The organism is Pseudomonas sp. BGA-UO-ETr-WB11, from assembly GCF_059567785.1.
In genome coordinates, this window is record NZ_JCAQOS010000006.1 from 222,968 (window position 1) to 409,250 (window position 186,283).

A 186,283-nucleotide genomic window follows, 5' to 3' on the forward strand; every position below is an offset into this window, starting at 1 on the left:
GTCACGGCCGGTGACGCTGCCCACCGCGATCACTCCGCCGATGTGTTCGATGGCCGGTGCCAGGGCCACGGGCACGATAAACAGGATCGCTTGCCAGTTGAACTCTGGGGCGGTGAAGTTCGGCAGTGCCAGCCAGGGGGCGGCGGCAATCTTGGCTGTGTCGACCACGCCGAAATAGAACGACAGAGCAAAGCCCACCAGCACCCCGGAGATGATCGGCACCAGGCGGAAGATGCCTTTGCCGAACACCGCGACGATCAGGGTGGTGAGCAGCGCTGGCATGGAAATCAGCATGGCGGTGCGGTAGGGGATCAGTTCAGCGCCGTCGCCACTCTTGCCCATGGCCATATTGGCGGCGATCGGTGCCATGGCCAGACCGATGGAAATGATCACCGGGCCGATGACCACCGGCGGCAGCAGGCGGTCGATAAAACCGGTGCCTTTGATCTTCACTGCCAGGCCGAGGAAGGTGTAGACGAAGCCGGCGGCCATCACCCCGCCCATGGTCGCGGCCAGGCCGAACTGGCCCTTGGCGAGAATGATCGGGGTGATAAAGGCGAAGCTGGAGGCGAGGAATACCGGCACCTGGCGGCCGGTGACCACCTGGAACAGGAGGGTGCCAAGGCCGGCAGTAAACAGCGCGACGTTAGGGTCGAGGCCGGTAATCAGCGGCATCAGCACCAGGGCGCCGAAGGCCACGAAGAGCATCTGCGCGCCGGACAGCACCGTGCGCCAGAGTGGATCGTTGAATTCATCCTGCATTTAGGCGTCCTTTTGCTTGGTGCCGAAGATCTTGTCACCGGCATCGCCCAGGCCCGGAATGATATAGCCGTGTTCGTTCAGGCACTGGTCGATGGAGGCAGTGAAGATCACCACGTCTGGATGCGCCGCTTCGACCGCTTGGATACCTTCGGGAGCAGCCACCAGCACCATGGCGCGGATTTCCTTACAACCGGCTTTTTTCAGCAGGTCGATGGTGGCAACCATGGAACCGCCGGTGGCCAGCATCGGGTCGATGATCAGGGCCAGGCGCTCGTTGATTTCCGGCACCAGTTTTTCCAGATAGGTGTGCGCTTCCAGGGTTTGCTCATTGCGCGCCACGCCGACGGCGCTGACCTTGGCGCCGGGGATCAGACTGAGTACGCCGTCGAGCATGCCGATGCCGGCGCGCAGGATTGGTACCACGGTGATCTTCTTGCCGGAGATTTTTTCCACCTGCACCGGACCACACCAGCCGTCGATCTGGATATTTTCCAGGGGCAGGTCCTTGGTCGCTTCATAGGTCAGCAGGGCGCCAACTTCCTGGGCCAATTCGCGGAAGTTTTTCGTGCTGATATCGGCGCGGCGCAGCAGGCCGAGTTTATGGCGGATCAGCGGATGGCGGATCTCGAAGGTAGGCATGACGGGGCTCTCCGGCGGGGCGGGCGATTAACAAGGTTAGAGTAAAGCATTCGCCGGGCAGGCGGCGGCTGGGTGTTTTGCGGGCTTAGCGTTTATCCTGTGGCTTTGCATTGGTATGCGTTGGTCTGCCAGGGCTTGCCCGCAGACCAGCAGGTGAGTACCTTTGCCGGCTTTTATTTTGACACATTGATCAGGTTGTCTGCGCGCAGAGCCTGTCTACTTTGAGGAAATGCCATGTCTGTCGATCTCGCCCATATCCGCCAAGTCATGCAGGAAGCCGATTGCCTGTACCACGAAGCCGAGGTGGAAGCGGCCATCGAGAGAATGGCCGTGGTGATCAACGGCGAGCTGGCCGAACGCAACCCTGTGGTGTTCTGCGTGATGAATGGCGGCCTGATCTTTTCCGGCAAACTGCTGCCCAAGCTGAATTTCCCGCTGGAATTGTCCTACCTGCACGCCACTCGCTACCGCAGCGAAACCAGCGGCGGCGAGCTGTTCTGGAAGGCCAAGCCGGAAATCTCCTTTATGGACCGCGATGTGCTGATCATCGATGACATCCTCGACGAAGGGCACACCCTGGGCGCGATCATCGACTTTTGCCGCCATGCCGGTGCCAGCGCAGTACACACCGCCGTGCTGATCGACAAGGACCACGACCGCAAGGCGCGCCCGGATCTGAAAGCTGATTACGTTGGCTTGCCGTGCATTGATCGTTTCATCTTCGGTTACGGCATGGACTACAAGGGCTACTGGCGCAATGCACCGGGCATCTACGCGGTCAAAGGCCTGTAACGGTCATGCCTGAGCCGCGCTTTCTCGATCAGGCGCTGTTTGCCCAGCTGGGCGCTCAGGCAGCGGCCAGTCCGCGCCTGCGTCAGCACCATAATTTCCATCAGATGGACGAACCCTGCCATCGCTTGGCGGTGGGCCTGCAGCCGGGCACCTATATCCCGCCGCACCGGCACCTGGCCGCCGACAAGGCCGAGACGCTGCTGGTGCTCAAGGGCCGTCTGGGGCTGCTGATTTTCAGCGACAGCGGTGAGGTGGTGGCGCAGCGGCTGCTGGCGGCGGGCAGCGATTGTGTCGGTGTCGACCTGCCGCCTGGGGTGTTTCACGCCCTGGTGGTGCTGGAGGCCGACAGCGTGCTGTTCGAGTGCAAGGCCGGACCTTACCGGCCGATTGGCGACGGCGAGCTAGCGCCCTGGGCGCCGGGTGAAGGTGATGCTGAGGTCGAGGCCTATCAGGCCTGGATGGTCGCGCAGTTCTGAGTGGCTGCCCTGGAGGGCATCTGGGCTACCGCTCAACGACCTGCTCGCCGTTGACGCTGGCAGGTTCGAGCCAGCTGAGGGCCTTGGCCCTGGCCTGTTCGAGGTTTTGCACATAGGCCAGGTGGCCTTCTTCACGCAGGATACCGGCGCGGCGCAGTTTCAGGCGCACCCGCGACGAGGTGCCGACCAACACCAGGCCGACGCTTTGCTTGCGATAGTCACGCAGCACGTTGTCCAGCGCCGCCAGGGCAGTCATGTCCAGCAGCGGCACGGCGCTGATATCGACAATCACCACCTTGACGTCGTTATTGAAGCGGCGCAGCACACTCAGGGCTTTCTCGGCCGCGCCGAAGAACAGCGGCCCGCGAATGGCGTACACCAGTACGTGCTCGGGCAAATCCTTGAGGGCCTGATGGAAGTGCCGGGGCAGGGCGGCGGTGTCGGTGAGGTCGCTCATGCGTTTGATAAACAGGCCGGCAGCCAGCAGCAGGCCGACGCCGACGGCCAGCACCATGTCGAACAGCACGGTCAGGATCAGGCAGGTCAGCAGTACCAGCACGTCACTGCGCGGGGCGATGCGCAGGGTGTGCAGCACATGGCCGGCCTCACTCATGTTCCACGCCACCATCAGCAGCAAGGCCGCCAGGGCCGCCATCGGCAGGTAACTGAACAGCGGCGCCAGCAGCAGAATCGCCACCAGCACTACGCCGGCATGGATGATTGCCGCCAGCGGCGAGAAGGCACCAGCGCGCACGTTGGCGGCGCTGCGGGCGATGGCGGCAGTGGCGGTGATGCCACCAAACAGCGGTGCGATCAGGTTGCCCAGACCTTGGCCGACCAGCTCGGCATTGGGGTCGTGCTTGCTGCCGGTCATGCCGTCGGCCACTACCGCGCAGAGCAGCGATTCGATGGCGCCGAGCATGGCGATGGCAAACGCCGGCGCCAGCAGTTGGCGAATCAGCTCAAACGACAGGCCCAGGGGCTGGCCATTGGCCGCCGGCAATTGCCAGGGCCAGGCGAAGTCCGGCAGAAAGGGCGGAATCCCGGCATGCAGCACACCGTCGAGGCTGTAGCTGAAACGCTCGCCCAGGGTTGCCAGAGCGATGCCCAACGCTTCCAGGGCCAGGCCGGCAACCGTGCCCACGGCCAGGGCCGCCAGGTGGCCAGGCACTTTCGGTACCCAGCGCGGCCAGAGGATCAGCACCGCCAGGCTCAGCGCCGCCACCAGGGCATCGCCGAGATGGGCGCTGGGCAAGGCCAGCAGCAGGACCTGTACTTGCTCCAGGTAGTGCAGGGGCTGGCTGTTCAGGCTCAGGCCGAGCAGGTCCTTGAGTTGCAGGGTGGCAATCACGATGCCGATACCGGCAGTAAACCCCAGGGTTACCGGGTAGGGCACGAATTCGATCAGGCGGCCGGCGCGGCCCAGGCCCATGGCGATCATGATCAGGCCGGCAAGCATGGTGCACAGCAGCAGGCCGCCGAGGCCAAATTGTTGGGTGATCGGTAGCAGGATCACCACAAACGCGGCCGTCGGCCCGGAGACGTTGAAGCGCGAGCCGCCCGTGAGGGCGATCAGTGGTGCGGCCACCAGCACCGTGTACAGGCCATATTGCGGGGCGACGCCGACGGCAATCGCCAGGGCCATGGCCAAGGGAATGGCGATGATGCCTACCGTCAGGCCCGCCGCCAGGTCGCCGCGCAGGGCCTTGAATGAATACCCAGCCTTGAGGGTCTGGCGCCAGGCGGCGAACACGGGAAGCAAGGGCAGCGACATGGTGGATTCCTTCGGCAATACCCCGAGTATAAGGGCCGCAGGCGTGTCGGCGCAGGCCTCCGATAGTTGTATTTGTCAGTGAAAACGCCCTGTTTAAAGGCTTGGCTGCCCTCTTGTGGGTCTAGCTGCGGTTGGTGGCTCTGGGTTGCGCTGTCTCGCGGTAGGTGGTCGCCTGGGCGTCGGCCCCTGGGGTAAACTGCCGGCCCTGAAAAACCGGCCCGTTGGAGTGGATCATGCGTAAAGACAAGAAACAGGTGATTGGCGATGAAATCGGTGACGATCCGATCAAGCTGTTCCTCGCTTTCGAGCCGGTTGATGGCACCTCGCCGTCCCTGCACAAGCTGGTTAAGGCCTATCGCGGGCTGCGGGTGGATGATTTCGCCCGTTTTGTCGGCTTCTTCCAGGCTGCCGGTTACGACCTGGGTGCCACCGATGCCCAGGGCCATGACTTTGTCGCCCTGATTCAGGACCAGCGTCAGGCTGCGCCCTATATCGATGTCATCAATGCCGCCCGTGCTTGAATCGCCGTTGCTGTGCCGGGCGACGTTGCTGCTGAGCATTTATCTGCTCGGCGCGTGCAGCACCCGCCCGCCGGCACAGCCGGAAGACCTGTGCCAGATCTTTGCGGAAAAATCGACCTGGCACCAGGCCGCGCAGGGTATGACCCAGCGCTGGGGCACGCCGTCGTTCGTGACCATGGCGATGATGTATCAGGAGTCGAGCTTTCGCGAAGATGCGCGGCCGCCGATGCGCTATTTCCTTGGCGTCATCCCCTACGGTCGGCCCAGTACGGCCTATGGCTACGCCCAAGTCAAAGACGAAACCTGGGCGGATTATCAGCGCGAAACCGGCAACAGCTGGGCCAGCCGCGATGATTTTGCCGATGCCCTGGATTTCATGGGCTGGTACACCAGCAAAAGCCAGAAGGTGAATGGTATTTCCAAATGGGATGCCTACAACCAGTACCTCAATTACCACGAGGGTTGGGGCGGCTTCAGTCGCGGCAGCCATCTGCAGAAGGCCTGGTTACTGCCTGTGGCTGCCAAGGTCGATGCCCGCGCCAAGCGCTACGCCATGCAGTACCGCAGCTGCAAGGCGCAGCTGGACAGTGGCTGGTTCTAGCCGCGATCGAGGTCAAGCCTACCAACGTCTAGGCCCTGGTTCCTGACCCGAGGCGGCCTCTGTAGCCTGCGCAAACACTGGGTTTTGCCTGTTTTTCGGCCCCTGTTTGGCGAAAAAAAGATCAGTGGCTTCAGCCCATGCATTTTTTTGCGTTAAGCAATGCGTCATTAATGGTATTGTTCGCGCCGAAAAAATAACGCCCTTATAGGGGCCTGTTCTGTGCAGAGCTGGCGGCGTCGGGAGATATCCTGATGTGTGCCAATGAACTGTTGAGCTGAGATCCTCTCCTGTTTATCTCCGGTTGAGAGTGGTCAAGGTGCATACAGGGAGCCATTAGTAATCTGGAAGTTACCTCTTCCTGGCTCCAAGGCCATCTGGCGGACAGTAATAAGCAGCTGGTGTTTGCTCATGAGGCCGAGTAACAGCAGTTGGGTGCTGCAGATTTTGATTGTGGAGATGCGGTAATGGCGCGAAACGAAAACGAAGCAGTGGATGTGGTGTTGGTTGGGGCCGGCATCATGAGCGCAACGCTCGCCGTGCTGCTCAAAGAGCTGGATCCGGCGATTAAGCTGGAAGTCGTTGAGTTGATGGATGCAGGTGCTATCGAAAGTTCCAACCCTTGGAACAACGCAGGCACCGGCCATGCTGGGTTGTGTGAGTTGAACTACACCCCGCAAGCCGCCGATGGCTCGGTTGATATCAAGAAGGCCGTCAGCATCAATGCCATGTTCGAGGTGTCCAAGCAGTTCTGGGCCCACCTGATCGAAAAAGGCACTTTCGGTTCCGCGCAGAGCTTCATCAATCCCGTGCCGCACCTGAGCTTTGTGCGTGGCGAGAAAGACATCGGCTTCCTGCAAACCCGTTTTGCCCAGCTGAGCAAGCATCATTGCTTCGCCGGCATGCAGTACTCCGAAGACAAGGCCACCCTGGCTGAGTGGATGCCGCTGATGATGCCCGGCCGTGAGGCTGATGAGCGCATCGCCGCCACCCGTGCCGTCGGTGGCAGTGACGTCAACTTTGGCGCCCTGACCAACCAGTTGTTGCGTTTCCTTGCCGAGCAGGATCACACCGACGTCCAGTACAACCAGCGTGTGGTTGGCCTGGAGCGCAGCGGCGCCGGTTGGTGTGTGAGCATTAAAGATGTGCTCAGCGGCGAGACCCGCAAGGTCACCTCGCGTTTTGTCTTCCTCGGCGCTGGCGGCGCGGCCTTGCCGCTGCTGCAGATGTCCGGCATTCCGGAAGGCAAGGGTTTCGGCGGCTTCCCGGTCAGCGGTCAGTGGCTGCGCTGCGACAATCCTGAAGTGGTCAGCCAGCACCAGGCCAAGGTATACAGCCAGGCCGATGTTGGCGCGCCTCCGATGTCTGTGCCGCACCTCGACACCCGCGTCGTGGAGGGCAAGAAGTCCCTGTTGTTCGGGCCTTACGCCGGCTTCACCACCAAGTTCCTCAAGCACGGTTCGTTCCTTGACCTGCCGCTGTCGATTCGCCCGAGCAACATCTTGCCGATGCTGGCCGTGGCGCGGGACAACTTCGACCTGACCAAGTATTTGGTTGGCGAGGTTATGCAGTCTCAGGAGCAACGTCTGGAAGCCCTGCGCAAGTTCTACCCGGAAGCCAAGGCCGAAGACTGGCGCTTGGAAACAGCCGGCCAGCGTGTACAGATCATCAAGAAGGACGCCAAATCCGGTGGCATTCTGCAGTTCGGTACTGAGCTGGTGTCTGCTGCGGATGGTTCCCTGGCTGCCTTGCTGGGCGCTTCGCCAGGCGCCTCGGTAACGGTCTCGATCATGCTCGATCTGATCGAGCGCTGCTTCCCCGAGCAAGTGCGTTCGGAGCAGTGGCAGAGCCGCTTGCAGGCGATCTTCAAGGCCACCGGCAAGGTGCTGGAAACCGACGCCGAGCTGTATCGCAGCGTGCAGGCTCGTTCCAACGAGTTGTTGGGGCTGGATAGCGACGTTTGATCGCTTAGTGCATGAGCAAAAAACCGCCCTCCGGGGCGGTTTTTTTATTCCCACACTCTTTTGCGCTACTACCCGTGCACGGAACCCCAGCGGTTCGCACGGGTCACAGCACTGCGCGGCTGTAAGCCTGCAACCGCCATGGTTATACTGCCGACCATCGCGTGCCTACCCTTGGAGAGATGAACATGCTGCATCGCTTGCTACTCGGTTTGCTGGCTATGGCCAGTTTGACCCTTGCCGGTTGTGTCCACAGCCCGCAACAGCTCAGCCCTCAACCCGTTCTCAATACCCAACTGGCGGCCGTTGGCCGTGGTCAGCCGGTGGTGGTGCGGGTGGTGGATGGTCGTCCGTCGCCAGTGCTCGGCACCCGCGGTGGCATGTACCCGGAAACCAGCACCATCACTGTTGCTGGCCCGCAATTGTTGCCACAGCTGCAGACTCAGGCAGAAGCTGCCGTGCGCCTGCTGGGCTTTACCCCGACGGCGAATGCCTACAACGCGCCGCAATTGACCCTGACCCTCAGCGAGCTCAAGTACCAGTCGCCCAAAGAAGGTCTGTACGTCACTGAAGCCACCATCAGTGCTACCTTCCGGGTCGATGCGCAAAATGGCGGGCGCCGTTACAACGGTCGCTACGGGGCGTCCATGGATCAGCGTTTTGGCATGGCACCCAACCAGCAGACCAACACCAAGTTGGTGACCGAGGTGTTGAGTGATGCCCTGAGCCGGGTGTTCAAGGACCCGACCATCGGCCAAGTGCTCGGTCAGTAAAGCCTGCACACAAAAAAGCCCCGGCCAAGGTCGGGGCTTTTTTATGCGGAAAATTCAGGCCGCAGCCATATACAACTCGGGAGTGCTGATACCGGTCTGTGGGTCGATATCGGGTAAGTCGTAGTGTTCGTGGCCACCCATGGCGCAGTACACCAGCCAGTGATGGTCTTGAACGTTGATGGACAGTTCGTCGACCAGGGTTTCCACATCGTCGAGCGAGTCAATCAGGTAGTCGCGGTCTTGTGGTTGCGCATGCAGCATGTCGGGTTCCTCCATGGCGAGATGAGTGGCGGTCTCGATATACGACTCAAGCTATCGCGACGAGTTTTCAACTCTAGGTCATGAAGTTGACAGTATTCAGACGGATTGGTGATAGGGCGACAACTCGTCGGAAACAAGCATCATAAGTACAGGCCTTAGGTAGACTCCGCCGCCGTATTGGCTTGCCCAGATTTAGGTCAGGGCTCCAGGCTTTGTAATGTTGTTATGGCGCCCGCTGGGCGGCGGAGATCAAACATGTCGTTGCAGGCGCTGTACGCGGTATTGACCGCCCACCCGGGACGTTGTCTGAATGTGCTGGCGATGTTTTTTGCCTGTGCGGGCGCCTGGCTGTTGTTGGCCACTCGCCAGCGTGAGTTGCGCGCCGAGGCGCAGGTCGATGGGCTGAACGATGGCCACGGCGAAGCCGTGCTGGATGCCGAGCCGACCCTGCGCTTGAATCGATTCTTCTATCAATTTGGTTTTGCCTGCCTGGCCATTGCCCTGGTCTTGTCCTGGGACAGCACCCGGCTGTAAACACCCAGGCTGGAAACGACAACGGCGACCCTAGGGTCGCCGTTGTCGTGTCTGCTGGCCGCTCTTTACAGCGGCAAACCGGCTTTGATGCGGTACTGGTTGCGCACCGGGTTGGCGTATTGCATCACCAGGTAAGGCTGCTGCTCGGGCGGACAGGCGTTCAGGCGTTTCTGCCATTCGGCCTCGGCCTTGGCCAGCTCGGCCGGGGCAAACACCTCGGCGGCGGTCGGCACCTGCAGCTGTGGGTCGCGTTCCTGCCACATGGCGTAGGCCAGGTAATGCACGGGGAACAGGCGATAGCCGGCGAGGATCTGCCGGTCCATCTCCGCCGCCAATTGCTTGGTGTCGGCAAAGTCCTGGCTGATGTGTTCGGCAAAGTTGATATGCACGCGGCCTTTGTAGCCGGTGATGCCCTGGGCAATGCTGAGGTCGTCTTCGCCCTGGCTCTTCTCATAGCTGCCGCTGCTGGCGCGGATATACAGCTCGCGGGCTTTGGCCTGGTCGCAGGGGTCGTATTCGTAGCTGATCGACACCGGCGTCAGCTTGAGGCTGCGGATCACCTCGGCGAACGGCTCGTCCTTGCGGCTCATATGGAACATCTTGAGGATCGCCGAATCGGTACGGTCATTGCCGTCCTTGGCGCGGCCCTCGGCCTGGGCGATCCAGATCGATTGGCAATCATGGCGAATCGAGTGGTTGATATAGGCCGACAGCAACTGGAACGCCGCCAGCTTCTCCCGGCGCCCACTCAGGGAGCGGTGCACGATAAAGCTCTTGTTCAGGCGCATCAGGTCGCTGACAAAGGGTTTTTGCAGCAGGTTGTCGCCAATCGCGATGCGCGGTGTCGGGATGCCGGCATGGTAGACCGCGTAGTTGACGAACGCGGGATCCATGACGATATCGCGGTGGTTGGCCAGCAGCAGATAGGCACTGCCTTTCTGCAGGCGCTCCACGCCGCTGTAGGTCACACCATCGGTGGCGCGCTCGATAGTGCGGTCCACGTAGGGCTCGACGCGGTCCTGCAATTGCGCCACCGAGTGGATGCCGCGCAACTCACGGCGCAGGCGATAGGCTATAAGAGGTCTAAGCAGCCAGCCGAAGGAGTTGGCCAGGCGCGGAAAGCGAAAGTGGGTGAGGATCGATAGAAATGCGGAGTCGCCAAGCAGGCGTTCCAGCACCGCCGGGACTTCGGCGTCGGCGTAAGGTCGGATGGCATCGAATTCGCCCATCATGTTCTCTTGTTGTGGTGTCGGCAGGGGGAGAGTGTGTTCGTGAACGCTTAGGTTGGCGATGATCTCGAACAAGTCTTCAGCAGTTTGATCTGCTGTTAAGGCTGCACATAGACCACGAAGTATACCCGCAAGTCACACGGAGGCTGCGATGCTGGAATCTCAGGACTATCAGTGCCCTTATTGCGGCGAGCCAGTAGAGGCGCTGCTGGATCTCTCGGGCGGCGATCAGCAGTACATCGAGGATTGCCCAGTCTGTTGCCGGCCGATTCAGTTCGAGTTGCAAACCGATGGCGACAGCTGGGACCTGCAGGTACGTCGGGAGGACGACTGATGCAGCGGGTCTACGAACCGGCCGACTTGCTCGAAGCCGAGCTGTTGCTGGCCATGCTCGCCAGCGAAGGGGTCACGGCCCATCTCAGTGGCCGCCACCTGCTGGGTGCCATGGGTGAGTTGCCGGTCAGTGGCTTGCTCGGCCTGCAAGTGGCCGACGAGCAGGCCGAGCGCGCGCGGCTGCTGATCACTGCGTACAATGCCGCGCAACCGCTGGACAGTGATGAATCGGTCGAGGTTACCGGTGTCCTGCTCTGCTGAATCTTCTTGCTTGTTGAGTGTTGTCACCCCTTATGTGTGGACGCTATGCCCTGTTTCGCTGGCCGCCAGCGCTGACCGCCTTGCCCGGCTTTCCGGCCGACCAGCAGCCGCACTGGAATATCGCTCCCGGCGCTCATGTGCTGATGGTTCGCCATGAGGCCGGCCAGCGTCATGCCGCTTCGGCTCGCTGGGGGCTGACGCCGCCCTGGCTGACTGATTGGTCGCGCACCCCTGCCCAGGCGCGGGCGGAAACCCTGGCCGAACAACCGATGTTTCGTGAAGCCTTCCACCAGCGCCGTTGCCTGCTGCCTGCCAACGGTTTTTATGAGTGGCGCGGTGCGGTGCGCAAGCGCCCGTATTGGCTGACCCATGAGACGTCGCCGCTGTATTTCGCCGCGATCTGGGAGGCCTATCCAGTGGAAGGGCATGCCTACCTGAGTGTGGCCGTGGTGACCCAGGCGGCCGCCGATCAGCGTCGTCCGCTGCTGCTGGATGAGGCCGGGCAGGAGGCATGGTTGGCCGCCGACACTTCACCTGCCGAGCTGCAGGCGTTGTTGGCCAAGCCGCCACTGGCAATGCGTGAACGGGTGCTGGCCAACCTGGTCAACGACCCCAAGCTGGATGCGCCGGAGTGCCTGACGCCGGCGTGATTGGCTGCTCGGTGGGTATGCCTACGTAGTGTGTTTAAGCTGCGATTGCGCGTGTGTACGAGCGGATATGTTCGCCACATTCGCGGCTGAAGCCGCTCCTACGGCGTGACGCCATACGGCATCAGTTAGAAGTCACACAGCCTTTTCTAAGGCCAAAAAAAAGGAGCCCTGTTGGGCTCCTTTTTTATTCAGCTATCTGCTCAGTCAGACGCGGAACTGGTTGATCAGGCGCCGTTGTTGTTCGGCCAGCTTGGTCAATTCGGCACTGGCCTGGCTGGCTTCGTCGGCGCCGCTGGCCACTTCATTGGCCACTTGGCCGATATTGGTGACGTTGCGGTTGATGTCTTCAGCCACTGCGCTTTGCTCCTCGGCGGCGCTGGCGATCTGGGTGTTCATATCGTTGATCACCGACACTGCCTGGGTGATGGATTCCAGGGCCTGAGCCGCTTCGGCCGCATGTTTGACGCTGTCGTCGGTTTTCGCCTGACTGTCTTCCATCACCTTCACCACTTCACGGGTGCCGTGTTGCAGCTGCTGGATCATGGCCTGGATTTCTTCGGTGGCTTGCTGGGTTTTCTGCGCCAGGTTGCGCACCTCGTCGGCCACCACGGCAAAGCCGCGACCCTGTTCGCCTGCACGGGCGGCCTCGATGGCTGCGTTGAGGGCCAGCAGGTTGGTTTGCTCGGCAATCCCGCGGATGGCCACCAGAATGGCGTTGATGTTCTCGCTGTCCTTGGCCAGGGTTTGCACCACGGTCACCGCACGGCCGATTTCACTGGCCAGGGCGGCAATCGCCTGCGAGGTGCTGTGCACAATGCTCTTGCCGTTGTTGGCGGCCTGGTCGGCATGGTTGGCGGCTTCGGCGGCATGGGTCGCGTTGCGCGCTACATCCTGCGCGGTGGCGGTCATTTCATGCACGGCAGTGGCGACCAGCTCGATCTCCTGCATCTGCTTCTGCATGCCCTGGTCGGTACGAATGGCGATGTCGGCGGTGTGCTCTGAGGAGTCGCTGACCTTCTGTACCGAGGTCACCACCTGGCTGATCATCACCTGTAGCTTGCTCAGGAAGGTGTTGAAGCCATTGGCGATGGCCCCCAATTCGTCGACGCGATCCGTGCTCAGGCGGCGGGTCAGGTCACCTTCGCCCTGGGCGATGTCATCGAGCATGGCCACCATTTGCTTCAGCGGCCGGGCAATGCCGTAGCCCACGAACCACACCACAACCAGGCCGAGGCCGGCGATCAGCAGGCCAACCAAGGCCATGCCGAAGGTGTCTTCACGGCTTTGTTCCTGCAGTTCGGCCTGCAGTTTCTGCAGGTCACCCATCACCGCTTGCAGCGGCAGTTGCAGCATCAGGGTCCAGCGGGCCTCGGTGTTGCTGATGTTGAAGGGCATGAATACCGTGATCAGGCCTTCCTCGGTATTGGTTTTGTACAGGGGTTGATCGCCGCTGAGTTGCTTGAGGTCGTTGAGGTCGCCGGCACTGAGGACCTTGCTGCCCGGCTGGCCGAGACTTTTAGCGTCTTTGGTGTTGGCTACCACGCTGCCGTTGGCGGAAAACAGCGCCAGCTCGCCAGCACCGTCATACAGTTGCTTGTCGGCCTGTTTGAGCAGGTCCTGGATAAAGTCCAGGGCCAGGTCGTTACCGGCTACCCCAAGAAACTTGCCATTGACCACAATGGGCGCGTTGAACGAGGCAGTCAGCACCATCTTGCCGTTGAACTCATACGGCGCAGGGTCGATCACGCATTCCTTCTTGCTGCGTTTGGGGCACAGGTAATATTCCCCCTCCGCCACGCCGGTAGGCGTCAGTTTGGTGCTTTCCATTTGCGCCGCTGTCAGTGCCGCTACGACCGGCGTGCCATCGGGTTTGCGGTACCACCAGGGCATAAAACGCCCGGTTTCGTCATAGCCGGCGTCGGCCTGGCCCTTGTACAGGTCATCGTTACCATCGAACGCGTTGGGTTCCCAGCCGATGTAGAAGTCCAGCAGCTTGGGGTTGCGCTGCAGTGCCTGCTTGACCAGGTTGGAGAGCTCTTCACGGCTGACATTCAGCTGAGGTGAGCCGGTGGCATCGGTCTGGGCCATCAGCATGTTGGTGCTGGCCAGCTCGCGGGCCGTGGTCAGGGCGTATTCGAGTTCTCGCTGGATCTTGCTGGCCTGGGTGTTGGCCAAGGCAATCAGGCGTTCGTTGATGACTTTTTCCAGCAGCGCCTGGGTGCGTTGTTGCACCAACGCTTCGGTTCTGGAACCGGCAAACAGTGCATACAGCACGAGGGCCACCACCACGACCAGTACACTGGCACCGGCCAGAGCTGCCACAGAAAACTGGATGGATTTGAATTTCATGGGAACTCCAAGGTCTACGGGTTACGCCTGTCCTTGGCATATCGGCAGTGATGTAGCAAAGCATTAGCTTTCTAATAGCAAAGAGTGTTGTAGGCGATCATGCAAGTGCATGGTTGCTGTGATTGAGTCGGCAGCCTAGTAGCATAGGCACCTTATTGCGCAGGAGAGTTACAGTGGGCAGGTTGGTACGTTTGACGGGGTTGAGTGTGGCGGTGTGGCTGGCCGGTTGTCAGGCAGTCAACACCACCAGCGGCGGGGCTGTGGGGGTGGAGCGCAAGCAGTACATGTTCAGCATGCTGTCGACCCAACAGGTCAACCAGATGTATGAGCAGTCGTACCAGCAGACCCTCAGCGAGGCGTCGGGCAAGGGCGTGCTGGACAAGAACAGCAGCAATGCCAAGCGCGTGAATGCCATTGCCCAGCGATTGATTGCCGAGGCGCCGGTGTTTCGCCCGGATTCGGCGCAGTGGGATTGGCAGGTCAACCTGATTGACAGTGAAGAGTTGAATGCCAACTGCGGTCCTGGCGGCAAGATCATCGTCTACAGCGGCCTGATCGAGCAGCTCAAGCTGAGTGACGACGAACTGGCCGCGGTGATGGGCCATGAGATTGCTCACGCCCTGCGCGAACACGGCCGTGAGGCCATGTCCAAGGCCTATGCCACGCAGATGGCCCAGCAGGGCGTCGGTGCCTTGCTCGGCCTGGGGCAGGAAGGCATGGCCCTGGCGGATAGCGTGGTGCAGTACAGCATGACGTTACCCAACAGTCGGGATAACGAGAACGAGGCCGATCTGATCGGTCTGGAGCTGTCGGCACGGGCGGGTTACGACCCGCAGGCAGCCATCAGCCTGTGGCAGAAGATGAGCAGCAACAGCGCCGGTGCGCCGCCGGAGTTTATGAGCACTCACCCGTCATCCAGCAGCCGGATTGCGGCCCTGCAGGGCGCCATCCCGAAAGTCATGCCGCTGTATCAGCAGGCCAAGGCGGCGCGCTAAAGCGGCGCTGTGCAGATTTTTGTAGCCCGGATGAAATCCGGGTTCTTGTTGCTCTGCACAGTTTCCCGGATTTCATCCGGGCTACGCCTGTGGCGGCTTAAGTGAACCCAAAAAAACGGCCCGTGGAGCGTCTGCTGCACGGGCCGTTTTGCTTTTGTGGGTGACTCAGTTGGCGCCAAACACCTTCTTGGCCAGGCTGGTGGCCGCTGCAGCGGGGTTGTCGCGAATCGAGGCTTCCTGCTCGGCAATGATGGTGAATAGACCATCGAGGGCTTCTTCGGTGACGTAGTTTTCGATGTTGGCGCTTTTCGCGTCGATGGCACCGAAGCTCGCGGCTTGGCCGGCAAAGCTGTTGTATTGCTTGGCCAGGCCGACTTGGCTGGTGGCCTGCTTGACGATCGGCAGGAACTTGGCGCGCAGCTGCTCGCGGCTGCTCTTATTCAGGTAGGTGGTGGCGGCGTCGTTGGGGCCGCTGAGGATGCTTTTCGCATCGCTCACGGTCATCTTTTTCACCGCTTCCAGCAACAGCACTTGAGCTTGCGGCACGGCGGCTTCGGCAGCCTTGTTCATGCTCGCTTCCAGTTGCTCGACCTGGGCGCCCATACCCATCATCTTCATGGCCGACGCGGCCTTGCCGAGGTTGCCGGGCAGGCCGATGCGCACATCCGGGTTGGCGCTGAAACCGCCGGGCTTGCCCAGTTGCTGCACGGCCACCTTGGCGCCTTGGGCGAGGGCGTCCTTGAGGCCGCCGCTGGCGTCTTGCTGGGTCAGGTCGCTGAGGGACAGGGCGTAGCTGTTGAGTGACAGGGCCAGGCCGGCCAGCAGGGTGGTAAATCGCAGCATGATGATCTTCCTTGTACTGACAGATTGAATGCAGGCCTGCGGCGCCCTGGCGCCGCAGGCTTTGGAGGGTTTAGATCAGCGACTCGGCAGCCGGGCTTTCGTGGTCGTGGGCTACCTGCCGGATCGACAGGCGGATCTCCGCCGGCAACACGCGCTTGGCCGCGCCTTCCACCAGTTCGCTGAGCTGCGGATGGTGGCTGAGCTTGCCGGCTTCATCCTGGCGCAGCACGCCCTCGTCCAGCAGGGTCTGAATAAAGTGGCGGAACAGGCTCTTGTCGAAGAACTCCGGGGCATTCAGGCCATGCAGGATCGATAGGCGCTGGGCCATGACCGTGCACAGGTCTTCCAGTTCCTCGGCGCTCAAGGCGTTCTGCCCGGCATTCAGCACCAGGGCGATGGCCATGTAGAAACGTTGCAGGGTCTGGGCGATGGCCCGCGACAGCAGGGTCAGCAGTACGAATTGGCGCGAACTCGGTGCCGGACGCAGGAACATGCCGTCTTCCTCGCGCAGCAGGCCCTGTTCGACGAACGCCGCCAGCCACTGGTCGATCACGCCGTCCAGCTCGTCCAGGCTCCAGCGGATAAACAGCTCCGACTGCAGGTACGGATAGAGCGCACGGGTGTAGCGCAGGATCTGCTCGCGGCTGATCCGCGCGCTGCTCTGGAAGAAGCTCGCCAGCAAGGCCGGTAGGGCGAAGATGTGCAGCACGTTGTTGCGGTAGTAGGTCATCAGGACGGCGTTGTTTTCGTCCAGATAGTGGATCTTGCCCAGGGCATCCTTCTGTTCGGCCAGCAGGTCCATGCCCTTGGCATAGTCGATCAGCGCCTGGCCATCGCCTTCCGGCAGGGTGGTGTGCGGCGAGTAGGGCACGCTGCGCAGCAGCGCCAGGTACAGGTCCAGCACCCGCGCCAGGGCCTTGTCGTCCAGGGCCAGCTTGCTGGTGGAGAGCAGCGCCAGGGCTACCAGGTTGATCGGGTTGATCGCCGCCGCTTCGTTGAGGTGACGGGCGATGCGTTCGGCCAGCTGGTTGGTGGCGTCATTCAGCCAGGTTGGGCGATATTGCGGCGCCAGGGTTTGGCTGCGCCAGTCTGGTTGCTGCTGGTCGAGGAACTCGGCCAGCTTGATCGGCTCGCCGAAGTTGACCCAGACGCTGCCGAAGCGCTGCTTGAGGGCACCGATAACCTTGAAGATGTCGAAGATCGACTCCTTCTTCTTGCTCGCGCCGCGCAACTCACCCAGGTAGGTGCGGCCTTCCAGCACTCGCTCGTAGCCGATATACACGGGTACGAACACTACCGGCAGGCGGTTGCTGCGCAGGAAACTGCGCAGGGTGATGGCCAGCATGCCGGTCTTGGGTTGCAGCATGCGCCCTGTGCGCGAGCGCCCACCCTCGACGAAGTACTCCACCGGGAAGCCCTTGCTGAACAAGGTGTGCAGGTATTCGTTGAACACTGCGGTGTACAGCGGGTTGCCCTTGAAGGTGCGGCGCATGAAGAAGGCACCGCCGCGGCGCAGCAGGCTGCCAACCACTGGCATGTTGAGGTTGATACCGGCAGCGATGTGCGGCGGTGTCAGGCCGTTGGTGAACAGCAGATAGGACAGCAGCAGGTAGTCGATATGGCTGCGGTGGCAGGGCACATAGATCACCTCGTGGCCCTGGGCGACTTCCTGCACACCCTCGATATGGTTGACCTTGATGCCGTCGTAGATCTTGTTCCAGAACCAGCTGAGCACCACTTCGAGGAAGCGGATGGCGGTGTAGGCGTAGTCCGACGCGATCTCGTTGCCGTAGCGCAGGGCCTGGGCTTCGACCTTTTCCAGCGGCAGTTGGCTGCGTTCGGCTTCGTCGAGGATCGCCTGGTGCACCTGCGGGCCGTGGATCAGGCCCTTGACCAGGTTGCGTCGGTGGGAAATGTCCGGGCCGATAACCGCGGCTTTCTGGTTGCGGAAATGCACCCGCAACAGGCGCTGGACCATCCGCCGGGTGCGCTCCTGGCCTTTGTCCTGGGCGACCAGCTCGCGTAGCTGAATCGGTGTGGAAAACTGCACGCGGGTCTTGCGCCCGAGAATCAGGATGCTCAGCAGCTTGCGCAGGCGCCCAGTGACCGCCCAGCTGTCGGCAAACAGCAGCTTCCATGGGCTGGATTCGCTGGCCGGGGTTTGTCCCCAGAACACGCTGACCGGCACGATCTGCGCGTCCAGGCTGGCGTCGGCCGCCAGGGCGTCAAGCACGCGCACCAGGGTCGGCGAGGCACCGCGCTTGTCCTGGCCACCAAACCAACCGGGTTCCGGGGTCAGGTAAAAGAACGCGCTGGGCTCATCCAGCTGGCCGACGCTGACTGGCAGGATTGGTCGCGGCAGGCCGGCTTTGCGGCACTCGCTGTCGACCACCGCCAGATCACTGACCGAGGGCAGTTGCAGCACATAGAACACCGGCCGGCTGCGATCGAGCTTGAGGGTGAAGGCGGACTGATTAATGGTCTCCGAGCGCACCCATAGGTACAGCAAACGATGCAGGGCACCAAAGACAAGACGGCGAAGTGGGGAGCGGGTCATACGAATTCTGCTGCTTGTTTGAAGAAACGAGCATTTGCTCGGGGCCGTTAGTGTGAACCATCAGCTGCTTGTGGGCAAAAGCATCTGCCGGCGGTGGGCGCCTTGATGGCTGTCATGGCGCCCGTCGAGTCACCCGATTGCCTGGGGCGCGGCGCAACTTCCTGACTTTATTACGGTCTTGCATAGGCGCCGGCGGACTCCTTATAGTCCGCCGGCATTTTGCCGGCCTGTCTCGCCGGCCGCGCCAGGGCTGGCGCGGCGTGGGAGGGGCGTTGATCGCGTGGATAGAGACCATGATTGAAATACACAACCTGAGTAAACGTTTTGCTCAGCACACGGCTGTCGATAACCTGTCGTTTCAGGTGCAGGCGGGCGAGGTGCTGGGTTTTCTCGGCCCCAATGGCGCCGGTAAATCCACCACCATGAAGATGCTCAGCGGTTTTCTCGCCCCGACTAGCGGGCGGGTGAGCATTTTCGGTTGCGATATTCAGCGACAAACCCTGCAGGCCCAGCGGCAGATCGGCTACCTGCCGGAAGGTGCGCCCTGTTATGGCGACATGACGGTGCGCGGCTTCCTCGGCTTTATTGCCGAAGTGCGTGGCTATCGCGGTGCCGAGAAGCACCAGCGGGTGGCCAAGGCCGTGGCCCAGCTGGAGCTGGATAAGGTGCTGGAGCAGTCCATCGACACCCTGTCGAAAGGCTTCAAGCGCCGCGTTGGCCTGGCCCAAGCGATTCTGCATGATCCGCGGGTGCTGATTCTTGACGAGCCCACCGACGGCCTCGACCCGAACCAGAAGCACCAGGTGCGCGGCCTGATCCAGAGCCTGGCGGCGGACAAGATTGTGATCATCTCCACCCATATTCTTGAAGAAGTGACAGCGGTGTGCACCCGCGCCCTGGTGATTGCCCACGGCAAGCGCGTGGCGGATGAAACCCCGCTGCAACTGCAGAGCCGTTCGCGTTACCACCAGGCCGTTACCCTGGTCAGCGACGGCGCCCTCGACCAGGCCGCGTTGGCAGCCCTGCCGGGCGTTGCCGGCGTGGAAGAAAATGCCAACGAGCACAGCCTGACGGTGCTGGCGCAACCGGGGCAGGTGATCTTTGCCCAGGTTAATCAGCTGATCCATGCCCGTGGCTGGCAGGTTAAGGAGCTGGACGTGGAGCGTGGCCGCCTGGATGAAGTGTTCCGCAGCCTGACCCGGGGGGAAGTGGCATGAGTCAATTAACAGTGGTCTGCAAACGCGAGCTGGGCAGCTACTTCGCCACGCCGCTGGCCTATGTGTTTATCCTGATCTTCCTGGTCCTGTCCGGGGTGTTCACCTTCTACATGGGCGGTTTCTACGAGAGCGGTCAGGCCGACCTGGCGCCGTTCTTCAATTTCCACCCGTGGCTGTACCTGTTCCTGATTCCGGCCCTGGCCATGCGCCTGTGGGCGGAGGAGCGCAAGTCCGGAACCATCGAGCTGCTGATGACGTTGCCGATCACCCGCTTTCAGGCGGTCACCGGCAAGTTCCTCGCGGCCTGGGTGTTTGCCGGCTTGGCGCTGCTGCTGACCTTCCCGATGGTGCTGACGGTCAACTACCTCGGCCAGCCGGACAATGGCGCCATCGTCACCGGTTACCTCGGCAGCTGGCTGCTGGCCGGTTGCTTCCTGGCAATTGGCTCGTGCATGTCGGCGCTGGCGAAGAACCAGGTGATCGCCTTTATCCTCTGCGTCAGCGTCTGCCTGTTGTTCATCCTCAGCGGTTTCCCGTTGGTGCTGGATGCCTTCAGTCAGTGGGCGCCGCAGTGGCTGGTGGACGGGGTCGCATCGCTGAGCTTCCTGACCCGCTTTGAGGCCATCAGCAAGGGCGTTATCGACCTGCGCGACCTGCTGTATTTCGTCACCCTGATTGCTGCCTGGCTGGCGGCGACTGCGGTGGTGCTCGACCTGAAGAAGGCTGACTGACATGAAAAAGCTGATGTATTCCAGCGCCGGGCTGCTGGTTATTGCCCTGGCCTTCCTGGCCTTCAATATGCTCGCTCGGGTCGGCCTCAGTGATTGGCGCCTGGACCTCACCGAGCAGAAGCTCTACACCATCTCCGCGGGCACCGAAAAAGTCCTGGCCGAGATCGAGCAGCCCGTGGAGTTGTATTTCTTCTACTCCGATCAGGCCAGCAAGGACCTGCCGACCCTGCGCAACTACGCCAAGCGCGTGGAGGAAATGCTCAAGGCTTACGAGCGCGCCGCTGAGGGCAAGCTCAAGCTGCATATCGTCGATCCGCAGCCGTTCTCGGCGGAAGAGGACCAGGCCGCCGAGTTTGGTTTGCAGGCCATTCCCCTGAATGCCGGTGGCGACAAGCTGTACTTCGGCCTGGCCGGCCGTGTCGGTGACGGCGTACCGCAGGCGATCCCGGTGTTTGCCCTGGATCAGGAAGAGTTCCTCGAGTACGACCTCAGCCGTCTGGTGCAGAGCCTGGCCAAGCCTGAGCGTCCGGTGATCGGCGTGCTCAGTGGCCTGCCGCTGAATGGCGGGTTCGACATGCAAACCCGTCAGCCGTCGCAGCCCTGGATGGTGATGGAGGAGATCCGTCAGCAGTTCCAGATCGAGAGCCTGAAAGCTGGCATCGACCAGATTCCGGAAAAGGTCTCGGTACTGCTGCTGGTGCACCCTAAAGACCTGCCCGAGCAGAGCCTGTACGCCATCGATCAGTTCGTCCTGCGCGGCGGCAAATTGCTGGCGTTTGTCGACCCCTACAGCGAAATCGACAGTGGTATGCCGATGCCGGGTGAAGAGGCCGCGAGCAAAACCTCTGACCTGCCAGCGCTGTTCAAAGCCTGGGGCGTGCAACTGCTGCCCGATCAGGTGGTGACCGATGGCGCCTACGCCATGGCCCTGAGCATGGGCGAAGGCCAGCGTGCAGTGCGTCATGCGGCGTTCCTCAGCTTGCCGCGTGCGGCGCTGGACCAGAGCGATGTCAGCACCGCCGGGCTGGAAACCCTGACCCTGGCCAGTGCCGGCATTCTTGAGCCGCTGGCGGGCGCCAAGAGCCGCTTCACGCCGCTGCTGCAAAGCTCGGTGTACGCCATGCCGGTGGACAGCAAGCGCCTGGCGCTGCTGCAAAACCCCGAGGAGCTGATCCGCGAGCTGCAACCGACCGGCCAGCGCTACGCCATGGCGGCGCGCATCAGCGGTCCGGCCGAGACGGCCTTTGCCAATGGCATTGAAGGGCGCAAGGACGGCCTGAAGTCCGCCGACAACATCAACGTTATCGTAGTGGCTGACACCGACTTGCTCAGCGACCGTATGTGGGTGCAGGTGCAGGACTTTTTCGGCCAGCGTATGCCGCAGCCGTGGGCCGACAACGCCAGCTTCACCATCAACGCGCTGGATAATCTCAGCGGCTCCGATGCGCTGATCAGCGTGCGCTCGCGCGGTCGTTTCAGCCGGCCGTTCGAGGTGGTGGATGCGCTGCAGCGTACCGCTGAGGTCAAGTTCCGCGAGCAGGAGGCCGAGCTGCAACAGCGCTTGGCGGCTACCGAGCAGCAACTGGCCAGCCTGCAGCAGAGCGATGATCCCGCTCAGTCGCCACAATTGACGCCTGAACAGCAGGCGACCCTGCAGCAGTTCATGGCCGAGAAGGTGCGCATTCGCAAGGAGCTGCGCGAAGTGCGCTTCCAGCTGAATGCCGACATCGACGCCCTGGGCCGCAGCCTGAAGTTAGTCAACATCGCCCTGGTGCCGTTACTGCTGACGGTGGGTGTGTTGTTGCTGTGGTTCTGGCGTCGGCGTAAGCGCTAGAGGTTGTAGGTACAAAAAAGGCCGGTCATTGACCGGCCTTTTTTATTGTCGAGAGTTGTAGGTTGGGTTGAGTCGCAACGCGACGAAGCCCAACGAGTTCGGTCGCGGCTTGTTGGGCTTCGCTGCGCTCAACGCCAACCTACGGGTGTACGTGCCCGACTTGCCGCTAGCAGATGCTCAATTGCGCGACGCTGTATTGGCGAGCGGCAATCAGCTGGTGTGCCAGGTGATTTCCTCGACGCCGTCACTGCTGATGCGCATCCAGCGGTCGGCTTGTTCGATGCTTTCTTCTTCTTCCCAACTGCCGGGGGCGCAGCGCACTTCGACATTCAGCGCGGCGAAGGCGGCATTGGCACACGTCAGGTCGTCGGCCCAAGGGGTGGCGTCGCTGTCCAGCACCAGGCTGTGCCATTTGCCCACGGCTTTAGGCAGCCAGGTGACCGGGATGCTCCCTGCGGTGCATTTATAGGTCTGGCCTTTTTGCTGCCAGGGGCTGCAGGGACCGAGGGCTTCGCTCAACCAGCCGGTGATGGCGTGGTGATCGGCGTCCTTCAGGTAAATCTCGATATCGGGCTGGCGCATAGGGGTTCTCGTAAGTTCTAGAAACTGGCGCGTTGGAACCAATCGTAGCGGATCGATACGGTGACTTGTAACTCGGCGTCGATTACCGCTGCGCGGCGTTCGGCGCTGGCGCGCCAACCGTGCGGAGTCATGGCCAGCAAGTCGGCGCGGGCCTGGGCCGTGTCGAGCGTGAGGGTGAAGGTCAGGGTTTCGCTGTGGGCCAGCTGCATGCCGTCGGGCACCAGGCTGAGGTGTTTTTCGTCGTCGTAGTCGCGCACTTCGTCGTAGAGCTTCTGGCGCAGCTCCATCAGGTGCTGGCCGGTCGGCCCCATGCGCAACAAGCCGCCACCGGGGGCGAGTAGGCGCTTGGCTTCCTGCCAGTCCAGTGGGCTGAACACGCTGGCGAGTAGTTGGCAGCTGGCGTCGGCCAGTGGCACGCGGGCCATGCTCGCCACCAGCCAGGTCAGCTGCTTGCTGCGCCGGCAGGCCTGTTTGACTGCCTCGCGGGAAATATCCAGGGCATAGCCATCGGCGGCGGGCAGGGCCTCGGCGATCTGCGCGGTGTAGTAGCCCTCACCACAGCCGATATCCAGCCAGCGCTCAGGCGCATAACCGGCAGCCAGTTCAGCCAGGCGCTTGGCCAGCGGTGCGTAATGGCCGCCATCGAGAAAGCGCCGGCGGGCTTCAACCATGGCCAGGTTGTCGCCTGGCTCGCGGCTGTTTTTGTGTTGCACCGGTAGTAGGTTCAGGTAGCCCTGGCGGGCGCGGTCAAAACGGTGATTGGCCGGGCAGGCCACGCCGTTATCGACGGCGCTCAGCGGCGCCGAGCAGAGCGGACAAATCAGGCTCATGCGAGGAGCTTCACCAGGGTCTGGTAGTAGATTTCGGTCAGTAGGTCGAGGTCGCTGGCCAGTACCCGCTCGTTGACCTGGTGAATGGTGGCGTTGACCGGGCCCAGTTCGACCACTTGGGTGCCCATGGTGGCGATAAAGCGTCCATCCGAGGTGCCGCCGCTGGTGGAGGCCACGGTGTCGCGACCGGTGACCTGTTTGATGCTGGCTGCCACGGCATCCAGCAGGGCGCCGGGCTCGGTGAGGAACGGCAGGCCGGACAGCGCCCAGTCGATGTGCCAGTCCAGGCCATGTTTGTCGAGGATGGCGGCAACGCGCTGTTGCAGGCCTTCAACGGTCGATTCGGTGGAGAAGCGGAAGTTGAACACCGCTTTCAGCTCGCCCGGAATGACGTTGGTCGCGCCGGTGCCGGCATTCAGGTTGGAAATCTGGAAGCTGGTTGGCGGGAAGAAGGCATTGCCGTCGTCCCAGTGCTCGGCGGCCAGTTCGGCCAGGGCCGGGGCGGCTAGGTGGATCGGGTTCTTCGCCAGTTGCGGGTAGGCCACGTGACCTTGCAGGCCGCGCACCGTGAGGGTAGCGCCAAGGGAGCCGCGGCGGCCGTTCTTGACCATGTCACCGACCAGCGTGGTGCTCGACGGCTCGCCGACAATGCACCAGTCCAGGCGCTGGTTGCGCGCTTTCAGACGCTCGACTACGGCCTTGGTGCCGTGATGGGCCGGGCCTTCTTCGTCGCTGGTGATCAGGAAGGCGATGCTGCCCTTGTGCGCCGGGTACTCACTGACAAAGCGCTCAACGGCGATGATCATCGACGCCAGGCTACCTTTCATGTCAGCGGCGCCGCGGCCGCAGAGCATGCCCTGCTCGTCGATGCGTACGTCGAAGGGTTGATACTGCCAAGCCTCCAGCGGGCCGGTGGGCACTACGTCGGTGTGGCCGGCAAAGCACAGCACCGGGCCGTCAGTGCCATGCAGGGCCCAGAAATTGTCCACGTCCTCGATGCGCATCGGTTCGATGGCAAAGCCCAGGGCCTGCAGGCGGCTCATCATCAGCGCCTGGCAGTCGGCATCCAGTGGGGTGACCGAAGGGCGACTGATCAGGTCGCAGGCCAGTTCCAGGGTGGGGGAGAGGGTGGACATGACGACTCCGCAGTGAGCAATGGCGAAAAGGCGGCCATGGTAAAGCAAAACGGCGGCCAATTGGCCGCCGTTTGTACTGTTGCTCAGGCTTAGGCCGGGCTGGCCTCCGTGTCGTTTTTAGCCGGTGGCATGGACGACAGCAGCGCCATGATCAGGGCCGCCAGGTACGGCAGGGACTGCACCAGCAGCATGCCGACCCAGAACTTCACGTCGGCGCTGGGGAAACCCTGCACCAGGCCGATGCCTAAGGCCGCGCCCCACAGCAGAAGCATGATAAACACCTCTTCGCGGGCTTCTGCCAGTGCCACCATGATGCCGTGGTTGGAGGCCATCTTCGGCGTGCGGAAGAACGGAATGGTCTCGGTGAAGGCGCCGTACAGCACCGCCTTGGCGATGGTGTGGGACAGCGCCAAGCCGGCCACTGCGGCCTGGATCGAGCGCCACAGACCCACGCCCAGGGCGCGGCGGTAGAGGAACAGGATCTTGCCGAACTTAAAGAAGAACAGCGCCAACGGCGGGATGGCGAAGATCATCAGCGGCGGGTCGACCCGCTGCGGCACGATAATCATCGCTGCCGACCAGAGCAGCGCACCGGCGGTGAAGAAGATGTTCAGACCATCGGCGATCCACGGCAGCCAACCGGCGACGAAGTGGTAGCGCTGGCCACGGGTCAGTTGCGAGTCTTTACCGAGAAATAGGCTGCGGGCGTGGCCTTTCATGATCTGAATGGCGCCGTAAGCCCAACGGAAGCGCTGCTTCTTGTAGTCGATAAAGGTGTCCGGCATCAGCCCGCGGCCGAAGCTCTGGTGGGCGTAGGCGGCGGAGTAGCCTTTCTCGAACACGCGCAGGCCCAGCTCGGCATCTTCGCAGATGGTCCAGTCGGCCCACTTCAGCTCGTCCATCACGGTACGGCGAATCATGGTCATGGTGCCGTGCTGGATGATCGCGTCACGGTCGTTACGGGTGACCATGCCGATATGGAAGAAGCCTTTGTATTCCGCGTAGCAGAGCTTTTTGAAGCTGTTTTCTTCGCCGTCGCGGTAGTCCTGGGGCGATTGCACCACGGCGATCTTCGGATCGGCGAAGTGCGGCACCATGTGCTTGAGCCAGTTGCGGTCGACGCAGTAGTCGGAGTCGATCACCGCCACCACTTCGGCATCCGGCGCGGTGTGCGGCAGGATGTAATTCAGCGCACCGCCCTTGAAGCCGGCAATCGGCGCCACGTGGAAGAAGCGGAAGCGGGGCCCCAGTTCTTCGCAATAGGCTTTAACCGGTTCCCAGACCGCCGGGTCCTTGGTGTTGTTGTCGATGATGATGACTTCAAAATCGGGGTAGTCGAGGTTGGCCAGGGCATCGAGGGTCTGTTTGACCATCTCTGGCGGCTCGTTGTAGCAGGGCACGTGTACCGAGACTTTCGGCCGGAAGGTGCTATCGCTGAGCACCGGCTGGAATGGGCGGCGGCGGGCATGCAGCCAGACGGTTTCGGCCAGTTCATGGGCTTCGGTGAGCAGCACGATAAACACGCCGAGGGCGCCGAGGCCAAGCAAGCCACCGACGGTCAGGCTGAACCAGGTGCTGTATTGCTGGCTGTAGTCGTAGCCGATCCAGACCATCGCCGAGCCGCCGGCAAAGGCCACCACGGTGAGGAAGGTGCGGCCGCGCTGGCGCATCGAGCTGCCGTCGATCAGCAGCAGGGCCAGGGCCAACAAGGCCATGACCACCGAGCCGATGGCCAGGACGCGCCATTGCGGGATGGCCACAATCGGCCCTTCAAAGGCGAACTTGGGCTGGCGGGCGGCGTTGTAGACGCCCCAGTACGCGCCCACGGAACCTTCTTCGCTGGCCTTCCACGGTTGGTCGAAGGCTTCGATGACGAAGTAGTTGTAGCCCTTGGCGTTCAGGGTGCTGACCAGGGTACGCAGGTAGATGGCCTGGTCAGCCTGGGTGGCGTCGGCACCGCCGCGCATGCGGCCGTTGCTCGGCCAGCCCACTTCCGAGAGCAGCAGGGGCTTTTTCGGGAAGAGCTTTTTCAGGTCCTTGGCGCGTTCGAGGACGAAGTCGGTGGAGTCCTCCATCGGCACGAATTCCCAGTACGGCAGGATGTGCGCGGCGATCAGGTCGACGTGCTTGGCCAGTTCCGGGTGTTCCTGCCAGACGTGCCACTGCTCAGACGTAGTCACCGGCACCTTGACGGCAGCGCGGACGCGGTCGAGGTAGACGATCAGGTCTTCCGGGGTGATTTCCTGGCGGAACAGGGCTTCGTTACCCACCACGACCCGGACGACGCTGCGGGTGGTGTTGGCCAGTTCGATGGCCTTGGCGATTTCCCGTTCGTTACGTTCCAGGTCGTTGCCGATCCAGATGCCCAGGGTCACGCGCAGCCCGAACTCTTCGGCCAGGCGCGGAATGTTGGCCAGGCTGTTTTCCACCGAGTAGGTACGGATGTTGTCCGTTTGCTTACTCAGCAACTCCAGATCCGCGCGGATCTGTTCGTCGTTGGGGTAGGTATTCTTCTGCGGGTTCTGGTCGAGCCGGAACGGCGAGAAGGAGAAACCGGAGATCTGCTCTGGCCATTCCGGTGCGCTGACCGGCCGGTTGTAGAGCGCCCAGATGCCGGTAAATAGCGCCGCGATTGCGACGAAAATCACCAGGTTGAGACCAAGTTTACGCGATGACATAAGGATTCTGGGTTCCAAAGGGTGGAACGAGGGACATGCCGGCCTGCGCCAGTCGGCGCGCATCCTACCCCGGCCTCCGGTGACTGTATAGCTCCCGCAGATGCTCGGATGGCCGTGGTGCAGAGCACGCCTGCGTCAGACTGGTAAAGCGGGTTTAAGTTCGCCTGTGCGCACCCGTCTGTGCGCGATCTGACCGCTGTAGTTCTTGGACTAAAGAGCGCGTAGCAGAATTCGCGCGCTGACCTCCAGGTCAATATCGCGGTGTTCGCCCAGGCTGGTGAGTTTGTGCTGCTTGAGTTGGGCCAGTACCTGGGGAATGACGCCGCCGTCCAGTTGGTAGGCGCTCAAGCGGGTGGCCACGCCCATGCGCTCGAAGAATTCGCGAGTGGCCGCCAGGGCGTTGTCGATACGCAGCTCTTCGCTGCCTTCATGTTGCTGCCAGACCCGCTCGGCGTATTGCAGCAGCTTGGCGCGTTTGCTGTCGCGACGTTCGGCCAGCAGGGCGGGGAGGATTACCGCCAGGGTCTGGGCATGGTCGAGGTGAAACAGCGCGGTGAGTTCGTGACCGATCATGTGGGTGGTCCAGTCCTGGGGCACGCCGCAGCCGAGCAGGCCATTGAGGGCCTGAGTGGCGCACCACATCAGGTTGGCGCGCACGTTGTAGTCTTCCGGGTTTTCCAGGGCCTTGGGGCCTTCCTCGATCAAGGTCAGCAGCAGGCCTTCGGCGTAGCGGTCCTGTAGCGGCGCGTCTGCCGGGTAAGTGAGGTATTGCTCGATGGTGTGCACGAAGGCATCCACCACGCCGTTGCCGATCTGCCGTGGCGGCAAGCTGAAGGTGCAGCGCGGGTCGAGAATGGCAAAGCGCGGGAACAGCAGTGGGCTGAAAAACGGCAGCTTTTCCTGGCGCTCGGCGTGGGTGATCACGCCGTGGGGGTTGCTCTCCGAGCCCGTGGCCGCCAGGGTCAGCACGCAGCCCAGAGGCAGTGCGGCGCTGGCTTTGGTGCCAGTGAGCAGATCGAGGGGGTCACCGTCGTAGCAGAGCACGGCGGCAATGAACTTGCTGCCGTCGATGACCGAGCCGCCACCGATGGCCAGGATGAAGTCGCACTGCTCGGCTTTGGCTTGCTCGGCGGCGCGCAGCAGGGTGTCGAACTGCGGGTTGGCTTCGATGCCGCCAAAGCGGCTGATGCTGAAGCCTTGCAGCGCCTGTTCGACCTGAGCCCAGACGCCGTTGTTGAAGATGCTGCCGCCGCCGTGAGTGACCAGCACGCGGCTGCCCGGTGGGATCTCCTTGCCGAGCTTGGCGATCTGGCCTTCACCGAAGTGGATTTTGGTTGGGTTGTAGAAGCTGAAGTTGCGCATGCTGGGCTCCGTGATCGGTGATCGACCCACTATAGACCGCGGCACTGTCGTGCAGACTTATGTCGCGTCATTCAGGCCGCTCGGCTTTATAATCGCCGGCTGATTTTCGAGGTGGCGGCATGAGTATTGATGAACTGCGGTTTGCTGGCGTAGCCCGGCTGTACGGCCGCGAAGGCGCCGAGCGCCTGGCTGCGGCCCATGTGGCGGTGGTGGGGATTGGCGGCGTGGGCTCTTGGGTGGCCGAAGCCCTGGCGCGCTCGGGGGTGGGCGAGATCTCCCTGTTTGACCTTGATGACGTGTGCATCAGCAACAGCAATCGACAGATCCAGGCCCTGACGGACACGGTCGGTCGGGCCAAGGTCGAAGTCATGGCCGAGCGCATTCGCGCCATCAACCCGGCCTGCGTGGTGCATGCAGTGGCGGATTTCGTCACCCGCGAGACCATGGCCGAGTACATCACTCCCGAGCTGGATTGCGTAGTCGACTGCATCGACAGCGTGGCAGCTAAGGCGGCGCTGATCTCCTGGTGCAAGCTGCGCAAGATTCGCATCATCGCCACCGGCGGTGCTGGCGGTCAGCTGGACCCGACGCAGATCCAGGTGGCGGACCTGAACAAGGTGTTCAATGACCCGCTGGCCTCGTCGGTGCGCTCGTTGCTGCGCCGCGATTACGGTTTTTCGCGCACGCCGGGGCGTAATTACAGCGTCGTCTGCGTATTTTCCAGCGAGCAGCTGCGCTACCCGAAGGAAGACGGCAGCATCTGCCTGCAAAAGCGCTTTGACGGCCAGAGCGTGCGCCTGGACTGCGGCGGCGGCATCGGTGCGGTGATGATGGTGACCGCCACGTTCGGTATGGTCGCTGCCGCCAAAGCCGTGGACCGCCTGGTGGCGGGCACGCGGCGACCGTCGGAGCGGGCCAAGGCCAAGCTGGGCGATTAGTTGGTGGGCAGGCCGTTGAAAAGCGTTTGCGAGGCAGTCAACGCAAGGCAAAAACAGGCTAAAAAGCGGAGCTTACAGCTGTAAATGAGCATTTTTAGACGCCGCGCCCCGGCCTGTTTTTAACGCAGCGATGGCAACGCAGGTAGTTTTTCAGCGGTCTGTGAGTTCGCGCATGCGTTGTAGTACTGCATTCAAGCCATTGCTGCGCGAGGGGGAGAGCTGACGGCCCAGGCCTAGTTGGGTGAGCCAGTCGAGCGGGTCGACGGCGGCCAACTCTTCGCTCGTCAGGCCATTGACCCGCGCCAGCAGCAGGGCCAGCAAACCCCGTAGCAGGCGGGCGTCGCTGGCGGCCTGAAAGTACCAGCGGCCCTCGTGTTGCTGGCCGAGTAGCCATACCTGGCTGGCACAGCCCTGAACCAGATGCTCGTTGCTGCACTGTTCGGCACTCAACGGCTCAAGGCGCTCACCCCACTGCATCTGCAGGCGCGCGCGCTGGTCCCAGCCGGGGCAGGCGGCGAACGCTTGCAGGGCTTCGCTGGCGGTCGCCGGGAGGCTCATTGCAACAGCTCCAGAGCTTGATCCAGGGCGTTGAAGAAGCGTTCGAGGTCGCTGCTGTCGTTATACAAACCGAGGGAGACGCGAATCGCCCCGCCAAGGCCAAGGCTGGCCAGCAGCGGCATGGCGCAGTGCTGGCCGGCACGCACGGCGATGCCTTGCTCGCAGAGCAGTTGGGCCGGGTCGCTGTGGTGCACGCCTGCCACGCTAAAACAGGCCAGGGCTACCTGTGGGGTGCCCAGCAACTGGATGCTAGTGCGAGCGTTGAGGCCGGCCAGCAGTTGGTGGTGCAGCGCCGTTTCGTGGTTGGCCACGGCATCGGCATCCAGGCTGCACAGATAGCGCAGGCTGGCGCCTAGGCCAATCACCCCGGCAATCGGCGGCGTGCCGGCCTCAAAACCCAAGGGCGCGGGGCGAAAGCTGGCGTGCTGGTAGTCGCAGTGTTGCACCATCTCGCCGCCAAACTGCCAATGGTTCAGGTGCGCCAAGGCCTCGGGTCGGCCATAGAGCACGCCGACGCCGTCTGGGCCGTAGAGTTTGTGGGCGGAAAATACATAGAAGTCGCAGTCCAGTGCCTGCAGGTCCGGGCGGCCATGGACGGCGCCCTGGGCGCCATCAACCACGGTCAGCGCACCCTGGGCCTTGGCCAGGGCCAGCAATGGTGCCAGCGGCAGCCAGCGGCCGAGCACGTTGGACAGTTGGCTGACGGCCAACAGTCGGCAACGCGGGCCGATCAGCTGGGCTGCGGCGCCGAGGTCGAGGTCGCCGTGCTGATCGAGTGGCAGCACCACCAGCTTGAGCTGCCGGCGCTGGGCCAGTTGCTGCCAGGGCAGCAGGTTGGCGTGGTGCTCAAGGGCGCTGATGACGATCTCGTCGCCAGGTTGGAATTGATGCTCCAAACCGTAAGCCAGCAGGTTGAGGGCTTCGGTGCTGCCGCGGGTAAAGATGATCTGCTCGCTACTGGCGGCGTTCAGCCAGTGGGCGATTTGCTCGCGCACAGCCTCGAAGGCGCTTGTGGCGCGTTCGCCGGGCAGGTGCTGGGCACGGTGCACATTGGCGGCACCGTGTTGGTAATAGTCGGTCAGCGCCGCAATCATTGCCTGCGGCTTTTGCGCAGTGGCGGCGCTGTCCAGATAGGTCTGACCTTCGCTGGCGAACGCGGCAAGGGCCGGAAAGTCGGAACGCCAGGGAGAATTAAGCAGCATGTTGGAACCGTAGGATGGGTTGAGCGAAGCGATACCCATAAGAGCACCGTGGTGATGGGTATCAGCGCTACGCGCTTCAACCCATCCTACAAGAGCGGCTTAGTTGTGGGCGTGCAGGGCTTCGTTCAGCTCAATGGCCGACTTGTGGGTTTTGCATTCCACGGCGCCGGTTTGTGAGTTGCGACGGAACAGCAGGTCGGTCTGGCCGGCCAGTTCGCGTGCTTTGACCACTTTGACCAACTGGTTGTCAGCATCCAGCAGCGCCACCTTGGTGCCGGCAGTGATGTACAGGCCGGACTCCACGGTGTTGCGGTCGCCCAGGGGGATGCCGATGCCGGCGTTGGCGCCGATCAGGCAGCCTTCGCCCACGCTGATGACGATGCTGCCGCCACCGGACAGGGTGCCCATGGTCGAGCAACCGCCGCCCAGGTCAGAACCTTTGCCGACGAATACGCCGGCCGACACGCGGCCTTCGATCATGCCGGGGCCGGCAGTACCAGCGTTGAAGTTGATAAAGCCTTCGTGCATGACCGTGGTGCCTTCGCCGACATAGGCGCCCAGGCGCAGGCGGGAGGCGTCAGCGATACGCACGCCGTTCGGCACCACGTAGTCGGTCATTTTCGGGAACTTGTCGACCGAGAAGACTTCCAGCAGCTCGCCACGTAGACGTGCTTCCAGTTGGCGTTCGGCCAGCTCGCCGAGGTCGATGGCGCCCTGGCTGGTCCAGGCCACGTTCGGCAGCAGCGGGAAAATACCGGTGAGGTTCAGGCCGTGGGGCTTGACCAAGCGGTGCGACAGCAAGTGCAGCTTGAGGTAAGCCTCAGGCGTTGAGGTCAGGGCGTTATCGTCGGCCAGCAGGGTGGCGACCAGCGGTTTTTCGCTCTCTGCCAGGCGGGTCAGCAGGGCGGCCTGCAGGGCGTCGATTGGCTTGACGGCTTCGGCCAGTTTCTCGGCCTGGCTGGTGCTGAAGCTGATGGCCTGATTGCCGCCGCTGTAACCGAGAATCGGCGCGATGGCGGCCAGCAGTTCGGCCGACGGCTTCAGCAGCGGTTGGGCGTAGAACACTTCCAGCCAATTGTTTTGACGGTTTTGTGTGCCGACCCCAAAGGCCAGGCTGAACAGTTGTTGCGACATGGTTAGTTTCCTTATTGCGTCAATTCTGGGTGTGGCTGGCTCGATTCAGGCCAGCGCCTGGGCATACAGTTCCGGCTTGAAGCCGAGCAGGGTGCGGTCACCGAGGTCCAGCACCGGGCGTTTGATCATCGACGGCTGGGCCAGCATCAGACTGATGGCCTTGTCCTGGTCAAGATCAGCTTTGGCAGCGTCATCCAGCTTGCGAAAGGTAGTGCCGGCACGGTTGAGGACTTTCTCCCAGCCATGTTCGTCACACCACTTGTGCAGGCTGGCGCTGTCGATGGCGCTGACTTTGTAGTCGTGAAAAACGTAGCTCGCGCCTTGCTCGTCGAGCCAGGTGCGGGCTTTCTTCATGGTGTCGCAGGCCTTGATGCCGTAGAGGGTAATGCTCATGCCGGCTGGCTCTGAATAAAGTGACGAATACGCTGGGCGGCTTCGATGCACTCGGCCAGCGGCGCGACCAGGGCCATGCGGATGCGCCCGGCGCCTGGATTAAAACCATCCACGTCGCGCGACAGGTAGGAGCCGGGCACTACGGTGACGTGCTCCTGGGCGAACAGCGCGCGGGTGAACTCGGCGTCGTCCCCCGTGACCTTGGCCCACAGGTAAAAACCGCCGTCCGGACGCTGTACGTCCATGACGGGGCTGAGGATATCCAGCACGGCGTCGTACTTGGCACGGTACAGGTCGCGGTTGGCGCGCACGTGGTCTTCATCGTTCCAGGCGGCGACGCTGGCCAACTGGGTCGGCACCGACATGGCGCAGCCGTGGTAGGTGCGGTAGAGCAGGAAACCCTTGAGGATGTCGGCGTCACCGGCCACGAATCCGGAACGCAGGCCTGGCAGGTTGGAGCGCTTGGACAGGCTGTGAAACACCACGCAGCGCTTGAAATCGCTCCGGCCGAGGCTGACGCAGGCGCTGAGCAGGCCGGCCGGCGGTTGCTGTTCGTCGAAGTACAGCTCGCTGTAGCACTCGTCGGCGGCGATCACAAAGTCGTACTGGTCGGCCAGGGCAATCAGCTTTTCCAGGGTCGCCAGCGGAATCAGCGCACCAGTCGGGTTGCCGGGCGAGCACAGAAACAGAATCTGGCAGCGCTGCCAGGTGTCGGCACTGACGGCGTCGAAGTCTGGGTTGAAGCCATTCTCAGCCAGGCACGGCAGGTAGTGCGGCTGGGCGCCGGCGAGCAGGGCCGCGCCTTCGTAGATTTGATAGAACGGATTGGGGCTGACCACCAGGGCGTCGTCCTGGCGATCGACCACGGCCTGGGTAAAGGCGAACAGCGCTTCACGGGTGCCGTTGACCGGCAGCACATGGCGCGCGGCGTCCAGCCAGCCGGCGGGCACGCCGAAACGGCGCTGGCACCAGTCGCGGATTGCTTCGCGCAGCGCCGGCAGGCCGAGGGTGGTGGGGTACACCGCCAGTTGTTCGAGGTTGCTGGCCAACGCTTCAGCGACAAACGCCGGTGAACGGTGTTTGGGTTCGCCAATCGACAGGGCGATGGGGCTCTTGTCGGCAGCTGGCTGCACGCCGCTCAGCAGCGCGCGCAGTTTCTCGAACGGGTAAGGTTGCAGGTGGTTCAGAGCGCTGTTCATCGGTGGTGCAGCTTCCTAAAAGCGAATGGTGGTTGCGCCGCCGGTCGGGCCGTTGGCGTCTGACAATTGGGCGGTGAGGGCGGCCTGCAGGCGCGCGCAGAGTTCGGCGTCGGCCAGCGGCTGGTGCTTGGCATCGGTGACGAAGAACACGTCTTCGACCCGCTCGCCCAGGGTGGCGATCTTGGCATTTTGCAGTGACAGATCGAAGTCGAGAAAGATCTTGCCGATGCGTGCCAGTAAGCCTGGGCGGTCCGGTGCGGTGATTTCCAGCACGGTGACCGGGCGCTGGGCGTCGTTGTGGATGCTCACCTGGGGGGCGAAGGCAAAGTGCTTGAGCTGGCGCGGCACACGACGCTGGATGATCGCCGGGTAGTCGTCCGGGTTTTTCAAGGCGTCCACCAGGCCCTGGCGAATTTCCAGAATGCGCGCCGGGTTGTCGCCAATCGAGCCGCCGTCGGCATCCAGGACGATGTAGGTGTCGAGGGTGAACTGGCTGGACGAGGTGATGATGCGGGCGTCATGGATGCTCAGGTTGAGCTGGTCCATGGCGGCCACGGTCACGGCGAAGAAGTCGTGCTGGTCGGGGGCGTAGATGAAGATCTGCGTGGCACCCTCGAACTCGCGCTGGGTGGTTTCCTTGATCAGCACCAGCGGCACGGCGTCGGCCGGGTGCTGGAGGATGGCCTCGGTGTGCCAGGCAACATCGTTTGAGGTGTGACGCAGGAAGTAGTCGTCGCCCAGTTGCGACCAGAGTTGCTCGGCCTCGTCCTGGTCGTTGCCGTTGCGCACCAGAATGTCGATGGCGGCATTCTGCGTCTGACGGATCTGCTCTTCACGGTCCAGCGGGTTTTCCAGGCCGCGGCGCAGGGCGCGCTTGGTCTCGGTGTACAGCTGGCGCAACAGGCTGGCGCGCCAGGAGTTCCACAGCGTTGGGTTGGTGGCGTTGATGTCAGCCACGGTCAGCACGTAGAGGTAGTCAAGGCGCGTCTGGTCGCCCACCAAGCGGGCGAAATCGTTGATTTCCTGCGGGTCGGAGAGGTCCTTGCGCTGCGCTGTGGTGGACATCACCAGGTGATTTTTCACCAGCCAGACGATCAGGCGCGAGTCCCATAGCGGCAGTTGGTGGCGCTGGCAGAACACCTCGGCATCCACTGCGCCAAGTTCCGAGTGATCGCCGCCACGGCCCTTGCCGATGTCGTGGTAGAGGCCGGCGAGGTAGATCAGCTCAGGTTTGGGCAGCGCGCCCATGAGCTTGCTGGCCAGCGGGAACTTCTCGCTGACGCCCGGCTTGCCCAGTTTGCGAAGGTGTTTGATCAGGTTCAGGGTGTGGGCATCGACCGTGTAGATGTGGAAGAGGTCGTGCTGCATTTGCCCGACGATCTGGCCGAACTCTGGCAGGTAGCGGCCGAGGATGCCGTAGCGGTTCATGCGGCGCAGGTTGCGGTGAATGCCTTCCTGGGACTTGAACAGCTCGATAAACAGGCTGGTATTGCGAATGTCGCGGCGGAAGTCGTCGTCGATCAGTGTGCGGCTCTCGCGCAGCCGGCGGATGGTGTCGGCTTGCACGCCGCGCACTTCCGGGTGCTGGGCCATCAAGACGAAAATTTCCAGAATCGCGAAGGGCGTACGCTTGAACACATTCGGGTGGGTGACTTCGAGAAAGCCGTTGCGCACCTGAAAACGACTGTTGAGCGGTTGCGCCGGCTGGTTGTCGCTGTGGCGCAGGATCACTTCTTCGAAGTGCTGCATGATCAGGTCATTCAACTCGGCCACCGCCATCACCGCGCGGTAGTACTTCTGCATCAGTTGCTCGACAGCGAGCTTGCCGTTGTCGTCACTGAAACCCAGCAGGCCGGCGATTTTCTGTTGGTGGTCAAAGAGCAGGCGGTCTTCGCTGCGGCCGGCCAGCATGTGCAGGGCATAGCGCACCTTCCAGAGAAAGTCCTGGGAGGCGGCCAGCAGGCTGAACTCGCTTTCTATCAGAAAGCCCTGGGATGCCAGTGCATGCAGGTTGAGCGTGCCGAACTGGCGGCGGGCGATCCAGAGGATGGTCTGGATGTCGCGCAGGCCGCCGGGCGAGCCTTTGACGTTGGGTTCGAGGTTGTATTCGGTGTCGTTGTACTTGGCGTGGCGAGCGTGCTGCTCATCGCGTTTGGCCAGGAAGAAGTGCTTGCTCGGCCACATCTGCTGCGGGCTGGTGACTTCCAGCATGCGCTGGCGCAGGTGCTCTGGGCCGGCAATGGTGCGGCTTTCCATCATGTTGGTGATGACGGTCAAGTCGGCGCGCGCTTCGTCGGCACACTCGGCCACTGAACGCACGCTCTGGCCGACTTCCAGGCCAATGTCCCACAGCAGCATGAGGAAGCGTTCGATCGAGTCGCGAAACAACTCCTGATCCTCGTTTTCCAGCAGGATCAGCAGGTCGATATCCGAGTGCGGGTGCAGTTCGCCGCGGCCATAGCCGCCGACGGCCACCAGGCTGATGGCGGCCTCACTGCTCCACTTGAAGCGATCCCAGGCCTCGCGCAGGATCTGATCGATGCACCAGGCGCGGTCTTCGATCAGGCGGCGAATGTCGCGATGGCCCATGAAACGTGCGTTAAGCGCGTCATTGATTTGCCGCAGGGCTTTCTTGAAGGCGGCAATCGGGCTGGGCTTGCGCGCCAGCTCCGCCTGGAACTGGCCGCGGTCAAACAGCTCGGGATCAACCTGCGGCATATAACGGTCTTCCTTATAAAGAAGCGATCAGGCCGGCTGGGTGGCCGGAGCGCTGCGCGGCAGGGTGTCATCACTGCGCAGGGTGAAGATCTCGTAACCGTCGGCGGTCACCAGAATGGTGTGTTCCCACTGGGCGGAGAGCTTGCGGTCCTTGGTGATGGCGGTCCAGCCGTCGCCCAGGGTGCGGGTTTCGGCGCGGCCCTGGTTGATCATCGGCTCGATGGTGAAGGTCATGCCTTCTTTGAGTTCCATGCCGGTGCCGGCGCGGCCGTAGTGCAGCACTTGCGGCTCTTCATGGAACACGGCGCCGATACCGTGGCCGCAGTATTCGCGCACCACCGAATAGCCGTTCTTTTCTGCGTGCTTCTGGATCACTTCGCCGATATCACCCAGGCGCGCGCCCGGACGGACCAGAGCGATGCCCTTGTACATGCATTCCTGGGTGATGCGGGCGAGCTTCTCGGCCCATTCGCTGACCTTGCCGACCATGAACATCTTGCTGGTGTCACCGTGGTAGCCGTCTTTGATCACGGTGATGTCGATGTTCAGCACGTCGCCATCTTTCAGCGGCTTTTCATTGGGAATGCCGTGGCAGACCACATGATTGATCGAGGTGCAGATCGACTTGGGGAAGCCTTTGTAGTTGAGCGGGGCGGGGATGGCCTGCTGCACGTTGACGATATAGTCGTGGCAGATACGGTCCAACTCTTCGGTGGTTACGCCCGGCTTGACGTACTCGCCGATCATTTCCAGCACTTCGGCGGCCAGGCGGCCGGCGACGCGCATTTTCTCGATTTCAGCGGGCGTCTTGATCGTGACGGTCATAGCGGGGTCTCTGCTGCAGGCGGAAAAGGTTCGCATATTAGCAGCTTCAGGGCGCCAGCCATAAGCACGACGCGTAACTCGGTATGACGCTGCAGACTAGTTTGTGTCGCGCTTGTGTGCTATAAAGTGCGCCGCTTTACGGGGTAGCCCGGCAAAGCATTAACCCCACACACGTATCGACACGGTGACCTGGGTGCCTTCAAGACTGGTTCTGGAGGGTTGGTCATTGGGATGCGTGGAGGCCTAACCCGACTTATTAAGGAACTATCATGTCCCAAGTCAATATGCGCGATATGCTGAAGGCCGGTGTGCACTTCGGCCACCAGACCCGTTACTGGAACCCGAAAATGGGCAAGTACATTTTCGGCGCGCGCAACAAGATCCACATCATCAACCTTGAAAAAACCCTGCCGATGTTCAACGAAGCACTGTCTTTCGTTGAAAAACTGGCTTCGGGCAAAAACAAGATTCTGTTCGTTGGCACCAAGCGTTCCGCTGGCAAGATCGTCCGCGAAGAAGCAGCTCGCTGCAACTCGCCGTTCGTCGATCATCGCTGGTTGGGCGGCATGCTGACCAACTACAAAACCATCCGTGCCTCGATCAAGCGTCTGCGTGATCTGGAAGTTCAGTCGCAAGACGGTACTTTCGCCAAGCTGACCAAGAAAGAAGCCCTGATGCGCACCCGTGATCTGGAAAAACTGGATCGCAGCCTGGGTGGTATCAAGGACATGGGCGGTCTGCCGGACGCTCTGTTCGTAATCGACGTTGACCACGAGCGCATTGCTATCACCGAAGCCAACAAGCTGGGCATCCCAGTTATCGGCATCGTCGATACCAACAGCAGCCCGGAAGGCGTTGACTACATCATCCCAGGTAACGATGACGCCATTCGCGCTATCCAGCTGTACATGGGTGCCATGGCTGACTCCGTAATCCGTGGTCGCAGCAATGCTGCCGGCGGTACCGATGAGTTTGTTGAGCAAGCTCCTGCTGCTGAAGCGGCTGAAGGCTGAGTAATTAACGCCTAGCGTTTACTCAGTACGCAAAAAGGGGGCTTAGCCCCCTTTTTGCCACCTCGAAAACCATTTATTAGCGTCGTTGTGTTGAGTGACTGGCTGCTAGTGGATGTGTGAAGAATTTAACGCCCGTGTACTCGGGTGGAATGGTTTAAAACCTATCCAAGAGGAATTTTGAAATGGCAGAGATTACTGCAGCGTTGGTTAAAGAACTGCGTGAGCGTACCGGCGAAGGCATGATGGATTGCAAGAAAGCCTTGACCAAGGCTGGCGGCGACATCGAAAAAGCCATCGACGACATGCGTGCTTCGGGCGCCATCAAGGCCGCTAAGAAAGCCGGCAACGTAGCTGCTGAAGGCGCGATCAGCGTTAAAGTCGCTGAAGACGGCAAGTCGGCTGTTATCCTTGAAGTCAACTCGCAAACTGACTTCCTGGCTCTGCAGGACGATTTCAAGAACTTCGTTGCCAGCAGCATCGAAAAAGCCTTCGCTGACAAACTGACCGACGCAGCTCCGCTGATCGCCGCTCAGGAATCGGCTCGTGAAGCCCTGGTGGCCAAAGTTGGCGAAAACGTCAACATTCGTCGTCTGGCGCGTGTTGAAGGTGACGTGGTTAACGCCTACCTGCACGGCAACAAGATCGGTGTTGTGGTTGTCCTGAAAGGCGGTGACGCTGATCTGGCCAAAGACATCGCTATGCACGTGGCTGCCAGCAACCCTGAGTTCCTGCTGCCTTCGGAAGTTTCGGCTGATGCCATCGAACGCGAGAAAGCCGTGTTCATGAGCCTCAACGAAGACAAAATCAAAGGCAAGCCGGCTGAAATCGTCGAGAAGATGGTTGGCGGCCGTATCCAGAAGTTTCTGGCTGAAGCCAGTCTGGTTGAGCAAGCCTTCGTTAAAGATCCGGAAATCAAGGTTGGCGCTCTGGCCAAGAAAGCCGGTGCTGAAATCGTTTCCTTCACGCGCTTCCAGGTAGGCGAAGGCATCGAGAAGCCGGTCGACAACTTCGCCGAAGAAGTTGCTGCCCAGTTGGCTGCCAGCAAGCAGTAAGACGGTTCATACTGTCGCACCCAAGAGGCTGCCCGCTCACGCGAGCGGCCTCTTTTACAAACAGGGGAGCCGAATCGGACTGAAACTCCCCCGGTGTTTGTGTGTCAGATGGCACCAGATGCTGTAGGCGCTTTCGCAGCGCGTCCAAGATTTTATTCGTGTGCAGGCCTCAAGGGCCTGCGCAGTATTCAAACGCCGCAGGAGAGATACGCAATGGCTCAGCAGGTGAGTGGTCGTCAACCTCGCTATAAACGCATTTTGCTCAAACTTAGCGGCGAGGCCTTGATAGGCTCGGAAGAGTTCGGCATCGATCCGAAGGTGCTGGATCGCATGGCCCTGGAAGTCGGCCAACTGGTCGGCATCGGCGTGCAAGTCGGTCTGGTCATCGGCGGTGGGAACCTGTTCCGTGGTGCTGCGCTGAGCGCGGCTGGCATGGATCGGGTTACGGGCGACCACATGGGTATGCTCGCCACCGTGATGAACGCCCTGGCCATGCGTGATGCGCTGGAGCGTTCGAATATTCCAGCATTGGTCATGTCGGCCATTTCCATGGTTGGTGTCACCGATCACTATGACCGCCGCAAGGCCATGCGCCACTTGAACGTGGGCGAAGTGGTGATCTTTGCTGCCGGTACGGGCAACCCGTTCTTTACCACGGACTCGGCCGCCTGCCTGCGCGCCATTGAAATCGATGCCGACGTGGTGCTCAAGGCAACCAAGGTTGATGGTGTGTACACCGCCGACCCGTTCAAGGATCCCCATGCCGAGAAGTTCGAGCACTTGAGCTATGACGAAGTGCTGGATCGCAAGCTGGGCGTAATGGACCTGACTGCCATTTGCCTGTGCCGTGACCACAACATGCCGCTGCGGGTGTTCAATATGAACAAGCCGGGCGCTTTGCTGAATATCGTGCTCGGCGGTGCCGAGGGAACGCTGATCGAGGAGAACAAGCAATGATCAACGAGATCAAGAAAGACGCACAAGTACGCATGCAGAAGAGCTTGGAATCGCTGCTGCATGCCTTCAGCCGCATCCGCACCGGTCAGGCCCATCCGAGCATTCTCGGTGGCGTGATGGTGCCGTACTACGGCGCGGATACCCCGTTGAATCAGGTGGCCAACGTCACCGTCAAGGATTCCCGCACCCTGCAGGTGGTGGCTTTCGAACGCAACATGCTGGCGGCCGTCGACAAGGCGATCCAGAGCTCTGGTCTGGGCTTCAACCCCACCAACCTGGGTGAGTTGTTGCTGATCTCCATGCCGGCGCTGACCGAAGAAACCCGTCGGGGTTTCACCAAGCAGGCCCGTGACGCGGCGGAAGATGGTCGTGTGGCCGTGCGCAATATTCGCCGCGATGCCCTGAGCCAGTTGAAAGACCTGGTCAAGGAAAAGGAAATCAGCGAGGACGACGAGCGTCGGGCTGCCGATGATATCCAGAAGCTGACCGACAAGTTCGTTGCTGAGATTGAAGTGGCTGTTAAACAGAAAGAAGCGGATTTGATGGCCGTTTAACGGTCGCTAAGGTCATGGATAAGACAGTGTCCGAGTCTTTAGCGGTGGTGCCGCGGCATGTTGCCATTATCATGGATGGCAACAATCGCTGGGCGAAAAAACGTTTGCTGCCGGGCGTCGCCGGGCACAAAGCCGGCGTCGATGCGGTGCGCGCGGTCATCAAGGTGTGCGCTGAGGCTGGGGTTGAGGTGTTGACCCTGTTCGCGTTCTCCAGTGAGAACTGGCAGCGTCCCGCTGAAGAGGTTGGGGCGTTGATGGAGCTGTTTCTCAGCGCGCTGCGGCGTGAGGCGAAAAAGCTCAAGGAAAACGAAATCAGCCTGCGCATCATTGGTGATCGCTCGCGCTTTCACCCGGAGTTGCAGGCCGCTATGGCGGCAGCCGAGGCGGAAACCGCCGGGCCGAGCAAGTTCGTCCTGCAGGTGGCGGCCAACTACGGTGGGCAGTGGGATATCGTGCAGGCAGCCCAGGCGCTAGCGCGTGAGGTTCAAGCCGGCAGTCTGGTGCCAGATGCCATAAGTGCTGAACTGTTGCAGGGGCGTCTAGTGACAGCCGATTTACCCTTGCCAGATTTGTGCATCCGCACCGGTGGCGAACATCGCATCAGCAATTTCCTGCTGTGGCAGCTGGCCTATGCCGAGCTGTATTTCTCCGACCTGTACTGGCCGGATTTCAAACACCAGGCCATGCGCAATGCGCTGGCTGACTACGCTACCCGCCAACGTCGCTTCGGCAAGACCAGCGAACAGGTGGAAGCGCAAGCCGCATCTAAGGCGCGCCCATAATGCTGAAACAACGGATCATCACCGCGTTGCTGTTGCTGCCTATCGCTCTGGGTGGGTTCTTTCTGCTGGATGGGGCGAGTTTCGCCCTGTTCATTGGCGCGGTGGTTACCTTGGGTGGCTGGGAGTGGGCGCGCCTGGCAGGCCTGGCTGCGCAGCCGCTGCGGATCGCCTATGGCGCTTTGGTGGCGGTGCTGTTGTACGGCCTGTATGTGTTTCCGCAACTGGCGGCCAAGGTATTGTTGGCGGCGGTTGTCTGGTGGTTGCTCGCCACCTTGCTGGTGCTCAATTTTCCGCGTAGCAAAGTGGTGTTTCAGTCGCTGCCGAGCAAGGTGCTGATTGGTCTGTTGATCCTCTTGCCGGCCTGGCAGGGCTTGGTGCTGCTCAAGCAGTGGCCTCTGGGCAATTACCTGATCGTGGCCGTGATGGTGCTGGTGTGGGGAGCGGATATCGGTGCTTATTTTGCTGGTCGGGCCTTTGGCAAGCGCAAGCTGGCGCCGCAGGTGAGTCCAGGCAAAAGCTGGGAGGGTGTGATCGGCGGTCTGCTCACGTGCCTGCTGATTGCTCTGGCGGTGGGTCTCTATCGCCACTGGGGGCCAGTCGAACTGGCGCTGGCCCTGGCCAGCACCTTGTTGCTGGTGATGGTCTCGGTGGTTGGCGATCTGACCGAAAGCATGTTCAAACGTGAGGCAGGGATTAAAGACAGCAGTAATCTGTTGCCCGGCCATGGCGGAATTCTTGATCGTATTGACAGTCTGACAGCCGCCATCCCGCTGTTTGCCGTGCTGCTCTGGGCCGTTGGCTGGGGCGTGCTGTGACTGCGCCGCAACAGGTAACGGTGCTGGGCGCCACTGGCTCCATAGGCCTCAGCACGCTGGATGTGATTGCGCGCCATCCGCAGCGCTATCAAGTGTTCGCCTTGACCGGCTTCAGTCGTCTGGCTGAGCTGGAAGCGTTATGCCTGCGCTTTAAACCCCGCTACGCCGTTGTGCCTCAGTCGTCTGCTGCCCAGGCTTTGCAATCAACCTTGCAACTTGCGGGCTCGGCTACTCGGGTGCTGGTGGGGGAGGCCGGGCTCTGCGAAGTGGCGGCCCATCCTGAGGTGGATGCCGTGATGGCGGCCATCGTCGGGGCGGCCGGTTTGCCGCCGACCCTGGCGGCGGTGCAAGCAGGCAAAAAAGTCCTGCTGGCCAACAAGGAAGCCCTGGTGATGTCCGGCGCCTTGTTTATGCAGGCGGTGCGCCGCAGCGGCGCCGTGCTATTGCCGATCGACAGCGAACACAACGCCATTTTTCAGTGCTTGCCGGGGGACTATGCCCGCGGCCTGGCGCCGGTCGGTGTGCGTCGCATTTTGCTGACCGCCTCCGGTGGACCGTTTCGCCAGACGCCGCTGGAAGAGTTGCAACACGTCACGCCTGAGCAGGCCTGTGCCCACCCTAACTGGTCCATGGGGCGGAAGATTTCCGTCGACTCGGCCAGCATGATGAACAAGGGGCTTGAGTTGATCGAAGCCTGTTGGCTGTTCGCTGCCAAGCCGTCCCAGGTCGAGGTGGTAATCCATCCGCAAAGCGTGATCCATTCCCTGGTCGACTATGTCGATGGTTCGGTCCTGGCGCAGTTGGGCAATCCGGATATGCGCACCCCCATCAGTCATGCCCTGGCTTGGCCGGAGCGGATTGATTCAGGGGTGGCTCCGCTGGACCTGTTTGCCGTCGCCCGCTTGGATTTCCAGGCGCCGGATGAGCAGCGTTTTCCCTGCCTGCGCCTGGCAAGGCAAGTGGCTGAGATCGGCGGCACTGCCCCGGCCTTGCTGAATGCGGCCAATGAAATCGCTGTGCAGGCGTTCCTCGAGCGGCGCATCCGCTTTCCGCAGATCGCCACCATCATTGAAGACGTATTGAATCTTGAGCCTGCCGTCGAGGTCGAAAGCCTGGATAGCGTGTTGCTGGCCGATGCCAGCGCGCGTGCACATGCCGAGCAATGGTTGCAGCGTAACGGGCGCTAAACCCGGAGGATGTCGATGAGCGCGCTCTATATGATTTTTGGCACCCTGGTGGCCTTGGGGGTGTTGGTCACTATTCACGAGTTTGGCCATTTCTGGGTCGCACGGCGCTGTGGCGTCAAGGTCCTGCGCTTTTCCGTCGGCTTTGGTACGCCTTTGCTGCGTTGGCAGGATCGTCAGGGCACCGAGTTCGTGATCGCAGCTATCCCGTTGGGTGGCTACGTCAAAATGCTCGATGAACGTGAAGGAGAGGTGCCCGCCGAGTTGCTGTCCCAGGCGTTTACCCGTAGGCCGGTAGGGCAGCGCATCGCTATTGTGGCGGCGGGGCCGTTGGCGAACTTTATCCTGGCATTTGCCTTTTTCTGGGTGCTGGCGATGTTGGGCAGCCAGCAGATCAAGCCAGTTATTGGTGCTGTGGCGTCGGGCAGTCTGGCCGCGAGTGCGGGGCTGGAGGCAGGTCAGGAAGTTGTGGCCGTCGATGGCGAGCGCACCAGTGGTTGGGGTGCGGTCAATCTGCAGCTGGTGCGGCGCTTGGGCGAGACCGGCACAGTCGAATTGCTGGTGCGTGAGGCGGGCTCCAGTGTCGAAAGTCCCCGTCAGTTGCAGCTGTCGCAATGGCTGCAGGGCGAGGCTGAGCCCGATCCGATCAAAGCGCTGGGGATTAGTCCCTGGCGTCCGCAGATTGAGCCGGTGCTGGCTGAGCTGGATCCTGAAGGGCCAGCCAGTGCGGCGGGCTTGAAAGTGGGGGATCGCCTGCTGGCCCTGGACGATGTTGCGCTTGATGACTGGCAGCAGCTGGTCGATCGCGTACGTGGCCGGCCGGCGGAACAGGTTAAGTTGCGGGTGCAGCGCGGTGATCAGGTTTTTGAGTTGTCCTTGACCCTGGCCTTGCGCGGCGAGGGTGCTGCACGTAGTGGTTACCTGGGAGCTGGTGTGCAAGGCGGAGCTTGGCCGCCGGAGATGCTGCGGCAAGTCAGCTTCGGTCCACTTGAGGCTGTTGCAGAAGGGGCGCGGCGTACCTGGACCATGAGTGTGCTAACCCTCGACTCGCTAAAGAAAATGTTGTTTGGCGAGCTCTCGGTAAAAAACTTGAGCGGGCCGATAACCATTGCTAAAGTGGCCGGCGCTTCTGCTGAGTCCGGGGTGGGGGATTTTCTTAATTTCCTTGCTTACCTGAGCATCAGCCTAGGCGTGTTGAATTTATTGCCAATACCCGTGCTGGATGGGGGGCATCTGCTGTTTTACCTGGTTGAGTGGGCCCGTGGGCGTCCCTTGCCGGAGCGGGTGCAAGCGTGGGGCATGCAGATTGGTATCAGTTTGATCGTCGGGGTGATGTTGCTGGCCCTGATAAACGATCTGGGCCGACTGTAAACGCACCGAGTTTCGAATCTGCCGCGTACTGCGGCAGATTTTTTATTGTCAGTTGAAATAAGAAAGGACTTCATGAAACGTCTGCTGCTAACTGCGGTGCTGTCCGCACTGATGATCGCCGAAGTTCACGCCGAGTCCTTCACTGTCTCCGATATTCGCGTCAACGGCCTGCAGCGGGTTTCCGCGGGTAGCGTGTTTGGCGCTTTGCCGTTGAACGTGGGCGAAAAAATCGATGACCGCACGTTGGTTGATGCCACGCGGGCACTCTTTAAAACTGGCTTCTTTCAGGACATCCAGCTTGGCCGTGACGGTGACGTGCTGGTTATCAGCGTTGTTGAGCGTCCATCCATCTCCGGTATCGAAATCGAAGGCAACAAAGCGATCAAGACCGAAGATCTGCTTAAAGGCCTGAATCAGTCCGGTCTGGCCGAAGGCGAGATTTTCCAGCGCGCAACCTTGGAAGGCGTGCGGAACGAGTTGCAGCGTCAGTACGTTTCCCAAGGCCGCTATTCGGCCACCATCGATGCCGAAGTGGTGCCGCAACCGCGTAACCGCGTGGCATTGAAAATTAATGTCAACGAAGGCTCGGTTGCTGCGATTCAGCACATCAACATCGTTGGCAACAGCGTATTCCCTGAAGAAGACCTCAGCGGCCTGTTTGAGTTGAAGACCACCAACTGGCTGTCTTTCTTCAAGAATGACGACAAGTATTCCCGGGAAAAACTCTCCGGTGACCTTGAACGTCTGCGCTCCTACTACCTCGATCGCGGCTATATCCACATGGATATCACCTCGACCCAGGTTTCGATTACCCCGGACAAGCAACACGTGTATGTCACCGTCAACGTTGACGAAGGTGACAAGTACACCGTTAGCGGCGTGAAACTCAGCGGCGACCTCAAGGTGCCGGAGAGTGAACTCAAGGCCCTGTTGCTGGTGCGTGAAGGCCAGGTGTTCTCGCGCAAGCTGATGACCACCACGTCCGAGTTGCTGACTCGTCGACTGGGCAACGAGGGCTACACCTTCGCCAACGTCAACGGCGTGCCGGAAGCCAATGATGACAACAACACAGTTGCCATCACCTTCGTGGTCGATCCGAGCAAGCGGGCTTACGTCAATCGCATCAACTTCCGTGGCAACACCAAGACTGAAGATGAAGTGCTGCGCCGCGAAATGCGCCAGATGGAAAATGGCTGGGCATCGACCTACCTGATCGATCAGTCCAAGACCCGTCTGGAGCGTCTGGGCTACTTCAAGGAAGTGAACGTCGAAACGCCGAAAGTGCCGGGCAGCGATGACTTGGTTGACGTGAACTACAGCGTTGAAGAGCAGGCGTCGGGCTCCATCACTGCCAGCGTCGGTTTTGCTCAGAACGCCGGTTTGATTCTGGGTGGCTCGATCAGCCAGAACAACTTCCTCGGTACGGGTAATAAAGTCAGCCTGGGCTTGACGCGCAGTGAATATCAAAGCGCCTACAACTTCGGTTTCGTTGACCCCTACTGGACGGTTGACGGCGTGAGCCTGGGTTACAACGCCTTCTTCCGCGAGACCGATTACGATGAGCTGGATACCGATGTATCGAGCTACTCCATCGACAGTCTCGGTGTTGGCGCCACCATCGGTTACCCGATCAGTGAAACCTCGCGTCTGACCTATGGCCTGACCGCGCAGCAGGATGAACTGGATCCCGGTTTCTACACCGTGCAGCAGATTCAGGACTTCCTGGAAAACGAAGGTACCGACTTCACCAACTTCAAGGCCTCAGTCGGCTGGTCTGAGTCCACCTTGAACAAGGGTGTGCTGGCCACTCGTGGTGCTTCCCAGAGCCTGGTGCTGCAGGCAACCGTGCCGGGCAGTGACCTATCGTTCTACAAACTCGACTACCGTGCGCAGATGTTCAAGCCGCTGACCCAGAGCACGACTTTGCGCTTCCATACCGAGCTGGGTTATGGCGATGGCTACGGCTCTACCGAAGGCTTGCCGTTCTACGAGAACTACTACGCTGGTGGTTTTGGTTCGATTCGCGGCTTCCGTGACAACTCGCTCGGCCCGCGCAGTACGCCAAGTCGTGCGTACCCGAATCTGCCCGTCAATGATCCGTTGAACGTCAATGCTTGTAACCCTAATACCGGCATATGTACTGATCCGGATCAGGACCCGCTGCCCTTCGGCGGTAACGTACTGGTTCAAGGTGGTGCCGAGTTGCTGTTCCCGCTGCCGTTCGTCAAGGATCAAAGCTCCCTGCGCACCTCGCTGTTCTGGGATGTGGGTAATGTGTTCCAGACCAACTGCGATGGTTATGAGGCAGGTGAGTGTGCAGATATCGGTATCAGCGACATGGCCAGTTCCGTGGGCGTTGGTTTGACTTGGATCACCGGCTTCGGTCCGTTGAGCTTCAGCCTGGCCGCACCGATCAAGAAACCGGATAACGCCGATACCCAGATCTTCCAGTTCTCGCTCGGTCAAACGTTCTAATCAGTGTTTGATTTTTACTAAAGACAACAGTTTTGTTGCAGGAGTAACAAAGTGCGTAAGTTGACTCAAGTGGTTCTGTGCATGGCAGCCCTGATGGCCACTCCAGCCTTTGCGGAGATGAAAATCGCCGTGATGAATTATCAAATGGCGCTGTTGGAGTCCGATGCGGCGAAGAAGTACGCCGTGGATGCCGAGAAGAAGTTCGGCCCGCAACTGACCAAGCTGAAGTCGCTGGAAAGCGGCGCTAAAGGCATTCAGGATCGTCTGGTCAAGGGTGGCAGCAAGATGGCCCAGGGCGAGCGTGAGCGCCTTGAGTTGGAATTCAAGCAAAAGGCCCGTGATTTCCAGTTTCAGTCCAAAGAGCTGAACGAAGCCAAGGCTGTTGCGGATCGTGACATGCTCAAACAGTTGAAGCCGAAGCTGGACAAGGCGGTTGAGGAAGTGATCAAAAAAGGCAACTTCGACCTGGTGCTTGAGCGTGGTGCGGTCGTCGATGTCAAACCTCAGTACGACATCACCCGCCAAGTCATTGAGCGCATGAATCAGCAGCGCTAATTATGTCGGTCGTGGTTTTCACTCTAGGCCAGTTGGCTGAGCGTCTCGGTGCCACCTTGCGGGGCAGTGCCGAGCGGCAGATTACTGGCCTCGCTACGCTGCAGGATGCTCAGCCTGAACAGTTGAGCTTTCTGGCCAATCCCCAGTATCGCAAGTTTCTCAGCCAAACCCAGGCGGGCGCCTTGCTGCTCACCGTTGCGGATGCCGAGGGCTATGCGGGTGATGCGCTGCTGGTGGCCAACCCCTATCTGGCCTACGCAGAGCTGTCCCATCTGTTTGATCGCAAGCCACAGGCTGTTGGCGGCGTACACCCGACTGCTGTGGTTGCCAGTGATGCTCAGGTGCATGCCTCTGCCAGCATTGGCCCTTATGCCGTTATCGAAAGCGAGGCGCACATTGGCGCGGGTGTCACCGTCGGTGCCCACTGCGTGATTGGTGCTCGCTCGGTAATCGGTGAGGGCGGCTGGTTGGCGCCGCGAGTGACCCTTTATCACGATGTGCATATCGGTAAGCGGGTTGTCATCCAATCTGGTGCGGTGCTTGGTGGCGAAGGTTTTGGTTTCGCCAACGAAAAAGGCATTTGGCAGAAAATTGCCCAAATTGGGGGTGTAAGCATTGGTGATGACGTCGAGATCGGTGCCAATACCACCATCGACCGAGGCGCATTGGCGGATACCCTGATCGGCAATGGTGTGAAGCTGGATAACCAGATCATGATTGCCCACAACGTACAGGTGGGTGATCACACTGCCATGGCCGGTTGCGCAGGAATTTCCGGTAGCACCAAAATCGGCAAGCACTGCATGATCGCGGGCGGTGTCGGCATGGTTGGTCACATCGACGTGTGTGACAACGTGTTCGTGACTGGCATGACTATGGTTACCCGTTCCATCACTGAGCCTGGCTCATATTCTTCCGGCACGGCCATGCAACCGGCCGGCGAGTGGCGTAAAAGCGCGGCGCGGATTCGTCAATTGGACGAAATGGCGCGTCGGCTGCAGCAATTGGAAAAACGCCTGGCAGCCGTGACCTCTGATCCTCAGACCTCATCAGAGGCCTGATCCGCGAGCGTTGCGCGGCCCCACCTTTACTACAGGCTTCCCCGAACATGATGGACATTAACGAGATTCGCGAATACTTGCCGCACCGCTACCCCTTTTTGTTGGTAGACCGGGTGACGGACTTGGATCTTGAGGCCAAACAGATTCGTGCCTACAAGAACGTGACCATCAATGAGCCTTTTTTCAACGGCCACTTTCCCCAGCACCCGATCATGCCGGGTGTCTTGATCATTGAAGCCATGGCCCAGGCGGCCGGCATCATGGGCTTCAAGATGATGGACCTGAAGCCGATCGATGGTGTGCTCTATTACTTCGTTGGTTCGGACAAGCTACGCTTTCGGCAACCGGTTGTGCCGGGCGATCAGCTGATTCTGGAAGCGCGGTTTATCAGCGCCAAGCGCAGCATCTGGAAGTTTGCCTGCCGGGCTACGGTTGACGGTAAGGAAGTCTGCTCGGCTGAAATCATTTGTGCGGAACGCAAGCTATGAGTTTGATTGACCCTCGCGCCATCATCGATCCGTCGGCCAAGCTGGCGGATGACGTTCAGGTCGGCCCCTGGTCGATCATCGGGCCTGATGTGGAAATTGGCGAGGGTACCGTGGTGGGTCCCCATGTGATCATCAAGGGGCCGAGCAAGATCGGTCGCCACAACCGCATCTACCAGTTTTCTTCGGTGGGTGAAGATACCCCGGACTTGAAGTACAAGGGCGAGGCAACACGGCTGGTAATTGGCGATCACAACGTGATTCGCGAAGGCGTGACCATTCACCGTGGCACCATTCAGGATCGCGCGGAAACCACCATCGGTGATCACAACCTGCTGATGGCCTACGTGCATATCGGTCACGACAGCGTAATTGCCAACCACTGCATCCTGGTCAATAACACCGCGTTGGCCGGTCATGTGTTGGTCGACGACTGGGCCATTTTGTCCGGTTTTACCCTGGTGCATCAGTTCTGCCGGATCGGCGCTCACAGTTTTTCCGGCATGGGCACAGCGATTGGCAAAGACGTGCCAGCTTTCGTCACTGTGTTCGGCAACCCGGCCGAAGCGCGCAGCATGAACTTCGAAGGCATGCGCCGTCGTGGTTTCAGCCCTGAAGCCATTCAGGCTCTGCGTCGTGCCTACAAAGTGGTCTACCGCCAAGGGTTAACGGTGGAGCAGGCCATGGCGGAAATGGCCGAGTCGGCTGCGCAGTTCCCTGAAGTGGCCTTGTTTCGTGACTCCGTACAGGCGTCCAGCCGCGGCATCACCCGCTGATCATGGGCTCGACCCTGCGCGTCGCCCTGGTGGCTGGCGAAGCTTCTGGCGATATTCTCGGCGCTGGCCTGATGCAGGCCTTGCGTGCTCAGCATCCTGCCATTGAGTTTATTGGCGTCGGAGGCCCGCGCATGCAGGCCCAGGGGCTGAACTCCTATTTCCCGATGGAACGTCTGTCGGTCATGGGGCTGGTAGAAGTGCTCGGGCGCCTGCCGGAGTTGCTGTCGCGGCGCAAACGCCTGATCCGCACGCTCATTGAGCAAAAGCCGGACGTGTTTATCGGCATCGATGCGCCGGATTTCACCCTTGGCGTCGAGCTCAAGTTGCGTCGTGCCGGAATCAAGACGGTCCACTATGTCAGCCCCTCCGTGTGGGCCTGGCGGCAAAAGCGCGTATTCAAAATCCGCGAAGCCTGCGACCTGATGCTCACCCTGTTTCCCTTCGAAGCGCAGTTTTACCAGGCCCATCAGGTGCCGGTGCGTTTCGTCGGGCATCCCCTGGCTAACACCATCCCGCTTGAGCTGGATCGTGCGGCTGCACGCTTAACCCTAGGCTTGCCGCAGCAGGGGCGTGTGGTTGCGTTGCTGCCGGGCAGTCGCGGTGGTGAGGTGGGTAATCTTGGCGACTTGTTCCTCGATGCCGCCCAATTGTTGCTTCGCACTCAGCCACAGCTGCGCTTTGTCCTGCCCTGCGCCAGCCCCGAGCGGCGCGTGCAATTGGAGGCCATGCTGGTCGGTCGCCAGTTGCCGCTGACCTTGCTTGATGGCCAGTCCCACGAGGCCCTCGCGGCGTGCGATGCGGTGTTGATTGCCTCAGGTACCGCGACCCTGGAGGCGCTGCTGTGTCAGCGGCCGATGGTGGTGGCCTACCGCGTGGCGCCGCTGACGTACCGCATCCTCAAGCGGCTGGTCAGCAGTGCCTATATCTCTCTGCCTAATTTGCTCGCCGGTCGCTTGTTGGTGCCTGAGCTGATTCAGGATGCCGCGACCCCTGAAGCGCTGGCCTCTACACTGTTGCCGTTGCTGGAAAACGGTACCACCCAGATCGCCGAATTTGCCGCTATTCATCGCAGCCTGCGCCTGGACGCCTCGACGCAGGCGGCCGAAGCCGTGTTGGCATTGATCGCAGGCCAGTCATGCAACTAGGCCTAGATTTCACCCTGGTTGAAGAGCTGGTCGCAGGGGTTGATGAAGTAGGCCGTGGGCCCCTGTGTGGCGCGGTGGTCACGGCGGCGGTGATTCTCGATCCGGCGCGGCCAATCCTCGGTCTAAATGACTCGAAGAAACTCACCGAAGCGCGCCGCGAGCTGCTGTTCGATGAGATTCGCGAGAAGGCCTTGTCCTGGTGCATCGCCCGCGCCGAGGTCGAGGAAATCGATCAGCTGAACATCCTTCACGCCACCATGCTGGCCATGCAGCGCGCCGTTGCTGGCCTGCATATCACCCCACGGCTGGCCCTGATCGACGGTAATCGCTGCCCTCAACTGGCGGTGCCCAGTGCTGCTGTAGTCAAGGGCGATAGCAAGGTGCCGGCGATTGCCGCGGCGTCGATCCTCGCCAAGGTCAGTCGTGACCGGGAAATGCAGGCGCTCGACCGTCAGTATCCGGGCTACGGTATCGCCGGGCACAAGGGCTACCCGACGGCGGTGCACCTAGAGGCATTGCAGCGTTTGGGGCCGACGCCCGTGCACCGGCGTTCATTCGGGCCAGTCCGGCGCTTGCTCGAACAGTCCTGAGTCAGTTCACCCAACGCAGCTGTTGTTTCCAGTAAGGCCCGGTACAATCCGGGCCTTGTCGTTTTTGTGCTTTTTATAGGATTCGCATGTCCGCCACCTTCGTTCACCTGCGTTTGCACACCGAGTTTTCCCTGGTTGATGGCCTGGTGCGGGTCAAGCCGCTGATCAAGGCTGCCGCTGCCGCGGGCATGCCAGCAGTGGCCGTGACCGACCAGAGCAACCTGTGCTCGCTAGTGAAGTTCTACAAGGCTGCCATGGGTGGCGGGATCAAACCGATTTGTGGCGCTGACCTGTGGCTGGCGAACAAGGATGAAGACGGTCCGCTTAGTCGTCTGACCCTGCTGGCCATGAACGCCAAGGGCTACCGCAACCTCACCGAGCTGATTTCCCGTGGTTTTATCGAGGGGCAGCGCAACGGTCTGGTGATCATCGAGCGCGAGTGGGTAAAAGAAGCCGCCGAAGGGCTGATTGCTTTGTCTGGGGCTAAAGAGGGCGAAATCGGCCTGAGCCTGCTGGCGGGAAATCCTGACGAAGCCGAAGCCATGCTGCGTGAGTGGCAGGCGGTATTTCCGGATCGCTATTACCTGGAACTGCAGCGCACCAGTCGGGTCAATGACGAAGAGTACCTGCACCTGGCCGTTGAGTTGGCCGGACGCTGCGATGGCCTGCTGGTGGCCACCAACGACGTACGTTTTATCAAGCAGGACGACTTCTACGCCCATGAAACCCGCGTGTGTATCGGTGAAGGTCGGGCCCTGGACGATCCACGGCGAGTGCGCAGCTACAGCGATCAGCAGTACCTGAAAAGCTCGGAGGAGATGTGGGAGTTGTTCAGCGACCTGCCCGAGGCGCTGGAAAACACCGTCGAAATTGCCAAGCGTTGCAATATCGAGGTGCAGTTGGGCAAGAGCTTCCTGCCCAACTTTCCGGTGCCGGACGGCATGACCATGGACGAGTTCTTCCGCAAGATCAGCTTCGATGGTCTGGAAGAGCGTCTGGCCGTGCTATGGCCTAAAGACACCACGGCGAACTACGAGGCCAAGCGCCAGGTTTACGTTGATCGCCTGAACTTCGAGCTGGATATCATCATCCAGATGGGGTTCCCCGGTTACTTCCTGATCGTGATGGACTTTATCCAGTGGGCCAAACGCAACGGTATTCCGGTCGGTCCGGGACGGGGTTCAGGCGCCGGTTCCCTGGTGGCCTACGTGCAGAAGATCACTGACCTTGATCCCCTGCAGTACGACCTGCTGTTCGAGCGCTTCCTGAACCCGGAACGGGTATCGATGCCCGACTTCGATATCGACTTCTGCATGGACGGTCGCGACCGTGTGATCGAGTACGTGGCCCAGACCTACGGCCGCAACGCCGTGAGTCAGATCATCACCTTCGGTACCATGGCCGCCAAGGCCGTGGTGCGCGACGTGGCGCGGGTGCAGGGCAAGTCCTACGGCCTGGCGGATCGCTTGTCGAAGATGATCCCCTTTGAAGTCGGTATGACCCTGGAGAAAGCCTTCGAGCAGGAAGAAATTCTCCGGGACTTTCTCAAGATCGACGAGGAAGCCGCCGAGATCTGGGAGATGGCCCGTAAGCTCGAAGGCGTTACCCGTAACGTCGGCAAACACGCCGGTGGCGTGGTAATCGCGCCGACCAAGCTCACTGACTTCTCGGCCATCTATTGCGATGACGAAGGTGGCGGCCTGGTAACCCAGTTCGACAAGGACGACGTGGAGGCCGCCGGTCTGGTGAAGTTCGACTTCCTCGGCCTGCGCACCCTGACCATCATCGATTGGGCGCTGAAGACCATCAACCGCGACCGCGCCAAGGTCGATGAGCCGCCGCTGAATATCGATTTCATCCCGCTGGATGACAAGCCGACTTACCAGTTGCTGCAAAAAGCCGAGACCACCGCGGTATTCCAGCTGGAATCACGGGGCATGAAGGAGCTGATCAAGAAGCTCAAGCCCGACTGCCTGGAAGACCTGATCGCTCTGGTGGCGCTGTTCCGTCCGGGCCCGCTGCAATCGGGCATGGTGGACGACTTTATCAACCGTAAGCACGGCCGTGCCGAGCTGGCGTACCCGCACCCGGACTACCAGTACGACGGCCTCAAGCCGGTGCTGCTGCCGACTTACGGCATCATCCTGTATCAGGAACAGGTGATGCAGATTGCCCAGGTGATGGCCGGTTACACCCTCGGTGAGGCGGACATGCTGCGCCGCGCCATGGGTAAGAAAAAGCCCGAGGAGATGGCTAAGCAGCGCGGTGGTTTTATCGACGGTTGCGCCAGCAACAACATCGATGCGGACCTGGCGGGCAACATCTTCGACCTGGTGGAAAAGTTCGCCGGTTATGGCTTCAACAAATCCCACTCCGCCGCCTATGGCCTGGTGTCGTATCAGACGGCTTGGCTGAAAGCTCACTATCCGTCGCCATTTATGGCTGCGGTGCTGTCGGCGGATATGCACAACACCGACAAGGTCGTAACCCTGATCGAAGAGTGCCGCAGCATGAAGCTGCGCCTCGATGCGCCGGATGTGAATAACTCCGAGTTCAAGTTCACCGTGAATGACGACGGTCGGATTGTTTACGGCCTGGGTGCGATCAAGGGTGTGGGCGAGGGGCCGGTGGAGGCCATTGTCGAGTCGCGTCAGGACGGGCCGTTCAAGGACTTGTTCGATTTCTGCGCACGGGTCGACCTCAAGCGCATCAACAAGCGCACCACCGATGCCCTGATTCGCAGCGGTGCCCTGGATCGCCTGGGGCCGTATTTCCATGACGAGATCAAGGCCTACCAGGCCAATATCGACCGCAACCGTGCCGTGCTGCTGGCGGCCATGGATGAGGCGATTCAGGCTGCCGAACAAACCAGTCGCAGCCATGCCAGCGGCCATATGGATCTGTTTGGCGGGGTGTTTGCCGATGCCGACGCCGATGTCTACGCCAACCACTTGAAGGCCAAGGAGCTGTCGCTGAAGGAGCGCCTGCGCGGCGAGAAGGAAACCCTGGGGCTGTACCTGACCGGTCACCCGATCGACGAGTACGAGGGCGAGATTCGCCGTTTCGCCCGTCAGCGCATCATCGACCTGAAGCCGGCGCGGGGGGATCAGACGGTTGCCGGCCTGATAGTCAACCTGCGGGTGATGAAGAACAAGAAAGGCGACAAGATGGGCTTTATCACCCTCGATGACCGCTCCGGGCGGATAGAGGCCTCGTTGTTTGCCGAGGCCTTTAATGCCGCCCAGGCCCTGTTGCAGACCGACGCCATGGTGGTGGTGGAAGGCGAGGTGAGTAACGACGACTTCTCTGGCGGCCTGCGCCTGCGCGCCAAGCGGGTGATGAGCCTGCAGGAAGCGCGCACTGGCCTGGCCGAGAGCCTGCGCATCAAGGTCGCCAGTGAGATGCTCAAGGGCGATCGGTTGTCCTGGTTGGCCGAGTTATGTAAGCGTCACCGCGGCGAGTGCCCGGTGACTCTGGATTACACCGGCAGCGAGGCCAAGGCCGTGCTGCAGTTTGGTGATGCCTGGCGTATCGATCCGGCGGATGGCTTGATTCAGGCATTGCGTGACCAGTTCGGGCGCGACAACGTCTTTCTCAACTACCGCTGATGCCGAGGCGCCACTGGGTTGCCGGGCGACAGATCTATCGGTTTGCGCTGTGCGCTTTATTATCGACCTGCTGGCTTCCGATCCTTTAAGGTAAGGGGCTGGCAGATACAGCTCCCCGGCCGCCTGGCCGTCGACGCAAGATGGACATTTATGAACCCGAATTTTCTCGATTTCGAACAGCCAATCGCCGACCTGCAAGCCAAGATCGAAGAGCTGCGCCTGGTCGGTAACGACAATGCGCTGAACATCGGCGACGAAATTGCCCGTCTGCAGGACAAAAGCACGACGCTGACCGAAAGCATTTTCAGCAACCTCAGCAGCTGGCAGATCGCCCGCCTGGCGCGCCATCCGCAGCGGCCTTACACCCTGGATTACATCCAGCACATCTTCACCGAGTTCGACGAACTGCACGGCGATCGGCATTTCTCCGATGATCCGGCAATTGTCGGTGGCATTGCCCGTCTGAACGATGAGCCGGTGATGGTCATCGGTCATCAGAAAGGCCGTGAAGTGCGCGAGAAGGTTCGTCGCAACTTCGGCATGCCGCGTCCTGAGGGCTACCGCAAAGCCTGTCGCTTGATGGAAATGGCGGAGCGCTTCAAGTTGCCGATCCTGACCTTTATCGACACACCGGGCGCCTACCCGGGTATCGACGCTGAAGAGCGTGGGCAGAGCGAGGCGATTGCCTGGAACCTGCGGGTGATGGCGCGTCTGAAGACGCCAATCATCGCCACGGTGATCGGCGAGGGCGGTTCCGGCGGCGCGCTGGCGATTGGTGTGTGCGATCAGCTGAACATGCTGCAGTACTCCACCTATGCGGTGATCTCGCCGGAAGGTTGCGCCTCGATTCTGTGGAAAACCGCCGAGAAAGCCCCGGACGCAGCAGAAGCCATGGGCATTACCGCCGAGCGCCTGAAAGGCCTGGGGATTGTCGATAAGGTCATCGGCGAACCCTTGGGCGGTGCTCACCGTGCGCCGGAAGTAGCAGCCGAATCGATTCGCAAGGAATTGGCCGCGCAGTTGCTGAACTTGCAGAAGCTCGACACCGATGCGTTGCTGGCGCGTCGCTATGAGCGCCTGATGAGCTACGGCATCGCCTGAGTCCGCGACGGACAATCACTGAGCGCCAGTTTCCTTTAAGCTGGCGCCTTGTCCGGCGCTTGCAGCACCTCTCTTATGTCTCTGGAATCCCGCTTACTGACTGCTCTGTCACCCTGGTGCGCCGCGCCGGGGTGGTGCGTGGCGTTTTCCGGTGGCCTGGACTCCACCGTTCTCCTGCATTTATTGGTCTCGCTGTCTCGGCGTATGGCGTTGCCGCCGGTGCGGGCTGTGCATGTCGAGCATGGTTTGCAGGCCGTCGCTGCTGCTTGGCCGGCCCACTGCCAGCAAGTATGTACGGCGCTCGGCGTGCCTTTGCGCGTGCGGGCTGTGCAGGTGGCGCCTGGCGCGAGTCTGGAGCGCGCGGCGCGGGAGGCGCGCTACGCCGTATTGGCCGATGAGCTGGAGGTGGGCGAGTTGCTGCTGACGGCCCAGCATCGCGATGATCAGGCGGAAACCCTGCTATTCCGTTTGCTTCGCGGTTCTGGCGTGCGGGGCTTGGCCGGTATGCCGGCGAGGCGAGCACTGGGGCGTGGGCACTTGCTGCGGCCCTTGCTAACGGCAAACCGTGCCGAGCTGGAAGCCTATGCCGCCGTCCATCAATTGCATTGGGTGGAAGATCCCTCCAATGGCGATGTGCAGTATTCGCGCAATTACCTGCGCCAACAGGTGCTGCCTGTGCTGAAGCAGCGTTGGCCTCAGGCCGCAACGAGCATGGCGCGTACCGCCGAGCATCTGCGCGAGGCACAAGGCTTGTTGGATGACCTGGCGCGCCTCGATCTGGTAAGCCTGAGTGAGCCTTCGCGTTTCGCCTGGTTGACGTTGCCGTCGCTGCCGTTGGCGCCTCTGCTGGCGTTGTCGGTGGCACGGCAGCGTAATCTGTTGCGTTATTGGCTGGCGCCAATGACCGCCTTGCCCGACAGCGATCACTGGGCGGGCTTCGAGTCTTTGCTGGCAGCGGCGAGTGATGCCTTGCCGGTTTGGCGGCTGGCGGACGGTGAGCTGCATCGAGCCGACGGACGGTTGTGGTGGCTGAGCGGAGCCTGGCTGCAGGCGCCCGTGTCAGTGGCGTTGCCACTTACAGGCGGTGAGTTGCAGTTGCCCGGCAATGGCCACCTGCGCCTGCTGGGCACGGCGCCTGCTGAGCCGTTACGCGTGACTTACCGCCAAGGTGGCGAGTGCATGAACATTGCCGGCCGCGGCAGTCGTGACCTCAAACGCTTGCTCAATGAGTCCGGATTGCCCGCCTTTGTTCGTGGCCGCGTGCCGCTGTTGCTGTGTGGCGAGCGGGTGCTGGCGGTGGCCAACTTGCCGGGGCTCGATGGGGCGGCCCAGGGCGACTGGCAGTTGCACTGGCAGCCACCGACGAGTGACCAGGATTTGAGCTGAAAGGCCCTTTCCGGTAGACTACTCTCCCGTCTTATTACCGCTTTTGCAGACTCCCTTGGAATCGGCAAAGGCTTGCTTGTTTCCGGCAGGTTTTTTTAAGCCTGCTTCGCTTTCCCAGGCGGCACTGACCGCTTAAACGCAGACTTCTAGGGTTTTTCATGACGCGCTATATATTCGTCACGGGCGGTGTTGTTTCTTCATTGGGGAAGGGCATCGCCTCGGCTTCATTGGCGGCTATCCTGGAAGCGCGGGGCCTCAAGGTCACCATGCTCAAGCTGGACCCGTACATCAACGTCGATCCGGGCACCATGAGCCCGTTCCAGCACGGTGAGGTGTTCGTCACCCACGACGGCGCTGAGACCGACCTCGATCTGGGCCACTATGAGCGGTTTATCCGCACGACCATGACCCAGAACAACAACTTCACCACCGGCCGTGTTTACGAGCACGTGCTGCGCAAAGAGCGCCGTGGTGATTACCTGGGTGCGACCATTCAGGTCATTCCGCACATCACCGACGAGATCAAGCGCCGCATCATCAAGGGTGCTGGCGACGCTGACGTGGCCATGGTTGAAATCGGCGGCACGGTCGGCGACATCGAGTCGCAACCGTTCCTCGAAGCCATTCGCCAGCTGCGTGTCGAAGTAGGCGCCAAGCGCGCCATGCTGATGCACCTGACGCTGGTGCCGTACATCGCCACCGCCGGCGAAACCAAGACCAAGCCGACCCAGCACTCGGTTAAAGAGCTGCGCTCCATCGGCCTGCAGCCGGACGTACTGATCTGCCGCTCCGATCACCCGATCGACATGTCCTCGCGGCACAAGATTGCGCTGTTCACCAACGTTGAAGAGCGTGCGGTAATCGGTCTGGAAGACGTCGACACCATCTACAAGATTCCAGGCGTGTTGCATGCACAGGGCTTGGACGATTTCGTCGTCGAGCGCTTTGGCCTGCAGTGTGGCCCGGCTGATTTGTCCGAGTGGGACCGCGTCGTCGACGCCAAGCTCAACCCGGAAAAAGAAGTCACTATCGCCATGGTCGGCAAGTACATGGAGCTGCTGGACGCCTACAAGTCGCTGATCGAAGCGATGAGTCATGCCGGCATCCAGAATCGCACCAAGGTCAACTTGCGTTATATCGACTCCGAAGACATCGAGAACCAGGGCACCGGTCTGCTGGAAGGCGTCGACGCCATTCTGGTGCCGGGCGGCTTTGGCCTGCGCGGCGTCGAAGGCAAGATCACCGCGGTTCAATACGCCCGTGAGAACAAGATTCCGTACCTGGGCATCTGCTTGGGTATGCAAGTGGCGGTTATCGAGTTTGCCCGCAATGTGCTGGGCTGGACCGATGCCAACTCCACCGAGTTCGACCAAGACAGCAAGCACCCGGTCGTTGGCTTGATCACCGAGTGGGAAGATGCCGACGGTGGCGTGGAAACCCGCAGCGAGGCCTCCGATCTGGGCGGCACCATGCGTCTGGGTGCCCAGGATTGCCAGCTGGAAAGCGGTTCGCGGGTTCACGATTGCTATGCCAAGGACGTGATCGTTGAGCGCCATCGTCATCGCTACGAAGTGAACAACAAGCTGCTGCCGCAATTGCAGGCTGCCGGCTTGAAAGTGACTGGCCGCTCCGGTGACGGCGCGTTGGTCGAAGTGGTCGAGGCGCCGGATCATCCGTGGTTCGTCGCGTGCCAGTTCCACCCCGAGTTCACCTCCGGTCCACGTGACGGTCACCCGCTGTTCAGTGGTTTCGTCAACGCAGCATTGGCCCAGAAGGCGCGCAAAGCATGAGCCAGAAAACTATTCGTGTAGGCGCTATCGAGATCGCTAACGACAAACCGTTCGTGCTGTTTGGTGGCATTAACGTCATGGAATCGCGCGACCTGGCCATGCGTGCCTGTGAAGAATATGTGCGGGTGACCGACAAGCTCGGCATTCCTTATGTGTTCAAGGCCAGCTTCGACAAGGCCAATCGCTCCTCCGTCAGCTCCTTCCGCGGCCCCGGCCTGGAAGAGGGCATGAAGATTTTCGAAGAAGTGAAGAAGACCTTCGGCGTACCAGTGATCACTGACGTGCATGAGCCTGAGCAGGCGGCGCCAGTGGCGGCCGTGTGCGACATCATCCAGCTGCCGGCGTTCTTGTCGCGTCAGACTGACCTGGTGGTGGCTATGGCCAAGACCGGCGCGGTGATCAACATCAAGAAAGCCCAGTTCCTCGCGCCCCAGGAAATGAAACACATCCTGGCCAAGTGCGAAGAGGCCGGTAACGATCAGTTGATCCTCTGCGAGCGCGGTTCGTCTTTCGGGTACAACAACCTGGTGGTGGACATGCTCGGCTTCGGCATCATGAAGCAGTTCAACTACCCGGTATTTTTTGACGTAACCCACGCCCTGCAAATGCCGGGCGGTCGCGCCGATTCCGCCGGCGGGCGTCGTGGTCAGGTGACTGATCTGGCCAAGGCCGGCATGAGTCAGGGCTTGGCTGGACTGTTTCTTGAGGCGCATCCGGACCCGGACAACGCCAAGTGCGACGGTCCGTGTGCCTTGCGGTTGGACAAGCTTGAGCCGTTTCTCACCCAGCTCAAGCAGTTGGATGACCTGGTGAAGAGTTTTGCGCCGATTGAAACTGCCTGATCGGGCGTTTCTCCGGTAAAGTGCGGCCCCGTTAAAAGTCTCGTTTCGAGTTCAGCTTCGCTGCGCATGCCCCAGAGTCAGCGCAGCGATTTGATCAATTTTTGGAGTGCTTAGAGCAATGGCAAAAATCGTCGACATCAAAGGCCGTGAGGTTCTCGACTCCCGTGGCAATCCTACGGTAGAAGCGGATGTAATCCTCGATAACGGCATCATCGGCAGCGCCTGTGCGCCGTCCGGTGCTTCCACCGGTTCGCGCGAAGCGCTGGAACTGCGTGATGGCGACAAGAGCCGTTACTTGGGCAAGGGCGTATTGAAGGCCGTTGGCAACATCAACGGCCCGATCCGTGACCTGCTGCTGGGCAAAGACCCGGTCGACCAGCAAGGCCTGGACCGCGCGATGATCGCCCTCGACGGTACCGAGAACAAAGCGTCGCTGGGTGCTAACGCCATCCTCGCTGTATCCCTGGCCGCGGCCAAGGCCGCTGCCCAGGCCAAAGGCGTGCCGCTGTACGCGCACATCGCTGACCTGAACGGCACGCCGGGCGTGTACTCGATGCCGGTACCGATGATGAACATCATCAACGGTGGCGAACATGCCGACAACAACGTCGATATCCAGGAATTCATGGTTCAGCCGGTTGGCGCCAAGACTTTCTCCGACGCCATGCGCATGGGCACCGAAATTTTCCATCACCTGAAAGCGGTGTTGAAGGCCCGTGGCCTGAGCACTTCCGTAGGTGACGAAGGTGGTTTTGCACCGAACCTGGCCTCTAACGAAGACGCCCTGGCGGCCATCGCTGAAGCCGTGGCCAATGCTGGCTACAAACTGGGCACTGACGTGACCCTGGCTCTTGACTGCGCCTCCAGCGAGTTCTTCGAAGATGGCAAGTACGACCTGGCCGGTGAAGGCAAGGTGTTCAGCGCCGAAGGTTTTGCCGATTACCTGGCAGGCCTGACCGAGCGTTACCCGATCATCTCCATCGAAGACGGCATGGACGAATCGGACTGGGCCGGTTGGAAAGTACTGACCGACAAGATCGGCGAGAAGATCCAACTGGTCGGTGACGATCTGTTCGTGACCAACACCAAGATCCTCAAACGCGGCATCGACGAGTCGATCGGCAACTCGATCCTGATCAAGTTCAACCAGATCGGTTCCCTGACCGAAACCCTGGAAGCCATCCAAATGGCCAAGGCGGCCGGTTACACCGCAGTGATCTCCCATCGCAGTGGCGAAACCGAAGACAGCACCATCGCTGACCTGGCCGTGGGTACTGCGGCTGGCCAGATCAAGACCGGTTCTCTGTGCCGCTCCGATCGCGTGTCCAAGTACAACCAACTGCTGCGTATCGAAGAGCAATTGGGCGACAAAGCGGTATACCGTGGTCGCGCCGAGTTTCGCGGCTAAGGCCTGAAGTGGTAAAAAAGGCAGCGCAAGCTGCCTTTTTATCATGGATGATTCTCCGATCATGCGCAGTCCTTACTGGTTGTTCGTCGTTCTGATCCTGCTGCTGGCTGGCCTGCAGTATCGCTTGTGGGTGGGCGATGGAAGCCTGGCGCAAGTGACCGATCTGCAACGGCAAATCGCCGAACAGCAGGGCGAAAACGAGCGCCTGCTCGAACGTAACCGTATCCTCGAAGCTGAAGTGCTGGAGCTCAAGCAGGGTATGGAAACAGTCGAGGAGCGTGCCCGCCACGAGCTGGGCATGGTCAAAGAGGGCGAAACCCTCTATCAGCTGGCCGAATGAGCACGCCCGATTTCTGGGTGGTGATCCCGGCGGCCGGGGTTGGCGCGCGCATGCAGGCCGACCGTCCCAAGCAATACCTGGCCCTGGCTGGGCGTTGCCTTCTTGAACATACCCTCGACTGCTTTCTCGATCATCCTGGCCTCAAGGGCTTGGTGGTCAGCTTGGCGGCCGAAGACCCCTACTGGCCGACCCTGGCCTGTTCGCGCGATCCCCGTATCAGCCGCGCCGAAGGTGGCGCCGAGCGTGCCGACTCGGTGTTGCAGGGCTTGTTGCGTCTGATTGAGCTGGGTGCGACGGAACACGATTGGGTGCTGGTGCACGATGCTGCGCGGCCCAATCTGTCTCGCTTCGATCTGGATCGCTTGCTGACTGAATTGGCGGCTGATCCGGTCGGCGGCCTGCTGGCCGTGCCGGTGCGCGACACCCTCAAACGTGCCAGTGCCGATGGCCGGGTGGCGCAAACCGTCGATCGCAGCCAGATCTGGCAAGCCTACACACCGCAGATGTTCCGCTTCGGCGCGTTGCAGCGGGCGCTAGCCGAGGCGCTGGTGGCCGAGGTGGCGATTACCGATGAGGCGTCGGCCATCGAATGGGCGGGGCAAGCGCCACGCCTGATCGAGGGGCGGGCGGACAACCTCAAGGTCACTCGCCCGGAAGATTTGGAGTGGTTGCGCCTGCGCTGGAGCCATAAACACTAAAGGCCCGGTTGTTGCCGCGTAGGATGGGTGGAGCTTGCGATACCCATCGCATGCCGATGGTGAAAACGTCCTGATGGGTATCGCTGCGCTCAATCCATCCTACGAGATCTCTTTAGCCCGCCGGGCCGCTAATTGGCGCGTCCTGCTCCAGCCAGCCGCCACCCAAGGCCTTGTACAGGTTCACTTCGCTACCCAGTTGCGCCAGACGGTCGATGATCAGTGACTGTTGGGCGTTGAACAGGGCGCGCTGGGCGACCAGGAACGTCAGGCTGCTGTCGACGCCGATCAGGTAGCGGCGCTCGGCAAGGCGGTAGTACTCCTGGTTGGCGCTGACCAGATCACGCTGGGCCTGCAGTTGCTGCTGATAGGTCTGGCGGGCAGCCAAGCCGTCGCTGACCTCCTGAAAGGCGCTCTGAATGCTCTGTTGATACTGCGCCACGCGGATGTCTTTCTGGATCTTGCTGTAATCCAGGCTGGCTTGCAGGCTGCCGGCGTTGAAGATCGGCAGGCTGATCTGCGGCTGAAACAGCCAACTACCCGAACCGGCATTAAACAGCCCAGCCAAATCCGGGCTCAGGCTGCCGGCATTCGCAGTCAGGCTGATGCTTGGGAAGAACGCCGCGCGGGCGGCGCCGATATTGGCATTGGCGGCTTTCAGGGCGTGCTCTGCGGCAAGAATGTCTGGGCGCCGTTGCAGTAACTCGGACGGCAAACCGGCGGCCAGTGGGCTGAGCAGTGGGCTATCGAGTGGTTGGCCCGCTGGCAGGTCAGCCGGCAGGCTGCTGCCCAGTAGCAGGGTCAAACCATTGCGGTCTTGGGCTACCTGGCGCTGGTATTGCGCCAGTTTCACCCGTGCGCTTTCCACCGAGGTGCGCGACTGGCTGAGTTCCAGGGCTGAAGCCACCCCCACCTGATTGCTACGCAAGGTCAGCTGATAGCTCTTGTCGAAGGCCTTGAATGTATCTTCGGTCAGGCGCAGCAAGGCCAGGTCGGCCTGCCAGGTCAGGTAGGCGTTGGCCACATCGGCCACCAGGCTGATCTGCGTAGCGCGGCGCGCTTCTTCGCTGCTCAGGTAGGTTTCCAGGGCTTGCTCGCTGAGGCTGCGAACCCGGCCGAACAGGTCCAGTTCGTAAGCGCTGACGCCCAGGGTGGCGGAGTATTGGCTGCTGATCTGTGGGCTGCCGGTGGACGACAGCTCGCCCGGCAAGCGTTGACGACTGCCACTGCCATCGGCGCTCACGGCAGGCAACAATTCGGCGCGCTGGATGCGGTATTGGGCGCGGTAGGCGTCGATGTTCAGCGCCGCCACACGCAGGTCGAGGTTGTTCTGCAGTGCAGTCTGGATCAGCTGTTGCAAGGCCGGGTCGCGGAAAAACTGGCGCCAGCCTTGTTCGCTGGCGGCCTGCTCGGCCGCAGCGTTGGGCCCGTAGGCCGGACCTTGCGGCCACTGTGCGGCAACGCTGGTAGGCGGTTGCTGGTAATCCGGGATCAGTGAGCAGCCACCGAGGGTGAAGGCGGCGAGCGCCAGGGATAGCAGGGACTTATTCATTGGCTGGCCTCCTCATGGCTGTTGCTGGGTTGTTTCTTGCTGAACCATGCAGACACTACGACGAAGAACAGCGGCACCCAGAAGATCGCCAATACGGTAGCGGTGAGCATGCCGCCGATCACCCCGGTGCCGATGGCATGCTGGCTGCCTGAGCCAGCGCCGGTGGCAATCGCCAGGGGCACCACGCCGAGGATAAACGCCAGGGAGGTCATGATGATCGGTCGCAGACGCATGCGGCAGGCCTCGATGGCGGCCTCCTGCAGGCTGCGTCCTTGGCTGTGCAGCTCCTTGGCGAACTCGACGATGAGGATGGCGTTCTTCGCCGCCAGGCCAATGGTGGTGAGCAAGCCGACCTGGAAGTACACGTCGTTGGACAGGCCGCGCAGGCTGGTGGCCAGCAGTGCGCCGACAATCCCCAGGGGCACCACCAGCATCACCGCAATCGGAATCGACCAGCTTTCGTACAGCGCCGCCAGGCAGAGGAACACCATCAGCAGCGACAGCGCATACAGGGCCGGCGCTTGGGAGCCGGACAGACGCTCCTCGTAGGACAGTCCGGTCCAGGCGAAGCCGATGCCTTTGGGCAACTGCCGGGCCAGGCGTTCGACTTCGGCCATGGCCTCGCCCGAGCTGTAGCCCGGCGCTGGGGTGCCGAGGATTTCCATACTTTCCACGCCGTTAAAGCGTGACAGCTTGGGCGCGCCGAAGATCCAGCTGCCGCTGGCAAAGGCCGAGAACGGCACCATCTCGCCGGCACTGTTGCGCACGTACCACTTGTTCAGGTCTTCCGGGCTCATGCGTGAGTTCGGTTGGCCCTGGATATACACCTTCTTGACTCGGCCACGGTCGATAAAGTCGTTGGCATAACTGCCGCCCAGGGCTATCGACAGGGTGTTGTTGATGTCGGCCATGGTCACGCCGAGGGCGCTGGCGCGTTCGTCATCGATGCTCAGCTGATATTGCGGCTCGTCGTTCAGACCGTTGGGGCGCGCGCCCGCGAGGATCTTGCTTTGCGCGGCCATGCCGAGGAACTGGTTGCGTGCCGCCAGCAGTTGCTCATGGCCGACGCCGGCGCGGTCCTGGAGGAACACGTCGAAGCCGCTGGCGTTGCCCAGTTCCAGTACGGCCGGCGGGGCGAAGGCAAACACCATGGCATCGCGAAAGCTGAAGAAGTGCATCTGCGCGCGCTGGGCCAGGTTGAACACGTTGTTCTCCGCCGAGCGCTGGCCCCAGGGCTTGAGCATGATAAAGGCCATGCCCGAACTCTGGCCGCGGCCGGCGAAGTTGAAGCCGGTCACGGTGAACACCGAGCTGACGGTGTCACCTTCGTCTTCCAGCAGGTAGCTGCGCATCTGGTCGACCACCGCTTGGGTGCGTCCGGCGCTGGAGCCTGCTGGGGTCTGCACCTGGGCGAACAATACGCCCTGGTCTTCTTCCGGCAGGAAGGCGGTGGGAATGCGGGTAAACAGCACCACCATGCCGACCACGATCAGCAGGTACGCCAGCAGGTACGGTGCCTTGTGCCGCAGCATGCTCGCCACGCCGCGCTCATAGCGTTGCACGCTGCGGTCGAAGCTGCGGTTGAACCAGCCGAAGAAGCCGCGCTTGGGCGCATGGCCTTCGCCCTTGTGGATCGGCTTGAGCAGGGTCGCGCACAGCGCCGGGGTGAAAATCAGCGCCACCAGCACCGACAGCACCATGGCCGAGACGATGGTGATCGAGAACTGCTTGTAGATCACCCCAGTGGAGCCGCCGAAGAACGCCATCGGCAGCAGCACCGCCGACAGCACCAGGGCGATACCGACCAGGGCGCCCTGGATCTGGCCCATGGATTTTTTCGTGGCTTCCTTGGGTGACAGACCTTCTTCGCTCATCACCCGTTCGACGTTTTCCACCACCACGATGGCGTCGTCCACCAGCAGGCCGATGGCCAGCACCATGCCGAACATGGTCAGGGTGTTGATGCTGAACCCAAACGCCGCCAACACGCCGAAGGTGCCGAGCAATACCACCGGCACGGTCATGGTGGTGATCAGGGTGGCGCGCAGGTTCTGCAGGAACAGGTACATCACCAGGAACACCAGCGCCACGGCTTCGATCAGGGTGTGGATCACCCCGGTGATCGAGGCGCTGACCACGGGCGTGGTGTCGTAGGGGAAGACCACCTGCACGCCGGGCGGGAAGAACGGCTCAAGGTCGCTGATGGTCTGGCGCAGGGCCTTGGCGGTGTCCAGGGCGTTGGCGCCGGTGGCCAGTTTGACCGCCAGGCCGGAGGCCGGCTTACCGTTGAACTGGGCGCTGATGCTGTAGTTTTCGCCGCCCAGGGCCACCTCGGCGACATCCGTCAGGCGCACTTGTGAGCCGTCGGTGTTGACCTTGAGAAGGATCTTCTGGAATTGCTCGGCGTTTTGCAGGCGCGTCTTGCCGATGATGGTGGCGTTCAATTGCTGGCCGGCCACGGCGGGCAGCCCGCCGAGTTGGCCGGACGACACCTGCACGTTCTGCGCGGCGATGGCGCTCTGCACATCCATCGGGGTCAGCTGGAATTTGTTCAGCTTGGCCGGGTCGAGCCAGATGCGCATGGCGTACTGGGCGCCGAACACCTGGAAGTCGCCAACCCCTGGGGTGCGCGAAATCGGGTCCTGCATGTTGGAGACGATGTAGTTGGCCAGGTCATCGCGGCTCATGCTGCCGTCGGCCGACACCAGGCCGATCACCATCAGGAAGTTCTTCACCGCCTTGGTTACACGAATGCCTTGCTGTTGCACCTCTTGCGGCAGCAGCGGGGTGGCCAGGTTGAGCTTGTTCTGCACCTGCACCTGAGCGGTGTCGGGGCTGGTGCCCTGGTTGAAGGTGGCGGTGATGGTCATGCTGCCGTCGGAGTTACTTTCCGAGGTGACATAGCGCAGGTTGTCGATGCCGTTGAGCTGCTGCTCGATCACCTGCACCACGGTGTCCTGCACCGTTTGCGCGGAGGCGCCGGGGTAGCTGACGGCGATGGCGATCGCCGGCGGGGCGATGCTCGGGTATTGGTTGATCGGTAGTTTGAGGATCGATAAGCCGCCCACGAGCATGATCACCAGGGCAATCACCCAGGCAAAAATGGGCCGGTCGATAAAGAATTTCGACATCGGTTATTCCCCTTTACCGGCGGCGGGCGCGAGATTGGCGGCCTCGCTGACCGTCACCGTGACACCCGGCTTGACGTATTGCAGGCCCTCGACAATCAACCGGTCACCGGCCTGCAGGCCGTGATTGATCAGCCAGGTATTGCCTGCGGTGCGTTCGGCTTGCAGCTCGCGCAGTTCCACCTGATCGTTCTGATTGACCACCAGGGCGGTGGGCTGGCCTTTCAGGTTGCGGGTCACGCCTTGTTGCGGGGCCAGAATTGCCTGGGCACTGACGCCGGCCTGCAGTTGTGCATGGACGAACATGCCGGGCAGCAGGTCATGCTTGGGGTTGGGGAATACCGCTCGCAGGGTCACGGAACCGGTGCCGGGGTCGACCGACACTTCGGAGAACTCCAGTTGGCCGGCCTGCGGGTACTCGCTGCCGTCTTCCAGCAGCAGTTTGACCGTGGCGGCGTTATTGCCGGCCTTCTGTAGGCGGCCGCTGGCCAGGTCGTTGCGCAGCTTGAGGATTTCCAGGGACGACTGGGTGACGTCGACGTAGATCGGGTCGAGCTGCTGGATCACCGCCATGGCAGTGCTTTGGCCATTGCTGACCAGGGCGCCTTCGCTGACTGCCGAACGGCCGATGCGCCCGGCAATCGGTGCCAGCACCTTGGTGTAGCGCAGGTTGATGGTGGCCGTTTGCAGCGCGGCCTCGGCTTCCATCTGCTTGGCCCGTGCTTCGTCGAACTCCTGGCGGCTGACCGCCTGTTCATCCACCAGCAATTTGTAGCGCTCGGCCAGCGACTGGCTGGACTGCAGGGTGGCCTGGGTGCTTTTCAGGGTCGCTGCATAGAGTGCTGGGTCGATCTGGTACAGCTGTTGACCGGCTTTTACTTCCCGGCCCTCGGTGAACAGGCGCTTGAGAATGATGCCGTTAACCTGTGGCCGTACTTCGGCGATGCGATAGGCGCTGGTGCGGCCCGGCAGCTCGGAGGTGAGGGCAAATGCCTGGGGCTGCAGGGTGATTACGCCGACCTTGGGCGGCGGCGCTGCGGCGGTGGCCGGCTCCTCTTTGCAGGCGCTAAGCAGGGTGGTCAGGCTGATGGCCAGGAGCAGGGCGGGAACGGCGGGCTTGGATGACATGCAGACCTCGAATCGGCAAAGCGGGGATGCGTTCGTGCAGAAAAAAGCTGAACGAATGACTATGTAGGTAGGATGCTAAGGAATATACTTACATTCATGCTTGTTTGTAAATGCTCTTTGCCGGCACAATCTGTTGCAATGAATGTACTTAAGTGCCGAGATGCTGATCATCTGGGCCAACTGCTGCAACAGAGTGACTGTTGCCGACCGAGGTTGAGTAAATGGTCCGTCGCACCAAAGAAGACGCGCAGAAAACCCGCAGTCAGATACTCGAAGCGGCCGAGCAGGCGTTTCATCAGCGCGGCATGGCGCACACCACCTTGGCCGAGATCGCGGCGATTGCTGGCGTCACCCGCGGCGCCATCTATTGGCATTTCAGCAACAAGGCTGACCTCGTCCAAGCGCTGCTGGATACCCTGCACGAGCCCTTGGACGAGTTGGCCAAGGCCAGTGAAAGCGAAGATGAAGTCGATCCACTGGGCTGTCTGCGCCTGTTGCTGATCAAGTTGTTCGAGCAGTTGGCGCTGGATGCCAAGATCCGCCGGATCAATGAAATCCTCATCCATAAATGCGAGTTCACCGATGCCATGTGCGATCTGCGCCAGCAGCGGCAGAGCGCTTACCTGACCTGCAACGGCCGCATCGAACTGTCCCTGGGCAACGCCGTGCACCGCGGCCAGTTACCGGCCAATTTGAATATCCCGCGGGCGGTGATCAGCCTGCACGGCTATATCGATGGCATCGTCGCTCAGTGGTTGCTGGTGCCGGACAGCTTTGCCCTCGCAGAAGAGGCTGAAGCGCTGGTGGATGCGGCGTTGGACATGCTGCGCCTGAGCCCCGCCCTGCAGCGCTGAGGTGGTTGCTGAGGGTTCAGGCCATGCACGCGGCCAGTCGTTCGCGCAGGCCGCTTTTCAGGTGCTCCACCAGTTGCCGCACCTTCGGCGACAAATGCCGCTGCTGTGGATACAGCGCCCAGACGGCGGTGTTGGGTGGCTGTTGCGCCTCCAGCAGTGCCACCAGGGCGCCGCTGCGCAGGTGCGCTTGCACGTAGTAATCCGGTAACTGACACAGGCCGAAGCCGCGCAGCGCTGCATCCAGCACCGCTTCGCCGCTGTTGCAGCGCCAGTTACCCTGCACCCGCAGCGCCTGTTCACGCCCTTCCTGCTGAAACAGCCACTGATCGCTGCTGCCAATCAGGCAGTTGTGCTGCGGTAATTCCGACAGGCTGTGGGGCCGTCCATAACGTTGCAGGTAGGCCGGCGCGGCGCACAGGTACATGATCCGTGGCGCCAGGCGCGCGGCCACCAGGCGTGAGTCCTGCAGGCGACCGAGGCGAATGGCCAGGTCCAGGCCCTCTTGCAGCAGATCGAGGGGGCGGTTGGTCAACTCGATCTCCAGGCGCAGTTGCGGGTGCTGGGCCATAAAATCGTTGACCAGTGGCACGATAAACCGCTCGCCGTAGGCCACCGCACAGGTCATGCGCAGCAGGCCCTTGGGCTCGCCGGCCAGGTCGCCGATGGCGCGCAAGGCTTCTTCGCGACCGTCCTGCAGGCGCTGGCAATGCTGCAAAAACGTTTGCCCGGCCTCGGTCAGGCTGACCTTGCGGGTGCTGCGATAGAACAGGCGGGTTTGCAGGCGTTCCTCCAGGCGTGCGACCTGGCGGCTGATCTGCGATGACGACAGCCCCAGGCGCTCGGCGGCGGCCGTGAACTGGCCGCATTCGGCGACGGCGACAAACTCGTCCAGGCCTTCCCAGTTGCTCATTGATTATCCCTGCATGGCAATAATGTTTTGCTAATCGGCTGATTATTCCCTAATGCGCGCTGATCTACACTCTGCGCCATCGTTCACTCCGCTGGAGAGCCCCATGATCAAGTCCCGTGCCGCCGTTGCTTTTGCTGCCAACCAACCGCTGCAAATCGTCGAGGTCGACGTGGCGCCGCCCAAGGCGGGTGAAGTGCTGGTGCGTATCGTCGCCACCGGCGTGTGCCATACCGACGCCTACACCTTGTCCGGTGAAGACTCGGAAGGCATCTTCCCGTGCATTCTCGGCCATGAAGGCGGCGGTATCGTTGAGGCGGTGGGCGAGGGCGTGACGTCCCTGGCGGTGGGCGATCACGTGATCCCGCTGTACACGGCCGAATGCCGCGAGTGCAAGTTCTGCAAATCCGGCAAGACCAACCTTTGCCAGGCGATTCGCGGCACCCAGGGCCGCGGCGTGATGCCAGATGGCACCAGTCGTTTTTCCTATCAGGGTCAGCCGATTTATCACTACATGGGCTGCTCGACGTTCTCCGAGTACACCGTCTTGCCGGAAATTTCCCTGGCGAAAATCCCTAAGGAGGCGCCGCTGGAGAAGGTCTGCCTGCTCGGCTGCGGCGTCACCACTGGCATCGGCGCGGTGTTGAACACCGCCAAGGTGGAAGAGGGCGCCACCGTGGCGATCTTTGGTCTGGGTGGCATCGGCCTGGCGGCCATCATCGGCGCGAGCATGGCCAAGGCCAGCCGCATCATCGCCATCGACATCAATCCAGCCAAGTTCGAAATTGCCAAGCAGTTGGGCGCCACCGATTGCATCAACCCCAAGGACTACGCCAAGCCGATCCAGGAGGTCATCGTCGAGTTGACCGATGGCGGTGTGGACTACAGCTTTGAATGTGTCGGCAATGTGCAGCTGATGCGCGCCGCGCTGGAGTGCGCCCACAAGGGCTGGGGCGAGTCGGTGATTATTGGCGTTGCCGGTGCCGGCAAGGAAATCAGCACCCGGCCGTTTCAGTTGGTCACCGGGCGCGTCTGGCGCGGTTCGGCCTTCGGTGGTGTGCGTGGGCGTACCGAGTTGCCAAGCTATGTGGCCAAGGCGCAGAGCGGCGAGATTCCCCTGGATACCTTTATTACCCACAACCTGCCGCTGGACGAGATCAACACCGCCTTCGACCTGATGCATGAAGGTAAGAGCATCCGCACCGTGATCCACTTCTAAGGTGACCCTCATGGTCCTGGAAAACCTCTCCTGCCAGAAAAGCTTCGGCGGTTGGCACAAACGCTACCGGCACGCTTCCAGTGTGCTGGGTTGCGACATGCAGTTCAGCGTCTACCTGCCACCTCAGGCCGAACAGGGCGCGAGCCTACCGGTGCTGTACTGGTTGTCGGGGCTGACCTGCACCGATGAGAACTTTATGCAGAAGGCCGGCGCCCAGCGCATGGCGGCCGAGCTGGGGTTGGTCATTGTCGCGCCGGACACCAGTCCGCGCGGTCCCGAGGTGCCGGATGATGCCGAGGGTGCCTGGGACTTCGGTCTGGGTGCCGGCTTTTACCTGAATGCCACCCAGCAACCCTGGGCGCGCCATTACCAGATGCACGACTATGTGGTGCACGAGTTGCCGGCGTTGGTCGAGGCGCACTTCCCGGTGTCGCAACGGCGCGGCATCAGCGGGCATTCCATGGGCGGCCACGGCGCGCTGGTCTGTGCCTTGCGCAATCCGGGGCGCTATCAGTCGGTGTCGGCTTTTGCGCCGATCAGCAACCCGAGCAACTGCCCGTGGGGCGAGAAGGCCTTCAGTCGTTATCTGGGTGACGACCGTGCGCGCTGGCGCGAATGGGATGCCTGCGCGCTGCTGGCTGAGGCTACGGAGAAACTGCCGATCTTGATTGATCAGGGCGATCGCGACGATTTCCTCGATAGCCAGCTCAAGCCGCAGCTTCTGCAGGCCCAGGCAAAAGCCCAGGAGCATCCACTGTGGTTGCGCCTGCAGCCGGGCTACGACCATAGCTATTACTTTATCGCCAGCTTCATCGACGATCATTTGCGTCATCACGCTTCCACCCTAAACGGCTAACGGCCGCCAAAGCAGGTAGAATCCCATCCGGATTTTTTCAGGATGGGTTTTATGCGTATTGGCCATGGCTACGATGTGCACCGCTTCTGCGACGGCGAGTTTGTCACCCTCGGTGGCGTGCAGATTGCGCACAAATTCGGCTTGCTGGCCCACTCCGATGGCGACGTGTTGCTGCATGCCCTGAGTGACGCGCTGCTGGGCGCAGCGGCGCTGGGCGATATCGGCAAGCACTTCCCAGACACTGACCCGCAGTTCAAGGGCGCCGACAGCCGCGTGTTGCTGCGCCACGTGCTGGGGCTGGTCAAGGCCAAGGGCTGGCAGGTGGGCAATGTCGACGCCACCATCGTCGCCCAGGCGCCAAAGATGGCGCCGCACATTGACGCCATGCGCAACCTGATTGCTGCCGACCTGGAGGTCGCGCTGGATCAGGTCAACGTCAAGGCCACCACCACGGAAAAACTCGGCTTCACTGGCCGTGAAGAGGGCATCGCCGTGCACGCTGTGGCCTTGCTGGTGAGTGCATGAACGAACTCGAATTGCTTGGTCCTTGTGCCTACGGTCCGCCCCTCGGTCGTGCGGTGTTGAAGGCGATTGCCGAAGACTTTCAAGTAGACGAAGTGCTGGATATCCCCCTGGAGGGCGCCGGTGAGCACCTGTGGTTGTGGGTCGAAAAGCGTGAGCTGAACACCGAGGAAGCCGCCAAACGCCTGGCCCGCGCCGCCGGTGTGCCGGTGCGCACGGTCAGTTATGCCGGCCTGAAGGATCGTCAGGCCCTGACTCGCCAGTGGTTCAGCATTCAGTTGCCAGGCAAGGCCGATCCGGACTTGTCGGCGGCCGAAGGCCCGACCCTGAGCATCCTCAAAAGCGTGCGGCACAAGCGCAAATTGCAGCGCGGCGCCCACGCGGCCAATGGTTTTACCTTGCGCCTGACCCAGTTGGACGCCGATCACGCCGCCCTGGATGCGCGTTTGCAGCAGATCGCCGCCCAAGGCGTGCCGAACTATTTCGGTACTCAGCGCTTCGGCCATGAGGGTGGCAATGTTGGCCAGGCACGTAACTTTGCCATCGCCAAGGTGTTGCCGGAGCAGCGCAATATTCGTTCTCGGGTGCTCTCGGCAGCGCGCAGTTATGTGTTCAACCGGGTGCTGGCGGCGCGCGTTGCCGATGGCAGCTGGCAGCGAGCCCAGGTCGGCGACCTGCTGGCGTTTACCGACAGCCGCAGTTTTTTCCCCGCAGGCGAGGCTGAATGCAGCGACCCACGGCTGGCGATTCTTGACCTGCATCCGACCGGCCCGCTGTGGGGCGCCGGCCCATCGCCGGCCAGCGGTGCCGCTCAGTTGCTTGAGCAACGCGTCGGCAGTGAAGAGGCCGTATTGTGTGACTGGCTGGTCGATGCGGGCATGACGCACGAACGGCGCATTCTGCGTCTGCCCATCGGCGGTTTGACGTGGCATTATCCGGAGCCTGACATTCTGCAATTAGAATTCGTCCTGCCGGCCGGATGTTTCGCCACCGTTGTGGTGCGCGAACTGGTCGATCTGTTGCCTGCAGGGCAGACGGACACTTCATGCGTATTCTGATCTCCAATGATGACGGGGTGGCGGCACCCGGCCTGGCAGCGCTGCATGCAGCGCTGGCGGATTATGCCGAGTGCGTAGTGATCGCCCCCGATCAGGATAAAAGCGGCGCCAGCAGCTCGCTGACCCTGGACCGGCCGCTGCATCCGCAGTGGTTGAGCAACGGCTTTATCAGCCTCAATGGCACGCCCACCGACTGCGTGCACCTGGGCCTCAATGGCTTGCTCGAACCGGTGCCGGAAATGGTTGTATCGGGGATCAACCTGGGCGCCAACCTTGGGGATGACGTGCTCTATTCGGGCACTGTCGCCGCTGCCCTGGAAGGCCGCTTTCTGCAGCGCCCGGCGTTTGCCTTTTCGCTGTTGTCGCGTCAGCCGGATAACCTGCCGACTGCCGCCTATTTCGCCCGCAAGTTGCTTGAAGCCCACGCCAAGCTCGATCTGCCACCGCGTACCGTGCTTAACGTCAATGTGCCCAATTTGCCGTTGGATCACATCCGCGGCGTGCAGCTGACTCGCCTTGGTCATCGCGCCCGTGCTGCGGCGCCGGTCAAGGTGGTCAACCCGCGTGGCAAGGAAGGCTACTGGATCTCCGTCGCCGGCGATGCCGAAGACGGCGGTCCGGGGACCGATTTTCATGCGGTAATGCAGGGCTATGTGTCGATCACTCCGCTGCAGCTGGATCGCACCTTTCCTGAGGCCTTCGCCGGGCTGGAAGGTTGGCTGGAGGGGCTGCTCTGATGCGCACTCAAGAACAATTGCAGCGTCATGGCATTGGCATGACCTCGCAGCGCACCCGCGAGCGGCTGATCGAGCGTCTGTACGAGGAAGGCCTGTCCAATCCGCGCGTGCTGGAAGTGATTCGCCGTACGCCGCGTCATCTATTTGTCGATGAAGCCCTGGCCCACCGCGCCTACGAAGATACCGCCCTGCCGATTGGCCACAACCAGACCATCTCCCAGCCCTATATGGTCGGGCGCATGACCGAGCTGCTGTTGGCCGCCGGGCCATTGGACAAGGTGCTGGAAATTGGCACCGGCTCCGGTTACCAGACCTCGGTGCTGGCCCAGTTGGTGGAGCGGGTGTTCTCGGTTGAGCGCATCCAGGCCTTGCAGGAGCGCGCCAAGGAGCGTCTGCAAGAGCTCAATCTGCGTAACGTGGTATTTCGCTGGGGCGATGGTTGGGAAGGCTGGAATGCCCTGGGGCCGTACAACGGTATTATCGTCACAGCCGCCGCTGCCGAAGTGCCGCAGGCCCTACTGGATCAACTGGCGCCGGGTGGCCGACTGGTGATCCCGGTGGGCGCGGGCGCCGAGCAGCAGCTGTTGCTGATCGTGCGCGACGAGCAGGGTTTTACCCGTCACGTACTGGATGACGTACGTTTTGTGCCTTTGCTTAATGGCCCCTTGGCCTGATTGTTTGATTGCCCGGAAGACCCAATGAAAAAGTATTTTCTGCTCTATGCCAAAGGCATTGCCATGGGCGCTGCAGATGTTGTGCCGGGCGTTTCCGGAGGCACCGTCGCCTTTATTACCGGTATTTATGACGAGCTCTTGGCCTCGCTGGCCAGTTTTCCTCGGGCTCTTGGTTTGCTGGTGCGTGGCCGCATTGCCGCGGCCTGGCAGGCGGCTAATGCGACCTTTTTGTTGGTGCTGCTGGCGGGCATTCTCACCAGCGTCCTGAGCCTGGCGCGGCTGATTACCTATCTGCTGGCTGAGCAGCCCATACCAATCTGGTCGTTTTTCTTCGGCCTGATTTTGATTTCATCTCACCTGGTTGCCCGCGAGATACAACGCTGGAACTGGAGCCGTGGCCTGAGCTTCGTGCTCGGTGCTGGGTTTGCCTACTGGATTACCGTGGCGTCGCCCGTGCAGCTGGACAGCGACCCGTTTACCCTGTTTTGTGCAGGTGCCATCGCCATCTGCGCGATGATTCTGCCGGGTATATCCGGCAGCTTTATCCTCGTGCTGCTCGGCCTGTATGGCGTGGTTCTGGGGGCGGTTAAGGACCTCGATCTGGCCTTGCTGGCGGTGTTCGCCAGCGGCTGTTTGGTCGGGCTGATCAGTTTTGCCAGCGTGCTGCGCTGGATGCTGACCCGCTGGCGCGACCTGAGCCTGGCGTTCCTCACGGGGTTGATGCTGGGGTCGCTGAATAAAGTCTGGCCCTGGAAAGAAACCCTCAGTTGGCGCCTGGACAGCCACGGTGAATCCTTGCCGTTACTGGAGGGCAATCTTCTGCCTGGGCAATTTGCCGAAATTAGCGGGCAGGACCCGCAACTGTTGATGGCGATCATTCTGGCCCTCTGCGGTGTGTTGCTGGTTGTCGGACTGGAGTGGTTGGCCGGGCTGTACCAACCGCGCAGCGCAGACGCTAACTAATTGCGCCAGACTATGCGCCAGCTGTCAGGCGCCGCGAGCGGCCAAGGGAGAGACCGGTGAAGTTGACAGGCATACATGTGCGAAAGCGTTTCGGCAGTGCTCAGCACCTGCTCAGCAGCTTATTGCTTGGGGCGCTGCTCAGTGGCTGTGCGAGCAAGCCGCCTGGCGGTGTGCAGGTCGTTGACCGCAATGGTCGTACGACGTCCCAGGTTGCCCAGCGTCAGCCGGCCAGCAGTGGTCAATATGTGGTGCAGCGCGGAGACACGCTGTATTCGATCGCCTTTCGCTTTGGCTGGGACTGGAAAACCCTGGCAGCGCGTAACGGCATCCCTGCGCCTTACCTGATTCGCACTGGGCAGATCATCCGCTTTGGCGGCTCGCCTGGCGTTGCCCAGGCCCGTGGCCCTGTGCCCGTTGCGCGCCCTGCGCCTGTGGTTAACGCCAGCGCGCCCAAGCCTGTGAGGCCGGCGCAGAGTCAGGCGCCGGTAAAACCCGCTCCAGCCGTTACGCCAATCACCTCAACGCCGCGCTCTGCTGCAGGCTGGGGATGGCCCTCAAAAGGCGCAGTAATTGGGCGTTTTTCCTCAAACGGCAGTTTGAATAAAGGAATTGATATCGCCGGAGAATTGGGCGAGCCTGTTTTGGCTGCGTCTGATGGTTCTGTTGTCTACGCCGGAAGTGGTTTAAGGGGCTACGGCGAGCTGGTCATCATCAAGCACAGCGATACCTACGTAAGTGCCTACGGTCATAACCGCAGGCTCCTGGTGCGGGAGGGGCAGCAGGTCAAAGTCGGACAGTCGATTGCCGAGATGGGTTCCACAGGAACCGATAGGGTGAAGCTCCATTTTGAGATTCGCCGCCAGGGTAAACCTGTTGATCCTCTGCAATACCTGCCCCGGCGTTGAGTTGTCGCCATCCTGTTCTTGCGCGTAGGCGGATGAGCTTCGGTATTACCAAGGACGTTCTTCTCCGGTCGCCCGATTGGGTGCTTAGCAGAAGGTAGGTGGTGCCAGAGCTTGTTGTCGAACTCAGTGAAGGACAATAAGAATGGCACTCAAAAAAGAAGCGCCGGAGTTTGACGTAGACGATGATGTGCTCCTGCTGGAGACCGGCATCGTTTTGGATGATGAGTCTAACGAGGAGTCTGATGCTCCTGTCAGTAAGACCAAATCCAAAAGCGCCACCTCGCCGAAACAACACAAATACATCGATTACACCCGAGCATTAGACGCTACTCAGCTCTATCTCAATGAAATCGGTTTCTCCCCGCTGTTAACCCCGCAAGAAGAAGTGCACTTCGCCCGTCTGGCGCAGAAGGGCGATCCTGCTGGGCGCAAACGGATGATCGAGAGCAACCTGCGGCTGGTGGTGAAAATTGCCCGTCGCTACATCAATCGCGGTCTTTCCCTGCTTGACCTGATTGAAGAGGGCAACCTCGGCCTGATCCGGGCGGTGGAGAAGTTCGATCCCGAACGCGGCTTCCGTTTCTCGACCTATGCCACCTGGTGGATTCGGCAGACCATCGAGCGGGCCATTATGAATCAGACGCGCACCATCCGGTTGCCGATTCATGTGGTCAAAGAGCTGAACGTCTATCTGCGTGCGGCCCGTGAGCTGACGCAAAAACTCGATCACGAACCCTCTGCCGAAGAAATCGCCAACCTGCTGGAAAAACCGGTGGGCGAGGTCAAACGCATGCTCGGTTTGAACGAGCGGATGTCGTCGGTGGATGTGTCGCTCGGCCCAGATTCGGACAAGACTCTGCTCGACACCCTGTCTGATGACCGCCCCACCGATCCCTGCGAGCTGCTGCAAGACGATGACTTGTCGCAAAGCATCGACCAGTGGTTGACCGAACTGACCGAGAAACAGCGCGAAGTGGTTATCCGCCGTTTCGGCTTGCGCGGCCATGAAAGCAGCACCCTGGAAGAAGTCGGCCGGGAAATTGGCTTGACCCGTGAGCGGGTTCGGCAGATCCAGGTTGAAGCGCTCAAGCGCCTGCGCGAGATCATGGAGAAGAACGGCCTGTCTGGCGAGTCGCTGTTCCAGTAAGCGCTGCGTCGTGACTGTCTGGCTTTTGAGTGAAGCCAACAGTTCGATAACAAAAATGCCCGTATCTCTGGATGCGGGCATTTTTTTTGGTGCGGGGCGGGTTGCTGAAAATCAGGCAATACCGACGAATTGGTGAGCAGGCTTGTAAGTCATGGCTTACAAAGCGCGTAGGTGATCGCCGTGTCGGCGGCTTGGCGTATGCCGTTTTATGATCTTAAATTATTGAAATATATAGATTAAATAATTAAACCTGGGTCCTGTGGTAGCTCCTGCATGGGCTTGTTGTCATTCTGTAAGTGGCTAATATCTCACCTGTGCCGACGGACAGGCACAGGCTGACAAGGATGACGGCCAGGACATCGCGGGATGCGACTCATCAGGATGATGAAGTGGGAAACAAAGGGACTAGGGACAAAAAAGTGGGCGGGTAATCCCCGCCCCTTTTTTTGCCTGCAAGAAAGCAAAAGGCCCGCATATGGCGGGCCTTTTGGCAGTTACACAGGGGCGATTAACGCTCCAGGTGCTGCAGCTTGTCTTTTACGCCATCCCATTCTTCTGCATCCGGCAGGGATTCTTTCTTCTCGGTGATGTTCGGCCAGACTTCGGCCAGATCACGGTTCAGCTCAATAAACTCTTGCTGGTCTTCCGGCACCTCGTCTTCAGAGAAGATCGCTTGCGCCGGGCATTCTGGTTCGCACAGGGCGCAATCGATGCACTCGTCCGGGTGAATGACCAGGAAGTTCGGACCTTCGTAGAAGCAGTCCACCGGACAGACTTCCACACAGTCGGTGTATTTACACTTGATGCAGTTGTCGACGACGACGAAGGTCATTTCTAGGTTTCTCCTCAGGCGACGGCCGTTGAGCCCAACAGGGTTGGAACTCTCTGGCTCGGCAAGTTGATGGCCCGCGGCTCCAGGCTAATAGGCCGGGGCATCTTAAAAGTGCGCGCGATTCTAACAGCTTGCTGGCGCTAGCGTTAGACCCGTGTCTTCCAGCTATATAGCAGCTCCAACGCGCGACGCGGGGTCATATCATCCGGATTGATCTTGGCCAATTCCTCCAGGATAGGGTGTGGCAGCGTGGCGAACAGGTCATTTTGCAGCGGCGCGGCGGGTTTTCCGGGCTCGCTGCGGGGGATTTCATGGGGCAGGCTGGTGGTTTCTAGGCGCGCCAGATGCTCGCGCGCACGGGCAATCACCGGCGTTGGTACGCCTGCCAGTTGCGCCACGGCCAGACCGTAGCTCTGGCTGGCAGGCCCAGGCAGCACGTGGTGAAGGAACACGATGCGCTCGTTATGCTCGGTGGCATTGAGGTGCACGTTGGCCACCAGCGGCTCGCTTTCCGGCAGCACCGTCAGTTCAAAGTAATGGGTGGCGAACAGCGTGTAGGCGCGCAGGCCGGCCAGGCATTCGGCCGCCGACCAAGCCAGCGACAGGCCGTCAAAGGTGCTGGTGCCGCGGCCCACTTCGTCCATCAGCACCAGGCTGCGGTCGCTGGCGTTGTGCAGGATGTTGGCGGTTTCGCTCATCTCCACCATAAAGGTCGAACGCCCGCCGGCCAGGTCGTCGCTGGAGCCGATGCGGGTGAAGATGCGGTCCACCAGCGACAGCTCACAGCTGGCGGCGGGGACGAAACTGCCGATATGGGCCAGCAGCACAATCAGTGCGGTCTGGCGCATGTAGGTGGATTTACCGCCCATGTTCGGGCCGGTAATGATCAGCATACGTGTGGCGTCATCAAGGTTCAGGTCGTTGGCCACGAACGGCGTGCTCAGCACCTGCTCGACCACCGGATGGCGACCTTGGCTGATGCGCATGCACGGCTCATCGGTAAAGCGCGGGCGGTTGAGGTCGAGGGTCAGGGCGCGTTCGCCGAGGTTGCTCAGCACGTCCAGCTCGGCCAGGGCCGCGGCGCTGTCCTGCAGGTCGGCCAGATGGCCGATCAGGTGCTCCAGCAGCTCGTCGTAGAGCAATTTTTCCCGCGCCAGCGCGCGGCTCTTGGCTGACAGCGCCTTGTCTTCGAACTCTTTCAGCTCCGGGGTGATAAACCGCTCGGCGCCCTTCAGGGTTTGCCGGCGAATGTAGTCCGCCGGCGCCGATTCGGCCTGCTTGCTTGGCAGTTCGATGAAGTAGCCGTGCACGCGGTTGTAGCCGACCTTGAGGTTGGCCAGGCCGGTGCGGGCCTTCTCGCGGATCTCCAGGTCCATCAAATATTGCCCGGCGTTCTCGCTGAGCGATTGCAGCTCGTCCAGCTCGGCGTCGTAACCGGTCTTCAGTACGCCGCCGTCGCGGATCACCGCCGGCGGGTTGTCGATAATGGCGCGGGCCAGCAGCTCGGCCAGCTCTGGGTAGGTGCGAATGCTCTGGGCCAGGGCGCCGAGGTGCGGCGCTTCGAGGAAGGTCATCGCCTGCTGCAGTTCCGGCAGGGCGGCGAGGGCATCACGCAGGCGCGCCAGGTCACGCGGGCGCGCATTGCGCAGGCCGATACGGGCGAGGATGCGCTCCAGGTCGCCGATTTCCTTCAGCTGTGGCTGCAGGTTCTCGAAGCGGTAGCGCTCCAGCAAGCAGGCGATGGATTCCTGGCGGGCTTCCAGTACTGAGCGATCACGCAGCGGGCGATTCAGCCAGCGCGACAGCAGGCGCGAGCCCATGGCGGTCTGGCAGCGGTCCACCACCGATTGCAGGGTGTTCTCGCGGCCGCCGGCCAGGTTGACGTCCAGCTCCAGGTTACGGCGGCTGGCGCCATCGAGGATCACCGTGTCATCCAGGCGCTCGTGACGCAGGCTGCGCAGGTGCGGCAGGGCGGTGCGCTGGGTGTCCTTGGCGTAGGCCAGCAGGCAGCCAGCGGCGCCGATGGCCAGGGTCAGGTTCTCGCAGCCAAAGCCTTTCAGGTCTTGGGTGGCGAACTGCTGACACAGGCTCTTGAAGGCCGAATCGCGCTCGAAATCCCACGGTGCACGGCGGCGCACGCCACGGCGTTTCTCCGCCGGCAAGCCCTGCGGCCAGTCATCGGGGATCAGCAGCTCAACCGGGTTGAGGCGTTCGAGTTCGGCCAGCAGGTTCTCCCAGCCGGGGATTTCCAGCACGCTGAAGCTGCCGCTGGTGATGTCCAGCACCGCCAGGCCAAACAGGCGCTCGTCGCCCAGCACCGCCGCCAGCAGGTTGTCGCGGCGCTCATCCAGCAGCGCCTCATCGCTGACCGTCCCAGGCGTGATGATGCGCACCACCTGGCGCTCCACCGGGCCCTTGCTGGTGGCCGGGTCGCCGACCTGTTCGCAGATCACCACCGATTCGCCGAGCTTGACCAGCTTGGCCAGATAACCCTCGGCGGCGTGGTAGGGAATCCCGCACATAGGAATCGCCTGGCCCGCCGACTGGCCGCGGGCGGTCAGGGTGATGTCCAGCAACTTGGCGGCTTTCTTCGCGTCTTCGTAGAAGATTTCGTAGAAATCGCCCATGCGATAGAACATCAACTGGTCGAGGTGCTGATTTTTCAGCCGCCAGTACTGCTGCATCATCGGAGTGTGGGCGGACAGGTCGGCAATGTTTTTAGTCATCAGAGGCTTATGGCTAGGCGTTGAATTTTTGGGGCGAAGTTGGGGCACAGCCTGCGCTGTTGTGCGGCGACGGCCCATCTGCTTGGCAATGCCGGCAAGGTTACCACGGGGCGTTGGCTGCTCGCAGGCGTGGGGCTGTGGTGGGTGGCTGAAAGGCGGTTGGCCGCGCGCTATTGCTGCGCTTGGCGCTGAGTGGTGCCTGTTATCGCTCGGCCTATGCTCGCTGGCGAACAGACAGCAGACGCAGGTGGAGGAGAATGAAATTTCCTTGCGGGCGCGCTCAACTGCCGCGCCGGGGATTTTTGTAAGGCTTGCGCACTGGAGTGCCCGCTATGACCCGTACCAAACTGTTTTTCACCGGCATCCTGTTCGCCACTGTTGGCCTGACCGGTTGCGCCAACTGGTCCCATCAGGAAAAAGGCACGGCCGCAGGCGCTGTAGTCGGCGGCGTAGCGGGGCATCTGTTGTGCGGCGGCGTGTTGTGCACCGGTGCTGGTGCGGCGGTGGGCGGCGTGCTCGGGCATGAGGTCAGCAAGCCGAAGAAGTGAGCTAAACGCCCGTCCTGCTGTGGCGCTGGCTTCTTGGGCTGTGTAGGCGCGGCTGAAGCCGCGAAGCGGCTGCTCGCGGCGCCTGCGTCCGTCGCCTCGTGGTGATGATTGTCTTACTGCGGCCAGGGTTCGGCTATGATGCGCGACCGCAAAATTCGCGGCTCAATCAGCAGGCCGCTATGTCCGTTAATGCCCTCTACACCGACCTGTCTGATTACTACGATCTGATGTGCGCCGATATCGACTACCAGGCGCAAAGCCACTGTATCCACAGGCTGCAGCAGCTGTTTGGCAACGGCGGCACCCGTCACCTGGATTTGGCCTGCGGCACGGGGCCCCATGTGCGCCATTTCAGCGATGCTGGCTACAGCAGTGCCGGGCTGGATATCAATCAGCCGATGTTGGACAAGGCCGCCATGCGTTGCCCACAGGCGCACTTTGCGCTGCAGGACATGTGCAGTTTCACCCTCAGTGAGCCGGTGGACCTGTTGACCTGCTTTCTCTATTCCATCCATTACAGCGGCGGCATTGAGCGGCTGAAGGCATGCATCGCCAGCGCCCATGCAGCGCTCGCCAGCGATGGGCTGTTCTGCTTCAACGTGGTCGACAAGGGCAAGATCGATAACAGCTTGTTTGCCGCCCATAGCGTCGAAAATGATGAAGGCCAATTCACCTTCAGCTCCGGTTGGAGTTACCCCGGCGAGGGCGAGCAGCAGGCGCTGCGGCTGCGGATTGAAAAAACCACAGCCGGGCAAACTGAGGTGTGGAACGACGAGCACCCGATGGTGGCCGTGAGCTTTGCGCAGTTACAGGCGCTGTTGCAGCCGTATTTTGCGGTGCAGGTGTTTGAGCATGATTACGAGAAGCTTATTCCGTGGGACGGCGTTTCCGGCAATGCGCTGTTTGCTTGCGTGAAGATTGGTTGAGCGAAAGCGTCGGCAGGGCTTGTAGGGTGGAAAACCGCGAAGCGTTTCCACCGCCAGGTCTAGGGCTCGCCAACCATCATTTCGTCATTACCTCCGCACCAGTCTGGCGGATACAGCCCATGGCGTACCGCGCGGTGAAAGCTGGAATATGGCCAATCCAGCACCCGTTGCACATGGCCGTGTTTGAGCGGATTGGCGTGGATGTAATCGAAGTGTCGTTGGTAATCGAGGTCGTCACGGATCAGGTGTTCCCAATAGCGGCGTTGCCAGACCCCGCGCTCACCTCGTGTGCGCTGGGTGGCGTTTAGCGTCTCGGTTTTTGCCAGGCGTTTAGCAAAGGCGAATTTGATCACCTTCCAGCGCAGGGCGAAATTCGCGTTACCCTCCGGCAGTGTCCACAGGCAGTGCATGTGTTCGGGTAACACCACCCAGGCATCAATATGAAAGGGGTGGCGCTGCCGAGTGGCTCGCACCGTGGCGCGCAGCAGATCGATCTCACGGACCAGCAGGTCGCTGTTGCGATTACGCAGGTTCACGGTGAAGAAGTAAGTTGCCCCAGGCACGCGGGCGCGGCGGTAGTTGGACATGGCGGCTCATCCTTGAGCGGTTTAGCGGTTGAATAAACCATGGTGGACAAGCTGCGCGTTGTCCACCCTACAACTACGCACCACCACGTAGGGTGGAAAACCGCGAAGCGTTTTCCACCATGGATATTCAGGTTACTTGCTGCTTTTGTGTTGTGTTCGGGTAATGGTTCCGCACTTACGGCGGGGCACTTTTGGCAGTTGCCCCAAAAGTAACCAAAAAGTCTTGCCCCTTACATGCGGGTTTCGCTACGCGAAACTTCCCTCGTTCCATCATTGCTCCAGGGGCCCGACCGGATGCGGCCCACCGACGAAGGGCCATCCCTGGCCCATCGCGGCTCTCGCGGCATCCATGCCGCTCAACCCCTTCCACAACGATTCCGCTTGGCCTCCTGAAGGGGGCGTTTGGCGTCGTCTGTGAGGTCGCGGATTGCAAAGCAAAAGCCAATAGTGGTGTTGTTTGCTGTTGATGGTTTGCTCATCACGGTGGACAAGCTGCGCGTTGTCCACCCTACAAATACGCACTACCGCGTAGGGTGGAAAACCGCGAAGCGTTTTCCACCATGGATGCCCAGGCTACTTGCTGAAAGGGGCGTTTGGCGTCGTCTGTGAAATTGCGGATTGAAAAGCCAAAGCGTGGCGGTTTTGACCATCAAGGTCGCGGGGCTTTGTGATGGGTATCGCTGCGCTCCACCCATCCTACGAATATTCACCGAACCTGTAGGAGCGGCTTTAGCCGCGAAGCTTTTGCTCTTCGCTCTGCCGTTCACAACTCGCCCAAACACCTCGGTCCCCCGGTCCCGTCAGGAGGCCGAGCGGAGGTGCTGAGGAGAGGGACGTTTGGCATGGATGCCAAACGAGGAACGATGGGCCAGGGATGGCCCTTCGTGACGACCCTCGGAGCAGCGCCGGAGCGAGGGAAGTCTGGCGTAGCCAGACCCGGATGCCGGGTGTGCTTTCTCTTTGGTTACTTTCTCCTTCGCGCAAGCAAAGAGAAAGTAACTCGCCGTAAGGGCGAAATAATAGGGGTAGGCGGCGGAGAAAATAACTTAATTTAATTTTTAGCGAGTTACACTTGCCTGATAAGGCTAAGTATTTCATCGGCCGATCTTATTGTCGTATCTATTTCTTCGAAGATGCCATCTAGTGCTTTTAATGCTTTCCTCTTTGATTTATTTAGATGAATTGTTAATTTCGGGAAGCTTTCTATGGTTGATCTGAAATTGATCAGTCCTTGCTGAGATTCAATTGCAGAGTTTCTCATGCTGGATATTGCATCTTTTAATTCGGCCGATTCGCTTTCTGTGTTGCTTGCAATATTTACTTGAAGTGCGACGGCTTTGCTCAGCGCCTCGAATGCGTCTTCTCTGGAGTTTGATACTATAGTTACTTGTAGTTCGACTGTCTCTGAGAAACGATCTAGGTCGTCAGCTGAAAGCTTTAAGATTCTTCTTGCTCGGGATGGGTCTATTTTTTCGCCTGATGCGGTTAGCGAATTTATTTCGTGCGTTCTTGTTGTGAATTGAGAGCCGACTTTGTCAGTCGCCTCCGCAATTGAGCATAGGCCAGATGTCATGACTGACATTTTATCTTCGAATATTTCGAAGTGGTCCAGTATGCCGTAGTCGTCATCTTCGTCAAAGAGCTCCAGTGGTTGCTGCTTTTCTGACGATTCGTTCCTGTCTTTGGGTGGGTTTTCCGAGCCTACTTTCTTTGCCCATTTTTGAGCAACTTTACTTAAGTGAACGCGTAGTAATGTTTCAAATTCTTTTGAGTCTTCGAAGGTCCAGTATAATCCGCCTTTTTCCCCAAGACTTGTTTTAAGGTATTGAAGCTTCCCTAATTGCTCGATGTTTAATTTTGAAGGAGATATTGGTTGGTCTTTGAAGTAAATCATTATTTCTACGGCGGAGTTGTCTTTCAGGTGTTTCTGGTAGGCTCTGTCAAACTCTTAAATTGTGCCTGAGTCAGCTTTCTCGGTCGGTGTGCCTGTTTTGCTCCAGAATATTGCGATGAATATGTCGTAATTATCATCTATTTGGTTGTTTATTGCGTTTTGCGGGTAGTCTGCAAAGGACGGGTATGTGTCTGTTTCCCATTTTATTAGGTCGAATCGGAGATTTAAATTTTGGCTCCATGTTTTATTTAACTCTTGAATTATGGATTCAAGAGTTCTCCGCTCTTCTGTTACGTCAGAGGGGGATGCTATGAATACGTTCAATATTGTTTCGTTTCTTGGCATTGTTAAGTCCCCTGTTTGATCTGGTGAAACTAAAAAGCCCCGCATATAGCGGGGCTTTTTAGTCTGTCTAGCCACCCCAACATCCATGTAAGGCCTAGCTTTAAGTAATGGAGTTAACCGGAATCAATCCCAGCTCAACGCCCCACCAGTCTGATACTCGATCACACGGGTCTCAAAGAAGTTCTTCTCCTTCTTCAAGTCCATGATTTCGCTCATCCACGGGAACGGGTTAGTCGTACCTGGGTACTCTTCCTTCAAACCAATCTGCGACAGGCGACGGTTGGCGATGAACTTGAGGTAGTCCTCCATCATTGCCGCGTTCATGCCCAGCACGCCGCGCGGCATGGTGTCGCGCGCGTATTCGATTTCCAGTTGGGTGCCCTGCAGAATCATCTGCGAAGCTTCTTCCTTCAGCTCGGCATCCCACAGGTGCGGGTTTTCGATTTTGATCTGGTTGATCACATCGATCCCGAAGTTCAGGTGCATCGACTCGTCACGCAGGATGTACTGGAACTGCTCGGCCACGCCGGTCATCTTGTTGCGGCGACCCATGGACAGGATCTGGGTGAAGCCGCAGTAGAAGAAGATGCCTTCCAGCACGCAGTAGTAAGCGATCAGGTTGCGCAGCAGTTCTTTGTCGGTCTCGACGGTGCCGGTGTTGAAGGTCGGATCGGAGATCGAACGGGTGTATTTCAGGCCCCAGGAGGCCTTCTTCGCCACGGACGGGATCTCGTGGTACATGTTGAAGATCTCGCCTTCATCCATGCCCAGCGATTCGATGCAGTACTGGTAGGCGTGGGTGTGGATCGCCTCTTCGAAGGTCTGGCGCAGGATGTACTGGCGGCACTCCGGGTTGGTGATCAGGCGGTACACGGCCAGGGCCAGGTTGTTGGCAACCAGGCTGTCAGCGGTGGAGAAGAAACCGAGGTTGCGCATGACGATGCGGCGCTCGTCTTCGCTGAGGCCGTCTTTGCTCTTCCACAGGGCAATGTCGGCGTTCATGTTTACTTCTTGCGGCATCCAGTGGTTGGCGCAGCCGTCGAGGTACTTCTGCCAAGCCCAGTCGTACTTGAAGGGTACGAGCTGGTTGAGGTCGGCGCGGCAGTTGATCATGCGCTTCTCGTCCACGGCCACGCGGGCGGAGGCGCCGTCCAGTTCGGCCAGGCCTTCGGCGATGTCGAGCTGATCCAGTGCGGCCTTGGCGCGGGCGATGGCCGGCGAGTCGCTGGCGGAGACGGCACGCGCCTCAACGGCGGCGTTCTGGCCATCCTTGTCGAGTTTGTCGAGGCTCATCTCGACCACTGTCGGCGCCGGCTTGACGGCGTTCAGGTCGACTTCGTCTTCTTTGTCAAATTCATCCCAGCTCAGCATGACTCGGCTCCTGCTTCAGGCGGTGAAATAACCGGCCTGTGTGGATATACAGTTAATTCGATTGTGTTCCGTTGCGTAAAGCGCGCAAGGGCAAAACGGGTACCGCTGGTCGGGGTGGGTCGCTCTAACGCGGCGTCCCTCAGCCCGTGCCTCACGGCCTTGCGGCAGGGAGGCGGGTGTTTGTGGGGGAGGGGATGGCGGTGGCCAATTTCCCCTCTCCCTAACCCTCTCCCGTAAACGGGAGAGGGGACTGATTCTGTGTGTTGCTTTAGCGTGTGTTGTTGCTTTGCACTCGTATCGAGCGCGTAGCTGAGCGAGTGAGCGCTAGGCGCCGTGGCGGCTGGCCCCGGGAGTGTACTGTTGTACATGACCGGGGTCGGCCGACGCGGCAACAACGCGGGCGCCGCTCAGATCCGCGCGTTGTCGAACACCTTATTGGCAGGCTTCGCAGTCTGGCTCGTCGATCGCACAGGCTTTAGGCACGGGTGCCGGGCCGGCCGGGGCTACGGGTGCGGCGCTGAAGCCTTCGTCGATGCCGCCATTGGACACGGCGTTGAGCTTGCCGGTGTTGATGGTCGACTTCTCGGTGCTGGTCGCGGCCAGGGCACGGAGGTAGTAGGTGGTTTTCAGGCCACGGTACCAAGCCATGCGGTAGGTCACGTCGAGCTTCTTGCCCGATGCGCCGGCGATGTAGAGGTTCAGTGACTGGGCCTGGTCGATCCACTTCTGACGGCGGCTGGCGGCGTCAACGATCCACTTGGTGTCCACTTCAAACGCGGTGGCGTAGAGGTCTTTCAACTCCTGCGGAATGCGCTCGATCTGCTGCACGGAACCGTCGTAGTACTTCAGGTCGTTGATCATCACCGAGTCCCACAGGCCGCGGGCTTTGAGGTCGCGAACCAGGTACGGGTTGATCACGGTGAATTCGCCCGACAGGTTCGATTTCACATAGAGGTTTTGGTAGGTCGGTTCGATCGACTGCGATACGCCGGTGATGTTGGCGATGGTGGCAGTCGGGGCGATGGCCATGATGTTCGAGTTACGAATGCCTTTCTGTACACGGGCACGGACCGGCGCCCAGTCCAGGGACTCGTTCAGGTCGACGTCGATGTACTTCTGGCCGCGCTGCTCGATCAGGATCTGCTGCGAATCCAGCGGCAGGATGCCTTTGCTCCACAGCGAACCGTTGAAGGTTTCGTAGCTGCCGCGCTCGTCGGCCAGGTCACAGGAGGCCTGGATGGCGTAGTAGCTGACCGCTTCCATGGACTTGTCGGCAAATTCCACCGCGGCGTCGGAGCCGTAAGGAATGTGCTGCAGGTACAGGGCGTCCTGGAAACCCATGATGCCGAGGCCAACTGGGCGGTGTTTGAAGTTGGAATTGCGCGCTTGCGGCACCGAGTAGTAGTTGATGTCGATAACGTTATCGAGCATGCGCACGGCGACCTTGATGGTCTTTTCCAGCTTGGCGGTGTCGAGCTTGCCGTTGACGATGTGGTTCGGCAGGTTGACCGAGCCCAGGTTGCACACGGCGATTTCGTCGGCGTTGGTGTTCAGGGTGATCTCGGTGCACAGGTTCGAGCTGTGGACCACGCCCACGTGCTGCTGCGGGCTGCGCAGGTTGCACGGGTCTTTGAAGGTCAACCATGGGTGGCCGGTTTCGAACAGCATGGAGAGCATCTTGCGCCACAGGTCTTTGGCTTGGATGGTCTTGAACAGCTTGATCTTGCCGTACTGGGTCAGGGCTTCGTAGTACTCGTAGCGCTCTTCGAAGGCTTTACCGGTCAGGTCGTGCAGGTCTGGCACTTCGCTTGGGCTGAACAGGGTCCATTGGCCGTCGTCGAACACGCGCTTCATGAACAGGTCCGGGATCCAGTTGGCGGTGTTCATGTCGTGGGTGCGGCGACGGTCGTCACCGGTGTTCTTACGCAGCTCGATGAACTCTTCGATGTCCATGTGCCAGGTTTCCAGGTAGGCACACACAGCGCCTTTGCGCTTGCCGCCCTGGTTTACTGCAACAGCGGTGTCGTTGACCACTTTGAGGAATGGCACCACGCCTTGCGACTTGCCGTTGGTGCCTTTGATGTAGGCACCGAGGGCGCGCACTGGGGTCCAGTCGTTGCCCAGACCGCCGGCAAACTTGGACAGCAGGGCGTTGTCGCGGATGGCGTCGTAGATGCCGCCCAGGTCGTCCGGCACGGTGGTCAGGTAGCACGACGACAGCTGCGGACGCAGGGTGCCGGCGTTGAACAGAGTCGGGGTCGAGGCCATGTAGTCGAAGGACGACAACAGGTTGTAGAACTCGATGGCGCGCTCTTCCTTGTTCTTCTCTTCGATCGCCAGGCCCATGGCCACGCGCATGAAGAACACCTGGGGCAGTTCGAAACGCACGCCATCCTTGTGGATGAAGTAACGGTCGTAGAGGGTCTGCAGGCCCAGGTAGGTGAACTGCTGGTCACGCTCGTGGTTGATCGCCTTACCGAGCTTCTCCAGGTCATAGGAGGCCAGCACCGGGTTGAGCAATTCGAACTCGATACCCTTGGCGATGTAAGCCGGCAGGGCCTTGGCGTAGAACTCGCTCATCTCGTGGTGAGTGGCGCTGGCGGCAACACCGAGGAAGCCCAGGCCTTCGGCGCGGATGTTGTCCATCAGCAGGCGTGCGGTCACGTAGCTGTAGTTTGGCTCACGCTCAACCAGGGTGCGGGCGGTCATCACCAGTGCGGTGCTGACGTCGCTTTGCGCCACGCCGTCGTAGAGGTTCTTCAGGGTTTCGCTCTGGATCAGCTCGCCATCGACTTCAGCCAGGCCTTCGCAGGCTTCGCTGATGATGGTGTGCATGCGGCCCAGGTCCAGCGGCGCAACGCTGCCGTCCAGGTGGGTGACGCGAATGCTTGGGTGGGCTTGAGCCGGCACCTGGGTACCGCGGGTGGCACGCTCCTTGGAACGCTCGTTGCGGTAGATCACGTAGTCGCGGGCAACTTTCTGCTCGCCGGCACGCATCAGGGCCAGTTCAACCTGGTCCTGGATTTCTTCGATGTGGATGGTGCCGCCGGACGGCATGCGACGCTTGAAGGTGGCGCTGACCTGTTCGGTCAGGCGCTCAACGGTTTCATGGATACGCGACGAGGCAGCAGCGGTGCCGCCTTCAACTGCGAGAAACGCTTTGGTGATGGCCACGGTGATCTTGTCATCGGTATACGGCACCACGGTGCCGTTACGCTTGATCACGCGCAGCTGGCCTGGCGCGGTGGCAGCCAGGTCAAGGCTGTCGCCGGCTTGCGGCGCGTTGGCCTTGAGCGTCTCGCGAGTGCTGTCGGTATGCATTCAATGTCTCCGTGTTCTGTATTTATTAGGTTGGACACTTGGCGTGCTGGCCGTTCGTTCATCATTTCAACAACGCCACGCGCCAGGCTCAACGCCAGGCGCACGGGAAGTTGTAATTGAGGTCGGAAAGGGCACGACTCAAGCACCTTCCTGGCTCAAAAGTCACTGGTGCTGGCCTCAGGCCAGAACCACAATACCTAGTGGTGTGTGCGGTTTCGCATTACACCGAATCAAAGCCGCCGTCACGCATTTTTTGGGGCTTTGTTAGCATCCTGCGCATGGGCGCTGGATGGTTGCTGCAAAGAGCGGTTCGAGCTACCGGTGCTGGCCTGCGAAGCGGCCTGAGCGGTTCATTCTATTTGTGTCCGGTAAGTCACCAAAACCCAACATATAGGTGTTTGGCGCGATGGGGATACAAGATAGAGCGCTAGACAGATCATTGCAAGACGACAGTTTGCTCCAGCCTGTGGATAACCCTGTGGGTTAAACTTGGGTAACTTTGGCTAACCCGCATGGGCCTTGGGGTTGCCCTGGGCTGACCACTCGTCGCCAGTTAAATGGCTTTGACAATGGCCTTTGAAGATGCTGAAGGCGTCACAGCTCAACACTATATGTTGTGTTTTGCTCATGGGGTGGCATGCGCTGTGCAGAACGCCGGGCGTTGTTACAATGCCGCGCGTTTCGATCGGGGCGCGGCGGTGGCAGGAGTGAGTGTGGTGGAGCAGCAAGGCTGGCAAATTCTTATCGTGGAAGACGATCAGCGTCTGGCCGAGCTGACCCGCGAGTACCTCGAAGCCAATGGCTTGCGCGTGGCCATCGAGTCCGACGGCGCGCAGGCGGTGGCGCGGATTCTGCGTGAGCAGCCGGCCCTGGTGATTCTCGACCTGATGCTGCCCGGCGAAGACGGCCTGTCGATTTGCCGCACGCTGCGCAGCCAGCATTATCCGGGGGCGATCCTGATGCTGACGGCGCGCACCGACGACCTCGATCAGGTCCTGGGCCTGGAGTTGGGCGCCGATGACTATATGTGCAAGCCGGTGCGCCCACGCCTGTTGCTGGCCCACATCCGTGCCTTGCTGCGCCGCCATGAGGGCAGCAGCGAGACGCCGGCAACCGATGCCCAGCGCCTGGAGTTCGGGCCCCTGCATATCGATAACCGCATGCGTGAGGTGTGGCTGCATGGCCGTGGCATCGAGCTGACCAGTGCCGAGTTCGATCTGCTCTGGCTGCTGGCCTTCAACAGTGGGCGCATCCTTTCGCGCGAGGAAATCTTCACCGCCCTGCGCGGCATCGGTTACGACGGCCAGGACCGCTCCATTGATGTACGCATCTCGCGCATCCGCCCGAAAATCGGCGACGACCCCGAGCACCCGCGCCTGATCAAGACCGTGCGCAGCAAGGGCTACCTGTTTGTGCGTGAGGCGGCGCAGGCCCTGTGAATTCAATCTTCCTGCGCATCTATGGCGGTATGCTGGCGGCCTTGGTGCTGGTGGCGCTGCTCGGTTTTATGACCCTGCATCTGGTCAATCAGGTGCGCGGCGACGAGTACCGCGAGGGCCTGGCCCGCGGCACCTTCCGCCTGATGGCCGATAACCTCCAGCCAATGAACCGGGTCGAGCGCCACCGCGCCTTGCTGCAGTGGGAGCGCCTGTTGGGCATCCCCCTGGATTTGCAGGCACTGGACGAGCAGCCGCTGGACAGCCATGCCCGCGAGCGCCTGCGCCGTGGCCAGGTGCTGGTGATCAAGGACGGGCACAAACCGTCGCTGGTTTACAGCCTGTTGAGCGGACCCGAAGCGCTGGTGCTGGTGGGCGAGGTGCAGCAGATCAGCGAGCAGCTGGCGCGCGCCACTGTTTACCTGCTCAGCGATGAGCTGGTGCGCTACCCGGTGGCCGAGCAACCGGCACGCTTGGCGCAGATCAAGGAGGGCAAGCAGTTCGGCTTCGAGCTGAAATTGATCACCCTGCAGGAGGCGCAGCTGGATGACGACCAGCGCCGCCGCGTCGATGAAGGTGACACGGTGATGGCCCTAGGCAAGGGCGGCGAGTCGATCCATATCTTCGCCGGCCTGCTGGACACACCCTGGGTGCTGGAGCTGGGGCCGTTGCACCTGATGAACCCGGCGCCGCCGCAACTGCTGGTGTTGATCGCCGCCATGGCCCTGAGCCTGATCGGCCTGGCCGTTTACCTGCTGGTGCACCAACTGGAACGCCGTTTGCGCGGTCTGGAAGGGGCGGCCACGCGGATTGCCGCCGGCAGCCTGGAAACCCGCGTGCCGACCCGCGGTGCCGACTCAGTGGGGCGTTTGGCGGCGGCGTTCAACCACATGGCCGGGCAGTTGCAGCACTTGCTGACCATCCAGCGTGAGATGGTGCGGGCGGTGTCCCATGAGTTGCGCACACCGGTGGCGCGCCTGCGTTTTGGCCTGGAGATGATCGCCGATGCGCAAACCGCCAGTGCCCGGCGCAAGTACATGGACGGTATGGACAGCGATATTCAGGAACTCGACCGCCTGGTGGATGAGATGCTCACCTATTCGCGCCTGGAGCAGGGCGAGCCGGCGCTGAAGTTTCAGCGCGTCGACCTCGACGCCTTGCTCGACCAGGTGCTCAGCGAGCAGGCGCCGCTGCGTCCGGCCATTCGGCTGCTGTGCGGCACCACACCTGCGGCCGAGCCAGCGCTGGTGGATGGCGAGCTGCGTTACCTGCACCGCGCCCTGCAAAACCTGGTGAGCAACGCCATGCGCCATGCGGAAACCCGCGTGCGGGTCAGTTATTACCTGCAGGGTGAGCAGTGCCGGATGGATGTCGAGGACGACGGCCCCGGCGTGCCCGAGGCGGACTGGGAGCGGTTGTTTACCCCGTTTCTGCGCCTGGACGACAGCCGTACCCGCGCCTCCGGCGGCCACGGTTTGGGCCTGTCGATTGTGCGGCGGATCATCTACTGGCATGCCGGTCGGGCGCTGGTTGGCCGCAGTGCCGACCTGGGGGGCGCCTGCTTCAGCCTGGTGTGGCCGCGACAGCAAATGCAGCGCGAGGCGACGGTTTAAGCGCCAATACTGACCAGGCTCAGCACCTGCTTGCCAAGGTCGACGAATTGCCCCTGGCAGCGGCTGCCTGCCGGCCAGTGGGGGCCGAGGTCGCGGAGCAGCTGCAATTCGGCTTGGCCATCGGCGGCGCGCATAACTTCTGCGTCATGGAAGTAGAAGCGTTGTTGTACCAGCGGATAGAGCGCCTTGAACAAGCTTTCCTTGAGGGAAAAGCTCAGGCTGATCTGGCTCGCGCGCTGACTCTCGGGCAACTGCGCCAGGCGCAACAGCTCTGCCGGAGTGAGCAGTTGCGCCGCCAGCCGCTCGGCGCGTTCATGGCTTAACCAGGTTTCCACATCCAGGCCCAGACCCTGATAGTCACCTGCATGGGCCACTACGGCGGCGGCCCAGCCGTCGCCGTGGGTGATCGAACCCACCACGCCGGCCGGCCAGCAGGGCGCCCGATCAGCGCCGACTGCGGGCACCGAGGCTACGCCGGTCAATTGCAGCAGCGCTTGGCGCGCACACAGGCGGCCGGCGAGGTACTCCGCCTGGCGTTTGTTGGCACCTTTTACGGCGGCAATACCACTCAGGGCTGCGTCGTCGTGCTGCAGTTGGGCGGGGTCAAAGTGACAGCTGACCAACTGCGCGCCGGCCAGCGCCTGGGGCAAGGGCCAATGGGTGTGCAGGGGCTGGCAAAAGCGCGGCGGGTGGGGGATTGGGTTCATGCCGGCATTCTGCCGGGTTGCTGGCGGGGCGGCCAGCGAGACAGGCTGTTTACATTTTGTTGCAGAGCAGTAACAAAGCGCTACGCCGCCTGGCGCCTACATTTGCCAGACTAGTTAGGCGTTTCTTGTGGAGCGCAGGTGAGGTTGTATACCGCTGGTGGGCTTTAGCTTAAGCCCCGGCGGTTGTTTTTAACGGGAGCCCACGGGCTCCCGTTTTTTTTTGCGCTGCGCTTACCCGTTATAGATTGCGCACTTGGCAACTACCGGTTTCGGTTTTACGCCGAGTCACGTTCTCTTCGCCCGCTGCACGACGGTTATTCGTAGGAGCGGCTTTAGCCGCGAAGCTTCGCTCAGCACAAATGCTAGCGTCTGCTGCGTACTGTCATAGGCGTCGGGCCGAATGCCTCGCCGTGCGTAACTGTTACCGCGCCTTTGGTTTGGCGCTGTCCACGTGGCGATTGAGTTCTTGCCCGGCGAGGACTTACTGGCGGGGTTCGCGGCTGAAGCCGCTCCTACAGAAACGGGCACGCAGGTGCTGTTTTCCTGGTGTTAAGTGGCTAACCGAATGCGACTGCACAGTTACCCAGCGAATCCACGCGCAACTGTTCTGGGGCGCGTCCACGTGCCTCCCTATACTGGTGGCCCCTGCGCATTGTGCGGCGGGGTCGGGAGGTTGTGGTGCGCGGGTTGAGCGAGCGGGTTCAGGTCATCGGTTGCTTGGTGTTGGCGATGGCTTTGTGGGGTTCGTCGTTTATCGCCCTCAAGCTGGCCTTCAGTGAGCTGCCACCGCTGTGGGTGATCTTCGGACGCATGGCCCTCGGCAGCTTGGTGTTTCTCCTTGCCTGGCGCTGGCGTGGGCAGATGCGCTATCAGGCCGGTGACTGGAAATACCTGCTGGTGTTGGCCGTGTGTGAGCCCTGTCTGTATTTCATCTTCGAGGCCCTGGCCCTGCAGAACACCAGCGCCGCGCAAGCGGGGATGATCACCGCGCTGATGCCGTTGCTGGTGGCCATGGGCGCCTTTGTGTTTCTGCGTGAACGGATCAGCCGCACCACGTTGCTGGGGTTTTTACTGGCCGTGGCGGGGGCGGTGTGGTTGAGCCTGGCCGGTGAGGCGGACGCCCATGCGCCGGCGCCGCTGTTGGGCAACTTCTACGAGTTTCTCGCGATGCTCTGCGCGATGGTGTACACGCTGCTGTTGAAGGTGCTCAGCGAGCGCTATTCGGCGTTTTTGCTCACCGCCATGCAGGCCTTTGTCGGCAGCCTGTTTTTCCTGCCGGTGGCGCTGTGGAGTGCGCCACTGCCGCAAACGGTCAGTGCTCAGGGCTTGTGGGCGGTGGTTTATCTGGGGCTGGTGGTCACGGTGGGGGCCTATGGCCTGTACAACTACGCGGTCAGCCGGGTGCCGGCCAGCCAGGCCTCGGGCTTTATCAATCTGATCCCGGTGTTCACCCTGCTGTTTGCCGTGCTGCTGCTTGACGAGCGCCTGGTGGGCCAGCAGCTGCTGGGCGCTGCCCTGGTGTTCGTCGGCCTGGCCCTGAGTCAGTGGCGTCGGCCGACGCCACTGGTGGCTGGGGTGCTCGACTGAGAGGCTCTACAAGCCGACGGCGCGCAGGTCGAGCTGGCCGTCTTTGAGCGGCGGGCACCAGAAGTAGCTGCCGGTGAGCGGTCGGGTGAACTGGAACAGGCCGTCGCGGATGCCGTCTTCGGCACCGACCATGCGCTTGAGCTGGGCCTCGAAGGCATCAAACGAACAAGCGAAAGCGCTGAACATAAAGCCGGCCTGACTGCCGCTGGCCCAAGGCATTGAGCGGCGCAGGACGAAGGCTTCCGGGGCGAAGCTCTCTTGCGCGGTGCGCTTCACGTGGGCTGACTCCGGCGCATCCTCAAGTTCTTCGTTGTCGCTTTTGCGTCGGCCGATGGCGTGGTCCTGTTGCTGGCTGGACATGGCCTCGAAACGCGGCATGTCATGCAGCCATTGCTGCAGTGCGAGGAAGCTGCCGCCATCCAGACCGGGGCCCTGATCGCTGACCACCGCCGTGGCCACGGCGGCGTCGGCCACTGGGTTTTCTGTGCCGTCTTCGTAGCCGGTGAGGTCCAGGCCGTTGCGGTACTTGAACGCCTCGACCTGTTGTTCCAGGCGGAAGGTGCCGGCCAGGGTCTGCTCGATTTGCCGGGTTTGCTCGATCAGGTCGCCGCGCTCAGCGCTGCGCAACCAGCAGCAAAGAGCGCTGGGCGTGGAGGGGATGTCGCAACCGGGCAGGGCGTAACTGGGGAAGGCATGCAGGCCGGCAATCGAGTGGCCAAGGCTGAGCACCAGGGATTCCCCCAGGCCAACCACCAGGCGCTGGCCATCGGTCAGTGCGGCCAGACGTTGCAGGGCCGGCGCCAGCTCGGCGCCGGGCAGGGCGTGAAAGAACAGGTAGCTGGCGAACTGAGGGATGCCGGCGAGGATGCCAGGTTGGACGTGGTGCATCGGAGCTCCTTGCTTGATCGGTTAACAGGCCGTTGAAAAACTACCTGCGTTGGCAATACTGCGTTAAAAACGGCCTCAAAATGCTCATTTACAACTCGTAAACTCCGCTTTTTCGGCCGTTTTTGCCTTGTCTTGCCTGCCTCGCCTACATTGTTCAACAGCCTGTTAGGTGCGCCGCGCCGGAGCGCGGCGGACACGCTTCAGGCCTGGGACTGGGCGAGCATGTCGAGGATCACCGCTTCGGCGATGCGGATGCCGTCGACTCCGGCGGAGAGAATCCCGCCGGCATACCCGGCACCTTCGCCAGCCGGGTACAGGCCCTTGGTATTCAGGCTTTGCAGGTCGGTGCCACGGGTGATGCGCAGCGGCGAGGAAGTGCGCGTTTCGATGCCGGTGAGCACCGCGTCGTGCATGGCAAAGCCACGGATCTGCTTGTCGAAGGCCGGCAGCGCTTCGCGGATCGCCTCAATGGCGAAGTCCGGCAGGGCGCTGGCCAGGTCGACCAGGTGCACGCCAGGCTTGTACGACGGTTCGACGCTGCCCAGGGCGGTGGAGGCCTTGCCGGCGATAAAGTCACCCACCAACTGGCCGGGCGCTTCATAGGTGCTGCCGCCGAGCACATAGGCGTGGGATTCCAGGCGTTCCTGCAACTCGATGCCGGCCAGCGGCCCGCCGGGGAAATCCTGCTCCGGGGTGATGCCGACCACGATGCCGGCGTTGGCATTGCGCTCGTTGCGCGAATATTGGCTCATGCCGTTGGTCACCACCCGGTTGGGTTCGGAGGTGGCGGCCACCACGGTGCCGCCTGGGCACATGCAGAAGCTGTACACCGAGCGACCGTTCTTGGCGTGGTGCACCAGTTTGTAGTCGGCGGCGCCGAGCTTGGGGTGGCCGGCAAATTTGCCCAGGCGCGCGCGGTCGATCAACGATTGCGGGTGCTCGATCCGGAAGCCCACCGAGAACGGCTTAGCTTCCATGTACACGCCACTGCTGTGGAGCATGCGGAAGGTGTCGCGGGCGCTGTGGCCGAGGGCCAGGATCACATGGCGGCTGGCCAGTTGTTCGCCACTGTCGAGGACCACGCCGCGCAGTTGCCCGTCTTCGATCAGCACATCGCTGACCTTCTGCTCGAAGCGCACTTCACCGCCCAGGGCTTCGATCTGCTGACGCATGTCGGCGACCACGCCGGTCAGGCGGAAGGTGCCGATGTGCGGCTTGCTGACATACATGATCTCTTCCGGCGCACCGGCTTTGACGAACTCCTGGAGCACCTTGCGACCGAGGTGCTTGGGGTCCTTGATCTGGCTGTACAGCTTGCCGTCGGAGAAGGTGCCGGCGCCGCCTTCACCGAATTGCACGTTGGACTCGGGGTTGAGCACGTTTTTACGCCACAGGCCCCAGGTGTCTTTGGTGCGTTCACGCACCGACTTGCCGCGTTCGAGGATGATCGGCTTAAAGCCCTGTTGCGCCAGCAGCAGCCCGGCAAAAATTCCGCAGGGGCCAAAACCGACCACGATCGGCCGTTCGCTCAGCTCGGCCGGAGCCTGGCCAACGGGCTTATAAGCCGTGTCCGGGGCGATGCTCAGGTGGCGGTCATCAGGGAAGCGGGCCAGCAGGGCGGCCTCGTCCGTCACCTGGAAGTCGATGGTGTAGATAAAGCACAGCTCGGCATTTTTCTTGCGCGCGTCGTAGCTGCGCTTGAACAGGGTGAAGTCGAGCAATTCGTCCGAGGTCAGGCCCAGGTGGGCGAGCAGGGCAGGGCGCAGTTGCTCATCGCTGTGGTCGATGGGCAGCTTGAATTCGGTGATACGCAGCATGGTGGTAATCCAGATAGGGCCGGAGGCAACCCGGCAGAGTTGTGCAAGCTGGCGATTATAAACGGCGGGGCGGCCTGTGGGCAGGTTAAAGCGTCAGCCGCTATGACGTAGCCCGGATGCAATCCGGGATTGGCGCGTTTGCCCAGTCAATGGCCCCGGATGGTATCCGGGCTACGATGCGCTCTCCTGCGGTGGTCGGGGGGTGTGGGAGCGGTCTTGACCGCGAAGCTTCAAACCGCCAACGCCACTGTTTGTTGTTCAGGCCGTAGGATGGGTTGAGCGTGCGATACCCATCGAATACTCGACCGCGAGTCAGCCCTGATGGGTATCGCTGCGCTCCACGCCATCCTACGGCGTCAGGGCCGCAGCCAGGCGACCATCACATCCAGCATGCGGTTGGCGAAGGCCCATTCGTTGTCGTACCAGGCCAGGACCTTGACCAGTTCGCCCTGCACACGGGTGTGGTTGAGGTCGACCACGCAGGACACCGGGTAGCCGTTGAAGTCGCAGGACACCAGCGGCAGTTCATTACATTCCAGCACGCCCAGGGGCAGGGTTTTGGCACTTTCCTGCAGGCCGGCGTTGATCGCCTCGACAGAGGTGGGGCGCTCGCTGGTGAAGGTCAGGTCGAGCAGCGAGACGTTGGCGGTGGGTACGCGAATCGCCAGGCCATCCAGGCGTCCGGCCAGGCGCGGCAGCACCAGGCCGATGGTTTTTGCTGCGCCGGTGCTGGTGGGGATCATCGACAGCGCGGCGGCGCGGGCGCGGTAAGGGTCGCTGTGACTTTTGTCGAGCAGGCTCTGGTCGTTGGTGTAGGCGTGCACGGTGGTAATCAAGCCCTGGCGGATGCCCACGGCTTGGTCCAGGACCATGGCCAGCGGCGCCAGGCAGTTGGTGGTGCAGGAGGCATTGGAGACGATCTGCTGGCTGCCCAGTTGCTCGTGATTGACGCCATACACCACGGTCAGGTCAGCGCTTTCCAGGGGGTGGGAAAGCAGCACCCGTGGGGCGCCGGCGGTCAGGTGTTGCTCGACCTGCAGTCGGCTTTTCAGTTTGCCGGTGCATTCCAGCACCAGGTCGACACCCAGGCGGTCCCAGGGCAAGTTGACCACTTCCCGCTCGCGCAGCAGGCGGATGGATTGGCCGTGGATCTGCAGGATGTCGTCGTGCAGCAGCACCTGGCCGCTGAAGCGGCCAAAGGTGGAGTCGAAGCGGGTCAGGTGGGCGAGGGTGCTGAAGTCGCTGAGGTCGTTGATTGCCTCGATATGGGTTTTTTGTTCCAGGCCCCGTTCAAACAGGGCACGCACCAGCGCGCGACCGATGCGTCCGTAACCGTTGATGGCAATGCGCAGCATGGTCAATCTCCCAAGAGGCTTTACCTAGAGCTTAGGCCTCTGTGGGTGACGCTGCCGTGGGCTTACTCTTTATATCCACGTTGCGTGTTGAGGGCGCGATTGAGCTTCTGTAGGAGCGGATTTATCCGCGATGCCGTTTGCCTTGGGTGCATCGCGGCTGAAGCCGCTCCTACTGCGCGAGGCCAGCGCTGCAACAGCTAACGGGTATATAGCCTTACTCTTCGGGCAGAACGATGGCTTCCTGGCGGGCGCCACCGTAAGCGCCACAGCCTTTGAGGATTTGGCCATTGAGGCGCAACTCGGCGCGCAGGTGCTGGACGCTGCCGCTCATGCTGTCGACGCAGCGCTGCGGGGCAACCCACAGTTCCAGTTGCTGACCATTGGCGGCGCTGCTGAGGCTGAAGCGGCCTTCGGGCAGTTGTTCTTCCAGGTACGGCACGACCAGATCGGCCTGGCCGGGGCGTTGCAGAATCAGGCCCTGGCTGTTGGCGTCGAGGCGCCACTCTGGTTCATGGCCGCTGGCGCGCAGGGTCTGGCGCTTGAAGTTGAGGTCGTCGCAGCCGTGACCTTCGCGCTGGATGCGATAGAGCTTGGTCAGCTCGATTTGCCCGTCGGTGCCGGCCACTTGGCTGGCCGCCATGCGCCCAGCGAGGTCGGCAAACAGCACGTCCTTGCCGCCATTGAGCAGGGTCACGGCCTCTTGCAGCAGACCGGTATTGCCGCTGTCTTCAAGAATGAACTGGCGTTTTTCCTGGCAGGGACGGAACTGCAGGCGGTTGTTCACCACGTGCAACTCACCCTGCAGGCGCACCACGGGCGCGGGTGCCGGTTCGTCCGTCGGGAACAGTGACTGGCAGCCGGCAAACACAGGCAGCAGGGCAAGCAGCAGAAAACGGACGCTGGACATGGTGGCTCTCCGGAAAGGGAGCGCCACGTTACCGGGGCGCTGGGTGCAGCTCAAGGGTGGTGTCAGGCAGGTAGCAGAGTGTCGGCTTTAAGCAGAGTCTCCAGGCAGTGCTCGCGAATGCCGTAGAAGTCCTTGATCGCCTGGATTTTGCCCATCAGCTCGCTCGGGTTGCCGGCCTCTGCGCGTTTCACCGCGAGGATCATCTTGTTCTTGTTGGTGTGCTCCAGGGACACGAACTCGAACACCTTGGTGTCGTAGCCACAGGCTTCCAGCAGCAGGGCGCGCAGGCTGTCGGTGACCATCTCGGCCTCTTGGCCCAAGTGTACGCCGTACTGCAGCATCGGCTTGAGGGTGGCCGGGGTGTGCATCTGCGGGCGGATCTGTTTGTGGCAACACGGCGAGCACATGATGATCGCGGCGCCCGAGCGGATGCCCAGGTGCAGGGCATAGTCGGTGGCCACGTCGCAGGCGTGCAGGGCGATCATGATGTCGATCTGCTCGGGGGCGTAAGTGCGCACGTCGCCGTGTTGGAACAGCAGGCCCGGTTGCTCCAGCTTGGCGGCCGCGGCATTGCACAGGTTGACCATGTCCTCGCGCAGCTCGACGCCGCGCACCCGTGCGTCCAGGCCCAGGCTGTGGCTCAGGTAGTCGTGCAGGGCAAAGGTCAGGTAGCCCTTGCCGGAACCGAAGTCGACGGCGTGCAGCGGTTGGTTCTGGTCGAGGGTGGAGCTGCTCAGGGCGTGGGCAAACACTTCAACGAACTTGTTGATCTGCTTCCACTTGCGCGCCATGGCGGGCACCAGATCGTGCTGGTCGTTGGTCACGCCCAGATCGCGGAGAAACGGTCGGGTCAGCTCCAGAAAACGCTTCTTCTCGCGATTGTGTTCGGCGCTCGGCGCTTCCCGTTGCACGGCTTTGCCGACGAACAGCTGGGCCTTGTCTTTTTTGCTGAAAGTCAGCTGCAGCTCGGCGGTGAGCGACAGCAGGTGAGCGTTCTTGAACGCCGCTGGCAGCCATTCGGCAATCAGCGCCAGGGCCTCACTCAGCGGCAGGTTCTTGGTGATATCGCGGGTCTTGTAGCTGTAGACGAACGACAGGCAAGGCTGCTCTTTAACGCTGACCAGGCGCGCCACCACCCGTTGCAAATCAACTTCCGCGCCGCGGTATTTGGACAGTACCAGCTTGACCAGAGTGTTCTGCTGCAGGCTGGTTTCCAGCTGCGCCAGGAATTGCTCGCGGTCGGTGGCGGCGGATGGGGATGCAACGGACATGACGAAGGCCTCGAGCGGCTGCTCTGTGGTCGAGTAAAAATGGATGGCGAGCATTTTAGGGGTTAACGGCCAGCTTGGCGCGGGCTTATTTGCCTGGGGTGGGGCGTGGCGCGGATTGAACGGTGTGGGTGCTTTTTCGTGGCTATCCTTTAGTCATGCGCCTGAGTGTCGATATAAGAGTTAGCTGCTTATAACTGTGCCAGTGTATTGGCGGCATATTTGCCGAAACTAGCCCCGAGGAATACCTGTATGTCACTGCGTAATATCAGTGTTTCCACCCGCGCCAGCCTGAGTTTTGCAGTGATGGCGCTGATCGTGCTGCTGGTTGGCGGGCTTTCTATGCTGAAAATGCAGCGTATGAATGAAAATACCACGCAGGTTGAGCAGAACTGGCTGCCCAGTATTCTTGCTTTGAATGATATGAGTCGCGAGTTTTTGCGCGTTCGCGCCTTGACCCTGCGCCTGTTCGTCAATCGCGATGAGCAGGCGATGCGTACCACCGAGCAGGGGCTGGAGCAGATTAAAAGCCAGTTGCTTGAGGCTCAGGAACGTTATCGCAAGCTTGTTTCTAGCGAGGCGGAACAGGCGATATTTGACCGTTATCTGTTGGAACAAAATGCATACCTGCGCGAACAGAGCAAATTTGTCGAGTTGTCGCGGCAGGGCAAGCTCGAAGATGCTCGGGCGGTGGTCAATGGCGAGCTGAATAGCCATGCCAGCGACGCGGCGCAGGCTTTGGTGGACTTGACCGAACTGAACAAGAAAGGTGCGGAGGCGTCCATCTCTGAAGGGCGTGCGGAGTTTTCTGCAGCGATCAACGGGGTCGTGATCTTTATCGTCCTGGCCGTGGTGCTTACTATCGTGCTGGCGCTGGTGTTGACCCGCAGCATCGTCAAGCCGCTGAATGAGGCAGTGGCCGTGGCCCGCACGGTGGCGTCGGGCGACTTGTCCACCAACATCCAGGTTGAAGGCTCCGACGAACCCGCGCAGCTGCTGGAAGCCCTCAAGAGCATGCAGCAAAGCCTGCGCAGCACCATTCAGCATATTGCCGACTCCTCCAATCAGCTGGCATCGGCGTCGGAAGAACTGCACGCGGTAACGGAAGACACCAACCGCGGCCTGCATCAGCAAAATAACGAGATCGAGCAGGCGGCCACGGCGGTCAATGAAATGACCAGTGCGGTGGATGAAGTGGCGCGCAATGCGGTGAGTACTTCCGAGGCGTCGCGGGAGTCCGAGCGTACTGCCCAGCGCGGTCGCGATCAGGTGCTGCGTACAGTCAACTCAATCAGCAGTCTGGCGGAGAACGTCACTTCTACCGCCAGTGAAGTGGGCGAGCTGGCGGACAAAATTCGCGATATCAGCAAGGTGCTGGAGGTGATTCGCTCGATTGCCGAGCAAACCAACCTGCTGGCTTTGAACGCGGCCATTGAGGCGGCGCGTGCTGGTGAACAGGGGCGCGGTTTTGCCGTGGTGGCGGATGAGGTGCGCTTGCTGGCGCAGCGCACCCAGCAGTCGACCCAGGAAATTGAACAGATGATTGGTGGTATCCGCCAGGGTACCGATCATGCCGTGAGCGCCATGCAGGGCAGCAACACCCTGGCCCATGCCACCCTGGAACTGGCCCAGTCGGCAGGCCAGGCCCTGGACGAGATCACCAGTTCGATCACTCAAATCAACGAGCGTAACCTGCTGATTGCCAGTGCCTCGGAAGAGCAGGCGTCCGTCACCCGTGAAGTGGACCGCAACCTGGTCAATATCCGTGACCTGTCGCTGCAATCCTCAGCCGGTGCCAACCAGACCAGTGCCTCCAGCCAGGAGCTGTCACGCCTGGCCATCGACCTCAACAGCCTGGTCAGCAAGTTCCGCCTGTAAGGGCACAGGTTATCTGGGCGGTTTAGCCGCCCAGGTAGGCGTCGCGGACCTTCGGGTCCACCAGCAGCTCGGCGCCGCTGCCCTGCATCACGATACGGCCGTTCTCCAGTACATAGGCACGGTCGGCCAGCTTCAGTGCCTGGTTGGCGTTCTGCTCGACCAGGAACACCGTAACCCCGTCTTTGCGCAGCTGTTCGATGATGTCGAAAATCTGCTGGATGATGATCGGCGCCAGGCCCAAAGACGGCTCGTCGAGCAGCAGCAGTTGCGGCTTGCTCATCAGCGCACGACCGATGGCGAGCATCTGCTGCTCGCCGCCGGACATGGTGCCAGCGCGCTGATCGAAGCGTTCCTTGAGGCGCGGGAACAGTTGCAGGACTTTGTCCATCTGCTCCACATAGTCGGCTTTCTCGGTGAAGAAACCGCCCATGGCCAGGTTTTCTTCCACGGTCAGGCGGGCAAACACCCGCCGACCTTCCGGCACCACGGCAATGCTCTTGCGCATGATCTCGGGGGTGTCGAGGCCAACCAACTCATCACCCTGATAGCGGATGCTGCCACTGCTGGCCCGCGGCGTGCCGCACAGGGTCATCAGCAGGGTTGATTTGCCGGCGCCGTTGGCGCCGATCAGGGTAACGATTTCGCCTTTCTGCACTTCGATGTTGATGTCGTGCAGGGCCTGGATCTTGCCGTAGAAGGTCGAGACATTGTTGAAATACAGCATGCTTATGCCTCTCCCAGATAGGCTTTGATCACATCCGGGTTGTTGCGGATCTGCTCCGGCGTGCCGTTGGCCAGGGGCGTGCCCTGGTTGATCACGTAGATGTGGTCGGAAATGCTCATCACCAGCTTCATGTCGTGCTCGATCAGCAGCACGGTGACGTCATGGTCGTTGCGCAGCATGCCGATCAGCGCCTTGAGGTCTTCGGTCTCGCGCGGATTGAGACCGGCGGCCGGCTCGTCGAGCATCAGGATGCGCGGGCGGGTCATCATGCAGCGGGCAATTTCCAGACGGCGTTGCTGGCCGTAGGCGAGGGTTCCGGCTGGGCGGTTGGCCACCTCGGTGAGGTTGACCTGCTCCAACCAGTGCGCCGCGTATTCCATGGCCGTGCGTTCGCTGCGGCGAAAGCCCGGCGTCTTGAACAGGCCCGCAAGGAAGTTGGTGTTGAGGTGCCGATGCTGGGCCACCAGCAGGTTCTCGATGGCGGTCATTTCCTTGAACAGGCGAACGTTCTGGAAGGTCCGCACCACGCCGCGGCGGGCGATCTTGTGCCCCGGCAGGTGTTGGATCGGCGCGTCATCCAGCAGGATCACGCCGCCGCTCGGCTGGTAGAAGCCGGTCAGGCAGTTGAACACGGTGGTCTTGCCGGCGCCGTTGGGGCCGATCATCGACACCACTTGTTTGGGCTGCACGCTGAGGGCGACATTATTGACCGCCAGCAGACCGCCGAAACGCATGCACAGGCCGCTCACTTCAAGAATCGGGCGGCTCATGGCTTCAGCTCCAGGTGCGGACGCTGCATGGGCAACAGGCCCTGCGGACGCCAGATCATCATCAGCACCATCAGGGCGCCAAACATCAACATGCGGTATTCGCTGAACTCACGCATCAGCTCCGGCAAGAGGATCATCACCACCGCGGCGAGGATGATGCCCAGCTGCGAGCCCATGCCGCCCAGCACGACGATGGCGAGAATGATCGCCGACTCGATAAAGGTGAACGACTCCGGCGTGACCAGGCCCTGGCGCGCGGCGAAAAAGCTGCCGGCGAAACCGGCGAAGGTGGCGCCGAGGGTGAAGGCCGAGAGCTTGATGATGGTCGGGTTCATGCCCAGGGCGCGGCAGGCGATCTCATCTTCGCGCAGCGCTTCCCAGGCGCGGCCGATCGGCATGCGCAGCAGGCGGTTGATCACGAACAGGGTCAGCAGCACCAGCAGCAGGGCCACCAGGTAAAGGAAGATGACCTTGTTGATCGAGTTGTAGGCCAGGCCGAAATACTCGTGGAAGGTCTGCATGCCTTCGGCGGCGCGGCGTTCGAACGATAGGCCGAACAGGGTCGGTTTGTCGATGTTGCTGATGCCGTTGGGGCCGCCGGTCAGTTCAGTCATGTTGCGCAGCAGGATGCGGATGATCTCGCCGAAACCGAGGGTGACGATGGCCAGGTAGTCGCCACGCAGGCGCAACACCGGGAAGCCGAGGACGAAGCCGAAGAATGCCGCCATCAGGCCGGCAATCGGCAGGCAGGTCCAGAAACCGAGACCGTAGTAGTGCGACAGCAGCGCGTAGCTGTAGGCGCCGACGGCATAGAAGCCGACGTAGCCGAGGTCGAGCAGGCCGGCCAGGCCAACCACGATGTTCAGGCCGAGGCCCAACATCACGTAGATGAGGATCAGGGTGGCGATATCCACCGCGCCGCGCGAGCCGAAGAACGGCCAGGCCAGGGCGACCATGATCAGGCCGAGGATAATCCAGCGCTGGGTCGAGGGCAGGGTCAGGAAGTTGCTGGCCTTGCCGGGCACGCTGGGCAGCGAAGGCAGTTGCGCCCACACGCCGTCCAGACGGTTGCGAAACAGCTGCCAGGCAAACATGGCAATGGCGGCGCCGGCGATGGTCCACAGCGCTGCTGGGCTGGCGCCATGGACTTCCAGGGTGATGCCGACGGTGGTGAGTTTCAGGCCCAGCACCGGGTAGGCCACGGCCAGTACCAGCAGGGCGCTGAAGAAGGCGGTTTTGAGGTTCGTGATCATACTTTTTCTACCTCCGGGCGACCGAGAATACCGGTCGGACGGAACAGCAACACCAGTACCAGCAGGCCGAAAGCGACCACGTCTTTGTACTGATCACCAAATACATCGGCGCCAAAGGCTTCAGCCACGCCGAGCAGCAAACCGCCGAGCATGGCGCCGGGGATGCTGCCGATGCCGCCCAGAACCGCAGCGGTAAAGGCCTTGATGCCAACCAGGAAGCCGGCGTTGGGGTTGATCACCCCGTACTGCATGCTCAGCAACACCGCGGCCACTGCCGCCAGAGCAGCACCGATGACGAAGGTCAGGGCGATGATGTTGTTGGTGTTGATGCCCAGCAGGTTGGCCATCTTGATGTCTTCGGCGCAGGCGCGGCAGGCGCGACCCAGGCGTGAACGGGAGATGAACAGGGTCAGGGCCAGCATCACCAGGAAGGTGACGACGAAGATCAGCACCTGCATATAGGAGATCACCACTTCGCTTGCGCCGCCGCTACCAAACACGAAGTTGCCGGGGATCAGGTTGGGGATCGATTTGTCCTTCGAGTCCTGAGCCAGCAGCACGGTGTTCTGCAGGAAGATCGACATGCCGATCGCCGAGATCAGCGGGATCAGCCGGTTGCTGCCGCGCAGTGGGCGATAGGCGATACGCTCGATGCTGTAGCCATAGGCGCTGGTGACGATGATGCTGCCGAGAAAGGCGGCAGTCATCAGCAGCGGCAGGCTGTCCAGCCCCATCATGGTGAGGCCTGCGATGGCGATAAAGGCCACGTACGAGCCAATCATGTAAACCTCGCCGTGGGCGAAGTTAATCATGCCGATGATCCCGTAGACCATGGTGTAGCCAATGGCGATCAAGGCATAGGTGCTGCCAACGGTCAGACCGTTAACCAGCTGTTGTAGGTAGTGGTAAATCTCGGGCATTACCTGACTCCTGGGAACCTGCGGCAAATACGGCCGGTTGGGCGCGGCCTCGGCAAGGTTCGCTGACATCACGGGGAACTACGCGGGTAACGCAGTGAAAGCACATATAAACAAAGCCCACTGCCGGGGCAGTGGGCTTTGGGTTCAGGTGTGTCGCCTGCTCTTTACTTGAGAGCGGCTTCGGTCTTGGTGGCATCTTGGTGCCAGTCGTAGACCACGAAGCTGAAGTCCTTCAGGTCGCCCTTGGCGTCGAACGCTAGGCTGCCGGTCGGAGTATCGAAGCTGTTGGCGCGCAGGGCTTCGGCCACCTTGGCGGTGTCGGTGCTGCCTGCTTTTTTCATGCCTTCAGCCATTACTTGTACCGCGGCGTAAGCTGGGAACACGAACGGGCCGGTTGGGTCTTCCTTCTTGGCTTTGAAGGCTTCAACCAGTGCCTGGTTTTTTGGATCCTGATCGAAGGACTTCGGCAGGGTCACCAGCAGGCCTTCGGAGGCCGGGCCGGCGATGGCCGACAGTTCTTTGTTACCCACGCCTTCCGGGCCCATGAACTTGGCTTTCAGGCCTTTTTCAGCCGACTGGCGCAGCAGCAGGCCGAGTTCCGGGTGGTAGCCGCCGTAGTAAACGAAGTCGACACCGGCTTGCTTGAGTTTGGCGATCATGGCCGAGAAGTCTTTGTCGCCGGCGTTGATGCCTTCGAACAGAGCAACCTTGTGGCCTTTGCCTTCCAGGGTTTGCTTAACGGCGGTGGCGATGCCTTCACCGTACTGCTGCTTGTCGTGGATGACGGCAATGGTTTTCGGCTTGACGTGGTCAGCAATGAAGTTGCCGGCGGTCGGGCCTTGCAGGCTGTCCAGACCAATGGTGCGGAACACCAATTGGTAGCCGCGAGCGGTGATTTCCGGGCTGGTGGACGCCGCGGTGATCATCATGATGCCTTCGTCTTCGTAGATGTCCGAAGCCGGCTGAGTGGAGCTGGAGCACAGGTGGCCAACGACATATTTGATTTCGTCGTTAACGATCTTGTTGGCCACGGCCACGGCTTGCTTGGGGTCGCAGGCGTCGTCGTAGACCACACCTTCGAGCATTGCACCGTTGACGCCGCCAGCCTTGTTGATTTGCTCGATGGCCATTTTGGCGCCAATGAACTGCATCTCGCCGTACTGGGCAACTGCGCCCGTCACGGGGCCGGCCAGGGCGATTTTGATCGTGTCTGCTGCCACGGAGTAGCTGGCAACGCCGGCCATGGCCATGGCGGCAAACAGCTTGGAAATCTGCTTAGTAGCCTTGTTCATAGTGCTCCACTCATTGTGTTTGCGTTTTTATTGGTTACGGTCGGCGCGAGGCTGATGTGGGCAATGTTCTGCCTCGTGTTGGCCCCGGCAACTGTACCGGCACAGTGTAGAGCGCCGGTTTGTGGCTTGGAAAGCGGCCAACCGACGGATCGGTCAGGTTATGTCGCTAAATCGTAATAAATGTATAAAAAAACGTCGTATAAGCGTTTTTATGTCTGACGCCGGCGGGCTTGCCTATGGCTGCTCTATGGCTATCATGCGACGACATTTCAGATGGTGTAACTCATGACAGAACAGTTCAGCCCCGAACATGCCGGTGACGATCACGCTAGCACTCTATATGCCAAGTTGCTTGGCGAGACGGCGCCCATTGCCTGGCAAGAACTGCAGCCGTTTTTTGCCCGTGGCGTAGTGCTCTGGGTTGCGGCAGCGCTCGACCTGGTTGCCGTGGCCCTGGCAGTGGCCGAGGATGACAAGGCCAGCATCAGCGCGTGGCTGGCGGCGGGACAGGTCAATGCGCTTAGTGCAGATCAGGCTGAAGATTTGCTGGCCCGCGATCCGCCGCTGTGGGCCGTGGTGGTGGCGCCCTGGGTGCTGGTGCAAGAGCGTACCGCACGCGCTGAATTGCACTGATATAAGGCAGTGATCAGGGCTATTGCCCAGTCTAGAATTGGCAGAGTTTGTATTCGGCGCTTTGCGGCGCATCACTTGAAGGGGAATCACACGATGTTTGAACCAGGACATTTGCACCGCAGCAGCGTCGGCGCCTTGCCGGGTACCCCGGAGTTTGCCGTGGATATCTACTACGACGTGCGCCAGGACGCGGCAGAAGGGGCCATGCTGCATTTCCGCATGGTAGGGGAGATTGAGGGCAAGCCGTTTGAGGATGAGTTTGAACTGCACCGTGACACGGCGTTTAACTTTGCCAGCGCCATCACCCGTATTGCCGGCAAGCACGGCCTGCACCCGAACTTCGGTCCGGTGCTGCGCAACCACAAAGAATACGACCTGATGTTTGATGACATCCGCAACAAGCTCAAGGCGGTACCGGGCGAGCCGGTCAACCTCGATCACCTGCTCAAGGACGGCTTCTAAGCCGCACCTCTGACGCACAGCAGGCCAACGGCCTGCTAGTGCGCCTGCACCCAGCGCTGGCGCGCCCAGTTGCTCAGCACATCGACACCCAGTACCAGAATCAGCATGGCCAGGATCACCGTGGCCGCTTGCGCCTGTTGAAACAGGCTGAGGCTGACATAGAGCATCTGTCCCAGCCCGCCGGCACCGACAAAGCCCAGTACGCTGGCCATGCGGATATTGTTTTCCCAGCGGTACAAACCATACGCCAGCAGCTGTGGCCAGACGCCCGGCAAGGTGCCGTAGCAGAACGCCGTCAGTCGCGAGCTGCCGCTCAGGCGTAGGGCTTCAGCGGGTTCGCCGGGGGTGTTTTCCAGCGCTTCGGCAAACAACCGGCCGAGCACCCCGGTGGTGTGCAGGGCCAGGGCCAGGGTGCCGGCATTCGGGCCGAGGCCCGCGGCCAGCACCATCAGCGCCGCCCACACCAGCTCGGGAATGGCCCGTAGGGCATTGAGGATAAAGCGCGTCAGGTTCTGGGCCAGGGCGCCGAAGCGACCCGCAGCCGGCAAGGCCAGCAGTAACCCCAAGAGCGCCGCCAGCAAGGTGCCGATGGCAGACATCGCCAGGGTTTCCAAAGCGCCACGGGCGATTTGCTGGAGCAGCTGCGCGGACAGGTCTGGCGGCATAAAACCCTGGGCGAAGCGGGCCATCTGCGTCGGGCTATCGCCCTGCAACAGCGCCGCCAGGTCGAGGTTCAGATAGCTAAAGCTGGCGCTCACGGCCGTGAGCAAGCCCAGCAGAATCAGCCAGTTGCCGATGTTTACGCGGGGTCGTTTCATGTCAGGCGTCCGCGCAGCCAACGGCTGAGGCTGTCGGCCAGCAGCACCAGAAGCAGAAAGGTCAGCAGCATGCTGGCCACTTCGGCGCCGGCAAACATGCGCAGCGACAGGTCGATCTGCTGCCCCAGGCCGCCAGCGCCGACAAAGCCCATGACCACCGACGCGCGGATCGCGCATTCCCAGCGGTACACGCTGTACGACAACATCTCGCCGGCGGCATTGGGCAGCAGGCCGTAGGCAAAGGCGGCCAGGCGCGGGCTGCCGGCCAGCAGCAGGGCGCGGGTAGGGCGCAGGTCAACCGACTCGAAGATTTCTGCATAGACCTTGCCGAGCATGCCGGCGTAGGTGATGGCAATCGCCAGCACCCCGGCCGTCGGTCCCAGGCCCACGGCGCGCACAAACAATAAGGCCCAGACGATTTCCGGCACGCTGCGCAGCACAATCAGCAGGCCGCGCACCGGCCAGCGCAGGGCTTGCGCCCACCAGGCAGGCTTACCGCCGCGTGCCAGGGCGCTGATCGACAGGGCGCGGCTGGCCAGCAGGGCCAAGGGCATGGCCAGCAGCCAGGCCAGGGCCATGCCGGCCGTGGCGATGGCCAGGGTCTGCAGGGTGGCCTGGGCTAGCAGCTCAAGGAAGTCGCGATCATGGGCCGGCGGCCAGAAACCACTGACAAACTGGCCCATGTTGCGCAGGTTGTCCGGGGCTACCAGCACGGCCAGGTTCAGCTCGCTTAACTGCAAACCAGGCCACAGTAAGGCCAGGGCCAGCACCGTCAGGATAAGGCGTGGCACGGCTGCCGGGTCGCGGCGTTGGGCAGGTTTCAGCATCGCGGAATATGCACTGCTGCAGGCGTCGCCGGTACGCTGCCGGGGATTGAGCTGGACAACTGCTCGTTGGCGTACAAAGCATCCAGGCGCGCTTGATCGACCGCGCTGGCCGGCAGATCGAACATGATCTGCCCGTCACGCACACCGATGATTCGCGAGAAGTGCGCCAGGGCCAGGTCCACCGCATGCAGGCTGGCCAGCAGGGTGATGCCGCGGCTTTCGGCCTCCTGGTTGAGCACGCTCAGGGTGTGGCCGGCGAGTACCGGGTCCATGGCCGAGACCGGCTCGTCGGCGAGAATCAGGCGCGCCTGCTGATACAGCACGCGGGCGATGCCGACCCGTTGCAGTTGGCCGCCGGACAGCTCGTCGCAGCGCTGGAACAGCTTGTCGCTGAGGTCCAGGCGCACCAAGGCATCAGCCGCACCGTCGGTGTCCAGTGGGTAAAGCAGGCTGCACAGGCTTTTTGCCAGTGACCATTGGCCGAGGCGACCAGCCAGTACGGCGGTGACCACCCGCTGCCGTGGCGGCAGGGGCGGGGTTTGCTGAATCAGGCCAAGCTGGCTGCGCAGGGTTTTGCGCTGGCGTGCAGACAGCGCCCAGGGCCTCTGTCCGAGCAGTTCAAGCTCACCACTGCTGGGTTGTACCTGGGTGGCCAACAGGCGCAGCAGACTGGTTTTACCTGCACCTGAAGGGCCGATAATGGCCAGTCGCTCGCCATTGTTGACCCACAGATTGATGCCCTGCAGGGCGATCTGCTTGCCGTAGTGCAGGCCCGCGTCGTGCAGACGCAGGCCGTAGTCGCCTGGGGTCACTTCAGCAGGCCGGCCGCGCGTGCCGCTTCCTCGATGCCGGTGTAGTTCTCGGCTTTGGTGGGGATGAAGCGGGTGGCTGCTTGCAGGTCGAGAATCGCCTTGTCCGCTGGTTTGGCCGGGTCGAGGGCGAGGAAGGCCGCTTTGATCTTGTCGGTCAGCACCGGGTCAAGGTTGCCGCGTACGGTCCAGTTGTAGTCGTAGTAGGGCGGGGTGGTGCCAAGCACGACCACTTTGCTGGTGTCGACCTTGCCGGCGGCGACCAGTTTGTCCCAGACCGAGGCGTTCAGTACGCCGCCGTCCACTTTGCCCGCCTGAACCCAGGCGACAGTGGCGTCATGGGCGCCGGAGTAAGCCACACGGCTGAAGAACTCTTCCGGTTTGATGCCGTCTTTGAGCATAAAGAAGCGCGGCATCAGGCTGCCGGAGGTGGACGACACCGAGCCGAAGGCGAAGGTCTTGCCTTTCAGGTCCTGCAGCGACTTCACGGCCGGGTTGGCGGTGATGTACTTGCTGGTGAACTTCTCGTCCTGTTCGCGCTGTACCAGCGGAATCGCATTACCGGTTTTCAGGCGCGTCTGCACGAAGGTGAAACCGCCCAGCCAGGCCATGTCCAGACGGTCCGAAGCCAGGGCTTCGACCACGGCGGCGTAGTCGCTGACTGGCACGAACTCGACCTTCATACCCAGTTGCTGTTCCAGGTAGGCGCCCAGGGGCTTGAATTTGCGTTGCAGTTCGGTGGGCGCTTCATCGGGGATGGCCGATACGCGCAGCACGTCGGCGGCCTGGCTGAGGGCGCAGGAAAGGGACAGGGCAAGGCCGGCAGCGAGGGCCGAAAAACGAGTACGCATGGGTATCTCCGGTTCAAAAGCGGAAAAAGGAGGCGAAGTATAAGGGCCCGCGACTGGCTGTGGGGCTTTATGGCGCTTTAACATGCACGCACTGTGTTTTTTCGGAGTTTTGCAATGAGCACGACCATGCCTGCACTGGCTTTTGCCGGAATCGGTTTGATGGGGCTGCCGATGTGTCGCCGGCTGCTGGCCGCCGGTTATCCGCTGACGCTATGGAACCGCAATGCCGACAAATGCCTGCCGTTGCTGCAGGACGGCTGTCAGCGGGTGCAGACCCCGGCCGAGCTGTGCCGCGATGCCGAGCTGGTGCTGCTGTGCCTGGCCGACACCGCAGCGGTGCGCGAGGTGGTGTTTGGCGAGGGCGGCATTGTTGAGGGCGCCCGGCCCGGTCAGTTGCTGATCGACTTCTCCAGCCTGGAACCGGCCGCCACCCGCGAAATGGCGGCTGAGTTGCTGGCGCGTACCGGCATGCACTGGATGGACGCACCGGTGTCCGGCGGCACGCCGGGCGCCGAACACGGCACCCTGGCGATCATGGCCGGCGGTCGGCACGCGGATATCGAGCGCGCGCGGCCGGTATTGCAGCACCTCGGTCAGCGCCTGACCCACATGGGCGATGTGGGAGCCGGGCAGGTGACCAAGGTGTGCAACCAGATGATCGTTGCCTGCAATGCCCTGGTGATCGCCGAAGTGGTGGCCCTGGCCGAGCGTAGCGGGGTCGATGCGAGCTTGCTGGCGCCGGCCCTGGCCGGAGGCTTTGCCGACTCAAAACCGTTGCAGATACTCGCGCCGCAAATGGCCGCCAGCCAGTTCGAGCCGGTCAAATGGCATGTGCGTACCCTGCTCAAGGACCTCGATGGTGCGGTCAAATTGGCCCAACAACAGGGCAGCAGCGCACCCATGACCGGCCTGGCGGCGCAGCTGATGCGCTTGCACGGGGTGCAGGACAACTTGGCGCGCGATCCCTCGACCTTGGTGGACATGCTGCGCGAGCAACGCCAATGAAGATCGCCGCCAACCTGTCCCTGTTATTCACTGAGCTGCCCCTGCTGGGGCGGATTCAAGCGGCTGCGGCGGCTGGCTTTGACGGCGTGGAAATCCAGTTTCCCTACGAGCTGCCCGCCTTACAGCTGAAAGAGGCGCTGGCCCGTGCCGGTTTACCACTGCGGCTGATAAATCTACCGGCCGGCGATCTGATGAGCGGCGGCCCCGGTTTGGCCGCTGTGCCAGCACGCCAGGCCGAGTTTGACGCCGCCTTGCAGCAAGCCCTGAGCTACGCCGCCATGGTCCGTCCAGCCTGCGTCAATGTGTTGCCGGGGCGGTTGGCCGAGGGCGTCAGCCGTGAACAGGCGCTGGCGTGCCTGATCGCCAATCTGCGACAAACCGCCGAAGCCTTTGCCGTGCTGGGCATCCAGGTTCTGTGCGAGGCGATTAACCCGCTGGATATGCCGGGTATTCTGATCAATACCCCTGAGCACCTGGATGAACTGTTGCGTGCAGTAGACCACCCCAACCTGCAGGCGCAGTTTGATCTCTACCACATGTCCCGCCAGGGTCTGGATATCCCCGCCGGCATTCACCTGCTGGCGGGACGTATTGGCCACGTGCAGTTTGCCGACTGTCCGGGCCGTGGCGAGCCAGGCAGCGGGCAGCTGGATTTTGCTCCGCTGCTACAGGCGTTGCAGGCCAGTGGTTACGTGGGGTGGTTGGGGGCGGAGTACAAACCGAGTGTGACCGCCGAGCAGAGCTTGGGATGGCTGGCGGCTTGGCAGGCGCTTTAGCTGGACGCTGAAAGTCTCTCAGCGTTACCGGCGCGTGAATCGCCAATGGCATCGGATTTGATCGGTAAGTTTTATAACTTTCAGAGGCTGAGAACGGCCAAAAGCAGTCATTTAGGATCTATAAAACCAGAGGCGATTCAGAGATCTACTTTATCCAACCGGAGGAGGGCCGATGTGAACTCGACGTTTGCTGGCTGTGCGGTTGAAGCTGTACCATCAAAGTCGGCTGCCTTACTATTGTCTGTATAGCTTGTAGTTTGAAAGTGTTTACAGATACCTTTTGTGAATTGAGTAATCCGGGAATGCCTGAAAAAAAATCTACAGAAGAGATCAATTCATTTGGTGAGTCGGTAGGCATCGAGCTAGAGCGGGATCCGCACCGAAAAGACATAGTTATCGGAGAGCCTTTCAATCCCGATGACATTGATATTAGCACTCGCTCAATGACAATTGATTTGCTGCTTTCTCGGATTGAAGATGGTGCGTTAGATCTAGCGCCGGATTTTCAACGTCGCGCTGGAATATGGAATGAAAAGCAGCAAAGTCGCCTAATTGAGTCGTTGCTGCTGAGGATACCACTTCCAACGCTATATGCGGCTGAAGATGATAATGATTATTGGGTCATTGTTGATGGGATACAGCGGCTCACAACAATTACCAGATTTATATCTCCCTCATATATCAGATCTGCCCCACTCAGGCTTCAGCAGCTCGAATATTTGGGCGATGACTTTAATCAGTGCACGTATGAAGATTTGCCGGCTAGGCTAAAGCGCAGGCTCAGAGAGACCGAGCTTGTTGTGCATTTGATTAAGAGTGGCACGCCTGAAGAAGTTAAATTTAACATTTTTGCTCGTATCAATACAGGTGGTTTACCTCTTTCCGCCCAGGAGTTGAGGCATGCTCTAATACCTGGTTCGGTACGGGAGGTTCTGAAAAAGCTTGCAGAGTGCAAAGAGTTCAAAGAGGCTACTTGCAATAGTATAAAAGATGAGCGTATGGCTGCGAGAGAAATGGTTTTGCGATATATTGCATTCAAATTAATGCCGCCGAATAATTATAAGGAGCGAAATTTCGACCGATTTCTGAGCAAGTCAATGCACAGCGTAAATGCGCTTAGTCGTCAGTCGCTGCTCAAGCTGACTAGGGATTTCAAAGCCTCATTAGTTGCAGCGAAGAGCATCTTTGGAGTGGATGCATATAGAAAGAGGTACTCTCCAGATGATGGAAGATATCCGATAAATAAAGCGCTATTCGAAAGTATCACTGTGGCACTTTCTAATCTTACTGCTATTCAGCGAGATGTGTGCGTGAGCAATGCAAGGAAGATTAAGAAATCTTTTATTGTGTTGATGAATGATGCTGCTTTTGACTCGTCGATTTCTCAAGGTACAGGAGATGCGTCAAAAGTTAGAAGACGATTTTCTGCAATCAAAAATCTTCTAGAGAGCCATTCCCGGTGAGCAGAACTCTGAATATTCACAATTTCAAAGCTTTCAAAGACCAAAGTGTTGAGATACGGCCATTAACGCTGCTATCAGGCTTGAATGGAACTGGAAAAAGCACCACTCTCCAAGCAATTGCGCTATTGCGGCAGTCGATGGACGCGAATGGATTTTCTACTGTGCACGGACTATTGCTCAATGGAGAGTTGATAGAGCTGGGTGTTGGCGCGGACGTATTGCACAATGAACATACAGATAACAATATTTCATTCATTGTGAATTCGGCCGATTCGGATAACTACTACATATATGAAGCTTCCTATTCCGGCGCTTCAGATGTGCTGCCGGTAAAGAGTTGTTTCCGTAAAGGTGATCCTATCCCTGGGCTTTACGGAGAAGGCTTCCAATACCTTAGGGCAGATCGAATTAGTCCAGCCGTTCACTATCCCAAATCTCATCACACTATCACTGTACGAAAGTTTCTTGGGGTTCGCGGCGAATATACAGCGCATTATCTCAATCATTACAGGGATGAGCGTGTAAGCGACCAGATCAGACGCCATCCTCTTGCGTCCACGAAAGGCGGGCTTTTGGCGCAAGTCAATGCTTGGCTTCAGGAAATATCTCCTGGCGCTAGCGTGAATGTTGAAGCAGTTCCTAGGACAGACCTCATGCGGGTTGAATACACCTATGGGAGCACAGCAGGTATTCGCGGAGGGGATCCATTTCGAGCTACGAACGTTGGCTTTGGGCTCACCTACTCTCTTCCAATCATTGTAGCTTGCCTTGCTTCGGCAAAAGGAAGCCTCGTCCTACTCGAAAACCCGGAGGCGCACCTTCATCCTAAAGGGCAGGTTGCAATCGGTGAGTTGATTGCGCGGACGGCTGCTGCTGGCGTGCAGATTTTAGTAGAAACTCACAGTGACCACGTGCTCAACGGCATACGAATTGCTGTGAAAGAGGGCCTGATACCAAATACTAGTGTTGGATTGAACTTTTTCAGTCGTGCAGATTCCTCTTCGCAGCCAACAAGCGCTCAACTAGAAATATCACCAACTGGTCGAATCAGTGAGTGGCCAGAAGGATTTTTTGATCAGTGGGATAAGTCTCTAGACAGGATTTTGGACTAATGCGACTGGTCAGTTTTCTTAACGAATTGTCACATCCAAGCGACCGACTGTCAGATGAGGAAGCTAAAGCAAATGTGAGCAGGCTTATCAAGCTTCTCCGGGAGATCAAGAAAATTCGCTCTGGCTTAGAACTTCACTCCATCCAGCCTCTTGTTTCCATAAATATGGGAAATCAGAGGACGCTCTCATCTCTCCGAACTGATGGCAATACACGTGAAGAGTGGCAGTTCCTGAGAGGACTTGAAAACCGGGCATTTGACCTGGCGGGTGAGCTTCATGATTTGACAATAGATTATGAGCATAAAGGTGTTCCATGCGTTGGGCTTGGATTAGCTCATGCTATAGACGCTTTGGCGGTAAGCTTTGAGGGGGCTGATTGGAGCGAGTCATCACTAGAGCTAGTATGTAGAGAGCTGGCCAATGATGGAGAATTGAGCGAGTTACTTGTTTACGTACGGCATGCCGCGACTGAAGAAAATTTGGCAGATTTGCAAGAATGGTTACGACTTATCCCACTTAAAAATTACGCAAGCGGTGAGGAAATGTGGGCGGGGCGCGAGGAGGCGTTTCCTTCTTTGCTATTTCTACCTCGAACGGAACAACAATTAGCATGCTTAAAAAATGGATCGGAAGCTCTTGGTTCTGTCAATCTTCGATTGTGGCAGTTAGAGTGCGCTGCGCAGAATTGGGAACAAGATCGAGGGTTGCCAAATTTTTTGTCAAAAGTAACTCCGGAATATGAACAACGTAAAAGTCTTTGTCTGTTCGAAAGCGTTGCATCGGGCATACAATATTTTGACTTGCACGCCAGGTATACGCCTGGAGCCGGCAGGATTCACATATGGTGTAACCCAGAAAATCATACAATCGAAATTGCGCACATTGGACATAAACTCTAGTAATTTTATCTAGTAGATATGTAATCTCATCACCGAGATTTAGAGTATATAAACTTAGATAGCTACTCGATTGGTGTTTGCAGTAGCAGACCTTACTTAGGTAATTGAGCACTGATGAATAATGGCCATATCAACCCACTGACCGCTTCTGGCCGTTTGCAGCCTTTCATTGTCTGGCTGAATAGTCCCGGAGTATCCCCGATTGATACCGCTCGACCGCAAACGGCAGGCATGCACGAATGCAAGCGGCAAGAAGAGGTAGGTCTGGATATCTCTGGTGGGAAATACTTCTACGTTTCCCATCCTGTGCGGCCTTGAAAGCGACCTAGGGTGAATAACGTTTACTTGTCCACCAGCACCAATAGTTGACGCAACCTGTGCCTGCTTGCGATATCCGTCGCAGATCGCATCCGAGCCACGCCCTTAATGCCTCAAGTGAACCGCATTGCGCGGCAGCGCGGCTCACGATGAAGCGGCAACAGGCCCTAGCGCACCCAGTCTTGCAGTTTGAACTGCAGCTCGTGTTGCTGGCCCTTGAGGTGCAATTGCTGCTCGCTCAGGGTTGCTTCGCTCCAGTCGCTCAGGGTGCTGGTCATGGCGCGTTCCCAGTCTTGCTGCGGCGCGGGGCAGAGCATCATGGTCGAGGCCATCTGCTTGATGCGCAACTGCGAGCCTTGCAGTTCCACCTGGCCGAAATAGCGATTGCAGCCGGCGCTGCCGTTGGCGCGCAGGTGCTCGCCAATTTCCAGGTCCGGGGCTTTGCCTTTTTCTGCCAGCAGCGGCAGACCGTCGATCTTCTCCAGCACCCAGTGATGATGCTGCAGGCTTTGTGCGCTCAATGGCGTACTCGGCGGTGGGCTGGCGCAGGCGCCGAGGAGGGTGGTCAGGGCGATGACGCTGAGGATGCGAGTGCTCATTGGCTCACCTGAGGCAGTGGACGAATGTTAGGTGCTTAGCGCTTGCCCATGGAGCGGCGAGTGCCATTGGGGGCGCGGCCGGGGGTTTTGTCGTGGTTGGACTTATGCCCCTTGGGATGATGGGGCTGGCCGTCGTTCTTGTTCGGCGCAAAGGCTGCGGGCGAGAACGGGAAGCTAAAGGCCGGCACTTTGGCGCTGGCGGTCTGCTCGTCGGCGTTGTCGAGGGTGTCACTGGATGGAGTAGGGGTCGTGGGCATGGGAAATCCGCCTGAGGCCTGATCGAGTAAGTGATGGCGCTGCTGGGCAGCGCATAGCCGCGCAGTATACCTGTCTCTGCGACCTGAGCCTGAGGCACGTGAGCTCGACTGGATTGTCTGGCGCGGTTTAGCGCCGTGGATGACGCTGGCGCAGCGGGGTCAGCAGTTCGGATAGACCGTTGTGGTCGATCTCCTGCATCAACTGCAACAGGCGCCCGGTTTCATTGTTGGGGAAGCCTTCGCGGGCAAACCAGTTGAGGTACGGGCCGGGCAGGTCGGCGAACAGCCGGCCCTTGTACTTGCCGTAGGGCATGGGCCGGGTCACGAGCAGAAGCAGGTCTTCGGGTTGCATGGGCTGCGCTTAGCCGCCATTGGCGGCGAGAATGCGAGCCACCTGGCGGGGCTGGCAGTTGAGATAGGGTGAGGCTTTGACCAGGCTGCGATCAGGGTACCAGGAGTACATGAACTGGCCGCCCTTCAGCTTGTCGATCACCCGGCGGGCAATCTCCGGACGTACCGCCGGGCAGCCCTGGCTGCGGCCGATGCGGCCCTGACGTTTGCTCCACAGTGGGTTCACGTAGTCGGCGGCGTGGATGACGATGGCCCGCTCGCGGGCGCGGTCATTGACCCCCGGCTCCAGGCCGTCCATGCGCAGCGAGTAGCCGTGTTTGCCCTGATAGCTTTCCTGGGTGCGAAACAGGCCAAGGCTGGACTGATAACTGCCGACGCGGTTGGAGAAACGGGTGGCGAAGTTCTCGCCGGATTTCTGCCCGTGGGCCACCAGGTCTTGCAGCACCAGCGCCTGTTTGTGCAGATCAAATATCCACAAGCGGCGAGCGGTGGATGGCTGTGAATAGTCGATCACGGCCAGGCGTTGGGCGCGTTCGGCGCCGCTGTTGAGGGCGCATTGCATGGCTGCCAGGGCGCTCTGCAGGGCCACGGGGTTGAGTCCGGGGGCGGCGCGGGACAGATTTTTGAATAGCGGTTGTGGTGCGGACGTGGCCGCCATCAGCGGTGTGGAAAAGACCCAAAGTCCGGCTGCAGCCAGGCATAGCTGGCGAAATCGAGTGAACATAGGTGGAGAGTCCCCATTATCGTTGTTGGCTCCTGACGTCCTGTCGTTGCCGCGGCTGGCCTGTTTATACTTGGCTATGAGCGAACGGCGCTGCCGCGGCAGGCCGTGAATGTGACGGCCATGGATTGGAGTGCTGCAGTTGTTCAAAAAATACGCATGGTACCTGAGCCTTGGCGTGCTGATGGCGCCATTGGTCGCGGCTGTGGAAGTGCCCCTGGCTCCCACGCCACCCTTGCAGCTCAGCATCGAACAGTTGCCTGTGGCGTGCCCCGGTGCGCCAGCGAGCCTGGATGAAGCGGCGCGCGAGCAACTGAAAGTATTCTACGGTCAGCACCAGTACGCCCCTGTGTGGGCGGTCACAGGTCAGCTTGAGGCCTTGCTCGGGCAGCTGGAAGGTCTGGCGGACGATGGCCTTAACCCGGCCAGCTATCAGCTCGACAGCTTGCGAGCCTGGAGTCAGCAGCCGGCCAGTGACTGCCACGAGATCGTCACCAGTCATGTCTACCTGCAGGCATTGCAGCACCTGTTGCAGGGCCGGCTGCCGCAGCAGCAGATCGAGCCACGCTGGCAGCCCGCCGATAGCCCGGCACTGGCCGCGGACCAGGTGGTGGCATTGGCGATTTTGGGCCTCGGTGATTTGCCCGCGGCTTTTCAGCAGGCGCGTCCGAGCCTCAGCCAGTACCAGCAATTGCGCACTGTTTATGCCCAGCGCCGGCAACAGCCCTTGGCCGATTGGCAGGCTCTGGCCAGCGGCCCACTGCTGCGCCCGGACATGCGTGATCTGCGCGTGCCGGCACTGGCTCAACGACTGATCAGTGAAGGCTATCTGCCTGCCCAGGCGGCCCTGGAGGATGATCTTTATGGGGCGGACCTGGTGGCCGCGGTGAAGGTTTTCCAGCAGCAGCACGCCTTGCAGGCCGACGGTGTGGTGGGGGCGGCTACGCTGGAGGCCTTGAATATCACCCCGGCCCAGCGTCTGGCCCAGTTGCGCCTTAACCTTGAACGCTGGCGCTGGCTGGCGCGTGACCTGCAGGCCAGCGGTGTGCTGGTCAATGTGGCGGCCGCGCAGCTGGCCTACTACCAGGATTTTGCTGCCGTCTGGCAAACCCGTACTCAGGTGGGACGCGCGGCGCGGCCGACGCCCTTGCTGAAGTCCCAGATTACGCGCCTGACCCTCAACCCCACCTGGACGGTGCCGCCGACCATCCTGCGCGAAGACAAACTGCCGGAGATCCGCCGCGACCTAGCCTTTCTCGATAAGCACAACCTGCGTGTGCTGGACCGCGAAGGGCGTGTGCTGGACGCCAATGCCATCGACTGGAACAACCCTGGCAGCATCCAGCTGCGCCAGGATGCCGGTGCGCACAACCCTTTGGGGCAGGTGGCGATTCGCTTCCCCAATCCGTTTTCCGTGTACCTGCACGACACCCCCAGCCAGCAATTGTTTAGCAAGGGACCGCGGGCGTTCAGCTCGGGCTGCGTGCGGGTCGAGGCCGTGATGCAGTTGGTTGATCGACTACTCACACCCGCCGAGCGCGAGCGCGTGACTACCCTGCTGGCCAGCGGTCGTACCCACGAGTTTCGCCTGAGCACGCCGTTGCCGATCATCCTCGCGTACTGGACGGCGGAAGTGGATGGCACCGGCCAGCTGCACTATGCCCCGGACATCTATGCCCGCGACCAAGCGCTGCTGGCGGCGCTGGATCGTGCTCAGCTGTAAGCGCGCTTATTGCAGGAAGCGCTGGGCGACGATTTCCGCCTGCTCCTGATGGCGCATATAGGCCAGCAACGGCTCGCTGATCTGCAGGCGGTCGTTAACGTGCTGGTCGAGCAGAATCTGAATGCGCTCGCGCTTGAGGATCATCAGGTCACCCTCTAGCGGGCACCAGACGAATTCGCTGGCCGGGGTGATGCTGGCATCCGGCACATCCATGCCGAACGAGTCTTCGCTGAAACGCACGATGTAGTGCCCGGCCTTGGCGTTGAAGCCAACAAAGCCGTTGAGTTGGTCGGCAGCGGCGCAGATATCGGCAGACGTGATGCTCATAACTAACCTCGCAGATGGCCGTGCACCCAGTCGCAGGGGCTGCAGGTGCACAAGGGCGCTCATCCTAAGGTGCCGCAGGTTGCGCGTGCCTTGCTGCGGATCAACTGCGCAGCAATCGGTTGCGCTTACTTGTCTGTTGGGTCGGCAAACACGCTGACTTTGCCGAACGGCGAGCTGTGCATGCCGACATCCACGGCCATCAACGGCGAGTTATTCAGCCAGGCATCTTCGATCACGATCGTGCGGCCAACGTCATCGTTATCTGCGGCCACCAGCAGGTAATAGGTGCCATCGTCCGGCGCTACACCGACCCACTTAAGGGTGATTTGGCCGAGCACGGCGGCGGCTTGCGAAGGTTTTTTCGCGATCACTGCACCGTTGCTATCCAGCAGCATGGCGCGGGGTTTGAGGGCGAATTTGTTGAAGCCCAGGCACGGCTCGTTGCACACCGATTTGACGCTCAGGGAGTAGGGCGCGCCTTTTTTCAACTGCAGGGAAAAGACCCGGTAGTTGGAAATCGAACGACCGAAATTCATCCGTGGCTCATTGGCGCTGATCGGCCAGTCGCTGGTCAGCAGGCCGGTATTGACCGGCAAGGGAATGGCCTCGGTGTTATGAATGGCTTCCAGGGTGGTTGTGGCAATTGGGCTTTTACCCGCCTGGACATTTTGCTCATACAACGCCTGTTGATTGCTGGCGCAGGCGGCGAGCAGCAGGCAGGCAACGAGGGTGATGAACTGGTGCAAGGCGAAACTCCTGAGTGACGACATCCTGTCCGCACGCCTGGAGCGCCGCGCGGGGCCGGCGAGTCTACCCGTTTTTGCCAGGCCATCGAAGGTTTGCCGTGCCTGGGTGTGTGCTCGCCATCACGGCTGATGGATCAAACCAGCGTAGCGCAGTGTTGCGGCTGTGAACGCGCAAAGCCCGGCGCATGGGCCTCGGCTGACTCAGGTCAGTGAAGAGTGTTGCCGATTGCAACAAAAGGCCAAATTCATTTCCCAGCGGCTCAGCGGATGGCGTAGGCTGAAATTGTCGCAGTACACGCGACGCTATTGGCGAACAGTTGAAGAAGGAAAGCGTATGCAAATCCAAGTTCACAGCGATAACCATATCGAAGGTAGCGCCCGCCTGGTTGAATGGGTGAGTGCCAGCGTCAGCAGCAAGCTGGATCGTTTTGACGAAGAACTGACTCGGGTGATTGTTCACCTGCACGACGACAATGGCGGCAAAGCCGGCGCCGATGACAAGCGCTGCCAGATCGAAGCACGGCCAAAAGGCCAGCAGCCTGTGTCCGTGACCCATAAAGCCGAATCTCTGGATTTCGCCGTGGATGGCGCAATCGAAAAACTCAATCACGCCCTCAGTCACCAGTTTGGCAAGTTGCGCAACAAGCGCGCACAAGCGCCGCTGCTGGAAGGCGAGGTAGACGCCATCGAAGATCAGGACACCCTGTTGGAAGAAGACTTCCTTGCTGAGCAACAAGTGCGCAGCGCTTAAATCAGGAGCGAAAAAAGCCGCAGGCGGGGTGACCCGGCTGCGGCTTTTTTGTGCCTGGCATTTGTGCCAGATGCCTGCAGATTGGCGGGCCCACGGCTGACGTGGGTCGTGGCCAATCAGTCCTGGCGGCTGGTCACTTCCAGCAGGTGATAACCGAACTGGGTTTTCACCGGGCCTTGCACCACGTTGATGGGTGCGCTGAACACTACGTTGTCGAATTCTTTAACCATCTGGCCGGGGCCGAACGAGCCTAGGTCGCCGCCGCTGCGGCTGGACGGGCAGGTGGAGTTGTCTTTGGCGACCTGGGCAAAGTCGGCACCGCCTTCGATAGCGGCTTTCAGTTCGTTGCACTTAGCTTCGCTGGCAACCAGGATGTGACGGGCAGTGGCGCGGGCCATGGGAGTTACTCCTTTGAATGAGGCTGCAAAGCCTACCGGAATTGCCCGCCTATTCAAACGCCGAGCGGCCCGCTGCCTGTGCCGTCAGTCGCGGGGTTCAGCGTGTGCCTCGATCAGGAAGCGTCCGGCTTCGCCATGGGGCGCAGGAGTGGCGAAGTGGCCGGTTGTCCCTGCGCTACCCGGGTTGCGGAAAATCTTGATGCCGGTCGGTCGCTTGACCAGTTGGCCCAAGCCGCCGGCGCCACCCGCGCCCGGCATGCCAGCCTGGGCGCTGTGGCCACCACTGGTCAGCACCTGCAGGCCTGGGCCGTAATTGCTTACGGCCAGCAGCCCATCCTTGCCCGCGCGCCAGTAGCGCACGTGTACATCACCGCCACGCCCGCCGGCCCCGCCAGCACCGGCAGCCCCGCCTGTACCGCCGAGGCCCCCCGCACAGGTTTGCGAGGCGCCGCCGGCACCCCCGATGCCGCCATTACCGCCCGCGCCACCCTGGCCGCCGCGTACATCAATCAATAGGGAGTCGAAGCTTTGCAGGCCCAAGCGCAGGTCGAGGTTGACACCTGCCTGGCCGGCTACGCCGCTGCCACCGGCCTGGCCATCGGCACCGGGCAGGCAGCCCTGGCCATCCAAGCCCGGCTGGCCGTTGGCGCCCGCGTGACCGTCCTGACCGGCGCCGAGCAATTGCACGCCGCGACCAATCCAGGCCTGTTCGGCGTGCAACTCGACGCGCGTTAAACCGGCAGCCACGCGCAGTACTGCTCCATCTTTGAGCACCAGACGTTGCAGGTGCACGCTGGGCTGGCTCAGCAGGCGTTCCTCGCCAGCTTCCACGATCCACTCTTCAGCCCCCACCGGGAGCGCCGCGATACACAGCAGGGATAACAACAAATTGCGCATGAAAGACACCTTAATAAGCAGAAAGACCTGCCACACCCAAGCAAGTCACAGGCCAGGCCATCGGCGTGCGCATTGAGCGTGCACAGCCAAGGGCGTGGTGCACCATGGCGTTACGCTACTGCTGGGCTTAAATTTCGGAAAGTGATTATAACTATATGTTTTTAAAGGGTTATTCAGGGTTGGCAAGGGATGTGCTTATAACCCGTCAGCTTAACCACTACAGCGATTCGCACTTAAAACAGAGGGTCCACCCTCGTGAAATATCCCACTCTATGGAGCACCACCATGCTGAAGAAATTGACCCTGGCTATTTCCGCTGCATCCGCCTTCGCGTTCAGCGGCATCGCCGCATCCGAAACCTTCAATGGCCCGGCTGGCGAGTTTGACGTCAGCATGACCGCCACCCTGGCCAGCGATTACATCTGGCGTGGCCAGTCGCAAACCGCGGGTAACGGTGCGGTGCAAGGCAGTCTGGATGTGGCCCACGAAACCGGTCTGTATGCCGGTGTTTGGGCTTCCAACGTCGACGATTTTGCCTTCCCTGGCAACAACGGCGGCGCCAACATGGAAGTGGACTACTACTTCGGCTACGGCGGCAGCATCACCGACGACATCACCTATGACCTGTCGTGGGCTACCTACACCTACCCGGAAGCCAGTGTCTGGAACTCCGATGAAGTGCTGACCAGCATCAGCGCCTACGGCTTCACTGTGGGCGCCAAATACGCCTATGAAGCCGAGAGCAAGCTCTATACCTACATCGCTTACGACTATGAGTTGCCGATGGAAGTGGGCCTGTCGCTGGGCTACGGCCAGAGCGATTACAAGGACCCGATCGACGCCACCGGCAGCAACACCAAATATGACGACTGGAGCGTGGGCCTGAGCAAGACCCTGGTGGGCCTGGACTTCTCCCTCACCTACACCGACACCGATATCGAGACCGAGACCTGTGAAGCGTGGTACGGCAAGGGTGACTACTGCGATACCAACGTTACCCTGGCAGTGTCGAAGTCGTTCTGATCCTGCGGCGGGCACCTGATGCCCGCCCACTCCTGAACCTTTGGTCTTAGGCCGCCGCAAGGCGGTTTTTTTGCTATGCCCCAAGCGTGTGTTGCAAAGGCGATGAATCGTAGGTTGGGTTGAGGAGCTGCGCGACGAAGCCCAACGACTCTGCCCCAGTTGTTGGGCTTCGCTGCGCTCAACGCCAACCTACCCACCTCATGCACGCCGCGAAATACCGGGCTATCCAAGCTCGCATCCCGTGCCACACGCTTTTGCTACATAGCTTTTTCGTCCGCCGTTGGCTTGGTTGGCAGGGCGCTGGGCTGGTTATACTGGCGCGCTGATTTCTTTTGCTTGCCGAGCCTGCCGATGTCCCTCCAGTTGATTGCCACCACTGCCGAGCAGTTGCCGCTGATCCGCAACCTCTATCAGTTCTACGCCTACGAGTCGTCGGACTGGGAGCAGGAGGACGTCGAGGTCGACGGCCGCTTCTATGTGCACGATCCCTATCTGGCCCTGTACTGGCAGCGCCCGGACTGGAGCGCCCAGCTGATCCTGCTGGACGGCTTTATCGCCGGCTTTCTGTTGATCGAGCGCAGTGAAATCGCCGGGGTGGAGGCGCTGGAATTTGCCGATTTGTTCCTGCTCAAGAAGTACCGTCGTCAAGGCATTGGTCGGGCACTGGTGGAGCAGGTGATCCTCGCCAGTCAGCAGCCGTGGGTGGTCAGCTTTTATCCGCAGGACCCGCTGGCCGTGCCGTTCTGGCAGGCCCTGTTGCGTGAGTTGCCGTTCCGCTCGGTGCGGCAGTTGGCCGATGCCGATGAGCCGGAGTTGCTCACCTATCTGCTTAATCAGCGCCCACACTGAGGCGTGTCACTATGCGCCATTGCTCGCCCCGTTTAGCATGGCGGCCATCGCGGCGTACCTGCGAGGCTGTTAGCCCGTACGGACGCACGCTCAACACCGGTAACGGCAGAGATTGATTCGGCTCGTTACAGCCGCACAGGAACGCCCATGACAAATTCCCCGTATCGTTTTCGGCTAGGCGCAGACGCCGAGGCCATGGCCGTTGTGCGCACAGGGCTGGAGCGCTTCAACGTCGAGCAGGTGGGCGAGTATGGCTACGAGGATTTTCAGCTGTACGCCCGCGATGGTGCCGACCAGGTGGTGGGCGGCATGTTCGGCCACTCCGGCATGGGCTGGCTGTATGTTGACTACCTGTGGCTGGACGACGGCCAGCGCGGCCATGGCCTGGGCGCACAGTTGTTGCAGGCGGCCGAGGATGAGGCGCGGCGGCGCGGCTGTCATGGCGTGTTTCTCTACACCTACAGCTTTCAGGCGCCCGGCTTCTACCACAAGCAGGGCTATCAGCTGATGGGCGTGCTGGAGGATTGCCCGCCCGGCTACCAGCGCCACTACCTGAAAAAATCACTGCAAGCGCAAGGCGCACAGCCAGGCTAAGCCCGCCATTCACCGGCGGTTATGGCCGCTGTTATTTTCAAGCCTTGAGGTGATCGAAGTGGATCAATCGCTGAGTTTCAATCGCGCGCTGGTCGAGAAATATGACCGTCCGGGACCACGCTACACCTCCTATCCCACGGCGCCGCAGTTCCATCAGGCGTTTGCCATGGATGACTATCACGCGGCCGCCCAAGCCAGTAATCAAGCTGCCGTGCCCAAGGCGCTGTCGCTGTATATCCATATCCCGTTCTGCAAGAGCCTTTGTTACTACTGCGCCTGCAACAAGATCATCACCCAGAAGACCCATCGCGCGGTCGAGTACCTCAACTACCTCAAGCGCGAGATTGCCATGCAGGCGGCGCTGTTCGACCGCACGCGCACACTCCGCCAGTTGCACCTCGGTGGCGGCACACCGACCTACCTGACCCGCGAGCAGCTGGCCGAGTTGATGGACTGCCTGCACCAGGCGTTCAACCTGGATGACAGCGACGAGCACGAGTTCTCCATCGAGGTCGATCCGCGCACCATCAGCACCGAACAGATCGAACACCTGCGCCAGCTCGGTTTCAATCGCCTGAGTTTCGGCGTGCAGGACTTCGATCCGGATGTGCAGGCAGCGGTCAATCGTCAGCAGAGTGAAGAGCAGATCTACGCCCTGGTCGCCGCCGCCCGTGAGGCCAAATTCAAGTCGGTGAGTGTCGACCTGATCTACGGCTTGCCGCTGCAAACCGTGGCCAGTTTCGACGTGACCCTGAGCAAGATCATTGCCCTGCGCCCGGATCGTATCGCCGCCTACAGCTATGCGCACCTACCGGAATTGGTGCGGGCTCAGCGCCTGATTCGTCGCGAAGATATGCCGCCGCCCGAGCGCAAGATGGAGTTGCTGGAGCTGACCATCAGCCGCCTGACCGCCGCCGGCTACGTGTATATCGGTATGGATCACTTCGCCTTGCCGGATGACGAGCTGGCCCTGGCCCGCGCCGATGGCACCCTGCAGCGCAACTTCCAGGGCTACTCGACCTTCGCCGAGTGCGACCTGATCGGTCTCGGCGTATCGGCCATCGGCAAGGTCGGTGACACCTACAGCCAGAGCGTCAAAGAGCTGTCCCAGTACTACGCACGGCTTGATCAGGGCCTGCTGCCGGTGCACCGCGGTTATCGCCTGAATGCCGACGACCAGCTGCGTCGCGACGTGATCAGCGACCTGATGTGCCACGGCCGCATCGACTTCGCCAGCATTGAAGCGCGCCACAACATCCGTTTCAAAGAGTACTTTGCCGAGGCCCTGGGCAAGCTCGACGAGCACGTCGCCGATCGCTTGTTGGAGATTCGCGACGACGCCTTGGTGCTGTTGCCCCAGGGGCATTTGATGATGCGCAGCGTGGCCATGGCCTTCGATGCCTATATCGGAGGCGCGCAGAAGGGCAGCTTCTCGCGCACGGTGTGAGGAGGCCGGGGTGAGCAGTTACGGCTTGTTGCACGTGCTGCATTTGCTTGGCGCCATCGGTTTTATCGGCACGCTGTTCTACGAGGTGGCGATTCTTGCCAGGGTCAAACCGCAGCTCGATCCTGAGCAGCTGGGCACTTTGGAGCGCGCCCTCGGTGCCCGCACGCGCACGGTGCTGCATGGTGTCGTGGTGCTGGTGTATGGCGCGGGCCTGGGCCTGGCCTGGCAGCATCGGCAGGCCTTGAGTGCGCCCTTTGCCAGCAGTTTTGCCACCTTGCTGACCCTGAAGATCGCCCTGGCCGTCGGCGTGTTTGTCAGCTTCGGCGCGGTGGCCATGCTGCTGCGCAGCGGGCGCATGACGCCGTCGCTGTATCGCCAGCTGCACTGGGCGGTGCTGGCGCAGATGCTGCTCATCGTGTTGTTGGCCAAGGCGATGTTCTACCTGTACTGGTAGCCGTTGTCGTTGACAGCTTTGGCGGCTTTGACGATGACTTCGGTCAAGTTTTAGCGTGTTTGCCGGCGCCGTGATAGGCGCTGATTCAGGCCCTCGAATATCCTCGGTTTGCGCTGTGCGCTTGGTTATGGTGAGGCTTCAGCCATCGCCCAGACCGCCCCGAGGTTCGCCATGCACTTTGCCTACAGCCCCCGCACCGAAGCACTGCGTCAGCAGGTACGCAACTTCCTCGATAGCCATATCGTGCAGCGCATTGGCGCCTGGCATGCGGAGGTGGCGGCCGGGCAATTTCCGGTGTCCTTTATGGCCGATTTGAAGGCTCTGGCCCGCGCGGAAGGGCTGTGGAATCTGTTCTTGCCGGCGCTGCAGGCGGACGAGCCGGGCACCGCCCTGAGCAATCTGGAGTACGCGCCCCTGGCCGAGATTATGGGCCGCGTGTCTTGGGCCTCCGAGGTGTTCAACTGCAATGCGCCAGACACCGGCAACATGGAGTTGCTGCACCTGTTCGCCACGCCCGAGCAACGCCAGCGCTGGTTGTTGCCGCTGCTGGATGGTGCGATACGTTCGGCCTTTGCCATGACCGAACCGGACGTGCCGTCCTCGGATGCCAGCAATATCCAGACCCTGATCCGCCGTGACGGCGACGAGTATGTGATCAACGGCCGCAAGTGGTTTATCACCAACGCCTCGCACCCTGATTGCAAGCTGCTGATCGTGATGGGCAAGACCGACCCGGACGCCGAGGCTCACCGGCAACAGAGCATGATCCTGGTGCCGTTCGACACGCCGGGGGTGGAGCTGCTGCGCAACATCCCGGTGCTCAACCACCTGGCACCCGAGGGCCACAGCGAGTTGCTGCTGCGCAATGTGCGGGTGCCGGTGGCCAACTTGCTCGGCGCCGAGGGCGAGGGCTTTATGATGGCGCAGGCGCGCCTTGGACCTGGGCGGATTCACCACTGCATGCGCTCGATCGGCATGGCCGAACTGGCCCTGGAGCTGATGGTCGAGCGCTGCCAAGAGCGCAAGGCGTTCGGCAAATACCTGCACCAGTACGCCAATATCGGCGACTGGATCGCCGAGTCGCGCATCGAGATTGAACAGGCGCGCCTGTTAGTGCTGAAGACCGCCTGGATGATCGACGAGGTCGGCGCCAAGGCCGCGCGCAAGGAAATTGCGATGATCAAGGCGCTGGTGCCGGCCATGCACACCCGCGTAGTCGACCGCGCCATTCAGGTCTACGGCGCCATGGGCCTGACCCCGGACACGCCGCTGGCCGATATGTGGACCACCGGCCGCGCCCTGCGTTTTGCCGATGGCCCGGACCAGGTGCACCTGCGCAGTATCGCCAGCCTGGAACTCAAGGCCAGCCAGGTCAGTCGCGGCGCCACAGCGGCCTACCTGACGCCGCCGACGCAGGGTTGAATGGAGCGCATCTCGTAGGATGGGTTGAGCTTGCGATACCCATCAAGGCCGCGACGGCGCACAACCTTCTGATGGGTATCGCTGCGCTCCACGCCATCCTACGGCTCAAGGCCGGCCAAGTCCCTTGCGACCACGCTGATTGCGTCGTCACTTGATCGCAATCAAGCGGCGCCCGCAGACGGCTTGAGGGGTGTGCCTGCCGGCGGGTAGCGTGCAGGTATGAACAATCCCTGTGAGGTGGCGATCGTGAATGCGCCGGAAAAAATCGTCGAAATCAATGCCGGGCGGGCTGCGCCTTTCTATCAGGCGCTGGGCAACGAAGAAGTGCTGTTCCAGCAGGCCTGGCAACACGGCATGCCGGTGTTGATCAAGGGCCCGACCGGCTGCGGCAAGACCCGTTTCGTTCAGCACATGGCCCATCGCCTGAATCTGCCGTTGTTTACCGTGGCCTGCCATGACGACCTGAGCGCCGCCGACTTGGTCGGCCGTCACTTGATCGGCGCCCAGGGCACCTGGTGGCAGGACGGCCCGCTGACCCGCGCGGTGCGCGAAGGCGGCATCTGCTACCTGGATGAAGTGGTCGAGGCACGTCAGGACACCGCCGTGGTGCTGCACCCGCTGGCCGATGACCGCCGTGAGTTGTATCTGGAGCGCACCGGTGAAGTGCTGCGTGCGCCGCCCGGTTTTATGCTGGTGGTGTCGTATAACCCCGGTTACCAGAACCTGCTCAAGGGTATGAAACCGAGCACCCGCCAGCGTTTCGTGGCCCTGCGTTTCGACTATCCGGCCGCGGCCGAGGAGGAGCGCATCGTCGCCAACGAGGCCCAAGTGGATGCAGCGTTGGCGGCCCAGGTGGTCAAGCTCGGCCAGGCTCTGCGCCGGCTGGAGCAGCACGATCTGGAAGAAGTAGCCTCGACCCGCCTGCTGATTTTCGCCGCGCGGATGATCCGCTCCGGCATGAGCCCGCGCGAGGCCTGCCTGGCCTGTCTGGCCGAACCGCTGTCGGATGATCCGCAGACGGTGGCGGCGTTGATGGGCGTGGTTGATGTCCACTTCGGTTGATGCCTGCGCCAGTTTCACCCCGGCCAAGCGTCTGCCGGGCGACTTGGCCATGTGGTTTTTCATCCTCGCCGAGCTGACCGTATTTGCCTTGCTGATTGTCACCTTCGCGGTGGCGCAGGCCTGGCAGCCGGCTTTGTTTCACGCCAGCCGTGGGGCGCTGGACAGCTCCATCGGCCTGGCGCTGACCTTAAGTTTACTCACCGCCGGTTTGTTCGCCGCCCTGGCCCAGGAGCAGGTGCGTCGTGGTCGCTCGCGGTGGGCTTGCGGGCTGCTGCTGGCGGCGTTGTTGGCGGCCAGCGTGTATGTGGGCTTGAAGCTCAGTGAGTACCAGCATCTGCTTGGCTTGGGACTGGGCATGGAGCACAACAGCTTCTTCACCCTGTACTGGATTTTGACCGGTTTTCACTTTCTGCATGTGTTGCTGGGCATGCTGATTCTGGCCTGGCTGGCCGTGCGCTGCTGGCGCCGCAGCCAGGCGGGCGACGACGCGGTGCTTGAGTCGGGGGTGCTGTATTGGCACATGGTCGATCTGATCTGGGTGCTGCTGTTTCCCTTGGTCTACGTGCTCAATTGATGAGGTTGGCGTGGCTACTTCATCGGTACTGATCGTTTGCTGGCTGGGCCTGGTGCTGTTGTCGGTTGCTAGCGTGCAACTGGGCAATGCCAACGGCGGTTTGCTGTTGGCGGCGGCGGTCTTGCTGGCGGCCTTGGGCAAGGCCTGGTTGATTGCCGATGGCTTTATGCACCTGCGCCATGCGCCGCCGTTGTGGCGCGGATTGCTGTTGGGCTGGCCGTTGGTGGTGGGGGCGCTGGTGCTGCTGACGTTGTGGTTGCAGCGCGCGATCTAGTAATGATGCTTGACCGCCGCTGCGGTGTTATTTGGGCTATTGGTTGATCCGCTCTACTCGCCTTTCGCGTCGACTGGCTATGACGCCGAACCCATCCATTCGCACCGGGACAAGCGCCCCTTTCAGGAGGCCGAGTGGAATCGTTGTGTAAGGGGTTGAGCGGCATGGATGCCGCGAAAGCCGCGATGGGCCAGGGATGGCCCTTCGCGGCGGGCCCCTGGAGCAATGATGGAGCGAGGGAACCCGACGCAGTCGGGCCGTATGCCAGGGGCAAGACTTTTTGCTTACTTTTGGGGCGACTGCCAAAAGTGAGCCGCCGTAAGGGCGGAACCAATAGTTCAAACAACGCTGCTGCGGCGTTCGAACCTCAATCTTAAGCCTGACCCGTTCCGCCATTGCCTGGCGGACTGTTTGCTGCACTCCTGCGTCCGTCCTACGTTCCTGGCGCGATCGCCCGCCGCGCAACGCTTGGCCTTGCCTCAATACCCGAGCCAAACCATCGGATGTTCTTGATTGCCATCAAGCGGGTTTCGTTAGGGGGCTTTCTACAATGGGCTCGCCAAGTAATGAGGAAACGGCCATGTCAGAGACCTTCACGAAGAGCATGGCCAGGAATATTTACTTTGGGGGGAGCGTGTTCTTCTTCCTGGTATTCCTGGCTTTGACTTACCACACCGAGCAGACCTTTCCCGAGCGCACCAATGCCGCACAGATGACCGAGGCAGTGGTGCGCGGCAAGTTGGTCTGGGAGCAAAACAACTGCATCGGCTGCCACACCCTGCTGGGCGAGGGTGCGTACTTTGCCCCCGAGCTGGGCAATGTGTTTGTCCGTCGCGGTGAGGATGCCGGCTTCAAGCCGTTCCTGCAGGCCTGGATGAAAATCCAGCCGCTGGGCGTACCGGGTCGCCGCTCGATGCCGCAGTTTCATTTGAGCGACCAGGAAGTGGACGACATCGCCGAGTTCCTCAAATGGACCTCGAAGATCAATACCAACCAATGGCCGCCAAACAAGGAGGGCTGATAGATGACTATTGCAAATCCACATCTGAAATTCGCCTCGCAAGCCGTGGCTAAACCCTACTTCGTGTTTGCCCTGATCCTGTTTCTCGGCCAGGTGCTGTTCGGTTTGATCATGGGCCTGCAGTACGTGGTGGGCGACTTTCTGTTCCCGCTGATCCCCTTCAACGTGGCGCGGATGGTGCACACCAACCTGCTGATCGTCTGGCTGCTGTTCGGCTTTATGGGCGCGGCCTATTACCTGATCCCCGAGGAGGCCGACCGCGAGCTGCACAGCCCGCTGCTGGCGAAGATCCTGTTCTGGGTATTTGCCGCCGCCGGCGTGCTGACCATTCTTGGCTATCTGTTTGTGCCCTATGCGGGCCTGGCCAAGATGACCGGCAACGACTTGCTGCCGACCATGGGGCGGGAGTTTCTTGAGCAGCCGACCATCACCAAGATGGGCATTGTGGTGGTGGCCCTGGGCTTTCTCTACAACATCGGCATGACCCTGCTTAAAGGGCGCAAGACCACCATCAGTCTGGTGATGATGACCGGCCTGATTGGCTTGGCGGTGTTCTTCCTGTTCTCCTTCTACAACCCGGAAAACCTGGCGCGCGACAAGTACTACTGGTGGTTTGTGGTGCACCTGTGGGTAGAAGGCGTGTGGGAATTGATCATGGGCGCGATGCTGGCGTTCGTGCTGGTCAAGATCACCGGCGTGGACCGCGAAGTGGTTGAGAAGTGGCTGTATGTGATCATCGCCATGGCGCTGATTACCGGCATCATCGGCACCGGTCACCACTTCTTCTGGATCGGTGCGCCCGAGGTGTGGCTGTGGGTCGGTTCGATCTTCTCCGCCCTGGAGCCGGTGCCGTTCTTTGCCATGGTGTTGTTCGCCTTCAGCATGGTCAGCCAGCGCCGTCGGCAACACTCCAACCGGGCCGCCACCTTGTGGGCCAAGGGCACGACGGTAACCGCGTTCTTTGGGGCTGGCGTGTGGGGCTTCCTGCACACCCTGGCGCCGGTGAACTTCTACACCCACGGCTCGCAACTCACCGCCGCCCACGGCCACCTGGCCTTCTACGGTGCCTACGCGATGATCGTCATGACCCTGATCAGCTACGCCATGCCGCGTTTGCGCGGGATCGGCGAGGCCAACGATGCGCGCTCGCAAACCATGGAGGTTTGGGGCTTCTGGCTGATGACGCTGTCGATGGTGCTGATCACTCTGTTCCTCACCGCCGCTGGGGTGATGCAGGTGATGCTGCAGCGCTTGCCAACCGACGGCACGGCCCTGTCGTTTATGACCACGGTTGACCAGCTGCAAGTGTTCTTCTGGCTGCGATTGGCTGCCGGGGTGGGCTTCTTTATCGGCTTGGGTTGTTACCTGTTCAGCTTCAAACGCCGTGGTCAGGATGTTCTGAAAGGCGTAGCTGTCGCCAGCGCTTAAGGCGCCGGCGTAGCAGGCTGTTGAGAAACGTAGCGAGCGAAGGCTAGACAAGGCGAAATAAGCCGAGAAAGCGCAGTTTACTGGTCGTAAATGAGCATTTCGAGGCTGATTTCAACGCGGTATAGCCGAGCGCAGTAGTTTTTCAACGGCCTGCTAACCAGAACTCGGCCCGGCTGGTACAGCGGGCCGTTGTTGTTTGTGCATCACCACGAGGGCAATCCCATGGCCTTTACCGTCGAACTGGAAGAGTGGGTCGGTAGTGTTTGGCACCGCTTTATCACCCGCCGTGCCAGCCCGGATTTCCCTGAGGCCCGGGTCGAGCTGGCCGTTATGCAGCGCCCGCTGGCGCTGTTGTTTCGCGCCATGGGCGGCGCCAGCGGGATCGGCGTGGAAGCCGCCAGTCCGCGCCAATTGCTGTTGCGCCGCAATCTGCTGCAGCAAGTGGCCGGCACCTGCAAACAGCTGCCGGTGGCTTGGTGCGATGCCAGCAACCTGCGCTTGCCGCCGAGCTTGGCGGTGTACCCGGATGCCGGCCTGAACCAGGAGCTGTATCGCTGGTTGGCCTTGCTGGCCGCGCAAGCGGGTGACATGCGGCACTGGGCGCGGGACAACCAGCGCTGGACGCAGACCCTGCTGCAGGGTTACCCGGCCCTGCGGCCGCGTTATCAACGCCTGGTCGAGGCCCATCTGCAGTTACGCCCCGACCCGCGCCAGCTCGGTCCGGCCGAGGCGGCCCTAGAACGAGCGCTGTGTCAGGCGCTGCGCGAACCCGGCAGCGTCAGCGATTTCCCCCGCAGCGAGCGGGCGCCCTGGCCCTTGCCGCTGTGGCTGTACCCCGCGCAAAACCTCGGCGAACCCCAGGCCTGTGAGTTGGGCGAGGACAGCGACGGCTATCTGCTGACTGCCCCCGAGCAACAGCAACTGGTGCGTAAGCAGGCCAAGCGGGTCGAGGAAAGCACCAGCAAGGGCGGCCTGTTGATCTTCCGCCTGGAGAACCTGTTCAGCTGGTCCGAGCATATTGAGCTGGACCGTTGCACCGATGACAGCGAGGACCTGGATGCGGCGCGGGTGGCCGAAGACCTCGACGAACTGGCGCTGTCCAAACAACGGCTGCGCAAGGGTGGTGGCCTGAAGCTGGACCTCGACCTGCCGCCGGCGGATGTCGACGACATTCCGTTGGGCGAGGGCATCAAGTTGCCCGAGTGGGATTACCGCAAGCAGTGCCTGCACCAGGACTTCGTCAACCTGCAGATGTACCTGCCGCGCGGCAGTGAGGCGCAACCTTTGCCGCTGCGTTTGGCGCCGCTGGCCTCGCGCCTGCGTCGGCAGTTCGAGCACCTGCGCAATGACCGCCAGTGGTTGCGCCAGCAACCCCAGGGCAGCGAGCTGGACCTGCAGGCCTGGCTGGATTTTCATGTGGAGCGCCAGCACGGCCAGTGCGCCGAACGCGGCCTGTTTATGCAGCAACGCACCACCCGCCGCGACCTGGCCTGCCTGCTGCTGGCCGACCTGTCGATGTCTACCGATGCGCACCTGGACGATGAGCGCCGGGTGATCGAGGTAATCATCGACAGCCTGTTGCTGTTCGGCGAAACCCTCTCGACCCTGGGTGATCAGTTCGCCCTGTACGGCTTCTCGTCCCTGCGCCGGCAACAGGTGCGTATGCAGGAGCTGAAATCCTTCAGTCAGCGTTATGACGATCACACCCGTGGGCGCATTCAGGCGCTCAAACCCGGCTATTACACGCGCATGGGCGCGGCCATCCGCCAGGCCACCCAGTTGATGGGGCAGTGCAAGCAAAAGCGCAAATTGTTGTTGCTGGTCACCGACGGCAAGCCCAACGACCTGGACCTGTACGAGGGCCGTTACGGCGTCGAAGACACCCGCGAGGCGGTGCTGGAAGCCCGCCGCGCCGGCTTGCTGCCGTTCTGCATCACCATCGACCAGCAGGGCGGCGATTATCTGCCCTATATGTTCGGCGCCAACGGCTACACCCTGATTCGCCAACCGCAACAATTGCCCCTGCGCCTGCCGCAGTTGTACCGGCAGCTGACCCAGTCGTAAGGAGGCCGTGGCCCGGATGCAATCCTGGGCAATCGCGCACGACAAGTTGTTCCCGGATTTTATCCGGGCTACGACTGTACCGGCAGCTGACCCAGTCGTGAGAAGAGTCGTAGCCCGGATGCAATCCGGGGCAATGGCGGGTTCAGTCCACGTTAAGGGTTGTTGGGGGAAGTTGGTTTTTGTAGGCGCTGCTTCAGCCGCGATGCCGTTTGCCTTGCAAGCTTCGCGGCTGAAGCCGTTCCTACAGGAGAGATCTGCGCCGTACCGGATCGCCCGCCTGTCACGTAGCCCGGATGCCATCCGGGACAGGCGCGCACCAACAACGGCATCCGGAGGTTATCCGGGCTACGGTTGGGTAGTTGCGAGGGGTGCTGCAGGCGCTAGGTCAGGCTACGCGGCAGCCAGACGCTCATCACTGCGCAGAACAGCGCCAGGCCAATGCAGAACCACATAAAGCGCTGCTGGCTGCGCGCGTTAAGGGTGTCGGCCGTCGTTGGCAGCGGCATGCCACAGTGGCTGCATTCGGCTGCTGTGCTCGGGTTGTCGCGCTGGCAGTACAGGCATTGGCGCATGCGGTGTGCTCCTGGTTAACGGCTGCCACGCCGTTGCCTGGCGGGCGAGGATGAACGGCTTATCACTCGAAGTGTTGCAAGCGCATGCAGTCGAGCACGCTGATCTGCCGGCCATCCTGGCTGATGATCTGTTCGTCGATCAGGCGGCGGATGATGCGCGAGAAGGTCTCTGGCTGAATCGACAAATGGCCGGCAATCAGTTGCTTGGCCATCGGCAGTTCGAAGCTGCTGACCGCATTCTGCAGCGGCGCCATCTGCGTCAGCAGGTAGCGCACCACGCGGTGGGTGGCGTTCTTCAGCGACAGGGTTTCGATCTCGTTGAGGCGCTGGTGCAGGCGCACCGACAGCCGGCCGAGCAGGGCAAAGGCCAGGCGGTTGTTGTTCTGCAGCAACTGCATATAGGTGTGGCTGGAGAGCTTGTACAACTGGGTTGGGCCGATGGCTTCGGCGCTGGCCACGTAGTTGGGGGTGTCCATCAGCATCATGGCTTCGGCAAACGCCTGGCGCTCGCCGATCACGTCGAAGACCTTTTCCTGGCCATCGGGAGTCAGGCGGAAGATTTTCACCGAGCCGGAAATGATGAAGTAAAACGCGCTGGCCGGTTCGCCTTGGCGAAACAGCGGCGCGCCCTTGTCGACACTGAGCAATTGGCTGCTGCTCATCAGTTCGTCCATTTGCTCCTCGTTCAGAGGCTCGAACAAGTGATGGCTGCGCAGAATTTGGTGGTGTACACGGTGCAGCACCATAAAAGGCATCCCTGTGGTTGATGGCATGGCGAGCCTGACGCTGTCAGGCCTAGCGGGCGGTGTGGCAATGCAGTTGCGGCGTGAGGCTGGCGGCGCTGAGGGCCAAGCCGCTGGCCAAGGCCAGGGTCGAGGTCAGCAGGCAAAACCACAGCAGCGGCTGCAGGGCGCGTTTGATCATGGTGGTGACTCCTTGCGCGCCCGTTGCCGGGCGCGGCTTGGCTTACACCGGGCTCAGGGCCGGGGCATGCAGGGCGTTGGCGAACAGCACGTTGTTTTCCAGATGGATGTGCTGCATCAGGTCGTTGCGCAGCTCATCCAGACCGCGATAGAGCGCGCGCCAGGTGTTGCAGGCGTTGCTTGGCGGGGTGATGTTGGCGGTCAGGTCGAGGATCCGCTGCAGGGCTTCGCCGTGCTGGTCGTGCTCCATGCGCATCACCGAGATGGGCGCGGCAGCGCGTGCGCCGAGGCCGTCGAGCAGCACTGGAAAGAGAATTTGCTCCTCTTTGAGCATGTGGCTTTCCAGCTCCTGCTGCATCTCGCGCAGGTGATCGGCCAGGCCGTTGGGGCAGTTGTCGCGCTCGCCATGCACCTGCTCGACGCGGCTGGCCAGGCGAATCAGCTCCGGCAGTTGTTCGCGGTGGCGGGCGTGGAAGCGGCTGAGAATATGGGCAATCAATTGCTCCGTGGGGGCCTGGCGCCAGTCTTCGCTGTTGCCGGGTTGACCGCGCAGGGCCTGCAGTTGCGCCGCCACTTGTTCCGCCTCGATGCCACGGCGTTTGGCGGCTTCGCTCAGGCTCAGTTGGCCACCGCAGCAGAAGTCCAGATTGAAGGCGTGGAATACTCGGGTGGCGCCGGGAATCTCGCAGGCCAGGGCGCCGAGGGACTGGTCCAGTAGCTGTTGAGTCATGGCAGGGTCCTTGTAAATCGATCAGTAGTGAAGGGTTACTGGTCAATAGCAGTACTCGTGCCAACAGCAAGCCATTGAAATTAAACGATTATTTATAAATAGTGGTTAATTTTACCTTGATCGAATAAGGTTCTTTTAACCATATAGGGTGAAAAGAACCATGCTGGAAGCCAGTCTGCTTGCCGACCTGATCGTCGAACTGCCCAACGCCGTGCGCTTGCAGCGTCTGGTGCATACCCTGCGCGAGCACTTTCGCTGCGGCGCGGTGGGCCTGTTGCGCCTAGATGGCGACAGCCTGCGCCCGCTGGCGGCGGTCGGGCTGGTGCATGAGGCCCTGGGCCGGCGTTTTGTGGTGGCCCAGCATCCGCGTCTAGCGGCGATTATGGCGACGCGCGAGCCGACCTGGTTTGAGCCCGACAGCCGCCTGCCGGACCCGTATGACGGTCTGCTTGATCAGCATGTCGGCGAGCCCTTGCCGGTGCATGACTGCATGGGCATGAGCCTGTTTGTCGACGGCCAGCCGTGGGGTGCCCTGACCCTGGATGCCCTGCACCCCGGCACCTTCGACAGCAACGCCCGACGCGATTTGCAGCACTACAGCCTGCTGATCGAGGCGGCGGTGCGGATTACCCGGCTGGAACAGGAGAACCGCAGCCTGCGCCTCTCGCGCAGCGACGTGCAGCATCCCCAGGTGCTCGCTGAAGAGGGCGAAATCCTCGGCCAGAGCCAGGCTCTGCGGCAGATTCTCAGTGAGCTTGAAGTGGTCGCCGACTCCGAGTTGCCCGTGTTGCTGCTGGGTGAAACCGGGGTCGGCAAGGAGCTGTTTGCGCGCCGTTTGCACGGCCTGTCGCGGCGGCGCAACAAGCCGCTGATTCAGGTCAACTGCGCCGCGCTGCCGGAGTCGCTGGCCGAGAGTGAGTTGTTTGGCCACGTCAAAGGCGCGTTTTCCGGGGCCACCAGCGACCGCCCCGGCCGCTTCGACGCAGCCAATGGCGGCACCTTGCTGCTCGATGAGGTCGGCGAGTTGCCCCTGACGGTGCAGGCCAAGCTGTTGCGCGTGCTGCAGAACGGCGAGATCCAGCGCCTGGGCGCCGACAAGCCGCTGCATGTGGACGTGCGCATCATCGCCGCCACCAACCGGCACTTGCCCGACAGCATCCGCGACGGGCATTTCCGCGCCGACCTCTACCATCGCCTGTCGGTGTACCCGGTGCCGATCCCGCCGCTGCGCGAGCGCGATCAGGATGTGTTGCTGCTGGCAGGGCATTTTCTCGAACTCAACCGCGCGCGCCTGGGGCTGCGCAGCATGCGCCTGTCGCCGGCGGCGGAGCGGGCCATGCTGGCGTACCCCTGGCCGGGCAATGTGCGCGAGCTGGAGCATGTGATCAGCCGGGCGGCGGTCAAGCTGCTCAGCCGCGGCGCCAGTCGCACGCAAATCCTCACCCTAGAGCCGGAGTTGCTCGATCTGGAGGGTTCGAGCGGTTTGGTCAGTGCCGTCGAGCCAGCGCCGGTCAGTGTGCAAGACCCGGCGCAGGGTAGTTCGCTGCGCGAAGCGGTGGAAGCTTGCCAGCGGCAGAACATCCTCAAGGCCCTGGAGCTGTGCGCGGACAACTGGGCCAATGCAGCCCGCCTGCTCGACCTCGACCCGAGCAACCTGCACAAGCTGGCGCGGCGTCTGGGCTTGAAGTAAACCAGCGGCAGGCGTTTGAGTTGATTGTGATCAATAGGTTTTTCTCGCCGTGCCCTGACACTGCAACGTGTAGCCCAGCCAGGATCGCGACATGTGTGCAGCCATTGAATGGAACAGCCAGCTGATCAAGCGCTACGGACACGCCGCGCTGGCGGGTGGCAGCTACCCTGAGAACACCCAGTTTCAACGCGGCATCTCCGCCCTGGACCTGTTGCGGGCGCTGCGCAGCAGTCGTCTGGCGCAGCGTCCGTTGTCTATCGCTGTGCAACTGCCGAGGGCCGGCGACCTTGGCGTATACCTGGAGCACCTGACGCGTGAGATCGACATGCTCGGTTGCCACCTCGGTGCGACCCCGCGGGTCGAGCAGTTGCATCTCGCTGGCGGCCTGCCCACTGCCGTCGAGCTCAATCGCCTGATGGAGCATTTGCAACGGCGCTGCAACTTCCAGCCCTACGCGGGTGGCGACAACAGCATCGACATTGATCTGCCCAACAGCTCCTGGGCGACCATGGGCCTGCTGCGTCAGCTGGGCTTCAATCACGTCAATATCGGTGTGCCGGACATCAACCCGGCCAATGGCGAGACCCTGGTGGATTTCCAGAGCCCGCGACACACGCGCTCGCTGATCGATGCGGCGCGGGCGCTGGATTTTCGTTCGGTGAACATCGACCTCGGCTATGGCCGGGCCTGGCAGACCACCAGCAGCTTCGCCCGCAAGGTGGCGGCCATCATCGAGTTGCAACCCAGCCGCGTGCGGATCTTCGACTATGCCCATCCACCGCGCCGCTACCGCGCCTTGCAGCGCCTGGTGGCCAGCGGTTTTGCCGCCCAGGCGGACAAGTGGGCCATGCGCCGCCATGGGGTAGAGCAACTGCTGGCGGCCGGCTACGGCTATATCGGTCTGGGCCAGTTCGCCCTGGCCGACGATGACCTGGCCGTCGCCCAGGAAAACGGCCAGCTGCACTACAACTGCCAGGGCTTCAGCCGTCACGCCTGTGATCATCTCGGCCTGGGCCTGGCTGCCAACAGCCAGATCGGCGAGCTGCATGTGCAGAACATCGGTGACGTGCAGCACTACCAGCAACAGCTGGCCATCGGCCAGTTGGCGTTGTTCCGCGGTTTGCGTTGCAACGCCGACGAGCAGCTGTTGCGTGCAGTCAGCGAACGCTTGCTGTGTGATTTTCAGCTGGACTTTGCTGCCCAGCAGGCGCGCTTCGGCGTCGATCTGCGCGAGCATTTCGCCGGCGCCTGGCCACGCCTGGAGCAGATGGATCGCGACGGTCTGATCGTGCTCACCCCTCACGCCCTGCAAGTGCCGGCGGCCGGACGCTTGCTGGTCGGCGCCGTGTGCAAGGCGCTGGAACACGGCCACGCGGCGCACCGCGAGCACGGTCTGCAACGCTCCCTGCGTTAGTGCCAATGGCCTAGGCCTGAATGCCTTGAGGCTTTTTTAGCGCGCCCGTTATGTATTACGCGCTTGCCACTACCGGTTTCGGCTTTACGCCGAGTCACTTTCTCTTGACTCGCTGCGCTCGCCCTGCGGGTCAGCCTGCGGCTGTTACTGCGCTGCGCTCCGTATGCTTGCGCGAAAGAGAAAGTAACCAAAGAGAAAGCGCACCCGGCATCCGGGTTTCGCTGCGCGAAACTTCCCTCGTTTCGGCGCTGTTCTGAGGGTCGTCACGGTGGGCCATCCCTGGCCCATCGTGACTCATTTGGCATCCCTGCCAAATGCCCCTCTGAACAGCACCTGCACTCGGCCTCCTGACGGGACCGGGGGACCGAGGCGCCTGAGAGTTCGTGGGAGCGGTCTTGACCGCGAAGCTTTCAACCGCGCCAGTTCACGGTTGTGTCAAACCCAATCATTGGGTGCTGGGACGGATACCTTGCAACACGTACCGGGTGCATAGCCTTTTTTTCCCGCGAATGATTTTGGTCAAGCGCGGATGCTCTGCCGCGGGCGTTTAATCGGCTCAGACGTAAAAAATCATGAGTGTTTCAACCCGTAATGGATGAGGGCTGGGCGATGAAAGAGCGCAATTACACACGGGCAAAACAGGTACTGGTGGCGGCTTCTTGCGCCTGGGCGTTTACCTCAGCAAACGCGGTTTTCGCCGCTGAGGCGGCATTGCCGGTAATCGTGCAGGAGTTGGTGGCACCGCCGGCGGTGCCGGCGCCGATCACCCGTAAAAATGCGGCGCGGGTGGTGGTCAACCTGACGGTGGAGGAGGTCGAGAAAGAGATCGCCCCTGGCACCCGCTATATGTTCTGGACCTTTGGCGGCACGGTGCCGGGCAAGATGATCCGCGTGCGCGAAGGCGATACCGTGGAGCTGCACCTGCAGAACCTGGCCAGTAACAAGCTGCCCCATAACATCGATTTGCACGCCGTGACCGGGCCGGGCGGCGGCGCCGGGCAGACCCTGATCGCGCCGGGCAACGAGGCAACCTTCACCTTCAAGGCGCTGGCCTCGGGGCTGTATGTGTACCACTGCGCCACTGCGCCGGTGGGCATGCACGTGGCCAATGGCATGTACGGGATGATCCTGGTCGAGCCCAAGGAAGGTCTGGCCAAGGTCGACCGTGAGTACTACGTGATGCAGGGCGATTTCTATACCAACGGGGCCTACCGCGCCGAGGGCCTGCAGAATTTCGACATGCAGAAGGCGGTCGATGAGAAGCCTACTTATGTGCTGTTTAACGGCGCCGACGGTGCCCTCACCGGCAAAAGCTCACTGACGGCCAAGAGTGGCGAAAAAGTGCGCATGTTCTTCGGTGTCGGTGGGCCCAATCTGGTGTCCAGCTTCCATGTGATCGGCGCGATCTTCGACCGCGTTTACGGCGATGGCGGCAGCCGTTATCAGGAAAATGTGCAGACCACCCTGGTGCCACCAGGCGGCTCGACCATTGTCGAGTTCGTGCCCAAGGTGCCGGGCAACCTGACCCTGGTCGATCACTCCTTGACCCGTGCCTTCAACAAGGGCGCCGTCGGCCTGCTGGCTGTCAGCGGTGAGGCGCGGCCGGAGATTTACAGCAAGGGCATCAAGACACCATTGCCGGCAGTGGCCGGGGCGCCGGTCAAGGCCGTAGCCCCGCCTGTAGCCGTGGCCAGTGCGCCGCTGGCCCGGGGTAAAGGGGTGTACGAGCGGGTGTGTGCGGCTTGTCACTTGCCTGATGGTTCCGGTGTGGCCGGGGTGTTTCCGCCACTGGCCAACTCCGACTTCTTCCAGGAACGGCCCTATGAAATGGCCCATATCGTGCTGCACGGCCGCAGTGGCGAACTGGTGGTCAACGGTCAGCACTACAACGGCGTGATGCCGGCCCAGGACCTGAACGACGAGGATGTGGCGGCGGTGATCAACTACATCAACGTTGAGATGAACAAGGGCAAGCCGGTGCTCAACGCCGAGCAGGTCAAAGCCATGCGGCAGATCAAGCAGCCGTGAAGATGACCTGGCGGCAGACCGGTGCAGCGCTTTGTTGCTGCGCCGGGTTGGTCGGCAATGGCCAGGCGGCGGAGTACAAACTGTTGCCGGGCGGCGAGTTTCGCAGTGTGTTGCCCGCCGATGGTGAAAGCGCGGCGGCGCGCATCCGGCCGTTCTGGCTGCGCACCCAGCCGGTGAGCAATGCCGAGTACCTGGCGTTTGTGCAGGCGCAGCGGCAATGGCAGCGCGGCGAACCCGCGCAGGTGTTGGCCGGGGCGGATTATCTGACGCTGTGGGCCGGGCCGCTAAGCTTTGCGCCGTTGCAGGCCAACGCGCCGGTTACCCAGGTCAGCTGGCATGCCGCCCAAGCCTATTGCCACAGCGAGCAGGCCCGCCTGCCGCGCTGGTACGAGTGGGAGTTTGCTGCCGCCGCCGATGAGCAGCGGGCCGACGCCCGCCAGGACCCGCTGTGGCTGGCGCGGATTCTTGGCTGGTATTCGCGCCCGGCCAACCAACCGCCCCAGGCCATTGGCCTGCAAGCGGCCAACTATTACGGCATCCAGGACCTGCATGGCCTGACGTGGGAATGGGTCGAGGACTTCAATGGCCTGTTCGTCAGCGCCGACAGCCGTACCCAGGACGAGCAAAAACAGTTGGAGTTTTGCGGTGGCTCGGCCCTGTCGTTGGGCGACAAAAGCAATTACGCGGTGTTGATCCGCCTGGCTTTGCTGGCGGCTATGGAGGCCAATCAAGGCGGCAATTATCTGGGCTTTCGCTGTGTCCGCGAACAGCCCGCGAACGTTTCTGGAGCAAGTCGATGAACCGTCTTAATCGTTTTAGCCTGGCGTTGCGTCAGGCGCTGTTATCAAGTGCCTTGGTGCTGACGCCGGGCGCTGTTGCCTGGGCTGCGCAGGCGCCGGTCGGTGCGGCCCTGGCGAGCATCCCAGCGGACTCTTTGTACGGCTTGCCGGTGACCCTGACCGATGCCCAAGGGGTGAAGTTTGACTGGCGTGAGATGGCCGGCCAGCCCGTGCTGGTGACCATGTTCTATGGCGACTGTGCATCGGCATGCCCGGTGTTGATCGAGAGCCTGCAACGCACCATCGCCGAGCTGCAACCCAAGCCTGGCAGCCTCAAGGTGCTGATGGTCAGCCTCAACCCGCAGCACGACACCCCGGCATCGCTGGGGCACCTGATGCACATGCACAAGATTGACGCCGGCGTCTTCCGTCTGGCGGTGGCCGCCGATGAGGGGCAAACCCGAGCCATGGCCGCGGCGCTGCAGATCAAGTACCGGCAGCTGGATAACGGCGAGATCAGCCACAACACCCGCGTCAGCCTGCTGAACGCCAGCGGCCAGGAGATTGCCAGCAGCAGCCTGCTCAAATCCACTGCCGATCAGGCCTTGTTGGTCGAGTTGCGCAAGGCGTTACCTTAACCCTTGCCACTGAACGGCGAAGGGGGCGGCGGGCTCGGCTCAGTAAATCGCCAGCACGGCAAAGTGCTGCTGGCGGTTGCCGACCTGCAGGTTCACTTCGCTGTCCTGCACCTGGCCGAGCAGGCTTTGGCCCATGGGCGAGTGGGGGGTGATCAGCATGATCGACTGGTTATCCAGCTCGACCTTGAGGCCGGCGGCATCGGGGGCGAGGAAAAGCCAGCGTTGCTCATCATCGGCGTCAGCCAGCAGCACCAGATCACCAAGCTGGATGCCGCGCTGGGCATCGTAGTGGCGCACTTGCAGTTGCTGCAGGGCCTGCAAGGCCTGGCTGATTTCGTTCATCCGGCGGGCCTGGCCGGTGGCCAGATAGGATGCTTCCAGGCCGAGGGTGTCGTATTTGTTTTCGGCGATGTTCTCGACGTCGGTGGCGGCCTCATAGGCCGTTTGCGCGGCGCGCTGGGCGATCAGCAGGTCGTTACTTAGGCGTTCGACAATGATGTGCTGCAGCTTGGTTTTGTTCATGGTCGGTACGGGCCAGGATGGGCGCGCAGGATAACGCAACGGGCAAGGTGAGCGAGGTCTTGTCACGCCAACGGCGCCTTCGGGGTGACATCGGTTGATGCCAGTTTTTGGCGCAACAGGCGGTGTCTCGCCCTGGCGCTGCCCTCCGCCAACTGGCGGTTGTTGGCTGTTTTTCCCCCTCTGCAAACTGGCTGCTTCGGTGGCTGCTGGCGCGCCGGCTGGGGCTTTGGCGACTGCGCGCTTTCGCCGCGCTAAAAACCCCTGCGAAGCGCTAAAAAGGGGCGTTAGCGGGGTTGACTTGAAAGACTTGTGCACAATTGCGAGGCGTCGTTTGTGGCTGCGACGGATTTTGCGCACAGGCGCACATTCCTTCTTGTTGACTTTTTAAGTGCATGAAAAATAACAAGTTTTTTTGATGGTTAAAAAGTGATCAGTTTAACTTGGGGCCCCATTTGACTGGGGGTTGCGGAACTTTTCCGCAACTTGTCCACTGAGTTATCCACAGCTTCTGTGGATTGTCCCAAGCGCTTGCTCTAGTCCGCGCCTGAGGGCTTTTTGCAAGGTTTTTCTGCGCTGATTTTTCATTTCTTTGGGCGTTTTTTTCGGCTTGTCCAGCGCTTTTTTACCGTCGTACGGTGGCCCTGACGGCTGGGTATACTGGCCAGCAGATTTGCCCGGAGGCGACCATGCCCATCGATATTCCCAACCTGTTGCTGGGCCTGTGCCTGGCGGCGATTCCTCTCTTGGTTGTGCTCTGGCAATGGCAGCGACGCCTGCACCTGTTGCAGCAGGAGCGCTTGTTGCTGGATGAGCGCCTGAGCACAACCCAACTGGCCCTGGACGGTTTCAGCGTGCAGCTGGAGGACAGTCGCGCAGAAGCCTCGCGCCTATTGCACAGCCATGCCCAAAGCCAGGCGCAGTTGGCAGCCTTGACCCGCGAGGCGGAATTGTTGCGCCTGGAATGCAGCACCAGCCGCGAGGCTGCTCAGCAGTGGGCGCAGAGTCGCGAGCAGAAGGAAGCCGAGTTGCGCCGCCTGGATGCCGAGCGTGCAGGGCTGGCCGCCGAGTTGCGCGAACAGCAGGACAGTCACCAGCAACGTCTGGCCGATTTGCAAGGCTCGCGCGATGAGCTGCGGGCGCAGTTCGCCGAACTGGCCGGCAAGATCTTCGACGAACGCGAGCAGCGCTTTGCCGACAGCAGTCAGCAGCGCCTGGGGCAATTGCTCGACCCGCTGAAGGAGCGCATCCAGTCATTCGAGAAACGCGTTGAGGAGAGTTACCAGCAGGAGTCCCGCGAGCGCTTCTCCCTGGGCAAGGAGCTGGAGCGCTTGCAGCAGCTTAATCAGCGCCTGGGTGATGAGGCCACCAACCTGACCCGCGCCCTCAAGGGCCAGAAAACCCAGGGTAACTGGGGCGAGCTGGTGCTGGAGCAGGTGCTGGAACATGCCGGTCTGAGCAAGGGCCGCGAGTACCTGACCCAGGTCAGCCTGAGCAGTGCCGATGGCCAGCGTTTTCAGCCGGACGTGATCATCCAGCTGCCGGGCGACAAGCAGGTGGTGATCGATGCCAAGGTCAGCCTTACGGCTTATCAGGCGCTGGTGGCCAGCGAGGACGAGGTGGCCGCCAGCCTGGCCCTGAAGCAGCATGTGTTGTCCTTGCGCAGTCACCTCAAGGGCCTGTCGGTGAAGGACTACCAGCGCCTTGAAGGCCTGCACAGCCTGGACTTTGTCCTGCTGTTTGTGCCCATCGAGGCGGCCTTTGCCGCCGCGTTGCAGGGCGATCCGGGCCTGTTTCAGGAGGCTTATGCCCAGCACATTGTGATCGTCAGCCCAACCACCTTGTTGGCCACTTTGCGGGTTATCGACAGCTTGTGGCGGCAGGAGCGACAGAGCCTGAATGCGCGTGAGATCGCCGAACGCGCCGGGGCGCTGTACGACAAGTTTGTCGCTTTTGTCGGCGATCTGGATGAGGTCGGCAGCCGTCTGCAGCAGTTGGACAAGGCCTATGCAGCAGCGCGCAACAAGCTCACCGAGGGGCGCGGCAACTTGGTCAGTCGTGCCGAGAACCTCAAGCAGTTGGGTGCTCGAGCGAGCAAGAGCCTACCGGCCGAGTTGCTGGAGCGCGCCGGTGGCGAGCCGGCCGAAGAACCTGCGGCCGTTTCACCTTGAGGCGCGGGCTGGCTGGCACAACCTCGGGTTAGATAAAGAGCAAGCAGGCGAGGCCGGCCAGCAGGCCTGTGGCCATGATCGGCAAGGTGCACAGCGCCAGTTGGCGGCCGCCGATCAGGGCAATCAGGCCGCCTTTGACCAGGCTGTTGCTCAGTGCTGCGAGGTAAATGCCTTGCACGGCCACCTGGTTGCTGAGGTCGCCCATGGCGTTGCGCGACAGTGACAGGGTGATGGCATCGACGTCAGTGGTGCCTGACAGCAGCGCCACCAGGTACACGCCGACATCCCCGAGGGAGCGGCGGCCAGCCTCGACCATAAACACGATCAGCGCCAGCAGGGCTGCAAAGCGCAGGGCTGGGCCCAGCTCGAAGGGGTTTTTTAGCAGCGGTTCAGGGTTGCTCTCCACGTCGTTGCTAGCTTGGCGATAGAACCACAGTGCGCCGGCGGCGTAGCTAAGGGCGCAAATACCCAGGGGCCAGAACAGAGTGCCCAGCAGTGCCGGGTTGACCAGGCCGACTTCCAGCAGCACCCGCGGAAACATTAGCGCCGAGGTGGCCAGCAGCCCGCAGGCGAGCATGGCGCGCATGCGCGGCCCGCCATCCAGGCGTGCCAGGGTCAGGGTCATGGCGGTGGACGAGACCATACCGCCGAGCAGCGCGGTCACCAGCAGGCCTTTGCGCGGGCCGATCACGCGGATCGCCACATAGGCGGCAAAGCCGATGGCGGCAATCAGCACCACCATCCACCAGGTGGCGTAGGGGTTGAACACCTGCCACGGGCCATAGCCTTCGTTGGGCAGCACCGGCAGCAGCACCAGGGAGATAAACAGCAGCTTCAACGCCCCGGAGATTTCATCGGCATTGAGCCGACGCAGGGCGCTGTGCAGCGGTTGCTTGAGACTTAGCAACATGGCGATGACTACCGCGCAGGCGGCGGCCAGCACGCGTTGGTCGCTGAGGGCCAGGCTGCCGAGCAGAAACGTCAGCAGCAGGGCGATGGCATTGGTCACGCCGAGATCGCCGGTATGCCGCTGCTCGCCGATGTAAGCGGCAATCACCAGCAGGCCGAAAATCAGGCTGATGCTGATCCAGGCATTCAGGCCGAACTGCTGGCCGAGCAGGGCCGCCAAGCCGCCGAGCAAACCCACCAGGCCGAAGGTGCGAATACCGCCGATCAGGCGCGTGTCGTCGGTCTCCCGGGCGCTCCAGCCGCGCTCGGTACCAATCAACAAACCGACGGCCAAGGCGGTGGCAAAACTCAGCAGCAGTTCCAGGGTGGCGGGCATACAGCGTCCTTGGCGGAGATTGTTTCGCCCAGTTTAGCGCCATCCAGTGCCTGCGCGGCTCAGGGCATCTCGACCAGAACGATTTCGCTGTCTTCCAGGGCGCTGATCTGCAGGTGCTGCTCGCCGCTTATGGCCAGGCCATCGCGGGCGTTGGTCAGCAGGCCGTTGACCTCGATCCGGCCGGTGGCCGGCACCAGGTAGGCCTTGTGTTGCAGGCTCAGTGGAAAGTCCAGGCGCTGTCCGGCCAGCAGTGTGGCAGCCAGTACCCGAGCCTTGGCATGAATGGGCAGGGCGTCGGGGTCGCCGGCCACGCCGCTGGCCAGCACCACGAACTGTCCGGCGCGCTCGCCTTTGGGGAAGCTGCGGGTGCCCCAGGACGGCGCGTGGCCATGGCGGTCGGGCATGATCCAGATCTGGAAAATACTGCTGGTGACGTCTTCGCGGTTGTATTCGGCGTGTTGAATGCCGGTGCCGGCGCTCATCACCTGTACGTCGCCGGCCGCTGTACGGCCCTGGTTGCCGAGATTGTCGCGGTGACTGATGGCGCCCGTGCGCACGTAGGTGATGATTTCCATGTCGCGGTGCGGGTGGGGCGGGAAGCCGCTGCCGGCGGCAATCTCGTCATCGTTCCAGACGCGTAGGGCGCCCCAGTGCAGGCGCTTGGGGTCGTGGTACTCGGCGAACGAGAAGTGATGGCGAGCATTCAGCCAGCCGTGCTGGGCGTGGCCGAGGCTATTGAACGGGCGTAGTTCGATCATGCTGGTACTCCGCTGGCAGTGCGGCGAAAAGGCGGCGCTGCGTGATGGAGTCGATGATCTATCTGCTTGGTGTCGATTAAAAGCGCAATTATCCGGCTCTTAATATCAATTTATTGGATGCTTTTGGCGCGGCCTTGAGTCAAGCCAGACCTGTTGCCAGCCACCGCTGAGTGGCTGGAAACAGGCACTGATCAGCCGAGCAGGGCTTGCGCTGCTGCGCGCTGCGCCGCCGGCGATTGCTGCAGATAGGCTTCGGCCACGGCGATATTGCCCTCTGTGCGCGGGTGGAAGCTCGGCACGAAGTAGCGCAGCACGGCGCGGCCAATGCTGCCCAGAGACGGCAGCACATCACGCTGGCCCAGTGCCGACCAGAGGCTGATAAAGCCGCGGCTGTAACGGGTTCGCGGGTCCTGGCGCATCATCATGCGTGAGCCGCTGCTGAACAGAAAGATCAGCATGGGCGAGGCGATCAGCATATACAGCCAGCGCGCCAGCAGGCTACCGCCCATATGCACATGCAGGTCGTGGGCGACGCAGCGGTGTTCGATTTCCTCGGCGCCATGCCAGCGCAGCAGGTCTAGCATCACCGGATCGGCGTCATCCAGGCTGCGGGTGGTGATGATCCAGTCGCCCAGCACGCAGGTGAAGTGCTCAATCGCGGCAATCATGCCGACCCGCTGGCGCAGCCAGCCGTTTTGCAGCCGACGGCTCAGGGCGTTTTCACCCAGTGGGTAGTCGCCCAGGACTTTTTCGAACAACCAGTCGAGGCGCTCGGTATAGGGCTTGGGGTCGATGCCATGGCGCAGCAGGTAGGGCGTCAGGGCGCTGTCGTGGGCGCGGGCGTGCTGCGCCTCTTGGCGGATAAAGCCGCGTACTTCCTCACGCAGCGCGGTATCAGTGACCTGTTTGAGGGCCTGGTTGTACACCCGGCAAAACCAGAATTCGCCAGCCGGCAGGAGGATGTGCAGGGTGTTCATGATGTGCGAGGCCTCAGGCTCGTTCGGCACCCAGTGCAGCGGGGTGTCGGTGAAGTCGAAGCGCACTTTGCGTTGCGGTAGGCGCTGCTGCTCTTGCGGTTGCTGGTGTGGTTTGTTCATGGGGATTCTCCTCGTTAGGCGGCCAGGTTCAGGCGGGCCAGCAAACGCGATAGCCAGGGCGCAAAGCGCCATTGGGCGACGCTCAGGTGGGCTTCGCTGCCCACCGCGATGACCGCGCGGTTACGTTCAATGGCGCGGATCAGGTGTTTGGCAACCGTCTCGGGTGTGAGGTTGCGGCGTTGGTACAGGCGCTGCGCGCGGGCTTTTTGCTTGGCTTCGGCGGCCGCGCTCAAGCCGTGAAAGCGGGTGGCTTGGATGATTCCGGTATTCACCAGGCCCGGGCACACGGCGGTGACGCCAATTCTTTGGCTGGCCAGTTCGGCGCGCAGGCATTCGCTGAGCATTAACACCGCGGCTTTGCTGGTGGCGTAGGCGGCATAGTTGCGCGAGGGCACGAAGGCCGCCGCTGAGGCGATATTGACGATATGACCGCTCTTGCCGGCATCAACCATCTGCCGGGCGAACAGCCGGCAACCGTCGATCACGCTCCACAGGTTGATGCGCAACAAGCGCTCCCAGTCGGCGGCGCTGGTGTCGAGCATGGCGCCGGCCATGCCGATGCCCGCATTGTTGACCAGGATGTCGAGGCTGCCGAAACGCTGCTGCACCCAGTCGGCACAGGCCTGCATGGCCACGCTGTCGCCCACGTCCAGTTGATAGGCGTAAGCCTCGGCGCCGAGGGCACGGGCCAGTTCGGCACTGCGTTCGGCGGCGGCCATGTTGATGTCGGCGGCCAGCACGCAGGCGCCCCGTTCGGCAAAGTTCAGCAAGGTGGCGCGCCCGATACCGCCGCCGGCACCGGTCACCAATACAACTTTGCCGGCATCCGGCCCGGCATTGGCTTTGACCTTTGCCCGCTGCAGGCTCGGGCTGCCTTCGCCGCCTTGCAGGTGGGTAATAAACTCGCGCAGCCAGCCGGCCAGTTGGGTCGGCTCGGCCAGCAGTTGCCAGTGCCCGGTGTGCACCTCTCTGCGCCACAGTTGCGGCACCCAGCGGCTGAGCTGATCGAACAGTTGTGGGCCCACGTAGCGGTCCCGCGTCTGCACGATCAGCTGCACCGGTACGGTGGTGGGGCGTTGACGTGGGTGCAGCAGGCTGCGGATAAAGTTGGCGCGGTACAGTTTGACCCCGTGTTGGCCGTCGGCGCTCAGGCTGGCGCTGACGTGGGGGTTGTGCACCCCTTCGACCCGTTGCAGATAGCTGGGCCAGAGCTTGGCCAGCCCGGTACGCCAGAGCAGCTCAGGCAGTAGCGGGGTATGAAACATGCCGATGTACCAAGAGCTGAGCAACTGGCTGATTACCTGACCCCAGGCCTTGGGGCTTTTTTGCTGCAGACGGTCGCGCATCCAGTGGCCGACATGATCCAGGCACGGCCCGGAGAGGCTGGTGTAGGAGGCCAGTAGCGGCGCCAGGCGTGGTTCGGTGACCGCCTCCCAACTCTGAATTGAGCCCCAGTCGTGGGCGACCAGGTGCACCGGTTGATTTGGACTGGTGGCCAGGATGACCGCCTCCATATCGTTGGCCAGCTTTGTCAGGTGATAGTCCAGGCGTTTGCCGGGCTTGTCCGAGGCGCCGGCACCGCGCACGTCATAGGCGACCAATTGATAGTCGCTGGCCAGTGCATACACCAGGGGTAGCCAGACCTCGTGGTTGTCTGGGTAGCCATGCACCAGCAACAAGGTTGGGCCTGCGCGGTTGCCCCAGCGGTAGGCCGCCAGTTCGACACCATCGCCCTGCACCCGCAGTGTTTCGGCGACCCAGGGTGCGGTGTTTGGTGCTTCTACGGGGAGTGCTTGGGGCGCGTTCATGCAGCCACCTCTGTGCGCGTCAAGAGGCCACGTTCCAGCCAGCGGCGCACATGGGGCAGGTCATCATCCAGCCAGTAGGCATCGGTTTCGGTGACCACCAGTAACTCTTCAAACTTGGCGCCGACGCCGCGAAAGCCCAGGTGCGGCTCAACCGCCCAGAGTCCCGGGGTAGGTGGATGCAGGGAGCGCGAGTGGCTGGACCAGAGTGGCGACCAACCCTCGCGACGGCCGGTGATCAGGGCGTTTTTCACCAGGGTGGCGACGTTGCGCACGCCAAAGCGCGCGAGTGCCAGCTTGGTTTGGCGCGTGCCGAGCTTCTCCACACGATGGGCCAGCACTTCAAACGGATAGGCCTTGTGCCGCGGCAGCGTACCTTGCGTGGCGCAGAGGCTATCGACCGCCTGACTGACCTGGGACAGCGGCAGGCGTTGCTTGACCTGTTGCACGATCAGCTCGCGATGGGCCATCAGATCGTCCAGCAATTGCTCCATCACCAGGTTCTCGCCCAAGGCGCCGGAGTAGCCGACGTCGGCGGTGTAGCCGCCAAGGGTCGGGGCCACGTCGAGGATAAAGGGCATGCCCTCGGCCAGCAGGGTTTTGCCCGGATAGAACGCCAGGTTGAAGCCGCGCAGGTGGCGCAGGCCGTCGAAACCTTCAAAGGCGGTGCGGCGGCCAAACCAAGCAAAGGGTTCGTGGAACCACTCCTTGACCCCGTGATCCTGCAGCCAGGTCTTCATCAACGCGGCGGCCTCTTTCTCGCTGATACCGGGCTTGAGTTCCTTGGCAATGCTTTCTACGCATTGGTAGGCCAGTTGCTGGGTCGCGCGAAACTGCGTCAGGTCGTAAGCGGTTAGATCGGTGCTGGCAGGCATGGCGGACTCCGGGTGGGTCAATCGTTACATTGTTCGATGTCACGATCATTATTAGTGCGCAATGCTGCCCCTGGCCAGACTGTTCAGGTGGCAGCGCTGGGTGTTGTTACCGCTGTTACCGTAGCCCTGCACGTCATGCCTGGTCTGGCTTGTGGGGCATTAGGGCGGCTCTTGGGCACGCTGGGGTGGGGAGAGTCCAACCCAAGGTTGGGCCGTGTTCGGCGGTTGTTGGTGGCCGGCGCAGACGGCTATGATCGCCGCCATGAAAAATATGCCTTCGCTGCTACAGCGTCTTTTGCCCCAGCGGCCGTTGAGCGTTGCGCCTGAAACGGTGCAGGAATTCAGCGTCGATGAACTGGCCCGCGCGGCCGGTACCACCGTGCGAAATTTGCGCGCCTATCAGGACCGTGGCCTGCTGTCGGCGCCTGAGCGGCGCGGGCGAGTCGGGGTCTATAACGACGCACACTTGAGTCGACTCAAGCTGATCGGCGAGCTGTTGGAGCGCGGCTACAGCATTGCGAGCATTCGCGAACTGCTGTTGGCCTGGCAGCAGGGTCAGGGGCTGGCCCAGGTGTTGGGGTTGGAGCAGGCGATTGTCGGACCCTGGAACCAGGAAGAGAGCGTGCGCCTGGGATTTGATGAAGTGCAGGTGTTGTTTGGTGCGCAGCTCACCGATGAGTTGCTGGATAAGGCTCAAGCCCTGGGGCTCTTGGAGTTTGCCGGTGACCATTTGCGGGTGCCCAGCCCGCGACTGTTTTCCGCCGGGGTGCAGCTGTTCCAGGCCGGTATTCCCTTGCCTGTGCTGTTGGATGAGTTGGCGGCGATTCGTCAGCAGGTCGAGCCGCTGGCTGCCGGCATTGTGCAGATGATCGTCAGCCATCTGGTCAACCCGCTGTTGCTCAATGCCATGCCGCGGGCTGAAGAGCTGGAGCAGCTCAGCACGCAGTTGTTGCAGCTGCGGCCGTTGGTTGAGCAGGTGGTGGAGACCGAGCTGGCCCGAGGCCTGCAACAGTCCGCCAACCGCGAGTTGGGCGAGCGGGTCGGCGATTTGCTCAAGGGTTTTGTCAAACCCTAGTCGGGTTAATTGCTGGCGTACCCCTTCGTTCGCTGCATATGCAAGGCCCGGCTCAACCCAGATGCAGATGGCGGCTGATGAGCGCGCGCAACGCTGCAGGCTTGACCGGTTTGGCGAGGAAGTCGAGGCCGGCGGCATGCACGGCCGCAATCAATTCCGGGCGTCCGTCGGCGCTGATCACCACGCCCGGTATCGGCGACTCCAGGCGCGTGCGCAGCCAGGCCATCAGTTCGGTACCGGTGTCGCCGTCGTCCAGGTGGTAATCCACCAAGGCCAGTTGCGGGCGTACGTTTTCGTCCAGCAGGTGTTCGCACTCCAGGCGGTTGCGCGCCGTCCATACCTGGCAGCCCCAGCGCGACAGCAGGCTGTGCATGCCGCTGAGGATGCTGTCTTCGTTGTCGATGCACAGCACCTGGCAGTTGCTGGGCAGCTGCACTGGCGTTTCGGCCGTCGGGCGTGGCGCCGGTATACGCGGCTGGCGCACCAGCGGCACGCTGACGCTGAAGACGCTGCCCTTGCCCGGCCAGGAGCGCACTTCGAGCGGGTGTTCAAGCACCTTGCACAGCCGATCGGCAATCGCCAGGCCCAGGCCCAGGCCTTTTTCCGCGCGGGTCTGGTGGCTGTCGAGGCGTTTGAATTCCTCGAAAATCACCAGGCGCTTGTCTTCGGGGATGCCCGGGCCGCGGTCCCAGACCTCCAGGCGCAGGCAGTCGCCCTGGCGGCGTACACCCAGCAATACGCGGCCCTGGGCATAACGGAAGGCATTGGTGAGGAAGTTCTGCAGCACCCGGCGGAGCATCTTGCTGTCGCTGTCGATCCACGCTCGGCTGCCGCGCAGGCGAAAATCCATGCCCTGTTGCTGGGCCAGTGCGGTGAATTCGCTGCCCAGGGTGTCGAACAGGCTGGCCAGCGGGAAGGCCTTGCGATCGGCCTGCACGCGGCCACCTTCGAGACGGGAAATATCCAGCAGGTCGCTGATCAGGTCTTCGGCCGAGCGCAATGAGCTGTCCAGCTGGCGCACCAGTTCGCTGGCCTCGCGGGGCAGGGCTTCGGCCTGGTGGGAGAGGGCGGCGGAGAACAAGCGGGCGGCATTCAGAGGCTGCATCAGGTCGTGGCTGACGGCGGCCAGCAGGCGGGTTTTCGACTGGTTGGCGGTTTCCGCCACGCCCTTGGCTTCACTCAATGCCTGATTGAGTGCCGAGAGCTCCTGGGTGCGTTGGCTGACCCGCTGCTCCAGGCCTTCGTTGGCATCCTTGAGGGCTTGTTCGGCCTGACGGAAGGCGGTGATGTCGGTGAAGCTCATCACGAAACCGCCGCCGGGCATGGGGTTGCCGATCAGCTCGATAACCCGGCCGTCGAGGAACTGGCGCTCGGAGGTGTGAGCGTTGCCCTGGCGCATCCAGTGCAGGCGCTTGTCCACCTGGGCTTGCGGGTCACCGTCGCCAAACAGGCCGCGGTCGGCATTGAAGCGGATGATGTCGCCAATCGGGCGGCCAATGCGCACCAGGCCTTCGGGGTAATCGAACAGCTCCAGGTAGCGGTGGTTCCAGGCCACAAGGCGCAGAGACTGGTCGACCACGCTGATGCCCTGGGTGATATTTTCGATCGCGCCCTGCAGCAAGGCGCGGTTGAACTGCAGCACCTCGGAGGCTTCGCCAACGATGCGCACCACATCATCGACCTGCATCTCGCGGCCTTCGATGGCGGCCTTGACCACTGCGCGGGTCGAGGAAGCGCCAAGGACGCTGGCCAGCAAACGCTCGGTGTGGGCAATCCATTCGCTGTTGGCCGGTTGCGCCGGGTTGAAGACCTTGCCCTGGCGCAGGGCAAAGCGCTGGAAGCTGTGCTGGGCGCGTTCTTCGCCGACAAAGCGGCCGGCCAGCAGCAGCAGGTCCTGCAGTTGCACGGCCAGCAGAGTGCGGTTGTTGGGCCGCAGGTTGCTGTCTTGACCAATAAAGCGGCTGGCCTGCCAGTGCTCGGACACGCGGGTGCGCGAGAGCATGGACACCAGCGCAAACACCAGCCAGTTGCCGGCCAGGGCCAGCACCACGCCAAGGGTCAGGGGGTCGATGGGCAGGCCCAGGGGCTTGCTCGCCAACCAGCTGAGGCCGGGAAACAGCTCCAGCGACCAGCCCAGGCTGCGGGCCACCAGCGGCAGCACCAGGGTGTAGAACCACAGCACGGCGCCGGCGCCTAAGCCAGCGAAGACTCCGCGGCGGTTGGCCTGCTTCCAGTACAGGGCGCCGAGCATGGCCGGGGCCAGTTGAGTGATGGCGGCAAAGGCGATTTGGCCGATGGTGGCCAGGCTTGAGGTGGAACCGAGCAGGCGGTAGCAAACATAGGCCAGCAGCAGAATCACCACGATGCTGATGCGGCGCACGCTGAGCATCCAGTAGCGGAACGCTTCGAACGGCCGCTCGGTGTTTTTCCGACGCAGCAGCCAGGGCAGCAGCATGTCGTTGGAGACCATGGTCGAGAGCGCCACGCTGGCGACAATCACCATGCCGGTAGCGGCCGAGGCGCCGCCAATAAAGGCCAGCAGGGCCAGCAAGGGATGGGCTTCAGCCAGCGGCAGGCTGATCACAAAGGAGTCGGCTGTTACGCCGCTGGGCAGCAGCATCTGCCCGGCCAGGGCGATGGGCACCACGAACAGGGCCGCCAGCGTCAGGTAGGCCGGGAACACCCAGCGGGCTAAGCGCAGGTCTTGGGGTTCGGTGTTTTCCACCACGCTGACGTGGAACTGCCGCGGCAGACAGAGGATAGCCAGCATGGCAACAAAGGTCTGCACCAGCATCGAGGGCCAGTTGACGCTCTCCTGCCAGAAGGCCTCCAGTTGCGGCGCCACTTCGGCCTGGCGCAGCAGGTCGTCGAAGCCGTCGTACAGGCCATAGGTGACGAAGATGCCAACCGCCAGGAAGGCCAGCAGCTTGACCAGCGACTCGAAGGCAATCGCCAGCACCATGCCACGGTGGTGCTCGGTGACATCCAGGCTGCGGGTGCCGAACAGGATGGTGAACAGGGCCAGCACCAGGGACACCACCAGGGCGGTGTCCTGAGCGCGCACGCTGTTGGCATCGGCGCTGCCGCCAATCAGCAGGTTAACGCCGAGGACAATGGCTTTCAGTTGCAGGGCGATATAGGGCAGCACACCGACCATGCAGATCAGCGCGACGGCCACCGCTAAGGATTGTGATTTGCCGTAGCGGGCGGCAATAAAGTCGGCAATCGAGGTGATGTTCTCCTGTTTGCTGATCATCACCATCTTTTGCAGGATCCAGGGCGCAAACAGCATCAGCAGGATCGGCCCGAGGTAGATCGGCAGGAACGACCAGAGCTGCCCGGCGGACTGGCCGACGGCGCCGAAGAAGGTCCAGCTGCTGCAATACACCGCCAGCGACAAGCTGTAGACCCAGGCGCGCAGACGCGGCGACAGCGCCGTGCCACGGCGATCGCCATAAAAGGCGATGGCAAACAGGATGGCCATGTAGGCCAGAGCGACCGCGGCGATCAAGCCGTTGGACAGGGTCATGAATACTCCGACTGCGCGAGGCGAGAGGCTCGCCGGTAAAGCTGTTGGGTTCGGGCCGCTTGCGGGGCGGCACCATCAATAGGGCAAGTCTCGCACGTCAGAAGGGCGCCGTCAGGGGCGACCAAGGTCGCAGCCTGTGGCGGTGAAAATCTTGATCGATCCATCAAGACAAGCGCGTCCTGAAACGTTAGCCTGCTCGGCCTTCGGAGGTGTTATGTCCCGTTCACGCGAATTCTTTCAGGCCATGCGCGATATGTTGCCGCTGCTGGTTGGCGCCATGCCGTTCGGCATCATCTACGGCACCCTGGCGGCGTCGGCCGGGTTGTCCGCGGCCCAGGCGATTGGTATGTCGCTGCTGGTGTTTGCCGGCTCGGCGCAGTTTATTGCCCTGTCGCTGCTCAGTGGTGGGGCCGGGATGGCGGTGGTGCTGCTGACCACGCTGGTGGTCAACCTGCGCCATGCCTTGTACAGCGCCACCTTGCAGCCTTTCGTTCGGCATTTGCCGGCGCGCTGGCGGGTGCCGTTGGCCTTCTGGCTGACCGACGAGGCCTTTGCTGTGGTCCAGCATCGTTATGCCGAGGAGGACAGTGCTGTGCACAAACATTGGTACTTCTTCGGTGCGGCGTTGGCCATGTACCTGAATTGGCAGCTGTGTACGCTGATCGGCGTGCTGTTTGGTCAGACGGTGCCGAACCTGGCGGCCTGGGGCCTGGATTTCGCCATGCTGGCGACCTTTATCGGCGTGGTGGTGCCGATGCTGCGTAACTGGCCCCAGGTGGCGGCGGCGCTGGTGGCCGGGGCAGTGGCATTGGCCTGTCATGGCTTGCCTTATCAGTTGGGCTTGCTGGCGGCGGCGGTGAGCGGCATCGCCATCGGTTTATACCTGGAGCGCCGACAAGGTCTGCAGCTCGTCGAGGAGGCCGTCTGATGTCGATCTGGAACCTGATCATCGGCATGGCGCTGATCACCTTTGCCATCCGCTACAGCCTGTTTGCCTTTCCCCATCTGCGTTTTCCGCTGATCGTGCGGCAGGGGCTGCATTACGTGCCCGGTGCGGTCCTCGCGGCGATTGTGATGCCGGGTATGTTTATGCCCGACGGCCAGCATTGGCAGCTAAGCCTGGATAACGCTTATTTGCTGGCTGGGGTGGCGTGCATCCTGATCGCCGCTCTGACCCGTCATCTGCTGGCGACAATTGGCGGGGGGCTGCTGATTTTTTTTCTGCTGCGCTGGGCCTTAGGGCAATTACCGTTGTAATCGCGAGCGATTTTGCCGACTGCTGCGGCAAAATCGCCCAAGACTGTGGCTTTTGTACCTATTGATGCGATCCAATTCAGTACGGCCAGTGGGGCCGCAAGACCGCTATCAAGGGACGATGAACGACTATGAGTGGCCATTCGCAGTTCTCATTGCTGGGTAAACGACGCTTTCTGCCGTTCTTTCTCACCCAGTTGCTGGGTGCCTTCAACGACAACATCTTCAAGCAGTCGCTGATTCTCGCCATTCTCTACAAGCTCAGCCTGGAGGCTGACCGCGCGCTGCTGGTCAACCTGTGTGCGCTGTTGTTTATCCTGCCGTTCTTTTTGTTCTCCGCCCTGGGAGGCCAGTTTGGCGAGAAGTTCGCCAAGGACGCCTTGATCCGCGCGATCAAGCTGGCAGAGATCGTGATCATGGCGGTGGGGGCCGGCGGTTTTCTGCTCAACAATTTGCCGCTGATGTTTCTCGCCCTGTTTGCCATGGGCACCCACTCGGCGATTTTCGGCCCGGTGAAATACTCAATCCTGCCGCAAGCGCTGCACGAGGATGAGTTGGTGGGCGGCAACGCGTTGGTGGAAATGGGCACGTTTCTGGCCATTCTCGCTGGCACCATCGGCGCCGGCATGATGATGTCCGGCAGCGCCTACGCCAATTGGGTGGCGGGTGCGATTGTGCTGGTGGCCTGTGTCGGTTACCTGGCCAGTCGCGGCATTCCGCGCGCCCATGCGGCCATGCCGGAGCTGAGGGTGGACTGGAATATCTTCCGTCAGTCCTGGTCGATCCTGCGCCTGGGCCTGCAACAGCAGACGCCATCGGTGTCGCGCTCGCTGGTGGGCAACTCGTGGTTCTGGTTTCTCGGCGCCATCTACCTGACCCAGATTCCGGCCTATGCCAAAGAGTGGCTGTACGGCGACGAAAGCGTAGTGACCCTGATTCTCACTGTGTTCTCGGTCGGTATTGCCAGTGGTTCGATGCTCTGTGAGCGGCTCTCGGGCGGCAAGGTGGAGGTCGGCCTGGTGCCGTTCGGCTCGTTGGGGCTGACGGTGTTTGGTGTGCTTTTGTGGTGGCACTCGGGTGGTTTCGCCGCTGGTCTTGAGCCGCACAACTGGCTGGCGGTCCTGGCAGAGCCGCAGGCCTGGTGGGTGCTCGCTGACATCTTTGGCATCGGCTTGTTCGGTGGTTTCTACATCGTGCCGTTGTATGCGCTGATCCAGGCGCGCACTGCGGAGAACGAGCGGGCGCGGGTGATCGCCGCCAACAACATCCTCAATGCACTGTTTATGGTGATTTCAGCGATTGCCTCGATCCTGTTCCTGAGCCTGGCCAAACTGAGTATTCCGCAGCTGTTCTTGGCGGTGTCGCTGATGAACATCGCGGTCAACAGCTACATCTTTAAGTTGGTGCCCGAGTTCAGCATGCGCTTTCTCATCTGGCTGCTGACCCACTCCATGTACCGGGTTGAGCAGCGTAACTTGCAGGTGATTCCGGACGAGGGCGCGGCGGTGCTGGTGTGCAACCATGTGTCATTTGTCGACGCGCTGTTGATCGGCGGCACCATTCGCCGGCCGGTGCGCTTCGTCATGTACTACAAGATCTACAACCTGCCGGTGCTCAACTTCATCTTCCGCACTGCCGGCACCGTGCCGATTGCCGGGCGCAGTGAGGACCTGCTGATCTACGATGCCGCGTTCAAGAAGATTGCCGAATACCTGCGTAACGGCGAGCTGGTGTGCATCTTCCCGGAAGGCAAGTTGACCACCGATGGCGAGCTGAATGAGTTCAAATCGGGAATTGAGCGCATCCTCGACGAAACCCCGGTGCCGGTGATTCCTTTGGCGCTGCAGGGGCTGTGGGGCAGCTTCTTCAGTCGTGATCCGCACAAGGGCTTCTTCAAGCGCCTGTGGTCGCGTATCACCCTGGTCGCCGGGCAACCGCTGGCGCCGGAGTTGGCCAAGTGCGAGGCCTTGCAGGTGCAGGTTGGCGCATTGCGCGGCAGCCAGCGCTGATCGTCTGAAAACGAAAAAGCCCGGCAGATGCCGGGCTTTTTGTTGGTGCGCGGATCAGATGCCCTGAGGAATCTCTTCGCCACCGAGGGCGTCGAACAGCTGCGGCAGGAACTCGCCGAAGGTCAGCATCATCAGGGTGAAGCTGGCGTCCTGCTGGCTCAGGTCGTCATCGCCACCGTCTTGTTCGGCCTGGTCTTGCAGCAGGTCTTCGAAGCGCAGGCGCTTGACGATCATCTTCTCGTCGAGCACGAACGACAGCTTGTCCTGCCAGGCCAGTGACAGCTGGGTCACTTGCTTGCCGGTGCTGAGGTGCAGCTGGATTTCGTCGCTGGTCAGGTCCTGACGTTTGCAGCGAATGATGCCGCCGTCTTCCTGCGGGTCGCGCAGTTCGCATTCGTCGAGCGCGGTGAAGTGCTCAGCCGCTTGCTGGGTCTTGACCCATTCGGTGAGCACAGCGGTCGGTGCCATCTTCACGGTTAGCGGTCGCACCGGCAGCGAGCCGATAGCTTCGCGCAGGGTCGACAGCAGGTCTTCGGCACGCTTCGGGCTGGCGGAGTTGACCAGAATCAGGCCCTGCTTAGGCGCGATGGCAGCGAAGGTGGTCGAGCGACGGATAAAGGCGCGGGGCAGGAAGGCCTGGATGATTTCATCCTTGAGCTGGTCGCGTTCCTTCTTGTAAACCTTGCGCATTTGCTCGGCTTCGATTTCCTCGACCTTTTCCTTTAATGCATCGCGCACCACGCTGCCGGGCAGGATGCGGTCTTCCTTGCGCGCGGCAATCAGGATGAAGTCCTGGCTGACATGCACCAGCGGAGCGTCTGCGCCTTTGCCGAAAGGGGCGACGAAGCCATAGGTGGTGAGCTCTTGGCTGGCGCACGGGCGAGCGGGTTTGGCGGCCAGGGCGGCTTGCAGTTCGTCAGCAACGAAGGGCAGATCCTGGGTAAGGCGATAAACAAGCAGGTTGCGGAACCACATAAGGATCACTCTCCATTTACAAAGCGCGCATTATTCTCTTCCGCCAGCAGATTGGCCAACCCTGTGCTAAGTCTTTGCTGCATCAGTAAAAATATTTTCGATTGGGGGTTGCCAGGTTCTCGAATCGTGTCTAGAATGCGCCCACTTCGAGAGTGAAGGGTGATTAGCTCAGCTGGGAGAGCAGCTGCCTTACAAGCAGCGGGTCGGCGGTTCGATCCCGTCATCACCCACCATAACTTTTGGGGTTACGCGCAGCGGTAGTTCAGTCGGTTAGAATACCGGCCTGTCACGCCGGGGGTCGCGGGTTCGAGTCCCGTCCGCTGCGCCATATTCGAAAGCCCTCAGGCAGAAATGCCTGGGGGTTTTTCATTTGCGCGGATTATTTTCGTGCGCCGAAATGCTCGTCGCAGCTTTTCGATCTTCTTCGCAGTTTCTGCCAGCTAACCCTCAGCCGTTCTGCTCATCAATCCTCCAAGTGCTTGAACTATTCGGCATTTTCTCGTTCAGATCGTGGGTAGCCAGTGATTGAGGCGGCCTGCTAAGCTCGCGTCTTCACTCGAATTGCCCCTCAAGCGCAGGAACAAGGAATAAGCATGAAACAACATTTGGCAGCTGTAGCTCTGGTGAGCCTGGTTCTTGCGGGCTGTGATTCGCAAACCAGCGCCGAGCTGAACACTCCGGCGCAGAAAGCTTCTTATGGCATCGGCCTGAACATGGGCAAGAGCCTGGCGCAGGAAGGCATGGATGATCTGGACTCCCAGGCTGTAGCCCAGGGCATCGAAGACGCCATTGGCAAGAAAGAGCAAAAGCTCAAAGACGACGAGCTGGTTGAGGCGTTTGCCTTCCTGCAAAAGCGTGCTGAAGAGCGCATGGCTGCTCTGAACGACGAAGCGGCCAAGGCCGGCAAGAAGTTCCTTGAAGACAATGCCAAGCGTGAAGGCGTGAAGACCACCGCTTCGGGCCTGCAGTATGAAATCGTTACCAAGGCCGAAGGCGCTCAGCCAAAAGCCACCGACGTGGTGAGTGTGCACTACGAAGGTCGCCTGACCGACGGCAAGGTGTTCGATAGCTCGATCCAGCGCGGCAGCCCGATTGATCTGCCGGTTAGCGGTGTGATTCCAGGCTGGGTTGAAGCCCTGCAGCTGATGCACGTTGGCGAGAAGGCCAAACTGTACATCCCGAGTGAACTGGCTTACGGCGCTCAGAGCCCGAGCCCGGCGATTCCAGCCAACTCGGTATTGGTATTTGATCTGGAACTGTTGTCGATCAAAGACCCATCGGCAGCTGCTCCTCAGCAGTAAGCAGTCGCCTGACACCCAGCGCCCCGTCTCGACGGGGCGTTGTGCATTCTGGGGGTGAGGTAATCCTCACGAAAGCCTGGCGGCCAAGGTTTTGTGCGGGTTTTTCAGTTGTTACTGTTACGGTTATGCACATTGACCAGCAGGGCCGGCTGTGCATCAGGGGTTGTCGTCGCGGTGCTTTGGTTTTTATTTTAAGTTATTGATTTTATTCATTTATTTTTACTGTTTAAAAAGTGTCCGATCTGTAGGGGAGCCCCGTGTGGCGGGGCTTTGGTCGCTTTGTTAAGAATTTGTGCACAAGGTTATCCACAGCTTTTGTGGGTAACCTTGTAAGGCCCAGGCCGCGGGCGGTGGACGGCAGATTGGCGTTGGCTTGAGCGCCCGAGAGGGCATACCTCCTGTTAAGATGGCGGCAATTAAGGAATGTGCCAGCCCGTCTGGTGCTGCTTTCCATGGAGCCCCGAACAATGAATGTGCAAGTGATCGCCCGCGACGGTGAGCCGGAATACGCTGTATTGCCTTGGGCCGAGTTTCAGGCCTTGTTAAAGGCTGCCGGCATGCCAAGTAAATCTCCGATGGCCGAACCGGCGGCGCCACAACCGCCCGTGGCCGCGTTGAGCCAGATGCGCAGTCTGCGTGAGGGCTTGGGTTTATCCATTGAACAATTGGCTCGCACAGTCGGCATCAGTCCGTCCTACCTCGAATTGATTGAAACCGCCGAGCGTCAACCCGACGCTGCCATCCGTCGCGCCCTGGCTCGTGCTTTGAGCGTCTCTGGCTGGAGCGATCCGTCTTGAGCGTGAAGATCAGTCGTCAGCATTGGCAGGCGCTGTTGCTTGAGCTGGACGATGCCCGTCGCAAGCGCCATCTGCTGACCTATCGCGCGCTGGTGGAGCGTCTGGAGTTGCCTACACCGGCAATGCAGACCCTGACCGCCGCGCTGGAGTATCTGGCAGGCCTGGATGCCCGTGCGGAGCGGCCGCTGCGCAGCGCTCTGGTGATCAGCCAAGGCGCCAGCCGTTTGCCGCGCACCGGCTTTTTTGACTGTGTGGGGCAATTGGGGCGTTTCAGCGGACCGTCTGACGGTGTCGCCGCCGCGTCTTGGCACGCCGCGGAAGTGGCGCGAGTATTTGAATTCACCTATCCCGAGGAACTCTGATGCTGTGGTCACTGCGTGCACGCTTGGGTTATCTGCTGGCTCGGCGGTTGCTGGGTTGGCCTTGGCTGGTTAAACAGCCGCGTGCCTGGCACTGGATGCAGGGTCAGTTTGCGCGCATGGCGGCGCTCGGTGACGTAGCCGCACAAAGCTTTTATGGCCATCTGCTGCTGTTTCGCGGTCAGGGCCTCGTAGCGCGCGAGGAGGGCATGCGCCTGCTGCGCTTGGCAGCCCAGGCTGGTGACGGCAAGGCGGCCTATCAACTGGGCGTGTTGAGCCTGGCGGGCGATACGCGGCAGGCGGCTGATGGCCAATTGGCCGCAAGCTGGTGGGTGATGGCGGCTGCTGCGGGCCATCCCCTGGCCGCGCGGCGGTTGGCCACTTTGTACCGTGACGGCGCATCAGGGCAGGCCCCTGATGCGGTGTTGGCTCAGCGCTACGAGGCGCGCGCGGTCGAGTTGGGGCTCTGATTGCCCATCAGCAGCGTATCAACGATGTGCAGGCTGTAACCCGGCACGCCTTTGGCGTGATGTTTGGCCTGTGAGGCCAGCTCCGCCAATTGCCCGGCATCCAGCTGGGCGCAGGCTTGCGGGTGTAAGTGCACGACGCCAATGGACAGGGTCAACAAGCTGAATTCCTGACGCTGGCCCTGGCGATTGGTTGCGCTGAAGCAACCCGCTTGTAAGTGTTCCTGCTTATAGAACCGTCGGCATTGCCCCTGAAAATCCTCCTGCAACAGCTGCAAACGCTTACGCCAGTCTTTTGAACTGAGTACCAAGAGAAAATCATCGCCGCCGATATGGCCGACAAAATCGCAGGTGGGGTCGACTCTTTCGTTTAGGCATTGGGCTAGGCACAGCAAGACCTCATCACCTTTGGCATAGCCGTAGATGTCGTTGAACGGCTTGAAGCTGTCGATATCGACATAGCAGATCATCGCTTCGCGCTCTTGCTGCAATACGCGGGTCAGGCACTGCTGGATTGGTACGTTGCCCGGCAGCAGGGTCAGCGGGTTGGCGTGTCGGGCTTGCTGGATCTTCAGTTCGGTAATCAGCTTGAGCACGTCAATCACCCGGCCTAGGCCGTGATAAACGCCTTTGTGGGTAATGATGAAATCTTCTTCGATGCGTTGCCGCGCCCGGCTGGTGAGCAGGCGGCTGACCTGCTGCAGGGATTGTTCGAGTTCGACGGCGAGAAAGTCGTCGCTCATCAGGCGGCTGATCGGTTTGCGTGCCAGCAGGTCGGTGGCGAAGGGTTTGAGCAGGGCATCGGTCAGTGAGTGGCGGTGAACGATGCCAATCGGTTGCTGCTGCGCATCGAGCACCGCCATGGAGTTGAGGTTGGCCTGGGCGCGGAAGGCCGCCAGGACCTCGCCGATGGTTTGCTCGGCGTGTACGGCTGTTTGCTTGTTGAGCAGGGCGCTGAGGTCGCCGCTTTCATCCTGGAGGGTGGCGTGTCGTGCTTCCAGCAGGGGCAGGATGTCCTGGGCTTGCTGTGGCGGTTGCTCCTGAGGGCGGCCGAGCAGATAGCCTTGCAGCAGGTCGACGCCCATTTCAGCGAGTACTGCCAGCTCTTCAGGCAATTCGATGCCTTCAGCAATAACCTGGGCGCGTGAAGCCTTGGCCATTTTCAGAATGGAGCCAACGAACTCGCGTTTGACCGCATCCTGATGAATGCCATCAATAAAGTGCCGGTCGATTTTGACGTAATCCGGGCGCAGCTCCGACCACAGACGCAGGCTGGAGTAGCCGGCGCCAAGGTCATCTAGAGCAATGGAAAAGCCCATGGCGCGGTAGTGGTGCAGGGCGGTGTGCAACAGGGAAAAGTCGTCAATCGGCGCCTGTTCGGTCAGCTCGATCACCACTTGGCTGGGATCGATGCCATAGGTTTTCAGCAGCTGCAACGTACGCCCAGGCTGATGGCCGGCTTCCAGCAGGGATTCGGGGGAGATATTGAGGAACAGCTTGCCCGGCAGCTTCAGCTCGCTGAAGCGTCGGCAGGCGCTTTCTCTGCAGGCAATTTCCAGTTCGCTCAGGCGACCGCTTTGGCGGGCGACGGCAAACAATGGGATGGGCGAGTGCAGAGGGCTGTTGGATGGGCCGCGAGTCAGGGCCTCGTAGCCGAGGATGCAGCGTTCGGAGAGCGAGACTATCGGTTGGAACAGGCTGTGCAAGTTGCCTTGGGCCAGGATCTGGCTCAGGGCGCTTAACTGCTCGATGGTGGTCATGGGCGTCTCGTTGCCGGTGAAATAAACAGGCCGCCTGGTGGCGGCCTGTTTATTTCACGACAGTTGCGTGACGTTCTTATTACATTGCCGGGATTTGGGTCTGTTGCCGTTTCATTCGCGGCAACGCGGTTCACGATGAAACCGCAACAGAGCCTAGTGAGTGGCAACCGCCGGGCGCAGGCCCAGATAGTCGAGCATGATCTTGCCGGTTTCGGTCAGGTAGGCGTCGTCTTCCGGTTTGGTTTTGGCTTCTTCCTCCGGCGCGGCGTCTTCGTCGACTTTCTTCAGCTCTTTCAGCTGTTCTTCGCCTTTGGCCTTGCGTCGGGCATTTTCCATTGCCAACTGCTGGCCTTCGATTTCGGCATGCTGAGCGCGGCGCTGGGTTTCATTCAGGCTGACGGTGGTTTCATGCATCAGCTTCTGCGCCAAGGCCAGGCGCTCACGGGTGAAGACGAAATCCGGATCGGTGGCGGTGCGCGTGTTATGCCGGGCCTGCAGTTCGGCCAGGAAGGGCTTGAACGGATCGACCGCCGGTTTGATCGCCGGACGAATGCTGTCCCATGGCATGGCTTCGGGCAGGGCGCTTTCGCCGATTTCCTTGGTGTCGACTACCGCTGGGTATTCGATGTCCGGAATCACGCCCTGGTGCTGCGTGCTCTGCCCGGAGACGCGGTAGAACTTGGCCAGGGTCAGCTTCAGTTCGCCATGGTTCAGTGGCTGCACGGTTTGCACGGTGCCCTTGCCGAAGGTCTGGCCGCCGATGATCAAGGCGCGGTGGTAGTCCTGCATGGCGCCGGCAAAAATCTCCGAGGCTGAAGCGGACAGGCGATTGACCAGTACGGTCAGTGGGCCCTTGTAGAAGATCCCGGTGTTTTCGTCGTTGAGCACATCCACGCGGCCGTCGCTGTTACGCACCAGTACGGTCGGGCCCTGGTCGATGAACAGGCCGGTCAGCTCAGTGGCTTCCTGCAGGGAGCCACCGCCGTTGTTGCGCAGGTCGAGTACCACGCCGTCGACCTTTTCCTTCTGCAATTCGCCGAGCAGGCGTTTCACGTCGCGGGTGGTGCTGGTGTAGTTCGGGTCGCCAGCACGGAAGGCCTTGAAGTCGAGGTAGAAGGCCGGCACTTCGATCACGCCGAGCTTGTAGTCGTGGCCTTCGTGCTGCAGCTTGAGTACGGATTTTTTCGCCGCTTGCTCTTCCAGCTTCACGGCTTCGCGGGTGATGGCCACGACTTTGCTGGTCTGGTCATTAGGCGCATTGCTGGCCGGAATCACGTCGAGGCGTACCACTGAGCCTTTCGGCCCACGGATCAGCTTGACCACTTCATCCAGGCGCCAGCCGATCACGTCGACCATCTCGCCATTGCCCTGGGCCACGCCGATGATCTTGTCGGCAGGCACGATCTGCTTGCTCTTGTCCGCCGGGCCGGCCGGTACCAAGCGCACGACTTTGACGTAGTCATTGTCGTTTTGCAGCACGGCGCCGATGCCTTCCAGCGACAGACTCATGTTGATGTCGAAGTTTTCCGCGTTGTCCGGCGACAGATAATTGGTATGCGGGTCGTAAGTTTGGGCGAAGGCGTTGATATAGGCCTGGAAGATGTCTTCGCCGCGGGTTTGTTCGAGGCGCGAAATCTGATTTTTGTAGCGTTTGAGCAACAGCTCCTGAATGGCCTTGGGTTCTTTGCCGGCGATCTTCAGGCGCAGGGCTTCGTCTTTCAGGCGCTTGCGCCAGAGATCGTCGAGTTCTGCGCTGTTCTTCGCCCAGGGGGCTTTCTCACGGTCGGTTTGCAGGCTTTCGTCGATGCTGAAGTCGAGCTTGTCGACGCCGTCATCCAGCTGCGCCAGAACAAAGTCCAGACGCTGCTTGAGGCGGTCGAGGTGGCGCTTGTAGATGATAAAGCCGGGGTCGAGATCACCGCTTTTCAGCAGGTCATCGAACTGGGTGCGCCACTGGTCAAACTCGGCAATGTCGGCGGCTGTGAAATAGCTGCGCGACGGGTCGAGCAGCTTCAGGTAGCTGTCGTAGATCTTCAGCGAGCGCTCGTCGTTGAGTGGCGGCTTGTTGTAGTGATGGCGCTTGAGCAGCTCCACTACATTAAGGCTGGCAATCACTTGCTCGCGCTCGGGTTGCAAGGCGCTCCAGCTGTTGGGCGCGGCACTGGCGGCAAACAGCGATGGGGCAACGCTGAGCAACAGGGCAAGCGTAGTGGCGGGGAAGAAATGCTTCATGCTGATTCGACGCGAAGGCTGCTGATAACGCATATTGGGCCATATTTTGGGGCGCCGGTTCCGTTACCCCGGCTGCAAATGCAAAAAACCCGGCAATTCCATGCTGGGCTCAGTCAAAACTCACTATGGAGGCAGCGTGAAGGCATTGCAAGGCGTCGAAGGGAGTGTGGAGTGGGTGCAGCGTCCGTCATTGAGCTGTGATGTCGGGCAGATTCGCATCCGGGTGGCGGCCGCCGGGCTTAACCGTGCCGACCTGTTGCAGCGTGCGGGTTTGTATCCGCCGCCTGCCGGGGCCAGCGACATTCTGGGGCTGGAGTGTTCCGGGGTGGTGATCGAGGTCGGTGCCGGCAGTAACTGGCAGGTCGGGGACCGCGTTTGCGCTCTGCTGGCAGGTGGCGGCATGGCCGAGGAAGTCGTGGTCGATGGCCGTCACGCCCTGCCCGTGCCCGAGGGGGTGTCGCTGGCCGAGGCGGCGGCCTTGCCCGAGGTTTACGCCACGGCCTGGCTCAACCTGTATCAATTGGCCGCGCTGCGTCCTGGCGAGAAGGTTTTGCTGCATGCCGGCGCCAGTGGTGTCGGCTCGGCGGCTATTCAATTGTGCAAGGCGTTTGGCAACCCGTGCTGGGTCAGTGTCGGCTCCGCAGAACGCTTGGCGTACTGCGAAGCACTGGGCGCCCAGGGCGGTGTGGTGCGCCAGGATGATTTGCAGGCCTTGCGCGACTTTGCCCCGTTCGACGTGATCCTTGATCCGGTCGGGGCCAGTTACGCAGCGCTTAATTTGCAGCTGCTGGCTCTGGATGGCCGCTGGATCAATATCGGTCTGATGGGCGGGCGTGAAGCGCAGTTGGACTTTGCCTTGCTGTTGGGCAAGCGTATCCAGTTGTTGGGCTCGACCCTGCGCAATCGTGATGAGCTGTTCAAGGCCGAGCTAATGCACGACCTTGCCCAGCACGTATGGCCGCTGTTTGCTTCCGGTCAGCTCAAGCCGCAACTGGCACAGACCTTTGCTGCCGCTGATGTGGAAGCCGCTTTTGCCGCGCTGGCGAGCAATCAGGTGAGTGGCAAGCTGGTGTTGAGTGTCGACGCCAGTCTGCTTTAAAAATTGTATCGGGCCGGCATCTACGATTGGCTTAGCCAATCATGCCCATCGGTTCAATCAATGAGCCATTGTCATCAAGCCGGCCTATGATTCTCTCCGTCAAGTTACTAACCCCAATGAGGAACCACTCAATGTCGTTGATCAACACTCAAGTTCAGCCGTTCAAAGCCAACGCTTTCCACAACGGCAAGTTCATCGAAGTCACCGAGCAGAGCCTGAAAGGCCAGTGGTCGGTACTGATCTTCATGCCGGCTGCCTTCACCTTCAACTGCCCAACTGAAATTGAAGACGCGGCTAACAACTACGCCGAGTTCCAGAAGGCCGGTACCGAAGTTTACATCGTTACCACCGACACCCATTTCTCGCACAAGGTATGGCACGAAACGTCGCCAGCCGTGGGCAAAGCCAAGTTCCCGCTGATCGGTGACCCGACCCACGCCCTGACCAATGCGTTTGGCGTGCACATCCCAGAAGAAGGTCTGGCCCTGCGTGGCACCTTCCTGATCAACCCGGAAGGCATGATCAAAACCGTAGAAATCCACTCCAACGAAATCGCTCGTGACGTGTCGGAAACCCTGCGCAAGCTGAAAGCTGCCCAGTACACCGCCGCTCACCCAGGTGAAGTGTGCCCGGCCAAGTGGAAAGAAGGCGAGAAGACCCTGGCTCCGTCTCTGGACCTGGTTGGCAAAATCTAAAAGTGGCTTCGGGGCTGCTGCGCTAAAACCGTTAGCAGCTCTTACTCCATTTTTCGCCTGCCGGAGCCTTACAAGGCTCTCAAAGGCGCCCGAACGCCCGGGCGCGATCCGTCCGGGCGTTTGTTTATCCAAAATTTGTCATAGGAATCGCAGTCATGTTGGACGCCACTCTTAAAACCCAGTTGCAGGCTTACCTTGAAAAGGTTGTTCTGCCGTTCGAGATCGTCGCTTCCCTCGATGACAGCGCGAAATCCGAAGAGCTGCTTGGTCTGCTCAATGACATCGTCAGCCTGAGCGACAAAATTGCTCTGCGCACTGATGGCAACGACAGCCGCAAGCCGTCGTTTGCCCTCAATCGCCCGGACGGTGATATCAGCCTGCGTTTCGCCGGCTTGCCGATGGGTCACGAGTTCACCTCCCTGGTATTGGCCTTGCTGCAAGTGGGCGGCCATCCGTCCAAGCTGGCCCAGGATGTGATCACCCAGATTCAAAACCTCGAAGGCGAATTCAACTTCGAGACCTATTTCTCGCTGTCCTGTCAGAACTGCCCGGACGTGGTCCAGGCGCTGAACCTGATGGCCGTGCTTAACCCCAATATTCGCCACGTGGCCATCGACGGCGCGCTGTTCCAGGCCGAAGTCGAGGCTCGGCAGATCATGTCGGTGCCGAGCATCTACCTGAATGGCGAACTGTTTGGCCAGGGCCGGATGGAAGTTGAGCAAATTCTCGCCAAGATCGACACCGGCGCCAGCGCCCGTGACGCCGAGAAACTCAGCGCCAAGGACGCCTTCGACGTGCTGGTTATCGGTGGCGGCCCAGCTGGCGCCTCAGCGGCCATCTACGCCGCCCGTAAAGGCATCCGTACCGGTGTTGCTGCTGAGCGTTTTGGCGGTCAAGTGCTCGACACCATGGCCATCGAGAACTTTATCTCGGTGCAGGAAACTGAAGGGCCGAAACTGGCCCGCGCCTTGGAAGAGCACGTCAAGCAATACGATGTCGACATCATGAACCTGCAGCGTGCCACGGCCCTGGTTCCGGCCAGCCATGCCGGCGGCTTGCATGAAGTGACGTTTGAAAGTGGCGCGACGCTGAAAGCCAAGACCGTGATTCTCTCCACCGGTGCGCGCTGGAGGGAGATGAACGTGCCGGGTGAGCAGGAATACCGTGGCAAGGGCGTGGCTTACTGCCCGCACTGTGACGGCCCGCTGTTCAAGGGCAAGCGTGTGGCGGTGATCGGCGGCGGTAACTCCGGTGTGGAAGCGGCCATTGACCTGGCCGGCATCGTCGCCCATGTCACCTTGATCGAGTTCGACAGCCAATTGCGTGCCGATGCGGTATTGCAGAACAAGCTCAACAGCCTGGGCAATGTGACCATCATCAAGAGCGCCTTGACCACTGAAGTACTGGGTGATGGCCAGAAGGTCAGCGCCCTGGTCTATAAGGACCGCAACAGTGATGAGCTGCACACCGTCGAGCTGGAAGGCATCTTCGTGCAGATCGGCCTGCTGCCCAACAGCGACTGGTTGAAAGGCGTGGTGGAGCTCAGCCCGCGTGGCGAGATCATCGTCGACGCCAAGGGCGGCACCAACATCCCCGGCATCTTTGCTGCCGGCGACGTGACCACTGTGCCCTACAAGCAGATCGTCATCGCCGTAGGCGAAGGTGCCAAAGCCTCCCTGAGTGCTTTCGACCACCTGATCCGCAGCTAAGCGACTGCGCAATGCAAAACGCCCCGGCATCTGCCGGGGCGTTTTTGTTTGCAGTGCAGGCTAATTCTTCAACCGATAACCGCTGCGGAACATCCAGCTAACGATCACCAGGCACAGGGCAAGAAAGCCCAGGGTCATGCCCACGCTGAGGCCAACATTGACGTCGGCCACGCCGTAGAAGCTCCAGCGGAAAGCGCTGATCAGGTACACCACCGGGTTGAACAGGGTGATGGTCTGCCACACCGGCGGCAGCATGCTGATGGAGTAGAAGCTGCCGCCGAGGAACGCCAACGGGGTGACGATCAGTGCTGGCACCACCTGCAGTTTTTCCCAACCATCGGCCCAGATGCCGACGATGAAGCCGAACAGGCTGAAGGTCACGGCGGTCAGGGCCATCAGCAGTACCATCCACAGCGGGTGGGCAATCTCGAAGCTGACGAACAGGCGGGCGGTGAGGAGGATCACCAGGCCAAGAATCATCGACTTGGTGGCTGCCGCGCCGACATAGCCGACGACGATCTCGAAGGGCGAAATCGGTGCTGACAGCACTTCATAAATCGTCCCCGAATAACGGGGCATGTAGATGCCAAAGGCCGCGTTGGAAATACTCTCGGTGAGCATCGCCAGCATGATCAGGCCCGGCACGATAAAGGCGCCGTAACTGATGCCATGCACCTCGGTCATGCTGGCGCCGATGGCTGAGCCGAACACCACGAAATACAGCGAGGTGGAAATCACTGGGGTAGCGATGCTCTGCAGCAGGGTGCGCCAAGTGCGTGCCAGCTCGAAGAGGTAAATCGCACGGATCGCGAAGAGGTTCATGCGCGCGCCCTCAGCAGGTTGACGAAAATCTCTTCGAGGGAGCTTTCGCTGGATTTCAGGTCCTTGAAGTCAATGCCGTTAGCTGCCAGGTCGCGCAGCAGCTCGGGGATGCCGGTGTGCTCGCGCTGGCCGTCGAAACTGAAGACCAGCTCATGGCCGCCATCGGCCAGGGTCAGGGCGTAGCACGCCAGCGCTGCCGGTAGTTCGTTCAATGGTTGCTTCAGCTGCAGGCTCAACTGTTTTTTGCCCAGGCGCTGCATCAGCACGTGCTTGTCTTCCACCAGGATGATCTCGCCCTTGCTGATCACGCCAATGCGATCGGCCATTTCTTCGGCTTCTTCGATGTAGTGGGTGGTCAGGATGATGGTCACGCCTCGTTCGCGCAGGCGGCGAACCATGGCCCACATGTCGCGGCGCAGCTCGACATCGACGCCAGCGGTGGGCTCATCGAGAAACAGAATCGAGGGTTCGTGGGACAGCGCTTTGGCGATCATCACCCGGCGCTTCATGCCGCCGGACAGCTCAAAAATCTTCGCGTCTTTCTTGTCCCACAGCGACAGGTCCTTGAGCAGTTGTTCGAGGTAGGCCGGGTCTGGCTTCTTGCCGAACAGGCCGCGACTGAACTGCAGCGTGGCCCAAACGGTTTCAAACACGTCGTTGACCAGCTCCTGAGGCACCAGGCCGATCTGCGAGCGTGAGGCGCGGTAATCCTTGACGATGTCATAGCCGCCGACCTGCACCGAGCCGCTGCCGGGGTTGACGATGCCGCAGATGATGCTGATCAGGGTGGTCTTGCCCGCACCGTTGGGGCCGAGCAGGGCGAAGATCTCGCCTTTTTGAATGTTTAGGTCGATGTTGCGCAGCGCGCTGTGGCCGGAGGCGTAAGTCTTGCTCAGTTGCTGGATGGCAATAACGGGTTCCACGGAAGCTCCTGGGACGAGCGGGGAGGGATGCGCAAGATTAACAGGCTTGACCGCCAGTCAGCCTTGGCTGATTGGCGGTGTGGCTGATTTAGATGGCGCTGTCCCCCTAGGGGCTGTTACCGGCTCCGGCGCGGCCACTAATGAAATGGCAACAGATCCTAGCGGTCTTGTGCTAACGCCAGTGCAGAATCGGCCAGCCAGCCTGTTCGGCATGGGCACGCAGTACCGGATCGGGGTTGACGGCGCGGGGTTGGCTGACCTGGGTGAGCAGCGGCAGGTCGTTGCGTGAGTCCGAGTAGAAATAGGCGCCTTCCAGACTCTCGCCCTGTTCGACGAGCCAGGCCTGTAAGCGTTTCACCTTGCCCTCGCGGTAGGTGAGGATGCCCTGGGTGTTGCCGCTGTAGCAGCCGTGCTGCTCTTCGAGGTCGATGGCCAGCACTTCACTGATGCCCAGACGCTCGGCAATCGGTGCCACCAGATGGACGCCGGAAGCGGAGATCACCAGCAGCCGATCACCTTCGGCGCGGTGGCGGGCCAGGCACTGGCAGGCATCGCTGTAAATCAGTGGCTCGATCACCTCTTCGACAAAGGGGCCGACCACATGGGCGACTTCCGCTGCCGTGCGGCCGACCAGTGGTGACAGGCTGAAGGCCATGTAGTCTTCCATGGCCAGCAGGCCTTGGCTGTAGAGCGCCATCAACTCGCTGTCGCGCTTGAGGAACGACTCGCCGTCAACCCAGCCCAATTGCGCCATGTAGGCGCTCCACAGGCTGGCGCAGTCGCCGTCAATCAGGGTCTCGTCGAGGTCAAAAATCGCCAGGGCCATTACGCCACCTCCTGAATGGCCTGAGCCTCGATGTTGAGGGCAATGGCCTGGCCGTTGTGCAGCAAGTCAGCGGGCGAGCGGTTAAGCACATCCACCAGCAGCTCTACGCCGTAGGCTTCAACCCGGTAGCGGATCACGTTGCCGAGCAGGCTGTGGCTGCGCACTTGGGCGTCGATGGTGCCGTTGGTGTCCAGCTGGATCGACTCTGGACGAATCGCCACGCGGCTGTTGATCGGACGCTGCAACAGGCGACTGGCGGCATCGGCGTCAAGCAGGTTGTAGTTGCCGATAAAGCCTGCGGCAAAGGCGTCCACCGGTGCGGTGTAGAGGGTTTCTGCATCGCCGCTTTGGACGATTTTGCCGGCATTCATCAGGACGATACGGTCAGACATGACCAGTGCTTCTTCCTGGTCGTGGGTGACGAAAATCGTGGTCAGACCCAGCTCCTGCTGGATGCTGCGGATCTGCTCGCGCAGGTGTTTGCGAATGCGGGCATCCAGCGCCGAGAGCGGCTCGTCGAGCAACAGCAAGCGTGGGCGGGTGACCAGCGAGCGAGCCAGGGCCACACGCTGGCATTGGCCGCCGGACAGTTGGTGCGGGTAACGGTTGGCGAAGTCGTGCAGCTCGACCATGCGCAGGGCGTCGTCGACGCGCTGGGCGCTTTCGGCCTTGTCGACCTTTTGCATGCGCAGGCCGAAAGCCACGTTCTGCGCCACGCTCATGTTGGGGAACAGCGCATAGCTCTGGAACACCATGCCGATGCCGCGCTGCTGTGGGCTAATGGGCACCAGGTCCTGGCCATCGAGAAGGATCTGCCCGCCGTTGACGTCGGTCAGGCCAGCAATGCAGCGCAGCAGGGTGGATTTGCCACAGCCGGACGGGCCGAGCAGGGTGACGAACTCGCCCTGGGCAATTTCGCAGTTGATGTCGCTGAAGATGGGCGTGGCGGCGTAGCGTTTGTGCAGGCCGCGAATGCTCAGGAAACTCATGACGGGTCCTTGTTCAGGCGGTTGGCTGCCCAGGTAAACAGCAGCACGAAGAAGAAGTAGGAGATCACCAGGGCGCTATTGAAGTGACCGCTGCTGTTGCGCATGTTGTTCAGGTACACCTGCAAGGTCTCGTAACGGGTGCCGACCAGCAGGTTGGCAAACACAAACTCGCCGAACAGGAAAGAAAACGACAGGAATAGCGAGACCATCAGGCCCTTGCGCAGGTTGGGCAACACCACCAGCCAGGCCGCCTGCCAGGTGCTGGCGCCCAGCAGGTGGGCGGCGTCCATCAGGTCCGGCAGGTTGATGGCCTGCAAGTTGTTGGTGATCGCCCGGTACATAAACGGCAAGGCCACGGTGAAGTAGCAACCGAGCAGAATCCAAGGCGTGCCGACCATGGCCAGCGGCCCTGAGCCATACAGCTGCAGCAGGCCCACTGAGGACACCACCGGCGGCACGGCAAACGGCAGGAGGATCAGCAGGTTCATCAGCCCGTCGAGCTTGGGGAAGTAGTAATGGGTGACGAACAGCAGCGGCAGAATCAGCACCACCGCCAGCACCAGGGCGCCGCAGCACACCAGCAGCGAGCGGCCGAAGGCGGCCAGAAAGCGCTCATCGCTCCACAGCGCCAGGTACCACTTGAAGGTCAGGCCATCCGGCAGGATGGTTGCCGACCAACTGGTGGACAGCGAGTAGAGCAGGGTGCCGGCCAGCGGCAGTAGCAGAATCAGCAACAGCAGCCATACCACGGTGCGGTGATACAGGCTGGTGGCGGTCAGTTCAGCGCGCGACATGGTAGCTCCTCTTCAGCAGCCACTGCTGCGCCGCGGTAATCACCAGCATCAGACCGACCAGGATCATCGCCAAGGCGCTGCCCATGTTCGGGTCGAGGGTGATGTCGCCGGCCACCATGGCGGCAATGCGGATCGGCAGCACGTTGAAGTTGCCGGTGGTCAGGGCGTAGACGGTGGCGTAGGCGCCGAGGGCGTTGGCCAGCAGAATGACGAAGGTTCCGAGCAGCGCCGGGGTCAGTACTGGCAGACCGATATGCCGCCAGAACTGCCAGGGGCTGGCCCCGAGCAGCGCCGCGGACTCGCGCCAGTCGGCACGCAGGGCGTCGAAGGCAGGGTAGAGCAGCAGCACGCCCAGGGGGATCTGAAAGTAGCTGTAGAGCACGATCAGGCCGGTCTTGGAGTACAGGTTGAAGTCGCTGATCACCCCGGACTGTTTGAGCAGCAGGGTCAGGGTGCCGTTGAAGCCGAGCAGGATGATAAAGGCGAAGGCCAGCGGTACCCCGGCGAAGTTACTGGTCATGTTGGAGAAGGCCATAACGAAGTCGCGCAGCTTGGAGTCGACCTGGCGCAACGAATAGCTGCCGAGAATCGCTACAAACATGCCGATCACGCTGGACCAGAAGGCGATCTGCAGGCTGTGCTGGATAGCCTGCAAATAGAAGCGCGAGGCGAAGATCTTGCTGTAATTGGCCAGGCTCCAGGTGTCGGCGTTGATCAGGCTGTGCACCGCGACCCAAGCCAGCGGCGCGACCTGAAACACGATAAAGACAATGGCGAACGGCAGCAGGCACAGCAGCGCCAGCCAGCGTCCGCGCAGGGCGGTGGTGAGTCGGGCTATCACGTCAGCAGTTCCTGGCACAAAGGTTTGTCGTGGGGCACGCCAAGCAACTGGCAGACAGTGCCGCACAGTTCGGTTTGTTTGGGTTGGGCGTTCGGGTTGTGGCTGAAGGCATCGCCGAGGACGAACAACGGTACTTCGCGTTCTTCGGCCAGCAGGCCGTTGTGTGTGCGGTCGTTGTTCATGCCGTGGTCGGCGGTCACCAGCACCTGATAACCGGCGTCCAGCCAGCGCTGCAGGTACTCTGCCAGTAGCAGGTCGGCCTGGCGCGCGCTGTTGCGGTACTGCGGCGAGTCGAGACCGAACTTGTGCCCGGCGTCGTCGATGTTCATCGGATGCACCAGCAAAAAATTCGGGCTGTGGCGCACGCGCAGGCTTTCTGCGTCGGCGAACAGGTGGGAGTCCGGGTAGTGGTCTGCGTAGTAAAAATGGCCCTGCTGGATCGGCAGTTCCGGGGTGTCGCTATGGCGATCGCGGGCGGCTACGAAGGGGGCGCGGTTATACAGTTCGCTGATCCAATGGTAGGCCGCGGCGGCAGTGCTCAGGCCCGCGTTGCGGGCGTAGTGGAAGATGCTCTGCTGATTGGACAGGCGCACCACGTCGTTGTGCACGATGCCGCTGTCGATTGGCGCTACGCCGGTCAGCAGGCATTCGTACAGCGGCCGTGACAGTGCCGGCAGCTCGCATTCAAGCTTGTACAGGGTGGCTCGGCCGGCGCCGCAGTAAGCCTGCAGGTGGCCCAGCGCATGGCGGGCAACCTGATAATTCAGGCCATCCAGAACCACGAGGATGACGTTGTGTTTCATGGGGTGCATCTTCCTTGTGCTGCGGATTTTCGGTGGAGCCATATGCGTAGGATGGGTTGAGCTGGCGATACCCATCAAGGTAGGTGGAACGATGGGTATCGCTGCGCTCCACCCATCCTACGGTGGCTTACTCCATTTCGATGATCACGTGTTCCTGCCACAGCTGCGGCAGGGCCTTGGCCGTGGCTTCCCAGGCTTTCGGATCTTTGATCGGTTGAACCTTGGCGTACTGCGCGTTCGGCAGCAGCTTGGCCTGCACGTCGGCAGGCAGGGTCAGGTGCTCGGCGCGGATCGGTCGGGCATTGCCTTTGGCCAGGTTGATTTGCCCTGCGTCGCTCAAGATGTACTCACGGGCCAACTTGGCGGCGTTGGGGTTTTTCGCGTACTTGTTGATCAGTGTGGTGTAGCCGGAAATCACCGAGCCGTCGGACGGGATCAGTACCTCGAAGCGGCTCGAGTCAATTTGCTCGCGATAGCTCAGACCGTTGAAGTCCCACACGATGCCGACTTCCACTTCACCCTTTTCCAGGGTTTGGATGGTTGGGTTGGACAAGCCCAGGCGGCCTTGTTTGGCCAGTTCGGCGAACAGGTCGAGGCCTGGCTGGATGTTGTTCTCGTTACCACCGTTGGCGATCGCTGCGGCCAGTACGCCGTTAACGGCCTGAGCAGCGGCGCTGACGTCGCCGATGGCCACTTTGTAGGTGCCTTTTTTCAGGTCAGCCCAGGAGTGGGGCACGTCTTTGACCAGTTGCTTGTTGACGATGAACGCGATGGAGCCGGTGTAGCCGAGCATCCAGTGGCCGTCGGCATCCTTGGCCCAGTCGGGGATCTGTGCCCAGGTGCTGGGTTTGAACGGCTGGGTTACGCCTTGTTGCACGGCAATGGGACCAAAGGCCGCACCGACGTCGCCGATGTCGGCGCTGGCGTTGTCTTTCTCGGCGGCGAACTTGGCGATTTCCTGCGCCGAGCTCATGTCCGTGTCCATGTGCTTGAGGGCATACAGTTTGTTCAGGTCGGCCCAGGTGTCTTTCCAGTTGGCCCAGCTATCGGGCATGCCGACGCTGTTGATGGCGCCTTCGGTGCGCGCCGCCTGTTCGAGTGCCTTGATATCTACGTCACCGGCCATGACCTGGGTGGCCATGGCGACAGCAGTTCCCATCAGTGAAGCCAGCAGCAGACGTTTCATGCGAAGTTCCTTTGCAGGTTGGGTTGTTGGTCTAGATCAGCAATACACGGGCCAATCTATGCACTTTAGATGACGATTTTATTTCAGTGCTCCTCTAACCAATGACGGCTAGTAATACGCTGTCACTCAGCGGCTCTGGGTGGATCATCTTTATGGCGAGGAGTGAGGCGGCTGGCATATCCCGTGCAAAAATGGATTTATGTCATCTATCAGTCATTTGCTGTGCATAAGATGGTCATATTGAGCACTGTTGTGGCGCACTTTTGCGCTGGTCTATCCCAGAATGGAGCCTTAGTTGATGGGCGATGATGCACCGCGAACCGTTACCGCAATCTGCCGGGCACTGCAGGAGCAAATCGAGCACGGTCTGCTTCCGGCGGCCGGCAAGCTGCCGGCCGAGCGCAAGCTCAGTGAGTTGTTTGCTACCACCCGTATCACCTTGCGTGAGGCGTTGGGGCAACTGGAAGCGCAGGGGCTGATTTATCGCGAGGAGCGTCGCGGTTGGTTTGTTTCGCCGCCACGCCTGGCTTACAACCCCCTAGTTCGCAGCCACTTCCATGCCATGGTGGCTGAACAGGATCGTCTGCCGGCCACCGAGGTGCTCAGTGCACGCCTGGTGCCTGCCTCGGTTGAAATATGTGCGCTATTGGAGTTGCCGGCGTTCTCCAGCGTTTACCAAGTGCGTCGGGCGCGGCGGATTGATGGGCGACTGGTGCTGTATGTCGAGCATTACCTGAATCCGGCCTACTTCCCCGGCATTCTCGAATTTGACCTGACCCGCTCCCTGACTGACTTGTATGCCAGCGAATATGGGATCCGTTACGGTCGGGTGCGTTTCGATATGGTGCCCACTGCTCTGCAGGCCGAGGCCGCCAGCACCTTGCGGATGGCGGTGGGCAGCCCGGCGCTGCGCATCACCCGCATCAACCGCGACCAGCACAAGCGGGTGATTGATTGCGATCTGGAGTTCTGGCGCCACGACGCCATCCATGTCAGCGTCGAGGTGCCGGAATAGGCGCCTGGCAGTTGCTCAGGGCAGTTCGCGGGTAGCGTAGAAGGCGCCGAGTACTTTGACCAGATGGGCCAGGTCATGGCTGCCCGCCAGCTCACGGATCGAGTGCATGGCGAAGGTTGGCAGGCCGATATCCACGGTGGGCACGCCCAGACGGCTGGCGGTGATCGGCCCGATGGTTGAGCCGCAGCCCATGTCGCTACGGGTCACAAAGCTTTGCACTGGTACTTCATTTTCCAGGCACAGATGCCTGAAGAACCCGGCGGTTTCGCTGTTGGTGGCATAGCGCTGGTTGCTGTTGATCTTGATCACCGGGCCGGCGTTGAGCTTGGGGCCGTGATTGCTGTCGTGCTTGTCGGCGTAGTTGGGGTGCACGGCGTGGGCGTTGTCGGCCGACACCAGCAAAGAGCGCTGCATGACCCGAGCAAAGCCGTCCGCATCCGGCAGCAGGCGTTGCAGCACCTGTTCGAGCATCGGCCCGTCGGCGCCGCAGGCTGAACAAGAGCCGACCTCTTCGTGGTCGGTGCACACCAGTACGCAGGTTTCTTCGCTGTCGGCGGTCAGAAGTGCCTGCAGGCCGGCATAGCAGGACAGCAGGTTGTCAAGGCGCGCGCCGGCAATGAAGTCGCCATTCAGGCCGATCACCGCCGCGCTCTGGGTGTCATAGAAACTCAGTTCGTAATCCAGCACGGCATCGGCGTTGAGGTCGTGCTCCAGGGTCAGTTGCTCAGCCAGCAGGGCGCGGAAGTCGGCCCCGGTTTCGCTGGCAACCTGGGCCAGGATCGGCGGCAGTTCGTTCTGCGGATTGATCGCCCAGCCCTGGTTGGCCTCGCGGTTGAGGTGGATCGCCAAACTCGGGATGATGGCAATGGGCAGGCGAAAATCGATCAGCTGGCTTTGCACCTTGCCGCCGGCGCGGAAGGTCACCCGTCCGGCCAGCGACAGGTCGCGGTCAAACCAAGGCGCGAGCAAGGCGCCGCCGTAGACTTCCACACCCAGCTGCCAGAAGCCTTGCTTGTGCAGCTCAGGGTTGGGTTTGACCCGCAGGCACGGGCTGTCGGTATGAGCCCCCACCAGGCGTAGGCCAGCTTCCAGGACGGGCCGGCGACCGAGCTGGATGGCGATGATCGAGGAGTCGTTGCGGGTCACGTAATAGCGCCCGCCCGCTTCGACAGCCCAGCTCTGGCGCTCGTCTAAACGCTGAAAGCCGGCAGCCTCCAGGCGTTGAGCGAGGCTGGCAGTGGCATGAAAGGGGGTCGGTGAGGCCTTGAGGAAATCGATCAGACCTTGATTCAGCACGTCGCGCATAGGGGACTCCGGGCGGTTATGCCCGGAGTTTAACGGATTCGTCTTAAGTGGCGCAGAAAATGGAGGTGGTTGAGACGTTTGATAAGCCATGCGTTTTCACGCCTGGCTTATCAAAGGCTTCGTGCATCAAACGATGAAGTCAGCGCTTGTCATGTTTGAAACGCCAAGTAGCTGAATTTCAAACTCTGCAGAAATATCAGCATCGGTGCTGCCATATAGAATCCCGTCAGCAAAGCGCAGTTGGCCTGTCGCGTTGGCGCTAAAAGCTTTATTGCTAATAAACGCGAATGCTTCGTTAGTCGCCGCGCTTGAGCTGTTTGCGTCGAGTGTTGATAGGTCAATTTTGTCCAGCTCGCTGGTTTTGAAGTCGGCAATTATGTCGCGCAAGGCACCGATGCCTATTTCACTTAATTGATTGAAGTCGAAGCGGTCTGCGCCAAGACCACCGGTCAATCTATCTGTTCCTATTCCGCCAATCAGAACATCATTTCCGGCAGCTCCGATCAGTGTGTCATTGCCAGTACCGCCATTCAGTATGTTGGCGGCGTCATTGCCGATCAGGGTGTTGTTGAGCGTATTGCCGGTGGCGTTGATTACGGCACTGCCGGTGAGCAGGAGCTTTTCGAGGTTGGCGCCCAGCGTCCAGCTGGCGGCCGTTTGTACAGTGTCGATCTCGCTGGCAAGAGTGCTGGTCTCGCTGATCACATCGGTTGCAACATCCACTACGTAGATATCATTACCGAGGCCACCTATGAGTGTGTCGTTACCGGTGCCGCCATTCAGTATGTTGGCGGCGGCATTGCCGATCAGGATGTTGTTGAGCGTGTTGCCGGTGGCGTTGATTACGGCACTTCCGGTTAGCAGGAGCTTTTCGAGGTTGGCCCCCAGCGTCCAGCTGACGGCCGCTTGTACGGTGTCGATCTCGCTGGCAAGAGTGCTGGTCTCGCTGATTACATCGGTTGCAACATTGACCACATAGGTGTCGTTACCGAGGCCGCCGATCAGTGTGTCATTACCGATGCCGCCATTCAGTA

General features: G+C 61.2%; 171 protein-coding genes, 2 tRNA genes and 1 pseudogene (1 of these 174 only partly in view). 95 read left to right on the forward strand and 79 right to left on the reverse strand.

What is annotated here, in order from left to right; all coding sequences use genetic code 11:
* Both AC56DI_RS09950 and upp read right to left on the reverse strand, forming a co-directional pair.
* Nucleotides 1-762 carry the 5' portion of a uracil-xanthine permease family protein gene (locus AC56DI_RS09950; RefSeq protein WP_422588470.1) on the reverse strand. Its footprint begins 516 nt before the window's first position, so the window shows 762 of its 1,278 coding nt (coding positions 1-762); it begins with the start codon at nt 760-762; the stop codon falls past the left edge of the window.
* A complete protein-coding gene (upp, locus tag AC56DI_RS09955) occupies nt 763-1,401 on the reverse strand; it encodes a uracil phosphoribosyltransferase (protein ID WP_496346007.1) in 639 nt (212 codons plus the stop codon).
* 234 nt (nt 1,402-1,635) lie between these two features.
* On the opposite strand from upp, the gene AC56DI_RS09960 reads away from it, so the two are divergent.
* Both AC56DI_RS09960 and AC56DI_RS09965 read left to right on the forward strand, forming a co-directional pair.
* The gene (locus tag AC56DI_RS09960; RefSeq protein WP_496346008.1) at nt 1,636-2,193 is read left to right on the forward strand and encodes a hypoxanthine-guanine phosphoribosyltransferase; all 558 of its coding nucleotides are present in this window, start codon (nt 1,636-1,638) and stop codon (nt 2,191-2,193) included.
* A gap of 5 nt (nt 2,194-2,198) precedes the next feature.
* Nucleotides 2,199-2,669 carry a WbuC family cupin fold metalloprotein gene (locus AC56DI_RS09965; RefSeq protein WP_496346009.1) on the forward strand — a complete coding sequence of 157 codons (471 nt, stop codon included), beginning with the start codon at nt 2,199-2,201 and terminating at the stop codon, nt 2,667-2,669.
* 25 nt (nt 2,670-2,694) lie between these two features.
* Here the strand turns inward: AC56DI_RS09965 and dauA are convergent, their stop codons facing one another.
* Nucleotides 2,695-4,437 (reverse strand): C4-dicarboxylic acid transporter DauA, encoded by a 1,743-nt coding sequence (gene dauA / locus AC56DI_RS09970; protein ID WP_496346148.1) that lies wholly within the window; start codon nt 4,435-4,437, stop codon nt 2,695-2,697.
* A gap of 239 nt (nt 4,438-4,676) precedes the next feature.
* Here dauA and AC56DI_RS09975 point away from each other — a divergent pair, with 239 nt between their 5' ends.
* From AC56DI_RS09975 to AC56DI_RS09990, 4 genes are all read left to right on the forward strand, one after another.
* Complete coding sequence (locus AC56DI_RS09975; RefSeq protein ID WP_496346010.1) at nt 4,677-4,964, forward strand: PA4642 family protein; 288 nt, start codon at nt 4,677-4,679, stop codon at nt 4,962-4,964.
* A 10-nt stretch (nt 4,965-4,974) separates the two neighbouring features.
* Nucleotides 4,975-5,565 (forward strand): transglycosylase SLT domain-containing protein, encoded by a 591-nt coding sequence (locus AC56DI_RS09980; protein WP_496346149.1) that lies wholly within the window; start codon nt 4,975-4,977, stop codon nt 5,563-5,565.
* Between the two features lie 464 nt (nt 5,566-6,029).
* Nucleotides 6,030-7,526, forward strand: a complete 1,497-nt coding sequence (gene mqo, locus AC56DI_RS09985; protein WP_496346011.1) for a malate dehydrogenase (quinone) — start codon at nt 6,030-6,032, stop codon at nt 7,524-7,526.
* Between the two features lie 185 nt (nt 7,527-7,711).
* Nucleotides 7,712-8,296, forward strand: a complete 585-nt coding sequence (locus AC56DI_RS09990; RefSeq protein ID WP_496346012.1) for a YajG family lipoprotein — start codon at nt 7,712-7,714, stop codon at nt 8,294-8,296.
* A 54-nt stretch (nt 8,297-8,350) separates the two neighbouring features.
* On the opposite strand, the gene AC56DI_RS09995 is transcribed toward AC56DI_RS09990, so the two are convergent.
* The gene (locus AC56DI_RS09995; RefSeq protein WP_496346013.1) at nt 8,351-8,557 is read right to left on the reverse strand and encodes a hypothetical protein; all 207 of its coding nucleotides are present in this window, start codon (nt 8,555-8,557) and stop codon (nt 8,351-8,353) included.
* A 255-nt stretch (nt 8,558-8,812) separates the two neighbouring features.
* Between AC56DI_RS09995 and AC56DI_RS10000 the strand changes: the two genes are divergently transcribed.
* Nucleotides 8,813-9,091, forward strand: a complete 279-nt coding sequence (locus tag AC56DI_RS10000) for a hypothetical protein (RefSeq protein WP_496346014.1) — start codon at nt 8,813-8,815, stop codon at nt 9,089-9,091.
* A 65-nt stretch (nt 9,092-9,156) separates the two neighbouring features.
* Here the strand turns inward: AC56DI_RS10000 and AC56DI_RS10005 are convergent, their stop codons facing one another.
* Nucleotides 9,157-10,323: a 1-acyl-sn-glycerol-3-phosphate acyltransferase gene (locus AC56DI_RS10005; RefSeq protein WP_496346150.1), complete on the reverse strand. Its 1,167-nt coding sequence runs from the start codon at nt 10,321-10,323 to the stop codon at nt 9,157-9,159.
* A 148-nt stretch (nt 10,324-10,471) separates the two neighbouring features.
* Here AC56DI_RS10005 and AC56DI_RS10010 point away from each other — a divergent pair, with 148 nt between their 5' ends.
* The 3 genes from AC56DI_RS10010 to AC56DI_RS10020 are packed head-to-tail and all read left to right on the forward strand — an operon-like array spanning nt 10,472 to nt 11,564.
* The gene (locus AC56DI_RS10010) at nt 10,472-10,654 is read left to right on the forward strand and encodes a CPXCG motif-containing cysteine-rich protein (protein ID WP_496346015.1); all 183 of its coding nucleotides are present in this window, start codon (nt 10,472-10,474) and stop codon (nt 10,652-10,654) included.
* Nucleotides 10,654-10,914, forward strand: coding sequence for a putative signal transducing protein (locus tag AC56DI_RS10015; RefSeq protein WP_496346016.1), 261 nt, complete (start codon nt 10,654-10,656; stop codon nt 10,912-10,914). Before AC56DI_RS10010 ends, AC56DI_RS10015 begins: the two co-directional genes overlap by 1 nt.
* A 32-nt stretch (nt 10,915-10,946) precedes the next feature.
* On the forward strand, nt 10,947-11,564 hold the full coding sequence (locus AC56DI_RS10020) for an SOS response-associated peptidase (protein ID WP_496346151.1): 618 nt from the start codon (nt 10,947-10,949) through the stop codon (nt 11,562-11,564).
* Nucleotides 11,565-11,768: 204 nt separating this feature from the next.
* Here the strand turns inward: AC56DI_RS10020 and AC56DI_RS10025 are convergent, their stop codons facing one another.
* Together AC56DI_RS10025 and AC56DI_RS10030 are read right to left on the reverse strand one after the other, a co-directional pair.
* The gene (locus tag AC56DI_RS10025; protein ID WP_496346152.1) at nt 11,769-12,611 is read right to left on the reverse strand and encodes a methyl-accepting chemotaxis protein; all 843 of its coding nucleotides are present in this window, start codon (nt 12,609-12,611) and stop codon (nt 11,769-11,771) included.
* Between the two features lie 15 nt (nt 12,612-12,626).
* Nucleotides 12,627-13,913, reverse strand: a pseudogene (locus AC56DI_RS10030) (methyl-accepting chemotaxis protein); the annotation flags it as partial.
* Between the two features lie 173 nt (nt 13,914-14,086).
* On the opposite strand from AC56DI_RS10030, the gene AC56DI_RS10035 reads away from it, so the two are divergent.
* Nucleotides 14,087-14,908 (forward strand): M48 family metallopeptidase, encoded by an 822-nt coding sequence (locus AC56DI_RS10035; protein WP_496346017.1) that lies wholly within the window; start codon nt 14,087-14,089, stop codon nt 14,906-14,908.
* 165 nt (nt 14,909-15,073) lie between these two features.
* Here AC56DI_RS10035 and AC56DI_RS10040 read toward each other — a convergent pair whose 3' ends face one another.
* Nucleotides 15,074-15,751 (reverse strand): DUF4197 domain-containing protein, encoded by a 678-nt coding sequence (locus tag AC56DI_RS10040; RefSeq protein WP_496346018.1) that lies wholly within the window; start codon nt 15,749-15,751, stop codon nt 15,074-15,076.
* Between the two features lie 70 nt (nt 15,752-15,821).
* A complete protein-coding gene (gene plsB / locus AC56DI_RS10045; protein ID WP_496346019.1) occupies nt 15,822-18,308 on the reverse strand; it encodes a glycerol-3-phosphate 1-O-acyltransferase PlsB in 2,487 nt (828 codons plus the stop codon).
* A 293-nt stretch (nt 18,309-18,601) separates the two neighbouring features.
* On the opposite strand from plsB, the gene AC56DI_RS10050 reads away from it, so the two are divergent.
* Genes AC56DI_RS10050 through AC56DI_RS10060 form a run of 3 tightly spaced genes read left to right on the forward strand, consistent with a single transcriptional unit; the run spans nt 18,602 to nt 22,090 of the window.
* Nucleotides 18,602-19,525, forward strand: a complete 924-nt coding sequence (locus AC56DI_RS10050; RefSeq protein WP_496346020.1) for an ABC transporter ATP-binding protein — start codon at nt 18,602-18,604, stop codon at nt 19,523-19,525.
* Entirely contained in the window at nt 19,522-20,256 is a 735-nt protein-coding gene (locus tag AC56DI_RS10055; protein WP_324518244.1) for an ABC transporter permease subunit, read from the forward strand. Before AC56DI_RS10050 ends, AC56DI_RS10055 begins: the two co-directional genes overlap by 4 nt.
* 1 nt (nt 20,257) lies before the next feature.
* Entirely contained in the window at nt 20,258-22,090 is a 1,833-nt protein-coding gene (locus tag AC56DI_RS10060) for a GldG family protein (RefSeq protein ID WP_496346021.1), read from the forward strand.
* Nucleotides 22,091-22,300: 210 nt separating this feature from the next.
* On the opposite strand, the gene AC56DI_RS10065 is transcribed toward AC56DI_RS10060, so the two are convergent.
* The 5 genes from AC56DI_RS10065 to AC56DI_RS10085 all read right to left on the reverse strand — a co-directional run bounded on the left by AC56DI_RS10065 (nt 22,301) and on the right by AC56DI_RS10085 (nt 28,678).
* Nucleotides 22,301-22,672 (reverse strand): hypothetical protein, encoded by a 372-nt coding sequence (locus AC56DI_RS10065; RefSeq protein ID WP_496346022.1) that lies wholly within the window; start codon nt 22,670-22,672, stop codon nt 22,301-22,303.
* A 17-nt stretch (nt 22,673-22,689) separates the two neighbouring features.
* The gene (locus tag AC56DI_RS10070) at nt 22,690-23,502 is read right to left on the reverse strand and encodes a putative RNA methyltransferase (RefSeq protein WP_496346023.1); all 813 of its coding nucleotides are present in this window, start codon (nt 23,500-23,502) and stop codon (nt 22,690-22,692) included.
* Nucleotides 23,499-24,638 (reverse strand): succinyl-diaminopimelate desuccinylase, encoded by a 1,140-nt coding sequence (gene dapE, locus AC56DI_RS10075; protein ID WP_496346024.1) that lies wholly within the window; start codon nt 24,636-24,638, stop codon nt 23,499-23,501. Before dapE ends, AC56DI_RS10070 begins: the two co-directional genes overlap by 4 nt.
* A gap of 89 nt (nt 24,639-24,727) precedes the next feature.
* The gene (locus tag AC56DI_RS10080) at nt 24,728-27,316 is read right to left on the reverse strand and encodes a glycosyltransferase (protein WP_496346025.1); all 2,589 of its coding nucleotides are present in this window, start codon (nt 27,314-27,316) and stop codon (nt 24,728-24,730) included.
* Nucleotides 27,317-27,526: 210 nt separating this feature from the next.
* Nucleotides 27,527-28,678, reverse strand: coding sequence for an iron-containing alcohol dehydrogenase (locus AC56DI_RS10085; protein WP_496346026.1), 1,152 nt, complete (start codon nt 28,676-28,678; stop codon nt 27,527-27,529).
* Nucleotides 28,679-28,797: 119 nt separating this feature from the next.
* On the opposite strand from AC56DI_RS10085, the gene tcdA reads away from it, so the two are divergent.
* The gene (gene tcdA / locus AC56DI_RS10090) at nt 28,798-29,616 is read left to right on the forward strand and encodes a tRNA cyclic N6-threonylcarbamoyladenosine(37) synthase TcdA (RefSeq protein ID WP_496346027.1); all 819 of its coding nucleotides are present in this window, start codon (nt 28,798-28,800) and stop codon (nt 29,614-29,616) included.
* 150 nt (nt 29,617-29,766) lie between these two features.
* On the opposite strand, the gene AC56DI_RS10095 is transcribed toward tcdA, so the two are convergent.
* The 7 genes from AC56DI_RS10095 to map all read right to left on the reverse strand — a co-directional run bounded on the left by AC56DI_RS10095 (nt 29,767) and on the right by map (nt 37,645).
* Entirely contained in the window at nt 29,767-30,174 is a 408-nt protein-coding gene (locus AC56DI_RS10095) for a SufE family protein (RefSeq protein WP_496346028.1), read from the reverse strand.
* Nucleotides 30,171-31,376, reverse strand: a complete 1,206-nt coding sequence (locus tag AC56DI_RS10100; RefSeq protein ID WP_496346153.1) for an aminotransferase class V-fold PLP-dependent enzyme — start codon at nt 31,374-31,376, stop codon at nt 30,171-30,173. The genes AC56DI_RS10095 and AC56DI_RS10100 overlap by 4 nt, the downstream gene beginning before the upstream one ends.
* Before the next feature lie 99 nt (nt 31,377-31,475).
* Nucleotides 31,476-32,510, reverse strand: coding sequence for a 2,3,4,5-tetrahydropyridine-2,6-dicarboxylate N-succinyltransferase (gene dapD, locus AC56DI_RS10105; RefSeq protein ID WP_496346029.1), 1,035 nt, complete (start codon nt 32,508-32,510; stop codon nt 31,476-31,478).
* A 45-nt stretch (nt 32,511-32,555) separates the two neighbouring features.
* Nucleotides 32,556-32,903: an ArsC family reductase gene (locus AC56DI_RS10110; RefSeq protein WP_496346030.1), complete on the reverse strand. Its 348-nt coding sequence runs from the start codon at nt 32,901-32,903 to the stop codon at nt 32,556-32,558.
* Nucleotides 32,900-34,102 (reverse strand): succinyldiaminopimelate transaminase, encoded by a 1,203-nt coding sequence (gene dapC / locus AC56DI_RS10115; RefSeq protein WP_496346031.1) that lies wholly within the window; start codon nt 34,100-34,102, stop codon nt 32,900-32,902. The genes AC56DI_RS10110 and dapC overlap by 4 nt, the downstream gene beginning before the upstream one ends.
* A 15-nt stretch (nt 34,103-34,117) precedes the next feature.
* Nucleotides 34,118-36,820, reverse strand: coding sequence for a [protein-PII] uridylyltransferase (locus tag AC56DI_RS10120; protein ID WP_496346032.1), 2,703 nt, complete (start codon nt 36,818-36,820; stop codon nt 34,118-34,120).
* A 27-nt stretch (nt 36,821-36,847) separates the two neighbouring features.
* Complete coding sequence (map, locus tag AC56DI_RS10125; protein ID WP_496346033.1) at nt 36,848-37,645, reverse strand: type I methionyl aminopeptidase; 798 nt, start codon at nt 37,643-37,645, stop codon at nt 36,848-36,850.
* 269 nt (nt 37,646-37,914) lie between these two features.
* Between map and rpsB the strand changes: the two genes are divergently transcribed.
* The 23 genes from rpsB (at nt 37,915) to ispD (ending at nt 63,633) form a co-directional block, all read left to right on the forward strand.
* Complete coding sequence (gene rpsB, locus AC56DI_RS10130) at nt 37,915-38,658, forward strand: 30S ribosomal protein S2 (RefSeq protein ID WP_324518229.1); 744 nt, start codon at nt 37,915-37,917, stop codon at nt 38,656-38,658.
* 182 nt (nt 38,659-38,840) lie between these two features.
* Nucleotides 38,841-39,710 carry a translation elongation factor Ts gene (gene tsf, locus AC56DI_RS10135; protein ID WP_496346034.1) on the forward strand — a complete coding sequence of 290 codons (870 nt, stop codon included), beginning with the start codon at nt 38,841-38,843 and terminating at the stop codon, nt 39,708-39,710.
* Between the two features lie 213 nt (nt 39,711-39,923).
* Nucleotides 39,924-40,667 (forward strand): UMP kinase, encoded by a 744-nt coding sequence (gene pyrH / locus AC56DI_RS10140; RefSeq protein ID WP_324518227.1) that lies wholly within the window; start codon nt 39,924-39,926, stop codon nt 40,665-40,667.
* Nucleotides 40,664-41,221 carry a ribosome recycling factor gene (frr, locus tag AC56DI_RS10145; protein WP_496346035.1) on the forward strand — a complete coding sequence of 186 codons (558 nt, stop codon included), beginning with the start codon at nt 40,664-40,666 and terminating at the stop codon, nt 41,219-41,221. The genes pyrH and frr overlap by 4 nt, the downstream gene beginning before the upstream one ends.
* Nucleotides 41,222-41,235: 14 nt before the next feature.
* The gene (gene uppS, locus AC56DI_RS10150; protein WP_496346036.1) at nt 41,236-42,003 is read left to right on the forward strand and encodes a polyprenyl diphosphate synthase; all 768 of its coding nucleotides are present in this window, start codon (nt 41,236-41,238) and stop codon (nt 42,001-42,003) included.
* Nucleotides 42,003-42,818: a phosphatidate cytidylyltransferase gene (locus AC56DI_RS10155; protein ID WP_496346037.1), complete on the forward strand. Its 816-nt coding sequence runs from the start codon at nt 42,003-42,005 to the stop codon at nt 42,816-42,818. The genes uppS and AC56DI_RS10155 overlap by 1 nt, the downstream gene beginning before the upstream one ends.
* Entirely contained in the window at nt 42,815-44,005 is a 1,191-nt protein-coding gene (gene ispC / locus AC56DI_RS10160; protein ID WP_496346038.1) for a 1-deoxy-D-xylulose-5-phosphate reductoisomerase, read from the forward strand. The genes AC56DI_RS10155 and ispC overlap by 4 nt, the downstream gene beginning before the upstream one ends.
* A gap of 15 nt (nt 44,006-44,020) precedes the next feature.
* Nucleotides 44,021-45,373: an RIP metalloprotease RseP gene (gene rseP, locus AC56DI_RS10165; RefSeq protein WP_496346039.1), complete on the forward strand. Its 1,353-nt coding sequence runs from the start codon at nt 44,021-44,023 to the stop codon at nt 45,371-45,373.
* A gap of 72 nt (nt 45,374-45,445) precedes the next feature.
* Nucleotides 45,446-47,848 carry an outer membrane protein assembly factor BamA gene (bamA, locus tag AC56DI_RS10170; RefSeq protein ID WP_496346040.1) on the forward strand — a complete coding sequence of 801 codons (2,403 nt, stop codon included), beginning with the start codon at nt 45,446-45,448 and terminating at the stop codon, nt 47,846-47,848.
* Between the two features lie 51 nt (nt 47,849-47,899).
* The gene (locus tag AC56DI_RS10175; RefSeq protein WP_496346041.1) at nt 47,900-48,403 is read left to right on the forward strand and encodes an OmpH/Skp family outer membrane protein; all 504 of its coding nucleotides are present in this window, start codon (nt 47,900-47,902) and stop codon (nt 48,401-48,403) included.
* Entirely contained in the window at nt 48,403-49,464 is a 1,062-nt protein-coding gene (gene lpxD, locus AC56DI_RS10180; RefSeq protein ID WP_496346154.1) for a UDP-3-O-(3-hydroxymyristoyl)glucosamine N-acyltransferase, read from the forward strand. The genes AC56DI_RS10175 and lpxD overlap by 1 nt, the downstream gene beginning before the upstream one ends.
* Nucleotides 49,465-49,511: 47 nt before the next feature.
* Entirely contained in the window at nt 49,512-49,952 is a 441-nt protein-coding gene (gene fabZ, locus AC56DI_RS10185; protein ID WP_496346042.1) for a 3-hydroxyacyl-ACP dehydratase FabZ, read from the forward strand.
* Nucleotides 49,949-50,725, forward strand: a complete 777-nt coding sequence (gene lpxA / locus AC56DI_RS10190) for an acyl-ACP--UDP-N-acetylglucosamine O-acyltransferase (RefSeq protein WP_324518212.1) — start codon at nt 49,949-49,951, stop codon at nt 50,723-50,725. The genes fabZ and lpxA overlap by 4 nt, the downstream gene beginning before the upstream one ends.
* A gap of 2 nt (nt 50,726-50,727) precedes the next feature.
* On the forward strand, nt 50,728-51,870 hold the full coding sequence (lpxB, locus tag AC56DI_RS10195) for a lipid-A-disaccharide synthase (RefSeq protein ID WP_496346043.1): 1,143 nt from the start codon (nt 50,728-50,730) through the stop codon (nt 51,868-51,870).
* Complete coding sequence (gene rnhB, locus AC56DI_RS10200; RefSeq protein ID WP_324518209.1) at nt 51,861-52,460, forward strand: ribonuclease HII; 600 nt, start codon at nt 51,861-51,863, stop codon at nt 52,458-52,460. Before lpxB ends, rnhB begins: the two co-directional genes overlap by 10 nt.
* A gap of 86 nt (nt 52,461-52,546) precedes the next feature.
* Nucleotides 52,547-56,068, forward strand: coding sequence for a DNA polymerase III subunit alpha (gene dnaE / locus AC56DI_RS10205; protein ID WP_496346044.1), 3,522 nt, complete (start codon nt 52,547-52,549; stop codon nt 56,066-56,068).
* A gap of 150 nt (nt 56,069-56,218) precedes the next feature.
* A complete protein-coding gene (locus AC56DI_RS10210) occupies nt 56,219-57,169 on the forward strand; it encodes an acetyl-CoA carboxylase carboxyltransferase subunit alpha (RefSeq protein ID WP_324518206.1) in 951 nt (316 codons plus the stop codon).
* Nucleotides 57,170-57,244: 75 nt separating this feature from the next.
* A complete protein-coding gene (gene tilS / locus AC56DI_RS10215; protein ID WP_496346045.1) occupies nt 57,245-58,555 on the forward strand; it encodes a tRNA lysidine(34) synthetase TilS in 1,311 nt (436 codons plus the stop codon).
* Nucleotides 58,556-58,713: 158 nt separating this feature from the next.
* Nucleotides 58,714-60,345, forward strand: coding sequence for a CTP synthase (gene pyrG, locus AC56DI_RS10220; RefSeq protein ID WP_496346046.1), 1,632 nt, complete (start codon nt 58,714-58,716; stop codon nt 60,343-60,345).
* Nucleotides 60,342-61,187: a 3-deoxy-8-phosphooctulonate synthase gene (gene kdsA, locus AC56DI_RS10225; RefSeq protein WP_496346047.1), complete on the forward strand. Its 846-nt coding sequence runs from the start codon at nt 60,342-60,344 to the stop codon at nt 61,185-61,187. The genes pyrG and kdsA overlap by 4 nt, the downstream gene beginning before the upstream one ends.
* Nucleotides 61,188-61,305: 118 nt before the next feature.
* Nucleotides 61,306-62,595, forward strand: coding sequence for a phosphopyruvate hydratase (gene eno / locus AC56DI_RS10230; RefSeq protein WP_324518201.1), 1,290 nt, complete (start codon nt 61,306-61,308; stop codon nt 62,593-62,595).
* 61 nt (nt 62,596-62,656) lie between these two features.
* Nucleotides 62,657-62,935 (forward strand): cell division protein FtsB, encoded by a 279-nt coding sequence (ftsB, locus tag AC56DI_RS10235; protein ID WP_324518474.1) that lies wholly within the window; start codon nt 62,657-62,659, stop codon nt 62,933-62,935.
* On the forward strand, nt 62,932-63,633 hold the full coding sequence (ispD, locus tag AC56DI_RS10240; RefSeq protein WP_496346048.1) for a 2-C-methyl-D-erythritol 4-phosphate cytidylyltransferase: 702 nt from the start codon (nt 62,932-62,934) through the stop codon (nt 63,631-63,633). The genes ftsB and ispD overlap by 4 nt, the downstream gene beginning before the upstream one ends.
* 112 nt (nt 63,634-63,745) lie before the next feature.
* Here the strand turns inward: ispD and adeC are convergent, their stop codons facing one another.
* From adeC to AC56DI_RS10255, 3 genes are read right to left on the reverse strand one after another with little or no spacing between them, the layout of a single operon-like run.
* Complete coding sequence (gene adeC, locus AC56DI_RS10245; protein ID WP_496346049.1) at nt 63,746-65,182, reverse strand: AdeC/AdeK/OprM family multidrug efflux complex outer membrane factor; 1,437 nt, start codon at nt 65,180-65,182, stop codon at nt 63,746-63,748.
* On the reverse strand, nt 65,179-68,313 hold the full coding sequence (locus AC56DI_RS10250) for an efflux RND transporter permease subunit (RefSeq protein WP_496346050.1): 3,135 nt from the start codon (nt 68,311-68,313) through the stop codon (nt 65,179-65,181). Before AC56DI_RS10250 ends, adeC begins: the two co-directional genes overlap by 4 nt.
* Before the next feature lie 3 nt (nt 68,314-68,316).
* Nucleotides 68,317-69,438 (reverse strand): efflux RND transporter periplasmic adaptor subunit, encoded by a 1,122-nt coding sequence (locus AC56DI_RS10255; protein WP_496346051.1) that lies wholly within the window; start codon nt 69,436-69,438, stop codon nt 68,317-68,319.
* A 221-nt stretch (nt 69,439-69,659) separates the two neighbouring features.
* On the opposite strand from AC56DI_RS10255, the gene AC56DI_RS10260 reads away from it, so the two are divergent.
* Nucleotides 69,660-70,292 carry a TetR family transcriptional regulator gene (locus AC56DI_RS10260; protein WP_496346052.1) on the forward strand — a complete coding sequence of 211 codons (633 nt, stop codon included), beginning with the start codon at nt 69,660-69,662 and terminating at the stop codon, nt 70,290-70,292.
* A gap of 16 nt (nt 70,293-70,308) precedes the next feature.
* Here the strand turns inward: AC56DI_RS10260 and AC56DI_RS10265 are convergent, their stop codons facing one another.
* Entirely contained in the window at nt 70,309-71,202 is an 894-nt protein-coding gene (locus tag AC56DI_RS10265) for a LysR substrate-binding domain-containing protein (protein ID WP_496346053.1), read from the reverse strand.
* A 103-nt stretch (nt 71,203-71,305) separates the two neighbouring features.
* Between AC56DI_RS10265 and AC56DI_RS10270 the strand changes: the two genes are divergently transcribed.
* The 9 genes from AC56DI_RS10270 to rpoS all read left to right on the forward strand — a co-directional run bounded on the left by AC56DI_RS10270 (nt 71,306) and on the right by rpoS (nt 79,280).
* Nucleotides 71,306-72,418 (forward strand): S-(hydroxymethyl)glutathione dehydrogenase/class III alcohol dehydrogenase, encoded by a 1,113-nt coding sequence (locus AC56DI_RS10270; protein WP_496346054.1) that lies wholly within the window; start codon nt 71,306-71,308, stop codon nt 72,416-72,418.
* Nucleotides 72,419-72,428: 10 nt separating this feature from the next.
* Complete coding sequence (gene fghA / locus AC56DI_RS10275) at nt 72,429-73,274, forward strand: S-formylglutathione hydrolase (protein WP_496346055.1); 846 nt, start codon at nt 72,429-72,431, stop codon at nt 73,272-73,274.
* A 51-nt stretch (nt 73,275-73,325) separates the two neighbouring features.
* A complete protein-coding gene (gene ispF / locus AC56DI_RS10280) occupies nt 73,326-73,799 on the forward strand; it encodes a 2-C-methyl-D-erythritol 2,4-cyclodiphosphate synthase (protein ID WP_496346056.1) in 474 nt (157 codons plus the stop codon).
* Nucleotides 73,796-74,854 (forward strand): tRNA pseudouridine(13) synthase TruD, encoded by a 1,059-nt coding sequence (gene truD / locus AC56DI_RS10285; RefSeq protein WP_496346057.1) that lies wholly within the window; start codon nt 73,796-73,798, stop codon nt 74,852-74,854. Before ispF ends, truD begins: the two co-directional genes overlap by 4 nt.
* Nucleotides 74,842-75,591: a 5'/3'-nucleotidase SurE gene (gene surE / locus AC56DI_RS10290; RefSeq protein ID WP_496346058.1), complete on the forward strand. Its 750-nt coding sequence runs from the start codon at nt 74,842-74,844 to the stop codon at nt 75,589-75,591. Before truD ends, surE begins: the two co-directional genes overlap by 13 nt.
* A 38-nt stretch (nt 75,592-75,629) precedes the next feature.
* Complete coding sequence (locus AC56DI_RS10295; protein ID WP_496346155.1) at nt 75,630-76,265, forward strand: protein-L-isoaspartate(D-aspartate) O-methyltransferase; 636 nt, start codon at nt 75,630-75,632, stop codon at nt 76,263-76,265.
* A gap of 24 nt (nt 76,266-76,289) precedes the next feature.
* Entirely contained in the window at nt 76,290-77,228 is a 939-nt protein-coding gene (locus AC56DI_RS10300; protein WP_496346059.1) for a polyprenyl-phosphate transporter, read from the forward strand.
* A 56-nt stretch (nt 77,229-77,284) separates the two neighbouring features.
* Nucleotides 77,285-78,133: a peptidoglycan DD-metalloendopeptidase family protein gene (locus AC56DI_RS10305; protein WP_496346060.1), complete on the forward strand. Its 849-nt coding sequence runs from the start codon at nt 77,285-77,287 to the stop codon at nt 78,131-78,133.
* A gap of 142 nt (nt 78,134-78,275) precedes the next feature.
* On the forward strand, nt 78,276-79,280 hold the full coding sequence (rpoS, locus tag AC56DI_RS10310) for an RNA polymerase sigma factor RpoS (protein ID WP_496346061.1): 1,005 nt from the start codon (nt 78,276-78,278) through the stop codon (nt 79,278-79,280).
* 508 nt (nt 79,281-79,788) lie between these two features.
* On the opposite strand, the gene fdxA is transcribed toward rpoS, so the two are convergent.
* Both fdxA and mutS read right to left on the reverse strand, forming a co-directional pair.
* A complete protein-coding gene (fdxA, locus tag AC56DI_RS10315) occupies nt 79,789-80,112 on the reverse strand; it encodes a ferredoxin FdxA (RefSeq protein WP_324518177.1) in 324 nt (107 codons plus the stop codon).
* Nucleotides 80,113-80,258: 146 nt separating this feature from the next.
* Nucleotides 80,259-82,826: a DNA mismatch repair protein MutS gene (gene mutS / locus AC56DI_RS10320; protein ID WP_496346156.1), complete on the reverse strand. Its 2,568-nt coding sequence runs from the start codon at nt 82,824-82,826 to the stop codon at nt 80,259-80,261.
* Nucleotides 82,827-83,170: 344 nt separating this feature from the next.
* Here mutS and AC56DI_RS10325 point away from each other — a divergent pair, with 344 nt between their 5' ends.
* Both AC56DI_RS10325 and AC56DI_RS10330 read left to right on the forward strand, forming a co-directional pair.
* Nucleotides 83,171-83,386, forward strand: coding sequence for a YMGG-like glycine zipper-containing protein (locus AC56DI_RS10325; protein ID WP_496346062.1), 216 nt, complete (start codon nt 83,171-83,173; stop codon nt 83,384-83,386).
* Nucleotides 83,387-83,565: 179 nt separating this feature from the next.
* Complete coding sequence (locus AC56DI_RS10330) at nt 83,566-84,312, forward strand: class I SAM-dependent DNA methyltransferase (RefSeq protein WP_496346063.1); 747 nt, start codon at nt 83,566-83,568, stop codon at nt 84,310-84,312.
* 59 nt (nt 84,313-84,371) lie between these two features.
* Here AC56DI_RS10330 and AC56DI_RS10335 read toward each other — a convergent pair whose 3' ends face one another.
* The 5 genes from AC56DI_RS10335 to AC56DI_RS10355 all read right to left on the reverse strand — a co-directional run bounded on the left by AC56DI_RS10335 (nt 84,372) and on the right by AC56DI_RS10355 (nt 91,830).
* Nucleotides 84,372-84,899 (reverse strand): REP-associated tyrosine transposase, encoded by a 528-nt coding sequence (locus AC56DI_RS10335; protein WP_496346064.1) that lies wholly within the window; start codon nt 84,897-84,899, stop codon nt 84,372-84,374.
* A 1,066-nt stretch (nt 84,900-85,965) separates the two neighbouring features.
* Complete coding sequence (locus AC56DI_RS10340; protein WP_496346065.1) at nt 85,966-86,793, reverse strand: hypothetical protein; 828 nt, start codon at nt 86,791-86,793, stop codon at nt 85,966-85,968.
* 54 nt (nt 86,794-86,847) lie between these two features.
* Complete coding sequence (locus AC56DI_RS10345; protein WP_496346066.1) at nt 86,848-87,225, reverse strand: hypothetical protein; 378 nt, start codon at nt 87,223-87,225, stop codon at nt 86,848-86,850.
* 36 nt (nt 87,226-87,261) lie between these two features.
* On the reverse strand, nt 87,262-88,509 hold the full coding sequence (locus AC56DI_RS10350) for a ribonucleotide-diphosphate reductase subunit beta (RefSeq protein ID WP_422588369.1): 1,248 nt from the start codon (nt 88,507-88,509) through the stop codon (nt 87,262-87,264).
* A 432-nt stretch (nt 88,510-88,941) separates the two neighbouring features.
* Nucleotides 88,942-91,830, reverse strand: coding sequence for a ribonucleoside-diphosphate reductase subunit alpha (locus AC56DI_RS10355; RefSeq protein ID WP_496346067.1), 2,889 nt, complete (start codon nt 91,828-91,830; stop codon nt 88,942-88,944).
* 716 nt (nt 91,831-92,546) lie between these two features.
* Here AC56DI_RS10355 and AC56DI_RS10360 point away from each other — a divergent pair.
* Nucleotides 92,547-93,269 (forward strand): response regulator, encoded by a 723-nt coding sequence (locus tag AC56DI_RS10360; protein WP_324518168.1) that lies wholly within the window; start codon nt 92,547-92,549, stop codon nt 93,267-93,269.
* Nucleotides 93,266-94,879, forward strand: coding sequence for an ATP-binding protein (locus tag AC56DI_RS10365; RefSeq protein WP_496346068.1), 1,614 nt, complete (start codon nt 93,266-93,268; stop codon nt 94,877-94,879). The genes AC56DI_RS10360 and AC56DI_RS10365 overlap by 4 nt, the downstream gene beginning before the upstream one ends.
* On the opposite strand, the gene AC56DI_RS10370 is transcribed toward AC56DI_RS10365, so the two are convergent.
* A complete protein-coding gene (locus tag AC56DI_RS10370) occupies nt 94,876-95,586 on the reverse strand; it encodes a 4'-phosphopantetheinyl transferase family protein (protein ID WP_496346069.1) in 711 nt (236 codons plus the stop codon). The genes AC56DI_RS10365 and AC56DI_RS10370 overlap by 4 nt on opposite strands.
* A gap of 687 nt (nt 95,587-96,273) precedes the next feature.
* Between AC56DI_RS10370 and AC56DI_RS10375 the strand changes: the two genes are divergently transcribed.
* Nucleotides 96,274-97,173, forward strand: a complete 900-nt coding sequence (locus AC56DI_RS10375) for a DMT family transporter (protein ID WP_496346157.1) — start codon at nt 96,274-96,276, stop codon at nt 97,171-97,173.
* Between the two features lie 6 nt (nt 97,174-97,179).
* Here the strand turns inward: AC56DI_RS10375 and AC56DI_RS10380 are convergent, their stop codons facing one another.
* The 5 genes from AC56DI_RS10380 to AC56DI_RS10400 form a co-directional block, all read right to left on the reverse strand.
* Complete coding sequence (locus AC56DI_RS10380) at nt 97,180-98,061, reverse strand: Dyp-type peroxidase (protein ID WP_496346070.1); 882 nt, start codon at nt 98,059-98,061, stop codon at nt 97,180-97,182.
* 200 nt (nt 98,062-98,261) lie between these two features.
* Nucleotides 98,262-99,878 (reverse strand): NAD(P)/FAD-dependent oxidoreductase, encoded by a 1,617-nt coding sequence (locus tag AC56DI_RS10385; RefSeq protein WP_496346071.1) that lies wholly within the window; start codon nt 99,876-99,878, stop codon nt 98,262-98,264.
* A gap of 356 nt (nt 99,879-100,234) precedes the next feature.
* On the reverse strand, nt 100,235-101,233 hold the full coding sequence (gap, locus tag AC56DI_RS10390; protein WP_496346072.1) for a type I glyceraldehyde-3-phosphate dehydrogenase: 999 nt from the start codon (nt 101,231-101,233) through the stop codon (nt 100,235-100,237).
* A gap of 214 nt (nt 101,234-101,447) precedes the next feature.
* Entirely contained in the window at nt 101,448-102,140 is a 693-nt protein-coding gene (locus AC56DI_RS10395) for a COG3650 family protein (protein WP_496346073.1), read from the reverse strand.
* Nucleotides 102,141-102,202: 62 nt separating this feature from the next.
* Nucleotides 102,203-103,411 carry a class I SAM-dependent methyltransferase gene (locus tag AC56DI_RS10400; RefSeq protein ID WP_496346074.1) on the reverse strand — a complete coding sequence of 403 codons (1,209 nt, stop codon included), beginning with the start codon at nt 103,409-103,411 and terminating at the stop codon, nt 102,203-102,205.
* 249 nt (nt 103,412-103,660) lie between these two features.
* Between AC56DI_RS10400 and AC56DI_RS10405 the strand changes: the two genes are divergently transcribed.
* Complete coding sequence (locus AC56DI_RS10405) at nt 103,661-105,286, forward strand: methyl-accepting chemotaxis protein (protein WP_496346075.1); 1,626 nt, start codon at nt 103,661-103,663, stop codon at nt 105,284-105,286.
* 22 nt (nt 105,287-105,308) lie between these two features.
* On the opposite strand, the gene AC56DI_RS10410 is transcribed toward AC56DI_RS10405, so the two are convergent.
* The 5 genes from AC56DI_RS10410 to AC56DI_RS10430 all read right to left on the reverse strand — a co-directional run bounded on the left by AC56DI_RS10410 (nt 105,309) and on the right by AC56DI_RS10430 (nt 110,245).
* Nucleotides 105,309-106,010, reverse strand: a complete 702-nt coding sequence (locus AC56DI_RS10410; protein WP_496346076.1) for an ABC transporter ATP-binding protein — start codon at nt 106,008-106,010, stop codon at nt 105,309-105,311.
* A gap of 2 nt (nt 106,011-106,012) precedes the next feature.
* The gene (gene livG / locus AC56DI_RS10415) at nt 106,013-106,780 is read right to left on the reverse strand and encodes a high-affinity branched-chain amino acid ABC transporter ATP-binding protein LivG (RefSeq protein ID WP_496346077.1); all 768 of its coding nucleotides are present in this window, start codon (nt 106,778-106,780) and stop codon (nt 106,013-106,015) included.
* Nucleotides 106,777-108,033: a high-affinity branched-chain amino acid ABC transporter permease LivM gene (locus AC56DI_RS10420; protein ID WP_496346078.1), complete on the reverse strand. Its 1,257-nt coding sequence runs from the start codon at nt 108,031-108,033 to the stop codon at nt 106,777-106,779. Before AC56DI_RS10420 ends, livG begins: the two co-directional genes overlap by 4 nt.
* Nucleotides 108,030-108,953 carry a high-affinity branched-chain amino acid ABC transporter permease LivH gene (livH, locus tag AC56DI_RS10425; RefSeq protein ID WP_496346079.1) on the reverse strand — a complete coding sequence of 308 codons (924 nt, stop codon included), beginning with the start codon at nt 108,951-108,953 and terminating at the stop codon, nt 108,030-108,032. The genes AC56DI_RS10420 and livH overlap by 4 nt, the downstream gene beginning before the upstream one ends.
* A gap of 164 nt (nt 108,954-109,117) precedes the next feature.
* Complete coding sequence (locus AC56DI_RS10430) at nt 109,118-110,245, reverse strand: branched-chain amino acid ABC transporter substrate-binding protein (RefSeq protein WP_496346080.1); 1,128 nt, start codon at nt 110,243-110,245, stop codon at nt 109,118-109,120.
* Nucleotides 110,246-110,530: 285 nt separating this feature from the next.
* Between AC56DI_RS10430 and AC56DI_RS10435 the strand changes: the two genes are divergently transcribed.
* Both AC56DI_RS10435 and AC56DI_RS10440 read left to right on the forward strand, forming a co-directional pair.
* Nucleotides 110,531-110,878 carry a DUF2288 family protein gene (locus tag AC56DI_RS10435; protein WP_496346081.1) on the forward strand — a complete coding sequence of 116 codons (348 nt, stop codon included), beginning with the start codon at nt 110,531-110,533 and terminating at the stop codon, nt 110,876-110,878.
* Between the two features lie 93 nt (nt 110,879-110,971).
* Nucleotides 110,972-111,340, forward strand: coding sequence for a DUF5064 family protein (locus tag AC56DI_RS10440; RefSeq protein WP_496346082.1), 369 nt, complete (start codon nt 110,972-110,974; stop codon nt 111,338-111,340).
* 35 nt (nt 111,341-111,375) lie between these two features.
* Here AC56DI_RS10440 and phnE read toward each other — a convergent pair whose 3' ends face one another.
* Genes phnE through AC56DI_RS10460 form a run of 4 tightly spaced genes read right to left on the reverse strand, consistent with a single transcriptional unit; the run spans nt 111,376 to nt 114,645 of the window.
* On the reverse strand, nt 111,376-112,158 hold the full coding sequence (gene phnE, locus AC56DI_RS10445; RefSeq protein WP_496346083.1) for a phosphonate ABC transporter, permease protein PhnE: 783 nt from the start codon (nt 112,156-112,158) through the stop codon (nt 111,376-111,378).
* Entirely contained in the window at nt 112,155-112,985 is an 831-nt protein-coding gene (locus AC56DI_RS10450) for a PhnE/PtxC family ABC transporter permease (protein WP_496346084.1), read from the reverse strand. The genes phnE and AC56DI_RS10450 overlap by 4 nt, the downstream gene beginning before the upstream one ends.
* Nucleotides 112,979-113,797 (reverse strand): phosphonate ABC transporter ATP-binding protein, encoded by an 819-nt coding sequence (locus AC56DI_RS10455; RefSeq protein WP_496346085.1) that lies wholly within the window; start codon nt 113,795-113,797, stop codon nt 112,979-112,981. Before AC56DI_RS10455 ends, AC56DI_RS10450 begins: the two co-directional genes overlap by 7 nt.
* Nucleotides 113,794-114,645 carry a putative selenate ABC transporter substrate-binding protein gene (locus AC56DI_RS10460; RefSeq protein WP_496346086.1) on the reverse strand — a complete coding sequence of 284 codons (852 nt, stop codon included), beginning with the start codon at nt 114,643-114,645 and terminating at the stop codon, nt 113,794-113,796. Before AC56DI_RS10460 ends, AC56DI_RS10455 begins: the two co-directional genes overlap by 4 nt.
* 114 nt (nt 114,646-114,759) lie before the next feature.
* On the opposite strand from AC56DI_RS10460, the gene AC56DI_RS10465 reads away from it, so the two are divergent.
* The 5 genes from AC56DI_RS10465 to AC56DI_RS10485 all read left to right on the forward strand — a co-directional run bounded on the left by AC56DI_RS10465 (nt 114,760) and on the right by AC56DI_RS10485 (nt 119,900).
* The gene (locus AC56DI_RS10465) at nt 114,760-115,650 is read left to right on the forward strand and encodes an NAD(P)-dependent oxidoreductase (protein WP_496346087.1); all 891 of its coding nucleotides are present in this window, start codon (nt 114,760-114,762) and stop codon (nt 115,648-115,650) included.
* Complete coding sequence (locus tag AC56DI_RS10470; protein ID WP_496346088.1) at nt 115,647-116,426, forward strand: hydroxypyruvate isomerase family protein; 780 nt, start codon at nt 115,647-115,649, stop codon at nt 116,424-116,426. Before AC56DI_RS10465 ends, AC56DI_RS10470 begins: the two co-directional genes overlap by 4 nt.
* Nucleotides 116,427-116,689: 263 nt before the next feature.
* Nucleotides 116,690-117,889, forward strand: coding sequence for a GmrSD restriction endonuclease domain-containing protein (locus AC56DI_RS10475; RefSeq protein ID WP_496346158.1), 1,200 nt, complete (start codon nt 116,690-116,692; stop codon nt 117,887-117,889).
* The gene (locus tag AC56DI_RS10480) at nt 117,886-119,001 is read left to right on the forward strand and encodes an AAA family ATPase (RefSeq protein WP_496346089.1); all 1,116 of its coding nucleotides are present in this window, start codon (nt 117,886-117,888) and stop codon (nt 118,999-119,001) included. Before AC56DI_RS10475 ends, AC56DI_RS10480 begins: the two co-directional genes overlap by 4 nt.
* Nucleotides 119,001-119,900 carry a hypothetical protein gene (locus tag AC56DI_RS10485; RefSeq protein ID WP_496346090.1) on the forward strand — a complete coding sequence of 300 codons (900 nt, stop codon included), beginning with the start codon at nt 119,001-119,003 and terminating at the stop codon, nt 119,898-119,900. The genes AC56DI_RS10480 and AC56DI_RS10485 overlap by 1 nt, the downstream gene beginning before the upstream one ends.
* A 485-nt stretch (nt 119,901-120,385) precedes the next feature.
* On the opposite strand, the gene AC56DI_RS10490 is transcribed toward AC56DI_RS10485, so the two are convergent.
* From AC56DI_RS10490 to AC56DI_RS10505, 4 genes are all read right to left on the reverse strand, one after another.
* Entirely contained in the window at nt 120,386-120,817 is a 432-nt protein-coding gene (locus AC56DI_RS10490) for an META domain-containing protein (RefSeq protein ID WP_496346091.1), read from the reverse strand.
* A 35-nt stretch (nt 120,818-120,852) separates the two neighbouring features.
* On the reverse strand, nt 120,853-121,074 hold the full coding sequence (locus tag AC56DI_RS10495) for a hypothetical protein (protein ID WP_422588109.1): 222 nt from the start codon (nt 121,072-121,074) through the stop codon (nt 120,853-120,855).
* A 127-nt stretch (nt 121,075-121,201) separates the two neighbouring features.
* Nucleotides 121,202-121,426: a DUF3820 family protein gene (locus AC56DI_RS10500; RefSeq protein WP_324520425.1), complete on the reverse strand. Its 225-nt coding sequence runs from the start codon at nt 121,424-121,426 to the stop codon at nt 121,202-121,204.
* Between the two features lie 9 nt (nt 121,427-121,435).
* Nucleotides 121,436-122,149: a murein L,D-transpeptidase catalytic domain family protein gene (locus AC56DI_RS10505; RefSeq protein ID WP_496346092.1), complete on the reverse strand. Its 714-nt coding sequence runs from the start codon at nt 122,147-122,149 to the stop codon at nt 121,436-121,438.
* Between the two features lie 139 nt (nt 122,150-122,288).
* On the opposite strand from AC56DI_RS10505, the gene AC56DI_RS10510 reads away from it, so the two are divergent.
* Nucleotides 122,289-123,869, forward strand: a complete 1,581-nt coding sequence (locus tag AC56DI_RS10510) for a L,D-transpeptidase family protein (RefSeq protein ID WP_496346159.1) — start codon at nt 122,289-122,291, stop codon at nt 123,867-123,869.
* Nucleotides 123,870-123,875: 6 nt separating this feature from the next.
* Here AC56DI_RS10510 and AC56DI_RS10515 read toward each other — a convergent pair whose 3' ends face one another.
* Together AC56DI_RS10515 and AC56DI_RS10520 are read right to left on the reverse strand one after the other, a co-directional pair.
* The gene (locus tag AC56DI_RS10515) at nt 123,876-124,196 is read right to left on the reverse strand and encodes a DUF2025 family protein (RefSeq protein WP_496346093.1); all 321 of its coding nucleotides are present in this window, start codon (nt 124,194-124,196) and stop codon (nt 123,876-123,878) included.
* Nucleotides 124,197-124,321: 125 nt separating this feature from the next.
* Entirely contained in the window at nt 124,322-124,942 is a 621-nt protein-coding gene (locus AC56DI_RS10520; protein ID WP_496346094.1) for a putative periplasmic lipoprotein, read from the reverse strand.
* A 334-nt stretch (nt 124,943-125,276) separates the two neighbouring features.
* On the opposite strand from AC56DI_RS10520, the gene AC56DI_RS10525 reads away from it, so the two are divergent.
* Nucleotides 125,277-125,693 (forward strand): HPF/RaiA family ribosome-associated protein, encoded by a 417-nt coding sequence (locus AC56DI_RS10525; protein WP_496346095.1) that lies wholly within the window; start codon nt 125,277-125,279, stop codon nt 125,691-125,693.
* Nucleotides 125,694-125,809: 116 nt separating this feature from the next.
* Here AC56DI_RS10525 and AC56DI_RS10530 read toward each other — a convergent pair whose 3' ends face one another.
* Nucleotides 125,810-126,091, reverse strand: coding sequence for a peptidylprolyl isomerase (locus AC56DI_RS10530; protein ID WP_496346096.1), 282 nt, complete (start codon nt 126,089-126,091; stop codon nt 125,810-125,812).
* 84 nt (nt 126,092-126,175) lie between these two features.
* Entirely contained in the window at nt 126,176-126,988 is an 813-nt protein-coding gene (locus tag AC56DI_RS10535) for a collagen-like triple helix repeat-containing protein (protein ID WP_496346097.1), read from the reverse strand.
* A gap of 285 nt (nt 126,989-127,273) precedes the next feature.
* On the opposite strand from AC56DI_RS10535, the gene AC56DI_RS10540 reads away from it, so the two are divergent.
* From AC56DI_RS10540 to AC56DI_RS10595, 12 genes are all read left to right on the forward strand, one after another.
* Nucleotides 127,274-128,011 carry a TorF family putative porin gene (locus AC56DI_RS10540; protein ID WP_496346098.1) on the forward strand — a complete coding sequence of 246 codons (738 nt, stop codon included), beginning with the start codon at nt 127,274-127,276 and terminating at the stop codon, nt 128,009-128,011.
* Nucleotides 128,012-128,362: 351 nt separating this feature from the next.
* Nucleotides 128,363-128,860: a GNAT family N-acetyltransferase gene (locus AC56DI_RS10545; RefSeq protein ID WP_496346099.1), complete on the forward strand. Its 498-nt coding sequence runs from the start codon at nt 128,363-128,365 to the stop codon at nt 128,858-128,860.
* Between the two features lie 147 nt (nt 128,861-129,007).
* Entirely contained in the window at nt 129,008-129,454 is a 447-nt protein-coding gene (locus AC56DI_RS10550) for a GNAT family N-acetyltransferase (protein WP_496346100.1), read from the forward strand.
* 58 nt (nt 129,455-129,512) lie between these two features.
* Nucleotides 129,513-130,901, forward strand: a complete 1,389-nt coding sequence (gene hemN / locus AC56DI_RS10555) for an oxygen-independent coproporphyrinogen III oxidase (RefSeq protein WP_496346101.1) — start codon at nt 129,513-129,515, stop codon at nt 130,899-130,901.
* 10 nt (nt 130,902-130,911) lie between these two features.
* Entirely contained in the window at nt 130,912-131,355 is a 444-nt protein-coding gene (locus tag AC56DI_RS10560; protein WP_496346102.1) for a CopD family copper resistance protein, read from the forward strand.
* A gap of 171 nt (nt 131,356-131,526) precedes the next feature.
* Nucleotides 131,527-132,777, forward strand: a complete 1,251-nt coding sequence (locus AC56DI_RS10565) for an acyl-CoA dehydrogenase family protein (protein WP_496346103.1) — start codon at nt 131,527-131,529, stop codon at nt 132,775-132,777.
* Nucleotides 132,778-132,996: 219 nt separating this feature from the next.
* On the forward strand, nt 132,997-133,839 hold the full coding sequence (locus AC56DI_RS10570; protein ID WP_496346104.1) for a CbbQ/NirQ/NorQ/GpvN family protein: 843 nt from the start codon (nt 132,997-132,999) through the stop codon (nt 133,837-133,839).
* The gene (locus AC56DI_RS10575) at nt 133,823-134,413 is read left to right on the forward strand and encodes a cytochrome c oxidase subunit 3 (RefSeq protein ID WP_496346105.1); all 591 of its coding nucleotides are present in this window, start codon (nt 133,823-133,825) and stop codon (nt 134,411-134,413) included. Before AC56DI_RS10570 ends, AC56DI_RS10575 begins: the two co-directional genes overlap by 17 nt.
* Nucleotides 134,414-134,423: 10 nt before the next feature.
* A complete protein-coding gene (locus AC56DI_RS10580; protein WP_496346106.1) occupies nt 134,424-134,687 on the forward strand; it encodes a cytochrome C oxidase subunit IV family protein in 264 nt (87 codons plus the stop codon).
* Nucleotides 134,688-135,267: 580 nt separating this feature from the next.
* Nucleotides 135,268-135,708, forward strand: coding sequence for a c-type cytochrome (locus AC56DI_RS10585; protein ID WP_324520449.1), 441 nt, complete (start codon nt 135,268-135,270; stop codon nt 135,706-135,708).
* Nucleotides 135,709-135,711: 3 nt separating this feature from the next.
* Nucleotides 135,712-137,136: a cbb3-type cytochrome c oxidase subunit I gene (locus AC56DI_RS10590; RefSeq protein ID WP_496346107.1), complete on the forward strand. Its 1,425-nt coding sequence runs from the start codon at nt 135,712-135,714 to the stop codon at nt 137,134-137,136.
* Nucleotides 137,137-137,358: 222 nt separating this feature from the next.
* Nucleotides 137,359-139,200 carry a nitric oxide reductase activation protein NorD gene (locus tag AC56DI_RS10595; protein ID WP_496346108.1) on the forward strand — a complete coding sequence of 614 codons (1,842 nt, stop codon included), beginning with the start codon at nt 137,359-137,361 and terminating at the stop codon, nt 139,198-139,200.
* Nucleotides 139,201-139,580: 380 nt separating this feature from the next.
* Here the strand turns inward: AC56DI_RS10595 and AC56DI_RS10600 are convergent, their stop codons facing one another.
* From AC56DI_RS10600 to ytfE, 4 genes are all read right to left on the reverse strand, one after another.
* The gene (locus AC56DI_RS10600) at nt 139,581-139,772 is read right to left on the reverse strand and encodes a DnrP protein (protein WP_496346109.1); all 192 of its coding nucleotides are present in this window, start codon (nt 139,770-139,772) and stop codon (nt 139,581-139,583) included.
* A gap of 62 nt (nt 139,773-139,834) precedes the next feature.
* Complete coding sequence (locus tag AC56DI_RS10605) at nt 139,835-140,518, reverse strand: Crp/Fnr family transcriptional regulator (RefSeq protein ID WP_496346110.1); 684 nt, start codon at nt 140,516-140,518, stop codon at nt 139,835-139,837.
* Between the two features lie 49 nt (nt 140,519-140,567).
* On the reverse strand, nt 140,568-140,696 hold the full coding sequence (locus AC56DI_RS10610; protein WP_324520455.1) for a hypothetical protein: 129 nt from the start codon (nt 140,694-140,696) through the stop codon (nt 140,568-140,570).
* A gap of 42 nt (nt 140,697-140,738) precedes the next feature.
* Entirely contained in the window at nt 140,739-141,425 is a 687-nt protein-coding gene (gene ytfE / locus AC56DI_RS10615) for an iron-sulfur cluster repair protein YtfE (protein WP_496346111.1), read from the reverse strand.
* A gap of 160 nt (nt 141,426-141,585) precedes the next feature.
* Between ytfE and norR the strand changes: the two genes are divergently transcribed.
* The 5 genes from norR (at nt 141,586) to AC56DI_RS10640 (ending at nt 147,974) form a co-directional block, all read left to right on the forward strand.
* Nucleotides 141,586-143,115 (forward strand): nitric oxide reductase transcriptional regulator NorR, encoded by a 1,530-nt coding sequence (norR, locus tag AC56DI_RS10620; protein ID WP_496346112.1) that lies wholly within the window; start codon nt 141,586-141,588, stop codon nt 143,113-143,115.
* 91 nt (nt 143,116-143,206) lie between these two features.
* On the forward strand, nt 143,207-144,529 hold the full coding sequence (locus AC56DI_RS10625) for an oxygen-independent coproporphyrinogen III oxidase (protein ID WP_496346113.1): 1,323 nt from the start codon (nt 143,207-143,209) through the stop codon (nt 144,527-144,529).
* 609 nt (nt 144,530-145,138) lie between these two features.
* The gene (nirK, locus tag AC56DI_RS10630) at nt 145,139-146,557 is read left to right on the forward strand and encodes a copper-containing nitrite reductase (RefSeq protein WP_496346114.1); all 1,419 of its coding nucleotides are present in this window, start codon (nt 145,139-145,141) and stop codon (nt 146,555-146,557) included.
* A 2-nt stretch (nt 146,558-146,559) separates the two neighbouring features.
* Nucleotides 146,560-147,357, forward strand: a complete 798-nt coding sequence (locus tag AC56DI_RS10635) for a formylglycine-generating enzyme family protein (RefSeq protein ID WP_496346160.1) — start codon at nt 146,560-146,562, stop codon at nt 147,355-147,357.
* On the forward strand, nt 147,354-147,974 hold the full coding sequence (locus AC56DI_RS10640) for an SCO family protein (RefSeq protein ID WP_496346115.1): 621 nt from the start codon (nt 147,354-147,356) through the stop codon (nt 147,972-147,974). The genes AC56DI_RS10635 and AC56DI_RS10640 overlap by 4 nt, the downstream gene beginning before the upstream one ends.
* A gap of 39 nt (nt 147,975-148,013) precedes the next feature.
* Here AC56DI_RS10640 and AC56DI_RS10645 read toward each other — a convergent pair whose 3' ends face one another.
* Nucleotides 148,014-148,496 (reverse strand): transcription elongation factor GreAB, encoded by a 483-nt coding sequence (locus AC56DI_RS10645; protein WP_496346116.1) that lies wholly within the window; start codon nt 148,494-148,496, stop codon nt 148,014-148,016.
* A gap of 800 nt (nt 148,497-149,296) precedes the next feature.
* Between AC56DI_RS10645 and AC56DI_RS10650 the strand changes: the two genes are divergently transcribed.
* The gene (locus AC56DI_RS10650; RefSeq protein WP_496346161.1) at nt 149,297-150,664 is read left to right on the forward strand and encodes a DNA recombination protein RmuC; all 1,368 of its coding nucleotides are present in this window, start codon (nt 149,297-149,299) and stop codon (nt 150,662-150,664) included.
* Between the two features lie 28 nt (nt 150,665-150,692).
* Here AC56DI_RS10650 and AC56DI_RS10655 read toward each other — a convergent pair whose 3' ends face one another.
* From AC56DI_RS10655 to AC56DI_RS10675, 5 genes are all read right to left on the reverse strand, one after another.
* On the reverse strand, nt 150,693-151,949 hold the full coding sequence (locus AC56DI_RS10655; RefSeq protein ID WP_496346117.1) for an MgtC/SapB family protein: 1,257 nt from the start codon (nt 151,947-151,949) through the stop codon (nt 150,693-150,695).
* A 59-nt stretch (nt 151,950-152,008) separates the two neighbouring features.
* Nucleotides 152,009-152,707, reverse strand: coding sequence for a pirin family protein (locus AC56DI_RS10660; protein ID WP_496346118.1), 699 nt, complete (start codon nt 152,705-152,707; stop codon nt 152,009-152,011).
* Between the two features lie 191 nt (nt 152,708-152,898).
* Nucleotides 152,899-153,804: a metal-dependent hydrolase gene (locus tag AC56DI_RS10665; protein WP_496346119.1), complete on the reverse strand. Its 906-nt coding sequence runs from the start codon at nt 153,802-153,804 to the stop codon at nt 152,899-152,901.
* A 14-nt stretch (nt 153,805-153,818) separates the two neighbouring features.
* Nucleotides 153,819-155,612, reverse strand: coding sequence for an SDR family oxidoreductase (locus AC56DI_RS10670; protein WP_496346120.1), 1,794 nt, complete (start codon nt 155,610-155,612; stop codon nt 153,819-153,821).
* A complete protein-coding gene (locus tag AC56DI_RS10675; protein WP_496346121.1) occupies nt 155,609-156,484 on the reverse strand; it encodes a M24 family metallopeptidase in 876 nt (291 codons plus the stop codon). Before AC56DI_RS10675 ends, AC56DI_RS10670 begins: the two co-directional genes overlap by 4 nt.
* A 262-nt stretch (nt 156,485-156,746) precedes the next feature.
* On the opposite strand from AC56DI_RS10675, the gene AC56DI_RS10680 reads away from it, so the two are divergent.
* Complete coding sequence (locus tag AC56DI_RS10680; RefSeq protein WP_496346122.1) at nt 156,747-157,559, forward strand: MerR family transcriptional regulator; 813 nt, start codon at nt 156,747-156,749, stop codon at nt 157,557-157,559.
* Nucleotides 157,560-157,611: 52 nt separating this feature from the next.
* Here AC56DI_RS10680 and AC56DI_RS10685 read toward each other — a convergent pair whose 3' ends face one another.
* Nucleotides 157,612-161,088 carry a PAS domain-containing hybrid sensor histidine kinase/response regulator gene (locus tag AC56DI_RS10685; protein ID WP_496346123.1) on the reverse strand — a complete coding sequence of 1,159 codons (3,477 nt, stop codon included), beginning with the start codon at nt 161,086-161,088 and terminating at the stop codon, nt 157,612-157,614.
* Nucleotides 161,089-161,302: 214 nt separating this feature from the next.
* On the opposite strand from AC56DI_RS10685, the gene AC56DI_RS10690 reads away from it, so the two are divergent.
* The 3 genes from AC56DI_RS10690 (at nt 161,303) to AC56DI_RS10700 (ending at nt 164,351) form a co-directional block, all read left to right on the forward strand.
* On the forward strand, nt 161,303-162,016 hold the full coding sequence (locus AC56DI_RS10690; protein WP_496346124.1) for an AzlC family ABC transporter permease: 714 nt from the start codon (nt 161,303-161,305) through the stop codon (nt 162,014-162,016).
* Nucleotides 162,016-162,345 (forward strand): AzlD domain-containing protein, encoded by a 330-nt coding sequence (locus AC56DI_RS10695; protein ID WP_496346125.1) that lies wholly within the window; start codon nt 162,016-162,018, stop codon nt 162,343-162,345. Before AC56DI_RS10690 ends, AC56DI_RS10695 begins: the two co-directional genes overlap by 1 nt.
* A 128-nt stretch (nt 162,346-162,473) precedes the next feature.
* Nucleotides 162,474-164,351, forward strand: coding sequence for an MFS transporter (locus AC56DI_RS10700; protein ID WP_496346126.1), 1,878 nt, complete (start codon nt 162,474-162,476; stop codon nt 164,349-164,351).
* A gap of 54 nt (nt 164,352-164,405) precedes the next feature.
* Here the strand turns inward: AC56DI_RS10700 and rdgC are convergent, their stop codons facing one another.
* On the reverse strand, nt 164,406-165,326 hold the full coding sequence (gene rdgC, locus AC56DI_RS10705; protein WP_324519277.1) for a recombination-associated protein RdgC: 921 nt from the start codon (nt 165,324-165,326) through the stop codon (nt 164,406-164,408).
* 157 nt (nt 165,327-165,483) lie between these two features.
* On the opposite strand from rdgC, the gene AC56DI_RS10710 reads away from it, so the two are divergent.
* The 6 genes from AC56DI_RS10710 (at nt 165,484) to AC56DI_RS10735 (ending at nt 168,253) form a co-directional block, all read left to right on the forward strand.
* Nucleotides 165,484-165,559 (forward strand) — tRNA-Val (locus AC56DI_RS10710).
* An 18-nt stretch (nt 165,560-165,577) separates the two neighbouring features.
* Nucleotides 165,578-165,654 (forward strand) — tRNA-Asp (locus tag AC56DI_RS10715).
* Nucleotides 165,655-165,919: 265 nt separating this feature from the next.
* Nucleotides 165,920-166,627 (forward strand): BamJ family beta-barrel-assembly machinery protein, encoded by a 708-nt coding sequence (bamJ, locus tag AC56DI_RS10720; protein WP_496346127.1) that lies wholly within the window; start codon nt 165,920-165,922, stop codon nt 166,625-166,627.
* Nucleotides 166,628-167,094: 467 nt separating this feature from the next.
* Nucleotides 167,095-167,424, forward strand: a complete 330-nt coding sequence (locus AC56DI_RS10725; protein WP_496346128.1) for a helix-turn-helix domain-containing protein — start codon at nt 167,095-167,097, stop codon at nt 167,422-167,424.
* Nucleotides 167,421-167,786 carry a hypothetical protein gene (locus AC56DI_RS10730; protein ID WP_496346129.1) on the forward strand — a complete coding sequence of 122 codons (366 nt, stop codon included), beginning with the start codon at nt 167,421-167,423 and terminating at the stop codon, nt 167,784-167,786. Before AC56DI_RS10725 ends, AC56DI_RS10730 begins: the two co-directional genes overlap by 4 nt.
* Entirely contained in the window at nt 167,786-168,253 is a 468-nt protein-coding gene (locus tag AC56DI_RS10735) for an SEL1-like repeat protein (protein ID WP_496346130.1), read from the forward strand. The genes AC56DI_RS10730 and AC56DI_RS10735 overlap by 1 nt, the downstream gene beginning before the upstream one ends.
* Here the strand turns inward: AC56DI_RS10735 and AC56DI_RS10740 are convergent.
* The gene (locus AC56DI_RS10740; RefSeq protein WP_496346131.1) at nt 168,220-170,010 is read right to left on the reverse strand and encodes a bifunctional diguanylate cyclase/phosphodiesterase; all 1,791 of its coding nucleotides are present in this window, start codon (nt 170,008-170,010) and stop codon (nt 168,220-168,222) included. The two genes, AC56DI_RS10735 and AC56DI_RS10740, sit on opposite strands and share 34 nt — an antisense overlap.
* Before the next feature lie 153 nt (nt 170,011-170,163).
* Nucleotides 170,164-172,242, reverse strand: a complete 2,079-nt coding sequence (locus AC56DI_RS10745) for a carboxy terminal-processing peptidase (protein WP_496346132.1) — start codon at nt 172,240-172,242, stop codon at nt 170,164-170,166.
* A gap of 136 nt (nt 172,243-172,378) precedes the next feature.
* On the opposite strand from AC56DI_RS10745, the gene AC56DI_RS10750 reads away from it, so the two are divergent.
* From AC56DI_RS10750 to ahpF, 3 genes are all read left to right on the forward strand, one after another.
* Nucleotides 172,379-173,341: a zinc-binding dehydrogenase gene (locus tag AC56DI_RS10750; protein ID WP_496346133.1), complete on the forward strand. Its 963-nt coding sequence runs from the start codon at nt 172,379-172,381 to the stop codon at nt 173,339-173,341.
* 131 nt (nt 173,342-173,472) lie between these two features.
* A complete protein-coding gene (ahpC, locus tag AC56DI_RS10755; RefSeq protein WP_324519285.1) occupies nt 173,473-174,036 on the forward strand; it encodes an alkyl hydroperoxide reductase subunit C in 564 nt (187 codons plus the stop codon).
* A gap of 155 nt (nt 174,037-174,191) precedes the next feature.
* On the forward strand, nt 174,192-175,745 hold the full coding sequence (gene ahpF, locus AC56DI_RS10760) for an alkyl hydroperoxide reductase subunit F (RefSeq protein WP_496346134.1): 1,554 nt from the start codon (nt 174,192-174,194) through the stop codon (nt 175,743-175,745).
* A gap of 60 nt (nt 175,746-175,805) precedes the next feature.
* Here the strand turns inward: ahpF and AC56DI_RS10765 are convergent, their stop codons facing one another.
* The 8 genes from AC56DI_RS10765 to AC56DI_RS10800 all read right to left on the reverse strand — a co-directional run bounded on the left by AC56DI_RS10765 (nt 175,806) and on the right by AC56DI_RS10800 (nt 182,929).
* Complete coding sequence (locus tag AC56DI_RS10765; protein WP_496346135.1) at nt 175,806-176,567, reverse strand: ABC transporter permease; 762 nt, start codon at nt 176,565-176,567, stop codon at nt 175,806-175,808.
* Nucleotides 176,564-177,490, reverse strand: coding sequence for an ABC transporter ATP-binding protein (locus AC56DI_RS10770; RefSeq protein WP_496346136.1), 927 nt, complete (start codon nt 177,488-177,490; stop codon nt 176,564-176,566). The genes AC56DI_RS10765 and AC56DI_RS10770 overlap by 4 nt, the downstream gene beginning before the upstream one ends.
* Nucleotides 177,491-177,662: 172 nt before the next feature.
* A complete protein-coding gene (locus AC56DI_RS10775; RefSeq protein WP_496346137.1) occupies nt 177,663-178,316 on the reverse strand; it encodes an HAD family hydrolase in 654 nt (217 codons plus the stop codon).
* The gene (locus AC56DI_RS10780; protein ID WP_496346138.1) at nt 178,316-179,305 is read right to left on the reverse strand and encodes an ABC transporter ATP-binding protein; all 990 of its coding nucleotides are present in this window, start codon (nt 179,303-179,305) and stop codon (nt 178,316-178,318) included. The genes AC56DI_RS10775 and AC56DI_RS10780 overlap by 1 nt, the downstream gene beginning before the upstream one ends.
* A complete protein-coding gene (locus AC56DI_RS10785) occupies nt 179,302-180,099 on the reverse strand; it encodes an ABC transporter permease (protein WP_496346139.1) in 798 nt (265 codons plus the stop codon). The genes AC56DI_RS10780 and AC56DI_RS10785 overlap by 4 nt, the downstream gene beginning before the upstream one ends.
* Complete coding sequence (locus tag AC56DI_RS10790) at nt 180,086-180,916, reverse strand: ABC transporter permease (protein WP_496346162.1); 831 nt, start codon at nt 180,914-180,916, stop codon at nt 180,086-180,088. The genes AC56DI_RS10785 and AC56DI_RS10790 overlap by 14 nt, the downstream gene beginning before the upstream one ends.
* Before the next feature lie 20 nt (nt 180,917-180,936).
* Nucleotides 180,937-181,743, reverse strand: coding sequence for an alkaline phosphatase family protein (locus AC56DI_RS10795; RefSeq protein ID WP_496346140.1), 807 nt, complete (start codon nt 181,741-181,743; stop codon nt 180,937-180,939).
* Between the two features lie 127 nt (nt 181,744-181,870).
* Complete coding sequence (locus AC56DI_RS10800) at nt 181,871-182,929, reverse strand: ABC transporter substrate-binding protein (protein ID WP_496346141.1); 1,059 nt, start codon at nt 182,927-182,929, stop codon at nt 181,871-181,873.
* A 298-nt stretch (nt 182,930-183,227) separates the two neighbouring features.
* Here AC56DI_RS10800 and AC56DI_RS10805 point away from each other — a divergent pair, with 298 nt between their 5' ends.
* A complete protein-coding gene (locus AC56DI_RS10805; protein WP_496346142.1) occupies nt 183,228-183,944 on the forward strand; it encodes a UTRA domain-containing protein in 717 nt (238 codons plus the stop codon).
* Nucleotides 183,945-183,959: 15 nt separating this feature from the next.
* On the opposite strand, the gene AC56DI_RS10810 is transcribed toward AC56DI_RS10805, so the two are convergent.
* Both AC56DI_RS10810 and AC56DI_RS10815 read right to left on the reverse strand, forming a co-directional pair.
* Complete coding sequence (locus AC56DI_RS10810) at nt 183,960-185,249, reverse strand: M18 family aminopeptidase (protein ID WP_496346143.1); 1,290 nt, start codon at nt 185,247-185,249, stop codon at nt 183,960-183,962.
* Between the two features lie 126 nt (nt 185,250-185,375).
* Nucleotides 185,376-186,283 (reverse strand): calcium-binding protein (locus tag AC56DI_RS10815; RefSeq protein WP_496346144.1); only part of this gene is annotated, 908 nt, incomplete at its 5' end.

Excerpts from the sequence above, each read along its gene's own strand:
- AC56DI_RS10440 (WP_496346082.1), top strand. The coding sequence starts at position 110,972 with ATGTTTGAACCAGGACATTTGCACCGCAGCAGCGTCGGCGCCTTGCCG.
- uppS (WP_496346036.1), top strand. The coding sequence starts at position 41,236 with ATGGATAAGACAGTGTCCGAGTCTTTAGCGGTGGTGCCGCGGCATGTT.
- AC56DI_RS10685 (WP_496346123.1), bottom strand. The coding sequence starts at position 161,088 with ATGACCCTGTCCAACGGCTTGATCGCCGCGGTCGCTCTGGCCTACATG.
- AC56DI_RS10550 (WP_496346100.1), top strand. The coding sequence starts at position 129,008 with ATGACAAATTCCCCGTATCGTTTTCGGCTAGGCGCAGACGCCGAGGCC.
- pyrH (WP_324518227.1), top strand. The coding sequence starts at position 39,924 with ATGGCTCAGCAGGTGAGTGGTCGTCAACCTCGCTATAAACGCATTTTG.
- AC56DI_RS10420 (WP_496346078.1), bottom strand. The coding sequence starts at position 108,033 with ATGATCACGAACCTCAAAACCGCCTTCTTCAGCGCCCTGCTGGTACTG.
- AC56DI_RS09975 (WP_496346010.1), top strand. The coding sequence starts at position 4,677 with ATGCGTAAAGACAAGAAACAGGTGATTGGCGATGAAATCGGTGACGAT.
- AC56DI_RS10370 (WP_496346069.1), bottom strand. The coding sequence starts at position 95,586 with ATGAACCCAATCCCCCACCCGCCGCGCTTTTGCCAGCCCCTGCACACC.
- ispF (WP_496346056.1), top strand. The coding sequence starts at position 73,326 with ATGCGTATTGGCCATGGCTACGATGTGCACCGCTTCTGCGACGGCGAG.
- rseP (WP_496346039.1), top strand. The coding sequence starts at position 44,021 with ATGAGCGCGCTCTATATGATTTTTGGCACCCTGGTGGCCTTGGGGGTG.
- AC56DI_RS10665 (WP_496346119.1), bottom strand. The coding sequence starts at position 153,804 with ATGAACAAACCACACCAGCAACCGCAAGAGCAGCAGCGCCTACCGCAA.
- AC56DI_RS10020 (WP_496346151.1), top strand. The coding sequence starts at position 10,947 with ATGTGTGGACGCTATGCCCTGTTTCGCTGGCCGCCAGCGCTGACCGCC.
- nirK (WP_496346114.1), top strand. The coding sequence starts at position 145,139 with ATGAAAGAGCGCAATTACACACGGGCAAAACAGGTACTGGTGGCGGCT.
- AC56DI_RS10610 (WP_324520455.1), bottom strand. The coding sequence starts at position 140,696 with ATGATCAAACGCGCCCTGCAGCCGCTGCTGTGGTTTTGCCTGCTGACC.
- tilS (WP_496346045.1), top strand. The coding sequence starts at position 57,245 with ATGTCTCTGGAATCCCGCTTACTGACTGCTCTGTCACCCTGGTGCGCC.
- AC56DI_RS10345 (WP_496346066.1), bottom strand. The coding sequence starts at position 87,225 with ATGGATGTTGGGGTGGCTAGACAGACTAAAAAGCCCCGCTATATGCGG.
- AC56DI_RS10450 (WP_496346084.1), bottom strand. The coding sequence starts at position 112,985 with ATGCTGAAACCTGCCCAACGCCGCGACCCGGCAGCCGTGCCACGCCTT.
- AC56DI_RS10605 (WP_496346110.1), bottom strand. The coding sequence starts at position 140,518 with ATGGTGCTGCACCGTGTACACCACCAAATTCTGCGCAGCCATCACTTG.
- fghA (WP_496346055.1), top strand. The coding sequence starts at position 72,429 with ATGGTCCTGGAAAACCTCTCCTGCCAGAAAAGCTTCGGCGGTTGGCAC.
- AC56DI_RS10335 (WP_496346064.1), bottom strand. The coding sequence starts at position 84,899 with ATGTCCAACTACCGCCGCGCCCGCGTGCCTGGGGCAACTTACTTCTTC.
- mqo (WP_496346011.1), top strand. The coding sequence starts at position 6,030 with ATGGCGCGAAACGAAAACGAAGCAGTGGATGTGGTGTTGGTTGGGGCC.
- AC56DI_RS10495 (WP_422588109.1), bottom strand. The coding sequence starts at position 121,074 with ATGCCCACGACCCCTACTCCATCCAGTGACACCCTCGACAACGCCGAC.
- AC56DI_RS10695 (WP_496346125.1), top strand. The coding sequence starts at position 162,016 with ATGTCGATCTGGAACCTGATCATCGGCATGGCGCTGATCACCTTTGCC.
- ahpF (WP_496346134.1), top strand. The coding sequence starts at position 174,192 with ATGTTGGACGCCACTCTTAAAACCCAGTTGCAGGCTTACCTTGAAAAG.
- ftsB (WP_324518474.1), top strand. The coding sequence starts at position 62,657 with ATGCGCAGTCCTTACTGGTTGTTCGTCGTTCTGATCCTGCTGCTGGCT.
- frr (WP_496346035.1), top strand. The coding sequence starts at position 40,664 with ATGATCAACGAGATCAAGAAAGACGCACAAGTACGCATGCAGAAGAGC.
- AC56DI_RS10000 (WP_496346014.1), top strand. The coding sequence starts at position 8,813 with ATGTCGTTGCAGGCGCTGTACGCGGTATTGACCGCCCACCCGGGACGT.
- dapE (WP_496346024.1), bottom strand. The coding sequence starts at position 24,638 with ATGTCCACCCTCTCCCCCACCCTGGAACTGGCCTGCGACCTGATCAGT.
- AC56DI_RS10670 (WP_496346120.1), bottom strand. The coding sequence starts at position 155,612 with ATGAACGCGCCCCAAGCACTCCCCGTAGAAGCACCAAACACCGCACCC.
- AC56DI_RS10690 (WP_496346124.1), top strand. The coding sequence starts at position 161,303 with ATGTCCCGTTCACGCGAATTCTTTCAGGCCATGCGCGATATGTTGCCG.
- AC56DI_RS10070 (WP_496346023.1), bottom strand. The coding sequence starts at position 23,502 with ATGAGCCTGATTTGTCCGCTCTGCTCGGCGCCGCTGAGCGCCGTCGAT.
- AC56DI_RS10810 (WP_496346143.1), bottom strand. The coding sequence starts at position 185,249 with ATGCGCGACGTGCTGAATCAAGGTCTGATCGATTTCCTCAAGGCCTCA.
- AC56DI_RS10460 (WP_496346086.1), bottom strand. The coding sequence starts at position 114,645 with ATGCGTACTCGTTTTTCGGCCCTCGCTGCCGGCCTTGCCCTGTCCCTT.
- AC56DI_RS10085 (WP_496346026.1), bottom strand. The coding sequence starts at position 28,678 with ATGCGCAACTTCAGCTTCTACAACCCAACCAAAATCCACTTCGGTGAA.
- AC56DI_RS10260 (WP_496346052.1), top strand. The coding sequence starts at position 69,660 with ATGGTCCGTCGCACCAAAGAAGACGCGCAGAAAACCCGCAGTCAGATA.
- AC56DI_RS10635 (WP_496346160.1), top strand. The coding sequence starts at position 146,560 with ATGACCTGGCGGCAGACCGGTGCAGCGCTTTGTTGCTGCGCCGGGTTG.
- AC56DI_RS10050 (WP_496346020.1), top strand. The coding sequence starts at position 18,602 with ATGATTGAAATACACAACCTGAGTAAACGTTTTGCTCAGCACACGGCT.
- dnaE (WP_496346044.1), top strand. The coding sequence starts at position 52,547 with ATGTCCGCCACCTTCGTTCACCTGCGTTTGCACACCGAGTTTTCCCTG.
- AC56DI_RS10355 (WP_496346067.1), bottom strand. The coding sequence starts at position 91,830 with ATGCATACCGACAGCACTCGCGAGACGCTCAAGGCCAACGCGCCGCAA.
- AC56DI_RS10775 (WP_496346137.1), bottom strand. The coding sequence starts at position 178,316 with ATGGCCCTGGCGATTTTTGACCTCGACGAGACCCTGATTGACGGCGAC.
- AC56DI_RS10405 (WP_496346075.1), top strand. The coding sequence starts at position 103,661 with ATGTCACTGCGTAATATCAGTGTTTCCACCCGCGCCAGCCTGAGTTTT.
- AC56DI_RS10655 (WP_496346117.1), bottom strand. The coding sequence starts at position 151,949 with ATGCCCGCCACCCTGGAACTGCTGCTGAGTTTTGCCACCGCCTTGGCC.
- AC56DI_RS09990 (WP_496346012.1), top strand. The coding sequence starts at position 7,712 with ATGCTGCATCGCTTGCTACTCGGTTTGCTGGCTATGGCCAGTTTGACC.
- AC56DI_RS10805 (WP_496346142.1), top strand. The coding sequence starts at position 183,228 with ATGGGCGATGATGCACCGCGAACCGTTACCGCAATCTGCCGGGCACTG.
- AC56DI_RS10010 (WP_496346015.1), top strand. The coding sequence starts at position 10,472 with ATGCTGGAATCTCAGGACTATCAGTGCCCTTATTGCGGCGAGCCAGTA.
- AC56DI_RS10470 (WP_496346088.1), top strand. The coding sequence starts at position 115,647 with ATGAAGATCGCCGCCAACCTGTCCCTGTTATTCACTGAGCTGCCCCTG.
- rpoS (WP_496346061.1), top strand. The coding sequence starts at position 78,276 with ATGGCACTCAAAAAAGAAGCGCCGGAGTTTGACGTAGACGATGATGTG.
- AC56DI_RS09960 (WP_496346008.1), top strand. The coding sequence starts at position 1,636 with ATGTCTGTCGATCTCGCCCATATCCGCCAAGTCATGCAGGAAGCCGAT.
- AC56DI_RS10430 (WP_496346080.1), bottom strand. The coding sequence starts at position 110,245 with ATGAACAAGGCTACTAAGCAGATTTCCAAGCTGTTTGCCGCCATGGCC.
- bamJ (WP_496346127.1), top strand. The coding sequence starts at position 165,920 with ATGAAACAACATTTGGCAGCTGTAGCTCTGGTGAGCCTGGTTCTTGCG.
- AC56DI_RS10110 (WP_496346030.1), bottom strand. The coding sequence starts at position 32,903 with ATGAGCATTACCCTCTACGGCATCAAGGCCTGCGACACCATGAAGAAA.
- kdsA (WP_496346047.1), top strand. The coding sequence starts at position 60,342 with ATGAGCCAGAAAACTATTCGTGTAGGCGCTATCGAGATCGCTAACGAC.
- pyrG (WP_496346046.1), top strand. The coding sequence starts at position 58,714 with ATGACGCGCTATATATTCGTCACGGGCGGTGTTGTTTCTTCATTGGGG.
- AC56DI_RS10100 (WP_496346153.1), bottom strand. The coding sequence starts at position 31,376 with ATGCTGCTTAATTCTCCCTGGCGTTCCGACTTTCCGGCCCTTGCCGCG.
- ytfE (WP_496346111.1), bottom strand. The coding sequence starts at position 141,425 with ATGACTCAACAGCTACTGGACCAGTCCCTCGGCGCCCTGGCCTGCGAG.
- AC56DI_RS10535 (WP_496346097.1), bottom strand. The coding sequence starts at position 126,988 with ATGCGCAATTTGTTGTTATCCCTGCTGTGTATCGCGGCGCTCCCGGTG.
- AC56DI_RS10400 (WP_496346074.1), bottom strand. The coding sequence starts at position 103,411 with ATGTCCGTTGCATCCCCATCCGCCGCCACCGACCGCGAGCAATTCCTG.
- AC56DI_RS10465 (WP_496346087.1), top strand. The coding sequence starts at position 114,760 with ATGAGCACGACCATGCCTGCACTGGCTTTTGCCGGAATCGGTTTGATG.
- tcdA (WP_496346027.1), top strand. The coding sequence starts at position 28,798 with ATGAGTATTGATGAACTGCGGTTTGCTGGCGTAGCCCGGCTGTACGGC.
- AC56DI_RS10295 (WP_496346155.1), top strand. The coding sequence starts at position 75,630 with ATGACCTCGCAGCGCACCCGCGAGCGGCTGATCGAGCGTCTGTACGAG.
- AC56DI_RS10595 (WP_496346108.1), top strand. The coding sequence starts at position 137,359 with ATGGCCTTTACCGTCGAACTGGAAGAGTGGGTCGGTAGTGTTTGGCAC.
- AC56DI_RS10745 (WP_496346132.1), bottom strand. The coding sequence starts at position 172,242 with ATGAAGCATTTCTTCCCCGCCACTACGCTTGCCCTGTTGCTCAGCGTT.
- rdgC (WP_324519277.1), bottom strand. The coding sequence starts at position 165,326 with ATGTGGTTCCGCAACCTGCTTGTTTATCGCCTTACCCAGGATCTGCCC.
- phnE (WP_496346083.1), bottom strand. The coding sequence starts at position 112,158 with ATGAAACGACCCCGCGTAAACATCGGCAACTGGCTGATTCTGCTGGGC.
- surE (WP_496346058.1), top strand. The coding sequence starts at position 74,842 with ATGCGTATTCTGATCTCCAATGATGACGGGGTGGCGGCACCCGGCCTG.
- AC56DI_RS10515 (WP_496346093.1), bottom strand. The coding sequence starts at position 124,196 with ATGAGCATCACGTCTGCCGATATCTGCGCCGCTGCCGACCAACTCAAC.
- AC56DI_RS10600 (WP_496346109.1), bottom strand. The coding sequence starts at position 139,772 with ATGCGCCAATGCCTGTACTGCCAGCGCGACAACCCGAGCACAGCAGCC.
- dapC (WP_496346031.1), bottom strand. The coding sequence starts at position 34,102 with ATGAACAGCGCTCTGAACCACCTGCAACCTTACCCGTTCGAGAAACTG.
- AC56DI_RS10065 (WP_496346022.1), bottom strand. The coding sequence starts at position 22,672 with ATGCGCCAGCCCGATATCGAGATTTACCTGAAGGACGCCGATCACCAC.
- AC56DI_RS10660 (WP_496346118.1), bottom strand. The coding sequence starts at position 152,707 with ATGATCGAACTACGCCCGTTCAATAGCCTCGGCCACGCCCAGCACGGC.
- fdxA (WP_324518177.1), bottom strand. The coding sequence starts at position 80,112 with ATGACCTTCGTCGTCGTCGACAACTGCATCAAGTGTAAATACACCGAC.
- adeC (WP_496346049.1), bottom strand. The coding sequence starts at position 65,182 with ATGAATAAGTCCCTGCTATCCCTGGCGCTCGCCGCCTTCACCCTCGGT.
- AC56DI_RS10250 (WP_496346050.1), bottom strand. The coding sequence starts at position 68,313 with ATGTCGAAATTCTTTATCGACCGGCCCATTTTTGCCTGGGTGATTGCC.
- AC56DI_RS10485 (WP_496346090.1), top strand. The coding sequence starts at position 119,001 with ATGCGACTGGTCAGTTTTCTTAACGAATTGTCACATCCAAGCGACCGA.
- lpxA (WP_324518212.1), top strand. The coding sequence starts at position 49,949 with ATGAGTTTGATTGACCCTCGCGCCATCATCGATCCGTCGGCCAAGCTG.
- livG (WP_496346077.1), bottom strand. The coding sequence starts at position 106,780 with ATGAGCCGCCCGATTCTTGAAGTGAGCGGCCTGTGCATGCGTTTCGGC.
- AC56DI_RS10575 (WP_496346105.1), top strand. The coding sequence starts at position 133,823 with ATGTCCACTTCGGTTGATGCCTGCGCCAGTTTCACCCCGGCCAAGCGT.
- tsf (WP_496346034.1), top strand. The coding sequence starts at position 38,841 with ATGGCAGAGATTACTGCAGCGTTGGTTAAAGAACTGCGTGAGCGTACC.
- plsB (WP_496346019.1), bottom strand. The coding sequence starts at position 18,308 with ATGACCCGCTCCCCACTTCGCCGTCTTGTCTTTGGTGCCCTGCATCGT.
- AC56DI_RS10765 (WP_496346135.1), bottom strand. The coding sequence starts at position 176,567 with ATGAACCTCTTCGCGATCCGTGCGATTTACCTCTTCGAGCTGGCACGC.
- AC56DI_RS10395 (WP_496346073.1), bottom strand. The coding sequence starts at position 102,140 with ATGTCCAGCGTCCGTTTTCTGCTGCTTGCCCTGCTGCCTGTGTTTGCC.
- AC56DI_RS10095 (WP_496346028.1), bottom strand. The coding sequence starts at position 30,174 with ATGAGCCTCCCGGCGACCGCCAGCGAAGCCCTGCAAGCGTTCGCCGCC.
- map (WP_496346033.1), bottom strand. The coding sequence starts at position 37,645 with ATGACCGTCACGATCAAGACGCCCGCTGAAATCGAGAAAATGCGCGTC.
- AC56DI_RS10505 (WP_496346092.1), bottom strand. The coding sequence starts at position 122,149 with ATGTTCACTCGATTTCGCCAGCTATGCCTGGCTGCAGCCGGACTTTGG.
- AC56DI_RS10530 (WP_496346096.1), bottom strand. The coding sequence starts at position 126,091 with ATGGCCCGCGCCACTGCCCGTCACATCCTGGTTGCCAGCGAAGCTAAG.
- truD (WP_496346057.1), top strand. The coding sequence starts at position 73,796 with ATGAACGAACTCGAATTGCTTGGTCCTTGTGCCTACGGTCCGCCCCTC.
- AC56DI_RS10435 (WP_496346081.1), top strand. The coding sequence starts at position 110,531 with ATGACAGAACAGTTCAGCCCCGAACATGCCGGTGACGATCACGCTAGC.
- AC56DI_RS10060 (WP_496346021.1), top strand. The coding sequence starts at position 20,258 with ATGAAAAAGCTGATGTATTCCAGCGCCGGGCTGCTGGTTATTGCCCTG.
- AC56DI_RS09995 (WP_496346013.1), bottom strand. The coding sequence starts at position 8,557 with ATGCTGCATGCGCAACCACAAGACCGCGACTACCTGATTGACTCGCTC.
- AC56DI_RS10785 (WP_496346139.1), bottom strand. The coding sequence starts at position 180,099 with ATGTCGCGCGCTGAACTGACCGCCACCAGCCTGTATCACCGCACCGTG.
- AC56DI_RS10780 (WP_496346138.1), bottom strand. The coding sequence starts at position 179,305 with ATGAGTTTCCTGAGCATTCGCGGCCTGCACAAACGCTACGCCGCCACG.
- AC56DI_RS10525 (WP_496346095.1), top strand. The coding sequence starts at position 125,277 with ATGCAAATCCAAGTTCACAGCGATAACCATATCGAAGGTAGCGCCCGC.
- AC56DI_RS10500 (WP_324520425.1), bottom strand. The coding sequence starts at position 121,426 with ATGCAACCCGAAGACCTGCTTCTGCTCGTGACCCGGCCCATGCCCTAC.
- livH (WP_496346079.1), bottom strand. The coding sequence starts at position 108,953 with ATGCCCGAGATTTACCACTACCTACAACAGCTGGTTAACGGTCTGACC.
- AC56DI_RS10210 (WP_324518206.1), top strand. The coding sequence starts at position 56,219 with ATGAACCCGAATTTTCTCGATTTCGAACAGCCAATCGCCGACCTGCAA.
- gap (WP_496346072.1), bottom strand. The coding sequence starts at position 101,233 with ATGCTGCGCATTGCCATCAACGGTTACGGACGCATCGGTCGCGCGCTG.
- AC56DI_RS10120 (WP_496346032.1), bottom strand. The coding sequence starts at position 36,820 with ATGCCGCAGGTTGATCCCGAGCTGTTTGACCGCGGCCAGTTCCAGGCG.
- ispD (WP_496346048.1), top strand. The coding sequence starts at position 62,932 with ATGAGCACGCCCGATTTCTGGGTGGTGATCCCGGCGGCCGGGGTTGGC.
- AC56DI_RS10740 (WP_496346131.1), bottom strand. The coding sequence starts at position 170,010 with ATGACCACCATCGAGCAGTTAAGCGCCCTGAGCCAGATCCTGGCCCAA.
- AC56DI_RS10565 (WP_496346103.1), top strand. The coding sequence starts at position 131,527 with ATGCACTTTGCCTACAGCCCCCGCACCGAAGCACTGCGTCAGCAGGTA.
- AC56DI_RS10025 (WP_496346152.1), bottom strand. The coding sequence starts at position 12,611 with ATGATCAGCCAGGTGGTGACCTCGGTACAGAAGGTCAGCGACTCCTCA.
- AC56DI_RS10005 (WP_496346150.1), bottom strand. The coding sequence starts at position 10,323 with ATGATGGGCGAATTCGATGCCATCCGACCTTACGCCGACGCCGAAGTC.
- AC56DI_RS10675 (WP_496346121.1), bottom strand. The coding sequence starts at position 156,484 with ATGCCTGCCAGCACCGATCTAACCGCTTACGACCTGACGCAGTTTCGC.
- AC56DI_RS10325 (WP_496346062.1), top strand. The coding sequence starts at position 83,171 with ATGACCCGTACCAAACTGTTTTTCACCGGCATCCTGTTCGCCACTGTT.
- AC56DI_RS10800 (WP_496346141.1), bottom strand. The coding sequence starts at position 182,929 with ATGAAACGTCTGCTGCTGGCTTCACTGATGGGAACTGCTGTCGCCATG.
- AC56DI_RS10570 (WP_496346104.1), top strand. The coding sequence starts at position 132,997 with ATGAACAATCCCTGTGAGGTGGCGATCGTGAATGCGCCGGAAAAAATC.
- AC56DI_RS10015 (WP_496346016.1), top strand. The coding sequence starts at position 10,654 with ATGCAGCGGGTCTACGAACCGGCCGACTTGCTCGAAGCCGAGCTGTTG.
- AC56DI_RS10385 (WP_496346071.1), bottom strand. The coding sequence starts at position 99,878 with ATGCTGCGTATCACCGAATTCAAGCTGCCCATCGACCACAGCGATGAG.
- AC56DI_RS10080 (WP_496346025.1), bottom strand. The coding sequence starts at position 27,316 with ATGTCATCGCGTAAACTTGGTCTCAACCTGGTGATTTTCGTCGCAATC.
- AC56DI_RS10735 (WP_496346130.1), top strand. The coding sequence starts at position 167,786 with ATGCTGTGGTCACTGCGTGCACGCTTGGGTTATCTGCTGGCTCGGCGG.
- AC56DI_RS10680 (WP_496346122.1), top strand. The coding sequence starts at position 156,747 with ATGAAAAATATGCCTTCGCTGCTACAGCGTCTTTTGCCCCAGCGGCCG.
- AC56DI_RS10155 (WP_496346037.1), top strand. The coding sequence starts at position 42,003 with ATGCTGAAACAACGGATCATCACCGCGTTGCTGTTGCTGCCTATCGCT.
- AC56DI_RS10350 (WP_422588369.1), bottom strand. The coding sequence starts at position 88,509 with ATGCTGAGCTGGGATGAATTTGACAAAGAAGACGAAGTCGACCTGAAC.
- AC56DI_RS10040 (WP_496346018.1), bottom strand. The coding sequence starts at position 15,751 with ATGCTGCGATTTACCACCCTGCTGGCCGGCCTGGCCCTGTCACTCAAC.
- AC56DI_RS10645 (WP_496346116.1), bottom strand. The coding sequence starts at position 148,496 with ATGAACAAAACCAAGCTGCAGCACATCATTGTCGAACGCCTAAGTAAC.
- AC56DI_RS10795 (WP_496346140.1), bottom strand. The coding sequence starts at position 181,743 with ATGAAACACAACGTCATCCTCGTGGTTCTGGATGGCCTGAATTATCAG.
- AC56DI_RS10270 (WP_496346054.1), top strand. The coding sequence starts at position 71,306 with ATGATCAAGTCCCGTGCCGCCGTTGCTTTTGCTGCCAACCAACCGCTG.
- ahpC (WP_324519285.1), top strand. The coding sequence starts at position 173,473 with ATGTCGTTGATCAACACTCAAGTTCAGCCGTTCAAAGCCAACGCTTTC.
- upp (WP_496346007.1), bottom strand. The coding sequence starts at position 1,401 with ATGCCTACCTTCGAGATCCGCCATCCGCTGATCCGCCATAAACTCGGC.
- rpsB (WP_324518229.1), top strand. The coding sequence starts at position 37,915 with ATGTCCCAAGTCAATATGCGCGATATGCTGAAGGCCGGTGTGCACTTC.
- AC56DI_RS10265 (WP_496346053.1), bottom strand. The coding sequence starts at position 71,202 with ATGAGCAACTGGGAAGGCCTGGACGAGTTTGTCGCCGTCGCCGAATGC.
- norR (WP_496346112.1), top strand. The coding sequence starts at position 141,586 with ATGCTGGAAGCCAGTCTGCTTGCCGACCTGATCGTCGAACTGCCCAAC.
- AC56DI_RS10540 (WP_496346098.1), top strand. The coding sequence starts at position 127,274 with ATGCTGAAGAAATTGACCCTGGCTATTTCCGCTGCATCCGCCTTCGCG.
- AC56DI_RS10255 (WP_496346051.1), bottom strand. The coding sequence starts at position 69,438 with ATGTCATCCAAGCCCGCCGTTCCCGCCCTGCTCCTGGCCATCAGCCTG.
- AC56DI_RS10300 (WP_496346059.1), top strand. The coding sequence starts at position 76,290 with ATGAAAAAGTATTTTCTGCTCTATGCCAAAGGCATTGCCATGGGCGCT.
- AC56DI_RS10590 (WP_496346107.1), top strand. The coding sequence starts at position 135,712 with ATGACTATTGCAAATCCACATCTGAAATTCGCCTCGCAAGCCGTGGCT.
- AC56DI_RS10380 (WP_496346070.1), bottom strand. The coding sequence starts at position 98,061 with ATGCACCACGTCCAACCTGGCATCCTCGCCGGCATCCCTCAGTTCGCC.
- AC56DI_RS10725 (WP_496346128.1), top strand. The coding sequence starts at position 167,095 with ATGAATGTGCAAGTGATCGCCCGCGACGGTGAGCCGGAATACGCTGTA.
- lpxB (WP_496346043.1), top strand. The coding sequence starts at position 50,728 with ATGGGCTCGACCCTGCGCGTCGCCCTGGTGGCTGGCGAAGCTTCTGGC.
- AC56DI_RS10055 (WP_324518244.1), top strand. The coding sequence starts at position 19,522 with ATGAGTCAATTAACAGTGGTCTGCAAACGCGAGCTGGGCAGCTACTTC.
- eno (WP_324518201.1), top strand. The coding sequence starts at position 61,306 with ATGGCAAAAATCGTCGACATCAAAGGCCGTGAGGTTCTCGACTCCCGT.
- AC56DI_RS10545 (WP_496346099.1), top strand. The coding sequence starts at position 128,363 with ATGTCCCTCCAGTTGATTGCCACCACTGCCGAGCAGTTGCCGCTGATC.
- AC56DI_RS10585 (WP_324520449.1), top strand. The coding sequence starts at position 135,268 with ATGTCAGAGACCTTCACGAAGAGCATGGCCAGGAATATTTACTTTGGG.
- bamA (WP_496346040.1), top strand. The coding sequence starts at position 45,446 with ATGAAACGTCTGCTGCTAACTGCGGTGCTGTCCGCACTGATGATCGCC.
- AC56DI_RS10410 (WP_496346076.1), bottom strand. The coding sequence starts at position 106,010 with ATGCTGTATTTCAACAATGTCTCGACCTTCTACGGCAAGATCCAGGCC.
- fabZ (WP_496346042.1), top strand. The coding sequence starts at position 49,512 with ATGATGGACATTAACGAGATTCGCGAATACTTGCCGCACCGCTACCCC.
- AC56DI_RS10330 (WP_496346063.1), top strand. The coding sequence starts at position 83,566 with ATGTCCGTTAATGCCCTCTACACCGACCTGTCTGATTACTACGATCTG.
- AC56DI_RS10700 (WP_496346126.1), top strand. The coding sequence starts at position 162,474 with ATGAGTGGCCATTCGCAGTTCTCATTGCTGGGTAAACGACGCTTTCTG.
- AC56DI_RS10490 (WP_496346091.1), bottom strand. The coding sequence starts at position 120,817 with ATGAGCACTCGCATCCTCAGCGTCATCGCCCTGACCACCCTCCTCGGC.
- dapD (WP_496346029.1), bottom strand. The coding sequence starts at position 32,510 with ATGTCGCAACAACTGTTCAGCCTGGCCTTTGGGGTCGGCACACAAAAC.
- AC56DI_RS10640 (WP_496346115.1), top strand. The coding sequence starts at position 147,354 with ATGAACCGTCTTAATCGTTTTAGCCTGGCGTTGCGTCAGGCGCTGTTA.
- AC56DI_RS09965 (WP_496346009.1), top strand. The coding sequence starts at position 2,199 with ATGCCTGAGCCGCGCTTTCTCGATCAGGCGCTGTTTGCCCAGCTGGGC.
- AC56DI_RS10625 (WP_496346113.1), top strand. The coding sequence starts at position 143,207 with ATGTGTGCAGCCATTGAATGGAACAGCCAGCTGATCAAGCGCTACGGA.
- AC56DI_RS10340 (WP_496346065.1), bottom strand. The coding sequence starts at position 86,793 with ATGATTTACTTCAAAGACCAACCAATATCTCCTTCAAAATTAAACATC.
- rnhB (WP_324518209.1), top strand. The coding sequence starts at position 51,861 with ATGCAACTAGGCCTAGATTTCACCCTGGTTGAAGAGCTGGTCGCAGGG.